The sequence below is a fragment of the Moorella humiferrea genome, from assembly GCF_039233145.1.
Lineage (GTDB): Bacteria > Bacillota > DSM-521 > Neomoorellales > Neomoorellaceae > Neomoorella > Neomoorella humiferrea.
The window spans coordinates 729,616-955,515 of sequence record NZ_CP136419.1 but is presented as its reverse complement, the minus strand read 5'-3'; the positions used below and the strand labels follow the sequence as shown (position 1 = coordinate 955,515).

At 55.3% G+C, this 225,900-nt stretch carries 240 protein-coding genes, 1 tRNA gene, 2 pseudogenes and 2 riboswitches (2 of these 245 cut by a window edge); of the genes and pseudogenes, 20 read left to right on the top strand and 223 right to left on the bottom strand.

Translation table 11 applies throughout. The features are described 5' to 3' along the window. From smc to MHFGQ_RS04940, 14 genes are all read right to left on the bottom strand, one after another. Positions 1–1,415 carry the beginning of a chromosome segregation protein SMC gene (smc, locus tag MHFGQ_RS05005; protein WP_106006371.1) on the bottom strand. It extends 2,149 nt beyond the left edge of the window, so the window shows 1,415 of its 3,564 coding nt (coding positions 1–1,415); the start codon lies at positions 1,413–1,415; its stop codon lies beyond the left edge, outside the window. 57 nt (positions 1,416–1,472) lie between these two features. After that, positions 1,473–1,733 carry a stage V sporulation protein S gene (locus MHFGQ_RS05000; RefSeq protein ID WP_106006372.1) on the bottom strand — a complete coding sequence of 87 codons (261 nt, stop codon included), beginning with the start codon at positions 1,731–1,733 and terminating at the stop codon, positions 1,473–1,475. Between the two features lie 106 nt (positions 1,734–1,839). Beyond that, positions 1,840–2,541 carry a ribonuclease III gene (rnc, locus tag MHFGQ_RS04995; RefSeq protein ID WP_106006373.1) on the bottom strand — a complete coding sequence of 234 codons (702 nt, stop codon included), beginning with the start codon at positions 2,539–2,541 and terminating at the stop codon, positions 1,840–1,842. A 13-nt stretch (positions 2,542–2,554) separates the two neighbouring features. Next, positions 2,555–3,790 carry a beta-ketoacyl-ACP synthase II gene (gene fabF / locus MHFGQ_RS04990; RefSeq protein ID WP_106006374.1) on the bottom strand — a complete coding sequence of 412 codons (1,236 nt, stop codon included), beginning with the start codon at positions 3,788–3,790 and terminating at the stop codon, positions 2,555–2,557. A gap of 60 nt (positions 3,791–3,850) precedes the next feature. Continuing rightward, entirely contained in the window at positions 3,851–4,084 is a 234-nt protein-coding gene (gene acpP / locus MHFGQ_RS04985; RefSeq protein ID WP_170066394.1) for an acyl carrier protein, read from the bottom strand. Between the two features lie 33 nt (positions 4,085–4,117). Further along, on the bottom strand, positions 4,118–4,867 hold the full coding sequence (gene fabG / locus MHFGQ_RS04980; protein ID WP_106006376.1) for a 3-oxoacyl-[acyl-carrier-protein] reductase: 750 nt from the start codon (positions 4,865–4,867) through the stop codon (positions 4,118–4,120). Between the two features lies 1 nt (position 4,868). Next, the gene (gene fabD, locus MHFGQ_RS04975; protein ID WP_106006377.1) at positions 4,869–5,807 is read right to left on the bottom strand and encodes an ACP S-malonyltransferase; all 939 of its coding nucleotides are present in this window, start codon (positions 5,805–5,807) and stop codon (positions 4,869–4,871) included. A gap of 452 nt (positions 5,808–6,259) precedes the next feature. Next, the gene (gene fabK, locus MHFGQ_RS04970) at positions 6,260–7,198 is read right to left on the bottom strand and encodes an enoyl-[acyl-carrier-protein] reductase FabK (protein ID WP_106006378.1); all 939 of its coding nucleotides are present in this window, start codon (positions 7,196–7,198) and stop codon (positions 6,260–6,262) included. After that, positions 7,198–8,220, bottom strand: a complete 1,023-nt coding sequence (locus tag MHFGQ_RS04965; protein WP_106006379.1) for a beta-ketoacyl-ACP synthase III — start codon at positions 8,218–8,220, stop codon at positions 7,198–7,200. The genes fabK and MHFGQ_RS04965 overlap by 1 nt, the downstream gene beginning before the upstream one ends. Beyond that, a complete protein-coding gene (plsX, locus tag MHFGQ_RS04960) occupies positions 8,205–9,224 on the bottom strand; it encodes a phosphate acyltransferase PlsX (RefSeq protein ID WP_106006380.1) in 1,020 nt (339 codons plus the stop codon). The genes MHFGQ_RS04965 and plsX overlap by 16 nt, the downstream gene beginning before the upstream one ends. 29 nt (positions 9,225–9,253) lie before the next feature. After that, positions 9,254–9,808 (bottom strand): transcription factor FapR, encoded by a 555-nt coding sequence (gene fapR, locus MHFGQ_RS04955; protein ID WP_422393013.1) that lies wholly within the window; start codon positions 9,806–9,808, stop codon positions 9,254–9,256. 123 nt (positions 9,809–9,931) lie between these two features. Continuing rightward, positions 9,932–10,117, bottom strand: a complete 186-nt coding sequence (gene rpmF, locus MHFGQ_RS04950) for a 50S ribosomal protein L32 (RefSeq protein WP_106006381.1) — start codon at positions 10,115–10,117, stop codon at positions 9,932–9,934. A gap of 1 nt (position 10,118) precedes the next feature. Beyond that, positions 10,119–10,655 carry a YceD family protein gene (locus tag MHFGQ_RS04945; RefSeq protein WP_170066395.1) on the bottom strand — a complete coding sequence of 179 codons (537 nt, stop codon included), beginning with the start codon at positions 10,653–10,655 and terminating at the stop codon, positions 10,119–10,121. A 75-nt stretch (positions 10,656–10,730) separates the two neighbouring features. Further along, positions 10,731–11,918: an acetate/propionate family kinase gene (locus MHFGQ_RS04940; protein ID WP_106006382.1), complete on the bottom strand. Its 1,188-nt coding sequence runs from the start codon at positions 11,916–11,918 to the stop codon at positions 10,731–10,733. A 159-nt stretch (positions 11,919–12,077) separates the two neighbouring features. Between MHFGQ_RS04940 and ylbJ the strand changes: the two genes are divergently transcribed. Continuing rightward, on the top strand, positions 12,078–13,301 hold the full coding sequence (gene ylbJ / locus MHFGQ_RS04935; protein ID WP_106006383.1) for a sporulation integral membrane protein YlbJ: 1,224 nt from the start codon (positions 12,078–12,080) through the stop codon (positions 13,299–13,301). Here the strand turns inward: ylbJ and MHFGQ_RS04930 are convergent. Further along, the gene (locus tag MHFGQ_RS04930) at positions 13,286–13,798 is read right to left on the bottom strand and encodes an ATPase (protein WP_106006384.1); all 513 of its coding nucleotides are present in this window, start codon (positions 13,796–13,798) and stop codon (positions 13,286–13,288) included. The genes ylbJ and MHFGQ_RS04930 overlap by 16 nt on opposite strands. Next, the gene (gene rsmD / locus MHFGQ_RS04925) at positions 13,776–14,354 is read right to left on the bottom strand and encodes a 16S rRNA (guanine(966)-N(2))-methyltransferase RsmD (RefSeq protein ID WP_106006385.1); all 579 of its coding nucleotides are present in this window, start codon (positions 14,352–14,354) and stop codon (positions 13,776–13,778) included. Before rsmD ends, MHFGQ_RS04930 begins: the two co-directional genes overlap by 23 nt. Before the next feature lie 424 nt (positions 14,355–14,778). On the opposite strand from rsmD, the gene iorA reads away from it, so the two are divergent. The 3 genes from iorA to MHFGQ_RS04910 are packed head-to-tail and all read left to right on the top strand — an operon-like array spanning position 14,779 to position 18,403. Next, on the top strand, positions 14,779–16,560 hold the full coding sequence (gene iorA / locus MHFGQ_RS04920; RefSeq protein ID WP_106006386.1) for an indolepyruvate ferredoxin oxidoreductase subunit alpha: 1,782 nt from the start codon (positions 14,779–14,781) through the stop codon (positions 16,558–16,560). A 1-nt stretch (position 16,561) separates the two neighbouring features. Further along, entirely contained in the window at positions 16,562–17,140 is a 579-nt protein-coding gene (locus MHFGQ_RS04915) for an indolepyruvate oxidoreductase subunit beta (protein WP_106006387.1), read from the top strand. A gap of 3 nt (positions 17,141–17,143) precedes the next feature. Further along, positions 17,144–18,403: a phenylacetate--CoA ligase family protein gene (locus MHFGQ_RS04910; RefSeq protein WP_106006388.1), complete on the top strand. Its 1,260-nt coding sequence runs from the start codon at positions 17,144–17,146 to the stop codon at positions 18,401–18,403. A gap of 6 nt (positions 18,404–18,409) precedes the next feature. Here the strand turns inward: MHFGQ_RS04910 and MHFGQ_RS04905 are convergent, their stop codons facing one another. The 5 genes from MHFGQ_RS04905 to MHFGQ_RS04885 form a co-directional block, all read right to left on the bottom strand. Further along, positions 18,410–19,444, bottom strand: a complete 1,035-nt coding sequence (locus MHFGQ_RS04905; protein ID WP_106006389.1) for a molybdopterin-binding protein — start codon at positions 19,442–19,444, stop codon at positions 18,410–18,412. A gap of 106 nt (positions 19,445–19,550) precedes the next feature. Continuing rightward, positions 19,551–19,739 carry a hypothetical protein gene (locus tag MHFGQ_RS04900; RefSeq protein ID WP_106006390.1) on the bottom strand — a complete coding sequence of 63 codons (189 nt, stop codon included), beginning with the start codon at positions 19,737–19,739 and terminating at the stop codon, positions 19,551–19,553. A 27-nt stretch (positions 19,740–19,766) separates the two neighbouring features. Continuing rightward, positions 19,767–20,093: a thioredoxin gene (gene trxA / locus MHFGQ_RS04895; protein ID WP_106006391.1), complete on the bottom strand. Its 327-nt coding sequence runs from the start codon at positions 20,091–20,093 to the stop codon at positions 19,767–19,769. Positions 20,094–20,114: 21 nt separating this feature from the next. Further along, complete coding sequence (locus tag MHFGQ_RS04890; protein WP_273176372.1) at positions 20,115–20,396, bottom strand: CC/Se motif family (seleno)protein; 282 nt, start codon at positions 20,394–20,396, stop codon at positions 20,115–20,117. A 58-nt stretch (positions 20,397–20,454) separates the two neighbouring features. Further along, the gene (locus tag MHFGQ_RS04885) at positions 20,455–20,622 is read right to left on the bottom strand and encodes a DUF2197 domain-containing protein (RefSeq protein WP_106006423.1); all 168 of its coding nucleotides are present in this window, start codon (positions 20,620–20,622) and stop codon (positions 20,455–20,457) included. A gap of 119 nt (positions 20,623–20,741) precedes the next feature. On the opposite strand from MHFGQ_RS04885, the gene gpr reads away from it, so the two are divergent. Next, positions 20,742–21,719 (top strand): GPR endopeptidase, encoded by a 978-nt coding sequence (gene gpr / locus MHFGQ_RS04880; RefSeq protein ID WP_106006392.1) that lies wholly within the window; start codon positions 20,742–20,744, stop codon positions 21,717–21,719. A 47-nt stretch (positions 21,720–21,766) separates the two neighbouring features. Here the strand turns inward: gpr and MHFGQ_RS04875 are convergent, their stop codons facing one another. The 4 genes from MHFGQ_RS04875 to MHFGQ_RS04860 form a co-directional block, all read right to left on the bottom strand. Further along, positions 21,767–22,135: an alpha/beta-type small acid-soluble spore protein gene (locus MHFGQ_RS04875; RefSeq protein ID WP_106006393.1), complete on the bottom strand. Its 369-nt coding sequence runs from the start codon at positions 22,133–22,135 to the stop codon at positions 21,767–21,769. A gap of 103 nt (positions 22,136–22,238) precedes the next feature. Beyond that, a complete protein-coding gene (locus tag MHFGQ_RS04870; RefSeq protein ID WP_106006394.1) occupies positions 22,239–22,634 on the bottom strand; it encodes a hypothetical protein in 396 nt (131 codons plus the stop codon). 83 nt (positions 22,635–22,717) lie between these two features. Further along, a complete protein-coding gene (gene recG, locus MHFGQ_RS04865) occupies positions 22,718–24,760 on the bottom strand; it encodes an ATP-dependent DNA helicase RecG (protein WP_106006395.1) in 2,043 nt (680 codons plus the stop codon). A 6-nt stretch (positions 24,761–24,766) separates the two neighbouring features. Next, positions 24,767–25,003 (bottom strand): DUF1858 domain-containing protein, encoded by a 237-nt coding sequence (locus tag MHFGQ_RS04860; protein WP_106006396.1) that lies wholly within the window; start codon positions 25,001–25,003, stop codon positions 24,767–24,769. A 118-nt stretch (positions 25,004–25,121) separates the two neighbouring features. Between MHFGQ_RS04860 and rpmB the strand changes: the two genes are divergently transcribed. Beyond that, a complete protein-coding gene (rpmB, locus tag MHFGQ_RS04855) occupies positions 25,122–25,310 on the top strand; it encodes a 50S ribosomal protein L28 (protein WP_106006424.1) in 189 nt (62 codons plus the stop codon). 66 nt (positions 25,311–25,376) lie between these two features. On the opposite strand, the gene yfcE is transcribed toward rpmB, so the two are convergent. From yfcE to MHFGQ_RS04730, 25 genes are all read right to left on the bottom strand, one after another. Continuing rightward, on the bottom strand, positions 25,377–25,943 hold the full coding sequence (gene yfcE, locus MHFGQ_RS04850; RefSeq protein WP_106006397.1) for a phosphodiesterase: 567 nt from the start codon (positions 25,941–25,943) through the stop codon (positions 25,377–25,379). 3 nt (positions 25,944–25,946) lie between these two features. Beyond that, entirely contained in the window at positions 25,947–26,420 is a 474-nt protein-coding gene (gene ribH, locus MHFGQ_RS04845; RefSeq protein ID WP_106006398.1) for a 6,7-dimethyl-8-ribityllumazine synthase, read from the bottom strand. Positions 26,421–26,730: 310 nt separating this feature from the next. After that, entirely contained in the window at positions 26,731–27,930 is a 1,200-nt protein-coding gene (locus MHFGQ_RS04840; RefSeq protein WP_170066403.1) for a bifunctional 3,4-dihydroxy-2-butanone-4-phosphate synthase/GTP cyclohydrolase II, read from the bottom strand. A 36-nt stretch (positions 27,931–27,966) separates the two neighbouring features. After that, positions 27,967–28,617 (bottom strand): riboflavin synthase, encoded by a 651-nt coding sequence (locus MHFGQ_RS04835; protein WP_106006399.1) that lies wholly within the window; start codon positions 28,615–28,617, stop codon positions 27,967–27,969. A 2-nt stretch (positions 28,618–28,619) separates the two neighbouring features. Next, positions 28,620–29,732 (bottom strand): bifunctional diaminohydroxyphosphoribosylaminopyrimidine deaminase/5-amino-6-(5-phosphoribosylamino)uracil reductase RibD, encoded by a 1,113-nt coding sequence (ribD, locus tag MHFGQ_RS04830; RefSeq protein WP_106006400.1) that lies wholly within the window; start codon positions 29,730–29,732, stop codon positions 28,620–28,622. Positions 29,733–29,807: 75 nt separating this feature from the next. Next, a riboswitch (FMN riboswitch) is annotated at positions 29,808–29,924 on the bottom strand. A 46-nt stretch (positions 29,925–29,970) separates the two neighbouring features. After that, positions 29,971–30,627, bottom strand: a complete 657-nt coding sequence (gene rpe, locus MHFGQ_RS04825; RefSeq protein ID WP_106006401.1) for a ribulose-phosphate 3-epimerase — start codon at positions 30,625–30,627, stop codon at positions 29,971–29,973. A gap of 3 nt (positions 30,628–30,630) precedes the next feature. Then, entirely contained in the window at positions 30,631–31,497 is an 867-nt protein-coding gene (gene rsgA / locus MHFGQ_RS04820) for a ribosome small subunit-dependent GTPase A (RefSeq protein WP_106006402.1), read from the bottom strand. A gap of 10 nt (positions 31,498–31,507) precedes the next feature. Further along, on the bottom strand, positions 31,508–33,352 hold the full coding sequence (gene pknB / locus MHFGQ_RS04815; RefSeq protein ID WP_170066397.1) for a Stk1 family PASTA domain-containing Ser/Thr kinase: 1,845 nt from the start codon (positions 33,350–33,352) through the stop codon (positions 31,508–31,510). A gap of 6 nt (positions 33,353–33,358) precedes the next feature. After that, entirely contained in the window at positions 33,359–34,744 is a 1,386-nt protein-coding gene (locus tag MHFGQ_RS04810) for a peptidoglycan D,D-transpeptidase FtsI family protein (RefSeq protein WP_106006403.1), read from the bottom strand. After that, positions 34,741–35,958, bottom strand: coding sequence for an FtsW/RodA/SpoVE family cell cycle protein (locus MHFGQ_RS04805; RefSeq protein ID WP_106006404.1), 1,218 nt, complete (start codon positions 35,956–35,958; stop codon positions 34,741–34,743). Before MHFGQ_RS04805 ends, MHFGQ_RS04810 begins: the two co-directional genes overlap by 4 nt. A 28-nt stretch (positions 35,959–35,986) precedes the next feature. Then, positions 35,987–36,697, bottom strand: coding sequence for a Stp1/IreP family PP2C-type Ser/Thr phosphatase (locus MHFGQ_RS04800; protein WP_106006405.1), 711 nt, complete (start codon positions 36,695–36,697; stop codon positions 35,987–35,989). Further along, the gene (locus MHFGQ_RS04795; protein WP_338834624.1) at positions 36,651–37,133 is read right to left on the bottom strand and encodes an FHA domain-containing protein; all 483 of its coding nucleotides are present in this window, start codon (positions 37,131–37,133) and stop codon (positions 36,651–36,653) included. Before MHFGQ_RS04795 ends, MHFGQ_RS04800 begins: the two co-directional genes overlap by 47 nt. Before the next feature lie 20 nt (positions 37,134–37,153). Then, positions 37,154–37,906: an FhaA domain-containing protein gene (locus MHFGQ_RS04790; protein WP_106006407.1), complete on the bottom strand. Its 753-nt coding sequence runs from the start codon at positions 37,904–37,906 to the stop codon at positions 37,154–37,156. Then, positions 37,906–38,973: a 23S rRNA (adenine(2503)-C(2))-methyltransferase RlmN gene (gene rlmN, locus MHFGQ_RS04785; RefSeq protein ID WP_106006408.1), complete on the bottom strand. Its 1,068-nt coding sequence runs from the start codon at positions 38,971–38,973 to the stop codon at positions 37,906–37,908. Before rlmN ends, MHFGQ_RS04790 begins: the two co-directional genes overlap by 1 nt. Before the next feature lie 131 nt (positions 38,974–39,104). Next, positions 39,105–39,239 (bottom strand): AgrD family cyclic lactone autoinducer peptide, encoded by a 135-nt coding sequence (locus tag MHFGQ_RS04780; RefSeq protein ID WP_106006409.1) that lies wholly within the window; start codon positions 39,237–39,239, stop codon positions 39,105–39,107. Between the two features lie 24 nt (positions 39,240–39,263). Then, positions 39,264–39,902: an accessory gene regulator ArgB-like protein gene (locus tag MHFGQ_RS04775; RefSeq protein WP_170066400.1), complete on the bottom strand. Its 639-nt coding sequence runs from the start codon at positions 39,900–39,902 to the stop codon at positions 39,264–39,266. 94 nt (positions 39,903–39,996) lie between these two features. After that, the gene (locus MHFGQ_RS04770) at positions 39,997–40,854 is read right to left on the bottom strand and encodes a sensor histidine kinase (protein ID WP_170066401.1); all 858 of its coding nucleotides are present in this window, start codon (positions 40,852–40,854) and stop codon (positions 39,997–39,999) included. Then, positions 40,851–41,360: a hypothetical protein gene (locus MHFGQ_RS04765; protein WP_106006410.1), complete on the bottom strand. Its 510-nt coding sequence runs from the start codon at positions 41,358–41,360 to the stop codon at positions 40,851–40,853. Before MHFGQ_RS04765 ends, MHFGQ_RS04770 begins: the two co-directional genes overlap by 4 nt. Before the next feature lie 87 nt (positions 41,361–41,447). Next, positions 41,448–42,833, bottom strand: coding sequence for a 16S rRNA (cytosine(967)-C(5))-methyltransferase RsmB (gene rsmB, locus MHFGQ_RS04760; RefSeq protein WP_106006411.1), 1,386 nt, complete (start codon positions 42,831–42,833; stop codon positions 41,448–41,450). Further along, positions 42,826–43,632 (bottom strand): DUF116 domain-containing protein, encoded by an 807-nt coding sequence (locus MHFGQ_RS04755; RefSeq protein ID WP_106006412.1) that lies wholly within the window; start codon positions 43,630–43,632, stop codon positions 42,826–42,828. Before MHFGQ_RS04755 ends, rsmB begins: the two co-directional genes overlap by 8 nt. Further along, a complete protein-coding gene (gene fmt / locus MHFGQ_RS04750) occupies positions 43,623–44,558 on the bottom strand; it encodes a methionyl-tRNA formyltransferase (RefSeq protein WP_106006413.1) in 936 nt (311 codons plus the stop codon). The genes MHFGQ_RS04755 and fmt overlap by 10 nt, the downstream gene beginning before the upstream one ends. A gap of 3 nt (positions 44,559–44,561) precedes the next feature. Beyond that, complete coding sequence (gene def / locus MHFGQ_RS04745; RefSeq protein WP_106006414.1) at positions 44,562–45,029, bottom strand: peptide deformylase; 468 nt, start codon at positions 45,027–45,029, stop codon at positions 44,562–44,564. A 19-nt stretch (positions 45,030–45,048) separates the two neighbouring features. Next, positions 45,049–47,301, bottom strand: a complete 2,253-nt coding sequence (gene priA / locus MHFGQ_RS04740; protein ID WP_106006415.1) for a replication restart helicase PriA — start codon at positions 47,299–47,301, stop codon at positions 45,049–45,051. A gap of 100 nt (positions 47,302–47,401) precedes the next feature. Continuing rightward, positions 47,402–48,778 carry a stalk domain-containing protein gene (locus MHFGQ_RS04735; RefSeq protein ID WP_106006416.1) on the bottom strand — a complete coding sequence of 459 codons (1,377 nt, stop codon included), beginning with the start codon at positions 48,776–48,778 and terminating at the stop codon, positions 47,402–47,404. 315 nt (positions 48,779–49,093) lie between these two features. Continuing rightward, positions 49,094–49,324: a hypothetical protein gene (locus MHFGQ_RS04730; RefSeq protein ID WP_146127177.1), complete on the bottom strand. Its 231-nt coding sequence runs from the start codon at positions 49,322–49,324 to the stop codon at positions 49,094–49,096. 194 nt (positions 49,325–49,518) lie between these two features. Here MHFGQ_RS04730 and MHFGQ_RS04725 point away from each other — a divergent pair, with 194 nt between their 5' ends. Beyond that, on the top strand, positions 49,519–49,902 hold the full coding sequence (locus MHFGQ_RS04725) for a hypothetical protein (protein WP_106006419.1): 384 nt from the start codon (positions 49,519–49,521) through the stop codon (positions 49,900–49,902). 285 nt (positions 49,903–50,187) lie between these two features. On the opposite strand, the gene MHFGQ_RS04720 is transcribed toward MHFGQ_RS04725, so the two are convergent. From MHFGQ_RS04720 to MHFGQ_RS04660, 13 genes are all read right to left on the bottom strand, one after another. Continuing rightward, a tRNA-Thr gene (locus MHFGQ_RS04720) sits at positions 50,188–50,262 on the bottom strand. A 438-nt stretch (positions 50,263–50,700) separates the two neighbouring features. Next, on the bottom strand, positions 50,701–52,410 hold the full coding sequence (locus tag MHFGQ_RS04715) for an IS200/IS605 family accessory protein TnpB-related protein (protein WP_343105532.1): 1,710 nt from the start codon (positions 52,408–52,410) through the stop codon (positions 50,701–50,703). Continuing rightward, on the bottom strand, positions 52,373–52,909 hold the full coding sequence (locus tag MHFGQ_RS04710; protein WP_343105531.1) for an IS607 family transposase: 537 nt from the start codon (positions 52,907–52,909) through the stop codon (positions 52,373–52,375). Before MHFGQ_RS04710 ends, MHFGQ_RS04715 begins: the two co-directional genes overlap by 38 nt. Beyond that, positions 52,896–53,039 (bottom strand): MerR family DNA-binding transcriptional regulator, encoded by a 144-nt coding sequence (locus MHFGQ_RS04705; protein WP_343105530.1) that lies wholly within the window; start codon positions 53,037–53,039, stop codon positions 52,896–52,898. The genes MHFGQ_RS04710 and MHFGQ_RS04705 overlap by 14 nt, the downstream gene beginning before the upstream one ends. A gap of 34 nt (positions 53,040–53,073) precedes the next feature. After that, positions 53,074–53,445 carry a YdcF family protein gene (locus tag MHFGQ_RS04700; RefSeq protein WP_245907876.1) on the bottom strand — a complete coding sequence of 124 codons (372 nt, stop codon included), beginning with the start codon at positions 53,443–53,445 and terminating at the stop codon, positions 53,074–53,076. Positions 53,446–53,499: 54 nt separating this feature from the next. Then, entirely contained in the window at positions 53,500–54,687 is a 1,188-nt protein-coding gene (metK, locus tag MHFGQ_RS04695) for a methionine adenosyltransferase (RefSeq protein ID WP_106005869.1), read from the bottom strand. Then, complete coding sequence (gene coaBC, locus MHFGQ_RS04690) at positions 54,677–55,927, bottom strand: bifunctional phosphopantothenoylcysteine decarboxylase/phosphopantothenate--cysteine ligase CoaBC (RefSeq protein WP_106005870.1); 1,251 nt, start codon at positions 55,925–55,927, stop codon at positions 54,677–54,679. Before coaBC ends, metK begins: the two co-directional genes overlap by 11 nt. Continuing rightward, positions 55,924–56,127, bottom strand: a complete 204-nt coding sequence (gene rpoZ / locus MHFGQ_RS04685; protein ID WP_106005871.1) for a DNA-directed RNA polymerase subunit omega — start codon at positions 56,125–56,127, stop codon at positions 55,924–55,926. Before rpoZ ends, coaBC begins: the two co-directional genes overlap by 4 nt. Positions 56,128–56,165: 38 nt before the next feature. Beyond that, positions 56,166–56,441, bottom strand: coding sequence for an extracellular matrix/biofilm regulator RemA (gene remA / locus MHFGQ_RS04680; RefSeq protein WP_106005872.1), 276 nt, complete (start codon positions 56,439–56,441; stop codon positions 56,166–56,168). Between the two features lie 14 nt (positions 56,442–56,455). Then, a complete protein-coding gene (locus MHFGQ_RS04675) occupies positions 56,456–57,334 on the bottom strand; it encodes a YicC/YloC family endoribonuclease (RefSeq protein WP_106005873.1) in 879 nt (292 codons plus the stop codon). A 13-nt stretch (positions 57,335–57,347) separates the two neighbouring features. Continuing rightward, on the bottom strand, positions 57,348–58,520 hold the full coding sequence (locus tag MHFGQ_RS04670; protein ID WP_106005874.1) for an LL-diaminopimelate aminotransferase: 1,173 nt from the start codon (positions 58,518–58,520) through the stop codon (positions 57,348–57,350). An 86-nt stretch (positions 58,521–58,606) separates the two neighbouring features. Then, positions 58,607–59,443, bottom strand: coding sequence for a diaminopimelate epimerase (dapF, locus tag MHFGQ_RS04665; RefSeq protein WP_106005875.1), 837 nt, complete (start codon positions 59,441–59,443; stop codon positions 58,607–58,609). A 75-nt stretch (positions 59,444–59,518) separates the two neighbouring features. Further along, on the bottom strand, positions 59,519–62,257 hold the full coding sequence (locus MHFGQ_RS04660) for a calcium-translocating P-type ATPase, SERCA-type (RefSeq protein WP_106005876.1): 2,739 nt from the start codon (positions 62,255–62,257) through the stop codon (positions 59,519–59,521). Between the two features lie 121 nt (positions 62,258–62,378). Between MHFGQ_RS04660 and MHFGQ_RS04655 the strand changes: the two genes are divergently transcribed. Further along, entirely contained in the window at positions 62,379–64,133 is a 1,755-nt protein-coding gene (locus MHFGQ_RS04655) for an Rqc2 family fibronectin-binding protein (RefSeq protein ID WP_106005877.1), read from the top strand. Between the two features lie 10 nt (positions 64,134–64,143). Here the strand turns inward: MHFGQ_RS04655 and MHFGQ_RS04650 are convergent, their stop codons facing one another. The 6 genes from MHFGQ_RS04650 to pyrR are packed head-to-tail and all read right to left on the bottom strand — an operon-like array spanning position 64,144 to position 71,580. Further along, entirely contained in the window at positions 64,144–65,031 is an 888-nt protein-coding gene (locus tag MHFGQ_RS04650) for a DMT family transporter (protein ID WP_106005878.1), read from the bottom strand. Between the two features lie 6 nt (positions 65,032–65,037). Continuing rightward, positions 65,038–65,928, bottom strand: coding sequence for an Hsp33 family molecular chaperone HslO (gene hslO, locus MHFGQ_RS04645; RefSeq protein ID WP_106005879.1), 891 nt, complete (start codon positions 65,926–65,928; stop codon positions 65,038–65,040). After that, positions 65,921–66,655: an orotidine-5'-phosphate decarboxylase gene (pyrF, locus tag MHFGQ_RS04640; RefSeq protein WP_245907877.1), complete on the bottom strand. Its 735-nt coding sequence runs from the start codon at positions 66,653–66,655 to the stop codon at positions 65,921–65,923. Before pyrF ends, hslO begins: the two co-directional genes overlap by 8 nt. 18 nt (positions 66,656–66,673) lie before the next feature. After that, positions 66,674–69,889 (bottom strand): carbamoyl-phosphate synthase large subunit, encoded by a 3,216-nt coding sequence (gene carB, locus MHFGQ_RS04635; RefSeq protein WP_106005881.1) that lies wholly within the window; start codon positions 69,887–69,889, stop codon positions 66,674–66,676. Between the two features lies 1 nt (position 69,890). Then, positions 69,891–70,979 carry a glutamine-hydrolyzing carbamoyl-phosphate synthase small subunit gene (carA, locus tag MHFGQ_RS04630; RefSeq protein ID WP_106005882.1) on the bottom strand — a complete coding sequence of 363 codons (1,089 nt, stop codon included), beginning with the start codon at positions 70,977–70,979 and terminating at the stop codon, positions 69,891–69,893. A 34-nt stretch (positions 70,980–71,013) separates the two neighbouring features. Continuing rightward, positions 71,014–71,580, bottom strand: a complete 567-nt coding sequence (gene pyrR, locus MHFGQ_RS04625) for a bifunctional pyr operon transcriptional regulator/uracil phosphoribosyltransferase PyrR (protein WP_106005883.1) — start codon at positions 71,578–71,580, stop codon at positions 71,014–71,016. 260 nt (positions 71,581–71,840) lie between these two features. Between pyrR and MHFGQ_RS04620 the strand changes: the two genes are divergently transcribed. After that, complete coding sequence (locus tag MHFGQ_RS04620; protein WP_245907886.1) at positions 71,841–73,166, top strand: ISNCY family transposase; 1,326 nt, start codon at positions 71,841–71,843, stop codon at positions 73,164–73,166. A gap of 5 nt (positions 73,167–73,171) precedes the next feature. Here MHFGQ_RS04620 and MHFGQ_RS04615 read toward each other — a convergent pair whose 3' ends face one another. The 11 genes from MHFGQ_RS04615 to thiD all read right to left on the bottom strand — a co-directional run bounded on the left by MHFGQ_RS04615 (position 73,172) and on the right by thiD (position 81,853). Further along, entirely contained in the window at positions 73,172–74,233 is a 1,062-nt protein-coding gene (locus tag MHFGQ_RS04615; RefSeq protein ID WP_106005885.1) for a DUF1786 domain-containing protein, read from the bottom strand. Positions 74,234–74,254: 21 nt separating this feature from the next. Beyond that, complete coding sequence (gene tatA / locus MHFGQ_RS04610) at positions 74,255–74,425, bottom strand: twin-arginine translocase TatA/TatE family subunit (protein WP_106005886.1); 171 nt, start codon at positions 74,423–74,425, stop codon at positions 74,255–74,257. A gap of 65 nt (positions 74,426–74,490) precedes the next feature. Next, a complete protein-coding gene (locus MHFGQ_RS04605; RefSeq protein WP_106005887.1) occupies positions 74,491–75,252 on the bottom strand; it encodes an ABC transporter permease in 762 nt (253 codons plus the stop codon). 2 nt (positions 75,253–75,254) lie between these two features. Then, complete coding sequence (locus MHFGQ_RS04600) at positions 75,255–76,172, bottom strand: ABC transporter ATP-binding protein (RefSeq protein WP_106005888.1); 918 nt, start codon at positions 76,170–76,172, stop codon at positions 75,255–75,257. A gap of 90 nt (positions 76,173–76,262) precedes the next feature. Continuing rightward, entirely contained in the window at positions 76,263–77,549 is a 1,287-nt protein-coding gene (locus tag MHFGQ_RS04595; protein ID WP_106005889.1) for a hypothetical protein, read from the bottom strand. A gap of 72 nt (positions 77,550–77,621) precedes the next feature. Then, positions 77,622–78,560 carry an AEC family transporter gene (locus MHFGQ_RS04590; protein ID WP_106005890.1) on the bottom strand — a complete coding sequence of 313 codons (939 nt, stop codon included), beginning with the start codon at positions 78,558–78,560 and terminating at the stop codon, positions 77,622–77,624. Between the two features lie 6 nt (positions 78,561–78,566). After that, positions 78,567–79,409, bottom strand: coding sequence for a DNA methyltransferase (locus tag MHFGQ_RS04585; RefSeq protein ID WP_106005891.1), 843 nt, complete (start codon positions 79,407–79,409; stop codon positions 78,567–78,569). After that, on the bottom strand, positions 79,399–79,632 hold the full coding sequence (locus tag MHFGQ_RS04580) for a hypothetical protein (protein ID WP_106005892.1): 234 nt from the start codon (positions 79,630–79,632) through the stop codon (positions 79,399–79,401). The genes MHFGQ_RS04585 and MHFGQ_RS04580 overlap by 11 nt, the downstream gene beginning before the upstream one ends. A 3-nt stretch (positions 79,633–79,635) precedes the next feature. Next, positions 79,636–80,571, bottom strand: coding sequence for an RluA family pseudouridine synthase (locus MHFGQ_RS04575; RefSeq protein WP_245907878.1), 936 nt, complete (start codon positions 80,569–80,571; stop codon positions 79,636–79,638). Next, positions 80,568–81,020: a signal peptidase II gene (gene lspA / locus MHFGQ_RS04570; RefSeq protein ID WP_106005893.1), complete on the bottom strand. Its 453-nt coding sequence runs from the start codon at positions 81,018–81,020 to the stop codon at positions 80,568–80,570. The genes MHFGQ_RS04575 and lspA overlap by 4 nt, the downstream gene beginning before the upstream one ends. A gap of 2 nt (positions 81,021–81,022) precedes the next feature. Further along, entirely contained in the window at positions 81,023–81,853 is an 831-nt protein-coding gene (thiD, locus tag MHFGQ_RS04565; RefSeq protein WP_277997039.1) for a bifunctional hydroxymethylpyrimidine kinase/phosphomethylpyrimidine kinase, read from the bottom strand. A gap of 74 nt (positions 81,854–81,927) precedes the next feature. Here thiD and MHFGQ_RS04560 point away from each other — a divergent pair, with 74 nt between their 5' ends. Then, positions 81,928–82,131, top strand: coding sequence for a DUF1540 domain-containing protein (locus MHFGQ_RS04560; protein ID WP_146127166.1), 204 nt, complete (start codon positions 81,928–81,930; stop codon positions 82,129–82,131). Here MHFGQ_RS04560 and MHFGQ_RS04555 read toward each other — a convergent pair. The 40 genes from MHFGQ_RS04555 to MHFGQ_RS04360 all read right to left on the bottom strand — a co-directional run bounded on the left by MHFGQ_RS04555 (position 82,122) and on the right by MHFGQ_RS04360 (position 121,969). Further along, entirely contained in the window at positions 82,122–82,850 is a 729-nt protein-coding gene (locus tag MHFGQ_RS04555; RefSeq protein ID WP_106005895.1) for a TraR/DksA C4-type zinc finger protein, read from the bottom strand. The two genes, MHFGQ_RS04560 and MHFGQ_RS04555, sit on opposite strands and share 10 nt — an antisense overlap. 20 nt (positions 82,851–82,870) lie before the next feature. Further along, the gene (locus MHFGQ_RS04550; protein ID WP_106006022.1) at positions 82,871–83,155 is read right to left on the bottom strand and encodes a DUF5665 domain-containing protein; all 285 of its coding nucleotides are present in this window, start codon (positions 83,153–83,155) and stop codon (positions 82,871–82,873) included. 89 nt (positions 83,156–83,244) lie between these two features. Next, a complete protein-coding gene (gene pduL / locus MHFGQ_RS04545) occupies positions 83,245–83,847 on the bottom strand; it encodes a phosphate propanoyltransferase (RefSeq protein WP_106005896.1) in 603 nt (200 codons plus the stop codon). A gap of 100 nt (positions 83,848–83,947) precedes the next feature. Next, positions 83,948–86,728 (bottom strand): isoleucine--tRNA ligase, encoded by a 2,781-nt coding sequence (gene ileS / locus MHFGQ_RS04540; RefSeq protein WP_106005897.1) that lies wholly within the window; start codon positions 86,726–86,728, stop codon positions 83,948–83,950. A gap of 9 nt (positions 86,729–86,737) precedes the next feature. Next, on the bottom strand, positions 86,738–87,241 hold the full coding sequence (locus MHFGQ_RS04535; protein WP_106005898.1) for a DivIVA domain-containing protein: 504 nt from the start codon (positions 87,239–87,241) through the stop codon (positions 86,738–86,740). 14 nt (positions 87,242–87,255) lie between these two features. After that, positions 87,256–87,522 carry a YggT family protein gene (locus MHFGQ_RS04530; RefSeq protein ID WP_106005899.1) on the bottom strand — a complete coding sequence of 89 codons (267 nt, stop codon included), beginning with the start codon at positions 87,520–87,522 and terminating at the stop codon, positions 87,256–87,258. A 4-nt stretch (positions 87,523–87,526) separates the two neighbouring features. Continuing rightward, positions 87,527–88,327, bottom strand: coding sequence for a pyrroline-5-carboxylate reductase (gene proC, locus MHFGQ_RS04525; RefSeq protein WP_106005900.1), 801 nt, complete (start codon positions 88,325–88,327; stop codon positions 87,527–87,529). 18 nt (positions 88,328–88,345) lie between these two features. After that, positions 88,346–88,798: a cell division protein SepF gene (locus MHFGQ_RS04520; RefSeq protein ID WP_106005901.1), complete on the bottom strand. Its 453-nt coding sequence runs from the start codon at positions 88,796–88,798 to the stop codon at positions 88,346–88,348. A 25-nt stretch (positions 88,799–88,823) separates the two neighbouring features. Further along, on the bottom strand, positions 88,824–89,510 hold the full coding sequence (locus MHFGQ_RS04515; RefSeq protein ID WP_106005902.1) for a YggS family pyridoxal phosphate-dependent enzyme: 687 nt from the start codon (positions 89,508–89,510) through the stop codon (positions 88,824–88,826). A 67-nt stretch (positions 89,511–89,577) separates the two neighbouring features. Beyond that, positions 89,578–90,549 (bottom strand): HlyD family efflux transporter periplasmic adaptor subunit, encoded by a 972-nt coding sequence (locus MHFGQ_RS04510; RefSeq protein WP_106005903.1) that lies wholly within the window; start codon positions 90,547–90,549, stop codon positions 89,578–89,580. A gap of 4 nt (positions 90,550–90,553) precedes the next feature. After that, a complete protein-coding gene (gene pgeF / locus MHFGQ_RS04505) occupies positions 90,554–91,372 on the bottom strand; it encodes a peptidoglycan editing factor PgeF (protein WP_106005904.1) in 819 nt (272 codons plus the stop codon). 43 nt (positions 91,373–91,415) lie between these two features. Next, positions 91,416–91,685, bottom strand: coding sequence for a PRC-barrel domain-containing protein (locus MHFGQ_RS04500; RefSeq protein ID WP_106005905.1), 270 nt, complete (start codon positions 91,683–91,685; stop codon positions 91,416–91,418). Between the two features lie 115 nt (positions 91,686–91,800). Further along, positions 91,801–92,415, bottom strand: a complete 615-nt coding sequence (spoIIR, locus tag MHFGQ_RS04495; protein WP_106005906.1) for a stage II sporulation protein R — start codon at positions 92,413–92,415, stop codon at positions 91,801–91,803. A gap of 42 nt (positions 92,416–92,457) precedes the next feature. After that, positions 92,458–93,228 (bottom strand): RNA polymerase sporulation sigma factor SigG, encoded by a 771-nt coding sequence (gene sigG / locus MHFGQ_RS04490; RefSeq protein WP_211292928.1) that lies wholly within the window; start codon positions 93,226–93,228, stop codon positions 92,458–92,460. Positions 93,229–93,913: 685 nt separating this feature from the next. Then, complete coding sequence (gene sigE, locus MHFGQ_RS04485; RefSeq protein ID WP_245907887.1) at positions 93,914–94,603, bottom strand: RNA polymerase sporulation sigma factor SigE; 690 nt, start codon at positions 94,601–94,603, stop codon at positions 93,914–93,916. Positions 94,604–94,659: 56 nt separating this feature from the next. Then, positions 94,660–95,571 carry a sigma-E processing peptidase SpoIIGA gene (gene spoIIGA / locus MHFGQ_RS04480; protein ID WP_170066340.1) on the bottom strand — a complete coding sequence of 304 codons (912 nt, stop codon included), beginning with the start codon at positions 95,569–95,571 and terminating at the stop codon, positions 94,660–94,662. Positions 95,572–95,741: 170 nt separating this feature from the next. Beyond that, positions 95,742–96,803 carry a cell division protein FtsZ gene (ftsZ, locus tag MHFGQ_RS04475; protein WP_106005910.1) on the bottom strand — a complete coding sequence of 354 codons (1,062 nt, stop codon included), beginning with the start codon at positions 96,801–96,803 and terminating at the stop codon, positions 95,742–95,744. A gap of 47 nt (positions 96,804–96,850) precedes the next feature. Next, positions 96,851–98,092 (bottom strand): cell division protein FtsA, encoded by a 1,242-nt coding sequence (ftsA, locus tag MHFGQ_RS04470; RefSeq protein ID WP_338834538.1) that lies wholly within the window; start codon positions 98,090–98,092, stop codon positions 96,851–96,853. Between the two features lie 80 nt (positions 98,093–98,172). Further along, the gene (locus MHFGQ_RS04465; RefSeq protein ID WP_106006023.1) at positions 98,173–98,502 is read right to left on the bottom strand and encodes a DUF1290 domain-containing protein; all 330 of its coding nucleotides are present in this window, start codon (positions 98,500–98,502) and stop codon (positions 98,173–98,175) included. A 5-nt stretch (positions 98,503–98,507) separates the two neighbouring features. Next, positions 98,508–99,278 carry a cell division protein FtsQ/DivIB gene (locus MHFGQ_RS04460; RefSeq protein WP_106005912.1) on the bottom strand — a complete coding sequence of 257 codons (771 nt, stop codon included), beginning with the start codon at positions 99,276–99,278 and terminating at the stop codon, positions 98,508–98,510. 76 nt (positions 99,279–99,354) lie between these two features. Beyond that, a complete protein-coding gene (gene murA / locus MHFGQ_RS04455) occupies positions 99,355–100,626 on the bottom strand; it encodes a UDP-N-acetylglucosamine 1-carboxyvinyltransferase (RefSeq protein WP_106005913.1) in 1,272 nt (423 codons plus the stop codon). A gap of 18 nt (positions 100,627–100,644) precedes the next feature. Further along, entirely contained in the window at positions 100,645–101,550 is a 906-nt protein-coding gene (gene murB, locus MHFGQ_RS04450; RefSeq protein ID WP_106005914.1) for a UDP-N-acetylmuramate dehydrogenase, read from the bottom strand. After that, positions 101,541–103,097, bottom strand: coding sequence for a UDP-N-acetylmuramate--L-alanine ligase (gene murC / locus MHFGQ_RS04445; RefSeq protein WP_245907880.1), 1,557 nt, complete (start codon positions 103,095–103,097; stop codon positions 101,541–101,543). Before murC ends, murB begins: the two co-directional genes overlap by 10 nt. Next, positions 103,048–104,187, bottom strand: coding sequence for an undecaprenyldiphospho-muramoylpentapeptide beta-N-acetylglucosaminyltransferase (murG, locus tag MHFGQ_RS04440; protein ID WP_106005915.1), 1,140 nt, complete (start codon positions 104,185–104,187; stop codon positions 103,048–103,050). Before murG ends, murC begins: the two co-directional genes overlap by 50 nt. A gap of 33 nt (positions 104,188–104,220) precedes the next feature. Beyond that, positions 104,221–105,315 (bottom strand): putative lipid II flippase FtsW, encoded by a 1,095-nt coding sequence (ftsW, locus tag MHFGQ_RS04435; protein WP_106005916.1) that lies wholly within the window; start codon positions 105,313–105,315, stop codon positions 104,221–104,223. Further along, on the bottom strand, positions 105,290–106,696 hold the full coding sequence (gene murD, locus MHFGQ_RS04430) for a UDP-N-acetylmuramoyl-L-alanine--D-glutamate ligase (protein ID WP_106005917.1): 1,407 nt from the start codon (positions 106,694–106,696) through the stop codon (positions 105,290–105,292). Before murD ends, ftsW begins: the two co-directional genes overlap by 26 nt. A gap of 25 nt (positions 106,697–106,721) precedes the next feature. Continuing rightward, complete coding sequence (gene mraY / locus MHFGQ_RS04425; RefSeq protein WP_106005918.1) at positions 106,722–107,678, bottom strand: phospho-N-acetylmuramoyl-pentapeptide-transferase; 957 nt, start codon at positions 107,676–107,678, stop codon at positions 106,722–106,724. After that, positions 107,671–109,068 carry a UDP-N-acetylmuramoyl-tripeptide--D-alanyl-D-alanine ligase gene (locus MHFGQ_RS04420; protein WP_106005919.1) on the bottom strand — a complete coding sequence of 466 codons (1,398 nt, stop codon included), beginning with the start codon at positions 109,066–109,068 and terminating at the stop codon, positions 107,671–107,673. The genes mraY and MHFGQ_RS04420 overlap by 8 nt, the downstream gene beginning before the upstream one ends. Continuing rightward, entirely contained in the window at positions 109,062–110,561 is a 1,500-nt protein-coding gene (locus MHFGQ_RS04415) for a UDP-N-acetylmuramoyl-L-alanyl-D-glutamate--2,6-diaminopimelate ligase (protein ID WP_106005920.1), read from the bottom strand. The genes MHFGQ_RS04420 and MHFGQ_RS04415 overlap by 7 nt, the downstream gene beginning before the upstream one ends. 104 nt (positions 110,562–110,665) lie before the next feature. After that, the gene (locus MHFGQ_RS04410; RefSeq protein ID WP_106005921.1) at positions 110,666–112,789 is read right to left on the bottom strand and encodes a stage V sporulation protein D; all 2,124 of its coding nucleotides are present in this window, start codon (positions 112,787–112,789) and stop codon (positions 110,666–110,668) included. Between the two features lie 69 nt (positions 112,790–112,858). Further along, the gene (gene ftsL, locus MHFGQ_RS04405; protein WP_106005922.1) at positions 112,859–113,380 is read right to left on the bottom strand and encodes a cell division protein FtsL; all 522 of its coding nucleotides are present in this window, start codon (positions 113,378–113,380) and stop codon (positions 112,859–112,861) included. Positions 113,381–113,383: 3 nt separating this feature from the next. Continuing rightward, entirely contained in the window at positions 113,384–114,340 is a 957-nt protein-coding gene (rsmH, locus tag MHFGQ_RS04400) for a 16S rRNA (cytosine(1402)-N(4))-methyltransferase RsmH (protein WP_106005923.1), read from the bottom strand. A gap of 11 nt (positions 114,341–114,351) precedes the next feature. After that, positions 114,352–114,783 (bottom strand): division/cell wall cluster transcriptional repressor MraZ, encoded by a 432-nt coding sequence (mraZ, locus tag MHFGQ_RS04395; protein ID WP_106006025.1) that lies wholly within the window; start codon positions 114,781–114,783, stop codon positions 114,352–114,354. 183 nt (positions 114,784–114,966) lie between these two features. Further along, entirely contained in the window at positions 114,967–116,055 is a 1,089-nt protein-coding gene (locus tag MHFGQ_RS04390; RefSeq protein ID WP_106005924.1) for a hypothetical protein, read from the bottom strand. A 67-nt stretch (positions 116,056–116,122) separates the two neighbouring features. Beyond that, entirely contained in the window at positions 116,123–116,269 is a 147-nt protein-coding gene (gene thiS / locus MHFGQ_RS04385) for a sulfur carrier protein ThiS (RefSeq protein ID WP_245907881.1), read from the bottom strand. A gap of 73 nt (positions 116,270–116,342) precedes the next feature. Then, positions 116,343–117,605 (bottom strand): nickel-dependent lactate racemase, encoded by a 1,263-nt coding sequence (gene larA, locus MHFGQ_RS04380; protein ID WP_245907888.1) that lies wholly within the window; start codon positions 117,603–117,605, stop codon positions 116,343–116,345. A 106-nt stretch (positions 117,606–117,711) separates the two neighbouring features. Next, positions 117,712–119,166, bottom strand: a complete 1,455-nt coding sequence (locus tag MHFGQ_RS04375) for a tripartite tricarboxylate transporter permease (RefSeq protein WP_106006026.1) — start codon at positions 119,164–119,166, stop codon at positions 117,712–117,714. A gap of 66 nt (positions 119,167–119,232) precedes the next feature. Continuing rightward, the gene (locus MHFGQ_RS04370) at positions 119,233–119,697 is read right to left on the bottom strand and encodes a tripartite tricarboxylate transporter TctB family protein (protein ID WP_106005927.1); all 465 of its coding nucleotides are present in this window, start codon (positions 119,695–119,697) and stop codon (positions 119,233–119,235) included. 18 nt (positions 119,698–119,715) lie between these two features. Continuing rightward, positions 119,716–120,702 carry a tripartite tricarboxylate transporter substrate binding protein gene (locus MHFGQ_RS04365; protein WP_170066341.1) on the bottom strand — a complete coding sequence of 329 codons (987 nt, stop codon included), beginning with the start codon at positions 120,700–120,702 and terminating at the stop codon, positions 119,716–119,718. Between the two features lie 328 nt (positions 120,703–121,030). Continuing rightward, entirely contained in the window at positions 121,031–121,969 is a 939-nt protein-coding gene (locus tag MHFGQ_RS04360) for an ROK family protein (protein WP_106005928.1), read from the bottom strand. A gap of 117 nt (positions 121,970–122,086) precedes the next feature. Between MHFGQ_RS04360 and MHFGQ_RS04355 the strand changes: the two genes are divergently transcribed. Next, complete coding sequence (locus MHFGQ_RS04355) at positions 122,087–123,418, top strand: B12-binding domain-containing radical SAM protein (protein ID WP_106006028.1); 1,332 nt, start codon at positions 122,087–122,089, stop codon at positions 123,416–123,418. Positions 123,419–123,471: 53 nt separating this feature from the next. Here MHFGQ_RS04355 and MHFGQ_RS04350 read toward each other — a convergent pair whose 3' ends face one another. The 21 genes from MHFGQ_RS04350 to MHFGQ_RS04250 form a co-directional block, all read right to left on the bottom strand. Then, complete coding sequence (locus MHFGQ_RS04350; protein WP_106005929.1) at positions 123,472–124,215, bottom strand: tetratricopeptide repeat protein; 744 nt, start codon at positions 124,213–124,215, stop codon at positions 123,472–123,474. Positions 124,216–124,309: 94 nt separating this feature from the next. Next, positions 124,310–124,504: an FmdB family zinc ribbon protein gene (locus MHFGQ_RS04345; protein WP_106005930.1), complete on the bottom strand. Its 195-nt coding sequence runs from the start codon at positions 124,502–124,504 to the stop codon at positions 124,310–124,312. Between the two features lie 87 nt (positions 124,505–124,591). Beyond that, entirely contained in the window at positions 124,592–126,391 is a 1,800-nt protein-coding gene (locus MHFGQ_RS04340; RefSeq protein WP_106005931.1) for a HAMP domain-containing sensor histidine kinase, read from the bottom strand. Beyond that, the gene (locus MHFGQ_RS04335; RefSeq protein WP_170066342.1) at positions 126,388–127,071 is read right to left on the bottom strand and encodes a response regulator transcription factor; all 684 of its coding nucleotides are present in this window, start codon (positions 127,069–127,071) and stop codon (positions 126,388–126,390) included. The genes MHFGQ_RS04340 and MHFGQ_RS04335 overlap by 4 nt, the downstream gene beginning before the upstream one ends. A gap of 117 nt (positions 127,072–127,188) precedes the next feature. Beyond that, positions 127,189–127,317: a hypothetical protein gene (locus MHFGQ_RS04330; RefSeq protein WP_277997041.1), complete on the bottom strand. Its 129-nt coding sequence runs from the start codon at positions 127,315–127,317 to the stop codon at positions 127,189–127,191. 129 nt (positions 127,318–127,446) lie between these two features. Continuing rightward, on the bottom strand, positions 127,447–128,127 hold the full coding sequence (locus MHFGQ_RS04325; RefSeq protein WP_106005933.1) for a Crp/Fnr family transcriptional regulator: 681 nt from the start codon (positions 128,125–128,127) through the stop codon (positions 127,447–127,449). Between the two features lie 17 nt (positions 128,128–128,144). After that, a complete protein-coding gene (locus tag MHFGQ_RS04320; protein WP_106005934.1) occupies positions 128,145–130,169 on the bottom strand; it encodes a FapA family protein in 2,025 nt (674 codons plus the stop codon). A gap of 102 nt (positions 130,170–130,271) precedes the next feature. Next, positions 130,272–130,673, bottom strand: a complete 402-nt coding sequence (locus MHFGQ_RS04315; RefSeq protein ID WP_245907882.1) for a Fur family transcriptional regulator — start codon at positions 130,671–130,673, stop codon at positions 130,272–130,274. Between the two features lie 41 nt (positions 130,674–130,714). Continuing rightward, positions 130,715–131,092, bottom strand: a complete 378-nt coding sequence (locus tag MHFGQ_RS04310) for a YlbF family regulator (protein WP_106005935.1) — start codon at positions 131,090–131,092, stop codon at positions 130,715–130,717. Between the two features lie 24 nt (positions 131,093–131,116). Further along, positions 131,117–131,785: a LysE family transporter gene (locus tag MHFGQ_RS04305; protein ID WP_245907883.1), complete on the bottom strand. Its 669-nt coding sequence runs from the start codon at positions 131,783–131,785 to the stop codon at positions 131,117–131,119. 67 nt (positions 131,786–131,852) lie between these two features. Beyond that, complete coding sequence (locus MHFGQ_RS04300) at positions 131,853–133,139, bottom strand: FAD-dependent oxidoreductase (RefSeq protein ID WP_106005937.1); 1,287 nt, start codon at positions 133,137–133,139, stop codon at positions 131,853–131,855. Positions 133,140–133,232: 93 nt separating this feature from the next. Next, positions 133,233–134,240 carry a sodium:calcium antiporter gene (locus tag MHFGQ_RS04295; protein WP_106005938.1) on the bottom strand — a complete coding sequence of 336 codons (1,008 nt, stop codon included), beginning with the start codon at positions 134,238–134,240 and terminating at the stop codon, positions 133,233–133,235. A gap of 515 nt (positions 134,241–134,755) precedes the next feature. Next, the gene (locus tag MHFGQ_RS04290) at positions 134,756–135,508 is read right to left on the bottom strand and encodes a histidinol-phosphatase HisJ family protein (RefSeq protein ID WP_106005939.1); all 753 of its coding nucleotides are present in this window, start codon (positions 135,506–135,508) and stop codon (positions 134,756–134,758) included. Between the two features lie 309 nt (positions 135,509–135,817). Further along, the gene (locus tag MHFGQ_RS04285) at positions 135,818–136,645 is read right to left on the bottom strand and encodes an FAD/NAD(P)-binding protein (RefSeq protein WP_106005940.1); all 828 of its coding nucleotides are present in this window, start codon (positions 136,643–136,645) and stop codon (positions 135,818–135,820) included. Next, positions 136,645–137,643, bottom strand: coding sequence for a 4Fe-4S dicluster domain-containing protein (locus MHFGQ_RS04280; protein WP_106005941.1), 999 nt, complete (start codon positions 137,641–137,643; stop codon positions 136,645–136,647). The genes MHFGQ_RS04285 and MHFGQ_RS04280 overlap by 1 nt, the downstream gene beginning before the upstream one ends. A 15-nt stretch (positions 137,644–137,658) precedes the next feature. Next, the gene (locus tag MHFGQ_RS04275; protein ID WP_106005942.1) at positions 137,659–138,567 is read right to left on the bottom strand and encodes a 4Fe-4S dicluster domain-containing protein; all 909 of its coding nucleotides are present in this window, start codon (positions 138,565–138,567) and stop codon (positions 137,659–137,661) included. Next, on the bottom strand, positions 138,564–139,001 hold the full coding sequence (locus MHFGQ_RS04270; RefSeq protein WP_170066343.1) for a hydrogenase iron-sulfur subunit: 438 nt from the start codon (positions 138,999–139,001) through the stop codon (positions 138,564–138,566). Before MHFGQ_RS04270 ends, MHFGQ_RS04275 begins: the two co-directional genes overlap by 4 nt. After that, positions 138,992–140,974: a CoB--CoM heterodisulfide reductase iron-sulfur subunit A family protein gene (locus MHFGQ_RS04265; protein WP_106005943.1), complete on the bottom strand. Its 1,983-nt coding sequence runs from the start codon at positions 140,972–140,974 to the stop codon at positions 138,992–138,994. Before MHFGQ_RS04265 ends, MHFGQ_RS04270 begins: the two co-directional genes overlap by 10 nt. After that, positions 140,971–141,870 (bottom strand): CoB--CoM heterodisulfide reductase iron-sulfur subunit B family protein, encoded by a 900-nt coding sequence (locus tag MHFGQ_RS04260; RefSeq protein ID WP_106005944.1) that lies wholly within the window; start codon positions 141,868–141,870, stop codon positions 140,971–140,973. Before MHFGQ_RS04260 ends, MHFGQ_RS04265 begins: the two co-directional genes overlap by 4 nt. Then, positions 141,867–142,439, bottom strand: coding sequence for a 4Fe-4S dicluster domain-containing protein (locus tag MHFGQ_RS04255; protein ID WP_106005945.1), 573 nt, complete (start codon positions 142,437–142,439; stop codon positions 141,867–141,869). Before MHFGQ_RS04255 ends, MHFGQ_RS04260 begins: the two co-directional genes overlap by 4 nt. Before the next feature lie 123 nt (positions 142,440–142,562). Beyond that, complete coding sequence (locus MHFGQ_RS04250) at positions 142,563–143,708, bottom strand: geranylgeranyl reductase family protein (protein ID WP_106005946.1); 1,146 nt, start codon at positions 143,706–143,708, stop codon at positions 142,563–142,565. Between the two features lie 127 nt (positions 143,709–143,835). Here MHFGQ_RS04250 and MHFGQ_RS04245 point away from each other — a divergent pair, with 127 nt between their 5' ends. Together MHFGQ_RS04245 and MHFGQ_RS04240 are read left to right on the top strand one after the other, a co-directional pair. Continuing rightward, the gene (locus MHFGQ_RS04245) at positions 143,836–144,327 is read left to right on the top strand and encodes a DUF1269 domain-containing protein (RefSeq protein ID WP_106005947.1); all 492 of its coding nucleotides are present in this window, start codon (positions 143,836–143,838) and stop codon (positions 144,325–144,327) included. 136 nt (positions 144,328–144,463) lie between these two features. Then, a complete protein-coding gene (locus MHFGQ_RS04240; RefSeq protein WP_170066344.1) occupies positions 144,464–144,643 on the top strand; it encodes a small, acid-soluble spore protein, alpha/beta type in 180 nt (59 codons plus the stop codon). A gap of 45 nt (positions 144,644–144,688) precedes the next feature. Here the strand turns inward: MHFGQ_RS04240 and fliY are convergent, their stop codons facing one another. The 6 genes from fliY to MHFGQ_RS04210 are packed head-to-tail and all read right to left on the bottom strand — an operon-like array spanning position 144,689 to position 149,161. Then, positions 144,689–145,813, bottom strand: a complete 1,125-nt coding sequence (gene fliY, locus MHFGQ_RS04235; RefSeq protein ID WP_106005949.1) for a flagellar motor switch phosphatase FliY — start codon at positions 145,811–145,813, stop codon at positions 144,689–144,691. Beyond that, complete coding sequence (gene fliM / locus MHFGQ_RS04230) at positions 145,814–146,785, bottom strand: flagellar motor switch protein FliM (RefSeq protein ID WP_106005950.1); 972 nt, start codon at positions 146,783–146,785, stop codon at positions 145,814–145,816. Positions 146,786–146,799: 14 nt separating this feature from the next. Further along, positions 146,800–147,162 (bottom strand): response regulator, encoded by a 363-nt coding sequence (locus tag MHFGQ_RS04225; protein ID WP_106005951.1) that lies wholly within the window; start codon positions 147,160–147,162, stop codon positions 146,800–146,802. A 28-nt stretch (positions 147,163–147,190) separates the two neighbouring features. Further along, entirely contained in the window at positions 147,191–147,811 is a 621-nt protein-coding gene (locus MHFGQ_RS04220; RefSeq protein WP_170066345.1) for a chemotaxis protein CheC, read from the bottom strand. 48 nt (positions 147,812–147,859) lie between these two features. Further along, on the bottom strand, positions 147,860–148,633 hold the full coding sequence (locus MHFGQ_RS04215; protein WP_106005953.1) for a CheR family methyltransferase: 774 nt from the start codon (positions 148,631–148,633) through the stop codon (positions 147,860–147,862). Positions 148,634–148,645: 12 nt separating this feature from the next. After that, the gene (locus tag MHFGQ_RS04210; RefSeq protein ID WP_245907884.1) at positions 148,646–149,161 is read right to left on the bottom strand and encodes a chemotaxis protein CheD; all 516 of its coding nucleotides are present in this window, start codon (positions 149,159–149,161) and stop codon (positions 148,646–148,648) included. A gap of 84 nt (positions 149,162–149,245) precedes the next feature. On the opposite strand from MHFGQ_RS04210, the gene MHFGQ_RS04205 reads away from it, so the two are divergent. Continuing rightward, positions 149,246–149,806: a tetratricopeptide repeat protein gene (locus tag MHFGQ_RS04205; protein ID WP_343105529.1), complete on the top strand. Its 561-nt coding sequence runs from the start codon at positions 149,246–149,248 to the stop codon at positions 149,804–149,806. Between the two features lie 6 nt (positions 149,807–149,812). Here the strand turns inward: MHFGQ_RS04205 and flgG are convergent, their stop codons facing one another. The 35 genes from flgG to MHFGQ_RS04030 form a co-directional block, all read right to left on the bottom strand. After that, entirely contained in the window at positions 149,813–150,595 is a 783-nt protein-coding gene (gene flgG, locus MHFGQ_RS04200) for a flagellar basal-body rod protein FlgG (RefSeq protein ID WP_106005955.1), read from the bottom strand. A gap of 67 nt (positions 150,596–150,662) precedes the next feature. Continuing rightward, positions 150,663–151,427 (bottom strand): flagellar hook-basal body protein, encoded by a 765-nt coding sequence (locus tag MHFGQ_RS04195; RefSeq protein ID WP_106005956.1) that lies wholly within the window; start codon positions 151,425–151,427, stop codon positions 150,663–150,665. A gap of 135 nt (positions 151,428–151,562) precedes the next feature. Further along, positions 151,563–151,919: an endolytic transglycosylase MltG gene (locus tag MHFGQ_RS04190; protein WP_146127167.1), complete on the bottom strand. Its 357-nt coding sequence runs from the start codon at positions 151,917–151,919 to the stop codon at positions 151,563–151,565. A gap of 65 nt (positions 151,920–151,984) precedes the next feature. Further along, positions 151,985–152,353, bottom strand: a complete 369-nt coding sequence (locus MHFGQ_RS04185; protein ID WP_106005958.1) for a hypothetical protein — start codon at positions 152,351–152,353, stop codon at positions 151,985–151,987. 11 nt (positions 152,354–152,364) lie between these two features. Next, a complete protein-coding gene (locus MHFGQ_RS04180) occupies positions 152,365–153,123 on the bottom strand; it encodes a FliA/WhiG family RNA polymerase sigma factor (protein WP_106005959.1) in 759 nt (252 codons plus the stop codon). Next, entirely contained in the window at positions 153,113–153,781 is a 669-nt protein-coding gene (locus MHFGQ_RS04175) for a flagellar brake protein (protein WP_106005960.1), read from the bottom strand. Before MHFGQ_RS04175 ends, MHFGQ_RS04180 begins: the two co-directional genes overlap by 11 nt. A 15-nt stretch (positions 153,782–153,796) precedes the next feature. Continuing rightward, complete coding sequence (locus MHFGQ_RS04170; RefSeq protein WP_106005961.1) at positions 153,797–154,636, bottom strand: MinD/ParA family protein; 840 nt, start codon at positions 154,634–154,636, stop codon at positions 153,797–153,799. After that, the gene (flhF, locus tag MHFGQ_RS04165; RefSeq protein WP_106005962.1) at positions 154,611–155,762 is read right to left on the bottom strand and encodes a flagellar biosynthesis protein FlhF; all 1,152 of its coding nucleotides are present in this window, start codon (positions 155,760–155,762) and stop codon (positions 154,611–154,613) included. Before flhF ends, MHFGQ_RS04170 begins: the two co-directional genes overlap by 26 nt. After that, on the bottom strand, positions 155,759–157,831 hold the full coding sequence (gene flhA / locus MHFGQ_RS04160; protein WP_106005963.1) for a flagellar biosynthesis protein FlhA: 2,073 nt from the start codon (positions 157,829–157,831) through the stop codon (positions 155,759–155,761). The genes flhF and flhA overlap by 4 nt, the downstream gene beginning before the upstream one ends. A gap of 261 nt (positions 157,832–158,092) precedes the next feature. Continuing rightward, positions 158,093–159,172: a flagellar biosynthesis protein FlhB gene (flhB, locus tag MHFGQ_RS04155; RefSeq protein WP_170066346.1), complete on the bottom strand. Its 1,080-nt coding sequence runs from the start codon at positions 159,170–159,172 to the stop codon at positions 158,093–158,095. Further along, positions 159,169–159,933 (bottom strand): flagellar biosynthetic protein FliR, encoded by a 765-nt coding sequence (fliR, locus tag MHFGQ_RS04150; RefSeq protein WP_106005965.1) that lies wholly within the window; start codon positions 159,931–159,933, stop codon positions 159,169–159,171. Before fliR ends, flhB begins: the two co-directional genes overlap by 4 nt. A 1-nt stretch (position 159,934) precedes the next feature. Continuing rightward, positions 159,935–160,204 (bottom strand): flagellar biosynthesis protein FliQ, encoded by a 270-nt coding sequence (gene fliQ, locus MHFGQ_RS04145; protein WP_106005966.1) that lies wholly within the window; start codon positions 160,202–160,204, stop codon positions 159,935–159,937. 26 nt (positions 160,205–160,230) lie between these two features. Beyond that, positions 160,231–160,893 carry a flagellar type III secretion system pore protein FliP gene (gene fliP / locus MHFGQ_RS04140; RefSeq protein WP_106005967.1) on the bottom strand — a complete coding sequence of 221 codons (663 nt, stop codon included), beginning with the start codon at positions 160,891–160,893 and terminating at the stop codon, positions 160,231–160,233. Continuing rightward, a complete protein-coding gene (gene fliO, locus MHFGQ_RS04135) occupies positions 160,883–161,260 on the bottom strand; it encodes a flagellar biosynthetic protein FliO (protein ID WP_106005968.1) in 378 nt (125 codons plus the stop codon). Before fliO ends, fliP begins: the two co-directional genes overlap by 11 nt. A 2-nt stretch (positions 161,261–161,262) precedes the next feature. After that, positions 161,263–161,637, bottom strand: a complete 375-nt coding sequence (fliN, locus tag MHFGQ_RS04130) for a flagellar motor switch protein FliN (protein WP_106005969.1) — start codon at positions 161,635–161,637, stop codon at positions 161,263–161,265. Positions 161,638–161,648: 11 nt separating this feature from the next. Beyond that, positions 161,649–162,107: a flagellar basal body-associated FliL family protein gene (locus tag MHFGQ_RS04125; protein ID WP_106005970.1), complete on the bottom strand. Its 459-nt coding sequence runs from the start codon at positions 162,105–162,107 to the stop codon at positions 161,649–161,651. 16 nt (positions 162,108–162,123) lie between these two features. Beyond that, positions 162,124–162,879 carry an OmpA family protein gene (locus tag MHFGQ_RS04120; protein WP_170066347.1) on the bottom strand — a complete coding sequence of 252 codons (756 nt, stop codon included), beginning with the start codon at positions 162,877–162,879 and terminating at the stop codon, positions 162,124–162,126. Between the two features lie 2 nt (positions 162,880–162,881). After that, on the bottom strand, positions 162,882–163,697 hold the full coding sequence (locus tag MHFGQ_RS04115) for a motility protein A (protein ID WP_106005971.1): 816 nt from the start codon (positions 163,695–163,697) through the stop codon (positions 162,882–162,884). Between the two features lie 3 nt (positions 163,698–163,700). After that, positions 163,701–163,910: a flagellar FlbD family protein gene (locus MHFGQ_RS04110; protein ID WP_106005972.1), complete on the bottom strand. Its 210-nt coding sequence runs from the start codon at positions 163,908–163,910 to the stop codon at positions 163,701–163,703. A gap of 38 nt (positions 163,911–163,948) precedes the next feature. After that, positions 163,949–164,794, bottom strand: coding sequence for a flagellar hook-basal body complex protein (locus MHFGQ_RS04105; RefSeq protein WP_106005973.1), 846 nt, complete (start codon positions 164,792–164,794; stop codon positions 163,949–163,951). Between the two features lie 36 nt (positions 164,795–164,830). Then, on the bottom strand, positions 164,831–165,235 hold the full coding sequence (locus MHFGQ_RS04100) for a flagellar hook capping FlgD N-terminal domain-containing protein (RefSeq protein WP_106005974.1): 405 nt from the start codon (positions 165,233–165,235) through the stop codon (positions 164,831–164,833). 22 nt (positions 165,236–165,257) lie between these two features. Next, positions 165,258–166,628, bottom strand: coding sequence for a flagellar hook-length control protein FliK (locus tag MHFGQ_RS04095; protein ID WP_106005975.1), 1,371 nt, complete (start codon positions 166,626–166,628; stop codon positions 165,258–165,260). Between the two features lie 39 nt (positions 166,629–166,667). Next, entirely contained in the window at positions 166,668–167,102 is a 435-nt protein-coding gene (gene fliJ, locus MHFGQ_RS04090) for a flagellar export protein FliJ (RefSeq protein WP_106005976.1), read from the bottom strand. 2 nt (positions 167,103–167,104) lie between these two features. Continuing rightward, complete coding sequence (gene fliI, locus MHFGQ_RS04085; protein ID WP_106005977.1) at positions 167,105–168,427, bottom strand: flagellar protein export ATPase FliI; 1,323 nt, start codon at positions 168,425–168,427, stop codon at positions 167,105–167,107. Then, on the bottom strand, positions 168,424–169,248 hold the full coding sequence (locus tag MHFGQ_RS04080; protein ID WP_343105528.1) for a FliH/SctL family protein: 825 nt from the start codon (positions 169,246–169,248) through the stop codon (positions 168,424–168,426). Before MHFGQ_RS04080 ends, fliI begins: the two co-directional genes overlap by 4 nt. Further along, positions 169,232–170,242 (bottom strand): flagellar motor switch protein FliG, encoded by a 1,011-nt coding sequence (fliG, locus tag MHFGQ_RS04075; protein WP_106005979.1) that lies wholly within the window; start codon positions 170,240–170,242, stop codon positions 169,232–169,234. Before fliG ends, MHFGQ_RS04080 begins: the two co-directional genes overlap by 17 nt. Positions 170,243–170,254: 12 nt before the next feature. Next, complete coding sequence (fliF, locus tag MHFGQ_RS04070; protein ID WP_106005980.1) at positions 170,255–171,847, bottom strand: flagellar basal-body MS-ring/collar protein FliF; 1,593 nt, start codon at positions 171,845–171,847, stop codon at positions 170,255–170,257. A gap of 108 nt (positions 171,848–171,955) precedes the next feature. Further along, positions 171,956–172,264, bottom strand: coding sequence for a flagellar hook-basal body complex protein FliE (fliE, locus tag MHFGQ_RS04065; protein WP_106005981.1), 309 nt, complete (start codon positions 172,262–172,264; stop codon positions 171,956–171,958). A 74-nt stretch (positions 172,265–172,338) separates the two neighbouring features. Further along, positions 172,339–172,764: a flagellar basal body rod protein FlgC gene (flgC, locus tag MHFGQ_RS04060; RefSeq protein ID WP_106005982.1), complete on the bottom strand. Its 426-nt coding sequence runs from the start codon at positions 172,762–172,764 to the stop codon at positions 172,339–172,341. A 2-nt stretch (positions 172,765–172,766) separates the two neighbouring features. Then, on the bottom strand, positions 172,767–173,159 hold the full coding sequence (flgB, locus tag MHFGQ_RS04055) for a flagellar basal body rod protein FlgB (RefSeq protein ID WP_170066355.1): 393 nt from the start codon (positions 173,157–173,159) through the stop codon (positions 172,767–172,769). A 167-nt stretch (positions 173,160–173,326) separates the two neighbouring features. After that, positions 173,327–173,459, bottom strand: a riboswitch (cyclic di-GMP riboswitch). A 259-nt stretch (positions 173,460–173,718) separates the two neighbouring features. Continuing rightward, a complete protein-coding gene (locus MHFGQ_RS04050) occupies positions 173,719–173,922 on the bottom strand; it encodes an AbrB/MazE/SpoVT family DNA-binding domain-containing protein (protein WP_106005983.1) in 204 nt (67 codons plus the stop codon). A 34-nt stretch (positions 173,923–173,956) separates the two neighbouring features. Further along, positions 173,957–174,448, bottom strand: coding sequence for a flagellar export chaperone FlgN (locus MHFGQ_RS04045; protein ID WP_106005984.1), 492 nt, complete (start codon positions 174,446–174,448; stop codon positions 173,957–173,959). A 2-nt stretch (positions 174,449–174,450) separates the two neighbouring features. Beyond that, entirely contained in the window at positions 174,451–174,867 is a 417-nt protein-coding gene (fliS, locus tag MHFGQ_RS04040) for a flagellar export chaperone FliS (RefSeq protein WP_106005985.1), read from the bottom strand. A 143-nt stretch (positions 174,868–175,010) separates the two neighbouring features. Next, complete coding sequence (gene fliD / locus MHFGQ_RS04035; protein WP_106005986.1) at positions 175,011–176,903, bottom strand: flagellar filament capping protein FliD; 1,893 nt, start codon at positions 176,901–176,903, stop codon at positions 175,011–175,013. 136 nt (positions 176,904–177,039) lie between these two features. Next, positions 177,040–177,402: a flagellar protein FlaG gene (locus MHFGQ_RS04030; protein ID WP_106005987.1), complete on the bottom strand. Its 363-nt coding sequence runs from the start codon at positions 177,400–177,402 to the stop codon at positions 177,040–177,042. 223 nt (positions 177,403–177,625) lie between these two features. On the opposite strand from MHFGQ_RS04030, the gene MHFGQ_RS04025 reads away from it, so the two are divergent. The 5 genes from MHFGQ_RS04025 (at position 177,626) to MHFGQ_RS04005 (ending at position 179,499) form a co-directional block, all read left to right on the top strand. After that, positions 177,626–177,841 carry a hypothetical protein gene (locus MHFGQ_RS04025; RefSeq protein ID WP_106005988.1) on the top strand — a complete coding sequence of 72 codons (216 nt, stop codon included), beginning with the start codon at positions 177,626–177,628 and terminating at the stop codon, positions 177,839–177,841. Beyond that, the gene (locus MHFGQ_RS04020; protein WP_106005989.1) at positions 177,804–178,265 is read left to right on the top strand and encodes a type II toxin-antitoxin system VapC family toxin; all 462 of its coding nucleotides are present in this window, start codon (positions 177,804–177,806) and stop codon (positions 178,263–178,265) included. Before MHFGQ_RS04025 ends, MHFGQ_RS04020 begins: the two co-directional genes overlap by 38 nt. A 20-nt stretch (positions 178,266–178,285) precedes the next feature. Then, complete coding sequence (locus MHFGQ_RS04015; RefSeq protein WP_106005990.1) at positions 178,286–178,855, top strand: Uma2 family endonuclease; 570 nt, start codon at positions 178,286–178,288, stop codon at positions 178,853–178,855. A 112-nt stretch (positions 178,856–178,967) separates the two neighbouring features. Further along, positions 178,968–179,222: a type II toxin-antitoxin system Phd/YefM family antitoxin gene (locus MHFGQ_RS04010; RefSeq protein WP_106005991.1), complete on the top strand. Its 255-nt coding sequence runs from the start codon at positions 178,968–178,970 to the stop codon at positions 179,220–179,222. A 4-nt stretch (positions 179,223–179,226) separates the two neighbouring features. Next, a complete protein-coding gene (locus MHFGQ_RS04005) occupies positions 179,227–179,499 on the top strand; it encodes a type II toxin-antitoxin system VapC family toxin (RefSeq protein ID WP_106005992.1) in 273 nt (90 codons plus the stop codon). 246 nt (positions 179,500–179,745) lie between these two features. On the opposite strand, the gene MHFGQ_RS04000 is transcribed toward MHFGQ_RS04005, so the two are convergent. The 37 genes and pseudogenes from MHFGQ_RS04000 to MHFGQ_RS03825 all read right to left on the bottom strand — a co-directional run bounded on the left by MHFGQ_RS04000 (position 179,746) and on the right by MHFGQ_RS03825 (position 219,939). Beyond that, on the bottom strand, positions 179,746–180,306 hold the full coding sequence (locus tag MHFGQ_RS04000) for a hypothetical protein (protein ID WP_146127168.1): 561 nt from the start codon (positions 180,304–180,306) through the stop codon (positions 179,746–179,748). Then, complete coding sequence (locus MHFGQ_RS03995) at positions 180,287–182,062, bottom strand: motility associated factor glycosyltransferase family protein (protein WP_106005994.1); 1,776 nt, start codon at positions 182,060–182,062, stop codon at positions 180,287–180,289. Before MHFGQ_RS03995 ends, MHFGQ_RS04000 begins: the two co-directional genes overlap by 20 nt. Before the next feature lie 62 nt (positions 182,063–182,124). Next, positions 182,125–183,078, bottom strand: a complete 954-nt coding sequence (locus MHFGQ_RS03990; RefSeq protein WP_106005995.1) for a flagellin — start codon at positions 183,076–183,078, stop codon at positions 182,125–182,127. Between the two features lie 474 nt (positions 183,079–183,552). Further along, positions 183,553–183,786, bottom strand: a complete 234-nt coding sequence (locus MHFGQ_RS03985; RefSeq protein WP_170066348.1) for a transposase — start codon at positions 183,784–183,786, stop codon at positions 183,553–183,555. A gap of 164 nt (positions 183,787–183,950) precedes the next feature. Further along, complete coding sequence (locus MHFGQ_RS03980) at positions 183,951–184,649, bottom strand: cytidylyltransferase domain-containing protein (RefSeq protein ID WP_106005997.1); 699 nt, start codon at positions 184,647–184,649, stop codon at positions 183,951–183,953. A gap of 217 nt (positions 184,650–184,866) precedes the next feature. Then, entirely contained in the window at positions 184,867–185,931 is a 1,065-nt protein-coding gene (locus MHFGQ_RS03975; protein ID WP_106005998.1) for a nucleotidyltransferase family protein, read from the bottom strand. Positions 185,932–185,949: 18 nt separating this feature from the next. Next, positions 185,950–186,966 carry an N-acetylneuraminate synthase gene (gene neuB, locus MHFGQ_RS03970; RefSeq protein WP_106005999.1) on the bottom strand — a complete coding sequence of 339 codons (1,017 nt, stop codon included), beginning with the start codon at positions 186,964–186,966 and terminating at the stop codon, positions 185,950–185,952. After that, positions 186,917–188,128 (bottom strand): UDP-N-acetylglucosamine 2-epimerase, encoded by a 1,212-nt coding sequence (gene neuC, locus MHFGQ_RS03965; RefSeq protein WP_170066349.1) that lies wholly within the window; start codon positions 188,126–188,128, stop codon positions 186,917–186,919. Before neuC ends, neuB begins: the two co-directional genes overlap by 50 nt. Positions 188,129–188,132: 4 nt before the next feature. Continuing rightward, a complete protein-coding gene (locus MHFGQ_RS03960; protein WP_106006001.1) occupies positions 188,133–188,885 on the bottom strand; it encodes a PHP domain-containing protein in 753 nt (250 codons plus the stop codon). Continuing rightward, entirely contained in the window at positions 188,852–189,895 is a 1,044-nt protein-coding gene (locus MHFGQ_RS03955; protein ID WP_106006002.1) for an ATP-grasp domain-containing protein, read from the bottom strand. The genes MHFGQ_RS03960 and MHFGQ_RS03955 overlap by 34 nt, the downstream gene beginning before the upstream one ends. Positions 189,896–189,913: 18 nt before the next feature. Then, on the bottom strand, positions 189,914–191,419 hold the full coding sequence (locus tag MHFGQ_RS03950) for a class I SAM-dependent methyltransferase (protein ID WP_106006003.1): 1,506 nt from the start codon (positions 191,417–191,419) through the stop codon (positions 189,914–189,916). Then, a complete protein-coding gene (locus tag MHFGQ_RS03945) occupies positions 191,410–192,405 on the bottom strand; it encodes a radical SAM protein (protein ID WP_106006004.1) in 996 nt (331 codons plus the stop codon). Before MHFGQ_RS03945 ends, MHFGQ_RS03950 begins: the two co-directional genes overlap by 10 nt. A 29-nt stretch (positions 192,406–192,434) precedes the next feature. Continuing rightward, positions 192,435–193,103, bottom strand: a complete 669-nt coding sequence (locus MHFGQ_RS03940; protein ID WP_106006005.1) for a PIG-L deacetylase family protein — start codon at positions 193,101–193,103, stop codon at positions 192,435–192,437. Positions 193,104–193,124: 21 nt separating this feature from the next. Further along, positions 193,125–193,760 (bottom strand): acetyltransferase, encoded by a 636-nt coding sequence (locus tag MHFGQ_RS03935; protein ID WP_106006006.1) that lies wholly within the window; start codon positions 193,758–193,760, stop codon positions 193,125–193,127. A 6-nt stretch (positions 193,761–193,766) separates the two neighbouring features. Beyond that, positions 193,767–194,885, bottom strand: a complete 1,119-nt coding sequence (locus tag MHFGQ_RS03930) for a LegC family aminotransferase (protein ID WP_245907885.1) — start codon at positions 194,883–194,885, stop codon at positions 193,767–193,769. 11 nt (positions 194,886–194,896) lie between these two features. Beyond that, positions 194,897–195,868, bottom strand: a complete 972-nt coding sequence (locus tag MHFGQ_RS03925; RefSeq protein WP_106006008.1) for an NAD-dependent 4,6-dehydratase LegB — start codon at positions 195,866–195,868, stop codon at positions 194,897–194,899. Positions 195,869–196,075: 207 nt separating this feature from the next. Beyond that, positions 196,076–197,611, bottom strand: a complete 1,536-nt coding sequence (flgK, locus tag MHFGQ_RS03920; protein WP_106006009.1) for a flagellar hook-associated protein FlgK — start codon at positions 197,609–197,611, stop codon at positions 196,076–196,078. 14 nt (positions 197,612–197,625) lie between these two features. After that, positions 197,626–198,012 carry a flagellar protein FlgN gene (gene flgN / locus MHFGQ_RS03915; RefSeq protein WP_106006010.1) on the bottom strand — a complete coding sequence of 129 codons (387 nt, stop codon included), beginning with the start codon at positions 198,010–198,012 and terminating at the stop codon, positions 197,626–197,628. Continuing rightward, positions 198,009–198,299: a flagellar biosynthesis anti-sigma factor FlgM gene (gene flgM / locus MHFGQ_RS03910; protein ID WP_106006011.1), complete on the bottom strand. Its 291-nt coding sequence runs from the start codon at positions 198,297–198,299 to the stop codon at positions 198,009–198,011. Before flgM ends, flgN begins: the two co-directional genes overlap by 4 nt. 41 nt (positions 198,300–198,340) lie before the next feature. Further along, a complete protein-coding gene (csrA, locus tag MHFGQ_RS03905; RefSeq protein WP_106006012.1) occupies positions 198,341–198,601 on the bottom strand; it encodes a carbon storage regulator CsrA in 261 nt (86 codons plus the stop codon). Between the two features lie 127 nt (positions 198,602–198,728). Then, positions 198,729–199,163 (bottom strand): flagellar assembly protein FliW, encoded by a 435-nt coding sequence (fliW, locus tag MHFGQ_RS03900; protein WP_106006013.1) that lies wholly within the window; start codon positions 199,161–199,163, stop codon positions 198,729–198,731. Positions 199,164–199,225: 62 nt separating this feature from the next. Next, the gene (locus MHFGQ_RS03895; protein ID WP_106006014.1) at positions 199,226–200,794 is read right to left on the bottom strand and encodes an S-layer homology domain-containing protein; all 1,569 of its coding nucleotides are present in this window, start codon (positions 200,792–200,794) and stop codon (positions 199,226–199,228) included. Between the two features lie 22 nt (positions 200,795–200,816). Next, positions 200,817–203,120 carry an S-layer homology domain-containing protein gene (locus MHFGQ_RS03890; protein ID WP_106006015.1) on the bottom strand — a complete coding sequence of 768 codons (2,304 nt, stop codon included), beginning with the start codon at positions 203,118–203,120 and terminating at the stop codon, positions 200,817–200,819. Then, positions 203,117–209,143 carry an IPT/TIG domain-containing protein gene (locus MHFGQ_RS03885; RefSeq protein WP_106006016.1) on the bottom strand — a complete coding sequence of 2,009 codons (6,027 nt, stop codon included), beginning with the start codon at positions 209,141–209,143 and terminating at the stop codon, positions 203,117–203,119. Before MHFGQ_RS03885 ends, MHFGQ_RS03890 begins: the two co-directional genes overlap by 4 nt. 19 nt (positions 209,144–209,162) lie before the next feature. Then, positions 209,163–210,089, bottom strand: coding sequence for a flagellar hook-associated protein FlgL (gene flgL / locus MHFGQ_RS03880; RefSeq protein WP_106006017.1), 927 nt, complete (start codon positions 210,087–210,089; stop codon positions 209,163–209,165). Between the two features lie 100 nt (positions 210,090–210,189). Then, positions 210,190–211,842, bottom strand: coding sequence for a nucleoside kinase (locus tag MHFGQ_RS03875; RefSeq protein WP_106006018.1), 1,653 nt, complete (start codon positions 211,840–211,842; stop codon positions 210,190–210,192). Positions 211,843–211,979: 137 nt separating this feature from the next. Further along, positions 211,980–213,809, bottom strand: coding sequence for an aldehyde ferredoxin oxidoreductase family protein (locus MHFGQ_RS03870; protein WP_343105527.1), 1,830 nt, complete (start codon positions 213,807–213,809; stop codon positions 211,980–211,982). Further along, entirely contained in the window at positions 213,809–214,324 is a 516-nt protein-coding gene (locus MHFGQ_RS03865; RefSeq protein ID WP_343105526.1) for a 4Fe-4S dicluster domain-containing protein, read from the bottom strand. Before MHFGQ_RS03865 ends, MHFGQ_RS03870 begins: the two co-directional genes overlap by 1 nt. A 15-nt stretch (positions 214,325–214,339) precedes the next feature. Next, positions 214,340–214,663 carry an NAD-binding protein gene (locus tag MHFGQ_RS13950; RefSeq protein WP_245907849.1) on the bottom strand — a complete coding sequence of 108 codons (324 nt, stop codon included), beginning with the start codon at positions 214,661–214,663 and terminating at the stop codon, positions 214,340–214,342. A 117-nt stretch (positions 214,664–214,780) separates the two neighbouring features. Further along, a pseudogene (locus MHFGQ_RS13945) lies at positions 214,781–214,867 on the bottom strand (NAD(P)-dependent oxidoreductase); the annotation flags it as partial. An 80-nt stretch (positions 214,868–214,947) separates the two neighbouring features. Then, a protein-coding gene (locus MHFGQ_RS03855) for an IS3 family transposase (protein ID WP_106005281.1) occupies positions 214,948–216,125 on the bottom strand; the annotation gives its coding sequence in 2 pieces (ribosomal slippage) (positions 214,948–215,864 and positions 215,864–216,125; 1,179 coding nt in all). A gap of 24 nt (positions 216,126–216,149) precedes the next feature. Next, the gene (locus tag MHFGQ_RS03850) at positions 216,150–216,482 is read right to left on the bottom strand and encodes an NAD(P)-binding domain-containing protein (RefSeq protein WP_106005488.1); all 333 of its coding nucleotides are present in this window, start codon (positions 216,480–216,482) and stop codon (positions 216,150–216,152) included. Between the two features lie 20 nt (positions 216,483–216,502). Next, complete coding sequence (locus MHFGQ_RS03845; protein ID WP_106005489.1) at positions 216,503–216,850, bottom strand: dimethylsulfonioproprionate lyase family protein; 348 nt, start codon at positions 216,848–216,850, stop codon at positions 216,503–216,505. Positions 216,851–216,865: 15 nt separating this feature from the next. Further along, positions 216,866–217,621 (bottom strand): ABC transporter ATP-binding protein, encoded by a 756-nt coding sequence (locus MHFGQ_RS03840; protein ID WP_106005490.1) that lies wholly within the window; start codon positions 217,619–217,621, stop codon positions 216,866–216,868. 21 nt (positions 217,622–217,642) lie between these two features. Then, complete coding sequence (locus tag MHFGQ_RS03835; RefSeq protein WP_422879833.1) at positions 217,643–218,398, bottom strand: ABC transporter ATP-binding protein; 756 nt, start codon at positions 218,396–218,398, stop codon at positions 217,643–217,645. Next, the gene (locus tag MHFGQ_RS03830; protein WP_106005491.1) at positions 218,395–219,186 is read right to left on the bottom strand and encodes an ABC transporter permease; all 792 of its coding nucleotides are present in this window, start codon (positions 219,184–219,186) and stop codon (positions 218,395–218,397) included. Before MHFGQ_RS03830 ends, MHFGQ_RS03835 begins: the two co-directional genes overlap by 4 nt. Before the next feature lie 3 nt (positions 219,187–219,189). Further along, positions 219,190–219,939 carry an ABC transporter permease gene (locus MHFGQ_RS03825; protein WP_211292897.1) on the bottom strand — a complete coding sequence of 250 codons (750 nt, stop codon included), beginning with the start codon at positions 219,937–219,939 and terminating at the stop codon, positions 219,190–219,192. Positions 219,940–220,059: 120 nt separating this feature from the next. Between MHFGQ_RS03825 and MHFGQ_RS03820 the strand changes: the two genes are divergently transcribed. Further along, positions 220,060–221,307 carry an IS4 family transposase gene (locus MHFGQ_RS03820; RefSeq protein WP_106005600.1) on the top strand — a complete coding sequence of 416 codons (1,248 nt, stop codon included), beginning with the start codon at positions 220,060–220,062 and terminating at the stop codon, positions 221,305–221,307. A 377-nt stretch (positions 221,308–221,684) separates the two neighbouring features. Here the strand turns inward: MHFGQ_RS03820 and MHFGQ_RS03815 are convergent, their stop codons facing one another. From MHFGQ_RS03815 to MHFGQ_RS03800, 4 genes and pseudogenes are all read right to left on the bottom strand, one after another. Beyond that, positions 221,685–222,773 (bottom strand): ABC transporter substrate-binding protein, encoded by a 1,089-nt coding sequence (locus tag MHFGQ_RS03815; RefSeq protein ID WP_106004852.1) that lies wholly within the window; start codon positions 222,771–222,773, stop codon positions 221,685–221,687. Positions 222,774–222,958: 185 nt separating this feature from the next. After that, positions 222,959–224,206, bottom strand: coding sequence for an IS4 family transposase (locus tag MHFGQ_RS03810; protein WP_106005600.1), 1,248 nt, complete (start codon positions 224,204–224,206; stop codon positions 222,959–222,961). A gap of 299 nt (positions 224,207–224,505) precedes the next feature. Continuing rightward, positions 224,506–225,273 carry a GntR family transcriptional regulator gene (locus MHFGQ_RS03805; protein WP_106005774.1) on the bottom strand — a complete coding sequence of 256 codons (768 nt, stop codon included), beginning with the start codon at positions 225,271–225,273 and terminating at the stop codon, positions 224,506–224,508. Between the two features lie 157 nt (positions 225,274–225,430). Continuing rightward, a pseudogene (locus tag MHFGQ_RS03800) lies at positions 225,431–225,900 on the bottom strand (amidohydrolase family protein); its annotated part runs 32 nt beyond the window's last position; the annotation flags it as partial.

The window sequence follows — 225,900 nt, the reverse complement described above, 5'->3', positions numbered from 1 at the left end:
AGTTCCTGCTCTTTAAGGCGCCGTTCCCCTTCCAGAACTGCTTTTTCCTCTTCAAGTCTCTTTAATTCTGCTTCCAGCTGCTGTAGCTGTTCTTGCCCGGCCTCAAGTTGCTTTTTAAGGGCCTCCCTTTCATGCTGCCATTCCTTAAGCTGGCGTCCTTTGTGCTCTGCCAGGCGCTCTATGGAAGTCCGCTTTTCTTCCAGACGTACGAGCTCGTTGTGGCAGGCGGCGCGTTCATGGGCCACCTGGAAGAGGTCGGTCTTTATCTTTTCCAGTTCCGCCTCCAGCTCAAGGACTTCTGCCTGGAGGTTTTTTTCCCTCTGCCGGCCGCCGGTAATTTCCTGTTCCAGGCGGGCCTGTTCCCGGACGTTCTCTTCTCTTTCCCGGTTCAGAGCAGCCAGGGCGGCTGCTAGAGCGTTTTTTTCCTCCTCCAGCTGCTGCTGACGGTTGGCATCTTCCTCCTGTTGCCGGGCTATATCGGCCAGCTTTTCCCGGACCAGGTTGATCTTTCCCCCGACGCCGACCAGGCGTTCCCTTAATCCCTGCAGTTCCTGCCGGTACCGCTCCTTCAGCACCGCACGCTGCTGCTGCCGGAGTTGTATTTCGCCGGCTCTGGCGGCAAGAAGTTCTTCCCTGGTCTTTAACCTTTCCAGGTCGGTCCCCAGCTCCTTTAAACGTTCCAGGCTTTGTCGGTGGCGTACTTCTATCTCCTTTGCTTCTCCGGCCTTGATAATTAATTCTATGAGCTTTAAAATCCGGTTTAATTTTTGATAACGCCGGGCGCGGGCCGCCTCCATTGCCGCCGGTTCCAACTGTTCCTTTAAACCCATAATTAGATCCTCTATGCGTATTAAATCGGCCTCCACGGCTTCCAGGCGCTGTTCGGCTTCTTTTTTGCGCGAGCGGTAGCGGGCAATGCCGGCAGCCTCTTCGAGGACCGCTCTTCTATCTTCCGGACGGGCGGTAAAAATTTCTTCCAAGCGGCCCTGACCGACAATAGAAAGCCCCCCTCTGCCGGACCCTGTATCTAAAAACAACTCCTGGATGTCCCGCAGACGGCAAGGAACCCTGTTGATATAATATTCACCTTCGCCGGAACGAAAAAAACGCCGGGTGACAGCTATCTCCTGGTAGTCCAGGGGCAGGCTGCCGTCGCTGTTATCCAGGTGTAAAGTGACCTCGGCCATACCTACCGGGCGCCGTTTTTCACTGCCGGCAAAAATTACGTCGTCCATACGCGACCCGCGCAAAATTTTGGCGCTCTGTTCCCCCAAAACCCAGAGGATGGCATCGGCAATGTTGCTCTTGCCGCTGCCATTCGGCCCGACAATGGCCGTTAGCCCCGGGCCCAACTCCAGCTTGACGCGTTCGGCGAAGGTCTTGAAACCTTGAAGCTCTATAAATTTAAGATACATTTCCGCCTCCTCAAAAAAATAAAGAAAACTGCTCAGAGAGCAGTTGGGTTTGAAGAATTATCGCGGCTCAACGATAAATTTTATCGCCGTTCTTTCTTCCCCGTTGATATTAATTTCTGTAAAGGCCGGTATCATTACTAAATCAATACCATTGGGGGCTATAAACCCCCGGGCGATGGCTATGGCCTTGACGGCCTGGTTGACGGCTCCGGCGCCTACGGCCTGGACCTCGGCCTTGCCGTACTGACGGAATACAGCTGCCAGGGCACCAGCTACGGATTTAGGATTGGACTGGGCCGAAACTTTTAGAACCTCCATTGCTTCCTCCTCCCTATCTTTACCCCCCATTGAACCCATATCTTATTCGACATGGAAGCCACCAATTCCTTCCTGAAAGAATGGACTGAATAAATTAAATTGCCCATTATTCCTGGATTTTTATTAGTGCCAGTGCAGCTCTGGCGGCTTCCTGTTCAGCTTCTTTTTTACTGCGCCCTTCCCCGGTGGCCAGAAGGCGATTTTGATAGAATACACCGGCTTTATATTGTTTGGCGTGGTCCGGCCCCCATTCTTCCAGAATCTTATAAGTTACATTTTCCGGGCCGCGCTTTTGGATCAACTCCTGAAGGGCCGATTTGCTGTCAATGACGCTTTTATCTTTTAGTATTTTTAATACCGGAGCAAAAACCTGAAGGATGAACTTCCGGGCCGTTTCTATTCCTCCGGATAGATAAAGGCTGCCGATGACCGCCTCCAGGGCGTCGGCCAGGTTGGAGGAACGCTGCCGACCACCGCTGTTTTCCTCCCCCTGGCCCAAAAGGAGCAAGTCGCTTAAGCCGATTTCCCTGGCCACTTTGGCCAGGCTGCCTTCACAGACAATGGCCGCCCGCATTCTGGTCAAATCGCCTTCCGGTAAATCCGGAAATTCCAGGTAAAGATAGGTGGCGATAACGAGGCCCAGAACGGCATCTCCCAAAAATTCCATCCGCTGATTGTTACTGGGTAAGTGGTGTTCATATGCATAAGTAGGATGGATCAGGGCTGTATTGAGTCCGTCCAGCTCGTCAATTTCCAGTTGAAAACGCCGGCAAAAATGCCGTAGCTGCTCCCATCTGTTGTCGTCCAATGGAAAACCTCCGTTATATTCTTCGCAGGGCTATGGTTACGTTATGCCCGCCAAAGCCGAAGGAATTGGATATAGCCGCGCGTATCTCCTGCTGCCTGGCTGCATTGGGTACGTAATCCAGATCGCACTCAGGATCAGGCTCTTCATAATTAATAGTCGGGTGAATGACGCCGGTATGGACGGTAAGGGCCGTGGCCACGAGCTCCACTGCTCCGGCGGCCCCCAGAAGATGCCCCGTCATGGACTTGGTGGAGCTGATGGCCAGCCTGTAAGCATGTTCACCGAAAACCTTCTTAATGGCCAGGGTTTCCTGGCGGTCGTTAAGCTCGGTAGAGGTACCATGGGCGTTGATGTAATCTATTTCTTCCGGCTTCAACCCCGCATCCTCCAGGGCCAAAGTCATGGCCCGACTCGCCGCCGCTCCGTCGGGAGCGGGCGCCGTGATATGGTAGGCGTCTGCTGTGCAGCCATATCCTACAATCTCTGCATAAATGGCGGCACCCCGGGCGACGGCGTGTTCCAGGGTTTCCAGAACCATCACTCCCGCACCTTCACCGAGGACAAAACCGTCGCGTCCTCTGTCAAAAGGACGGCTGGCCCTTTCCGGCGCATCATTGCGGGTGGACAGGGCTTTCATGGCCGCAAAGCCGGCAACCGTCAGGGGTGTCACGCTGGCCTCGCTGCCCCCGGTGATTATCACATCGGCATCGCCCCGCTGCAGGGTGCGGAAGGCCTCGCCGATGGCATTGGCTCCGGAGGCGCAGGCATTGACTACCGTAAAGTTTACCCCGCGGACGCCTAAATGAATAGATATTTGTCCCGCGGCCATGTTAGCGATCATCATGGGAACGAAAAAGGGGCTGACACGGTTGGGACCCTTTTCCATAAGGACCCTGGTCTGCTCTTCAAAGGTTTCCATGCCGCCGATGCCGGTGGCAAAGATAACCCCTATCCGGTCGCGATCTTCCCTTTCCAGGTCGAGTTTGGCGTCTTCTACCGCCATGCGGGCCGCCGCTACCGCATACTGGGCAAAACGATCCATACGCCGGGCTTCCTTACGGTCAAAGAACAAACCGGGATCAAAATCTTTTACTTCACCGGCAAAGCGAACGGGCATTTCACCGGCGTCAAAGCGGGTAATGGGGCCGATGCCCGACTTGCCCGCCACCAGGGCCTGCCAGAAATTGTCCTTGCCCGTACCTACAGGGGTGATGGCTCCCAGACCGGTGATGACGACACGTTGCGGCAAAGCTATCCCCCATTCTATAAGGGAAGTCCCGTTATGGTACGGGACCTCCTTTTTTGTTTTTTATTTGCTGGTATGTTCTTTGATATAGGCCACTGCGGCCCCTACAGTCGTGAGTTTTTCGGCATCCTCATCTGGAATCTCCAGATCGAATTCTTCTTCCAGAGCCATGATGAGTTCCACGATGTCCAGGGAATCGGCATTTAAATCTTCAAAGGACGTCTCCATGGTGATTTCGTCTTCCTCGACCCCCAGCTGTTCGGCCACTATAGACCTGATCTTTTCAAAGACATCCACAGGCCTCACCTCCTTCCCTTAAGTTCAATCCTCCTAAAGGGTTAGTGTCAAGCCGCCGTCAACAACTATGACTTGACCGGTGATGTAACGGGACGCCGGCGATGCCAGAAAGAGAATAACGTCGGCGATTTCCTCGGGTGTGCCGGATCGCCCCAGGGGGATATGGCGGTAAAATTCTTCCTTTAACCCTTCCTGGAGAACCGCCGTCATTTCCGTGGCGATAAACCCGGGAGCCACGGCATTAACCAGGATACCCCGGGAAGCCACCTCTTTAGCCAGGGATTTGGTAAAACCGATGATCCCGGCCTTGGCGGCGGCATAATTCACCTGCCCGGCATTGCCGCGCAACCCAACAACCGAAGTGACATTGATAATCCGGCCGTAACGCTGCCGCAGCATGGGTTTTAAAGCTGCCTGACAGCAGTTGAATACGCCCGTCAAATTGGTACGGAGAACGGCCTCCCAATCTTCCGGTTTTAAGCGGGCGGCAAGGCCGTCCCGGGCAATCCCGGCGTTATTGACGAGAATATCCAGCCTGCCGAAATGTTCTACGGCAGTCTGGATTAGATTTTTAGCCGCCTCATAATCGCCCACATCGCCGGCAACGGTAATGGCCTCGCCTCCGTTATCTTTGATGGCGGCCGCTACCTCCTCAGCCGCCGCGGCCTGACGGACGTAATTTACCACCACCCTGGCACCGGCCCCCGCCAGGGCCATGGCCGCAGCCCGGCCGATTCCCCGGGAAGCCCCGGTGACTATGGCTACCTGTTCCTGCAATTCCATTTTATTTGGCCTCCTGCAGTAAAGCAAGGGTTTTCTCCAGGGTTTCTATATTTTCCACCTGACCGACGACGGCCCGACGGTCGATGCGTTTGATCAGCCCGCTCAATACATTGCCGGGACCCACCTCGACAAAGGTATGGTAACCGTCTTCCACCAGACGGCGGATACCCTCCTCCCAGCGTACCGGGCTGGCCACCTGTTTCACCAGGTTTTCCCTGACTGCGGCTGCCGTATAAACGTAATCGGCCGTTACGTTGCTTACCAGGGGTACCACGGGATCGGCAAGGGGTACTTTTTGTAATACATCGGCCAGTTCCCGTGCGGCCGGCGCCATGAGGCTGGAATGGAAGGGGCCGCTGACCTGCAAAGGAATTACCCGCTTAGCTCCTGCTTCCTTTGCCAGGCGCGTTAGGGAGGAAAGCCCCTGGCGATCCCCGGCGACCACCACCTGGCCCGGGGCGTTAAAATTTGCCGCCTCGACCGTGCCTTCCTTTACTTCCCGGCAGAGGGTGACCACTTTCTCGGCGTCCAGGCCCAAAACCGCCGCCATTCCTCCCTGCCCGGCGGGCACGGCTGTGGCCATGAGCTGTGCCCGCTTGGCTACCAGTTTAACCGCCTCGGCAAAGGTTAGACTGCCGGCCGCCACCAGGGCGCTGTACTCTCCCAGGCTGTGCCCGGCCACAGCCGCCGGGACGACGCCGTGGGCCTGCAAAACGCGGTAGCAGGCCACGCTTACCGTCAGCACCGCCGGTTGGGTGTTTTCCGTAAGCGTCAGCTCTTCTGCTGGTCCGTTAAAACAGAGGCGCGCCAGGGGCCGGCCCAAGGCGGCTTCCGCCTCCTGGAACACGGCCGCCGCTTCAGGATACCGGTCGGCCAACTCCCGCCCCATACCTACATACTGGGATCCCTGACCGGGAAAGACAAAGACTATACCTGGCATAAAAAATTCCTCCGAAGATAAAGTTCTGCCAGAATGGCGACTACTGGTTGATCCGCACTCTAGCTTCTTCGGGCTGGGGGGTACAGGCTCCAGGCTCCGATGGTTCTCGGCTAGCAAACTTAGCGCTCAGCTTTGCTCGGCGGCGGGGGTGGCTTGGCTTTATCTCTTTGGAGAATCGCGGCAGGGAATGTAACTCTTGGTTCCTAAGATTACGTCACGATCCCCATCCCGTTCACCGCCGCCTCGCTGCAGCTTCGCTGAGTTTGCTGACGCCTCGATCCAAGTCGCCTTCCGCCTGTACTCCCCAGCCCCTTGTTCAGCCTCCATTTTCCTTGTTCTTGGAACGGGCGCCTGGCCCTAATGGATGGGTCCACTATTCGCGACTCCGGGACATATCCCAACTATAATAGCCACCTGCTTGCGGCTTCGCGCAAATATCGCCGCGGATATTTTTACCTCACCAGTTTGCTCAGGCGGGAGATGATCTCTTCTGCTTCGGCCACCACTTCTTCGATTATCGCTGCCGCAGGTTTGATTTCCCGCACCAAGGCCGCGCTCTGGCCAGCCATAAGGGACCCGTACTCCGCATCGCCTTCCACCGCCGCCCGCAGCTTGCCGGCACCCAGGCGGTCCATCTCCTCCCAGGAAGCTCCCCTGGCGGCCAGTTCTTCAAACTGACGGGTCAGCTTATTTTTCAACACCCGGACATAGTGTCCCGGCATACCCGTGACGACGGCGTCCCGATCCCCGGCTTTCAACACGGCGTTTTTATAGTTGGGGTGGACGGTGCATTCCTCAGCGCAGATAAAGCGGGTGCCCATCTGCACCCCTGCCGCGCCCAGGGCCAGGGCCGCCGCCAGGCCGCGGCCGTCGGCTATACCGCCGGCGGCGATTACCGGTATATGTACGGCATCGACGATCTGGGGCACCAGGGGCATGGTGGCTATTTCCCCAATGTGGCCGCCACATTCCATCCCCTCGGCCACCAGGGCGTCGACCCCCAAACGCTCCAACCTCTTGGCCAGGGCTACGGAGGCCACCACGGGGATGACCTTCACCCCGGCTTCCTTTAGTTTCGGCAGGTGTTTTCCGGGGTTACCGGCTCCGGTGGTAACTACCGGCACCTTTTCTGCGCATACCAGGTCTATCAGTTCTTCTACATAGGGTGACATATAGTAAATATTGACGCCGAAGGGACGGTCCGTCCGTTCCCGTACTTTGGCTATTTCCCGGCGGACTACTTCCGGCGGCGCGTTGCCGGCTCCGATAATGCCTAGCCCCCCAGCGGCGGACACGGCAGCCGCCAGCTCGCCGGTGGCCACCCAGGCCATCCCTCCCTGGATTATGGGATAAGTTATCCCCAGGAGGTCGCAGATCACGGTCTTTAACATTATTCTCCCCTCCTTTCCGGTCCTGCCAGATTCCAGGACAATACGGCGGCCCCCCACGTCAGACCGGCGCCGAAGGCCACCAGCACTATTTTATCGCCGGGTTTTAAACGGCCTTCCCGGTAGGCTTCATCTAAGGCCACCGGAATGGAAGCGCTGGACATATTACCATAACGGTCGAGGTTGACGTATACCTTTTCCCGTGACAGTCCTAAGCGTTTGGTGGCCGCTTCAATGATGCGCATATTGGCCTGGTGGGGAATTAAAAAATCGACGTCTTCTTTCTTCAGACCCGCCTGCGCCAGGGCCTTAAGGGAGGCCTCTCCCATCACCCGTACGGCAAATTTAAATACCTCCGGGCCGTTCATATGAATGGTGTGCAGTCCCTCGGCGACGGTAGTGGGACTGGCGGGCAGACGCGATCCCCCGGCGGGAAGGGTTAGAAGGGAAGCGCCGCCTCCGTCGGCCCCCAGGTACAGGCCCAAAAGCCCTTCCCCTGGATTTACGGCCTTAAGGACGACGGCCCCCGCACCGTCGCCGAAAAGGACACAGGTACTGCGGTCCTGCCAGTTGATAATCTTGCTTAAAACCTCGACGCCGATCACCAGGGCCGTTTCATATATACCGCTGGCAATAAACTGGGCGGCGGCCCCCAGGGCGTAGATAAAACCGCTGCAGCCGGCCGACAAATCGAAGGCGGCGGCTCCTTTTATACCCAGGCGTTCCTGAACCAGGCAGGCCGTGGCGGGAAAAAGGTTATCCGGGGTTACGGTGGCGACGATAATGAGGTCAACTGCTTTTGCCGTTACCCCGGCTGCCTCCAGGGCCCTCTCCGCCGCCGGAACGGCGAGATCGGAAGCGGCCGTATTTCCGTCAGCTATTCTCCTTTCCCGAATACCGGTCCGGGTACGTATCCATTCATCGCTAGTGTCCACCATTTGTTCTAGTTCCGCATTGGTAAGGATGCGTTCCGGCAGGCAGGAACCGGTGCCGACAATACCCACGGGCCTCAACAGGGCCGGCATTGAATTACCTCCTCCCCTGTGTTCACGCCGGGCAGCTGCCCCAATCCCGTCACCAGGCCCTCTTCGACGCAGCGGACGGCAACCTTGATGGCGTTTTTGATGGCACGGGCGTTGGAGCTGCCATGGCAGATAATGCTCACTCCCTGTACGCCCAATAGCGGCGCGCCGCCGTATTCTGTATAATCCACCTGTTTTTTCAATGCACGCAAAGCCGGGAGTACGAGGGCCGCCCCGATTTTGGCCCTGAGGGTTTTTTTCACTTCTCCGGCGATCATCGTAAAAAGGGCCTGGGCCATTCCTTCGCCAAATTTTAAAAGCACGTTACCTACAAAACCGTCGCACACGATGACGTCCGTGTCGCCGGTGAAAATGTCCCGGCCTTCAATATTGCCGATAAAATTTAAGTTCGCAGCCTTCAACATGTTAAAGGCACCTAAAGTCTGCTCATTGCCTTTACATGCTTCTGTTCCTATGTTGAGAAGCCCCACCCGGGGCTCGCGGATGCCCATTACCCTGGCAGCATAAACATTGCCCATCATGGCAAACTCTAAGAGGTGTTCCGGCCGGCAGTCGACATTAGCCCCGGCGTCGAGCAAAAGTTTCGGCCCTTTCAAGGTGGGAATCAGGGTGGCGATGGCTGGCCGCTGGATTTTACCGCTGCGGCCCAGAACCAGGAGGGCTGCCGCCATCTGGGCGCCGGTGCTACCCGCGGAAACAACGGCCGCCGCCCGTCCTTCCTTCACAAGACGGGTGGCAACCATGATGGAAGCATCCCGCTTGCGCCGTAAAGCCAGGGCCGGCTGTTCGTCCATGGCTACAACCTGTTCGGTGTGGACGATGTCAATATTGGCGGGGGGATGCAGGGGGTTCAGTTCCGGTTCCAGCACCCTCTGATCGCCGACCAAAATAATATCGGCGATCCTTTCCCTGGCGGCTTCCACCGCTCCCCGGACGATTTCCCCTGGTGCGTGATCGCCCCCCATGGCGTCAACGGCAATTTGCAATTACTCCCGCCTCCGTAAAAAATGTTGCCTTACGGTGTTATAATAATAAACTGGCCTTTAAAGACGATTTCGCCGTTTACCCGGGAATGTACCGACACCAGGCAGGCGTTGCCTTTTTTAACCTTTACCATGGCTCTGGCCACAACACGTTCACCCGCATACACCGAACGTCGGTAGCGTACCCGGGCACTGCTGGTAAGAACGACTTCGGCGCCTACAGTCGCCAGGGCCAAGGTGTGGGCCTGGGCGAAAAGATAATGGCCGCGGGCGACCCCTGCCGGCTGTACCAGCATCTGGGGCGTAATCTCCAAAATGGATATTCCTAAAGACCCGGGTTGCAGTTCCACCAGTTCTCCCACTATATCTTCCGTCGTCACGCCGCGGACGCGCGTCCTGGCCTCCCGCGCCATGGCCATAATACGCTCCCGGACTTCAGGAATCCCCAGGGCCAGGCGGTCGAGCCTTATGGTGGGAACGCTCACTTTAAATTTCTCCGCCAGCTCTTCATCGGTGGCAAAGGGGTTGATGCGCAGGTAACGGCGAAGGGCTTCCTGACGCTCTTCTTTATTACTTCGGCGGCCCAAAATTATCACCTCGAACCTGGTACCAATTAATATTACCAGGCCATAGTTTTAGTATAACGATTATGGTAGATTTATGCAAGTAAAAAAACCGGCAATTATTGCCGGCCGACGTTGTATCGTACTTTACTGTTCCGCTACTTTAATAACTTCCCGCCCCTTATAATAGCCGCACTTGGGGCAAACCCGGTGGTTTAACTTCAGCTGGTGACACTGGGGGCATTCCACCAGTGCAGGGGGCTGCATCTGACTCCAGATAGAACGGCGTTTATTCTTCCGGGCTTTGGATACTCTTCTTTTAGGTACTCCCAATCTAACTCTCTCCTTCCCTTTCGCGCAGCAATTCTTCTAGCACGGCCAGACGCGGATCCAGCGTTCGTGTATCGCATTGACACAGGCCTTCATTTAAGTTGCGTCCGCAGTGGGGACACAGACCCCGGCAGTTTTCCCGGCAGAGCCATTTCATCGGGATGGCCAGGAGGAGGGCTTCTTCCATCGCCGGTTTTAAATCAATAAAATCACCGACCAAAGGCCGCACCCCGGTCTCTTCACCAATTCCCGTCCCCTCCTCGCCCGGGGTCTTTGTACTTCCGTACTCTTCTTCCAGGGCCGCCACTAAGGGATACCTGTATTTCTCCAGGCAGCGATCGCACGTCAATTCCAGGGTCGTCGCCACCTGACCTTCTACAAGGAGGGTCTTACCTGTATTGGTAACCTTGCCGGTCACACGCACCGGTGCAATGACAGGTACACTGCCGGCGGCGGTGGCTAAACGGGACCATTTCTCCTGGCCTTTAAATTCTATTTCACCACCCGGCCTGGCCTTTAAATCGCCGACGCCAATTTTCACCACATTCACCCTGTTGATTATACCGGAAAGGCCGTCTACCTGTCAACCGCAAAGGACTTCCCGGGCAAAAGGTTTCTAAAGCAGGGCCAGGGTTTCCCTGGCGATCATCAGCTCCTCATTGGTAGGTATGACGAAGGTACGCACCCTGGCGCCCGGGGCGGTAATTTCCCTTTCCTGTCCCCGGACCTGGTTTTTAGCGGCATCGATTTTGATTCCAAGGTAATCCATATCCCGACAGATGGCTTCCCTAGCCCTTGGGGAGTTTTCTCCCAGGCCGGCGGTGAATACCAGAACGTCCAGGCCGTTCAACACCGCCGTATAGGCGCCGATGTATTTTTTGGCCGTATGGACAAAAATATCCCAGGCCAGGCGCGCTCGTTCATTTCCTTCGTCCATGGCCGCTTCGATATCGCGAAAATCGCTGCTCAAACCCGAAACACCAAGGACCCCCGAGCGACGGTTCATGAGTTCATCCATTTCCCCGGGCGTCAGGCCTTCTTTTTCCATTAGAAAAGTAACGATGGCCGGGTCGATATCGCCGCAGCGGGTGCCCATGGTCAGGCCGGCCAGAGGGGTGAAACCCATGCTGGTATCCCAGGATTTGCCGTTCTTGATGGCGGTAATACTGGAGCCGTTGCCCAAGTGGCAGGTAATCACTTTGAGTTCATTCAAGGGCTTACCAACCAGTTCCGCAGCCCGCAGGGCTACATAATGGTGGGAAGTGCCGTGGGCACCATAACGCCGGATGAGATATTTTTTGCATAGCTCATAAGGCAAGCTGTAGGTATAGGCATAGTCCGGCATACTCTGGTGAAAGGCGGTGTCAAAAACCGTCACCTGGGGAGTACCGGGAAGGATGGCCTCGCAGGCCTCGATGCCGCGGAGGGCCGGCCCGTTATGTAAAGGCGCCAGGGCTTCCAGCTCGGCAATGGCTTTTTTCGTAGAATCATTGACCAATACCGCGCTGGGAAAAGTGCCGCCGTGGACTATCCTGTGGCCTACGGCGCTTATTTCCTTATAGTCTTTTATAACGCCCCATTGGGAATCGGTTAAAGCTTCCAGGCAGAGGCGGATGGCTACTTTATGATCGGGTATTTCTGTTTCCCGCACTAATTTTTCTCTACCTGCGGGGCGGTGGGTCAGCATCGAACCGGTGATGCCGATTCTTTCCACCAGTCCCCGGGCCATCACTTCCTCCCGCTGCATATCGAAAAGCTGGTATTTTACTGAAGAACTGCCGCAGTTTAAAACGAGGATCTTCAATTTAAAATACCTCCATTAATTTTGTCGTTAACAATATAGTACGTACGAGCTAATATAAAAGTCAATTAACTTTTGTAATTTTAATCACATGTTTTTTGCTTCTAAATTCCACACGGCAGCGTATATTGCATAACAGGACGTCCCTCAGGGGTGACCGCAGTGCGCCGCCATTTGATTTTCATCGTCCGGGGAATGGGCCCTTTACTTGCAGTTGCCGCCGTAACGATTCTTGCCTTTGCTATCGTTCTATTTCCCCAGCAGGTTTTTCAGGCGGCCCTGCAGGGCTTGAAAGCATGGTGGGAAATAGTAGTGCCGGCCCTCCTTCCCTTTTTTATTATCTCCCAGCTTTTTATGGGGCTCGGCGTCGTTCATTTTTTAGGGGTTCTTCTGGAACCGATTATGCGCCCCCTTTTTAATGTACCGGGAAGCGGTGCCTTCATTATGGCCATGGGTTACACTTCCGGTGCGCCCATCAGCGCCATGCTTACCGCCCAGCTGCGTCAGCAGGGCCTTATTACCAGGGTGGAAGGGGAAAGGCTGATCTGTTTTACCAACAATGCCAGCCCCCTCTTCATGCTGGGAGCGGTGGCCGTAGGTATGCTCCAGGAACCCTCCCTGGGACCCATCCTGGCCGGAGCCCACTACGGCGCCAATTTCTTTCTCGGCATCTTATTTCGTTTTTACGGTTACCGTCGTCAAGCCTCACCTCCGGCCAGTTACAATCTCCTTGCCTTACCCCACCGCGCCTGGCAGGCCATGCTTCAGGCCCAGCGAAAGGACGGCCGCCCCCTGGGGCAGCTTATAGGCGATTCCGTCACCCGTTCTTTTATGACTTTGATTACAATCGGTGGTTTTATAATCTTATTCAGCGTGATCATCCAGGTGGCGACAATTCTCGGCCTCCTGGCACCCATATCGCGGCTCCTCTTTTTCCTCTTTCACCCCTTCGGCCTGAGCCGGGATACCTGCCGTGCCCTGGCCGCCGGCCTTTTCGAAATGACCATGGGCACCAAATTGGCCACGGAAGCCGCCGTCCCGTTAACCGAACAACTGACCGCCGTCAGCATCATTATGGGATGGGCTGGACTGTCCATATGCGGCCAGGTGGCGGCCATGATCAGCCACACCGATTTACGCCTGGGACCCTTCCTCACCGCCCGTTTTCTCCACGGCTGCCTGGCAGCCCTCCTTGTCCGCTTCTGTCAAGGACCGGTCCGTCCCGTTCTTCAGGCCCTCGCTCCCGACGCCCTTGCCTTTTCCCGGGTGACGTTTTTTACTTTATGGTGGTATTATACGGGGTTTGCTTTAACCATCTTGCTCCTTCTATTCTGCCTGGCCGCCCTGGGCTTTGGCGCCCGTTACTTCCTTTATCGCCGTTCTTGATTCTCTAATTTCGGAGCCGTCGCCGCAGCTTCCGGGGCCGCCGCTCCCCCCGCAGGATAAGATTTAAGCTCCTGGCGTCCTAAACGTACCTGGGCGAGGGCCTGATTTAAACTCTCCTCCAGCTTTTCCAAAAGGCCGTCGGCATAGCTCAATGCCCCGGCTTTCATTTCGTCTGCCAAATGCCGGGCCCGCCCTATAATTTCAGTAGCCTGGGCACGGGCCTTACGTACCAGTTCGTTTTCGCCGGCCAGCATCTCCGCCCGTTTTTCCGCATCCGCCAATAGGGTCGCGGCTTTCTGCCGGGCTTCTTCCAGCAGGCGCTCCTTTTCCTGACGAATCCACTGGGCCTGACGTACTTCCTCAGGCAGGGCCGTCCGCAGCCGGTCCAAATAATCGAGGAACAGGTCGCCGTCGAGAAAAACCCTGCCGGTAAAGGGGATATGGGGACTTTTTTCAATCAATTTTTCCATCTCTTCAATCAGGCTCAGAAACTCCATCAGCCAGCCCTCCTACCCTCTGATAAAAGTTTAATGCCGTGTCGCCGTAAATCCGTCTACACGTCAATTTCATATCGGCGTTTTCCGGTACCGCTTCAACCGCTGCTGTTTCCATGATTACCAAGCCTGCCGGTAAAACAAGGGGTACAATCGCCGGTAGGATTATATCGCCCCAACCCATCCGGTAGGGGGGATCAACAAAAATTAGGTCGAAAACCAGGTCCCGTCGCCGCAGCTCCGCCAGGGCCCGGCGTACATCCATGGCCAGGATGTGGGCCCTGTCGTTAAAGCCCGTTGCCTGCAAGTTGGCCTTCAAGCATGACAGGGCACGGCGGTCGTGTTCTATAAAAAAGGCCTCCTTCGCCCCCCGGCTTAAGGCTTCCAGGCCCACCGCCCCGCTTCCGGCAAAAAGGTCGAGAAACAATGCTTCTATTACCCGCGGGCCCAAAATGTTAAAAAGGGCTTCCCGTACCCGCTCACTGGTAGGGCGGGTGCCAGAGCCTTTAGGGGTACGCAGGCGCTGCCCGCGGGCCTGACCGGCAATGATTCTTAACATAAAAAACACCTTCGTTGAACTTATTATAACACAAAAATTTTCCTTCCCATGTATAAACTCTCCTACGGGCAGCAATAATATTTACTGGTAAACCTGCTTTAACAGGTTTACCGTGAAGAGCTTAGGGTTATTTTATTAACCCTCCCCCATGAGCTCTTCCTCCGGTTTCTCCTCTCCCAAGCCGCCGGTCACCCACCGGCGGCCTCACTCTGCCGTTCCGTAAGGGAACGGCACTTTTTTATTTTCCGCTAGATTCCCGCCGGACATTATGTTATACTCTTAAAAAAGGTTTTTAGCTTTGAGTTTAGTTAGTTAGTTAAGTTAGCCTAGTGCTAGCAGAGCCGAGGATAGCAGGAAAGCTATGACCGGGCTGCGGCCCGGTTTTTTGTGCCTTAAAGCATAAATCTTAAGGGAGAGAGAAATTGTGGCGGTATTGCTCATGGGTAATGAAGCCATCGCCCGGGGAGCCCTGGAAGCTGGCGTCCGGGTTGCTACTTCATATCCCGGCACACCCGCTTCCGAAATCATGACCACCCTGATGCATTTTGGTCCAGAAGCGGGGGTGTACACCGAATGGTCGGTCAATGAAAAGGTCGCCGTTGAAATTGCCGCCGGAGCTTCCTACGCCGGTGCCCGGGCCATGGCCAGCATGAAGCAAATGGGTTTAAACGTCGCCGTCGACGCCGTCATGAGCCTGGCCTACATCGGCGTCAAGGGCGGTTTAGTCCTGGTAGTGGCCGACGACCCCGGTCCCCACAGCTCCCAGACGGAGCAGGATACCCGTCTTTTTGCCCGCTTTGCCAAATTGCCCGTCCTGGACCCTTCCTGCCCCCAGGAAGCCTACGAAATGACCAAATATGCCTTTACTCTATCGGAGACCTTAAATCTGCCCGTTATCGTCCGTCCAACAACCCGGGTCAGCCACGCCTGCCAGGAAGTCGAGGTGGGCGACATCCCGCCGCGGCCGCCGGTGCCGGGTTTTGTTAAGGATCCCCGGTGGGTGATTATGCCCTCCCTGTCCGCCCGCCAGCATGTTTGGTTGAACGGACAGCAGGAACGGGCCAGGGCCGAATTTGCGGCCACCTCCTTCAATAAGGCCCACCTGGAAGGGCCTATAGGAGTCATTGCGGGCGGACCTTCCTATTTTTACGTGCTGGAAGCTTTAAGACGTCTGGGGCTAAAACTGTCGGTATTGAAAATCGGGACGCCCTACCCACTGCCGGAAGAACCCGTCAAGGACTTTTTGCGCCGGATGGAAAAAATCCTCGTCGTCGAAGAGCAGGAACCAGTAATTGAGGAACAGGTAATCAGCCTTGCCTGGCGCCACCATCTGTCTGTGGAAATATCAGGTAAGCATGACGGCCTTCTGCCCCGGGAAGGGGAATTTAACGTCGAGAAGGTAGCTACGGCCATTGCCCGTTTCTTAAATCTGGAACAAAACGCCGCTGCAGCCGCCTTACCTCCCCCGCCGCCCTTGCCGGCGCGTCCTCCCCTCTTCTGCGCCGGCTGCCCCCATCGTGGCTCATTCTATGCCTTTAAACAGGCCGCCAGGGACTTGGACGTCATCTTTACCGGCGACATTGGCTGCTATACCCTCGGTGCGGCACCTCCTTTAAAGGCCATGGATACCTGCCTTTGTATGGGAGCAAGCCTGGGGCTGGCCCAGGGTCTGGCCCGCGTTCAACCCGGTACCCGACTTGTGGCCTTTATCGGAGATTCTACCTTTTTCCATGCCGGCCTGCCTCCTCTGGTCAACGCCGTCCACCAGAGAGTTCGCCTGACAGTAGTCGTCCTCGATAATGAGACAACGGCCATGACGGGCCATCAGTCTCACCCCGGACTGGCCGCAGAAGGCGGCAGAGTGGCCGTCGATATAGGCCGGGTAGTCGAGGCCTGCGGCGTCGAAACGGTCATAACCGCCGATCCCATGGATCTGGAAGCCACCATGGCAGCGGCTCGAAGGGCACTGGCCGCCGAAGGACCCTCGGTGGTAATACTGCGTCACCCCTGTCCCCAGATGGCAAAACCCTCCACCCGCTGCCGGGTCAATCCGGAGGCCTGTATTGATTGCCGTACCTGTATCAACGAGCTGGGCTGTCCGGCATTGGTGCCGACTGACCACGGGGTGACCATCAACGCGACGTGCACCGGATGCGGCCTCTGTGCTCAAATTTGCCCGACAGCGGCCATTGAGGAGGTGGAATAAGGTGGATATCCTTATTGCCGGTGTCGGCGGCCAGGGTATAATCCTCGCCTCCCGGGCCCTGGCGAGTGCGGCCGTAAAGGCCGGGCTGCCGGTTCGGACGGCCGAAACCATCGGCATGGCCCAGCGGGAGGGCAGCGTCGTCAGCCATGTACGCCTGGGCCTTGCTGAAGGCGGTCCCTTAATACCCTTAGGTTCCGCCGACGTTCTTCTTGCCCTGGAACCCGCCGAGGCCTGCCGTAACTTGAAGTATCTGCGTCCCGGCGGCAAAGCCCTGGTGTCTACGTCTCCGATTATACCGGTTCTGGCCGCCTTAGGCAGCACTCCTTATCCCCTGGAAGATATTCTGACTTACCTGCGGAGAAACGTGCCCGCATGTTACTCCTTTGACGCCCTGGATCTTGCCGTTAAAGCCGGCAGTCCCCGTGCCCTGAACATAGTTATGCTCGGCGCACTGGCCAATCTCGGTTTACCCTTCCCGGCGGAGTTGCTCCTTAATGAGGCCTTAAATCTTCTTCCACCGCGCGTTCACGATATAAACCGCCGGGCCTTTGCATTGGGCCGGCGCGCCCTGGAGGTGTAAAACATGGCTCAGTTTGATTACGAAGGCCTTTATCGACAGCAGGCACCGGCCCTGCAGGCCCTGGTGCAGCGCCTCTTTGACAGTTCGCCCTATTACCGCAAAAAACTTACGGATGCCGGTATACGCCCCGGTGACATCCGGACGGCGGCCGATCTGGAGGCCGTTCCCTTAACCGATAAATGGGAGCTCCGTAACGGCAGGCCCTTAGAGCTTATGGCCGTTCCGGAAGAAAAGGTTATTCGCATCCATTCATCATCCGGTACAACGGGTAAACCCATAATCATCCCTTATACCGCCGGTGATGTCGCCGCCTGGGCGGAAATGATGGCCCGCTGTCTGGCCATGGCCGGCGTGACCAACCGCGATCGGGTACAGATTACACCTGGTTACGGCCTGTGGACGGCAGGCATAGGTTTTCAGGCAGGCGTTGAACGCCTGGGAGCCATGGCCATCCCCACCGGTCCCGGCAATACGGAAAAGCAGCTGGAAATGCTCATCGACCTTCAGGCTACCGTTTTAACGGCGACCGCTTCTTACGCCCTTTTTCTGGGCGAAGAAATCGAACGCCGCGGCCTGCGTGATCGACTGGCCCTGAGGGTAGGCTTATTCGGTTCGGAGCGGTGGGGTGAAAAAATGCGCCGCCGCATCGAGGAGCTTTTAGGCATTGAAACCTTTGACATTTACGGGCTAACGGAAATCTATGGTCCCGGCATCGGCCTGGACTGCCCCGCCCATGAAGGCATCCATATCTTTACCGACCATCTGCTCCTGGAGGTTATTGACCCGGCAACAGGCCGGCAGCTGCCGCCAGGTGAAATGGGGGAACTGGTGATAACAACCCTCACTAAAGAAGGCATGCCCCTGCTGCGCTACCGCACCCATGATCTTACGTGTTTGAAGGTCGAAGCCTGTTCATGCGGCTCCCCCTTCCCCATGATCGAGCGCGTCCTGGGCCGCACCGACGACATGGTAAAAATTAAAGGCGTTAATATTTATCCGGGACAGATTGATCATGTTTTGCAGCTCACACCCGGAGCCGGGAGCGAATATCAGCTTATCCTTACCCGGGAGCACGGTAAAGACCGAATGCTGGTAAAGATCGAATATCTCCCCGGCCATGAAGGCGAGATGGTTGCCGCCGAATGCCAGCGGCAGATTAAAAACCGCATCGGCATCCTAGCCGACGTTGAAGCAGTACCTTTGGGGAGCCTGCCGCGCAGCGAAAAGAAAACCCGGCGCGTTTTCGACTACCGGGAAAGCTAAGGAGAGTTATCCTTTACCGAAGGCACAGGCCGGGTAGCGGCACTGGGGGCAGCCCTGACAGAGGCCCCCGGCCGCCAGCCCGGCTATATCTTTGCGCGTAAGCCTTTCCCCCGCCAAAACCCGCGGCAACACTAGATCAAAAATCGTCGCCCGGTAATACATGACGCAACCCGGCAGGCCCATAACCGGCACCTCCCCCAGGTAGGCCAGCATAAACATGGCCCCCGGCAGCACCGGAGCGCCGTAGGTGACGACTTCCGCCCCGCTGCGGCGAATGCCTTCCGGCGTCACGTCGTCGGGATCTACCGACATACCCCCCGTTAGCACCACCATTTCCATGCCGGCGGCTATCATGGTGGCGATGGCCTGCCGTATTGCTTCGGCATCATCAGGGACGACCTCTTCCCGCACCACCTCAGAACCATAGGCGGCAATCTTGGCCCTAACCACAGGGCCAAAGGCGTCCTTTATCCGCCCTTTGTAAACCTCGTTGCCGGTGGTGATCAGACCGACCCGCAGCCGGCGGTAGGGCGCCACCCGGATGATCCCCCCGGCCCGGCGGCAGACTTCCTCTATCCTTTCAATCTCCGCCCGCGGCCCTACCAGGGGAATGAGCCGTGTACCGGCCACCACCTGGCCCGCCCTCACCGGATAGTTGTTGTGCAGGGTGGCCAGGATGACGTCCGGCCTGTTATTCACCTCCTCCAGGACTGCCAGGTTTATCTTTAACAGGCCGTCCCTGGTGGCGATTATATTTACTTTTCCCTCCTGGGGTTCGCTAAACTCCAGGCCGTGATCGCCGTCGCCCGCTACCGCCCTTGCCAGGCGAATTGCAGCCTCGTCTTCATGCACCTCGTCCGGCCCCAGGGCCAGTACATAAAGGTGTTCTTTACCCATGCGCAGCAGCTCGGGGATGTCTTCCGCCTGAATAATATGTCCTTTCTTAAAGCGTCGCCCCTTAAATTCTCCCGGGACTATTTTTGTGAGATCGTGGGCCAGCACCGTACCCACGCTGTCTTCTACCCGGACTTTTTGGAGCATTTGCCCAATCCCCCTTTATTGTATTTAGTTCGACGCAATTTAATTAAAGCCTGCTTTGTTAAAATAAAAAACAAGGGTCCCGGTAATTTATAACCGGTGACCCTTGCTAAACTAAACGGATGGCCTGCCTGTCGCAGGCCATTACACAGCGGCCGCACCCAAGACAGGTCGGACCAATAAACCAGGGTTCATCCTTCTCTTCACGTAAAAAAGATTTAGTTGGGCAAATCTGCATAGCCGGGCAACCTTCATACCCGTCACAGCGTGCAACGTCAATATAGGCACGGCGGGCCATAACACCTCTCCGTTCATAGGGGAAACATTAATTTATGGCCGCGTCCAACTGCTCCTTGAGTTTATCCTTGGGCATATAGCCGATGACTCGCCCCACTTCCCGGCCGTCCTTAAAGATGACAAGGGTGGGAATACTCATAATACCGTAACGGGCCGCCAATTCCTGGTTTTCATCAACGTTAACCTTGGTGAATTTTACATTGCCGGCATAGTCTTCGGCCAGTTGATCCAGCACCGGGGCCATCATCCGGCAAGGACCGCACCAGGCCGCCCAAAAATCGACCACCACCGGTAACGGTGCCGACAGAACCTCGGCTTCAAAGGCACTGCCGTCAACATTAATGGCTTTGCTCATTTTTCTTTCCCTCCACAAATCTTAATAATTTTGGACACCATCGACTACCAGTTGTTTAAAGGGGCCAAAACCCACGAGCTCCACATCAAGACCGCGGGAGGCCTTTATCCCTTTCTGAAGATATACCTTTAAACCGTTTACCTGCTGTAAAATAAAGTTTTTCACATCGGCCGGCGCACCTGCATGCACGGCAGGTCGAATGGATATCCCGGCTCAACCGCCGCACATTTCTAATTTAATAGTAATGGTATCGGATTTCTCTTTGATATATTGCTCGGCTTTGGGGCTAATGCGAATTTCCATCTTTTTTCCCTCCTCGGCTAAGATTATACTATATAGTTTTTTCGCTGTCAATTGTCTCTTATAAAGGTTTTTCGGGTTTCTGGGTCTGCAGGGCCTGGTAGCGCAACCGGGCGCGGCAGATTTCGCAGGTATAAACTGCATTTTTATCCTTCGCCAACCGGCGGTAATCTTTATGTACCTTGGTAATTTCCTCTTTACGGCCGCAGAGGGCACATTTTACTTCCATCAGTCTCACCTTCCCCAAGGGCAAATATTCAACATTTCCTTTAACATTTCCTGTCGCATGCATAATTTTTCTTAATATGGTTAACCTGAAGACAGGGTCTAAAAGGGGTGAAAACAAAAGTGGAACGCGCCGAATTTTACCGCCTGACAGGCGTCGTCCTCGATCTGGCCGTTGAAGCCCATGATCTTCTCAGGGGAGCAACACGGCAAGAGGTTCCAGGCGTTCGGGAAGACAAAGAGAAATATGCCAACGCCACCGTCACCACAATCACCATTTTTAACGCCGCCGGCGCCCAAGCTATGGGTAAACCCCAGGGAACTTACATAACCATTGATGCTCCGGCCCTGCGCTATGAAAATCCGCCGGTCCACGAGGAAATTGCTTCCCTCTTGGCACAAAAACTGGGCGTTCTATTACAAAAATGGCAGATCGGCCCCAGCGACCCCGTGCTGGTAGTGGGGCTGGGCAACTGGGAAGCAACGCCGGACTCCCTGGGTCCCAAAGTGGTTAATCAATTTACGGTTACCAGACACCTGTTAAAGTTTGCGCCGCAAAACCTGCCTCCGGGTACACGTCCGGTCAGCGCCCTGGCCCCCGGCGTACTCGGAACTACGGGCATTGAAACCGCGGAGATATTAAGGGGGGTCGTCGAAAAAACCCGGCCGCGGATTTTAATCGCCATTGACGCCCTAGCCGCCGGTGACCTAGGCCGCATCGGCAGCAGCATCCAAATTACGGATACCGGTATTAACCCGGGATCGGGGGTAGGAAATAAACGTACCGGCATTAATATTGAAACCATGGGCATTCCTGTTATTGCCATCGGTATACCCACCGTCGTCCATGCCGGAGTTATAATCTATGAAGTCTTAAATCAGCTCCAGCAGGCGTTTCCGGGAACAAATATAAACCTCGACCAGATCATGGCTCAAAATCTCGCGCGCAACGTCCTGGCGCCCTTCGGCGGGAATCTTACGGTCACCCCTAAAGAGATAGACGACCTCGTCCATAATTTGGCCTGGGTAATTGGCAATGCCCTTAATAGAACCCTGCATAATACTCTGCTTCAGGCAGGTGCTGCCGTGCCTTTACATTAATAAAGATGGCGGGAAAAACCCGCCATCTTTGAGAATAACTCCGGTCGTTACTGGGTCAAACCGCCCAGACCACCGGGGTTGTACTGTTGGGCATTGATATTTAGCTTCTGGCCACCGGCATTATAGGCGGGGTTGGGCCCGCTGATCCGACCGGTAACGTTCTGGGCGGCACCCAGTTCAACGTCAGCACCACCAAGGCCGCCGGCTGCCTGATTGCTCAGGGTCTGCTCATAAGCAGCGATCATCTTTTTTACCATGAGCCCCCCTACAGAACCGTTAACCTTGGAGGGCAGGTCACCCAGATAGCCGTCGTAATTGGTAATCCCCAGCTCGTTGGCCACTTCCTGTTTGAACCTTTCCATTTGGCTGCGGGCCTGGGGAATGAGGAGCCTGTTGGTCCTTCCTCCACGCGGCATTCAGTTTCACCTCCTTTTCCTTTGTGCATTCTTAGTATGAGCCGGCGGCCCTTTTTTATGCTTAGTAGTATTTGGCTGAGAAGCTATATTTTGATTTTTTTGATTATAACATGGCGCCATGGGCTTCAAGGATTTCCCGTGCTTCCTTTACGCGGGAAGCCGTAGTCACCACCGTTACCAAAAAACCTTTATTCCCGGCGACGCCGTATTCCTTAAGACCTATGCCGCTGACGGCGGGATCGGCGGCCAGCAGGGCCCTGGTATCGGTCTTCACTCCAGGATTGACGTCGGCAGAATACTGGGTTAGGCCGGTAATGGTATTGCCCTGGCTGGCCAGGGGATTGTTATACCGATCGTTATAGCGGGTGCCGAAACGGCCCACACGATCAAACTGGACCGTGGTTATCCCCGCAGCCTTCAAGGCGCTTACGGCTTCCTGGGCCTTGGTGCTGCTGGGGAAATATGCCAGCAAGGAATGCTCTCCCTTTTCCACCTGCATCCTCCCACCTCCGGTTAATTTTTAAATCTATTATAGCCCCTTTCCCTTTAAAACATGCCCTGTTTTTATGTTAAATAATTCCATTATAATTTCAGTTCATCCATTTTTTCCTTCGCCGCCAGATAAAGGCCGTAATACTCCGGCTGCTGCCACAGGTTTTCCTGGCAAATTCTATGGGCGTCTTCGCGGGCATGTTCCAGAATACGAAGGTCATCGGGAAGGGTCGCCAGGCGAAATTCTGGCAGTCCGTGCTGGCGGGTGCCGAAAAATTCCCCTGGTCCCCTGAGGCGCAGATCAGCTTCGGCAATGGCAAACCCGTCACTATTTGTGGCCAATATCTTAAGCCTTTCCCGGGCCGCTCCATCGTTTCCGGCCATTAGGAGACAATAGGACGTCCCCGGACCGCGCCCCACCCGGCCCCGCAGCTGGTGGAGCTGGGCCAGCCCCAACCTTTCCGCCCCCTCGATCAGCATCACCGTGGCGTTGGGCACATCTACGCCCACCTCAACGACGGTCGTCGCCACCAGGACAGCGAGGTCACCCCTACGAAAAGACTCCATTACCTCTTCCTTGACGGATGGTTTCAGGCGACCGTGGAGCAGGCCTATCTTATATTCCGGAAACACTTCTTCCTTAAGCTTTTGATACATGGCGGTGGCGGCTTCCGCCGCTATCCCTTCGCTTTCATCGATCAGAGGACAGATTACGTAGGCCTGATGCCCCCTGGCAATTTCCTTGCGGATCAGCTGGTAGGCCTTTGCGCGCTGTTTTTCCGTTAATACATATGTAGTAACTGGCTGTCTTCCCGGCGGCATCTCGTCCAGGAGAGATATCTCCAGATCACCGTAGATTGCCAGGGCCAGTGTGCGGGGGATGGGCGTAGCCGTCATGACCAGCAGGTCAGGTGCATCACCCTTGGCCTGGAGGGCGGCCCGCTGTCCTACGCCGAAACGGTGCTGCTCGTCGATGACCACCAGTCCCAGGGCCTTAAAGTCCACATTTTCCTGAATCAGAGTATGGGTGCCCACTACCAAGGGCAGCCGACCGGTAATCAGTCCGGACAGAATTGCTTCGCGTTCGGCGCGCGGGGTGTTGCCCGTCAATACGGCAACCGGTATTCCCAAAGGCGCCAGGAGGCGATGCAGGGTGCGGCCGTGCTGTTCGGCCAGGACCTCGGTAGGGGCCATTAAGGCTGCCTGCCATCCTCCCCCCACCGCCTTCACCATGGCCGCTGCCGCCACCACCGTTTTGCCCGACCCTACGTCGCCCTGAAGGAGGCGGGCCATAGGCCGCGGCTTTTCCATATCCGCCAGAATCTCGCCTAGCACCCGTTCCTGGGCCCCGGTAAGGTTAAAAGGCAGTGCGGCGATAAAGCGCCGCACCATCTCGTTGTCCCGGGTATGGGCAATTCCCGGACGGCCGTCTTCCCGTTCCCGGCGGCTCAAAACTAAAGCCAGCTCCCAGATCAGCAACTCTTCATATTTAAGACGTCGCCGGGCCTGGTGGAGGGCGGCGGGGTCGGGGGGGAAGTGGATGTACTCCAGGGCCCGGCAGCGCGGAATAAGACGGTATCGTGTGCATAAAGAGGGAGGCAGTATTTCCGGTATCTTCCCTGCTGTTTCCTTTAAAGCCTGGTGTACAATCAGCCGGAGCCAGCGCTGGCTCAGACCGCCAGTAAGGGGGTAGAACGGGACGATGCGCCCCGCATGCAGGCCGTCTTCCCCGCTTCCCGCCACTTCATAGTCGGTAACCTGAATTTCAGGAAGGAAATTATGATAGTTAACCTTTCCCGTAAGGAAGACTTCGCCGCCTAATTTCAGGCGGCGTCTTACGAAAGGCTGGTTGAACCAAAGGGCATAACCCCTTCCCTCTCCGTCTTCGACGAGGGCGCGGAGGAGACGGAGGTTGGGACGGACTTCCCTTTCTTCCCAGCCTTTTATCATTACCCTGACGGTGGCTTTTTCCCCGGGAACCAGTGTTGCCAGACCCTTCAACAGGCGCCGGTCTTCATAGCGGCGGGGAAAGTACCAGAGAAGATCACCGACGGTCTTTATGCCCAGCTTTTTAAGACGTACTGCCCTTTGGGTCCCCACATATTTTAACGCTGCAACCGAACGTTTATCCATTCAGCCTCATCTCCGGGTCCCGATAGCTCTATTTAAATCCTGCAACAGTTCTTCCAGGTTAACCCCGTGGCTACGGGCACAGTCGGCTATGGTTTCATTGACAGCTCCCATGCACTCCAGGCAGCCCATACCATAGCGGGAAAACACCTGGCGCACTTCAGGATATGCCTGCAGCACTTCAAGTACGGCAAGTTCCGGCGTTATCTGCAGGTGAACGACCCTGGCTTTTTTTTCGCCGTTCATTGCAAGAATCACCACCCCTTTTTTATTATTTCAACAGGACTGAAGGCGTTCCCTCCTTGCCTTATGAGCCTTTCTCTGGTAAAATATCGCCCGTAGGGAGAAAAGCGAGGTGAAACAAATGGCCGTCTGCAGCATCTGCGGCAAAAAGACTACCACCGGCAACCAAGTCAGCCACTCCAATATTAAGACTAAGCGCACGTGGTCGCCCAATCTCCAACGGGTAAAAGTCCTTCTAAACGGGACGCCGAAAAAGGTCTATGTATGCACCCGTTGCCTGCGCTCAGGCAAGGTTCAACGGGCGGTATGAGGGGTATAAAAGTATTTAAATAAACCCGGGGTACAAACCCCGGGTTTTATCCTTCTATCATTATATTTACTTTTGCGGCCAGGCCATCTCCTGCAGAACTTCCCCGGTTGCCACAGCCAGAATTTTCACCCCTTCTTCATCGGCCAATGCCACCGTCTTGATGTTTCCCAGGGGGCCGCTGTGGGGCAAACTTGGACTGCCGGGATTGACGAAGAGACGTCCCTGGGAGGCGATGAGCCTAGCCACATGGGTATGGCCGCTTATCCAGAGATCCGCCTGGTAATATGCGGCCAGCTGTTCGGCATCGCCTGCGACCAAACGATGGCCGTGCTGGGCCACAAGACGGCGCCTGCCCATTTGGACGACTACCTGTTCCATGAGGGGAAGATTTAAAACCATACTATCAACTTCCGCGTCGCAATTACCCCGGGCGATTAAAAGGGGTACGGACGCTTCTTTAATAAGGGTCGCCAGATCTTTGGGGGCATAGGTAGCCACAATGGGGTTGCGGGGACCGTGGTAAAGGACGTCGCCGGCGTGAACTATCATGTCCACATTCCGAAAACAGTTGGCCAGGGCCTGTTCCCAAGCGGCCCCGTCGCCGTGGGTGTCGCTTATGATTCCTATGCGCATCTTCTACCCCTGCCCAGCCATAGTTTTAAAGAGATTGGCCATTTCCATGGCCGCCATGGCGGCGTCGAAACCTTTATTGCCGGCCTTTGTACCGGCCCGCTCGACGGCCTGCTCGATGGTATCGGCAGTAATCAAGCCGTAAATAACGGGAATGCCGCTGTTTAGCCCCACCTGGGCAACGCCCTTGGTGACCTCGGCGGCCACATATTCAAAATGGGGAGTGGCGCCGCGGATGACGGCGCCCAGGCAGATAACGGCGTCATAACCCCGGGCCGCCATTTTTTGGGCCGCGAGAGGGATTTCAAAGGCTCCCGGCACCCAAGCCACGTCAATTGCCGCCGGATCGGCGCCGTGGCGTAGTAGGGCATCCAAAGCTCCGTCGAGGAGCTTTGTAGTAATAAACTCGTTGAAACGGCTGACGACGATGCCGAATTTTAACCCTTGAGCCTGGAACTGGCCCGTCAAAATATTGGGCATAGGGAAAAGGCCTCCTTTGCTTAATGTTGTTAATGGCAGGGTATGTCCCTGAGCCGCGAATAGCGCAGCGCCGGTAACAGGACAGGCTAGGTGAGGCAACCGTTGCCGGCGCCGAGGACGCCTGAGCGCACCTTTGTAAGGAAACAAGCGTAACCTCATAGATGATAGAAGGCTTGCGGAACCAGAAGCTTTTTCATTGGCAATCCGCAGGCGGCGTGCAACGGTCCGAACCTAGCCGTTGTCCTGTCGGCGCGAAGCTTTTGAGTGGCGCAGGGACATACCCTGCCCTTTAATAATACCTGCATTTTTCTCAACTTATCTGCAGCAGGTGGCCCAGTTTTTCCTTTTTTGTCTTCAGGTACCGCCTGTTGACCCGGTTGGGACACATCTCGATGGGAACCCTTTCCACAACTTGCAGGCCATAACCTTCCAGCCCGGCGATCTTTTTCGGATTGTTGGTGAGAAGCCGGATCTTTTTCACACCCAAGTCAGCCAGGATCTGGGCACCGATGCCGTAGTCCCTGAGGTCGGCCGGAAAGCCCAGGGCTTCATTGGCTTCTACCGTATCCTTGCCTTCTTCCTGGAGTTTGTAGGCCTTTATTTTATTGAGGAGGCCGATGCCCCGGCCTTCCTGGCGCATATAGAGGACAACGCCGCGACCTTCGGCCTCAATCATGGTCATGGCCTGCTGGAGCTGTTCACCGCAATCGCAGCGTAAAGATCCGAAAACGTCCCCCGTCAAACATTCGGAATGGACCCGGACCAGTATTGGATTTTCGCCGTCGATATCGCCCTTAACCAGGGCCAGATGCCCCTTACCGCTCATTATTTCTTCATAAGCCACGGCCTTAAAGTGTCCGTAGGCGGTAGGCAGGTCGGCCTCGGCCACCCGGCGGACGAGCTTTTCCGTCCGGCGGCGATACTTAATTAAATCGGCAATGGTAATGAGCTTTAAACCGTGCTCCTGGCAGAATTTATATAGCTGGGGCACCCGGGCCATGGTGCCGTCGGGATTCATAATCTCGCAAATAACCCCGGCCGGATATAACCCCGCCAGGCGGGCGAGGTCCACGGCCGCTTCGGTATGACCGGCCCGTCTCAAGACGCCATCCTCTTTGGCCCTTAAGGGGAATATATGTCCCGGCCGGCGCAGATCTTCCGGCCTGGTGCGGGGATCGATAAGCTTTTTAACGGTGAGGGCCCGTTCAAAGGCGGAAATGCCCGTCGTCACTTCCGCCGCGTCGACGGATACGGTAAAGGCCGTTCCCATGGTTTCCGTATTTTGCGAAACCATGGGGGTCAACTCCAGCTCGTCCAGGCGCCGGCCTTCCATGGGAACGCAGATAAGACCCCGGGCATGGGTGGCCATGAAATTTATGGCTTCGGGGGTAACCTTTTCCGCCGCAATAATCACGTCCCCTTCATTTTCCCGATCCTCATCGTCAACCACCACTACCATCCGTCCGTTACGTATATCCTCGATTGCCTCTTCAATCGTATTGAATTTGATCTGTTCTTCCACCACGATAGGCACCTTCTTCCTTACTTAAATAAAGCCGTTGGCGGCTAGAAATTCCCAGGTCAACCCCTCCCCGCCCCCTTCTTTTGGAGTACGGGCGAGGAGCCTTTCTAAATAACGGGCCAGCAGGTCCACCTCTACATTTACCTTATCGCCCGGTCCCTTGACACCCAGGATGGTATGGGCGGCGGTATGGGGAATAAGGCCGACAGCGACCTTATTGCCTTTTATATCGATAACCGTCAGGCTCGTACCATCGAGGGCCAGGGAGCCCTTGGGGGCAATATATCGTTCCAGGCCTGCGGGAACTGCGACCTCCATCTCCCAGGCGATTCCCACCCGGCGCTTGCTTTTAATTTCGCCCACGCCGTCGACGTGACCGCTTACCAGGTGACCGCCCAGACGGTCTCCCAGGCGCAGGGCCCGTTCCAGGTTTACTTTGTCCCCGGGTTTTAGAGAACCGAGGTTGGTTACCCTTAAAGTTTCTGCCATTACCTCGGCGACGATCGCCGCCGGCATTAACTCAACGACGGTCAGGCAGGCGCCGTTGACGGCTATGCTGTCGCCCACCCTGGTCCCAGCGATTATTTCCTTCACGGCAATGGTAAGGCGGGCCCCCATGGGCGCAGCTTCCACCCGGCGGACCACCCCTATTTCTTCGACCAGGCCGGTGAACACCTTTATCCCCTTCTTTTCACCAGATAAGCGCTGATCATCACATCATCACCGCAGGGTGTTGCTTCCATCCCCTCCAATTGCCAGGCCTCCCCGGGGGTGGCCACCCCTTCCCCTCCTACCGGCCCGGGAGCGGCGAGGCCGCCGAAAATCTTCGGTGCAATAAAGGTCACCACTTTGTCTACCACCCCGCAAGCCAGGGCACTGGCGTTCACTCCCGCTCCGCCCTCCACCAGGATGCTCGTAAGCTGGCGCCCGGCCAGTTCGGCCAACAGCGGCTCCCAGGCGACGCGCCCGTCTTCTTCCGGAAATATCAGGACTTCGACGCCCATTGCCTGCAGTCGCTCCCTAACTTCCGCCGGGGCGGCGGCGGTGGTGGCCACCAGGGTGGGAGCGGAAGAAGGCAGGTGTAAAACCTTCGCCGTCAAGGGTATTCTCAGGCGGCTGTCCAAAATAACCCGCACCGGGTCACGGCCCCTGTTTCCCGGCAGGCGGGTGGTGAGTGCGGGGTCGTCGGCCAGTACGGTACCGATACCCACGAGGACGGCGTCATGGGTATCCCGGAGTTCATGGGCCTTTAATCTGGCTTCCGGGCCGGTAATCCAGCGTGAGGCACCGGTGCGGGTGGCGATTTTTCCGTCCAGGGTCATGGCCACCTTCATGGTCACCCAGGGCCGGCCGGTGGTTATATATTTGATGAAGGCTTCATTGAGCCGCCGGGCTTCGTCTTCCAGAAGACCTGTTTCCACTTCAATACCGGCCCGGCGCAGGTCTTGGAAACCGCCGCCGGCAACCTTGGGGTTGGGATCGGCCATGGCCGCCACCACCCGCCGTATCCCCGCACCCTTGATGGCCTCCGTGCACGGCGGTGTGCGGCCGTAATGACAGCAGGGCTCGAGGGTAACGTAAAGGGTGGCTCCCCGGGCCGCTTCTCCCGCCGCCCGCAGGGCATGGATTTCGGCGTGGGGCGTGCCGGCCTTTTGGTGGTAACCTTCCCCCACCACCCGGCCGTCCCGAACAATCACAGCCCCCACGGCGGGGTTGGGGCTCGTACGTCCCAGGCCCAGCCGGGCCAGTTCCAGGGCCCGGCGCATATACTGAATGTCTTGGGGCTGCATGGGCATTTGCTCCTTGCGTTTTCAGACATTAAAAAACCCCGGGGCAGCCTCCGGGGTTAGATAACAGAAAAGATACAACGCCTTCTCCCATCCAGACTTTCACTGTCGGCCCCGGAATTGCACCGGGTCTGCCATACGGCTCGCGGGCTTTTACCGCCGGTAAGGAATTGCACCTCACCCCGAAGGACGTTAATGTAATTATAGACCTGGAAATGGACGGCGTCAAGAAAGAAGTGCCTTAAGATGCTACTCCGCGTAAAGCGTTAATGGCGGCGGCCCGATTCTTACGACCGAAAATTGCCGAACCGGCCACCAATACGTCGGCACCCGCCCGGCAGGCCTCACGGGCCGTTTCCGGAGTAATGCCTCCGTCCACCGCCAGCAAAACATCTACTTTTTTTCGCTCCCGCAGCATGGCCGCCAGGGAGGCTATTTTCGGCAGCATGGCCGGGATAAACTCCTGGCCGCCGAATCCCGGGTTTACCGTCATCAGCAATACCATATCCACCTCTGAAAGGATATGTTCCAGCACCGTCAAGGGCGTCGCCGGGTTTAGGGCTACGGCCGCCCGGCAGCCGGCGGCGTGGATTTGTTGTAAAACCCGGTGCAGGTGAACACAGGCCTCGACGTGAACGCTGATATAATCGGCACCGGCAGCGGCAAAGGCGTTTATAAATTCTTCCGGGTGCGCGATCATTAGATGTACGTCAAAAACCAACTGGCTTTTCGGCCTTAAAGCGGCTACCAAATCGGGCCCAAAAGTGATATTAGGGACGAAATGGCCGTCCATAATGTCCAAATGCAACCAGTCGGCGCCGGCAGCGGCTACGTCATCTATTTCCGCCTGCAGGTTGGTAAAATCGGCGGCCAGCAGGGAGGGGGCAATTATAGGCAAGGATTAATAACTCCTTTCTTTGGCGATTATTTCCTCCAAAAATTTAAGATAATGTTCATAGCGATGCCTGGTGATTTCTCCCGTGGCTGCTGCCGCGACCACGGCACATCCGGGTTCGCACCTGTGCAGGCAGGAATTAAAACGACACCTGCCTATATACGGTTCCATTTCGGGAAAATGGGCGGCAACCTCCTGGTGGTCCATAGAGGGTAAATCCAGGCGGCTGAAACCGGGGGTATCGGCCACCCAGCCGCCGCCGGGCAGCCGGATTAACTCGGCATGACGGGTGGTATGGCGGCCGCGGCCGCTTTTTACGCTCACTTCACCGGTGCGCAGGTTAAGGGCGGGATGGATGGCGTTTAAAAGGGAAGATTTACCCACTCCGGATGGGCCGGCAAAGGTGCTGAGACGCCCGGACAAAATCTCCTGCAGCCCATCCACCCCCCGCCCGGTGCGGGCGCTGGCGATTAAAACCTGATAGCCGATCTGCCGGTAAAGTCCTGGCAGTTCCAGGTGCTCTTTTAGTGCCTCGTCGGCTTTATTCCAGACGATTACGGCCCGGATACCTTTGACGCTGCTTAAAAAAAGCAGGCGGTCGAGGAGCTCCAGATCGGGAGGCGGGGTGCTTAAAGAAAAGACGATAATTGCCTGTTCGACGTTGGCCACGGAAGGGCGTTCCAGAAGGGTGCTCCGGGGTCTAACCCCCTCGATCACCCCTTCTCCCGGGCCTAAAACAGTCACTTCTACCCGGTCGCCGGGCAGGAGCTCGCCTTCACGCTTTAAACGACCACGCGCGCGGCAGGTCAGAACACGGCCTTCGCTTTCAACATAATAAAATCCACCGTAGCGCCTTAAAAGGATGCCTTCCATACCATCCTCCTTATGGCAAATTGCGTTCGTATATGAGATTGCCGTCGCGCAGGACCCGGAGGGTCCCTTTGCCGTAATAGGTTATTACGGCTTGAATCTCTTGACCGGGCTGCTGTTTCCTCTTCAATACTTCGTTACTCCCCTTGGCGTCCTCAACCACGACGCGGATCTCATGTTCCTTGTCATCAGGTGCCGGGGGAATGGTAAGCCCCAGCTGTTTCTGGGCCGGCCCCGGACCCTGGCTGACTACCAGGTTAACGGCGCTTCCCTGCAGAATACTGGCCCCCGGCCGCGGGTCCTGGGAAATAACTATCCCCGCGAACTGTTCTTCGCTCCGCTGGTAGGTGATGGTGCCTTGCTGTAATTTGGCCGCAGCCAGTTCCTGCTGGGCTTCGGTCAGGGTTTTGCCTATTAAAGATGGTGCGGGAATCAATTGGGGTTCGGGGCCCTTGCTGATAATCAGCCGGACTTCCGTACCCTCGGGCTGCTTGCTGTTTCCTGGCGGATTTTGCTCCACCACCGACCCCTGGGGAATGCTTGGGTTATATACCTTTAAGGAATCGGCGGCTACCCGGAAGCCCTCATTTTCCAGGCGCAGCCGGGCATCTCTCTCCGTCAACCCGATTACCGAAGGTACCGTTACTAAGCGGCTGCCCTGGCTGACGGTCAAAACGACAATGCGGCCCCGGCGCACCTTTTCACCGGCCGCGGGCTCCTGGGCCATTACCTGTCCCGCCGGCACTTCCGTACTGTACTGGCGGCTGCCGACCTGACCGCGTAAGCCCGCGGTCGCCAGCCGATCTAAAGCCTGGCTTTCATTAAGCCCTATTACCCCAGGAACCACCGTCTCCCCAACCATGAGGTAGTAACGGAATCCCGCCCACAATCCTGCGCCGGCCAGACTTAGAAAAACCAGCGCCGTCAAAACCCACGCCCACACCCGCGGCCGCCGCCGCGGCCGACCTTCAGGCGCCGGAGGATCATCTTCCACCACGGGTAAAACCTGGGTGGCAAAGGTGTCTTCCGCCAGAGCGCCCTTTATCGCCAGCAGGTCGGAACGCAGGGCGGCGGCAGATGGATAGCGCCGTTCCGGTTCCTTTTCCAGGGCGCGCATAACAATGCGCTCTAGGGCCGGGGGCACGTCGGGATTTATCTCCCGCGGGGGGCGGGGCGTTTCCTGGATATGCTTGATGGCCACGGCCACCGGCGTCTCGCCTTTAAAGGGCAGCTCCCCCGTGAGCATTTCATAGAGAACAATACCAAAGGAGTAGATATCTGCTGCCGGACCGGTCAACCCACCCCGGGCCTGTTCCGGGGCCAAGTAGTGCACGGAACCGATCATGGTACCGCCGTAAGCCATAGTGGCCTCGCTGGCCGCCTGGGCGATGCCGAAATCCGTTACTTTTACCCGGCCGTTGCGGGTAATGAGGATATTGTGGGGTTTGATATCCCGATGGATAATACCGTTCTCATGGGCGTGTTCTAAAGCATCGCAGATCTGCAGGGCAATGTCGACTGCTTCCCGGGGCGGCAGCTGACCCCTTTCGCTGATTACCTCCTTTAGCGACCGACCTTCTACGTATTCCATAATCAGGTAATGAATACCATCTTCCTGACCTACATCGTAGATGCTCACCACATTGGGATGAGACAACCTGGCTACGGCCTGGGCTTCCTTCTGGAAGCGGGTTAAGAAGTCCTGATCGCTGGCAAATTGTTCCCGCAATATTTTGATGGTAACGAAACGGTGGAGCAGGCGGTCCTGACCCCGGTAGACCCGGGCCATACCTCCGCCGCCTAGCTCATCCAGTATTTCATATCTACCTTCAAGGATTTTACCGATCATTTTATCCATGACTGTTCACCGCCTTAAGGCTGCCGCCAAAATTTCCCGCGCAATGGGAGCCGCCACCGCACCGCCTGCACCGGCATTCTCCACGATAACGGCTACAGCGACGCGGGGTTCTGATGCGGGCGCAAAGGCCACCAGCCAGGCATGGGCTTCCCCTCCCGGATTTTGGGCGGAACCCGTTTTAGCCGCGACCGGCACTCCCGCCAGGCCGGCAGCCGTAGCCGTCCCTCCGTTAACTGTAGCTACCATGGCGTCCTTGATACGAACAGCTACTTCCCCTCCGGATACCACTTGCAGAACCCGCGGTACGGCCCCCCACAGAGGACGGCCGTCTGCCGCCGTAACCTTTTCCACTAAATAGGGTTGCATCAGAATCCCTTTATTGGCAATAGCCGCCGCCACCATGGCCATCTCCAGGGGCGTGGCCAGCACGGCACCCTGACCAATCGCCCCCTCCCCCAGATTGGCGGTGTCTAAGCCCTCGGGAATGCGTGATGTTGCTACCGGCAGTTCGAACTCCAAGGGTCTGTTAAAGCCATAAAGGGTAGCCGTCTCCTTGAATTTATCTCCGCCGGTTTCCAGGGCCAGGGCAGCGAAGGTCACATTGCAAGAATACATCATTGCCTCTTCAAAAGTCAGATGGCCGTGGGGCCGGGGACAAGTCAGCTTCCATCCTTCTACTTCCAGGTAACCGGGACAGTAAAAATCGCGCTGCCAGAGGCTAGGATCGGCTTCCAGGGCCGCCGTCGCCGTAACCAGCTTCATAATCGAACCGGGGGGATAAAGGCCCTGTATAGCCCGGTTAAGAAGGGGACTGCCGGCGGCAGTGCTGTTTATCCGCTGCCATTCCTCCTCCAGCCTGTTGGGATCAAAGGTGGGGCTGCTGGCCAGCACCAGCACGGCACCGCTGCGCGGGTCCAGGGCGACAACCGCCCCCCGCCGTCCGGCGAGGAGTGACGTTGCCAGCTTCTGCAGTTCGACGTCTAAAGTAAGATACAGATTGTTACCCCGGGCAACCTGGCCCGCCAAACGCCTTCCCATGTTGCTCAGGCGCTGCCATCCGGTAAGACCCAGGAGATCGCCGTCCCGGACGGCCTCAAGGCCGCTGCTCCCGAAACGGCTGGAAACGTATCCAACTATCTGGGCCGCTGCCGGACCGAAGGGATACTGGCGCTGGAGCCGGCCGGCAATTTCGACCGTCCGCGCCAGAACCCTGCCGTCCCGATCATAAATCGTTCCTCGTATTGTTTCTTTTTCCACAGCTTGTAAACGGGGATTGAGGGGATTTAAATAAAGCCTTTCCCCGGCAACGGCCTGGATATAGGTAACGTAAAGAATAAGAACGGTAAAAAATATGCCTGTGGCCAGGGCCAGGTGCCGAACGCCCCTTTTCACGGTTTTATCTCCCCGCCGGTCTCGCTGACGTTTAAAATTAAAGCCAGCAGCAGATAGCTGATCACCAGGGAGCTGCCGCCGTAACTGACAAAGGGGAGGGTTACTCCCGTCAAAGGCAGGAGCTTGGTAACGCCGGCTATGATTATCAAAGCCTGAAAGGTGATGAGTATCGTGAGACCTCCGGCCAGCAGGACCCCCTGCTCGTCGGTAGCCTTCAGGGCGGCACGAAAACCCCTGATGCTAAACAACAGGTAAAGGAGGATCACACCCAGGCTGCCCATTAAACCCATTTCTTCACCCATGGTGGCAAAAATAAAGTCGGTGGCGACGGCCGGTATGACCTGGGAATAACCCAGACCCAGGCCCGTCCCAAAGATACCGCCGCTTCCCAGGGTGATCAATGACTGAACGATCTGGTAACCAGCCCCGCTGTAATCGGCCCAGGGGTCGAGCCATACATTGATGCGCGTCCTCAAATGCGGGAAAATCAGATAAGCCAGCACCGCTCCCACACCAAAAAGGGCTCCCCCCGCCAGGCAAAATCGCAGGCGCTCGGTAGAGAGGTAAAGCATGGCCAGGAAAGTTACCAGAAGGATTAAGGCCGAACCGAGATCCCGCTGGAGAATCAGCAGGAATACAGCCAGACACACGACCACCAGCAGCGGTCCCCATACGGAGCGTCCGCCGCCCTGGACCAAAAGTTCCCTTTTCTCGCTTAAATATCCCGTCAAATACATGACCATGAGGACTTTTACCGCTTCTACCGGCTGCATGCGGAAAGTTCCCAGCGTCAACCAACTCTTGGCGCCGCCGATACGCGTTCCCATTAGGACGGTTATAACGAGGAAAAAAAGTCCCAGGGATAAAAAGAGATAGGGATACTGCTCCAGACGCTGATAATCGCGAAAGCCCACGGCCACCACTATAAACACCAAGAGCCCCACCGCCGTCCAAATAATCTGGCGGTAAGCGAGGCCGGCATCCAGGCGATATAAAAATACAAGCCCTAAAGCCGTGAGCATGGCCGCCAGGGGAAAAAGATACTCATCGCCGCCGTGACGGACGGCCTTTAAAATAAAATGTACTCCCCAGTAACCCGCCAGCAAAAGGACCAGGGCATAGTCGGGAGACCAGGCAGGCCGGTCGGTAGCCAAGGTCGCCATATAACCGTATCCGGCCACCAAGATTAAAGAAGGCCACAGGAGCAGGCGCATCTCCCGCCCCCTGCGAGGGCCGACACCGTTACTCATAAAGGGCCAACACCACCGTTACGTTGTCCGGTCCGCCCCGCTCCAGGGCCAAACGCAGCAGTTCCTTCGCCGCCACAGACAGTTCACCGTGCCTGTTGAGGACATCGGCCAGTTCGGCATCGGAAGCGACCTCATAAAGGCCGTCGGTACACAAAAGCAGGCGATCGCCCGGTTTCAATGCTATTTCGCGGCTGTCGATGTCTGCCCTTTCATCGGTACCCAGGGCCCGAGTTAAGATATTGCGCCGCGGGTGAACCCGGGCCTCTTCCGCCGTGAGGCCTCCCATACGCACAAGTTCACCTACATAAGAATGATCGTCGGTTAAAACCTGTAACTGTCCGTCGCGGTACAGATAGGCACGGCTGTCGCCGATATGTACCAGGTAGGCCTTGCCGTTCAAGATCCACACGGCGGTCAAGGTCGTACCCATACCTGACCTGTCGCGGTCGGCCAGGGAACTCCGGTAAACAACCTCATTGGCGAACTCCGCCGCCTTCTTCAAACGTACCAGGGGTTCACCTTCCGAAAAACCAAAAAGCCTGTCGCTTAAAGCCCTTAAGGCCAGATAGCTGGCAACTTCTCCGGCCTGGTGCCCGCCCATACCATCGGCAACGGCGAAAAAACCCCTCTTAACGTCGCTGATAAAACAATCTTCATTACCGGGCCGCACCAGTCCGGTATGGGAAAGGGCTTCGGCTCGCATCCTCCCACCCCACTTTAAAGGTTACGCCGCCTATACGTATTTCCTCGCCTGGGCGTAAAATATGGGGGCCGGTCAAGAACCTCCCATTTACATAAGTGCCGTTGGTGCTCTTGAGGTCTATCAGATGCCATTCGTCACCGCGGCGGGTAATTAACGCATGACGGGTGGAAACGTGAAGATCTTCAATGACGATATCGTTTCCCGGCTCTCGGCCGATGGTAATATTTTCGCCGAGGAAGTATTTTTCTCCTTTTTTTATCCCCGGACTTTTTGTTTCTACAACCGTCAAAATCGGACGCCCTATTGTTTTTTGCCTGCTTTTGCCCCTGGAGGCCGGATAAAGTTCCGTATACATAAGCCTTAAGGCCTGCCAGATAAATAAATAAAGGAGCAGGACGAAGATAAACCGCAACCCGGCCAATAAAATTTCCGCCACGGTACTCACCCGTTTTTAGATTAGCTTAACTGTAATTCTAACACGGTGCGGCCGACTTGTATACAATCCCCTGGCGTCAAAAAAGCCCGCTCAACCCTTTTACCATTAATCAGCATACCGTTGCGGCTTCCCAAATCAACCACTAAAACCCGCTGGTGGCTTTCCTCCAGCTGACAATGGCGGCGAGACACCTGCTCGTCGGTAAGGAGAAAATCACAGGCCGGATGGCGCCCGATAACCTGTTTCCCTGGCCGCAGCAGGAAAGTCCGCCCGGCGTCCGGCCCGGCGGTGACGACAAGCTTAAAGGAAGGCCGCCGCGTCTCTTCGACCCGTTCCTCAGCGACGCCTTTGTAGATTAAAGTGTCGTCCTCTTGGACGGTTTCAAACTTTTTATCTTCTAAATGCCCTTCTTCCATGCGGGCGTGGATGCGCACATCTCCCGGCGCCACCTCTTCCTCCACTTCAAATTCCACCCTGGGTTCACCAACCATCGTTAAATTTTGCTCGGCGGCTTTTCTTTTTAAATAGTCGGCCAGTTCTTCGGCCAGGGCGTGTTCAAAGGCCGAGAGGCGTTCAAAGTCCCCTGGATTTAAATGGACTAAATAAATATTGGGCACGTAAACCCTGCTGACGCTTACCGTTCGCTGCGCCAGCATGGTTTTTGCCATTCTTTTAGCGATTTCTACCGGTTGCAAAGGTACGCCGGTACCGCGGCGAAAAAGATTATCAAACAGCCGCTGCCAGAAACGTTCATTTTTTTCCAGCAAGTCCATCAAAACACCTCCCGGTGGGCTTCGGCGCGCAGCTGGCCGCAGGCGGCGGCTATATCCCGGCCCCGGCTTTCCCTTACGGCGGCCGCCAATCCATGCTCTTCAAGCCAGGAAGCAAACATCCGGGCTTTTGCCCGGTTCGTACCCCTAAAGGGATCGCCGGGGATGGGGTTTAAAGGAATCAGGTTGACAAAGGCCGGTACGCCCCGAAGCAGCTCGACCAGGCGCCGGGCGTCGCGACGACGGTCGTTGAGGCCGTCGATGAGGGCATACTCAAAGGTAATCCGCCGGCCGGTAACTCGACCGTAATGGCGGCAGGCCGGAATCAATTCTTCCAGGGGATAGCGCCTATTGATGGGCATTAACCGCTCCCGCAGTTCATTGGTGGCGGCGTGCAGGGAAACGGCCAGTTCCAAGGGCGGTTTTTCTCCCGCCAGCCGCTTAATTTGGGGTACCAGCCCGCAGGTAGACACGGTTATACGGCGGTGGCTTATACCCCAACCATCCGGATGTTCGAAAATGCGTGCCGCTTTTATCACGGCCCGGTAGTTAAGGAGGGGTTCTCCCATCCCCATAAAGACGATATTGCTAAGGCGTGCGTCCGGCATCTCCCGGCGGACCTCTTCCATTAAGGCCAGGGCCTGAAGGATGATTTCCCCTGTCGTCAAGTTGCGGCGGAACCCGCTTTGTCCGGTAGCACAAAAGGTGCATCCCATGGCGCAGCCCACCTGGCTCGACAAACAAGCCGTCAGCCTCCGGCGGCCTTCATCATAGATCATGAGAACGCATTCGATGAGCTCACCGTCCACCAGGCTTAGCAGCAGCTTGCGGGTCAGCCCGCCGTCCGCCACACGGCGATCCATTACTTTTACCGGTAGGAGAAAGGCCTTTTCCGCCAGTCGTTCCCGGAAGTCCGCGGGCAGATCGGTCATAACCGCCAGGCTTGTAGCCAGGCGTCGATGGAGCCAGCGAAAGAGCTGGCGGCCGCGGTAGGGCTCTACCCCAAGGGTAGCGGCCAGCTCCGCCAGTTCTCCGGGCAGCAGACCCCTGAGGTCGATGCTGGTATTCATAACCATCTCCTGTTTTATTATTAGTGAAGCTAAACCATAATATACCACATTAACCACCGGTGGCATCAACTTCATGAAAAAAAAGGGGAGTTAATCCCCTTTAATTATAGTAGATAAAACCCTTTAACCCTTTATCTGCGCAAACGGGCCGGCACTTCAGGTTGATGCCACGCCAGGAGGCTGGTAGGTAAAGCCCCGGCATTGGCCACCAGCACGGCAAGGGCCACACTTAAAGTAACCGCCGCTGCTGCTAGCTTCTTCCACATGGAATTTCACCTCCCATACCATTTTCATCCCAGGGGCAAAAGGCGCTTTAAAAATCTGTCCACCCGTCCCACGACGGTAAAACCTAGAGGGGTAAGGGATAAACTCTGGCAAGTTAGGGCCGCCATGCTCGCGATCAAAACCCCGGGCGACCAACCCCGATAATAACCAAGTAAGACCAGTACCAACCATGCCAGCAGCCACAGATAACATGCCGTTTTTAACCTGGCGCGGCGCACCGGACTGATGATGGGAGCGGCTTCCGTATCCCGGGGCGCCAGCCGCCGGGCGATTAACAGGCTTACGCCGTATACCAGGAGAAAACCCGCCGGTAATATTCCGGCCATAAAATACGCCAGCCTGTGCCCTATGAATGCTAAGAGGTTTAAAGTCAGCGCCGACAATATCAAGCAGCGGTAATAGGCGCTGCAGTGGGGGCCGCCGGACAAGAGGCGGTAGGTGGCCATGGTAATGAGGGCTGCCGTCATTTCCGGCAGCAGGCCCAGGTACCTGGCCGTCGCCACAAAAACCGCGAGCTGGAGCAGACCCCCAATGAGCACTTCCAGGCCGAAGGCCACCACCTCGACCTCCGGTCGCCGGTAGTTTGCCGGCAGTCGGGTCACCAGGTATGCCGCCGCTGTTCCGGCCACATCATGGATACTCAACAATGTTTTACCTACTCCATAAATACTTGTTGTTTTTACCATATTATTCTACATATTTCTTCAATTTCCTCCTTGGGATAGAAAATTTTTGCAATCAAAATGGAAATTTTATCGTGAATACCGTTCCCTGGTCACTGCTCAACACATCAATCCGGCCATTATATTCAGTTACCAGTTTTCGGACGATATAGAGTCCCTGGCCGTGGTTTTCTTTGCCTTCCCTCTTGGTGGTAAAACCCCTCTCAAAGATTTTCTGCTGCATCTCCAGGGGAATAACCGGTCCGGTGTTGCCCACTTCAAAGCAGTAATAATTACCGGCAGTAAAAATCCGCAGCCATATGCGCTTCTCTACACCGGGCCTGGCCGCCAGAGCGGCTTCAACGGCATTGTCCAGGAGGTTGCCGAAGATGCTGGTTATCACGGCCTGGGGCAGAAAAAAATCCTTCAAATCGCTGTTTATTTCAAACTGAAAGCCGATGCCCAGAGATTCCGCCACGGCGGCCTTGGTCTGCAAAAGGGCCGCCAGCACCGGCTGGTTGACCTCGATGATGCGGGTGGGCTGGCGCACCATGCTGCAGATGGAAGTTATGTACTCCAGGGCGTCCTCGTCCCTTTTCAACTGCAGTAGCCCGTAAACCGCCTGCAGGTGGCTGATGAAATCGTGGCGCTGGGCCCTTAAATTATTCAAGCTTTCCTTTAAATTTTCGATATAGAGCTCCTGCTGCATGATCTTCTTTTCCCGCCGCGCCGCCGTAAACAAAACATATATCAAACCCACCGAACTCAACATCAGCAGGGAGGACAGTGATAAATGACCAAATGTGGTCCTTTCCAGGGGCAAAATGGGAAAAGCGCGGCCGACGTAGAAGTTAATATTTAAAATGCTGATTATAACGCTTTGAAAAAGAACAAGCAAAATGATGAGCCACAGGAGGTTATTTTGCTTCATCATTTATTTCCTTCTTTGTATTTCCTTCCGGTTAATCCCAACCGCGGTTCATCTTTAGGAAGAAGGGATATGCGCCGCCGGCGTAATATATAAGCCGCCAAAGCCAGAATGATTTCTTCCGGCAAAGGAAAAAGGATGCGCCGCCAGGGATCGGTTACGGCCCTTTCAAAGGGAATCCCGGTCAAAAAAATCATGGCGGGGATGGTAATGCTCTCCACCAGTCCTAAGGCCACCAGGCTCAAAAATGCGGCCATCAGCCCCCGCCATAGATCAAGGCGTAAAACAAGGTGCATGGTCAGTGCCATAACCGCTATACCGCTCAAGGTATGTATCCCGAAACCCAGGGGCAGACGGCGGAAGAAAAAAGAAAAAACCGCCACGATTATTCCCGTTGTAACGATCCCTCGCATGCGGGGGTATTTCCCCACCAGGGCCAGGCCTAGGGTAACTAAAATAATCTCCTCCGGTATCGACTGAAAAAGCAAAGACGTCCAGGGCATCACGTCCATATATCTTTTGCCCTCCAAAACCCTAAAAAATTGGCAACGGAAAATTTTTTCCTGCCAAACTTATTCTACATAAAAAGGGAAAACCCTTTAAAGGTCGACTTTCTTGAGACGCGCCATGAAAAACCCGTCGGTGCCGTGGCGCTGGGGCAGCAGCTGGATCCACCCCTGCCCGGCTTGTTCCTCCATATCCTGGGGTATGACCGGTAGGAATGGTTTTAAAGAGACAAGGGAGAAATGGGGCGCCTGTTCCAGAAACTGCCTGATGACTTCCTGGTTTTCCTCAGAGGCCAGGGAACAGGTGCTGTAAACCAGGACACCACCGGGTTTTAAGGCCTTTTCCGCTCCCAGAAGAATTTCCAGCTGTAGTTTTGCCATTTCCTTTATACCGGCCGGCTCTTTGCGCCAGCGGGCATCGGGCCGCCGCCGCAGCACTCCCAGCCCGGAGCAGGGAGCATCGATGAGCAAATAATCGGCGCGTTCCGGGTACCTTTCACCCAGTTCGCGGGCGTCGGCCAGAACCGGCTGTACGCAGGTGACGCCGAGGCGGCGGCAGTTTTCCCTAATTAATTGCAGACGTGAAGGATGGACGTCACAGGCAAGGATGGTTCCGCTGTTTCCCATAAGCTGGGCCAGATGGGTTGTTTTGCCGCCAGGGGCGGCGCTGGCATCGATGACAAGGGACCCCGGGGCCGGTTTTAAAGCAAGACTCACCAGCTGGGATGCTTCATCCTGCACGTAGAACAGTCCTTCAGCAAAGGAAGGACTGGCTTCCACCCCTCCCAGACCTTCGACTATAAAGCCTTCCGGCGCAAAGGTTGTGGGGCAGACTATAGCACCCTCCCCTTCCAGGCGGGCGGCGAGGGCGGTGGCGTTTGTTTTCAGGGTGTTAACCCGAATGACCAGGGGGGGAGGTTCATTGTCGGCGCGGCACAGGGCTTCTGTTTCTTGGTAGCCGAACTGGGCCAGCCACTTTTCAACCAGCCAGCGGGGATGATAATAGCGCAGGGCAAGAAAACCGGCGGGATCTTCTGCCGGATCGGGATAAGGCAGGCTTTCTTTACCTCGCTCCAGGCTGCGCAGGACGCCGTTGACCAGGCCGGCAGTACCCCGGTGACCGTATTTTTTGGCCAGTTCCACCGTTTCGTATATGGCCGCCCGCGCCGGTATCCGTGGGAAAAACATGAGCTGGGCTCCGCCCAGGCGCAACAGACAGCGAATCCACGGCGGTAGTTTAATAAAGGGATGTTTTAAAAAAAGGCCGACGGCCCAATCCAGGGTATGCCAGGCCTTAATGGCGGCATAAGCCAGCTCCGTCGCCAGGGTGCGCTCACGACCTTCCAGTCCGGCGGCCTTCAAGACTTCGTCCAGGGCCAGGTTGGCGTAGGCCCCTTCTTCGGTCACCCGGTAAATTACCTGCAGGGCCGCCTCCCGAGCCGAGGCGGCCGGACGGAGCTTTACCGAAGGTTTAAACACTGCTACCTATTTTCCACCCTTCCCTGTATACCTGGGGCCTGGTCATTGCTTTTCCGTATAGGAAAAACTGAACGGCCTCCTCTACCTGATTTAGATTAACCTGGGTATTAAGGCAGGGGCCATGGGGCCTTAAATTTACAACCCCCAGCACCGGCAGAGGCTGGGTGTCCTGAATACCGCTGGTGAGATCCCGTTCGCAGGCAATAGCCACTACCGCCCGTGGCCGGTATTGTTTGACAAAGTGCCGGGCAAGAGTCCCTCCCGTGGCCACGGCCAGGCGGATGCCGTACTTCTCTGCCAGGGCATGGAGGGCATCCACGGGACAGCGACCACAACGGCGGCAGTTGGAGACGTCGATGGTGATTTTATGGGGACAGCCGCTCCACTGCAAGCAGTGGGGAGCCAGCAGGAGAATACGTTCGGGTTCGAGGCGCAGGCCCTGCAGGCGCACCAGCTGGTTGTTCATTTCAATGAAGGAGGCTTTAATGGCGTCCTCTTTAACCCCCAAACGCCTGCCCAGGGCCAGGGCTACGGGAAACAGGGTATTTACGGCAATTATCCCCAAGCGCTGGAAAAACGGCAGGCTCCGTTCCTGCCATAAAATCAACACCAGCCCGGCGATCCCCAGGGCAATGATCAAAAAAAGGACGGCCAGGGTAAAGATGCCCAGGATCAAAAGGACACGGTTTAATACGCTGGTATGATTGGCCAGGAGATACCAGCCCCCGGCCATTACTGCCGTGATAAATAAAAGGCTTAGAGCCAGCAGGCCGATAAACAACCGCTTTTTTATCCGCATCCTAAAACCTCCCCCGGAATAAGGGGATAGCCGCGTAAATAGGCGTCCGCCGGCATCACCTTTTTTCCTTCGGGCTGCACGGCAGTGATAAGAAGCCTTCCCCTGCCCGTCTGAACGACAAAACCTGCTTCCAGGATTGCCTCTACCCGACCAGGCGGACCAACGTTAGTCGTATCCAAAATCTTGGCGCCGTAAACCTTTAGACGGGAACCCTTCCTTAAGGTATAGGCCCCCGGCCATGGGTTCAAACCGCGGATGAGGTTATAAACCTTTTCCGCGGGCTGCGTCCAATCAATAACCTCTTCCTCCGGGCTGAGGGGCGGAGCATAGGTGGCGAGGGCCTCATCCTGGGGATGGCGGGGAGCCCTCCCTGCGGCCACCAGATCGAGGGTGCGAACCAGGAGTTCCGCCCCTACCAAGGCCAAGCGATCGTGGATCTCGCCGGTAGTCGCATCCGGTCCAATGGGTACCCTTTCCTGGAGGATGATGTCGCCGGCGTCCAGCTGCGGCGCCATCCACATGGTGGTAACGCCCGTTTCGGTTTCGCCGTTCATCACCGCCCGGTGGATGGGGGCCGCGCCCCGGTAACGGGGTAAAAGGGAAGCATGGAGATTGATACAACCCTTCTCCGGCATTTTCAGGACGACCTCCGGAAGGATTCGCCCGAAGGCAACAACGACAATGACTTCCGGCCGCCACGCCTTGAGACCCAAAAGAAACCCTTCCTCCTTCATGGCCGCCGGTTGACTCACCGGCAAGCCCACCGCCAGTGCCGCTTCTTTGACGGGAGGAGGCTGCAGCCTTTTACCCCTGCCCCGGGGGCGGTCCGGCTGGGTCACCACGCCCACGACTTCATGCCGGGAATCGAGGAGGGCCCTAAGGGAGGGCACGGCAAAATCAGGAGTGCCCATAAAGACCAGGCGCATTTTTTACTCCTCCCCCGGTTTGTTCTCCAGCCAGCGCACGACTTTATCTATGAATAGGACGCCGTCGAGGTGGTCAATCTCGTGCTGTAGAGCCCGGGCCAGGAATCCTTCGGCCTTAATTTCTTTAGTTCTGCCATGGCGGTCTAAACCCCGTACGACCACGGCGGCCGCCCGTGGCACTTCCCCTTGGGCTCCGGGAATGCTCAGGCACCCTTCCGGCCCTATTTCCCTACCTTGAGCGGTTACGATTTCCGGGTTAATGAGCTCAATCAGCCCCTCCCCTACGTCAACGACAATAACCCGCTTTAAAACCCCAATTTGTGGCGCTGCCAGGCCTACGCCGGGTGCGGCGTACATGGTGTCGGCCATATTGTCCAGCAGTTTCCATATGTTAGGGGTGATTTTTTTAACTTCCTGGGCTTTTTCCCGCAATAAGGGGTCGGGATAAAGTACAATCTGATAGACTGCCAATTCCCATGCCTCCTGCCTGTTACCAGGGATTAATCGGCCCCACATCTACTATCATGCGTATGGTGCGGCGGCCAATATAGGGCGCTAAAATGGGGGTCAGGCGGTTTTTATACCGCGACCAACCGGGTACCTTGAGCATCAATTGCCAGCGATAAAGGTCCTTAAGGCGGGAAGGATACCCGGGGGCAGGCCCCAGAACCTGAATGTTACTCTCTGCGTTACTTATCAATTCGGCCACTTCATGGGCAGCTGCTATCACCTCTGCCTCATCTGAGCCGGTAAATCCCAACCTTACCAGTTTAACAAAAGGGGGGTAGCCCAGGCGCCGGCGCATTGCTATCTCCTGGGCATAAAAGCGCTGATAGTCCTGGAAGGCGGCCAAAGCAATGGCCGGATCCTGGGGATTGTAGGTCTGGATGACGACCGTACCCGGGGCGTCCCGCCGTCCGGCCCGCCCGGCCACCTGGGTTAAAAGTTGAAAGGTGCGTTCCCGGGCGCGAAAATCCGGCTGATACAAAGACAAATCGGCGTTCACCACTCCCACGAGGGTTACTCCGGGAAAATCCATGCCTTTGGTTATGGTCTGGGTGCCGATAAGGATATCGGCTTCGCCACCGGCAAAGGTCCGGTAAATCTTTTCCCACTGCCCCTTTTTAGCCGTAGTATCCCTGTCGGCCCGTAAAATCCTTGCCCCAGGCCATAGGGCCCGTACCTCTTCTTCTACCCTTTGGGTGCCGGAACCGAGGCGAGAGAGGTTCCCCCCGCAGACGGGGCATTTGCCTTCCGCCCTTTCTATGTAGCCGCAATAGTGGCACCTCAGCGTTCCGTCACGGTGATAGGTCAGGGCCACGGCACAGTGGCGACACAAGGGAACATGGCCGCACTGACGGCAGAGGACGTAAGGAGCGTACCCCCGCCGGTTTAAAAAAAGGATAGCCTGGCGTCCTGCCGTCAGGACGCCGTTTATCTCTTCTACCAGGCGCCGGCTTAAAATGCCGTGGTGACCGTCGTGAAACTCAGCCCGCAAGTCAACTATTTCCACCCGGGGCAGGCCGGCATTTCCGGCCCGCTGCGGTAGTTCTAATAAATGTATTTTTCCCTGGCCGGCCAGGTAAAATATCTCGGTGCTGGGGGTGGCGCTCCCCAGGACCACCACCGCCCTCTGGAGCTGCCCGCGCTTGATGGCCACCTCCCGAGCGTCATAGCGGGGCGCCGTATCCTGTTTATAACTGCCGGCATGTTCTTCATCAACGACGATGAGCCCTAACCGCGGCATGGGGGTAAAGAGGGCCGCCCGCGTGCCGACTATCACCCGGACCTTCCCAATGCGGGCCCGCTCCCAAACGGCCGCCCTTTCCCCGTCGGCCAGTTCGCCATGGACGACGGCCACCTCTGCCTCCAGCCTCTGGTTTATTCTGGTCACCATCTGGGGGATTAAGGAATGTTCCGGTACAAGGAACATGACCTGGTATCCCCTGGCCAGGGCCTCGGCGGCGCAGCTCAAGTAAACTTCAGTTTTCCCGCTGCCGGTAACCCCGTAAAGTAAAAATGTCCCACCGCGACCCAGGGCGGCGTTAATGGAGGTGGCCGCCCTTAACTGGGCCGCATCCAAGGTTATGTGCCGGCCTGTCCCATCAGGCTTGACCGCCGCGGCTTGTGCCGCCCCCTCCACGTCCGTGGGCAAGCGCCTCTCCTTCGGCATTCCCCGCCAGGACCACTCGTTCCGGACCAGGCCGTGGGCTTTTAAAGCCTCCAGAGCCGCCCTTACCTCCCGTCTGGGCCCTAACTGCAGCAGCTGGCTTTCCCAAGCCGCACCGCGACGGGATAGATATTCGGCCACGTCCCCCGCCGGTGCGGGAAGGCAGCTAACTAAACTTATGGCGCCATTCACCCCTTCTTCCCCGGAGGGCAGCCAGCACCACCGCCGCTCCAGGCGGCGGCCCGCCGCCGGCGGCATAAGGGCATTAACGGCCACGGCCAAAGGGCATACATAGCGCCCGGCCACATAACGGCCGATTTCTATCATTTCCGGCGGCAGGAACTCCTTTACCAGGACGGCGGCGACGTCCTTCAGCTCGGTGCGGTCAGTTCTTTCCTTTATAGCGACTACGACACCAACGGCCCTACGCTTCCCCAGGGGCACCAGGACCAGGGAACCCATTTGTACCTGCCCTGACAATTCCGGCGCCACTCGATAGCTTAGCGTCCCGTCATTATTGCCGGCGTAAACAGGGGTCGAGCTGACGGCAACTTCCACTACTAAATTCGTCAACTCGACCCCCTCCTGGTTCCATGATCCATTGCAATTATTATAACAGATTTATCTTCTATGGGTAAGCATTATTTGGCTAACAAAAGCACGTTATACCGTTTTACGGCACAACGTAAACCAATGCGCCCTCTCCTGCGTGTTCCGATGGAACCTCACCGATCGCCCAACCGGGCGACGTGGTTTCAAGATAAAAGTATTTAACGCCGTCCTTCAGGTAGTAACTGCCCTCACAGTTTGGGCATTCAACTCCAATTGCCATGTGACCCGGATTGCCCCTGAAGACCAACAGCGCCGTTTTGTAACCCATCGCCTTGAGAATTGCCGCCAGTAAGATGGATTTATCTTCACAGTCCCCGCCTTCTACCAACGTCTCCACTGGATACTTTGGGTACTCACCCTTTTCACTTACGTAGGGTATTGCTTCCTGGACGAAAGATGCAGCTAACTCTATTCTCTCTTCTGGGTTTTGAGGCGCCTTTTCGGCAAGCACTCCCGCCAGGGTACTTACCAGTTCGTAATTCCCCTCTTCCGTTACGTATGGTATGTAACCATCACGGATCTGCCGATACTCCGCCGCTTGATACAACCACTGCAACCTTTGATATTCTGATAAAATTCGCTTGAGTTCGCTTTGAGCTTGATTATATGCGCTCATATACGTTTGATATTTTTGCCATGCTTCGTAATAAGAGTCCCCTGGCAAAATCCTGCAGCGCTGATACCAGTATTCCATATAACTCCGGAGCTCTTCTGCGCGCCGCCTTAAATTGTTGACCTGTTCTATGTATTCTTTTAAAATGCGTTCATGGATTCTTGGTTGACTCCTGTAATATTGATACATTTCTTCCGGAACGGGAACACGCCATATCCACTCGTTGTTCTCTTTATCATACCACTTATATTCCTTGAGAATTGCTTTATAGTCGACAACGGGTTTTTCGAGGGCCTTTTCCTGTCCGTTGTCACCTGAAAGCGTTCCTGCCTTGGCCGTTTCGTTAGAACCCCCAACAGTAATGGTTTTGGATACAGAATCCCATTCTATAGAAACGCCCAACGAGTGAGCCAACCAGCGAATGGGCAGCATGACCCGGCCCGCTATTACTTCCGGGGCAACATCCATCACAACAACCTTTCCATTAATTGTGAGTTCATTGCTGCCAATAATAAGCTGAACAACCTGGTTCTCCTTTACAATCATGACCTTTTTCATCTTAGGATCCCAAATGATGTTTTCATCTGTTATACCCATCGCTTTTGCTACATAGCGCAGCGGTATGTAAGTTCTGCCATCTTTGATATATGGTGCCACATCCATATCAAAAGTGACGCCGTTTAGTAAATACGAGGTTTTTCCTATGGTGAAAACTGCGATATTATCCCCTCCGGCCCAGGCTGGGCAAACAAAAAGAAAAATCGCCGCTAGTACCATTAAAACAACAACGACCGGCCTCTTATTCGTACTGTTTTCTCGCCTCATTTACTCCTCCCCCTTCGACCCGTCGGCGCAGTTCCACTTACCACTAATTCCATTATAAGCCTCCTCAGTGCCAGCGCATTTGCGCGGGCGCTTAGGAGGCCTGAAGCGTTGCCAGCCAAAATTCTCAATCGCCCGTCGGGCCACTACGGCCAGGATGGGGTAAGTTAACACCGTGAAAAAGTCTACCTGTGTTGAGGAAATATCTTTAGTCATTAGTCAGGGCCAGCTTTACCCCCACGAATAAAAAAAGCGGCAATACTGTCAGTGCCGGAAACTCGTTGATAGTTAAGCCGTCCGGGTCATTCCAGAAACCTTTCATGCTCTCACCGCCCCACGAACAGCGCCACTATAGCCCCAAGCAGCGCTACGGCCGTGGTGATACTTAACCCCACGGCCCACTGCCTGGTCAAGTTTCTCATCCAGGCTTTTTCGGCGTTCTTCCTTGCTCGCCTTCCACTCCCGCAGCTCCTGCACCAAGTCCGTCAAGCTATTCACATCCTTCTGCAACCTGTCATGGTACAGGAAGACCTGCACCGACATTACCATGCCTCCTCCCCACCAAAATTAAAGCCGCCCGGGTGGACGGCTAAAACTTAGGCCCCCATGCCGTGGCCTCATCATAGTTCTACAACTAGCACCCTTCATACCTAAATTCTAGCTTAATTGTTTAACTTAAAATGGAACCTTTTCCACGTGAACCCATATTATATTATCAAAGATTAAAAAAAGGAGTGATCCACATGTCTCAAGAGGCTAATACAAATACAATTTTTGACAAGATTAAAGAGGGTTTACCTGAAAAAAAGGACCCGGTATTGGAAGAACTGGAGTCCGCCATTAACGAGTTGCAACTCGACGAGGACAAAAAAGACGGGGACAAAAAAGAAGACAAAAAAATTGGCATTGAGTTCGAGTGCGGCGATTGTTGCAAAAAAGTCATAAACGGATCCAAATTGTTTTTCATCCCGGGTTTTGTTGTTCTAGTTCCGGCGCATGGCGATTGCCTTTTCATGAAGGTATTCAGCGGCGGCAAGCTCGTTGATAAACAGATCATGAGGAAAATCATAATTCCTGTAGACCGTATTTGTGCTATTGAAATTGAACCCGTGCAAATAGACCCCTAACCTAAAAACCCCGGGATAGCAACCTTCCTCTTCCTTCAAAGCTCAAGCCGCCCAGTTGGGCGGCTTGCTGCACATAAAAGTCCTACTGCGCTACTGCGTCGAAGAAACCAGATACTCCGCCACAGCTATGCTGTTGTCTATTGATGCGTCAAACAAGTGGGCACCCCTGCCTTTGGCTAGCAGACTGGTGCTGCCTAGCCTGCAGTGGACTTTCACCACCAAGTAACGCCCATGCCGGGCGCACAAAATGGCCTCCGTCTCAAACCCCGGAGGCCTTGATATTCCTGGAGCTGATGGAGGGATTCGAACCCTCGACCTGCGCATTACGAGTGCGCTGCTCTACCCCTGAGCCACATCAGCATCAGTCACACGTGATATTATAACACCGCCCAAGTGGGAAATCAATACCGCGTCTTTCTTATCAAACCGGAAGAAGCCAAACAATCAATCTCACCAGATTTGCTATAACCTGGTTCAAAAAACCTAACAATTCTTGACACATCATATCAATCCTTATTAGGCGGCCTCCCCATGACCAGGCTTTTCGCTCCTTTCGGATTTGATTTGCCTGCCCCTGGGAGCAGGCTGCGCGACAGGGAGACCTCGGCCCCGGGGGTCTCACCCGGACGGGAGAACGGCACTTCACGGGCGCAAGGCGCGGCCTTAAGGAGAACCATAAAAGTTCCCGCCTTGCGTTGACCGTCAAGTGGTCCAGCACTTTATTCTTTCAGGTGCCGGACGCCTCCGCGCGATCTGTTAGATGCGGCCTACCGGTTTGTCCGATACCGGCTAACGGGGTCACCTACTTGATAAAGCGAGCTGCTTCAAGTCATGCCAGACTGAATAAAAGGATTCCTGTTTATAGCGGTCTAAGCCGTTATGAACGGAAACCTTTTCGCCCAGCCGCATGATTTGCTGCTTCACCTTTCGGGTCATCCCTTTTCCTTCCCCAGGCAAGGAATTCGCCTTTTGGTTCAGCTTTTCTTTAATGGCTTGGATTTTTTGTTTTAACTCTTTGGTGATGTGTTCTTTAAAACCTATTGCCCGGCGGGCGATTGCCAATGCGGCGGCATGGTGGATTGTTACCCCATACCGCTCCATGTATTTCCAATAGCCGATGGTGGAAGTGTGAGCTGGCCGGACCGGCTTTACGCCGACGCCTTCTTTGTAGGCTTTACGGATAATAGCTTCGGTTATCTTCCGGTAAGGAAAATTGGCCGCCATGCGATTGAACTTTTTATCGGTGTCCAGCCGGTCTTTGCCGAAGTCCAGGTCTTCTATAGCGATAGATTTGCCTAAAACTCTGGCGATGTTCACCACTACCTGGGCCAGAACGCCGATGAGGTAAGTACGTCTAAAACTGCGGCTGTAAGCCAGTTCCGGTATCTTGATGTAAAGGAAACCGTTCGGGTGTACTATCGTCTGAAACTCTCCGGCAAATTTGTGCAAGGCTTTGGGATAAGGAACAGTGAAGCCTTCCGGCCAGGGCTCGGGCTGGCCAAAATAATTAACGTTAGCCAGAGCTACCCCATCTGGGTTGGTGTCTATCCCAAGGTAGCCGCGGTTGGGGTCGGTCACCAATTCAGGCGCCGTCACGGTGAAGGCGATATGGACCCTGTACCGGTTGTCACGGCCTCTAATCAATTCAACGTTATAGGGTGCGCCGGAAAGAAGCAACTCCCACACCTTGAGCCGGTGTTTTTCCGGCAGCCAGAGCTCTCCTTCCACCCGCGGTGCCCTGGTCATTATGGGCCTTCCTTTGCTGTCAGTACCTTTCTGCTCGGATAAATGGGAAATAGTGACCGCCAGGGTAAATCTCCCCTCCTGGTAAGCTACCTTCATGTTGGGGTTGCCGCCTTTAGTTTCGTCGCCCCGGGCGTATAACCGGTTTTGCCGGGTGTGGCGCCATTCTTCCCGGCTGGCCTTGCCCCGGCAGACCTGCCGCCATAAGGCCCGTCCCCCGAATACTACCTTGGGGATAGTGCCGTCAGCTTCATGCTTCTGGAGTTCGGCCAGTTTGGCGGCAAGCTTTTTGACCCGGGCTTTGCGGCCGTGGAGAATACGTTTGGTTTTCTCGATTTTTGCCGGGTCTTTGGCCTTGATCGCTTTGTCCAGGACCTTTGCAGCCCAGTGGAATTTCTTTTTGGCCCGGGCGAGTTTGGCTTCTGTCTCCTTGATTTCCAGCGCTTGAAGTTCTTTTTGTGATTCTATGATAGCCCTCGCTTTCAGTATGGCGTCGTCACAATAGCGGGAGTTTAAGCCGAATACCCCTTGGCCTTCTTGTTTGAGTTTTTCCCGGGAACGACCCCCCAGCAACCTGTTAAACGCCCAGCGCTCGCAGGCACAGAAAAGGCGCATCTCGGTGCCCAGCGGGTCTTCATCCCCCCGGCTCCATTTCTTGGACCGGTAAGCAGGGTAAACTTCCGGAAACCACTCGCCGCAGATGGTATACTTAAGACCGCCGTTAAGTTCACTCATTCTCTTTTTGTTCTTTCGCTGTTTCTTCATCCAGCTCCACTCCCGCGATTAGTTTCCGAAACCCCTGCCTCACTTTTTTGCCGCCCCTGGCCCCGTATAACCGGGCAGTAAATGACGTGACTATGGCCAGCAAGTCCCGGACCAATTCAGTATGGGCGTCTTCCGGCTCTTTTTCCGCTATGGCGATTATTTCTACGCCGCAATATTTTAAATGACGCTCAATGTACGAATATCCGAAACGGGCCAGCCGGTCGGGGTACTCAATAATAAGTTTCTTATACTCACCCTGCTCGGCTAACTTGAGTACGTTGGCCAGGCCACGGCGCTTCTGATTCAAGCCGCTGGCCACGTCCGCAAATTCCGCCCTGATGGTAAACCCGTGTTCTCCAGCATACTGGCGCAGCCGTTCCATCTGCCGCTCCAGGTTGCCGGCATCGGCCTGCTTTTTGGTGGACACCCGGGCATACAGCACGGCTGTCTCGCGTCCGTCAATCAATTGGCCGGACTGTAAGAGCTTATTGAAGTTCATCCATGGAGTACCGGCGCTGGCCTCCAGGCAAACGGACAGGCTTGATTAAGCCCCGCTTTTCCCAGTTGCGCAGGCTGTTAGGATGGACGCCCAGTTTCTTTGCCGCTTTGCTGATGGTTAATAGTTCCATAACTTTATGGTAAGCTTTTTGTTATGTTTTGTCATTATTTATTAATCTGTTGGTAACTGCTACATACCTCCCGCAACACCAGGGGTGGCCGAAATATTGTCGTTTTCTGAACGCCACAACCGGAAGCGTCTATACCCACCCGCCTGGCTTCATTGACGGCCCGCAGCAATTGGTAATTATCGTGCTTTTGCATGATTTCCCTGGCGCCCTCAAGGTTCTCCCTGGTATTGCGCGATTTAACTTCTTCATAGACAACATCACGGGGTATCCCGCTGGCGATAAGGGTTAAGCGGGCGGCGGTACCTTCGGGGGTCGGATTCAAGGTACCGGCACCGCCCGTCGTAATTATCGCCGGCGCATACCCCTTATGAAAAAGATCTTCGGTAATTGCCAGTCGCTCCAGCAAAGCCGGGCTGGGACCGTTCTGCCAGACGGCGGCCCCCAGGACGATGATTCTGCCCTAAATCCCGGCAGCCTCCTGCAGGGCTTCTACCTTGTCCAGGCGCTCCCAGGGCAGGTCCAGGTCGGTCCGGCCGAAATGGCCGTAAACCGCAACCTGTTTGTAAATCGGCCGACGCAAATCGAGATCCCGAATAATAGCCCCGGGACGCAGGTCGAAATGGGCCTTGATTAACTCTACCAGCCGCTCGTCGCTGATTTTGCCCGTGCCGTAGGTCTCCACGCTGATCGATACCGGCCTGGCTACGCCGATGGCGTAGGCCACCTGAACCTCACAGCGATCGGCCAACCCGGCGGCCACCACGTTTTTGGCCACATAGCGGGCCGCATAAGCCGCCGAGCGGTCTACTTTGGTGGGGTCCTTGCCGGAAAGGGCCCCACCGCCGTGGCGGGCCATACCGCCGTAGGTATCAACGATTATTTTGCGTCCGGTAAGGCCGGTATCCCCCTGGGGACCGCCGATTACAAAACGACCCGTGGGGTTGATAAAATACCGCGTCCGGTTGTCCAGCATTTCTGCGGGAATCACCGGTTTAATAACTGTTTCCAAAACTTCGTTTCTCAAAGTTGCCATGTTAATATCGGGGTGATGCTGGGTGGAAATTACGACTGTATCCACCCGCACCGGCCGGCCGTCTTCATACTCGACCGTTACCTGGGATTTACCGTCCGGCCGCAAGTAAGGCAGAATCCTTTCTTTGCGCACTTCGGCCAACCTGCGGGTCAGCCTGTGGGCCAGGGCAATGGGCATGGGCATATATTCCGGCGTCTCCCGGGTGGCATAGCCGAACATCATTCCCTGGTCGCCGGCGCCCAGGGTCTCTACTTCATCTGCGGCCAAACCTTCCTTTTTCTCCCACGCTTCATTGACGCCCATGGCGATATCAGGCGATTGCTCATCAATTGAGGTTATTACCGCACAGGTATCACAGTCGAAGCCGAATTTCGCCCTCGTGTAACCAACTTCACGAATGGTTTCCCTGGCGACCCGCGGAATGTCTACATAACAGCTGGTAGTGATCTGCCCGGCCACCAGAACTAAACCGGTGCTGACGAGACATTCGCAGGCCACCCGGGCCTGGGGATCCTTTTCAATGATGGCATCCAGCACGGCGTCGGCAATGCGGTCGGCTATTTTGTCGGGATGCCCTTCGGTTACCGATTCGGAAGTAAATAACTTACGCGTCATTTCTGCATTCCTCCCTTTCCGGCCCCTTTTCCCTTTCCCGCCCCGGAAAATGCGGCAGGGTTTTTACGGCGTCCAGGATGCGGTGGGCTGCTTCCAATTTGGTCAGACGGGGAAGCTCCTCTTTTCTCCCGTCAGGGAAAAGTAGGGTGCAAATATTGGTATCGCTGCCGAATCCCGCTCCGGGCCGGGTAACGTCATTTGCCACTATTAAATCGAGGCGCTTGTCTTCCAGCTTTTGCCGGGCATTGGCTAGCAGTTCCTCTGTTTCTGCCGCAAACCCCACTAATATTTGTCTTTCCTTTCTCCTGCCCAGGGAGGCCAGGATGTCTACCGTGGGTTCCAGCTCAAGGATCAGCTTGTGGTTATCGCCTTTTTTAATCTTTTGCGCCGAGCGGGACGCCGGTCGAAAATCAGCCACGGCGGCTGCCTTCAAAACAACGTCCGCCTTATCAAAATTTTTGACCACGGCATTCCACATTTCTTCTGCCGTCTCTACCCGCACCATTTCTACCTCGGAGGGCGGCGGCAGGGAACTGGCGGAAATCAGGGTCACCCGGGCACCGCGCTCCCAGGCGGCCTGGGCCAGGGCATAACCCATCTTTCCGGAACTGTAATTCCCTATGTACCTCACCGGATCCAGGGGCTCCCTGGTGCCTCCGGCAGTAACCAACACGAATAGTTCTCGGTAATCCTGGGGTGCCAGGGAGCGCCGGCAGGCGGCAACAATTCGCTCTAACCCGGCCAGGCGCCCTTTGCCCGTGGTGCCGCAGGCCAGAAAACCTTCTTCGGGTTCGATGATGCTCCACCCCCGCCGTCGTAAAACGGCCAAATTTTCCTGGACGGCAGCGTTGGCATACATATTGACATTCATGGCCGGAGCTACCAGGGCGGGACAGGTGACGGCCAGGGCCGTGGTACTCAGGAGATCGTCGGCCAGCCCCAAAGCCAGTTTGGCCAATATGTTGGCCGTCGCGGGGGCGATAAGAAAAAGATCGGCCTTATTGGCCAAATCGATATGGGTCAGGGGACTTCCTCCGCCGTTAAACATTTCCTTTAAGGCCGGACGACCGGTGAGGGTGCTGAAGGTAAGGGGGGCGATAAATTCTTCCGCCTCGGCCGTCATAAGGACCTGAACGGCGGCCCCTTCCTGAACCAGCTGACGGCATAAATCTGCCGCTTTATAGGCGGCAATCCCGCCGCATACCCCCAACAGAATGGTTTTTCCTTCTAAAAACCTCACGCCTTCTTTTTACCCCATTCGTATTTAATTTTCCCCTCAGCGATTTCCATGAGGGCTACCGTCACGGGCTTTGTCCCTTTGGGGTATTTATCGGCAAACTGGCTTTCCGTCAGCTGCCGCGCCCTCTTGGCGGCCAGAACCGCCAGGGCGTACTTGCTGCCGACGCGGCTTTCCAGCTTATCCAGGGATGGCTGCTTCAATATTACTTCCTCCCGCCATGTCCGCAAGCTTTACTAATTTATTCTTCCCCATCCTCGTTCGTGTTGACGGGCTCCCGGGAAGAAAGACGGTGGGCCACCGTTTCCGGCTGCACCGCCGACAGGATGACATGTTCGCTGTCGGTAATAATTACCGCCCTGGTCCGGCGGCCGTAGGTAGCGTCTATCAGCATACCGCGGTCGCGGGCTTCCTGGATAATTCTTTTAATAGGGGCTGATTCCGGGCTGACAATGGCCACAATGCGCTTTGCCGAAACAATGTTGCCAAAACCGATGTTAATTAGCTTGAGGTCCATGTTTCCCCTCCTTTTCATTCCAGGTTCTGTACCTGCTCGCGCATTTTTTCCAGTTCGCCCTTGACCGCCACCACCAGGTTGCTTATAGCCAGATCGCCGGCCTTGGCGCCGATGGTATTTATTTCCCGCCACATTTCCTGCAGGATGAAGTCCAGCCGTCTTCCCGCCGGCTCCGTACCGTCCATGGCCAGGGCGAGCTGCTCCAGATGACTTAAGAGGCGAACGATCTCCTCCGTAACGTCTGCCCTTTCGGCCAGCAGGGCCACTTCTATTTCCAGACGTCCGGGATCGAGGGGTATACCGCCGCAGAGCTCAGCGATCCGCTCTCTAAGGCGCTTGGCATACTCGCGGGGTACTTCCGGCGCCCGTTCCCGTATGGCTTCTACCTGCTGGCGTATGTAAAGCAAACGTTTTTCCAGATCAGCCTTAAGGCGTCCTCCCTCGGCCCTGCGCATGGCCAACAACTCGTCCAGGGCTTTAGTTAAAGCCTCCTCAACAACCGGCCATAAAACGGCTTCGTCCCATTGAGGTTCGGCGATTTTAACGACCTCAGGGAAAGCTAACAGCTTCTCCGCGGTAATATCCGCCGATAAAGCCAGTTTTTGTGCCAATTCCTTCAAAGCATTATAATACGCCATCGCCAGGCCCATGTCAACGGTTAGGGGCCGTTTTTCTCCAAATTCTTCGTTAATGCTTATCATTACTTCAACGCGGCCCCTGCTAAGGGCGTTTTTTATAACCTGGCGTATTTTTTCTTCCAGGGCCGCATAAAGACGCGGCAGCCGGACCACTATATCCAGAAAGCGCTGGTTGACCGAGCGAATTTCTACTGTTACCGTTAAACCATTGCTTTTAGCTTCACCCCGGCCGTAACCGGTCATACTGTAAAGCATGAGGCTGCTCCCCTTAAAATTCTACCTTCCCTAAAACAGCTTTCAGGCGTTCAATGGCCTCCTGCATGCGTTCCTTACTGATTGTTAAGGCAATGCGGAAATAGCCTTCCCCGTGATTCCCGTAGCCGTTTCCGGGGGTTATGATGACGCCGGCCTTCTCCAGTACCATTTCGGCAAAGGAAGCCGAAGTATAGCCTTTGGGCACCGGAGCCCAGACGTAAAAGGTGGCTTTAGGCTTTTCCAGACGCCATCCTAAAGAATTAAGGCCGTCGACAATGATGTCCCGCCGTTCCTGATAAATGCGCCGCACTTCGTCCAGGTTGTCCTGGGGGCCAGTTAAGGCGGCTATCCCGGCATACTGTACGGCCTGGAATACGCCGGAATCGATATTGGACTTGAGCCGGCCCAGGGCTTCGACTACGTCGGCACGGCCGCAGGCCCAGCCCAGACGCCAACCGGTCATATTATAAGGTTTGGAAACCGAGTTAAACTCAATTCCCACTTCCTTGGCCCCGGGGGTCTGAAGGAAAGAAGGAGCGCGGTAACCGTCATAGGTAATTTCGCTGTAGGCGGCATCGTGGCAGACTATGAGGTCGTAGTTTTTGGCAAACTCCACTACTTCCTGGAAGAATTTCAGGTCGGCAACGGCGCCGGTGGGGTTGTTAGGATAGTTTAAGAACATCAATTTGGCCCGGCGTGCGACGTCGCTGGGGATTTCCCGTAAATCGGGAAGAAAGCCGTTGGCCGCCTTTAAAGGCATAAAGTAGGATTCCCCGCCGGCCAGCAGGGTGCCGATGTGGTAGACCGGATAACCGGGGTCGGGCACCAGGTTGACATCGCCCGGATCGACATAGCAGAAGGAAATGTGGGCAATCCCCTCCTTCGAACCAATGAGGGTCACCACTTCCCGGCGGGGATCGAGTTCCACATTATAAAGGTTTTTGTACCATTCGGCTACGGCCTGACGAAAGGCCAGCATCCCTTCCGAAGTCGGATAACGATGGTTTTCCGGGTTGTGGGCCTGCTCCACCAGCTTTTCTATTACATGACCCGGGGTGGGCATATCGGGATCGCCGATCCCCAGGCTGATGATGTCTACACCCCGTTCCCGGGCTTCTGCAATTTTTTTCTCAATGCGAGCGAATAAGTAAGGTGGTAATTCACGAATACGCCTGGCTTCCTGCATTTGATGCTATCCTCCTTATAAAGCCACATTTTTTAAGCGGGACTTCCCCCGCCAAAATTAATGCAAAATAATGGACCGGTTGCTGTCTAAAGGGGATAATCCCCCTGAAAGACGGTAACCGCCGGTCCGGTCATATAAACATGATTATTCTCCGGCGACCACTCAATCTCCAAGTCGCCGGCGACCAAATGAACCGTCACTTTCCGGTTGCTACGGCCGGTAAGCACCCCGGCCACGGCGGCGGCGCAGGCACCGGTACCGCAGGCCATAGTTTCCCCCGCCCCGCGTTCCCATACGCGCATTTTCAATTCGCTACGGTTAAGCACTTCAATAAACTCTACATTGGTGCGCTGGGGAAAAAGGGGGTGGTTTTCCACCGCCGGTCCCACCGTAGTAACCGGGGCTTCCGCCACATTTTCGACAAAAAATACGCAATGGGGATTTCCCATGGACACACAGGTACCTCGCCATATGCCGCCGTCTACCACCACCGGCTCGTCCACCACGGGGGAACCCGACCCGGTCATGGGAATCTTTTCGCGCTCCAGGCGGGGCTCACCCATATCCACCCGGACGCCGGTAACCCCGCCTTCTTGCAGGATGAGGCGGGGTTTTATAATCCCGGCCAGGGTTTCCACCCGGATCTCCGGTTCCCGCACCAGTCCTGTTTCATAGACGTAGCGGGCGAAGCAGCGAATGCCGTTGCCGCACATCTCCGGCTCGCTGCCGTCGGGATTAAAGATCCGCATCCTTAAATCCGCCTGGGTGGACGGCAGCACTATGATCAGGCCGTCGGCCCCAATGCCGAAACGGCGGTGGCAAACGCGCCTGGCGAGTTCGTTCAAATCCGCCGGTAATTTTTCTTCCAGGGCGTTTACCACTATAAAATCATTGCCCAGACCATGCATCTTGACAAATCGCAACCACATCACCCTTATCAACCGTGGGCTTTGATGCTCTTATTTTAACATTCCCCTTTAATTTTTACCACCTCTATTTTATCTCTGCCAGACCAGGCGCCGCGCCGGCGTAACCAGATAATAATGGATACCCTTAAAGAACGTACGCCAACCTGCCGCCAGCATAACTATACCCCAATGGAAGGCATTTAAAGGTACGGTTTTAAAAACGAGCTGAAGCAGGGGCACATATAAAACAAGGAGCTGCATGGCCGTCGAAGAGATTACGGCCAGAACCAGGTAGGGATTGGAAAAATACCCCACGGCAAAGGGAGACAAGTTTTCGGAACGGCATTCAAAGACGGCGAAAAGCTGGGCCATAACTAAGGTAGTAAAGGCCAGGGTGCGGGCCGTGGGCAGATCGCCGTCGCCGAGGTAAAGACCAAGGATAAACACGGCCAGGGTGGCCAGTCCGATCTGCAGTCCCAGGATGCCAATGCCCTTTCCCAAACCGCGGGCAAAAATGCTTTCCCCGGGAGGATGGGGCGGCCGTTCCATGAGGTTCGGCTCCTTCACGTCTACTCCCAGAGCCATGGCCGGCAGGCCGTCGGTAACCAGGTTCATCCAGAGAATCTGTATGGGTAAAAGGGGCAGGGGTAACCCGCTGATGACAGCTACAAACATGGTAAATACTTCGCCGATGTTGCAAGATAAGAGATAACGGATAAATTTGCGAATGTTGTCGTAAATGCCGCGCCCTTCCTCTACGGCAGCCACTATGGTGGCAAAGTTGTCATCGGCCAGGACCATGGCGGCGGCTTCCCTTGCCACGTCGGTGCCGCTGCGTCCCATGGCGATACCGATATCGGCTTCCTTAATGGCCGGCGCGTCGTTGACCCCGTCACCGGTCATGGCCACGATATGGTTTCCGGCCTTTAACGCCCGGACGATGCGCAGTTTATGCTGGGGCGACACCCGGGCATAGACGTTGACTTTTAACGACGCCCGCGCCAGTTCTTTCTCAGTAATCTTTTCCATTTCCTGTCCGGTCAGCACCTGATCTTTTCCGGCCGGCAGGCCCAGTTCTTCGGCCACCGCCCTGGCCGTTGTCTGGTGGTCGCCGGTGATCATGACGACTTTAATCCCCGCCCTTTGGCATAGGCGGATGGCTTCCGCCGCCTCCGGCCGCGGCGGATCCAGCATGCCCATCAATCCGACCAGAACAAGGCCCTTTTCTACCGTTTCTGCCGTTAATTCCCCGCCCACCACCAGATCGCGGTATGCCAGGGCCAGGACCCGCAGGGCTTCTCCTGCCATGGCCTCATTTTCGGCCTTTACAGCCTCGCGCCGGGCGGCATCCAGGGGTACAACCCTGCCGTCCAGGAGGATGGAATCGCAAAGGTCGAGGATGACGTCCGGCGCTCCTTTTACATAGACCCGTAGTCCCCTGCCCCGCCGGCAAATTACACTCATACGCTTGCGGCCGGAATCAAAGGGGATTTCTGCTACCCGGGGCTCCTCGGCCTCAAGTTGTTCCCGCCAAAGGCCGCCTTTGGCGGCAGCCACCAGGAGGGCTCCCTCGGTGGGATCGCCGTTTATCTTCCAGGCGTCGCCCCGGCCGCTGTTCCGGCGCAGCCAGCCGCCGATATTAAGTCCATTTCGCTCCAGCACGACATTGTTACACATGGCGGCAATGGTAAGGAGCATTTTTAAATCGCCTTCGACCGCCACCTTCCGGCCGCCCTCCAGGTACTCGCCATGGGGGACATAACCCGTACCGCTTACCATCAGCCTCCTGCCGCCGACCCACACCCGGCGCACGGTCATCTGGTTCTGGGTAAGGGTCCCCGTCTTGTCCGAACAAATAACCGTAACGCATCCCAGGGTTTCCACAGCAGGCAGCCTGCGGACGATGGCCCGGCGCTGTACCATTTTCTGTACACCCAGGGCCAGGCAGACGGTGACAATGGCCGGCAGGCCCTCGGGAATGGCCGCCACCGCGAGGCTTACCCCGGCAAGGAACATGCCGTACAGTTCTTCTCCTCGTAAAGTACCGGCAATGACAACGGCCGCACAGATAACCAGGCAGGCCAACACCAGCCAGCGCCCCAATCCGGCCAGGCGTTTTTGCAGCGGCGTATCTTCATCGGCTACTTCCTGAAGCATGTCGGCGATTTTACCGACTTCCGTGTTCATTCCCGTGGCGACCACCACCGCTTCCCCGCGGCCGCTGGTAATAACCGTTCCCATATGAACCATATTGCGCCGGTCGCCTACAGCAACAGTTCCCTTTAGCGGTCCCGGTTCTTTAAGTACCGGAACCGATTCCCCGGTCAGGGCGGCTTCATCGGCCTGGAGATTGGCGGCCTTTAAAAGGAGGGCGTCGGCGGCCACCCGATCGCCGCTTTCGAGAAGCAAAATATCACCGGGGACCACTTCCCGCGCCGGGATACGACGCACCTCATTATCCCGCCGCACCCGGGCCTCCGGAGCGGCCATTTCCTTTAATGCTTCCAGGGAACGTTCGGCCCGGTATTCCTGAATAAATCCCAGAAAGGCATTAATCACCACAATGGCCACTATAGTTACGGCATCGGCTATCTCTCCCAGGAATGCTGAAACGGCCGTAGCGGCCAGTAATACTAAAACCATGAAGTCACGGAACTGATTGAGAAAAATCACATATGGCGGAGCCTTAGGCTTTGCCTTTAAATTATTGGCTCCCACTGTTTCCAGGCGCCGGCGGGCTTCCCCTTCCGTAAGACCCCGGCGTGCGTCGGATTTTAGCACCATCAGGGCTTCTGCCGGGTCCATTTGATACCATTGACGTCCTTCCATCCCTTGGTCCCCTTCCTTTGCCTTAAATCACCATCAGTTTAAATCACCATCAGTCTATGCCTGTCCCTGGAAGAAAAGAACAAGGCATGCTATACTAAAGAGACGAAAGGAGCGTACGTAAATGGCCTGCGATGGGCTTTTCCTGGCCGCCGTGAGGGAAGAACTGAGGGAATCTGTGGGCAGCCGGGTAGACCGCATCTTTCAGCCTGAAAAAGAAACAATTATTATTCATCTGCGCCGGGGACGCGAGACCCGCAAGCTCCTCCTCTGCAGCCTGGCCGATCAGGCCCGTGTCCACTTTACGACGGCCTCCTTTACCAATCCCGCCTCGCCGCCCCTTTTTTGCATGGTGCTGCGGAAGCACCTGGAGGGCGGGATTCTTGAGGCCGTCGAGCAGCCAAATCTTGAAAGAATCCTTTCTTTCCGCTTTCAAACTACCGACGAGCTGGGCCGACCTACGACGCGGCTTCTTATAATCGAGGTCATGGGCAAGCATGCCAATATCATTCTTCTGGATCCCAGCAACACCATCATCGATGCTGCCCGTCGCTACACCCACGCCGTCAGCCGTTACCGGGAAGTCCTGCCGGGACGGCCCTATATCCCGCCGCCACCCCAGGTGAAGGCCGATCCCCGCAACCTGGAAATGGACGCCTTCATCCGCCTTATGTGGGAAAATTCCTGGGATATACCCCTGGAACGCCTTTTGGTGGAAAAAATCGCCGGGGTGGGTCCACAAACTGCCCGGGAAATTATCTGCCGCGCCGGCCTGCCGGCGGAAACGACTCTGGAAGGCTGTGGCGAATATGAACTGACCCGCCTCTACCGGGCTGTCCAGGAAATTGCCGCCGCAGTATGTCCCCAGGGTTGGCGTCCAGTAGTAATAATGGAACGGGAAGGGGAGACCCTAGCCTTTGCCGCCTTTGAACTCTTTCAGTTCGAAGGGCTGTCCAGGCAATTCATGGCCACCCCTTCGGCGGCCTGTGATTTTTTTTACCAGGTCCGCAGGGAACGGCAGCTCCTGGAAGCGACCCGCCGCAGCCTGGAACACGTCATTGACAGGGAGTTAAAACGCTGCTATAAAAAAGAAGGCCTGCAGGCGGCATCCGTTGCCGAGGCGGCCGACGCCGAAAAATTTCGCCTGGCCGGAGAACTCATCACCGCCAACATCTACCGCCTGGAAAAGGGACAGATATCCTTTACAACCCCCAATTTTTATGACCCCCATGGAGCAGAGATAACCATTGAACTCGATCCGTCTTTAACTCCGGCCGAAAACGCCCAGAGATATTTCCACCGCTATAACAAGGCCCGAAACGCCGCCCGCCTTGCCAAAGAGCAGCTGGAACAAACCAGGACAGAAATAGCCTACCTGGAAAGCGTGGCTCAGGCCCTGGAGATGGCGACGAATTTCGATGACCTGGCGGAAATCCGGCGGGAGCTGCGCCGGGCAGGATACATCACGGAAGAAAAGGAAAAGGATAAGCCGGGAAAAAAGAGTGAAAAAAAGGAGGCCGCGCGGCCTTCCACCCCCATGGAATTCACCTCTCCCGACGGTTTCAAAATCCTGGTCGGGAGGAACAACCGCCAGAACGACTGGTTGACCTTAAAACTGGCCGGCCCCGACGACATCTGGCTCCACGCTAAAGACATTCCCGGCTCCCACGTCGTTATCCGTACCGGCGGCCGCGAAGTGCCTGCCGCCACCCTGGAAATGGCCGCCCGCCTGGCGGCCCGCTACAGCCGTGCCGGTGGGTCTAGCCGGGTACCGGTCGACTACACCCTGGTGAAAAACGTCCGCAAACCCCCGGGGGCTAAGCCCGGCATGGTAATCTACGACCACCAGCGTACTGTTTACGTTGCGCCCTGGGAATAAAAAAGGGGGGCTATTCTGCCCCGGCCAGCTGCTGCCATAAAACGCCGAAGATGATGAAGGCCCCTCCTAAAATTTGAACCGGCAGCAGCTTTTCACCTAATATCAACCCGGACAGAACGGCGGTAAAAACCGGCTCCAGGGTACAGATAATGGCCGCCCGCTGGGCCCCTATGTACTGGATGCTCCCGGCCATGGCGGTAAAGGCGAGGACGGTTGTTATCAAAGCCAGAACGGCAATGGCCAAGAACGCCTGAAGGCTAACGGCGAGGTCCAGGCTTCCCGTAAGCAGAGCCAGCCCCAAAAAGGTCGCGCCAACGATCAAAGTCATATAGGCATTGAAAGTTCCAGGGGCCAGGCGTTTTAGCATATGAGCCTGGCCTACCATATATATGCCGTTGGTCAAGGCGGCCAGGAGGGCGGCGATGACACCTTTAGGGTGCCAATCCCCTGCCGGCACTCCCAGGATTATCAGTAGGCCCAAAAAGGTAACGATGAGGGCTGTAACGGTAGACCTGTTCACAGTTTCTTGGAGCCATACTGCGGCCAATATGGCTACCACTGCCGGGTAAATATAAAAAAGGAGTATGGCTGCCGCGGCCGGGATTTGCTGGAAAGAATAAAAAAGCAGCAGCACCGTTAAAGCCTGCCCGCCTACAGCCAGTGCTACCAAATGGTAAAAGGTAGGCCTTTCTAATCTCCATCCGGCAGGTTTAAAGACCATCTTTCCCCAGAAAAACGCCGCCGCCATAAAAAAACGAAGGACGAGGACGGTCAGGATATTGGCCCCGCCGGCATAAGCCAATTTAGCCGCTACCCCCTCCGTCCCCAGAGCGAACGCAGCCAGCGCCGCTAAAAACGCCCCCTTTATCTCCCTGTACGTATTACCTTGTTTTGGCACTGCCCCTCACCCGTCTCTTTCTTGGGCCGCAACCCGGGCGAGGAGGCCGGCCACTTCTTCCCCGGTAAAGCGATAAACCCGGCTGCAAAAGGCGCACCGGGCTTCGGCGCCTCCCTGCTCTTCCAGGAGTTTTTGCAGTTCTTCCTTGCCTAAAGCAAGGAGAATGTCCTTCAAGCGCTCCCGGGAGCAGTCGCAGCCATAGCTTAAGGGCCGGCTTTCGTGAATCTTAAGATCAAAATCCTTAAGGAGTAGAAACAGAATGTCTTCCGGAGTTTTACCCTGGGAAAATGGTGTACTTACCGGCCCCACCGCCGCAATATTTTTTTCTAAGACGGTAATGATCTCTTCTTCGGCACCAGGCAGAAGCTGCAGGAGATAACCGCCGGCCCCTCTCACTTTACCGTCAGGCTCTACGAGGACCCCCAGTCCTACGGCCGAGGGTTTCTGTTCGGAAACGGTAAAATAATAGGCCAGGTCCTCGCCGATTTCGCCGGAGACGAGGGGCACGCTGCCCCTGTACGGCTCCTTGAGTCCCAGATCTTTAACCACATCCAGGGTGCCCCTGCCCACCGCCCCGCCGACGTCCAGCTTGCCGTCGCTCCTTAAAGGCAGAACGGTCTCCGGTTCCCCAACGTAGCCCTTCACCTTCCCCGGAACGGCCACGGCAACAATGCCTCCCAAAGGTCCGTCACCGCGTACATGAAGGGTAACGCTCTGCCCGTCCTTCAGAGTCGCCGCCATTAAAATTGCTCCGGTAAGGGCGCGGCCTAAGGCCGCAGTGGCCGTCGGAGAAGTGGCGTGCAGTGTCCTGGCTTCTTCCACCAGTTCCGTCGTGCGTGCGACGATGGCCAGGATTTGGCCTCCTCCTGCCGTTGCCCGCACCAGGTAATCAGACATTGTTTCCTAAAGCTCCCTCCATTTCTTCCCCTATGGCCCGGGCCGCTGCTGCCGGATCGGGGGCGGCGGTGATGGGACGGCCGATGACCAGGTAAGAAGCACCCTGCCGCAGGGCATCCTGGGGCGTCATTATGCGGCTCTGGTCACCGGGGTCGGCTCCAGCCGGTCGCACGCCGGGTGTAACGATGAGAAAATCGGGGCCGCAGGCCCTCCTTATGGCCTGAATCTCCCGAGGGGAAGCCACCACGCCGTCCAGCCCCGCTTCCTGGGTCAGTCTGGCCCAGCGGACCACCTGGTCTTCTACTTCCCGTTCAATGCCCACTTCATTACGCAGGGCGTCGCCATCCAGACTGGTTAATACGGTAACGGCAATAAGGAGAGGTGCTGGCCGGCCAAGGGCAGCCGCTTCTTCACGAACGGCGGCGGCCGCCGCGCAGAGCATCTTCCTGCCCCCGGCGGCATGGACGTTCAGCATGTCCACCCCCAGGCGCACTAGAGCCCGGGCCGCCCCGGCCACCGTGTTGGGGATATCGTGGAGCTTCAGGTCGGCAAAGACTTTCCCCCCATGCTCCTTGATCATATGGACCGCCGCCGGCCCTGCCGCGGTATAAAGTTCCAAGCCCACTTTAAACATACCGACATAGGGGAGCAGCCGTCTGACCAGCTCCTCGCCTGCCGCCAGGCCAGGCACATCCAAGGCCACGATGATTTTATCCTTAGCCCGCATAGAATACATCATCTCCCGTCATTGTTGTGGAACATACTCCTGAAGGGACTTTAACTCGAAGTCCTTTCCCGACTTTAATGAGCGGAGCACGGTCAGCAGGGCCCGGGCCGTATCCAGGGACGTCAGGCAGGGAATACCCAGTTCGGCGGCGGCGCGGCGGATCTTAAAACCGTCACGGCCGGGCATCTTGCCCCGGGTCAGGGTATTGAGGACGAAATGGATCTTCCCTTCCCGGATATAATCCAGGATGTGGGGCGAACCTTCGCGGATCTTCCCCACCCTTTCCACAAAGAGCCCCGCTGCGGCCAGGGCGCCGGCCGTGCCGGCCGTGGCCACGACTTTAAAGCCCAGTTCGGCAAAGCCCTTGATAATGGGTATGGCTTCCGCCTTGTCCTTGTCGGCGATGGTGGCCAGCAGGGTGCCGTGATGGGGAATGGCGCAGCCGGCGGCCACCAGCCCCTTGTAAAGGGCCCGTTCATAATCGGCGTCGATACCCATAACTTCGCCGGTGGACTTCATCTCCGGACCCAGGGAAGTATCCACCTGGAGGAGTTTGCCGAAGGAAAAGACGGGAACCTTGACGGCGGTGAAGTCCGGCGGCGCAAGCAACCCCCCGTCGTAACCCATTTCAGGCAGGGTTTTGCCCAGCATGATGTTGGTCGCCAGGGCCACCATGGGCACGCCGGTGATCTTGGAAAGATACGGCACCGTGCGGCTGGAACGGGGATTGACCTCCAGGACGTAGACTTCTCCCTGATGGATGACGAACTGGATATTGATGAGGCCGCGGATCTTCAGGGCTCTGGCCAGCCTTTCGGTGTAGGCGACGATCTTTTCCGTCACCCCCGGCGGCAGGCTGTGGGCCGGGTAAATGGCGATGCTGTCGCCGGAATGGACGCCGGCTCGCTCGACGTGTTCCATTATGCCGGGAATGAGAACGGTTTCCCCGTCGCTTACGGCATCGACTTCTACCTCCGTACCCGGCAGGTATTTATCAACCAGGATGGGGTGTTCCGGAGCCACGCGCACGGCGGTGGTGGCATACTCCAGAAGCTCACCCTCGCTGTGGACGATCTCCATGGCCCGGCCGCCCAGGACGTAGGAGGGCCGCACCAGCACCGGGAAGCCTATCTCTTTGGCGATGCGCGCCGCTTCACCCACGGAAGTCGCCGCTCCGCCCCGTGGCCGGGGGATATTGAGTTCATGGAGGAGGTCGTCGAATTTTTCCCTGTCTTCAGCGCGGTCGATATCGGCCACTTCGGTCCCCAGGATTTTGAAACCGGCTTCGGCCACCGTTTTGGCCAAATTGATGGCCGTCTGGCCGCCGAACTGGACGATGACCCCTTCCGGCTGCTCCCGCTCTAAAACGTTCAATACGTTTTCCGGCGTTAAGGGTTCAAAGTATAGGCGGTCGGAAGTGTCAAAGTCGGTACTCACCGTTTCCGGGTTGTTGTTGATCATTATGGAGTGCACGCCGGCGCGGCGCAGGGCCCAGGCGGCATGGACCGAGCAGTAGTCAAACTCGATCCCCTGACCGATACGGATGGGTCCCGCCCCCAGGACCACCACCTTGCGGCCTTCCAACGGCCGCACCTCGTCTTCCACGTCGTAGCTGGAATAATAGTAAGGGGTGACGGCTTCAAACTCGGCGGCGCAGGTATCCACCATCTTGAAGGTGGGCCGGATCCCCTCATCCTGACGCCGCCGGGCGATGGCAGATGGCGGTAGGCCGGTAAAATTGGCAATCTCGCCGTCGCTGAAGCCCATGGCCTTGGCCCGCCTCAAAGTCGCCCCGTCCAAGGTAGGGCCTATGGCGATGAGCCTTTCTTCCATGGCCACGATCTTTTCGATCTCGCCCAAAAAATAGGGATCAATGCCGGTTATTTCATGGATGGTGGCGATGGTCCAGCCGCGGCGCAGGGCTTCGGCGATGACGAAAAGGCGCTCGTCGTCGGCTTCGGCCATCTTGCGGCGCAGGGCGCCTTCGGAGAAACGCTGGAAGGCCGGCACCCTCAAACCGTCGAGTTTCAGTTCCAGGGAGCGGATGGCCTTTAACAGGGCGCCGCTGAAGGTACGGTCGATGGCCATGACTTCCCCCGTGGCCTTCATCTGGGTGCCCAGGAGACGCTCGGCGAGGGAGAACTTATCAAAGGGAAACCGCGGGATTTTAACGACGACATAGTCAAGGGCCGGTTCAAAGGAGGCCTTTGTTTCCCGGGTGACGGCGTTGGGAATCTCGTCCAGGGTTAAACCCAGGGCGATTTTGGTGGCCACCCGGGCGATGGGGTAGCCCGTGGCCTTGGAAGCCAGGGCGCTGGAACGGCTGACCCGGGGATTGACCTCTATAACGTAATAACGCATGCTGCCGGGATCCAGGGCGAACTGGATGTTGCAGCCCCCTTCGATGCCCAGGGCGCGGATTATTTTGAGGGAAGAGCGGCGCAGGAGGTGGTACTCGCGGTCGGATAGGGTCTGGGATGGAGCGACGACGATGCTATCGCCGGTGTGAATGCCTACGGGGTCGATGTTTTCCATATTGCAGACGGTGATGCAGTTGTCGGCGCCGTCGCGGATTACCTCGTACTCGATTTCCTTCCAGCCCGCCACGGAGCGCTCCACAAGGATCTGTTTGATGAGACTCAATTTCAAACCTTTTAGGGCAATGGTCTTTAGTTCTTCTTCATTCCTGGCCACGCCGCCGCCGGTGCCGCCCAGGGTGTAGGCCGGCCTTACGATGACGGGGTAGCCGATTTCTCCAGCAAAGGCCAGGGCGTCTTCCACAGTGTTGACGATGCGGCTCTCGGGTACCGGTTCCCCCAGTTTCAGCATCATAGCCTTGAACTGCTCCCGGTCCTCGGCCCGCTGGATGGCCTTTAAAGGAGTGCCCAGAAGCTCCACTCCCGTTTCCTCCAGGACACCGGCTTCGGCCAGCTCCAGAGCGAGATTTAGCCCTACCTGCCCGCCGAGGGTCGGTATCAGCCCGTCGGGCCGTTCTTTGCGCAAGATCCTGGCCACAAATTCTAAATTCAAGGGCTCGAGATAAATACGATCAGCCATATCCCTGTCGGTCATAATGGTGGCCGGGTTGGAATTGACCAGGACGACTTCCATCCCCTCTTCCTTCAAGGCCCGGCAGGCCTGGGTGCCGGCGTAATCAAATTCCGCCGCCTGACCGATGATGATGGGGCCGGAACCGATGACCATAATCTTTTTTAAACCCCGTTTTACGGGCATATCAGTCTCCCTCCCTTTCCCGTGCGGCATCTACCATCTCAATGAACTCATAGAAAAGGTATTCGGAATCCGTGGGCCCGGGAGAAGATTCGGGGTGATACTGGACGGAAAAGACCGGCAGCTGCCGGTGGCGCAGGCCCTCTACCGTGCCGTCATTAAGATTGATGTGGGTGACGGCCGCATCCTCCGGCAGGCTTTCTGCCCGGACGGCGTAACCGTGGTTTTGCGATGTGATATAAACCCGACCGGTATTTAAATCCTTGACGGGATGGTTGCCGCCGCGGTGGCCGAAGGGAAGTTTATAGGTATCAGCCCTCAGGGCCAGGGCCAGGAGCTGGTGCCCCAGGCAGATGCCCATCAGGGGTACTTTTCCCAGGAGTTCGCGAATGGTGGCCACGCCGTAGGGGACGTCCTTGGGATCCCCGGGGCCGTTGGAAACGACCACCCCGTGGGGGCGAGCGGCTAAAATATCGGCGGCCCTGCTCCCGGCCGGCATGACGGTGACCGTGCAGTCCAGGCGCCGGAGCCAGCGGATGATGTTCTCTTTAACCCCGAAGTTGTAAAGAACTATCCGGCGGTCGCCGCCGGCAAGGGTAAATGGCTCCTTGTTGGTCACGGCCGGTACCAGCCTGGGGCCGCTTAAAGGCGGTTCCGTGGCGGCCCGGCTTTTTAGCTCATCTAAATCGACATCGCCCACGGCCAGGATGCCTCGCATAGTGCCGTGACGCCGCAGGTGCCTGGTAAGGGCGCGGGTGTCCACACCCTGAAGGGCCGGAATATGGTTTTCCTTTAAGTAGCGATCGATATCACCCGTCGCCCGCCAGTTGCTTGGCCGGGAACATGCTTCATGGACAATAAAACCGGCCACCTGGGGACGTGGGGACTCCAGATCTTCGGCGTTGACACCGTAGTTGCCGATTAAGGGGTAGGTGAGGACAACGATCTGGCCGCAGTAAGAGGGATCCGTGAGAATCTCCTGGTAGCCGGTCATACTGGTGTTAAAAACTACTTCACCGTGGCAGCTCCCGGGATGGCCGAAGGCCTCACCGGTGAAAACCGTGCCGTCCTCTAGCACCAGAAAACCTTGCATGGGCGTTCACTCCCTGCCAATAAACTCCGCATATTTAAGGGCTCACGTCGAGCTCATGGGGCAGTTCCCGGATTAAAACCTGGTCCACGCCGTCGACTTCCTCAAGCTGCACGGCGATTTCTTCTTTACATGAGGTGGGTACGTTTTTCCCCACATAGTCGGCGCGGATGGGCAGCTCCCGGTGCCCCCGGTCGACGACCACCGCTAGCTGGATATTTCGCGGCCTTCCCCGGTCAAAAAGGGCGTCCAGGGCGGCCCTGATGGTGCGGCCGGTAAAGAGGACGTCGTCGACAAGGACTATCTTTTTACCCGTAATGGCGAAGGGAATTTGCGTTTCATTGACCTGGGGCTGGATGTTTAACGTCGTCAGATCGTCGCGGTAGAGGGTGATGTCCAGAATTCCCAGGGGAAGCTTAACCCCCTCAATATCCTCAATGATTTTCTGCAGCCTCTCGGCCAGGGGCACGCCCCGGCGGCGGATGCCGATGAGCACCAGATCTTCCGTGCCACGGTTTCTCTCCAGGATTTCATGGGCGATGCGGGTCAGGGCCCGGCGCAGTTTGTCGGCGTCCATAATTCTGGCTTTAACGGTTAACTCCATCTTAGATCCTCCTCCAGGCACAAAAAAACCTGCGCGTGAAGGCCGGCGCAGGTTTAGTATACCAGTATCCCTTTCCTACTAATCCTTTGCTAGCCTCACCGGACTAACTTAAAAGGACCTTCGAGATGGTAGTTTAGCCAAAAATCCTTTCCCTGTCAAGGGGCACTTTGCCTGCCTTGTGATCCATCTGTGATATTGTCAGGGTGAAATCCATCTGTAAAAATGTCAGTATGAGTAGGGAGAGGATTACCTTGTCACAGATGGAAATGAACCGGGTACTTGTTTTACAAAAAACTTTGGATGGAGAGATTACAGTTGCATATGCAGCCTCCATCTTGGGAATTAGCGAACGCCATGCCTATCGCCTTAAAGCGAAACTTAAAACCTTGGGCCCGGCAGGACTGGCCCACGGTAATCGCGGCCGTAAACCTGCTCATGCCCTCTCTGATGTTCTCTGCCAGAAAGTGGTGCAGCTCGCTCAAACTAAATACAGGGGGTGCAATTATACTTTCCTTAGCGAACTGCTCCGCGAACATGAAGGTATTTGTTTAAGCCCCGCTTCTGTGGGCCGTATCCTTAAAGCTGCTGGTATCCTCAGTCCTAGAAAACACCGCCCGCATAAACCTCATTGCCGCCGCCCTCGTAAACCCCAACTTGGGATGCTGGTTCAAATTGATGGTAGCCATCATGATTGGCTGGAGGGTCGGGGCCCTTCCTTGGTTTTACTGCTGGCCATCGATGACGCTACCGGCCGAATTCTTTCCGCCCTCTTCTGGCCTGCTGAGGATTTCGAGGGTTATTGCCGTCTCTTATACCAACTTATCACTAAGCACGGTATCCCTCTTGCTATTTATTCGGACAGGCATACCCTCTTCTTTTCACCGAAAGAAAAGCTGGAGCACCTTACTCTTGAGGAGCAACTGCTGGGTGAAAAGCGCTCTTTAACCCAGATTGGCCGCATCTTAAGGGACCTTGGCATCCAGCATATCCCGGCCTATTCTCCCCAGGCTAAAGGCCGCATTGAGCGCTCTTTTGAGACTTTACAGCAAAGGCTGGTTATCGAACTCCGCCTGGCCGGCGCCTCTTCCCTGGAAGAGGCTAACGCCGTACTTCCGGGGTTTATTGAGCGCTACAACGAAAAATTCGCCGTTCCCCCGGCTGAAACTGTTTCGGCCTTCCGCCCCATTCCTTCTCATTTGCGCCTGGAATATATCTTCTCCTGGAAGGAATATAGAACCTTAAATCCCGGCTACACCATTCACTTCCTGGGTAAGACATATAAAGTTTTAAACCCTAAAGGTGCGCCTTTTATCCCCCTTCGCTCTGTTGTGGAGGTCATTAAGCCCCTGGACGGTGCTTTGTGCGTTGCTTGGCAGGGCAATATTTATGGCCTTAAGGTATTCCCGGAAAATGCTAAAAGCAATTTAGAGAATAATAGGCCTGCTATGGCTCAAGAAAAAAGCGCGGGCCTTACCCCTTCTATTCCTCGCAGGCCCGCTGCTAATCATCCATGGCGTAATCCATGGAAACCTCGCAGGCCTAATTATACCACGTCCCTGACAGAATCACAGATGTGTTTTACCTGACATTTTCATTGATGCTTGACAGGGGCACTTTGCCTGCCGGTGGCGGCCACGGCGGCAATTAAACCGAAGCAGCCGCTTAACATCATGTCGCCAAAGGGTGCCGCCCAGTAGTAGTCCTGGTGGATGGTCAGCCGCCGCTGCGGACCCGTCACGGCTACAAAGTGAAAGCCTTTTCCGGGCCGGTAATCCGGGTGGATGTAGCAGCCATGGCCACCGTCGTTGAAAACTTCTTCCTGGGTCAGTTCCCCAGCGCGCAGCTTGGCGACGAAAGCCGCCAGCTTGTGGCCGCTCAAAACACTGGTATGGTGCTCAAAAAGGCCCCAGACCCGTCCCTCCTGGAGAAGAACACCGATGGTGTGCTGGTTACCGCAGTTGAGAACTATTAAACCTTCGCCGCTGTGGGCCGCGACCCTTTCATCGCCCAGGGCACCCCACAGGGCGGCCGCGCCGGTGTCCATGAGCCAGGCCCCCGGCGCCTGTTCCTGTACGGCCCTCATCCGCGTCAGATATTGAGGAGGCCGGCGGTAAAGGAGGTCGGTCAGCTTGCCGCCGTCGGCCACGAAGCGCCGCCAGTGCTGGAAACGAAAGAGGCGGTCGCTCATACCCTGCGGCGCCTCGCCGTGATCCAGGACGGCTATAGCCACTTCCCCCGGGAGTTCTACGCCATAGGGTGCCAGGCTGGCCGCAAGGGTGTCAAGATCGACGTCGCCCGTCTTTATAGTAACTGCGTCATCCGGCGGTGCCTCGGTTACCACGATGCCCAGCCGCCGCACCCGGTCCAGGTCGTCGTAAACCGTCCGGGCCGCCGCCGCCGTGGCATAGACCCTTAAACCGGCGGCCAGATGGCGGCGCAAAGCGCCCACCAGGGCTCCGCCCCCCATGAGATATCCGGTAAGAAAAACGTCCCGGCGGGCAGCAGTAGCCGCTTCTACCTTACGAGCGCAGATAACCGTCGGCGACGGCAGTATGAGCTGGACGCAGTTTTCCAACGGCTGGTCCGGGCGGTAAAGGAGGATGTCCTGGGTGCCGCCCCCGATATCTATGGCCAACAACGGCCGGCCTAGCATTATGCCACCTCCAAAAAAGCTCTATTCTTTCCTGGTTTCGTCTTCAGATTTTAGGCCTCTACGAAATTCATTAATGGTCCGCCCCAGACCGCGGCCGAGTTCCGGCAACTTCTTGGGTCCAAAGATGATCAACGCCGCCAGGATGATAAGGATCCAGGCATAGGGACTGAACAAAGATCCAAGGGTTATCATTTGAAAGCTCTCCTTTGATAACTTTAATAAAAAGGATAACATATTATCCCCAGCGGGACAACCTGCTAACCCGTCAAACGCCGCCGCAAAAGGTAAAGGGGCGGGTAAAAAAAGACGGCGGCAAAGCACAAAAGCCACAAAACATGGCCGCCAAGGGCCGGGGTCACCTGTCCTAAGACCAATGGCCTTACCATCTCCACCACATGATATAGGGGGATAAACCAGGCCAGATTGCGAACGACGGCGGGCATGGCATCAAGGGGAAAAAAGACGCCTGCGAAGAGGAACATAGGGGTAATTATGAGGGTAAAGAAATAGCTGAAGGTATCGATCTTCGGCACCAGTCCCGTCCAGATCATTCCCAGCTCGGCAAATATAAAACCGCACAGCACCAGCACCAGGGGCACCAGCAGGGCCGCCGGCGAAGGCACCAGGCCGAGGAAGAAAATCACCACCAGAATGACGGTACCGTAGAGAACGCTTTTAAAGGTACCGAAAAGCATTTCCCCGACGACCACTTCGTCCAGGCTTACCGGCGTGGCCACTATGGCATGGTATGTCTTCTGAAATTTCATGCGCACAAAGCTGTCATAGGTGCATTCGGAGGCCGTAGCCCACATGGCCGAGGAAGCGATGAGCCCCGGCGCCAGGAACTGGAGGTAGCTCATGCCCTTTATATCCGGAATATAATACCCCATGCCGTAGCCCATGGCCGCCAGGTACAGGAGGGGTTCGAGAAAGTTAAACATAATATTGGTCATCCAGGTCTTGCGAAAGACGACGAAATTGCGCCAGAAAACCTTCCAGACCCGGTAAGAAATGTTCATACTTAATCCAGCGACCTCCCCGTCAGCTTCAAAAAAACATCTTCGAGGGTGGCTGGCCGCAGCCGCATGTGGCTGAAGCGGGCGCTAAAATCCTGCAGCCGCCGCCATGTTTCCCGACCGTTGCTGGCATATAGATATAGAGTCTGGCCGATGATCTGGTGGCCCAATATACTCCCTTTAACAATTTCCAGGATAGTGCCGACCATCTCGTCTGCCGGCGCCAGTTCCAGGACCTCCCTCCCGACATGCCGCTCGACCAGCGCCCCTGGCTCTCCTTCTTCCAGGATAAGGCCTTTGTCCATAATAACCAGCCGGTCGCAGAGCCGCGCCGCTTCTTCCAAATAATGGGTGGTAAGGATAAGGGTTACCCCTGCCGCCTTCAGCTGGCGCAGCTTCTCCCAGATCAGGTGGCGGGCTTCCGGATCCAGCCCGGTGGTGGGTTCGTCTAAAACCAAAAGCTGGGGTTTATTAATCAAGGCCCGGGCTATGGCTAGGCGCCTTTTCATACCCCCGGACAGGTGATCCACCTCTACTCCGGCCTTTTCCTCTAAACCGGCAAAGGTCAGGAGTTCCCGGGTGCGTTTAATCCTTTCTGAACGGGGGATATCGAAATAACTTGCATAAAGGAGGAGGTTTTCTTCTACACTCAGTTCCGGATCCAGGTTGTCTTCCTGGGGCACCACTCCCAGGCGGGCCTTAATTTCCCGGGGATGGCGGCGCACATCAAACCCAAGGACCTCCAGGCTGCCCGCGGTAACAGGTATAAAGCAATGGATCATTTTTATGGTGGTAGTTTTGCCGGCGCCGTTGGGACCTAGGAAACCGAAACACTCCCCCGCACGAACGCGAAAGTTTATACCTTTCACCGCCGTAAATCCGTTGTATCTCTTTACTAGGTCGTACGCCTGTACCACATCCATCAAGGCATCCACCCGGCTTCAATAAAAATACCCCGTATTAATCGGGGTCAAGTCATATTATAAACTACAGTTGCCATTTTGAGCAAGGGGCTAGCGGCTGTAGGCCCTGGCCCGCGCCCTTTCCCGGACAAGTCTAAAACCGAAAAAGGCAGCCAGGCGTAAGGCCAGGCGCACCGGCCAGAAGTTCAGCTGGCGCTTCAGCTCCTGCCTTTCTTTCTGCAGGTCGGCCACCGCCCTTTCCAGATCTTCGTTGGCGATCAAGGTCGTCTGCAGGCGGTACTCCTGCTCCCGCAGCTGCTGCTTGAGACGGGCCTGTTCGGCCTGGGCGTCGCTGACGGTTTTATTAAGGGTCCCCTGCAGCTGCATGAGGCGTGTTTCCAGGTGGCTGACCCTTTTCTTTAACGTATCCCGCTCCACCCTTAAATTTACCAGCTGTTCTTCCATCTGGGTGAGTTCCTGGCGCAGTTCCTCTTTACGCCGGTGGAGCTTTTCTAAATCGCCCAACAGGTTTTTGTTCTCCCGGCGCAGGTCTTCAATTTCCTGCCGCATCTTCTCTTTTTCTTCGTCCTTCGGGGAAGCCTGACGAACGGTTCCGGCCTTGCCGCCGTTAATGAGGCTTAAGGTGAGGGTCGCCGCTTCCGCTCCCGCGGCAATTTCCGCCCAGGCCGGCGGTTCCGGTTCCAACTGCTTAACCGGGGTCGTTGGTGCCGCCGTGCCCTTCTCGCCGGTCGGCTTCAAGGGGAACAATTTGTCCCAGAAATCTTCTTTAGCCGCCGGTTCCGATTGAGCCAGGGGTACGGTATCTGAAGTTTGCGGCGCCATGACGGCGGCAACTTCCTTCTTGCCGGCCTCAATCGGGGAAGTGACCGCCGGCTGGGAAGGCGTCTTTTCCCCGGCAGGAGACGGTACGCTTTCAGGTTCGACATAAGACCAATGAATGAGGCCCCAGCGGCCGTCTTTAAGTCTGATAAAGCGCCCGTCGGCCACCAGTTTCTGTTCCCCCGGTACTTCCGGCTTACCTGCTTCCTTTAACACGGCATTGATTTCCGTCAAGCGCATGGCGTCGCCCTGGGATTGAAGGACGCGGTGGGCGGCGTCGTTTTCCTTTAAACCGTCCAGGCGCAGGCACCACAAACCCTTGCCTTCGCTGCGAAAACAAGGGTTTTTGCTCAGGCAGCGGTTGACGTTTTTTTGTATTTTGGCCAATGTATGGTTGACCAGCAGATTTTGCTGGGCCTCCTTGACCAGCTCGTCCACCGCCTGGGGTGAGTACTCAAAGAGACGCAGTTTTAAGAGATCGGTAAGGGAATCTAATTTACCCGTTACTTTAACTTTGGTAATCTTGGGAGCCGGTACATTTTTAGTTTTTTTGACCATGGGTGTCACCTCCTAATTTATTTGGTAATATTTGACACCCATGCCATTTTTTCCTGCTAGAAAAATGGATTTTTATGTCAAGAAATAGCAATTTAACAACCATACCCATAAAGGAATGGTTAACATGGAAACAAGGGTTGTGGACACTACTCCATGGGAAACGAGACCGTAATCCCCGCCGTACTTTCGGGCCACCGCTGGAGCAATAGCGGCCGCCGGCATGGCCATTTCCAGTACTACCAGCGAACGGGCTACCCTGTCCCATCCCGGTAAAAGGGCCATGGCGCCAAGGGCCACAAGGGGTAAAATTAACAACCTGATGGTGATCATATAGTAAACATTTTTATTTACCGCCAGTTCCCTTAAAGGGGATTCGGCCAGCATGGAGCCTACCAGAAGCAGGGCCAGGGGAATGGTAGCCTGACCCATACCCTCCAGAGGGTTAAACAAAAACAATGGCAGCTGGATATGGGTAACGGCCAAAAGCAGGCCTGCGGCAATGGCTAAAACGTTGATATTTAAGACCTGACGCCAATTTATACCGGAGTGGTGGTTGTCTTCCATCAAATAGACCCCAATGGTCCAGAACAGAATGTTATGGCCCAGGGCATACATGGCGGCATAAAAAACCCCCAGCTGACCCCAGAGGGAGTAGGCTACGGGAAAGCCCAGGTAGGCCACGTTACCGAAGGCGGCGGTTAAGCGCAGGGCCTTGTCTTCCCTTACGGGCAGGCGCAGCCAGCGCCCCACGGGAAGACACAGGACGTAGGAAAGTAGGACGAGAATAACGGCGGCGGCGAGGATGAAAAAAGCGTTGTTTAGTTCCTGGGGGGAAACCTTCAAGTTCATGGAAGTTATGGTCAAAGCCGGCATGGTAAAATAAAAGATAACGTCAGAAAGGGCTTTATCGCTTTCCGGGCTTAAAATTTGTAAGCGGCGTCCCATAAAACCCAGGAAGACATAGAAAAAAAGGGCCCCTATTTGGGCCCCGACGGCCAGCAGCTGCTGCAAGGGCCATCATTCCTTTCTCAGGATCAGGATGTTCTGGTGGGTGATGTTAGGGACAAAGACGGATTTGACGGCGTAGGGTTTTAAAGGACGGCGGGTGGCCTTGTTGGACCAGATCTTTACCCCCTTAAATTTAAAGCCCACCTCACGTAAGGATTGGGCAACAAGAAAACCTAAAGGAACATACTCCCCCTCCTGGTAACGGTCCCCCACCATCATTACCAGGTATCTACCGGGCAGCAGCACCCGCCAGATTTCTCCTCCGATTTCCTGAAGCCGCTCCAGGAAGGTTTCCAGGTCGGGGGCATGGCCCAGATCCCCTGCCAGTCCGGAAGACAGCATGTTAAAATTGGTTTCTCCACCGAAGCCCCTGGCCCCGTGGTTAATGCCGTAGGGAGGATCGGTTACGACCGCCGCAACAGACGCCGCCGGCAGTTCCTTCAACAGGGCAAGGCAATCGCCCTGGCGCATTTCCCCGTTTATTGCCTCACCATTGTCCGCCTCTTCCCGGGGGCATAAGACACCGTTCACCACGACAAAATCGCGCTGGATGGTCCGGTAGACGGCCACCCAGCGGGGATCGATTTCAAAACCGAGACTCTTCCTCCCGGTAAGGGCGGCGCCCAAAAGGGTCCCCCCCACCCCGGCGAAGGGATCCAGGACGAGTTCGCCTTCCTTGGTAAAAAAACGAATGATTTCCGCCATTACTTCCGGGGGTTTCATGGCGCCGTGCTGCTTGCGCAAAACATGGGTGGCATCGGGAGGGTAGTTGGTAATGTAGAGGGTATCGGTCCAGTACAGCCACTGGCGGCCGTCGAGGTCGTTAAGGCGGTTCCGGAGTTTACCCCCCATTCTGGCTTTCCTCCTGAAAGCCTGCCAGGATCTGCCTCGCCTGCTCCGTAACAGCGGCCGGCACCTGGATCTGGACTATTCCCAGGGGTCCAGTATGGAATCCGTAGATTTCCCCCAGGGCCTCTCCCACCAGACGTACCGGCAGACCGGCTGCCGCCAGCAGGCCCCGGATGAGCAGGGCTTCCGCCCTTTCCCTCACCGCCACGGTGACCCAGTCAGGCATCTATTAACCCTCTCCCTCCTTTTGCCGTCGCAATTTCTCCAGCACTTGCAGGAACGGCTGCGGCGGCGGTGCCGTAAATTCCAGATACTCGCCCCTAACGGGATGATTAAAGCCCAGGCAGGCGGCATGGAGGAGCTGCCCCGGTACGTCAAAGGGGCAGCGGCGCGGGCCGTACTTTAGATCCCCCACCACCGGATGGCCCAAAAAGGCCATGTGTACCCTTATCTGGTGGGTGCGCCCGGTCTCCAGTCTGGCCTCCAGCAGGGTAAAGCCGTCAAAATGCTCGAGGACACGGTAATGGGTGATCGCCTCCCGGGAGTTTTTGGCCGTAACCGCCATGCGCTGCCGGTCTACAGGATGGCGGCCGATGGGGGCTTCAATACGCCCGCACGGCTCGGAAATGTTCCCATGAACAAGGGCCAGGTAAACCCTTTTCATGGAGTGGGCCTTAACCTGGGCCGCCAGCCCCCGGTGGGCGGCATCATTTTTAGCCGCCACCAGTATGCCGGAGGTATCTTTGTCCAGGCGATGGACAATACCCGGCCTTAAGATCCCGTTTATACCCGAAAGGTCGCCGCAGTGGTATAAAAGGGCATTGACGAGGGTGCCGCTTTCATTGCCCGGCGCCGGGTGGACGACCATTCCCTGGGGTTTATTGACAACGATTACGTCTTCGTCTTCGTACAGGATATCCAGAGGTATGGGTTCCGGTTTGACCTCCAAGCTTACCGGATCCGGGAGGGTAACTAAAACTTTTTCCCCGCCCCGCAGGCGGTAATTGGCCTTGGGCCTTTCACCTCCCGCCAAAGTAACGGCTCCGGCCTCCAGGAGCTGCTGAATACGGGAGCGGGAAATCCCCTCCATTTCCCCGGCTAGCCAAGCGTCCAGACGTTTGCCCCTGTCCCAGAGCGGCACCTCCAGTTCCACCAGACGGCTCACAGGCTCTTCCCCTGCTCTCCCGCCGGGCCCAAAAGCTGCCAGCAGAGGAGAATGACGCCGCTAACAATTGCTACATCGGCCAGGTTAAATACCGGCCAGACACGGAAATCCAAGAAATCAACGACGTAACCAAAACGCAGGCGGTCGATGAGGTTTCCCAGGGCGCCGCCGGTAATCAGGGCCAAGGCCAGGCGCATAACCGGACTTCCCGGCGGCAGGATGCGGTAGGCAATGAGGATTACGGCCACCACCAGCACGGTGATTGCTACAAATACGGGCGTTTTATAGGCGAAAAGGCCGAAGGCGGCTCCCGGGTTATTGACGTAGGTTAAATGAAAAAACGAATTAATCACCGGGAGGCTCTCATTGGGCTGAAAATTAATCCTCACAATATACTTGGTAAGCTGATCGAGGCCTAGTACTAGGGCCACCAGCAGTAGAAAGGGCACGCTCATTCCCCCCAGGAATAATAGGATGCCAGGTGATGGACGGGCCCACAGCCCCGGCCCACTCCCAGGGCCCGGCCGATGGCCAGCTGAATATACTCTTTCGCCGCCGCTACCGCCTCAGCAACCGCCAGGCCCCGGGCCAGGAAGGCGGTGATGGCCGCCGACAGGGTGCATCCGGTGCCGTGGGTATGGCGGTTGTCCAGGCGCGGGGCGGTGAAGCGCCGTATTTCCCGGCCGTCATAAAGGATATCCGTCGCCGCGCCGGAAAGATGGCCGCCCTTTACCAGGACGTAGGGTACACCCAGATCGTGCAGCGCTTTAGCCGCTTCCACCATTCCTTCTTCACTGTCTATGTTACGTCCCGTAAGGGTGCCCGCTTCGTCAAGATTCGGGGTGATGACCAAGGCCAGGGGCAAAAGCTTTTCCTTTAAAACACGGCGTGCTTCCTTAGCCAGCAGGTAATCGCCGCTCTTGGCCACCATTACCGGATCGACGACCAGCTTTTTAACTCCGTACTCCTGTACCTTGGCAGCCACGACTTCAATAATGGCGACGCTGGAGAGCATCCCCGTCTTGGCGGCGTCGGCACCGATGTCCTTTAAAACGGCGTCTATCTGCCGCCCTACAAACTCCGCAGGCAATTCAAAGATTCCTTCCACCCCCACGGTGTTCTGGGCGGTTACCGCCGTAATGGCGCATGTACCGTAAACCTTGAGGGCCGCAAAGGTCTTCAAATCCGCCTGAATGCCGGCACCGCCCCCAGAATCCGATCCTGCTATGGTTAAAGCTTTGTACATGCCGCTCCTCTCCCTTACCCTTTCGTTTTCTATCATACCACGCCTCCAGAGATGGGTAAACTATTTTTACGACGGGAAAGCACTTAAGGCGTACAGGGAGGTTAAAAGGAATGTCTCGAATACGCTGTGAAATGGATATCTGCAGTCATCATGACGGTACGGGTTACTGTAAACTTGATACCATCCGCATTACCCGCAATGGCCTGGATACCAACTGCGGCAATTTCGAGCGGGTCTTACCGGAAGGAGAAACTACCACTGTCTTCTCTTTCGGCAGGCCAGATGATACCCTGGAAACCCAACCCTATGATTGAATCTTATCCCAGCCGGCATCACCGATCAATTTTTCTTCGGGGCTTGATTCATCGTCGATGTAGGCACCGGTGTCTTCATAGAACATGCCGTCGGCCCCTTTAAAATATGGTATACCTTCCACCGCCTCCACATAGCCTATATCCTCATCCAGGTCCATGGGGCCATAATAGGCCCCGCTCCTGCTTTCCGAGGCATGTTCGGTGGAACGCGCCAATTCCTGCCAGGTATCTTCTCCGTCGTACATTAGAGCTTCTTCCTCATCCGGGTGTTTCTGCCGGGGGTCGGAAAACTGACCGCCAAAAGGGGGAAGAACCACCTGTTCCTCGATGGGCCGCTTGTTGTTATCGCCGGTTTCTTCTAATTTTTTCCGGCATGCCAGGCATAAAGTCGTTTCCGGCACGGCCTCCAGGCGTTCCCGCGGTATTTCCCGGCCGCACTCCCGGCAATACCCGTAGGTGCCTTCTTTAATGCTTGCTAAAGCATCTTCTATCTTACGAAGCTGGAGGCGGGCATTGTCCCGCAGCGCCAGATCTTTGCTGCGCTCGAACTCTTCGCTGCCGAGATCGGCGGGATGGTTGTCGTAGCTGGAGAGTTCCTGGGTTGATTCAAAAAGGGAAGAGCGTAGCCCTCCGCTGGTTAAGGAATCTATTTGTTCCCGCAGCTTTTTCTTTTCTTCCAGCAAAAGGCGGCGAAAGTGTTCCAGGGTTGCGGCGTCCATTGATAAATAAATCCTCCCGTCTAGTAAATTTCCTGCTGGACCATGCGGACAATTTCAGCTATAAGCTTGCCGATTACCGGCAAATTCAAAAGGGCCAGCTCGCGGACGATATAGATGACGATGGCGCCCAGTATGGCAAATCCTACGGCTATTCCCAGACCCCTGGCCACACCGGCGGCAAAATTTAAGATTAAGAGGCGCCAGGGCCGACGATAAAGCTCTACCCATTCGGCCAGGCTGGCTTTTTCCATGGCGGCCATGAGCTGCTCAATTTTTGCAGCCAGGTAAAAGGCGGTTTTTCCCATATCGGCCAACGGCGCTTGCTCCTTGCAGGGAAAGACTCCTAAAAGACTCCTTTATATCTTTCCCCGCACCCGAAATAAAAAATCCTGCGTTAAGGCCGCAGGATTTTTACTTTATCACCCCCGGACAAAAGGGCGGCATTGGCTTCGTCGGTGTCTAGATGCAGTTCCAGGCGATAGTGGGGACTGGTCCGGATGATTACGTTATCGAGGATCATGGCCCTAACCCCGGGCACCCAGACCCGTACTTGCTGTTCATCGTGGAGATTGAGGATTTTCGCCCGTTCTTCTTCCATATGAATGTGGCGGGCGGCCAGGATTACTCCCCGGCGGAGGTTGAGGGCCCCGGCTGGTCCGACTACCGCAATACCCGGGGTACCTTCTACGTCTCCCGATTGCCTTACCGGCGGCCTTAATCCCAGGCGGAAACCGTCGGTCATGGCTATTTCCACCTGGGAGTAGGCCCGCACCGGCCCCAGGACCCGGACGCCTTCCAGAACCCCCCGGGGACCGACGATGGTCACCGTTTCCCGGGCGGCAAATTCCCCCTCCTGGCTTAAAGGACGCAAGACCGTCAATTCGTATCCGGGACCGAAAAGGGCGTCCAGGTCTTCCCGGCAGAGATGGATGTGGCGGCCGGATACCCCCACCGGGACTTCCACGGGCAAGAAATCTTCTTCCTGGAACTGCCGCACCTTTCCCGCCTTCCTTTCCCTGTGCTCTGTCTCGTACCCTTTGGCGTCAAGCCGGCGTCTTTTTTAGTATGGCTTGTTTCCCGTTTTTTATGGCCGTTTTTTAAGAGCTATGCAGGACGGCCGCACAGCGGGCGCACAGGGTGGGATGGTCTTCGTCGCGTCCGACGGTGGGACTGACCATCCAGCAGCGTTCGCACTTATCGCCGGGCGCCTTTTCCACCACGACCTTTAGGCCGGGCATCTCTTCGGCTACAAAGGCCGCGGCCGGCGCTTCTTCCGCAGGAGCATGCAAGACGGCCTGGGAAACAATGAAAATAGTCGCCAAATCTTCTTCCATGGATTGGAGGAAGCTGTACAGGGCGGTATCTGGGAACAGGTGCACGGCCGCATTTAAGGAATTACCTAAATCCTGTTCCTGGCGGGCCCGCTCCAGGGCACGGGTAACGACGTCGCGCACCTCAAGAATCTTATCCCAGCGTTCTTTGAGATCGTCGTCCAGATATTCTTCCTGGACCCGGGGCCATTCGGCCAGCTGCACGCTTATCGGTTTGCCGGGGGTTTCCGGTAAATAACGCCAGATCTCTTCCGTGGTAAAGGCGAGGATTGGGGTTAACAATCTGACCAGGACATTAATAGTTGCATAAAGCACCGTCTGGGCCGAACGGCGTCCCCGGGAGGCGGCCGGCCAGGTGTAGAGGCGGTCTTTGATGATGTCTAAATAAACGGCGCTTAAATCCACGGCGCAGAAGTTATGAATGGCGTGGTACACTACGTGGAACTCGTAGTCTTCATAGGCCCGGGTAACCTTCATTACCAGACGCTGGAGTTTATCCATGATCCAGCGGTCGATTTCCAGCATTTCTTCCCTGGCGATGCCATCTTTGCCGGGGTCAAAGTCGTAAAGATTGGCCAGCAGGAACCTACAGGTATTGCGAATCTTGCGGTAGGCCTCGGTCAGCTGCTGCATGATGCGGGGGGATGCGGCAACGTCCCGCCGGTAATCGGCCGAGGCCACCCAGAGGCGCAGCACGTCGGCCCCCTTTTCTTTGATAACGTCGGCGGGGTCAATGCCGTTGCCCAGGGATTTGGACATTTTGCGCCCCTCTTCATCCACCAGGAAGCCGTGGGTCAAAACCTGACGGTAAGGGGCCCGGCCGCGGGTGGCCACCGCCGTCGACAGGGAAGAATTAAACCAACCCCGGTGCTGATCGCTGCCTTCCAGATAGAGATCCGCCGGCCAGCCCAGTTCCGGCCGGGTGGCAAGGACGGCGGCATGGCTGGAGCCGGAATCAAACCATACGTCCATTATATCCGTTTCTTTGCGGAAACTGCGGCCGCCGCAGGCAGGGCATTTTAATCCCTCAGGCACCAGTTCCTCCGCTTTGCGGGCAAACCAAACGTTAGAGCCATGCTCCCGGAAGAGCCGCTGCAAATGACTTATGGTAGCGTCGTTGATGATCTCTTTGCCGCAGTCGTTGCAGTAGAAAATGGGGATGGGCACCCCCCAGGTGCGCTGCCGGGAAATGCACCAGTCGCTGCGTTCCGCCACCATGTTGTAAATCCGGTCTTCGCCCCAGGAAGGAATCCATTTTACACTTTTTATGGCCTCCAGTGCCTGACGGCGAAACCCGTCTATGGAGGCGAACCATTGCTCCGTGGCCCGGAAGATGACGGGGTGCTTGCAGCGCCAGCAGTGGGGGTACTGGTGCTTGATGAAGGAAAAATTAAGCAGCGCCCCCCTGGCTTCCAGTTCCTTAACTACGGCTTTGTTGGCGTCTTCAATGAAGAGGCCGGCAAACTGCCCGCCTTCCCGGGTAAAATAACCCCGGTCGTCAAGGGGCGAGAGAATCGGCAAGCTATAACGCAGGCCGACTTCATAGTCTTCCAGGCCGTGGCCGGGAGCCGTATGGACGCAGCCCGTGCCCTGTTCAAGGGTAACGTGCTCGCCTAAAATGACGAGGGAATCCCTTTCCATCAAGGGATTGCGGCAGACGACCCCTTCCAATTCGGTCCCGGTAAAGGCGGCTACCACCCGGTAATCTTTTATACCCAGGAGCTCAAAGACCTGGCGGTAAAGCTCCTCCGCCATGAGGTAACGTTCTTCCCCCGCTTGGACCAAAACGTACTTATATTCAGGGTGCAGGGCGATGGCCACGTTGGCCGGCAGGGTCCAGGGAGTAGTCGTCCAGATGACTATAAAGGTCCCTTCCGGGTCGAAAAGTTCGCGGGCGTCGGTTACGGGAAATTTTACATAGATTGAAGGCGAGCGTTTCTCGCCGTATTCAACTTCGGCTTCGGCCAGGGCCGTTTCGCAATCGGTACACCAGTATACAGGCTTGAGGCCCTTATAAATATAACCTTTTTTGGCCATTTCGCCGAAAACGCCGATCTGGACGGCTTCGTATTCGGGGTCCAGAGTCAGGTAGGGGTTGTCCCAGTCGCCCCGCACCCCCAGGCGTTTAAACTCTTCCCGCTGGATGTTGACGTACTTCAGGGCGTAATCGCGGCAGCGATTGCGGAACTCCACCACATCAACGGCCCGGCGGTCAAGGCCCAAATCTTTGATGGCCTGCTGCTCAATGGGCAGGCCGTGGGTGTCCCATCCCGGTACGTAGGGGGCGTCAAAACCATTCATGGAATGGTATTTGACGATAATGTCCTTGAGGATTTTATTTAAAGTATGCCCCAGGTGTATATGGCCGTTGGCATAGGGCGGCCCGTCGTGGAGGATGAACTTGGGTTTGCCCTTATTGGCTTCTTGGACGCGGCGGTAAATATCCTGTTCTTCCCAGAATTTAAGAATCTCGGGCTCGCGCTGGGGCAGGTTGGCCCGCATGGGAAAATCGGTACGGGGCAGGTTCAGGGTTTTGCTATAATCCACTTAACGTCGTCACTCCTTAGACTCGTCTGGTATATTTTCCCCATCAAACAGGGTTTTTTCTTCGGCGGCGGCCGCCTCTTCAACTGCCAGCAGTTCCATTTGGGCTTTAAGGAAAGAGCGCAGCCTAGTTTTAAAGGCCGCCGTTGAGGCTTCGAGCTCTTTACGGTAACGTTCGGCCTTTTCCACCTCAAGCCGGGCCTGGTTCAAAATTTCCCGGGCCTTGTTTTCCGCCTCCTGGATAATCAGGCCGGCTTCCCGCTGGGCATTACGGCGCGTCTCCTCGGCGGCCTGCTGGGCGACGACCAGGGCGTCCTTAATGACCTGCTCCAGGTTGGCGTAGCGCTCCAGCTCCTCGGTCAGGCGCAGGTTTTTCTCCCGGAGCTCCTGATTCTCCCGATAGATCTGGCCGTAGTCCCGCAGAACCTGCTCTAAAAACTCGTCTACCTCTTCGCAGCTGTAACCGCGAAAGGCGCGGCGAAATTCCTTTTTGTTAATGTCCAGCGGTGCCAGCACCGTATATCATCCTCCTAACCGAGATGCATGATAAAACTGATAAGCAGGCGCTCGATTAGCTGTAAAACAAGGACCGCTAAAATGGGCGAAAAATCAAGGGGAATGCCGGTGCGCGGCATGAGGCGGCGAAAAGGCGCCAGGACAGGTTCGGTCACCTCGTAGATAAAACGTATAACGGGATGATAGGGGTCGTGGGGAAACCAGGAAATAAGGATCCTGGCAATTATCAACCAGTTCAAAACTTCAAAGGCCGTACGGATAATTAGCAGCAGTGTTTGCATGACGTTACTCCTTACTTAAATTCCCGGCGCGCAGGGTGGCCGCTTCCACCGCCCGGATGACCGCTCCCCGGAACCCCCGGTCTTCCAGGACGGCCAGCCCGGCGATGGTAGTCCCTGCCGGCGAGGTTACTTTATCCTTTAAAACTGCAGGATGCTCGCCCGTATCCAGTACCATCCGCGCCGCACCCAGAACGGTCTGGGCCGCCAGCTCCAGGGCCACGGGCCTGGCAAGTCCCTGGCGCACCCCGCCGTCGGCCAGGGCCTCGATGAGCACATAAATATAAGCCGGCCCGCTCCCGCTCAAACCAGTAACAGCGTTGAGCTGCCCTTCAGGCAAAACCAGGGCCCGGCCCACGGCGCTAAAGATGGCCACGGCCTTGTCCAGATCTTCAGGGCCGACCAGGTCGTTGGCCGCCAGCGCAGTTATGCCCTCGCCCACCAGGGCCGGGGTGTTGGGTACGGCCCTCACCAGGGGCACTGCACCCAAAAAAGAAGCCAGCTCGGCCAGGGTTACGCCGGCAATGATGGAGATAACGAGTTTCCCGTTACCAATTTGGATGCCGTCCAGGGCCTCCTTCACGTTCTGGGGTTTCACGGCCAGGAGGATGATGTCCGCCCGCGCCGTTAAATCTTCCCTACCAATCGCGGTTTCCAGGCCATAAGCGGCTTTTAATTCCCTAAGCCTTTCCTGCCGGACGTCCCAGGCGACTATTTGGGAGGCGGGTACCAGCCTGGCCCTGATCAATCCCCGGATCAGGGCCTCCCCCATGGCGCCGGCTCCCAAAAAGCCTATATTTTCTTTCATGGAAAATTAAGCCTCCCCTTATTTGCGACCAGCCGCTTCCAGCCAGTTGATGCTTCCACCCATATGCTCTTCCAGATCGCCGCTTAAATCGATATTGCTGGGGGTAAACAAAAAGATGCCGCTGGTCACCCGGCGCACCATGCCGCCCAGGGCATAGGTGGCCCCGCTTAAGAAATCGACGATCCGCCGTGCCTCGTCTACAGGCATGGCTTCAACATTGACGATCAGGGGACGATAGTTTTTCAAGTGTTCCGCCAGTCCCGCCGCCTGATCAAAGGATTGGGGCCGGGCCACGACCAGCCGTAAGGATTGCCGCGCCGTCGGTAAACTTACCACTTTGGCCCTATTCTGAGCGGCGGGAATGGGGGAAACAACCGGCGTTTCCCAGGCTTTACCGCCATTGTCCCTTTCCCGGTCGTCTTCTTCGCTACCATAGCCCAGCCACTGGAGCAGTCCGTCCCAAAAGGCCATATCCTTCACCTCTATTTAGCTTTGATTAAGTCCGTGCGCCAAAGATGGCCGTCCCTATGCGCACCAGATTGGAACCTTCTTCAATGGCCACCTCAAAATCGTTGCTCATACCCATGGAAAGATAACGCATGTCCACCCCCGGCAGGTGCAGGGCTTCCACTTCCCGTCTTAAAGCCGCAAGGCGGCGGAAAACCGGTCGTACCTCTTCGGGATCCTCCGTCAGGGGGGCCACCGTCATCAATCCCATAATATTTAGACCGGTAAACCCGCTGGCCTCCTTGATAAAGGAAGGAACAGCCTCCGGCGCCAGACCGAACTTGCTCGCCTCGCCGGCTACATTGACCTCGATTAAAACTTTGATCCGCCGTCCGCCGGAGACGGCCCGCTTGTCCAGCTCCCGGGCCAGAGCCAGGCTGTCCACCGAATGAATGAGCTCTACTTTATCCCAAACCTGACGGACTTTATTGCGCTGGAGGTGACCGATGAGGTGCCACCTTGCGCCCTCTATGTAAGGCTGTTTGGCCAGGAGTTCCTGGACCCGGTTTTCCCCCAGGTCTTCGAGGCCCAGGGCAACGGCTTCTTTGATTACCTCCACGGCCACGGTTTTGGTCACGGCCACCAGAGTCACTTCATCAACGCTGCGCCCGCTCCGCCGGGCGGCGGCCGCCATCCTTTCCCTTACCCGGGCGATATTTTCTGCCAGGTAAACCATCTTTTTTCCTCCGTCGATCCTCTATATTTTCTACATCTTTATAGTAAATCCTGCTGCTATCCCTTTTTTACCTTATCAGCCAGCGCACCAAGGACGGGTTGACGACGACTTCCATTCCCTCTTTCAACTCCTTTACGGCCACCCTGTCCCCCACCCGGCCGCAGAGGGTTACCGGTTGCCACTTAATGTCCACACCTTCAAGGACGTAGACGCCCTTCTCTCCGGCCGCTCCTTCGGTAAGCGACGCTGCGGGTATAACCATCCCCCGGTAACGGTTTAAAACGGCGACCACTTCCATGCGGCGGGGATTCAGCCAGGGATCATTCCAACCGGTAATGGACATAAGGACTGCCTTTTGTTCGCCTTCGTCCTGGAGGCGGGTAATTGTCGCCTGCACTTCTTCCCCACTTCCCGGCAGTTTAAGGGTGACCCTTTTACCGACCTGCCATTCCTGTGGAAATCCCGCCAGGGCGGCATAAACCGTCAAGGGCGCCAGATTGTTGATCAGGCGGCCGAAGGCCGTCCCTCCCTGTACCCGGCTTCCCGCCGTCATCTCGCGGCCCAGTTCTACTAGGCGTTTAAGCTCTTTAAAGGGCATGTTTCCCAGATTGTCGGGTCGGAGGGATTTTTCCAGGCCGTCGGTACGGTAGGAAACCAAACCGGGGAAAGGTGCCTTGACCTCCATAATTTCGGGACCCGAGGGCGGTGGTGAGGCCGGAAGAATCCTGGCGATTACCGCCCCCGCCGGAACCCGCTCATCGGGCGGTGCGACGGGCACCAGGGTGCCCGTCGCCGGCGCGATTAAGGGCTGTTCCTCCCTGGCAATAAAAACCTCAAGGGGAAGATCTTCTTCCAGGACGCCGTAATTAACCCTTTCCAGCTTTAAAAAATGCCGGGCCGCCACCCCCATGGCTTCTTCAAAACCCAGGCGGGCGACAGAAAGAAAAAGGATGAAGGCCGCGGCGACAATAATAAGACGCCCTGGACGCCGACGCCGCCGCGGCCGTGCCCGGCGTTCTGGCACATAAACTGCCTTCATATCTTTACCTCAGGAGGGATAATAGGGCCGCCTGGCGCCCGGTTGCACCGCGGGCCGCCCGGTATGAGAAGAAATCCCGGGAAAGGCAGCAGGTACAGAGGCCGGCCACGGCGATGTTTTCCGGCCTTAATCCGGCAGCCAGAAGTTGTAGATAATTGGCCCGGGGCAGGTCGAGGCGGTAACGGTCGGAAGCCTCCGGGTGTAAAACATCCTCGGCCCAGGGAAGGCTAGCCTTGACAGCTGCGGCCACCCTTGCATCAACCTGGTAACAGCAGGGGCCTACCGCCGGACCGACGGCGGCCAGAAAATCGTCCGGCCTGCCACCGAGGGCGGCAAGCCCGGCCACCAACCGCGCCCCCACCCGCAGCACCGTACCCTTCCAACCGGCATGGGCCAGGCCGATGCCGCCCCTTACCGGATCGACCAGGTAAAGGGGCACGCAGTCGGCGTAAAAGCCGACGAGGGTTAAACCCGGGGCTGTTGTAACCAGGGCATCGACCCCCGGCAGGGCCGTCGTCAGTTCCTCAGCGCCCCGGCCGGCATCCAATGCCGATACCACGGCCACTTCATTGCCGTGGACCTGCTCCCCGACCACCCAATTGTCGAGGGGAAGACCCAGAAGGCGGGCCAGCCTTTGCCTGTTGGCCAGTACCGCCTGTGGTACGTCACCGACATGCAGACCCAGATTGAGGGAAGCGTACGGCGGCCGGCTGGTGCCACCGCTGCGCCCGCTGAAATAGGCCTTAACGGGTGCCCTCTCTTCCAGGAAAGCCACCCGCCAGTATGTTATTCCCTCTATGTTTTCGCGTACAAAAGCGGCCACGTCTTTTTCCTCCGCCCTTATTATAACATATGGCCGCCCGGCTTTAAGCCCTTTCCCGGTGGGCCGGCGTGGTAAAGTTATAACTCTCTACCAGGATGACGTCAACCCCAACTTTTACTACGTTTTCCCACGGGATGACCAGATCCTCTTCCCGGCCGAAAAAGAAAAAAAACCTGCCTCCCTGCCCGGGTACAATTAGAGCCTTCACCCGGCCGGCCTCCAGGTCCAGGTCGAGATCCTTGATTATACCCAGCCGCCGCCCATCGATGATGTTAATAACCTCCCGCTGGCGCAATTCGGTCACCCGGATCATGATCAACACCTCCGGTTGTGGCCGGGGCCTGCCCGTTCTATTTAATTATATGAACAGCAGCGGCGTTGAAAGCCAAAAAAGAAAGGCCAGCCATGCTGGTCTTCGGGGTTAAACTTTAAGGCCATAAAGAGGCCAGGCGGTGGCGGGAAAACTGCAAGAAATCTAATAACTTCCATCCTAAACGGGCCCTCTTCTCTCCGCCTTCATCCGGTAGCGGGTGTTCTGCCGGGAAGGCGGCCTTCGCCTGCCCGGAACCCCCTACCAGGCACAATGGGGGGAAGAGGACGCACCACCAGTTTTCTCCCTTTCCCTCCCCGATCACCACGCGAACGGCTTCATAATTTCCCGCCGGCAGGGTAATGTCGCCGTAGGCCCTGGTGGGAAAAGGAAAATCGCCAAATTCCGTCCGTACGGTATAATTTTGCCCTTCCCTGCGGATCTGCCCTTCGGCGGCGGCGGTAATGGCCGCGAGATTACCGCTTACCAGGCGGCGGGCGGCTCCAATATCCCCGGCTGCGGCCAGGTTACGGCCCACGCTGGCAAGAATGGCGTCGCGCACGTGGCGTTTGAGCTCCTGGTCGTCCGGGTTATCGCTGTTGGCAATGACGTGCAGGCGGATTAAGTTGTGGGAATTATAGGCCGGTACAACGGCCTGCCCCTGTTTCCCGACAACCTCGCTGGCTATAATTAACAAACCGGTGATGAGGAAAAATAAAAGGGACTTCTTCATTAAAGACACTCCTTGACACCTCCGCATCCAAGGTATGCTGAATTAAATATACTTGCGCATATGTTGCAGGGCGGCTTTTTCCAGGCGGGAAACCTGGGCCTGGGAAATGCCGATTTCGTCGGCAACCTCCATCTGGGTCTTGCCTTCAAAGAAGCGCAGGGACAATATCAGACGTTCCCGCGGTGTCAGCTTGTTCAGGGCTTCCCGTATGGCGATGCCTTCCAGCCAGCTGCCGTCCTGGTTTTTGTCATCGCCGATTTGATCCATAACATAAATGGGATCGCCGCCGTCGTGGTAAATGGGTTCAAAAAGGGACACCGGCTCCTGAATGGCATCTAGGGCAAAAATTACCTCTTCCTGGGGTAGATTGATTTCCTTGGCTATTTCCGCCACCGTCGGCTCCCGTGACAGCTTGTTGACCAGGGCGTCCCGCACCTGCAGGGCCTTGTAAGCTATATCCCGTAAGGAACGGCTTACCCTGATGGGGTTGTTATCTCGCAGGTAGCGCCGTATCTCGCCGATGATCATGGGCACAGCGTAAGTAGAAAACTTGACGTTCTGGCTTAAATCGAAGTTGTCAATGGCCTTCATTAACCCGATACAGCCTACCTGGAACAGATCGTCGACATACTCGCCGCGGTTGGTAAAACGCTGGATTACGCTCAAGACCAGGCGCAGGTTGCCTTTGATGAGCTTCTCGCGGGCCTCCGGTTCTCCCCTGTGCATGGCCTCAAAAAGGGCCCGCATTTCTTCGCTGGTCAGCAAAGGTAGCTTGGAGGTATTCACACCGCAAATCTCTACTTTATTAAGCATCACTGGCGAGAAACCTCCCGACGGTGGCTCTGGGATAATTATTACCATGCCTACCGGCTTTTATACCGCCCGTAAAAGGGCAAAAAATAAAAGGAGCCGTTTAAGCTCCCGTAAAACCTCGTTGCTATTGATAAAGTGGAGGTGCTGTGTCCCGGAGCCGCGATTAGTGGAGCGCCGGGAACAGAACAGGCGAGGTGAGGTTACCGCTGCCGCAGCTTAAGGCACGCCTGAGCGCGCCCTTTTTAGAAAGAAAGGGTGTTTTACCCTGAAAATTACTTCTCTCCAGGCTGGCATTGTTTTCGCTCGCTCCATGGCCCTCGCGGATCAGCCTAAGGCTCAGCCTCAGGCTCGGGCGGGGTTCCCGGCCTATTCGGCATCCTTGCCTCAAAGGCCGGCCTCGGACCTCCTGTCCTCGGCCCCGCCCTCGCTTTTCGGCTTCGCCAAGGCTGTTCAACCGCTCGGACCAAGTCGCTCGCTCCAAACAAATGCCAGCCCGTTATTTTCATTCTTCTGTTGGTGCCGCTATTATGTGGCATGAGTGTCTCATAGAAAGATAATAGCAAGTGGAACCAGGAGCAACATCATTGGCAATCCGCAGGCGGCGAGCAGCGGTCCGAACCGAGCCGTAGTTCTGTCGGCGCGTAACTTTTGAGCGGCGAGGGACACAGCACCTCCAGTAAGCATATTACTCCATCCGGGCGATTTCTTTCCGCAATCTTTTAAGGATCCTTTTTTCCAGGCGGGAAATGTAGGACTGGGAGATGCCCAAAATGTCGGCCACCTCCTTCTGGGTCTTTTCCACGCCGTCCAGTAGCCCAAAGCGGAATTCCATGATCTTGCGCTCCCTGGCCGAAAGTTTCCGCATGGCCATACGCAAAAGCTTGCGATCGATTTCTTCTTCAATGGATTTATAAATGATATCATTGTCGGTACCCAGGACGTCGGAGAGTAAAAGTTCATTACCGTCCCAGTCGATATTTAACGGCTCGTCAAAGGAAACCTCGGCCTTCGTTTTATTGTTTCGCCGCAAATACATCAAAATCTCGTTTTCGATACAGCGGGAAGCATAGGTAGCCAGCTTGATGCGCTTTTTGGGGTCGAAGGTGTTGACGGCCTTAATAAGGCCGATGGTGCCGATGGAAACCAGGTCTTCAATTCCCACGCCGGTATTTTCAAACTTGCGGGCAATGTAGACCACAAGCCGCAGGTTGCGCTCGATTAATACCGTCTTGACGTCGGCATCGCCGTCCTCCAGCCTGAGGAGCAAATCCGTTTCTTCGTCGCTGGTGAGGGGAGGCGGCAGGGCTTCGCTGCTGCCTACGTAAAATACTTCCCCCAGCCCCTTGATCTGGGCCGCCAGGTCGTTAAGCAGCATTTTAATTTTAAATCTGATAGTTATAATAAAACGCACCATGAGCTCTTCCCCCCCCTTTAGAGGCCCATACTAACCTGCAGCAAATCCGGATGCAAAAGGGCCCGATAGCTGCCCTCCTGGGATAAACGTTCTCTGTACAGGCCCACTACGACTTCTTTTATTTTAACCATGCCCTCGCATGTGACGAGGATAACGTCATCCGGCCTGAAGCCCAGTAACATGCCGTGGTTCTGCCCCAGAGACTGATACGGCAGAAGGTGAAGCCTGGCCGCCCAGGGTGAACCGGCCAGGGATTTAACCAGACCCTCCAGATCCCCTTCTTCCCCGTTGCTGTAGTGTTTTATAATTTCCGGGGGAAGAATATCCTTTAAGGCCGTGTATTCAACGATTATCACCGGCCTTTGGGTCAGGGGATCCCGCAGGCTGTTACCGGTATCTACCAGAGCCTTTAGAGCCCGACGGCGGCCGTTAAAGGTAATAATTACCGGCAGGCGCAGCACCTGATGCCAGAAATTTCTGCGCAGCCAGCCGGTCCCCAGGAAGGAAAAAATCACGGCCGCAGCCGCGGCCACAAAGAGCCACTGGTAACCGATGGTCACCGTCGGCTGCAATCCTGCCGCTGCTGGAACTGTGGTACCGCCTCTTATCAAGTAAACGGCCCCCAGTATGGCTCCACCCATAACAAAGGCGGAGAGATAAAAGTAAACCAGGGCCTGTAGATAGCGCCGACCGTTTAAGGGGTAAAAGGCCGCCGCTATCATAAAAAACGGACATAAAAACTTAAAGATCAAGGAATGCATCCTTTCGCCTCCGGGCAGCAGGACCATCAGGGAATAAACGGCCCCGATTGCCGCGCCTCCCAGAAGCCGCCAGGGGGAAGCCGCTATCTGCCCCAGCCTGGCCGTTACCCAGAGTATCAAGTAATCCATGACCAGGTTGACTGCCAGCAGGACGTCTAAATAAACCACCGCACCACCAGCCCCCTTCCCCCGAGGTAGGCTATTATTACCATGATATGAGCAATCTGGTAGATTCATAACCAGAAGTTATTATATAACTTTTTTATGGTAAATTTTGTCATTTATTGGATAATAAAAAACCTGTTACCGTCCAGGTAACAGGTAATGGCAAACGAAGATTATCGACGGCGCAGGAAGGCAGGTATGTCCAAATCGTCGATATTAAAGGGCTTGATATTTAAGTCACCGTCCTTTGTGGCCGCCGCCTCTTTGTGGGCCGCCGCCGAAGCTTCAAATCCGGTGGCGATGACGGTTACGCGAATCTCGTCTTTCAAACTTTCATCGATTACGGCGCCGAATATTATGTTTGCTTCCGGGTCGGCCGCGGCTGCCACTATTTCCGCCGCCTCGTTGACTTCAAGGAGACCCAGGTTGGTGCCGCCGGTGATGTTTAGCAGAACACCCCGGGCACCCTCGATGGAGGTTTCCAGGAGTGGACTGGAAATGGCCATCTTGGCCGCCTCCACCGCCCTCCTCTCACCTGTAGCCCGCCCGATCCCCATCAAGGCCGAACCGGCATCGCTCATGATGGTCTTAACGTCGGCAAAATCGAGATTAATTAACCCCGGCACGGCAATGAGGTCGGAAATGCCCTGGACGCCCTGGCGCAGGACGTCGTCGGCTATCCGGAAGGCTTCCAGGATAGACGTCTGTTTGTCGGCCACCTGCAGCAACCGATCGTTGGGGATAATAATCAGGGTATCAACCTTGGTCTTTAATTCCGCTATGCCTGCTTCTGCCTGGTTAGCCCGCTTCCGGCCTTCAAAGCTGAAAGGTCTGGTGACCACCCCTACCGTCAGGGCTCCGGCTTCCTTGGCAATCTGGGCCACTACCGGCGCCGCCCCGGTGCCGGTGCCGCCCCCCATCCCGGCGGTGACGAAGACCATATCGGCTCCCTGAAGGCGCTGGGCCAATTCTTCCCGGCTTTCTTCCGCTGCCTTTTTCCCAATTTCGGGGTTGGCCCCCGCCCCCAGTCCCTTCGTCAATTTGGCGCCGATCTGGATTTTCTGCTCCGCCTGGCACAGGCGCAGGGCCTGGGCGTCTGTGTTGACGCTGATGAACTCCACTCCCCTTAGACCGGCGGCTATCATGCGGTTGACGGCGTTGCTGCCGCCGCCACCTACCCCCACCACTTTAATAACTGCGAACTGATTAAGATCCCCGTCCTCGAATTCCAGCACCCGAATTCCTCCTTTAACAGGTTCTTAGAATAAATCCCTTTATTTGATTAAAAAAGTTCCCGCCACCAGTTCTTCAGCCGGGACCAAAAGTTTTCCCAAAAAGCCTCCCGGGTTGCCGCCGCCTGGCTGTGGGCCAGACGAATTGAACCATAGGTCACCAGTCCGACGGCCGTGGCATAGGCGGGTGAAGCGACCATATCCCCCAGCCCACCGCTGTTTTCCGGCCATCCCAGGCGGACGGGCATGGCCAAAACTGCGCCCGCCAGCCGGGCGATTCCTTCGAGCAAAGCCCCTCCGCCGGTAAGTACCACACCTCCCGGCAACAGTCCCTGGAAGTTGGCGTTTTCAATTTCCCGCCGCACCAAGGTGAAAATCTCCTCTACTCGCGGTTCGATAATGGCCGCCAGCATTTTTCTCGGAACCCGCTTTTTCTCCTTCCCCCCCACTACCTGAACCTCGACAGTCTCGTTTTCATTTATTCCCTCCATTGAGACGCAGCCGTGTTCTTTTTTTATAACCTCGGCCTGGCTCAGGGGCGTGCGGAGCCCCACCGCCAGATCGCTGGTGATATGTTCGCTGCCGATGGGCAGTACTGAAGCATACCACAGGGATCCCTCAGAAAAAACGGCAATTTCCGTCGTCCCGCCGCCGATGTCCACCACCACAGTTCCCAGTTCCTTTTCCGCCGGCTGGAGCACCGCCTCGGCCGAGGCCAATGGATTCAAAACAAGCTCCTCCACTTGCAGACCTGCCCGCTGTACGCTTTTGAGGGTGTTCTGGATGGCGGCTGCGGCCGCAGTGACGATCTGGGTTTCCACTTCCAGACGTGAACCGCTCATACCGATGGGATCCATAATGCCGTCGTACCCGTCGACTATGTACTGCCGGGGCAGAACGTGGATGATCCGCCTGTCGGACGGCAGAGGTATTACCCGCGCCGCCTGGAGGACACGCTCTACATCTTCTGGCCCCACTTCCCCGTCTTCACCGGTCACGGCTACCACGCCGCGGTTGTTCACAGAACCGATATGGGGCCCCGTCAGGCCGACAAAGGCCGTCGTTACTTGGCAGCCGCTCATGCGCTCGGCCTGCTCCACCGCTTTTTCAATGGCCCTGGCCGTATTTTCGATGTCCACAATTATCCCTTTGCGCAAACCACCTGACGGCGTTTCCCCGAGGCCGATGATGTTGAGACGCCCCTGGGTGGTAACTTCTGCGACTACGGCAACCACCTTGGTGGTGCCTATATCCACACCGACCACTACGTTGTCCCTGGGCAAATCTGGCACCTCCAGGCTCCGCGGGCCCTTTATTATGAAAGAGAATTCAACGCAATTTCCATTTTCCCTTTTTTTACAGTTAGATTTTCTTATTTCTTTAACAGGTGACGTCTGATAATGGCCAGGTTTTGGAACAGACGCATGCCGAAGGCGAGAACGGCCGCCAGATAAAGCTCAACGCCCAGCTGGTCGCCGATATAGGCCAAAAAGGCCGCCAGCAGGGTATTGGAAAAAAATCCGCTGAGGAAGATGGCGTTGTCAAAGTTGTCTTCCATGCTGGCCCTCAGTCCCCCAAAAACGGAGTCCAGGGCCGCCAGGACGGCCACCGACATATACTTGCTGTACACGCCGGGCACCCTTACTGGAATTAAAAGGCCGATTAAAACGCCCAGAACCAACCCGGCCGCCGGTATCCACATCTTTTTCATTTTTTATCCTCCCGCTTGTTATCTTGCTTAAACTTTACCACCGGTGCCCCCGCAAAGCTAACATCAATATACTCCACGGTTCCCCTGCCGGCAAGGCCTTGCATGGCTTCATGAAGGCGGGCGAGTTTCCCTGCCACGTCCCGGGCATCGCCGAACTTCACGGGGATGTTACCCGTCCAGATAAGCTGAAGGTTGTCGGGGGATGAGGCAATTATCTCCTGGATACGTGGGAGTTCTTCTGCCGGCATCTGGCGCAGGACCGTCAGGGCGGCTTGAAGGCCGGGATGGTTAATCTCCTTACCCGGTCCTATGTTTTCCAGCTTTCCCAGACCGGAAAGGAGAGGGAGCTCGAGGTTACCGATATGCGACGTTATTTCCATCACCACGCCGCCACCGTCGATCAGTAAAAATTTACCTTCCTGAACGACAATGGCCGCCGCGGTTCTTTCCTCAATGTGAACGATAAGGGTCCGGGGCCAGCGGCGGCTGACATCGGCCCGTGCCACCAGGGGATGGGTGGCCAGGCGTTGGGCCAGGACCTTGGTGTCCACCTGCCACAGATTTATTCCCCTGGCAACGCCCATTAAATTTTCCAGTTCCTGATCTGCTATATGCACATTTCCGCTGAACTCAATATTTTTCAGGCTAAAAAAACCGGAATGGATAAAAGAGAATAAGGCCACTACGAAGAATAAAAAAAACAGCAATCGGCGCATCCGCTGCCGGCGCCGCCGGTAAACCCGGGGAGAACTGGCCGGAATAACCATCCGCCCACCTCATTTACTGCCATTATATCAGAAAAAAGGGCCTGTCCACCAGAGGAAGGGTAAGAAGGTATGGGCATTACTTCTCACCCGATTGTAACCTGCGGCGGCGGATTTCCGCGCCTAAGGAGCGCAGACGGACTTCCAGCTGCTCATAACCCCGATCTATATGGGCAAGCCCTTCCACCCTGGTTTCACCGGACGCCATAAGGCCGGCAATGACCAGGGCCGCCCCGGCCCGCAGGTCGGTGGCTTCCACCGGGCCGCCGCTTAAATCCGGCACACCGTTAATCACTGCCACCCGTCCCTCTATTTTAATATCGGCTCCAAGACGGCGCAATTCAGCGGCATGTTTAAAACGATTTTCAAAAATGCTCTCGACCATGACGCTGGTTCCCTCGGCCACGGTCATCAAGGCCATAAGCTGGGGCTGCATATCGGTAGGAAAACCCGGGTAAGGTAGGGTTTTGCAGTCGACGGCCTTTAAGCGCCGCGGACCTTTAAGGCGGATTCCTCCTTTTTCCAGAGAGATTTTCGCCCCCATCTCGTCCAGTTTGGCCAAAACGGCCATAAGGTGTTCCGGCCGGCAGCCGCTGACGAAAACGTCGCCGGTGGTGCCGGCCGCCGCCGCCAGGAAGGTTCCGGCTTCGATGCGGTCGGGAATAATGGTGTAAACGCTCCCTTTAAGCCTCTCGACCCCTTCGATGCGGATGGTGTCCTGTCCGGCGCCTTGAATCCGCGCTCCCAGGCTGTTTAAAAAATTCTGCAGGTCGACGATTTCCGGCTCTTTAGCTACATTGTGGAGGATGGTAACGCCCTCAGCCAGGACGGCCGCCATCATCAGGTTTTCGGTAGCGCCGACGCTGGGAAAATCCAGGTAAACGGCCGTACCTTTAAGACCGGCAGTCCTGGCTTCGATGTATCCCTGGCTTTCCCTCACCTCCGCGCCCAAAGCCCGAAAACCCTTGAGATGGAGGTCCATGGGTCGCGAACCGATGGCGCACCCGCCGGGATAAGGCACACGGAAAAAATGGTAGCGGCCTAGAAGAGGTCCCATGACGAGATTGGAGGCCCGCAGCTGCCGCATCAATTCCGCAGGCACTTCCGGCACGATTGCCTCCGCCGGACTTACGTATAAAGTATCCGCGCGGCGTTCAATTTTAAGGCCGAGGGAGTGCAAAACGGCCGCCATGGTGGCTACATCCTGGAGGTTCGGCACACCATTAAGCGTGCAATCCTCCGTTGCCAGGAGGGTCGCCGCCATAATCGGCAGGGCGGCATTCTTGGCTCCCTTAACGGTAACAGCCCCTTCCAGCCGCCTTCCCCCTTCGATAATCAAACACTCCTCCACGGCCTTCCCCTCCTCTGTCTACAGGCCTTCACCCCAGACTTCTATTTCCATCTCCAGGTTAATACCAAAGTTGCGGGCTACCGCTTCCTGAACCCTAGCGATGAGTTCCAGGACGTCCGCCGCCGTCGCCCGCCCCAGGTTGACGATAAAATTGGCGTGTTTGGATGAAACCTGGGCGTCTCCTACCTGCCATCCCTTGGCTCCCACGAGCTCAATGAGCCGGCCGGCATAAAGCCCGGGAGGGTTTTTAAAAACACTCCCGGCGTTGGGCCATTCCAGGGGCTGCCGGGCGCGCCGGCGGGCAATATTGGCCCGGACCCGTTCTTTAATGAGGGGGGGATCGGCGGGGGCCAGGGCCAAATGAACGGTCAGCACTACACCCGCTCCGCGCAGGGAGCAGGAACGATAACCGAAGGTGATCTCCTCACGTTTCAGGCAGCGGCGGCCGGTGGCGGTAATCACCTCAACTTCGCGGACAACGTCCCCTATGGAACCTTCCGGCGTGCCGGCATTCATGACCAGCGCTCCGCCTACAGTGGCGGGGATACCGGCGGCAAATTCCAGCCCGCTTAAGCCCTGCCGTACGGCCAGGGCCAAAAGAGGAGGCAGCATGGCGCCAGCGCAGGCCTTTATATACCGATCCTGGACCATGACCCGGCGCCAGGCCCCGGTCTGAAGCACCAGGCCGCGGACGCCGCCGTCCCGCACCAAAAGGTTGGAGCCGTTGCCCATGATGTGCAGGGGTAGCCCTTTTTGCCGGGCGAAGTCCAGACAAAAGTCGAATTCTTCGTCCCTCGCCGGCCTGACAAACAAATCGGCAGGCCCCCCTATACGCCATGTTGTGTAGCGGGCCAAGGGTTCATTGATGCGCACCTGTTCCTTTAAGCCCCGCTGCAGCTCTTTTGCCAGGGCCGCTAGATGCATCGGCGCACGCCCACCCCGTTAAAGTCCTCTTTCCTGGCCAGGAAGTCCGCCAGCCGAACGCCTACCTGCCAGACGTCGCCGGCTCCCATAGTTAATATCAAATCGCCGGAGGTACATGTCTTTTTTAAAAAGACCAGAGTTTCTTCCAGGGTGGGAAGATAATACACCTCGGGATGGCCGTTGCCTCTAATTGCGTCTACGATAAGGCGAGAACTTACCCCGTCTAAAGGCAGCTCCCCGGCCGCATATATATCATTGATGACGACCACATCGGCCCGGGAAAAAGCGCGCCCAAATTCCCGATAGAGGTGATAGGTGCGCGTATAGCGATGGGGCTGGAAGACGGCTATAACCCGCGTCGCGCCCATTTGGGCGGCCGCCGCCAGTGTGGCTTCCACCTCCGTGGGATGATGGGCATAGTCGTCAACTACCCGGATGTACCCATCATCCCAAAGAATCTCGAAACGGCGGCCGGCGCCGCGAAAGGCTGCCAGGGCCCGGGCGGCGACGTCAAAGGGCACTTGCAAACAGTGGGCTGCCGCCACGGCGCCCAGGGCGTTTAAAACATTATGCCGCCCCGGTACTTTAAGGTGGAGTTCCCCCAGAGGTTCGTCGCGGTAATATACGAGGGCACGGCTTTCCAGCCCCTGCAAGGTTACCTGCCCGGCCCGGAAGTCGGCCTCCGGGTTGAAACCGTAAGTTATAACTCCACGCCGTCCTGCGGCCAGTACTGCCGCCCGCCTATCGTCGCTGCAGATAACGGCCTTCCCATTCGGCCGTACTCGGTCTAAAAAGGCGGCAAAGGCCTCCACGATGCGCTCAAGGGTGCCGTAGTGGTCCAGATGATCGCCCTCGATGTTGGTGACTACGGCGATCTCCGGCTTTAACCATAAAAAAGACCCGTCGCTTTCGTCGGCTTCGGCCACAAAATAAGGGCCACGTCCCGTCAGGGCATTGCCGTTAAATTCACGGATGTAGGCGCCGATCACCGCCGCCGGGTCCAGTCCCGCTTCCTTAAGGATCAGGGCCGTCATGGCCGAAGTCGTCGTTTTACCGTGGGCCCCGGCAACGGCAATGCCCTGTCTTTCGTTGAACAGCCGCGCCAAAAGTTCTCCGCGCTTAATTACGGGCAGCCCCAGTTTCCGCGCGGCTGTAACTTCCGGGTTATGGGGAGGTACGGCCGATGATACCACTACTTCCGTAACCCCCGGTTTAATATTCCCTTCCTCATGGTCGTGGTAAATTACCGCCCCTTGAGCTTCAAGCTGTTTGGTGAAATGATTTTCCTTGGGGTCCGAACCCGAGACCCGGTAGCCCTGGTTTAGCAGCAGCTGGGCCAAGCCGCTCATGCCCACCCCGGCGATGCCTACAAAGTGGGTCCACCCCCTCACTATCAAGACTTTCATCTCCTTCCCCGTTAAATCCTCCCGCCCGGCAGCTACATCAGCATCATATGCACCGCTTCCACGCAGGGTTCCTGGAACAGTTCTGCCGATGCTAACGCCGCCCGCCGGGCGGGGCTTGTCCTTTATCCAGTTCAGCCGCAATCACCCCTAATATAGCGTCTAGGGCGTCGGGTCGACCCAGTCTTCGGGCCGCCGCCGCCATCTTCTGCAGGCTGTCGCGGTCACCCAGGAGCTTTTGAACGACATCTCGCAGTCGTCCGCCTTTAAGTTCCCTGTCCAGAATGAGAACGGCCGCTCCCTTTCTGGCAACGGCCCGGGCGTTGTATTCCTGATGATTGGCGGCGGCATGGGGATAGGGTATTAAAATCGCCGGTACGCCCCGGGCCAATATTTCCGCTAAAAATGAGGCCCCTGCCCGGCCAATTACCAGGTCGGCTGCGGCCAGCGCCCGCTCCATGTTATAAACATAAGGTTCAATGGTAATATTACCACATTTAACCAGATCTATTCCCCATTCCCGAAGCTGCCCGAGGAAACCTTCATAATCGCGGCGTCCGGTAACATGCAGCACGGCCACGTCTTTGCGCCCTGCCAGTTCCTTCAACAGCGGCAGCATGGCCTGATTGATGCTGCGGGCACCCTGGCTACCCCCGACTACCACCAAAAGCAGCTGGTCACTTTTAAGTCCCAACTGGTGACGGCAGGCGCCGCGATCGGCCTGAAGAATCTCCGGCCGCACCGGCAGGCCGGTGGTCACCAGACGTGCCCCCCGGGGAAATCTTTCCGCCGCTTCATTAAAGGTCAGGCAGACGGCCCGCGCCATTTTCGCCAGCAGTCGATTGGTAAAGCCGGGAAAGGCGTTTTGTTCGTGGATAACTACCCCTATACCCTGCAGGGCGGCAGCCAGGCATACCGGTCCGCTTACATAACCACCGGTACCGACAACCAGATCGGGTTGAAAGCGCCGGATGTGATGCCAGGCCTCCCCCAATCCCCGGGCTACTTTTGCCACTGCAGGTATGTTTTTCCATATGCGGCGGCGTTCCAGGCCCACGGCGGAAATAGTTTTAAAGGGGATTCCGGCCCGTGGGATTACATCGGCCTCCAGCCCCTTCGCCGTCCCGATGTAGAGCATCTCAACCTCCGGCCGTAGTTGCTTAAGGCCCCGGGCAATGGCCAGGGCTGGATAGACGTGACCGCCCGTTCCCCCACCGGTGATAATAACGCGCAATGCTTTTCACACCCCAACGGATGTCCGGCTCCTTCAGTGCCGGGCATAGCGAGAAATATTAAGCAAAATGCCTATACCTACTAAAGTAAAGATCAAAGAAGAACCGCCGTAACTCAAAAGGGGCAGGGTAATGCCCGTAACCGGCAGCATTCCCGTCACCACCCCCATATTGAGAAAAGCCTGCAGGGACAACATAATGGTAAGACCGGCCGCCAGGAGACTGCCAAAGGTGTCGGGGGCTTTAAAGGCGGTTTGAAAACCCCGCCAAATGAGGAGCAAGAATAAGATGACCACAAAGGCGGCACCGATAAAGCCCAGTTCTTCACTCAAAATGGCGAATATAAAATCCGTATGGTTTTCCGGCAGATAGTAAAGCTTCTGCCTTCCTTCACCCAGGCCGGTGCCGAAAAGACCGCCGGAACCTATGGCCAAAAGGGACTGAATGGTCTGCCAGCCGTTGCCCTGGGGATCGGCCCAGGGGTTTAAAAAGGCGGTAAAACGCGCCATGCGGTAGGGGGCAATGGCGATGGCCAGGCCTACCGCCGCCACCCCCAGCACGGCCAACAAGGCCAGGTAGCGTTTATCCGCTCCGCCCACGGTAAGCATGAGATAAGTGGTACCGGCTACGGCCACCGCCGTACCCAGGTCGGGTTGAGCCAGTATGAGGAGGCAAACAAAGGCCATCAATGCCAGATAGGGGCCGATCCCCTGCACCAGGTTGTTGAGGTAGCGCCGGTTCTGGGCCAGGCTGTTGGCCAGGAAAATTACCATCGCCAGTTTTATTATTTCCGAAGGTTGGAAACTTAAAGAGCCGATTCCCAGCCAGCGGGACGACCCCCGGGAAGTGGTGCCGATGAGTAAAACCAGGATTAAGAGGACTATGGCCACTCCCAGGAAAGGTGCGGCCAGACGGCGCAGATAAGTGTAGTCAAACTGCATGGTAAAAAAAAGCCCACCCAGGCCTAAAGCCGCCCATATCATCTGGCGTTTGAAAAAAAAGTAGGGATCGCCGTAATTGTAGGTGGAGGTTAGGGCGCTGGCGCTGAAAATCATCACGATCCCAATCCCCAGCAGGAGAACGCACGGCAGTAAAATCCAGAAATCAATGGGCCCCGCCCTGCGGTGCATGACGGTTACCTCCTTCACCGCATTTTCCCGCCAGTTCCCGCACTATTGTTTTAAAAAGTTCGCCCCGTTCTTCGTAGTTTTTAAACATGTCCCAGCTGGCACAGGCCGGGGAAAGCATGACGATGTCGCCAGGTACCGCCTGTCGCACTGCTTCAAGTACGGCGTCTTCAAAGCTCTGCGCCCGATAAATATCCTCAATACCCGCCCTTCGGGCCGCCTGTTCCAGCTCGCCGGCCGCTTCGCCGACCAGGACCAAAAATTTCACCCGGCCGGTCATTTTCTCCGCCAGGGCAGTAAAATCGCTGCCCTTATTCCTGCCCCCGGCAATCAGGATGAGGGGGTTGGGATAGGCATCGATGGCCTTCATGGTCGCCTCCGGGTTCGTTCCCTTTGAGTCGTTGATATACAGAACCCCGTTAATTTCGGCCACCCGCTCCAGGCGATGGGGAACGCCGGGGAAGGTTTTTAAAGTCGCCGTCAACTGCCCAGGTTCCACTCCCAGGGAGAGGGCGACGAGGGAGGCCGCCAGGCAGTTTTCTAAATTATGATCGCCCTTCAGGGCCAGCTCCGTTCGGTGACACAGCCTGACTTCTCCCCCTCCCAGGTTGACGCAGAGTACACCTTCTTTCAGGTAGGCCCCCGGCTCCACCTGCCGGCGGCGGCTGAAAAACAGCACCCGCGCCTTTGTCCTGGCGGCCAGGGAGCGGGTGGCGTCGTCGTCATAATTTAAAACGGCGAAATCATCCGGCTCCTGGAAGGCCATCAAGCGGGCCTTGGCGGCTATGTAGCCATCCATGTCGCCGTGGCGGTCCAGATGGTCCGGGGTGATGTTTAAGATTACGGCCACCCGGGGGCGGAAAGAGGTTACGGTCTCCAGCTGGAAGCTGCTGACCTCACAGACTACGTATCCCTTGGGAACGATTGCGGGAATCTCCTCTACCAGAGGCGTGCCGATGTTGCCGCCCACCACCACCGGCAGGCCTGCATCCTGTAAAATCCGGCCGCACAATGCGGTCGTCGTCGTCTTACCGTTGGTGCCGGTGATGGCGGCTATTCTTACCCCCGGCGGCAGCATACGGTACGCCAGCTCCAATTCGCTCCACACCGGTATCCCCTGCCGGCGCGCCTCGGCCAGGGGGGGTTCCCATGCCGGCACGCCAGGACTGGTGATTACCAGGTGGGGACCTAGCGCCGCCACCTCCGGATAGCCGCCTAAAACAAGCTCTACGCCATTTTGAATTAAATCCCGGATTTCATCTTCGTTAATCAATTGGCGATCGCAGGCCGTGACTCTTGCGCCCAGGCGGGCAAGAACCGCCGCCGCCGCCCGGCCGCTTTTACCCAGCCCAACCACCAGTATTTTCTTGCCGTCCCAGGACATTTTCTACCTTCTTCCTGCATTTTGGTTATATGGCTAAAATATAAAGACCCGCCGCTACCATAATTAATGCCAGGAACCAGAAAAAAAGCACCACCCTTGTTTCCGGCCAACCGAGGAGCTCAAAATGATGGTGCAGGGGGCTCATGCGAAAAAGGCGCTTCCCGGTAAGGCGAAAGGACACCACCTGCATGATCACCGACAGGGCCTCTATGACGTAAACCCCGCCCAGAAGGGGGAGGACCAGTTCCGTGCGGGTGATAATGGCCAGGAAACCGACGGCCGCCCCCAGGGCCAGGGAACCGGTATCCCCCATAAAAACCTTTGCCGGATGAAAGTTATACGCTAAAAAGCCCAGACATCCTCCCGCCAGGGCAAAGGCAAATATCGCCATTTCCCTCTGCCCGACCGCCGCTGCTATCAGGCCGTAGGCCAGGGCCACCCAAATAGTAACGCCGGCGGCCAGGCCGTCCAGACCATCCGTCAAGTTTACGGCGTTCGTCGTGGCCACCATCAATAAGGCCGCCAGCAGTGGATATGCCCACCCCAGTTCCATGGTTATGCCAACTAAAGGTACATGGACAGCACTGCCCCGGCCCAGCCAGAGAACGGCCGCCACCCCGGCCGCCAGGCCCAGGAAAATCTGTCCCCCCAGCTTTTGACGGGCATACAGGCCCAGAGGGCGACGCAGGACCACCTTCAGGCCGTCGTCGACAAAACCTATTAAGGCGTAACCCCAGGTCAGGACGAGGGCCGAAAGTATTAGGGGTGATGTCGGTGCCAGGGCCAGGGAAGCGGCCGTCAGACCAAGCAAAAACAAAATGCCGCCCATGGTGGGAGTACCGCTTTTGGTCAAATGACTGCGGGGGCCGTCTTGGCGCACGGCCTGCCCCGCCTTGAGGCGCTTTAAAATGGCAATTACCGCCGGTCCCAGGACGACAGTAACCGCCGCCGCCAGGGCCAGGGCTTTGAAGGCGTCACCCATCCACCTCCCCCTCCCATACTTCAAGTACCTGCTCCATACCCGCCAGGCGGGAGCCTTTAAAAAGCACGACATCCCCCGGCCCCAGGCCTTCAAGGCGCTTCGCCGCCTCCCGGTGATCGCCGCAGATGAAAACCCCCTCCGGGTCCATCCCGGCAGCAATCGCCCCGACGGCTATCTCCCTGGCCAACCCTCCCACGGTAATCAGGCGGAAAAGGCCGCATCCCGCAGCAAAGCTGCCCACCTCCCGGTGAAGCCGCGGAGCCTCCGGGCCCAGTTCATACATATCGCCTAAAACGGCCACCTTGCGACCCGGCAGGGACGACAGGGCCTGTAAGGCTGCTTTCATGGAATCGGGATTGGCGTTGTAGGCGTCGTTAAAAACGAGACACCCTCCCGGTCCCGGACGCAGCTCCTGGCGCAGGTTTTCCGCCGGCCATTCCTCAAGCCGCCGCGCCATGGCTTCAGGATTTATATTTAAGACATAACCTGCTGCCAGGGCGGCCAGGGCGTCATAAACATTGTGCAGGCCCGGTACCGGAAGGTGGACCCGGACGGAGCCATGGGGAAAAAGGGCGGTAAAGGCCGTTCCCCGTTCCCCCAGGGAGGCGATATCCACGGCCATCACGTCCGCCTGCCTGTGGATGCCGTAAAACACCACCCGGCAGGGACAGTTCGCCGCCAGCCGGCGGCACCAATGGTCGTCCCCGTTTAAAACGGCCGTCCCGTCCCGGGGAAGGGCTGCCAGCAGTTCCCCCTTGGCCGCGGCTATGGCGGCCACCGACCCCAGGCGTTCCAGGTGGGCCGTACCGATGTTGGTAATAATGCCCATGGTCGGACGGGCGATGGCGCAGAGGGCGGCGATTTCCCCTCGCCCTCGCATGGCCATCTCCACCACGGCGGCTTCATGTTCGGGAGACAGGTTTAAAAGGGTCAGGGGCAGGCCGATTTCATTATTAAAATTACCCGGCGTCTTTAAGACCTTCATTGCGGCCCCCACAACGGCGGCCACCAGATTCTTCGTCGTAGTTTTACCGCTTGAACCGGTAACGCCGATAAGAATCCCGGAAAAATTTTTCTGCCGGTGGAAGGCGGCCAGGCGCTGCAGGGCTTCCAGGGTATCTTCCACCTGAATCAAGGCCTGTTCTGGGTGCAGGCGGTCCCTTATTTCTCCCGGAAAATACCGCCCCATCGCCGCCGCCGCCCCTTTGTCCAGGGCCGCGCCGATAAAATCATGACCGTCAAATCTGGCCCCCTTAACGGCGATGAAAAGCATCCCCGGTTGAATAATTCGGCTGTCTAGGCCGACACCTTTAATCATCGTCGTTTCTCTGCCGGCCAGCAGCTTTCCCCCGACGGCGGCGCACACTTCCCCTGCCGCAGCCGTTAGCATGGCCTTCCCTCCCCCGTATAGCCCAGGGCGGCCAGTTCCTCCCTGGCCACCTGGCGATCGTCAAAGGGTAAAATCTCCCCCTTAACTATTTGATAGGTTTCATGCCCCTTACCCGCTATGACCACCATATCCCCCTCCCGGGCCATTGACAGGGCCCTGGCAATGGCCCGGCGCCGGTCGACTACCACGTCAAAGCGGGCACCGGGTACCTCCTTTACCCCGGGGAGAATGTCGGCGATAATGGCCTCTGGTTCTTCATTGCGGGGATTATCGGAAGTAATAATTAAGTAATCGCTCAATCGGGCGGCAGTCTTGCCCATCAGGGGGCGTTTGCCGCGATCGCGGTTGCCGCCGCAGCCGAAGACGACGATCAAGCGACCCCGGGTTACCTGGCGGGCCGCCGTCAGGACGTTTTCGAGGCCGTCGGGAGTATGGGCATAATCAACTACCACGGTGAAGGGCTGACCCTGACGCACCTGCTCCAGACGGCCGGGCACGCCGGCCACCCGGCTTAAGGCTGCCGCAATTTCCCGGGGCTCAAGCCCTTCCTGCAGGGCCACGGTAAAGGCGGCCAGGGCATTGTAGATATTAAAGCGGCCGGTAAGTTGAAGTTTCAACTCCGTTTCCCCCCCGGGCCAGAGGAGCCGACAGGCGGCACCATTTGCTTCTAACCTGATGTCCAGGGCCCGCACATGGCACGCGGGACTTAATCCGTAAGTGATGACCGGAACCGGAGTAAGGTCCTTTAAACGTTGGCCGTAGGCATCGTCCCCGTTAATCACGGCGTATTTGGGGCCGTTTTTAACGCCGTTATTCAGGTTACGGAAAAGACGGGCCTTGGCCTGAAAATAGTCCTCCATATCCCGGTGGAAGTCAAGGTGATCCTGGGTCAGGTTGGTAAACACGGCTGCATCGAACTCCGCTCCCGCCACCCGGTGCAGGGCCAGGGCATGGGAAGAAACTTCCATGACGACATACCGGGCCCCCAGGCCGACGAAGCGGTTCAGGAGTTCCTGCAGTTCCAGGGATTCCGGGGTAGTATGGACGGCAGGTAAAACCCTCTCGCCCATGCGGTTAAAGATAGTTCCCACCAAGCCAGTCGGCCTCCCGGCCGCTTCCAGCACCGCCTGGATGAGGTGGGTGGTGGTAGTCTTGCCGTTGGTGCCGGTTACGCCGATGAGGCGCACCATCCGGCTAGGATAACTGTAAAACCGGGCCGCAAGAAGACCCAGAGCGCGGCGGCTTTCTTCAACCTGCACCCAGGGCACGCCGGGCGGCAGGGGAACTTTTTCCTCTAATACAACGGCGACGGCACCTCGGGCCAGGGCGTCGCTTATATAACGATGGCCGTCGGTCGTAAAACCTTTGACGGCAACAAAAAGAAAACCGGGTTCAACCTTCCGGGAGTCATAATGGATACCCTTTAAAGGGGTCCGCTGCTCACCGCCCCTGGCTTTAACAACAACCCCTTCTGTCAACTCCTCCAGGGTCAAAGTGGAATGCCCCTCCTCGTTTTTAGTTATATTTTTGCCACTGATTGGTAATTTTACCCGGCATACGGCCAAGCCCGGCACCTGCAGGGCCGGGCTGGCAAAAACTACGGTCCCATGGTTTCCAGGGAGGGCTCGATAAACCTGACTCTAACTTTCGTCCCGGGGGGTACGGCCGTTCCCGCCGGCGGATCCTGGCCGGCCGCTTGACCGCTACCGTCGGGTACCAGGATGAGGCCGTAGGCCTCAAGGACGGCGGCCGCATCGTTGACCCTCAGACCGGCAACGTCCGGCACCAGCGGTTTGGCGGGATCGCCCTTAAGATAGAGGATAACGTGGGTGCCCGCCGGCACAACGGCCCCTCCTTTAGGAACCTGGGCAATCACCTCGCCGCTGCCGCCTTCCACCCGTACCGCCAGGCCCGCCTTTTCCAGTTCGACCCGGGCTGCGGCCAGATCCTTGCCGATGACATTAGGGACGGTAACCGGCGCCGGGGATACCTCCCCTTCTTTTTTCCCGCTGTCATACTGGGGCGGTACTTTGAGGTAGTGAAGGGCATCGCTCACCACCCGCTGGAATATGGGGGCGGCCACGGTACCGCCGTAATAAGGGTACCCCTGGGGTTCGTCAATGGTCACCAGGGCCACCAGGCGGGGATCGTTAACAGGGGCGAAACCGATAAAGGAAGCCACATATTTCCCTTCCATATACCCTCCGGGGCCGGCCTTCTGGGCTGTACCCGTTTTGCCGCCTACCCGGTAGCCGGGAATATAGGCGTTGCGACCGGTCCCTTCGCTGACGACCGCTTCCAGCATTTCACTCAAACGCTTGGCCGTTGCCGGCGAGATGACCCGGCGGATTACCTCCGGCTCATACTTTTTAACGACGTTCCCTTTATTGTCCAGGATTTCTTTAACCAGATGGGGACGGACAAGCTGCCCGCCGTTGGCCACCGCGGCGACGGCGGTAATCAATTGAATGGGGGTTACGGCGATACCCTGGCCGATGCCGATGGTGGCAATGTTAATGGGCTTTAATTCGTTAAATGGGATCAATAACCCCGTTCCCTCGCCCGTTATGTCAATACCAGTGGGCGCGCCGAAGCCGAAGGCCTTGATGTAATCATAAAAAAGTCCGGCTTTCTTTTCTTCCAGCCTCAGGGCCACCTGGACGAAGACGGGATTGCAGGAATTCTTGACCCCTTCAACAAAGGATTCGCTGCCGTGGCCGCCTGGCAGCCAGCAGTTTATGGTATCCGGACCCACTTTAATATAACCCGGATCGTAAAAGCGATCCGTGGGGCTGACGACGCCCTCTTCCAGGGCGGCGGCGGCGGTAATAATCTTAAAGGCCGAACCGGGTTCATAGGCGTCCCTGACCAGGGGATTGCCCCATACGCTGTTGGGATATTTGCCGTAGTTGTTGGGATCAAAGGCCGGACGGCTGGCCATGGCCAGTATTTCCCCGGTTTTCGGGTCCATGACGACGATATTGGCCTTGCGGGGTTTAGTAGGGCTGGCCATGATCTTGTCTAGCTCGCGCTCGGCTATATACTGGATGGTCTGGTCGATGGTCAGGACAAGGCTGTGACCGTTCTGGGGAGGTATATAGCGGTGGGTGGCACGGGGAATTTCGTGGCCCAGGGCGTCGAACTCCAGGACGATTTTACCGTCCTCCCCGGACAGTTCTTTGTCATACATGGCCTCTAAGCCTTCCAGCCCCTGGTTGTCGATGCCGGCAAAACCCAGTACATGGGCCGCCAGCATCCCGTTGGGATAATAGCGCCGGCTTTCCGGCACCACTTCAATTCCCGGCAGCTTTAAATCCTTAATCTTTTGCGCCTTATCAAATTCTACCTGCCGCTCGATAAATTCAAAACCGGTGTTGCGGGTTATTTTTTCAAGGATTTTATCGGTCGGTATTCCCAGGATGGCGCTTAATTTGGCGGCGATCTCCTCGGCCCTGCCCGACTCCTTTATCTCCGGAGGAAAAGCGCCGATATAGTCGGTGGCGATGCTGATGGCCAGTTCATGCCGGTTGCGGTCGTAAATAACCCCCCGCTGGGCCGTCACCGGCATGGGATTGAGGCGGTTTTCCAGGGCCTTTTGCTGCAACTCGTTTCCTTTAACTAGCTGCAGCCATGCCAGCCTGAATATAACCGCTGTAAGGCCCATGGCCAAAAGAAAAAAAACAAATGCCAGGCGTTTACGGATATTGATATTTGTCTCCATGCCCTTCGCCCCTCGGCGTGGCCCGCCGGCGCCCGTCCGGAGAGGCCCGGCAAACCGAGCGCGGCCGTACTAACCATTCGTCCCGGCCGTCTGCGCCGGCTCCAGCCATTTCTGCAGGGCCTGGGAAAAGGCCGCCAGCCAGGAGTGCCGTGGCGGTGTCCCGGCTTCCTCCACCGGTTCCGGTGGTGTGGAGGTCGCCACCTGCGTCTGCTTCCCCGGCACGGTTTTCCCGGCAACGTAACAGAGCTGGCCTTCCTGCGGTTCCACCATTCCCAGCCGCGTGGTTGCCACGGAAGCTATCCGCTCCGGTGCCTTCAAGCGGGCCACCTCTAATTGTAGTCGTTCATTTTCCTTTTGTATAGTATCGATTTCTTTTTTCAGGGCCTCCAGTTCATATCCCTTGATTATCACCTGCACCGCCAGGTAGGTTTTCGCAAAGGCGAGGCCGACTGCCAGCAGTACCAGGCCCAATAATAAAATTTTATGCCCGGGCTTCCCTTTCGCACGCGGCCGGGGTCTCCTCTCCCCTGCCGCCGGTCTATGAACCGCGTCTAACTTATAGGCCAGTTCCTGCGCCGGTGCTGCTAACATAGCTTATTCACCATCCTTTTCCTTTAGAACCCTCCGGGCCACACGGAGCCTGGCGCTCCGGGCCCTGGGGTTGGCGGCAATTTCCGCTGTAGATGGAGTCACCGGTTTATGTGTAATTGGCTCTAGAACCCGCCTCCGGCCGCAAATGCAGACAGGCAAATCCGGCGGGCAGGTACAGCGGCCGCTCAAAAGCTGGAAGGCGTTTTTTACTATCCTGTCTTCCAGTGAATGGAAAGATATGACCCCTACCCGGCCGCCTGGATTTAAAATCTGTTCCAGTTTTGCCATAACTGTCTTTAAGGCGTCCAATTCCCCGTTTATGGCAATCCGGAGGGCTTGGAAGGTCCGTTTGGCGGGATGATGTCCGGACCTCCTCGCCCTGGCCGGAATTGCAGCTTTTATAATCTCAACCAGACGGGTGGTAGTGGTGATGGGTTCCCTTTGCCGGGCGGCGACGATGCATGCGGCTATCCGCCTGGCCCAGCGCTCTTCGCCGTACTCCCAGATGATTTGGGCCAGGCGTTCTTCCGGCCAGGTGTTCACCAGCGTCGCCGCCGTCAAATCTCCATTTCGCCCCATACGCATATCCAGGGGGGCTTCGTGCTGATAGCTGAAGCCCCGTTCGGGGTTGTCCAGCTGATAGGAAGACACCCCCAGATCCAGGAGAAGGCCGTCTACTCCCCCAATACCCCTGGAAGCCAGAATTACATCCAGGTCTTTAAAATTCCCTTCGATTATTTCTACCGCCTCGCCGAAGGGCGCCAGCCGCTCCTTTGCCGCCTGTACGGCCTCGGCGTCGCGGTCCAGCCCTAACAAACGTCCGCCGGGCAGCAGGTGAGGAACGATGGCGAAGCTGTGCCCGCCGCCGCCGACGGTAGCATCGACAAAAATCTCCCCGGGCTGCGGCTCAAGGTACCTGACGACTTCCGCCAACAGCACCGGTTGGTGAGCGTAGGGCAAAGCAGCCACCCCTAAATGTCAAAGTCGACGATTTTTTCGGCCAGGGCCTCGTACTGGGCCGCCGTTTCCTGGCAGTACTGCTCCCACAGGGCCCGGCTCCAGATTTCCACCCGCGAGGCCACGCCCACAATGACCACTTCCCTTTCCAGACGGGCGTATTCCCTTAAATTGGCCGGCAGCAGTATTCTCCCCTGGCGGTCAAGCTCACATTCCGTAGCCCCGGAAAAGAAAAAGCGGACAAAGGCACGGGCATCGGACCGCGTAAAGGGCAGGCTGCGCAGTTTCTGTTCCATTTCCGCCCAGCCGCTCATGGGATAGACGAAAAGGCAGTTGTCCAGACCCTTGGTGATTACAAATTTATCGCCCAGGCCCTCCCGGAAGCGCGCCGGGATAATCAGCCTTCCCTTATCATCGATGGTGTGCTGGAACTCCCCCATGAACACGGGCGGCATCCCACTTTCCTACCACTTCACGCCACATTACACCACTTTACACCACAACATAATTATTCGCCGCTAGGATAAAAATTCCTGCCATTAAAAAAGAAAAACCCTCTAAAACTGAGGGTTTTAAGGTTATAGAACGTTTTTTCGTCCCCTTCTTGTATCATTTGCCTTTCTGCTCCCTTATTCGCCTGAAGGTTCCGTTTCCCGGCCCATAAGCTCCGCCAGCTCGGCCGTCAATTTATAAATATGCTCACCCAGGGGCACATCGAGCACGCCGGTGCCACAGGCGGGTGTCACCAGGGCTTGGCGGTAAAGGCGCCCTCTATCCACACCCCGTAAAACGAGCTCTTCAACGGCATCTTTCAGCCTGGCGGCGAGGCCGGCCGGCGTTTCCTGCCAGGCTTGCTCCGAGGTGGGTACAATTCCCCAGGCCAGCACGCCGCCATCTTCCAGAAATTCGTCCACCTGAGGGGCGAAAACCTGAAGGGAGGTAAAGTAGCTGTAGGCGTCAAAGCTTAAAATCCGGTAGCCGGCCTCGAAAAAGATGGGCCATTCTACGCCGCTGCAAGAATGGGCGCCGGGGAAGCCGCCTCCTGCCCTGATGCCCGCTACCACCCCGGCCAGGGCTTCTACCAGTTCCTCTCTTTGCAGGGACACGTGGGTCGAGGTACCGTAAGCGGCCAGGGCCGGATCATCGACGAATACCAGCACCGGCAGCCCGAAACGCCCCAGTTCCCGGGCCTGCCAGCAGGCTTGCATGGCCGTAGTCTTCACGATGAGGTCCTTAAGCTGGGGGTCGTAAAAGGCGCTACGTCCGGAGCTGCTGCCCAAATAAAGGCCGGCGCTCACCGGCCCCGCCACCTGGCCTTTGAGATAGCGGGCTTTGCCGGTACCCTTTTCTTCGAGGTATTCTATCAATGCATAAAAACCGCAGCCAGCTTCCCGGGGAATAGCAAAGGTAGCCAGGGCTTCCTCGCTGCCCGCCTCGGCTTCCAGGTAAAGGCTGTAAAAGGCCGTAAGTTTGTCTGCCCAATCGGGGGCGTCATCGGTAAAGACGGGCATTGCACCCGGCCGATCATCTATTAACCCCAGGCGGACCAGGGGATAAAGGCTCTGGTAAACAAAGTGCTCCTGATGGCCCCGCCGGGGCAACTGGGGCCAGTGGGGTATAAGGGGCATATACTTAAAAATGAGTTCCAGGGCCGGCTCGGGTTCCTGATAAGGCAGGCTGCCGATGCCGGCGGCCGCAAAGTTCCCTGGTAAAAGCATGGCGATTCTCCTTTACCGCTAAAAAGATACCTGGACTTAATTCGCCGCCGGCGCACCTTTTCCTTCTTTAACCCCCATCCATGAGGATTATAATTTCTACCCGGTCGCCTTCGCCCAGGCGATAATGCCATTCCCGGCGCGGCAGCACCCTGTCGTTAACTGCCACCGTGGCGGCAGGGTTCTGAAACCCTTCCTTTTGGAGCAGGGCGGCCACCGTTGTACCCCGTTCAACTTGAAGTTCCTTGCCGTTCAGGTATATCCGGATCGCTCCTCACCCCCTGCCACACTTAAGATTTGCGTACCAATACCGGTATCGTCGAATTGGCCTTGGGCAAAATAGCAACCGCCCCGGCATGCGGTAGCTCCTGTAGCGCCAGAACGATTGCCGCCTGGAGGTCCGGCGCCTTGCGGACCATCATTACCTGCGCTAGTTCCTCGTCCACCCCGCTGCCGACCAGGATTACCCTGGCGCGGACCAGGGAACGACACCAGAGAAAGGCTTTATGGTACCCCATGGCGAACTCCCGGCTGCAGAAGGAGGCCATTACCGCCTCGGGCGTATCGCCGGCTTTCATCCCGGCGACAAAGCGCTCTTCCCCCGCACCTTCCCGGCATTCGGCGCAGAGGATGATGATCCCGCCCTCTTTTACTACCGGCGTGGCGTGATAAAGTCCCTTCTGGGCTTGATAGAGGTTGATGTCCTTGGGAAAACCGCCCGGGGAGACAATGGCCAGATCAACGACTTCGGGAACAGGAACCTCGCATACTTCTCGGGCCACAGCCACTCCGGCCCGGTGGGCTTCCAGATAATGGCCGGCCACAGCGCGAACAATTTCTTTGCGATTGTTCAGGATGACGTTAACGATCAAGTTGATACCTACCAGACCGCCGATTTCATCAATATCCTCCCGGGCAGGGTTGCCCTCTACCCGCCCAAGAACGGCCTCCGGTTCCACCAGGTGGGCATGGTTGGCGCGAATGGTAGCCTCACCGCCGCAGCCGATGACCAGGGATTTGGCCCCGGCACTGTAGCCAACGATCTGGTGGGGATCAATCATCCCTACGAGGATGCGGCCGTCGGCCTCCAGGTAGTGTTTGTTGATCCAGATGGGCGTTCCCCGGGAGGAAACACCGACGGGCTGTAAAACACCCGGGGCATGAGCGTCATGGCTTATGACCCTGACCCGGGCCGCAACTTCAGGACCGACGATTAGGGGAAATTCTTCCGGCGGTGCCGGGCGGTGCAGCCCGGCTCCAACCAGAACGGTGACCTGCTCATCCTTGATGCCTATGGCATTCAGTTTTTCCAACAGCACCGGCAAAATCACGGCGTTGGGTACCGGTCGTGTCAAGTCGCTGACGACGATGACTACTTTTTTTGCCCCGCGCAGTTCTTCTATTCCCCTGTTGCCGATGGGGTTTTCCAGAGCCCGGCGTATTTCAGCGACGGCATCATTTACCCCGGCTACGTTCCGGGGGGCTATTTCGTACACTTTCAACCCCGGCGGCAGTTCGCCGACCTGGTACCCTTCCCCGTAAGGAACTTTCACTTTAGCCAATTTAAAGCCTCCTTTGCGCTGCAAGCCGCCTAATAATCAGGGAAGCCCCAGTTAAGGCTTCCCTGATGGTTAACGTTTTTGCTGGCTCCCTCCCGGGTTAATCACTTTCATCGGCCGCCAGCTGGGCGCTCCGGCCGCTGAACTGCAGCCACAATCCCCATACAATCATGATTATAGCCAGGAACATAAAGGCCGCCGCAATGGGCCGCGTAAAGAAAATCAAAGGCGAACCGCTAGAAAGCACCAGGGACTGCTTTAAGGAAGTCTCCAGCATCTGGGCCAGGACGGTAGCCAAGACCATGGGCGCCAAGGGGAAGCCCAATTTACGCATCAAATAGCCAAGAATTCCAAAAAGCAGGGCCACCCATACGTCGAACATCAGGAAACGGACGCTGTAGGCGCCGATGACCGAGAACAAAATGATCATGGGACCTAATATGGGGAAAGGTATTAGAGCTATTCGCGCCCAGAGTCCCACCAGAGGGAGATTTAAAATGAGCAGTATTAGATTACCCAAATACATACTAGCAATGACCGTCCACACTAAATCCGGATTTTCCTTAAAGAGCATGGGACCGGGCTGGAGACCGTACATCATGAACCCACCCAGGAGGACGGCCAGGGCCGGCCCGGAAGGAATGCCGAAGGAAAATAAAGGCACAAAACCGCCGCTGCAGGTAGCGTTATTTGCACCCTCGGCCGCCGCCACCCCTTCAATGGCGCCATGGCCGAAAAGATGGGAGCGCTTGGAAATCTTCTTTTCGGCATCATAGGCGATAAAAGTGGTTACCGCCGGGCTGCAACCCGGTAAAAGCCCCAGGAAAAAGCCGATTATCGAAGAACGCCACATGGCCCCCCAGCTGTGTTTCAAGTCTTCGAGGGTCGGGAGCCAGTCACGAATTTTGTTTTCATAAATTGCCGCCACCGCCCGCTCGATATTGACCAGTACTTCCCCTATGGCAAAAAGGCCGATGATGACGCTGATAAAGTTAATACCCGCCATCAGGGAAACCGAACCGAAGGTCAAACGGGCCTCACCCGTCAAGGGATCCAGGCCGATCATAGCTACCAGAAGGCCCAGGGCCGTGGCAATAAGGCCTTTTAAGAGGGCCTTGCCCGAAAGGCTGATTACTAAACTCAAGGCCATGAACATTAAGGCAAAATACTCCGGCGGACCGAAGGCCAGGGCTACATTGGCCAGCAGCGGGGCAAAGAAGGTCAGGCCCACCAGGCTTAAGGTCCCGGCCACAAATGATGATATAGCCGCTATACCCAGTGCCGGACCGCCGCGGCCCTGCCGCGCCAGCTGGTAACCGTCCATGGCCGTCGGTACTGACGAAGCCTCTCCGGGGATGTTGACTACAATGGCCGTCGTCGAGCCGCCGTACATGGCTCCATAATAAATGGCTGCCATCATGATGATGGCCGGAATGGGGGGTAAAATCGTCGTTAAAGGCAAAAGGATGGCAATGGCCGAAGTAGGGCCGATACCCGGAAGAACGCCCACTAGGGTACCGACTATGCTGCCCAGGAAGGCATAAAGGATATTCATGGGCGTAAAAGCCTGGGAAAAACCGTTTAGTAAATAACTCCAGGAAAAACTCACCGTCTTCGCCTCCTACCAGCCCAGGGGGCCCACCGGGAAGGTTAATCCAAGAAATTGGATAAACAAGAAATAAATTACTACAGAAGTGGCGAGGGCCAAAAGGATTATCAACAGAACATTATACCGGCCCAGATACCAGATTAAAAAAAACAGGAACAAAAAACTGCTTAACGTAAAGCCCAGGGGCTCGATTAAAAGCATGTAGACTATTATGCCAATCAGGGAAACGGCAATCCGCTTCCATCCTTCCCGGTCCGGCCAGTCAACGATCCTCTCTTCGCCCCGGTACCGCCAGGCGTTGAAAAAGAGGATAATGCCCGTAATTAAAACGACCAAACTTAAAAGATAAGGAAGGGTACGGGGGTGTAAATGTTCCCCCGTAACCCCTTTGATTTTTAATGAAGCTAAAACGGACAAGAGGCCCATGGCTGCCAGCAGGACGCCGCTAACCATATCAGCCGTCCGTAGCGTCCGCATAAACGATCACCCGGCTTTTCAGTTAGTTTTTAATCCGGCAACAATTTCTTTATAAATACCGGTCATTTTTTCAATATAGGCCTTACACTCGTCGTGGCCCATGGCTATGGGCACAAAGCCTTCTTTCTTCATTTGGGCCTGAATATCCGGATTCTTGGCAATTTCCAGGAAGGCGGCTTCTAACTTTTTAATCACGTTATCCGGTGTTCCGGGCGGTACGGCAACGCCCCGGTCAATGGTTTCCACCAGGTCGATACCCTTTTCTTTAAAGGTAGGGGCATCTGAAAACGCTTCAAAACGCTCATTGCTGGCAAAGGCCAGAACGCGAATTTTATCTTTCTGCTTTACCAGATCATCGGAGTTGGCAAAAACAGCATCAACATGGCCGCCCAGGAAAGCCGTCATCTGGGGGGCAGAACCCGTAAAGGGTACGTACTTAAATTTGGTTCCCGTCATCTTTTCCAAGCGCAGGGTGGCCATTTGATGGCCGGAGAAGGTACCGGAACCACCGATGGAGATTTCACCTGGCTTTTGTTTCGCTGCATTGAGGAAGTCCTCCAGGGTCTTATAGGGGCTGTCCTTCAAAACCGCCAGTCCCAGGGGTGTCGATTGGAAAAGGGCCACCGGCACGATCTGTTCGGTCTTGTAACCCGTTTCCTGCTGCATGGGCTGCAGGATTATGTGGGGCAGGTTGAAGCCGGCAATAGTATAGCCGTCGGGTTTCGAGCGGGCCAGTTCGCTCCAGCCTACGGCGCCGCCGCCGCCGACTTTGTAATCAATTATTATTTTTTGCCCCAGGATCTTCTCCAGTAAAGGTTGCTGCCGCCGCGCCTCCCGGTCCGACTGGCCGCCGGGATCGAAGGTTATAAGATAGGTAATCGGTTTTTCCGGATACTTGTCGGCAGTTTTCTGGGTCTGCGACTTGCCGCACCCGGTTACCATAAATAGGATTCCTGCCGTCAGCAGGACCATCCCCGCCAACAGGCGACGGGATTTCTTAAACATGCCCATTCCTCCCCTTTTAGTTAATATTTGGTAAAATATGATTAACATTTTAATTTATAACTTTTATACCCCCTCCTTTCATTTTATTTTATATGTTAAATTGTGTATGTGAATGCATTCTTGAGGCCTTATACAACATATTCATTATATAAGGTTCAATTCCTTCCTCCTCGTCGTTCCATTATCTTCTACGGTCATTCGACCCCAACTTTTAGCCTGCCCAATCATTTTTTATCACCTATTCCATCCGACGTCTGTGGTCTTACCATTGTTATGGTATTAATTCTACATTCAATGTCAAATTCCTCCCGCTTTAAATATTTTTTCTTCACGTTAATTGCAGAGCCAGACGGGCGGCACCGATTATGCCGGCATCATTTCTCAAGCCGGCCGCCACAACCGGCAGTGGTCTAATTTGCCAGGCGCCCAGGGCTTCCGTCAGGTAGCTGCGTACGGGTGCCAAAAAAACTTCACCGGCCTGCACCGGTCCGCCGCCGATAATAACAGCTTCCGGCCCGACAATGAGGGCGGCATTGGCCAGGGCCCTGCCCAGGAAAGAGGCAGCCTCATCCACCACCTGAAGGCAGAGTTCATCTCCGCCGGCTGCCGCTGCCAATATTTCCCGGGCACCCAGCCCGGGCGCGTCCTGAAGTCGTGAAATCCGACCGGCGGCCAGGTATTCACGGAACCGGCGCACCATGGCCGTTGCCGAAGCCAGGGTTTCCAGACACCCCCTGCCGCCGCAATGGCAGAGAGGACCGTCCGGCAGCATTTTTACGTGCCCCATCTCGGCGCCGTAGCCGAAGAAACCGCGCCAGACGTAGCCGTTAATAATCAGGGCCGAGCCGATGCCCGTACCAACGGTAATCATCAGCAGGGATTGCAAACCGCGCCCCGCTCCCCGCCACATCTCTCCCAGGGCGGCCACATGGGCATCGTTGTCGACGGCCACCGGTAAGCCCAGCCTGGCGGATAGCTCTTCCCCTAGGGGAAAATCGCGCCAGAAAAGGTTGGGTGCCAGGCGAACCAGCCCTTTTTCCCCTTCCACCGAACCGGGCACACCGATGCCGATCCCTTTTAAATCTTTTCTGGTGATACCTAAACGGCGGCAAAGTTCGTCGGTAAGGGCGCCGATGCGCCCCAAAACTGCCGCCGCCCCGTCCCCGGCCCCCGTCGGCACCTGGGCCTTGACCAATAATTGTCCTTCCAAGTCAACAAGTCCGGCTTTAATCGTCGTACCGCCCAGATCTATACCCAAAAGGCACAACTTTACCCTTCCTTTCCATTTTTGCAGGATTTCGTCATTGTATTGGCGAAAGTATACATGATACTTGAAATTGCGGGCCATATTATTGCTAAAATGCTTTTTATTGGAGGTTTAAAAATGAAAATCGCTTTAATCGCTCCGGCCTGGCATGATCCCCTGTGGGAAAGCGAAAAGGAGAAATCGATTTTCCCGCCCCTTAACTTAATCACCCTGGCGGCCCTGACGCCGCCCCGGCATGAGGTAACTATCCTTGATGAAAGTTTAACCGATATTGATTATAATGCAAAGTACGATCTTGTCGGCATTTCGGCCATGACTGCCCTGGCTCCCCGGGCCTATGAAATAGCCGATGCCTTCCGGGCTAAGGGTACTACGGTGGTCCTGGGCGGCATGCACCCATCCGCCCTGCCGGAAGAAGCCTCCGCCCACGCCGACGCCGTGGTCGTCGGCGAAGCTGAAGGGTTGTGGCAGCAGCTTCTAAGCGATTTAGAAGATGGGAAACTAAAGCCCGTTTACCGTCCGGAAGAACGCCCTTCCTTAGAACATATGGTGCACCCGCGGCGGGACCTTTTAAACCGCGACCGCTATCTGGTTCCCGATACGGTCCAAACGACCAGGGGTTGCCCCTTTGCCTGCTCCTTCTGCACCGTCAGCCGCTTCTTCGGTAAAAGCTTCCGTTTCCGGCCGGTGGAGGATGTAATCCAGGAAGTTGCGGAGTTGGAAGGCGAGGTCATCGCCTTTATCGACGATAACATCGTCGGCCATCCAGGTTACGCCCGCCGTCTCTTCACCGAATTGGCCCGCCTGCCGCGGAAAATTAAATGGTTCAGCCAGGGATCTTTAAACATCGCAAGGGATGAAGATCTGCTGCGGTTAGCTGCGGCCAGCGGCTGCATCGGCCTTTTCATCGGCTTTGAATCCCTTTCCCCCGGTAATTTAAAGGCCGTGGGCAAAGCCGTCAACCGGGTGGAGGAATACCGGGAGGCCATCAAAAGGATCCACGACCACGGCATTGCCATTGAAGGCGCCTTTGTTTTCGGCCTTGACGAAGACGATGAAAGCGTTTTTGAACAGACCGTCAAGTTTGCCCAGGAAAACCGCCTGGAAGCGGCCCAGTTCGGCATCCTCACCCCCTTCCCGGGAACGCCTTTAAGGGAAACGATGGAGCGGGAAGGGCGCATTACCTGCAACGACTGGCGTGAGTATACCATCAGCAAGGTCGTCTTTGAGCCCAAAAACATGAGCGCCAGGACCCTCCAGGAAGGCTTTAACTGGGCCTGGCAGGAATTTTACTCCCTGGGCTCCATTTCCCGCCGCCTGGGACTGGTCAAAAAACACGCTCCCATCCTCTGGGCTTTAAATTTAAATATTCGCAAGCGCTTTTATCATTTCCTGGAGAGAATTCGTACCGGCAACTTTACCTTACCGCGGCCTTCCCTGGCCAAATAGGTAAACAAAAGACCAGCTCGCCGGCTGGTCCTTTGCCTTTTATGGAACGCCGTTTACTGCTGCGACTGCTGGGCCTGGTTTGGAGGCTGATCGCTTGCTCCTGCACCTGCCTGCTGCTGTTGCCGGGCCGCTTCGGCCTGCTTGATCATTTCCTGTACCTGATCGGCCAGTTCTTTGTCCGGGTTGTTTTTTAAAATTTCCTGCCACTGATTTACGGCCCCCTGGAAGTCACCCTTTATGGAAGCCAGGTACATGCCGTAACTCAGGCGGGCATTATTATCGGTGGGATCGGCCTTGATGGCGGCCTGAAAGTTTTCTTCCGCAAGCTTATCGTCCCCAGCATACAGGGCCGCTCCGGCCAGGCGCAGGTAGATCCCCTTTTCCTGGGGATTTAGTTTCACCACCTGCTGATAGTTGCTTACTGCTGCCTTGAAGCTTTCGCCGGCCTTGGCCGGATCGCCGCCGGTAAATAAATACATGGTGCCCAGGCTGTATTGAGTATCGCCCAGCTGCAGGAGGAGGTCTTTATCGTCAGGCCGGGACTGCAGTTCCCGCTGCAAATTGTTTATTTGCGCCTGCAGCTGGTTGATTTGTTCCTGGGCGGCCTTCTGCAGATCTTCGGCCTGCTGGTCGGAGCCGGATGCCGCATCCTGGGCAGACGGTACCGTAGACGCTCCCCGCGGCGAAGCGAAAATGGCATAGCTACCTATCAACCCTATACTCAAGACAACTACAAACAAAATCCCTAAAACCGGCCGCTTTTTCCCCAACCGGCGCAGGGAAGACATCATGCCCATCTTATTTCACTCCCCCGCCTATCATAACTTAACAAAGGGCAGGGTGTCAAATAAAAATAAAATAAGGGCCACCGGCCCTCTATCCTTAACCGCCTCAACTGAAACGGCTTCCCGACGGCGCCGCACAACCACCGCCGCTGCTGCCTCCCAGGATGGTGATCCCGGTAAAGAGCTGCTGCAGCTTCTGGCTGCCGCACGCCGGGCAGGTGGCTTTATCCTTTTCCTGCCAGGACATCTTTACGGTAAAACGTTCGCCACATTCCTGGCAGCGGAAATCATAGGTAGGCATGTCCTTCACCCCCGACTGGCCTCAGTTTATCTGGTCCTTATTGTATTTTACTTTTATTTTTTTTCGCTGTCAATAAAGTAAAATCGTTTACAGGGACGAGGGCAAATAAAAGCTGAAGGTGCTCCCTTTACCCAGCTGGCTTTCTACCTCTACCCGGCCGCCGTGGGCCTCCACCAGGCTTTTGACTATGGCCAGGCCCAAACCGCTGCCCCCGTCCCGGCGGGAACGGGACTTGTCTACTTTATAAAAGCGTTCCCAGATATAAGGTAAATCTTCCGCGGGAATACCGCTGCCCGTATCAATCACGCTGACTTTAATATCCTTATCGACCTGCCCGGCCGTCACCTTGATCCTGCCACCGGGCGGCGTATGATTGCGGGCATTGTCCAAAAGGTTGGTCATAACCTGTTCCAATCGCCCGGCATCGGCCCGAACCGTCGGCAAAGACGGCGGCATCTCCAACTCAAGTTCCAGCCCTTGTTCGGCGAGTAAAGGCCGGAATTTGCGGACTACCCCGGCGAGGAGTTCCTTCACATCTATGACGGCCATCTCCAGGGGCAGCTGGCCGGCGGCCATCTTGTTCAACTCCAGCAAATCGTCTACCAGGCGCCGCAGCCGTACGGCTTCGGCCAGTATTATATTGATATATTCCTGCCGCTCCTTTTCCCCGGCGGCCAGTCCGTCCGCCAGGGCCTCGGCATAACCCTGGATAAAGGTGAGGGGCGTGCGCAGATCATGGGATACGCCGGCCAGAAATTCCTGCCGGAATTGTTCCAGTTTTTTGGTTTCAGTGATATCTTGAATAATGGCCACCGCCGCCTGCCCGTCCCCATCCTCCTGCAGGGGTGCCGCCCGCACGGCAAAAACGCGGTCCCTGAATTTAAGTTCGCCCCCGGCGTCGTCGTCCAGGGCAGTCCGCAGAAATTTAAACAGTTCCGCCGGTAGCATCATCCCCTGGGGCAGGGGCATTCCCAGGAGCTTCTCCGCCTGGGGATTGGCAAAAAGAACCTGTCCATTTAGGCTAAAGGCCAGCACGCCGTCGGTCATCCCCTTGACCACCCGGTCGAGCTTTTCCTTTTCCCGAGACAGGGCGGCCATGGTTCTTGCCAATTCTTCCGCTAAAAAATTAAGGCTTGCCGCCAGCTGTCCCAGCTCGTCCTCCGCTTTCACCGGCACGCGACCGCTGAAATCGCCCTGGGCCATCCTGCGGGCCGCACTGCTCATCTGCCGCAGGGAATGGGTGACCCGCCGGGCGGCATAAAAGGCCACCAGAGTGGCCAGGAGCACCACCCCGGCACCGGAATAGAGGATCAGGTGATCCACGGCCGCCATGGCCGCCCCCAGGGAAGCCTCGGGAGCAAAGAGGATGACCGCTCCCGCCACACCCCTTTCGTCCTGGATGGGTACCGCGACGAGGAGCATACTGCTGTTAAAGATCTCCTGATATCCCCGCTTGACCACCGTGTTCCCGGCCAGAACTTCCCTGACTTCATCACCGTTCAAACGCATACCGGCCACCGGCCAGGTTCCGTTTTCAGGGGAAGGGCGATTCCAGCCGCGTCCCATCCTCATGCCCATGTGCATGCCCATGCCCATGCTGCCGCCGTCGCCGGTGCAGGAGAGCACCAACCCGTTGCGGTCAATGATGATTACTCCGGTACCGGCCACCTTGCCGAGGATTTCCGCCTGGTTATAAAGGCTACCGCCTTCCGCCCCTGCCAGGCTCTGGGCCATGGCCCTGGCCGCAGCCAGCATATCCTCCACCTGCTGCCGGGAATAATGACTGCCCAGCAGTTGATGGAAGGAAAAGCCCACGGCCAGCAGGCTGGCCGCCACAGTTGAAATGAGGAGAAGCCACAGTTTGAGGGTAATACTTTTCTTGATCATTTCTGCACCTCAAATTTATAGCCGACGCCCCAAACTGTTGTAATGAACCCCCGTTCCCGCCCGAGCTTCTCTCTCAGATTTTTGATATGGGTATCGACGGTGCGCAGGTCACCATAAAAATCATAACCCCACACCTTTTCCAGGATCCTTTCCCGGCTCATGACCTGGCCCGGGTGCCGGGCGAGAAAAAGGAGGAGATCGAACTCCTTGGGCGTCAGATTGGTTACCGGCCGCCCTTCGACCTTAACCTCGCGGCCGGGTATATTGATACTCAGGCCGGGAAAGCGGAGCTCTCCGTCCTCTGCCTGGCCAGCTCCGGTCCGGCGCAGGAGGGCCTTTACCCGGGCCACCAGCTCTCTGGGGCTGAAGGGCTTAACTACATAATCATCGGCTCCCAGATCGAAGCCCAGCAAACGGTCCGTTTCTTCACCTCGAGCGGTGAGCATAATAATCGGCAGCTCCGATTTCCGGCGTACCTCGCGGCAGACACTCCAGCCGTCGCCGTCGGGCATCATCAAATCCAGGATGAGGAGGTCGTACTTAGCACCCTCCAGTCGCGCCAATACCTGACGTCCTGTCGCCGCTTCGTCGACTTCCATGCCTTCCTTTTCTAAGTATAAGCGCACCAGCTGGCGCAGGCCCCCTTCATCGTCGGCCACGAGAATGCGCCGTCGTTCCATATCACCATCACCCCTTACCCTCCATGATAGCATATCGCCGTCGAAAGGGTACAGAAGTAAAAAACCTGCAGGTCTTCATCTAAAAGGTCCTGCAGGGTATTATCAACATTCCCTTTTCTATATGCCGGGAGTATCTTTGTCCCTTTCATCCCCTGGTTTTTCTACTTTGATCCCGAGCCATTGCAGGCGCTCTACCCAATCCTGGTTGGCCTCCGGCCTGCCCGGTGTTGATTGCCGGCTATCCATCCTGTTTAACCCTCCTTAAACTACAGCTTCTGAATATTATTTTATATTACCTTAGGCATTTTTCGCAAGGGCTGCGGTACCAACAGCATAATTTACCTGCCGGAAGGCATATAATCCGGCCCCGGCGGCTCAGTCCCAGTTCTTTAGCTTCTGGGGCGACAGGATGGTAATACGCTGGCGTTCTACGCCAACCGCCCCAAGGCGTTTAAAATCGCTTAAAATGCGGGCCACCGTTTCCCGGGAAGTGCCTATAAGGCTCGCGAGTTCCTGCTGGCTTAAGTTAAGCTCGATGGTGACCCCGTCCGCCCGGGGCGTCCCGTAATCCTTGGCCAGCTGGAGCAGGGTGCTGGCCAGGCGGCCGTAGGCCCCTTTCAATGCCAGATCCCGGATGTGTTCCTGGGCCCGGCGCAGGCGCCGGCTCATAACTTTGATTATCTTTACGGCCATTTCCCCATGACGGCTGAGGAGCCTTTCCATATCGGCATTACGGATGATCCCCACTTCGCTGTCTTCCAGGGTTTCAGCCGTGGCCGGATAAGGCCCGCCCTCAAAAAGGAGAACTTCGGCAAAGATTTCCCCTTCCCGAACGAAGTGCAGGATTTTTTCGCGGCCGTCCTCGAGGACCTGAAATAATTTGATGGCCCCCTTTTTGACGAAGTAAATGGCGTCCCCGGGTTCGCCCTGCATAAATATATACATGTTTTTGCGGTAGCGCCGCACCAAGGCTAAAGAGGCAATATGCTGTAGCTCTTCCGGGCTCAAATCGGCAAATACGGGCACCTGACGTAAAAACTCCCAGCTTTCAGGCATCACATTTCCCCCTATCGCTAAAACACACCCAGGATCATATCGCCTTCATCGTTAAGGTAGGCCATAACCTTTTCCGCATCGTTATCAATCAAGCGCTGGCGCTTACCGATCTGCAGGGTGCAGTTCGGCCAGACCTTGGCGGCCTTGATTAACCGGCCTTCGGCCACCCGTACTAAAGTTTTGGCGCCGCCGCTGGAACCCATTTCTTTAATAAACACGTTGCCCCCGGCGTAAATGCTGCCACCCCGGAAAACGCCCTGCACCTCCACCCTGTCACCGGCGGTGATCTCCGTATTGAAACAGCCGCGGCCGCTAACCTTAACCCAGCCGGAGGCCCTGATTTGACTATTGAGGGCGTAGTTTAAAGTTACATTGCCCCCATCTCGAGGTATCTGCCGGCAATAGGCGGCCATCTCCTTCACGGCGGCAACCAGCCGGGCTAGTTTATCCCGGTCGAGGCTCTGCATGGCGGCAGGGCTGCCGAAAAAACGGGAGAGCTCAATACAAAGTTGCACCAGCTCACGTTCCTCTCCTTCCCCTTCGACGTGGCGGGTTAGTTCCGCCAGCCTGGCCGTCAAAGACGGGAGCTTTTTAAATTTATTTTCCACCAACACGGCTATTAAGTAACCTGTGTTCATGGCCAGAAAGCGGCCCTTATCCTTCGCTTCCGCTTCCACCTGAGCGGCGGCTCTTTCCAGGCGGGAAAGCTGCTCGGCCAGTTCGCTTAAAAGCGGTTCCGCGCTTTGGTAAATGCTGTTTACGCCGCCGGCGGTGATGACGGAACCTATACAACTGCGATTAATCACAATCGAACCTCCGGCCTTTACTTTGGCCTGGGTGACGTCGCCCCCGATGTTGATGTCCTGGCTGGCGATCACCGTCATGGTTTCACAAACATTGCCCGTTATGTCGATTGAGCCCTTAAACTTCAAGTTACCGGAGGCGAGGTCGACGTCCCCGCGGTGGACCAGAACCGAAACGATATCAATGATAACCTTCCCTTTGCGCTGGGTAAACTGGGGGCGGCCCTCGGCCTTGGCTATACAGCGAAGACCTTCGACGACTTCTGTTCCCCTGCCGCTCAACAACTCGACGTCTTTAGGTTCGGGAGGAGGGACTTCTTTCCCGTAGACGTCGACCCCCGGGCGGCCCGGCCGTGGCGGCACCTTTACAGCCAGGAGATCGCCGGGGGAAACGGAGGCCCGCACCACCAGTTCCCGGTAGTCCACCCGTTCCTCATCATCAACTTCCCTTCTTACCGTTTCATTGGGATTAAAAAGAAATTCTACCCTGCCGTCTTCCGGCGGCAGGGGCGGCTGCCCCCGGGCAACAACTATCTGCATTTCCTCCGTCGCTGTGCAGACCCGGTGCACCCCTTCTTCGTCAATACCGTATACCACCCGCAGGCGCTCAAGCTCTGTCAGCAGCTCTTCCCGGGAGACGGCCGGTACGGGTATGTCCTCCGGCTCACCAATCAATTCCAGGCGGGCGGAAGGAAGTTGATCCCGCAATCGCCAGGTTCGCCTGTAACCGGGCTTAACCGTCACCGTTGCCGTCAAACCGTCGTTGGCTACGGACAAATGCCATTCGCCCGTCCTTTCTTCCTCCCGGGGAGTAATGGTTAAGATATCGCCTTCGCGTGCCGCAACTTCTCCCTCGGCGCGCTTACCGTTAATATACAAGTCGAAATGCGCGCCGCAAATGATAGTGGCCGGCGGCTCATTTCCCTTTATGTAAAGGCGTCCGCCCTCTATCCAGGCGTGGGCGGGTTGCTCTATATCTTCTCCTCTGCCGTCGGCATCTTCGAATATGACCGGCGTTCCTTCGCCGTTCGTCTCTCCCCCTTCCGACGGCGAGCCATCTACCAACATGGGACGGACTAAAATAACCGCCCTGCGGCGGCCGAAGCCCAAAATACCCCGGCTGCCGGCATCAATGACTTCCACCGCAACCTCCCCGGGCAGGATACCCAGGAGTTCTGCCGCCTTCCGAACGGCTTCTTCCACCGTTTCCCCTTCGACCCTGATGCCTTCAACCGCCACTGCCGCCCACCTCGCGCTTAAAATTGGTATTTTTATTTAAATTCTCGGTGAAAAGTGTAAATCCTTTAACAACAAAAAACCGGGCTTCCCCGCCCGGTCCCATCATTCCCCTTTCTGCCGCCGGCACTCCGGACAAACTCCGTAAAACTCAAGGCGATGGTAGCTGACCTTGCCGCAGCCGCTTTCTTCCGCCTCCTTCTCCAACTCCCGGTGGACGGGCATATCTACATCGGTCACCCGGCCGCACTCCAGACAGACAAAATGGTAATGATTTTCGGGGTTGCCGTCAAAACGGCTGTAGGTGCTGCCGTAATTGAGTTCCATTATCTCGCCAGCTTCCTTTAAGACCCCCAGATTGCGATAGACGGTACCCAGGCTTATATCGGGCAGGACTTTACGTGCCTCGGCGTAAATCCAGTCGGCGGTTGGATGGGTTTTGGTGCTGCGTAAGATGTCGAGGATTAGTTTCTTCTGTCTGGTCATGCGCTTGCCCGGCGCTTCCATCGGCCTTCACCACTTATTGATAACTATTATTAATTATTATATTATAGATTTGCGTCCTTTTCATTGTCAACATTATCAACCATATCTTTGCCCCATTCGGGTATGGCGTCAAATAGTATTTTCTGGATATCGGCCAGCAGACGGGCCAGCCGCTCTTCGGCAGCGAGATAAGCGGTTATGGTGGGGTTGAGGCTGATGATGCGGTAACTTTCCTCCAGGGCCTGCCGTAAGGACGGGTCCGGCTCTTGACCCCTTAACAGGGCCATCTCCAGTTCCAGCCGTCGCCGGCGAAAGTCACGTAACATCTCGAGGTTGGCCGCACTGCTTTCCAGCTTGGCCCTAGCCAGGCGATAATCGCCGTACTCTTCGCTGCGGCTTAAGGCCCGGGCCAGCTCATGGGCGCGGTCGTATACTTCCATATTTTAAAATCACCCCCTCAGCGTTTACAAACCGACGGGTCCGCGGTAACCGGCCCCTATAAAAAGAATGCCTAAAACCATAAGGAACAATCCGCAGATCATGATTAAATGGTGGTAGGTCTGCCGGCCTAAAAGGCGCCTGCCGGCGGCCACGCCGCAGGCAATAAGGGAGTACCATCCCAGATCGGAAATTATATGACCCCCAAAAAAGAAGGCTATCCCGGCGGCTCCCAGGCGGGCCGCCTGGGCGACAAAGGCGGCGCCTATGGTCGCCCACCAGAGAAGCCAGTAGGGATTGGCCAGGCTGATTATACCGCCTGCCGCCACCGTCTGGAACACCGGACGCGGCGATAGCTTCGGACCGTTCCCATCTTCCTGGAGTTCCAATTGCAGACGGCCGCTCCGGGCGCTGCGCAACATGCCCGCGCCCATCCAGAGGAGAACACCGCCTCCCAGGAAGGCGATGATCCTGCTCACCGCCGGATGGGCCAGAAAGCCGCCCAGACCAAAAAGAAGCAGAAAAAGCATGAGCAATTCCATCAAACCGTGGCCCAGGACGAGAAGGGGACCGGCAACGGCTCCCCGGCGCGCGCTTTCTTCAATAGTTAGGGTAAGCAGCGGCCCGGGCATCAACGCCCCGGAAAGCCCAACCATAAAAGCGGTGGTAAACAGGGCCAACAGCTCTGCCAGCAACGGTCCCCTCTCCCTTGCATTGCATCTCATATCGGCTTAACAATGTTTATTATTCGGCGCCTGACACCTATTTCCTTCCTAGCAGCGGTACGGAAAAAATGCCGGCCAGGTCCGCCACCCTGTTGCTGATCACTTCCCGGTCGGTGGTATATAGCCCGAGGGCCTGCATACGTTCAAAGTAAAGGGACCCGGAAAAGGTAAAGCGCTGGTAAAGGCCGTCACCTTTTTCCACCTGCAGGCGGGTATATTTAATAATATCGCCGCACGCAAGTGTAGAAGGCAAAATCAGCGGGGATCTGCCGGTCAGGAAGCGTACTGCGTTGTGGCCCGCAAGAGTCCCGGTGACGATGGCCTCGGTATGGCCGACGAAGGGGCCGGCCTTTTCCCCGGCACAAAAGACGTTGTTGAGGCCCTGCACCTTTAAGGCATCGTCCCGCGGCGCCATAGCCAGGAAGCGGACCGAATTGCCGGAACCACCGGCATAGGGGTCCTCAAAGCGGGCGTTTTCCAGCCCTGGAACCCGGCGCAGGGCTTCCAGGGGGAAAAAGGGGGCCATGAGTTTGGCGTGTCCGGTGTCCAGGAGGACAATATTGTCCGCATACTCGTTTAAGGCATACTGCTGGCAGGCCTTGCGCTGCAGCAGTTCCTTTTTATCCGGCCAATCCCGGGGTAGTGGCAGGACGACGACCCCCTTTTCCTCCAGTTCGGCTGCAAGCCATGGGGCAAGGGAACCTTTGTGGAGCTTGCAGGAACCGCTTAAAGCTCCGCGGCCACCGCCCCGCTTCAAAGCCGCATATTCCTTAACCCCCGCCAGGGCGGCAAGGCCTACGCGGCCGCCGAAGGCCGGGCAGCGATAAATGCACATGGCGCAGCCGTTGCCGTAGCGGCGGCAGTTGGCCGGCGGTCCCGCCGTTCCGGTGGCGTCGATGAAAACACTACCGTAGTACGCCCGTCCCCCCTCGGTAACAACTGCCTCAATGCTTTCCCCCGCCGTTTTGACGGCGGTGACCCGGCCTAGAAAATGAATCACGACACCCGCTTCAGCCAGGGTCTGCCGGACCAGGGGTTCGATGCGGGCCACGTCGTAGAGCCAGGCATGGCGGTGACCGGGAAAGTCAACATGGCGGTGCCGGGCCACCCTGTCGCAGAGGGCGAACAGTTCGCCGCCGCCCATAGCTATCATTTCTTCCGCCGCCGTAAAACGACCGTTGTTACGCATAATCCCCCCGACCAGTCCGGTACCCAGGAGCATATCCGTTCTTTCCAGAAGAATCACTTCCGCGCCAGCCCGGCGGGCGGCCAAGGCCGCCGCACAGCCCGCCCAGCCGCCCCCGACCACGACTACCCGCGGCATACCGGGTCACCACCTTCCAATTTTAGTATACTAAAAGGCCCGGTGGCTGCACACCGGGCCCTGCATAAATCTTAGTGACTTATTTTATAATCCTTAACGAATAAAACCGCCGATAACCAGGACGACAAAGATGCTGTAAAAGGCGCCGCCTCCAATTAATGTATAGGGCGTCAGGTATTTCTTGGAACGGATCTGGAGGTAGACCAGGCCTGCGGAAATAATGGCCAAAATGGCGCTGATCAACGCCCCCTGGGTCAACTCCCAGCTAGTCATGGTGATGCCCACCGCCGGGATCACCGAACTCTGGAACACCATGGCGCCGGTAATGTTGCCCAGGGCCAGGGTGTCCTTGCCGCGGCCGATCCAGATGATGCTGTTGAATTTCTCCGGCAGCTCGGTGGCGATGGGGGCGATGATTAACGCCAGGACAAAGGGCGGGACTCCCATGAGCCGCGCCAGGTCCTCCACTCCGTTAACAAAGAGCCTGGCTCCGCCGACAATCAGTCCCAGGGACAAAAATACCTGAACTAACACAATTGCCGTTGAGGGTTCTGCAGCCTTCCGGGCCAGGTAGAGGGGGTTTAACTCCTCCCCTTCTTCCAGGGTGTGACCGTTGGTCACCGTCAGATAGGCATAAGTGACGTAGGCGATAACCAGGCCAATGGCGATGATTTGCTTCCAGATATGGGTCCCCAGGAAGGAAGCAAGCACGGCTACGGTATAGACGAGGAGAAAGAAACTCAAATCGCGGCCCATGGTTTTAGTATCCAGATTCATTTTGGGATAATTGGGCCGGCGGTGGCGATAGGCGATGACGGCGATACCGCTGATGAAAAAGGCCAGGGTGCTGAGCATAAAGGGCGCCCCCAGAATGGCGCCGATGCCGATTTCTTCACCGGCGTGGCCGCCGCCGCCGAAAATAATGGCCACAATGGGGATCATCGTCTCCGGCAGGGCCGTGCCCACTGCCGCCAGGATGCTCCCCACAGCGCCTTCCGTCAATTTCAGCTTCTTGCCCAGCCATTCGACACCGTTGGTAAACCCTTCCGCCCCCGCCAGAATAACTCCCAGGCTGATTAAAAGCAGTACTACATCTACCATCGTTTCTCCCCTTCTGTTATAATTTCAGCAGCCCTTTCACCTGACCATGAGGTAAATAAAAAACCTCCATCGCCCCATGGGCGGTGAAGGTCTTGCGCGTTGCCTACCAGGCCCGGGCCGGCGGCCGTGCTGACGAACCTGGTACCGGAGAAATACTCCGGGGCTACTCCCCTTGTCCGCTGTTTTTCGATTTTATGTTAAAGTCTCATTCCTAATCTGTCAAGTCCTATTTAGATTTGTCAAAAATATAGTGGCAGACATTGCTGCCACCCAGGGTACCGGGGCCCTCCGAACGTAAACGAAGAGCTCCGGCCGTTTTTAGGAAACCAGGGGATAGTTATCAAAAACTGCCGTCCCGTATCCGGCAGCCGGCTGGGTGGAGTAGCCCTGAGCCAGGCCGCCGGGATACGCGAACGGCTATAATATGTTAAGGATGGATAGCCCCCGCTTTGACAACCTGCTGGTAAGTCCATCATACCAGCCTGGACGAAATGAGTCAATAACCAAAATTGTCTTTATAACGATTCGGTCGCCATAACCCCGCGCGCAAAAGTGGCCAGGCTGGTGTAGCCGATGCGGCGCAGAAGCTGCCGCGCCCTCTCCCTTTCCCGGGCCACTTCACCGGGGGCGTGGGCGTCGGAACCAATGGTGACGGGGATATTCAGGCTGAAGGCCCGCTCTAAAATTTCTGCGGCCGGATAAATTTCTCCCACGGGCTTAAATAGGCCGGCTGTATTGACCTCCAATGCGGCGCCGCTGGCGGCTACGGCCTTGAGGGCCGGCTCGGCCAGGGTCAACACGGATTTACGGGGCCGGTGGCCGTAAATTTTGATCAAGTCCAGATGGCCGATAATCTGGAAAAGACCGGTTGAAGCCGCTTGGGCAACCAGGTTGAAATAAACGGTATAGAGCTCGTCGATGTCCCAGGCGTTAAAACCGTCTTCCTGTCCCGGACGGTCGAAATCCCAGTTGCCGATGGCATGGACCGAACCTATGAGATAATCCCAGGGACGTCCGGCCAGCTCCCGGCGGTGGTCTTTTTCCGGGCGGAAGTCGATCTCCAGCCCGGCGCGGACGGGCATCCCCGTTACCCGCTCTAGTTCGGAAAAGACGTTAAAGTCCAGCCCTTCCAGGTAGCGGTCGTGGTCGGCGAAGCCTATTTCCGTAAGGCCCGCGGCTTTGGCCGCTTCTACATAGGGTAAAAGGCGTTCTACGGTATGGGGCGGGCCCACATGGGCCAGCCCGTGGATATGGTAGTCTGCTGGCATGGTATAACTCCTCTTGGCAGGCCCATGTCCCTTCGCCGTTCAGAAGCTACGCGCCGACAGGACGACGGCTCGGTTCGGACCGTTGCAACGCCGCCTGCGGATTGCCAATGAATAAGCTCCTGGTTCCGCAGGCATTTATCTTTCTATGAGTCGGCCTTTGTCTCCTCTCAAAGGCGTGCTCAAGGCTTGCCTTAAGCGTCGGCAACGGTATCCTTCACCTCGCCTGTCCTTTTGACCTTCGCTCCGCTATTCACGGCTCCGGTACATGTGCCTGCCATTTATATAATCTACGTTCACTATACTTGAGACTTAATACTCATTCGGCAATTGCTTCAACTGCGCCAGGGTGAAGACGGGTCCGTCCAGGCAGACGTATTTACTTCCCAGGTTACAGCGGCCGCACTTGCCGATGCCGCATTTCATGCGCATTTCCAGGGTGGTGATGATCTGGTCGTCCTTATACCCCAGCTTCTCCAGGGACTGGAGGACAAATTTAATCATAATCGGTGGGCCGCAGGTGACGGCCACTTTACCCGCCGGGTCCGGTTTTAGCTCTTCCACGAAGGCCGGCACGAAGCCCTCATGACCCTGCCAGGTAGCGTCGCCTTTGTCCACCGTCACGTCCACCCGGCAATTTTCCACCCGGGGCCAGTTGTTGAAAAGGTCGTCCTTGAAACAGAGGTCGGCCGGTGAACGGGCGCCATAGATGATCCACAGGTGGCCGTAGTCCTCCCGGTGCTCGATGCAGTAATTGATCAGAGAGCGCACCGGTGCCAGGCCGATGCCGCCGCCGATGAAGAGGATATCTTTGCCTTTGAGGTCTTCCACCGGGAAACCGTTGCCGTAGGGACCGCGGATGCCAACCATCTGCCCTTCTTCAGCCTCATGGAGGGCGTCGGTGAGCATACCCACCCTTTTGATGGCCAGCTCCAGGTGTTCCGGACCCTGGGAGGTGATGGAGAACATGGCTTCCCCCACGTCAAGGAGGGAAAGCATGGCCAGCTGTCCCGGCAAAGGCGTGAAGGGCTTGCCCTGCTCCGTCGTCACGTGGAAGGTCTTAACGTCGGGGGTTTCTTCCACAATTTTAATGATGCGCCCCGTCATGGGCACCAGGGGGTTGACCGGTGCTTCCGCCATTACAGGGCCACCTCCTTGACCTCACGGATTACCCGGGTGATGTCGACATTTACCGGGCAGCGGTCCAGGCAGCGTCCGCAGCCCACGCAGGCAAATTTCCCGTACCGTTCCGGGAAGTATTGGAGCTTATGCAGGAAGCGGTTGCGCAGACGCTCCTTTTTCGAGGGCCGCGGGTTGTGGCCGCCGGCCATCCTGGTGTATTCCGAGAACATGCAAGAGTCCCAGCAGCGGAACTTGTAGCCGCTGTTACCCCGGTTTTCACCCTGGATGTCGAAGCAATGACAGGTGGGGCAAAGATAGGTGCAGGCCCCACAGCCTAGGCACTTGCGGCTGACGGCCGTCCAGTAGGGGTGTTCGAACATCCCCTGCAGTTTTTCCGTAACACCCGTGACATCTACAACGAGGCCCGGTACGGCCGCAGGCGGTGGGGCGGTATCAGTTGCTGTCAAAAGCTCCCCGGCCTGGTCCAGGAGTTCCCGTCCGGCAGCCGTTATTGGTTCCAACAGGTAGCCGTCTGCTACCGGCCACATCTGGACGTCTACCCCTTCGGCCCGTCCGGGGTCGATGCCGAAGGAGGTGCAAAAGCAGGTGGGGGCGTTTTGCGTGCAGGCCAGGGCCACTACCCGGGTATTTTCCCGCCGCCGGCGGTAGAATTCATCGACATAGCCTTTGGTGAGAAAAACGTCGTCCATGATTAAAAAACTGCGGGCGTCGCAGGAGCGAACCCCTACCAGCACCATCTTCCCATCGAAGGTGGGAATCTCCGTTACGCCGGCTTCCTTACCCTGCACTTCATAGCGGTACATGGTTTCCGTACGGGGGAAGAATAAGTCTTTGGGCGGTTCCAGGGTATTGCCGCCATCCAGGGTAAGGCTGGGCTGTCCGTCCCAGGGCTGGAAAACCCTCGTCCCCCCCTTTTCTTGCGGCACAAAAACGGCAGCGTTTATCGCCCAGGCCTTAAGGAGCTCCGGCAGTTTATCTTTAGCGATCTTTAACATTTCCCCACCTCCCTCTTAGTGGAATTCGTCCGGGTCGTCGAGTTTGTACTGCCCCAGGGGCGGCAGGGCTTCTAGATCGACTCCGGCTTCATATTCTCCGAAAAGCTCGTTTAAGTCTTTGATGATCTTTTTGTTGAGGGTCATGATGGGTATCCCTTCCGGGCAGACCCGCTCGCACTCGCCGCACTCGATACAGCGCCCGGCCACGTGCATGGCCCGGGTGATGGCAAAGAACATATTCTCGCTCCTGTTCATTTGCTTGCCGCACCAGCCTGATTGAGAACGATCGAAGATGCACTCGCGGCAGTTACATGCCGGGCAGATGTTGCGGCAGGCGTAGCAGCGGAGGCACCTGTCGTAGGCCGCCGTCCAGAAGGCATAGCGCTCGTCCGGATTCATGGCTTCTACCTTCTCCACCTCGGCGAAACGGCCCTCCGCCGCGGCCGCCGCCTCCCGCAGGGCCTCCCCGCCGTCCGGTACCAAAAGCTCGTCGTAAACCACCGGTTCGGGATGGGTGCAGAAGCGGCACTTTTCGGCCAGGGGCACCTCTTTCCGCTTCTCTTCCCCCAGGGCGGCCGCCTGGCGACCGTCCTTCACCCCGGGGCATTTAATGCCGATGAGGTAGACCCTTTCCCGGTCGATCTGGTTGTCCTGGAGGAGACGCACAATGCCCCTCGCGTCGCATCCCTTGACGAAGATGGCGATTTTATCTTCCGTGTGCTTGTAGTCCAGGAGGTACTTGGCGAGATTATTAGTGCAAAATTCGTCCCACACCAGGCGGTCGCAGTCCTCCGGCGCGGTGACGAAGGTCGGAGGCGACAGGTACCAGAAGGTGCCCTTTTCCCAGCCGATGACCATTTGTACGGTGCCTTCAGTTAAGAGCTCCCTGGCCCGGGCACGCATTTGTTCCTGGATGCTATTCATGCGCCATCCCTCAGCTTTCTGTTGGGCCCCAGGGCCCGGATGTCTTCGGTCATCTGGGTGATGATCTCGGCAAAGCGCGGACCCTCGGAACCCGACACCCAGCGTGCCTGGAAGCGTTCCGGCTCCAGGCCCATGAACTGCAGAACCCGCTGCATCAAGAGGAAACGGCGGCGGGTGAAGTAATTGCCACTAACATAGTGGCAGTCGCCGGGGTGTCACCCGGCCACTAAAACCCCGTCGGCGCCGCGCTGGAAGGCCCGCAGGACAAACTGGGGGTTGACCCGGCCGGAACAGGGCACCCGGATGACACGGGCGTTGGCCGGGTACTGCAACCGGTTCAGGCCGGCGAGATCGGCGCCGGCGTAGGCGCACCAGTGGCAGCAGAAGGCAACGATTTTGGGCTCCCAGCCTTTTTCCGCAGCCGCTACAGGCATACCGCATCCACCTCCGCCAGGATTTGTTCATTGGTAAAGCCTTTTAGATTCATGGCACTCGACGGACAGGCCACCGAACAGGCACCGCAGCCCTGGCAGAGGCCGCTGTTGACCGCCGCCACCCGGCGGGCGACTTGCCTTCCGGCCACCCGTTCGGTTATGGTCTTCATGGAAATGGCTTTATATGGGCAAATCTTTTCACACATGGCGCAGCCGGCACAGATACTCTCATCAACCGCCGCGATCATGGGATCGGTGGCCATTTCGTCTTTGGCAAAGAGCTGGCACACTTTAACGGCCGCGGCGCTGGCCTGGGAAACGGTATCAGGAATATCCTTCGGTCCCTGACAGGCGCCGGCCAAAAATACCCCGGCCGTAAAGGTTTCCACCGGCCTTAGCTTCGGGTGGGCTTCCTGGAAGAAGCCGTCCTTATCCGTCTGCAGTCCCAGGAGCTTCGCCACTTCTTCCCAACCTGCGCTGGGCACCATGGCCGTGGCCAGGACCACCATGTCGGCCGCTACTTCCACCTGGCGGCCAAGGAGGGTATCTTCGCCGCGGACGATGAGCTTGTCGCCTTCCTGGAAGACACGGCTCACCCGGCCCCGGACGTAAACGGCCCCTTCATGGACGGTACGCTGGAGGAACTCCTCATACGCCTTGCCCGGGGTGCGGATGTCCATGTAGAAGACGATGGCCTGGGCGCCGGGAATCTTCTCCAGCACCTGATGGGCGTGCTTGGCCGTGTACATGCAGCAGGCCCGGGAACAGTAGCTCTTGCCCTTGGCTTCATCCCGGGAACCTACGCATTTAATGAAGACCACCGTTTGGGGCTCTTTGCCATCTGACGGCCTAACGATCTTACCACCCGTAGGCCCGGAGGCGTTGTTCAGGCGCTCGAAATGCATGCCCGTTATGACGTCGGGGTATTTGCCGTAGCCGTACTCGCCGTAAACCTCTTCCCATTTAAAGAGATCGTAGCCGGTTGCCACGACGATGGCCCCGAATTTTTCGGTGACGATTTCATCCTGCTGTTCATAGTCGATGGCCTTGGCCGGGCAGACCTTTTGACACACGCCGCATTTACCCTTAGTAAACTGGCGGCAGTGCTCGCGGTCAATGACCGGCACCGCCGGCACCGCCTGGGGGAATGGCAGGTATATGGCCTTACGTTTGCCCAAACCCAGGTCAAATTCGCTGTCCACTTTGGTTGGACATTTTTCCCAACAGGTGCCGCAGCCGGTGCATTTGACCGGATCAACCGAGCGGGCTTTTTTGCGGATAGTCACTTCGAAATTGCCCACATAACCGGCCACATTCTCTACTTCCGCATAGGTCATCAATTCAATGTTAGGGTGCTGCGCCGCAGCAACCATTTTCGGCGTGCTTATTCAAGCGGAACAGTCCAGGGTCGGAAAGGTCTTGTCAAGCTTGACCATGTTGCCGCCGATGGTTGGCTCGCGGTCTAAAAGCACCACTTTATAGCCAGCGTCGGCAATGTCCAGGGCCGCCTGCATTCCGGCGATACCGCCGCCTATTACCAGGGCCCGTTTGGTGATGGAAATGGTTCCCGGCAAAAGGGGCGCATTGCGGCAGACCTTGGCCACCGCCGCCCGCACGAGGTCGATGGCCTTCAGGGTCGCCCCCTCTTTGTCTTTGGCGTGCACCCAGGCACACTGCTCGCGGATGTTGGCCATTTCAAAGAGGTAGGGATTGACCCCTGCGCTTTCACAGGTTTTCCTGAAAGTAGGCTCGTGCAGCCGGGGCGAACAGGAAGCTACCACCACCCGGTCCAGGCGATGCTCTTTAATGGCCTTGCGGATCAGCTCCTGGCCCGGGTCGGAGCACATATACTGGTAATCGGTGGCGTAGACCACACCGGGAAAGGCCCTGGCGGCCTCGGCCACCCTTTTGACGTCGACTACCGATGCAATGTTGGTACCGCAGTGACAGACAAAGACGCCGACGCGCTTCACGCCGTTTCCCTCCTTGTGGCGGGATGTCGCAGAATGTCCCTGGCCTCTAAGAACGGCAGCGGGTTAACAAAATGGGTGGTGAGGCCCAGGTCTTTCGGAGCGTAGCCCAGGGCTATGCCCATTAGTTCGGTGAAGTAAAAGACGGGCAAATTGAACCGGTCGCCGCCGGCTGCCGCCGCCTGTCCCTGGCGCATGTCCAGATTCAGGAAGCATAAGGGGCAGGCGGTGACGATGCCCTCCGCCCCGGCGTCACGGGCGTGGCGCAAGATCTGATAGATCATTCGCGTGCCGATGTCGGTGCGGGCCGTGGCGAGACTCCCGCCGCAGCACTCGGTTTTATAGGACCAGGGGACGGCTTCTCCCCCCAGGACTTCTACCAGGCGGTCCATGGTCATGGGATCTTCCGGATCGTCGAAGGCCGTTATTTTCGGCGGTCGCACCAGGAGGCAGCCGTAGTAGGCGGCAAGTTTTAAACCCGTCAAGGGCTTGACCACCTGTTCTTTGATCCGCTCCAGGCCGACTTCGTTGACCATGACGTCCAAAAGGGCGCGGGTCCTATTAGTGGCCCGGTAGTCGCGGCCGATGATTTCGCTGATGGTCGCCCGCATGTCCTCCGATTCCCGCACGGCTTCCTCGGCGGCCCGCAAGCGGTTGAAACAGGCGGCGCAGGGCACGGCCACGTCCAGACCTTCGGCTTCCGCCAGGGCAAGATTACGTGCCGGCAAGGCCAGGGACAGGAGGTGGTCGTTGTTGTGGGCGGCGGTGGCCCCGCAGCAGCTCCAATCGGGTATCTCCCAGAGTTCGATGCCGAGGTGCCTGGCCACTATTTTGGCCGACTGGTTGTATTCTTTAGCCGTGGCTTCCAGGGAACAGCCGGGATAATAGGCGTACTTCAATGCCCGCCACCTCCTTTTTGCCGCACCCGGTCGAAGATCTCCTTTACTTCGTTAATGTTCTTGATCTTCGCCGGGAAGGGGCTGATTTTGCCCTTTAACAACAGGGGTGGCCCCATGAGGGCGTCTTTAAAAGGCTGACCCGTCTGCAAATTGTACTGGATTATAAGGCCCATTTCATGGGCACGGCCGTAACGCTCCAGACTTTTCAGGAAGGCTTGATCGAAAACGTCTACTTTCCTGTCGTTGATTAACCCCCGCCGGCGGGCTTCCTGGCGCACGGCTTCCATCAGCCGCGGCAGGTTGACTTCCCGGGGGCAGCGGGTATAACAGGCCTGACAGCTGGCGCAGAGCCAGGGGGTGCGGCTTTTCAAGGCCTCTTCTCCCAGGCCCAGCTGCAGGAGGCGTATCACCTGGCGCGGCGTGTAGTCCATCGCAAAGGCCACCGGGCAGCCGGCCGAGCACTTGCCGCACTGGTAGCAGTCGCTTAAAACGACGCCGCTGGCGGCTTCGACCTGCTCCTTCAGCGCCCGGTTACCCTTTAGAACGCCGGACAGTTCCACCCTTTCCATCTTATTCCCCCTCTCCCATGTTCCTGCCAGAACTTGAACGGTCATAAAAATACTGCTTTTAAATATTCTTGCTTTATGTCCGGATTCCTCCTTTTTTTGCAAAAAGCCGGTTATAAAAAAATGCTAATGATGGAAACGCCGAAAGATGGCGTATCTTTCCACAAGATAGCGCCAGAGGTCTTCATAGGTAGCGGCACCGAAAAGGACGGTAACCAGGCGCCGAGCCACCTCCGGGTTGGCCGTCACCAGCCGGTGGACCACCGGCGTCAGGGCATAAACCACCCGGGCGATGCGCGCAGCATAATGCAAGGAAGGCGCGATTTCCTCCTGCACCCTGCGGGTGTAATTTTCCAGCCTTTCCCGCCCTTCCAGGGCAGCATAGAGGACTTCCGCCGCCAGGCGACCGCTCCTTAAAGCATAATAAATCCCTTCCCCGGAAAAGGGATCAACGAGGCCAGCGGCATCGCCGACCAGCAACGCCCGGGCGGTATGTAACGCGCCGATCCTGCCGTCGGCGGCGGGTATAACGGCACCGCGGCAGCGTACTCCTTCAGGTACCTTTAGGCCCATTCCCCGGCAGAAATCGAGGAAGTAGCCCTTCAGCCCCTTTACCCGCCGGGTAAAAGAGCCGATGCCCACCGATAAGTGATCGCCCTTGGGAAAGATCCAGCCGTACCCGGCAGGAATACCGCCGTAGCTTAAATAGACCCTCCCCTGGTATTGGTCCAACAGCCCTGCCTCCACTTCTAACTCGCATTCTAGGGTCACCCCTGCCGCCGCACCTGTAACAAAGGGCAGGCTCCGGCGCACCAGGCTCCGGGCCCCATCGGCCCCCACGAGAAACCGTCCCCTGAAGGCTGTTCCGTCCGCCCCGCGCACCTCAACACCTTGCGCCGTCTCCACCACCGCCGCAACTTTGTAACCGTCGCGCACGACGGCGCCCGCGGCGGCGGCCCCTTCCAGCAGCCAGTTATCCAGCCTTTCCCGGCTCACCATTTGAATGACGGGTTCCGGAAAGGTAATCACGAGGGGATTTTTTTGGCGGTGATAAAAAACGACCTCCCGGGTCCCATCCTCTACTAAATTTTCCCATCCGCTTTCCAGCTCACCCTGGGCCTTGCCCGTTAAGCCCCCGCCGCAGGGCTTATAGCGGGGAAAAACGGCCTTATCTACAAGCAATACCCTGGCACCGCGGCGGGCCAGCAGACGGCCGCAGGTGCTGCCGGCCGGACCGGCGCCGCAGACGATAACGTCAAAATCTCGGTTCACTTTGTACCTGCTCCTTAAAGTCTAATATTGTTTTTTAACAAGTTTTTCTTTTAATTATACCCGTATACGGTAGGAGGAAAAGGCCATAATAAGATCGAGTTGGTAATTTCCATAAGGAGGAACTGACATGGCCAAAACTGTGGTTGCCGTCTTCAGCAATGAACAGGTAGCCAAAGAAGCCGTCGAAGACCTGCGCCGGGCCGGCTTTGACAAGGAAATATCCATCCTGGCCCGCGATAAGGGTAAGGAAGGCGGCGAAGGGCAGGAAGGCGGCCTTAACATGGGCGTTGAGGCCGGCGGCATCGGCGACGGCGTCGCTACCGGCGGCGTCCTGGGCGGACTGGCCGGCCTGGCGGCTGGCGCAGGGGCCCTCTTCATCCCTGGAATAGGTCCCCTCATCGCCGCCGGTCCCATCGCCGGCATGCTCTCCGGAGCCGCGACGGGCGGCGTCGCCGGCGGCCTCATCGACTGGGGCATTCCCGAAGCCGAAGGCCGGGAATACGAAAATGACGTCCGGCAGGGTAAAATCCTGGTGTCCGTCCGCTGCGACGACAAGAAGGCCGATCAAGCCAACCGCATCCTAAAGGACCACGGTGCCGAAAGGCTGCGCATCCACTAGTTTAAATTTTAAACAGGCCGGGAAAACATTCCGGCCTGTTAAATTTAAGCGCCCGTTCCATTAATGTCTTCGTATGGCCCGGCCCTTTGCTGTCGAAGCTAATTTACGGGAGGACGGCTTAAAAGGAGGCTTGATCATGGCTCGCAGGCGCGGGGTTATGTCCGATGCTTTGAAGTATGAACTGGCCCGGGAGTTGGGTGTATACGACACCGTGGTCAGGGAGGGATGGGGCGGCGTCCCCTCCCGGCAGTGCGGCAACCTAGTGCGGCTCGCCATTGAAAAAGCAGAACAAATGGTAAGGCAAAATCAGCTGTAGCCGCCTCCCGCCGGAAGGCTGTTAAGCCTTCCGGTATATTTTTGCCTATTGCCGCAGGTGGTTTATCCGTTCATAGGGATCCAGAATATGGGTTATACGCACGCCGAAATTTTCGTTAACGACAACCACTTCTCCCTGAGCGATAGGTACGCCATTGACGGTGATCTGCACTGGCTCATCCACCAGACGATCAAGCTCGACTATCGCTCCCGGCCCCAGGGCCAGGATGTCCTGGATACGCTTCGTGGCCGTTCCCAGGATGACTTCTACATCCAGGGGGACGTCGAGGATTAAATCGATGTTGCGCGTCGGTGCGCCGTAAACCTCCCCCCGGCGCCCGTTGACCCCTTGGGGTGAAGCTGGTGGTGCCGGCGGAGGCACGGCCTGTTCCCCGCCTGCCCCTTTCCCTGCCGCCGGGGCCGCCGCTCCAAAATCCGGGACCGCCGTCCCTTCCTCCCCGCCGGACCGCATCTCGTCCGGCTGCGGGGCGGCCGCCGCTTCCTTTGCCGGCGGCGCGGGGTTCATGAGCATTTCCACCTGGGCCCTGGCCACCTCCAGGGGCATGACCTGCATGATCTGGCTGTCAATGAGGCCTTCTATTTCCATTTTAAAATAGACTACCGCTATGGGCTGCTCCGGCGGCCAGGGCGGGTTGTAACCCCCCTCTTCTTGATTGATGGAGGTCAGCCGTGGCGGGCTTATTTTGACGCTGCGCTGGAAAATCGTCGACATGGCGGTGGCCGCGCTGCCGATCATCTGATTCATGGCTTCGGCCACGGCGCTCGCCTTTATTTCATCGAGTTCCGGCGAGGGGTTCCTGCCGTCGCCCCCCATCATCAGATCGGCGATGACGGCAGCGTCGCTGACCTTCATGATTAGCAGGTTGGACCCCTCTAAGCCTTCGGTAAAATTAACCTCCACCAGGATGTAAGGAACCTGGAAGGAGGCAAAAAGGTCGGTTGGAGTCATTACTTTGGTGTCCGGCGTCGTGATGAGCACCCGTTTGTTCAAGATCTGGGAAAGGGCCGTGGCAGCGCTGCCCATGGCAATGTTGCCGATTTCACCCAGGGTATCCTTTTCCAGGTCGGTCAGCGTCGTATCCTTTTCCGGTTGTCCCAAGGTTCCGTTTAAAAGGGCGTCGATTTCTTCCTGCGATAGAAACTCATCCATTTACACCACCTCCGTTACCTGGACGGCGATTTTCTGCCCAACCACCCCGGGTTGTACCTTAAATTTCAGGTGCCCGTCGACGTAAAGCTCCATGTCCTGTCCCACCGTCTTTTCCAGGGTGATGACGTCCCCCACCTGGAGCTGGATAAAATCCCGCACCGGCAGCCGGGTGCGGCCGCAGTAGGCAGTCAGCTCCACCGGCACTCCCTTTAATATAGCTTCGATTACCGCCCGATGGTCGGGCACCCCTTCCCTTTCAGCGGCGGCGGCGAGCCAGTGGCTGGCCGACAGGCGGGAAATGACCGGCTCCAGAAGCATATAGGGCAAGCACAGGTTTAAAAGGCCATCCTGCCCGGCCACGCTGGTGTTCAAGGTAATGACGGCCACCGTTTCATTGGGTGATATTACCTGGGTAAACTGGGGGTTGGTTTCCATGGCCTCCAGCTTGGGCGTAAAGCTGTAGATGTCCGACCAGGAATAGCGGAGCTGCTCCAGAATCCGGCCGTTTAAACGTTTCAGGACGTGGAGCTCGATCTCCGTCAGCTCCCTGATAAAGGGCGGCATCTCGCCGCGGCCGCCGAAGAGAAGGTCGATAATGGGAAAAATAAAGTTCATGTTGGCCTGCAAGACGGCCGAGCCCTTCAGAGGCTCCATGGTAAAGACGTTCATCAATGTCGGGGTGGGCAGGGAGAGGATAAAATCCTCATAGGTCATCTGCTCCACCGAGAGGATTTTAATCTGAATGTTGGCCCGAAGATAAGCCGAGAGAAAATTGGCCACTAGGCGGCCGTAATTCTCGTGGACCATATAAAGGGTGCGCAGCTGTTCTTTGGAAAATTTGTTGGGCCGGCGAAAGTCGTACTTTTTGACCCTGGCCGTTTTTTCTTCCTTAAATTCTTCCGCCGGAACCTCGCCGCTGGAAAGGGCCTGCAGCAGGGCATCGATTTCGGCCTGGGATAAAACGTCGGCCATTTATCCCCCACCTTTTAGGCCAGAACCTTCTCCAGGGCCTGGAGTACCCGGTCCTGCTGGAAGGGTTTGACGATAAAATCCCTGGCTCCGGCCTGGATGGCTTCCATGACCATCAACTGCTGGCCCATGGCGCTGCACATAATAATCCTGGCGTTGGGATCGATTTGTTTAATGGCCTTGACGGCGGCTATACCGTCCATTTCCGGCATGGTGATGTCCATGGTCACTACATCGGGGCGCAGTTCCTGGTACATGGCCACGGCCTTCTGCCCGTTGTCGGCTTCTCCAACGACTTCGTACCCGTTTTTCGTCAGGATGTCTTTAATCATCATACGCATAAAGGCGGCATCGTCCACCACAAGCACGCGCTTACCCATGCTTCTCCCTCCATGTTAAATCTGTACTTCATTCTATCTGCAGGCCCAGGGAAAGCAAGATTGTTTCCAGGGCCGCGTTTTCCGGCACGAGGAAAAAATGGCCGCTGATGGTAATCACTTCGCTGTAAAACATGGTTTCAATCACCAGGGCGCGGTCGGAAAAATAACCCCCCTCCAGAAAGGCCGAGCTCAGCACCGCCCCCAGCATGTCAAAGGCAAAGGCGGGCACGCTGGGTTTAAACTCCAGCCGGCAGAAATCGGCAAAGGCATTGAGAAAGGTTCCCGCCAGGATGTTTCCCAGCTCGGTAAGGACGGAGCGGCCCATTTCATCCAGCTCCGAAGTAGTTCCCGCGGGCTTGCCCAGGAGGAGATCGATCAAGAGATAGGCGCTGGACGCGTCCAGGAGAAAGAAAATCTTGCTCGGCGCCGGGCCGCCGACGGTGAATTCGACGCAGGCCACGGGATCCTCTTCATTGCCGACCAAGGCCGTAATTTCCTTCAAAGGCAGCACCCCGGCCCGGGGCACGGTCATCTGGATGCGGCTACCCAGCATGCTGGCCAAGGCCGTCGCCGCGTTGCCGGCGCCGATGTTGCCTATTTCCTTCAAGGCGTCCAGGTGGAGAGCGTTGAGTTTATCCCAGGGTTCCATAGGTCCTCCCTCCATGGCTGGCGGCAATCTGCCACAATCTGCCATAGATTAAAGTCCGGGGCGCCGATAAAACCAGGGCGCCACCTTCTCAAAACCGAGTTCCCTGTACTGGAAGAGGCTTTCGGTGGCGCCGATAAAGAGCACTCCTCCGGGCGCCAGGGCCTGGTAAAAACGGCGGTAAAGCTCTAATTGGGCGGCGGCGGTGAAATAGATGACGACGTTGCGGCACAGGATCAGATGATAACCGCCGGGAAAGGGGTCTTTAAGCAGATCGTGGCGGCGAAAATTGACCATAGCCTTTATTTTTTCGCTGACGACATAATTTTCTCCTTCCCGGCGGAAATAACGTTTTAGCCTCTCAGGAGTAACCGCCTGGACCGCCCGCGGCGGGTACACGCCGCGACGGGCGGCGGCCAGGGCGCCCTCGTCAATATCCGTGGCGTCGATTTTATGCCGCGCCATGGGCGCCTGCTCATCGAGGAGGATGGCCACCGAATAGGGTTCCGGTCCGTCGGCGCAGGCAGCGCTCCACACTTTAAGGCTTTTGTGGCGCGCCAGAAGCCCGGGTAGAACTTCCCTTTCCAGCCGGGCGAAGATCTCAGGGTTGCGGAAAAACTCCGAAACGTTGATGGTGATCTTATCGATAAAGCGCTGCCACTGAGCGGCGTCCTCGCCCAAAAGGCGGAGATAAGCGGCATAATCCCTTATGCCCAGCTGGTTCATGAGGCTGTCGATGCGCCTTTTGAGCTGGGTTTCTTTATAGCCGTCCAGGTAAAGGCCGAAGCGCCGGTGGATCTGGCCCTTGAATTCGTTAAAATCCATGATCTTCCCGCCCTATAGTTTCTTTAAAGGCTTGCCGATGACGCGTATGTATACCTCGCCGTCTTCCAGCTCGAATATCATGGTGCGCCCGAAATTGCCCCCGGTGTCGGCGCCGACAATGGGTAAATCCAGCTTTTCCAGGGTCTGCCGCACCATGGCCGTGTTGCGCTGGCCTATATTGAGGAAAGAAAGGTGCCGGTCGCCGGAAGTGAACATCTGGGCGCCTCCGGCAATCTTTGCCACCACCCTGCCGCGCCTGGCACCGCCCCGCAGCATTTCTTCCAGCATGTCGGGGATGGCCAGATCGGCAAACTTGGCTCGGTTGCCCCTGTCTTGAAACTGGCTGCTGTCGGGCAGCATAATGTGGGCCAGCCCCCCTATCCGGGCGACTGGATCGTACAGGGCGATCCCCACGCAGGAACCCAGGCCCAGGGTGAGCAAGCGTCCCGGAGCCCGACTTACCTGCCACTCAGCTATACCGACTTTGATCTCTTCTACGCTGCTAGCTGCCTGCATGGGTCGATTCATCCGTTCCTTCATTTTTCTGGTTAACTTACATATTTTAGCATCCGCCGGGGCATAATACAACAGGAATTTATCCCGGGAGGTTGTATGATGCTTTACTGTTCCCTCTGCGGACGGCCCCTGCCGCCTGGATGGCGGTACTGTCCCGTCTGCACCCATGAAGCCGAAGAAACGAAATCCATATGTCAGGCCGCCCTCTGTCTGCGGGCCGGCAACGTCGCCTTAACCCGCGGGCGTTCCTTCCTTGCCGCCTTTTTCTACCGGGCCGCGTTAGAAATAAATCCGACAAGCTGGGAAGCCCTTTTCAACCTGGGGTGCCTGGCCTGGCAGCAGGGTGACATCGGTCACGCCATCGCCTTGTGGGAAAAAAGCCTGGTAAACAATCCGGAAAACTACCTGGCCCACTTCAACCTAGGCACGTTTTTCCTCTACAACCGCAACCTCAACGCCGCCCGCTACCATCTCACCCGCGTGCGCCGGATTAAGCCCGGCTTCCTGGAAGGCCGGGTCAACTTGGGCACCACCTATCTGCTCCTGGGTAAACTCGAGGCGGCACGGCGCGAATATGCCTTTGTCCTGGAGCAGGACCCAGGGCACAAAGGCGCCCGGCGCGGCCTGGCCTTAATAGCCAGAACGGCGAACACTTAATGATTTTTAACGCCGCAGGCTGTTGGCCAGGCCCCACATCTCGTCGGCCAGCCGCACGGAACGGGCATTGACCTCATAGGCCCGCTGGGCCATAATCATGCGGGTTAAAGCGGCTGCCAGGTCGACGTTGGCCGCCTCCAAATAGCCGGAGCGAATGGTGCCCAATCCCTGGGTTCCCGGCCTGCCGGCAGCAGCCTGGCCGCTGGCCGCCGTTTCCCGGAAAAGGTTGTCGCCCGCCCCTTCCAACCCGGACGGGTTGGGGACGGTGTAAAGGTCGATGTTTCCCAGCACCTGGGGCATCCCGTCAATTACTGCCGTTACCGTACCGTCCGGGGAGACGGTGACGTTCTCCGCCTCCGGAGGCAGGGAAAAGGGCACGTCTAAATAATAACCCCGGGCGTTGACCAAAAAGCCGTCGGCGTCGCGGTGGAAATTGCCGTCCCGGGTCAAAAACCGCTCTCCCCCCGGGCTGTAGACGGCGAAAAATCCTTCTCCCTGGACGGCGAGGTTCAAGGGGTCCCCTGTATGGATTAAAGATCCCTGGCTGAAGTCTTTCTCCATTGCCGCGACCCTTACCCCCGCCCCCAGGGCCGGCGGCGTTGCGGCCTCCGGGATACGGTTTACGGGCATCCCCATTTCCTCGATAGGACGGTAAATGAGGTCGGCAAACTCCACCCGCCCCTGTTTATATCCCGTGGTGTTAACATTGGCCACGTCGTTGGCCAGACTGTCTACAGCGAGCTGTTGGGCCAGCATGCCGCTGGCGCCCCGCCATAATGCGCCGATCATTCGTTAACCCTCCTCGAATGCCATAAGCCCCCTCGGCTGGCTGCACCGGCTTCTGCCAAAATAACACCTAACGCAGGCTCCCGACCTCGTTGACGCTCTTGCCCAAGGTCTGGTCGGCGGCCTGGATGGCCTTTTGATTGGCTTCATAGATACGCATGACGGCCAGCATGTCCACCATTTCCCGGGCCAAGTCCACGTTGGCCCTTTCCAACCAGCCCTGTTTTATTTGCGCTGCCGCCGGCAGAGGCTGGACCCCGGCGGGTGCGTAAAACAGACCGTCGCCCCGGCCCTCGAGGAGCTGCAAGTTCTCCCCGGGAAAGGTCACCACCCGTAATCTATCGATCACCTGACCGTCCACCAGCACGCGGCCGTCACCGTCGACCTTGAAGGCGGCCGTACCGACGTAAACGGCCCCCCGCTCACCCTGGACCGGATATCCTTCCGCAGTGACCAGAAAACCCCGGGCGTCGACATGAAAGGAGCCGTTGCGGGTATAGGCCTCGGTATCCCCTGCTTGCACGGTGAAGAAAGCCGGCGTCTCCCCTGGGGCGTCTATCAGGGCGAGATCGGTAGAACGATTCGTTTCTTCCAGGGGACCGGGAGCAAAGTTGGTATAGATCTGGTCGAGCATAACTCCCGGGGCAAAATAACCCACGGGAGCGCTCCGCCCCTCCTCCATGCGCTGCAGCAGCATCTCCGGAAAGGTGCCCACGGCGGCCGTTTGGGCCTTGTAGCCGCCGGTGGTCGCGTTGGCCAGGTTGTTGGCGATAACGTCCTGGCGTATTTCCTGGACCACCATGCCGGTAGCGGCCAGATATAATCCCCTTAACAATAGTATCCCCCCTCCAAAATAGCTTTATCTTCGACCGGCATTGTCCGGCATCCCTCCATGGTCCTCGCACCAGACAAATGCCAGCCCTCTAGCATCCTCCAAATCCATTCAATCTCCGCAGCCTGCTTTTGCCGCCTAACCGGTCAACCGCCTGATAATCTCCTTGATGTCTCCGGCGGGCAGGTAATAGGAACCGGCCTTGAGTTTCTGGGTTACGCCCTGGCGGCGCACCTCCGCTTCGAAGGCCGCCGCCGCGGCCACACCCTTTTCTTCCAGAATGGCGGCAATCTCTTCGAGGCCCACCCCCGCCGGAATGGTAACCAGCACCTCGCCCCGGGGGTCCTCCCCTTTTTCCTGCGCGGGGGTTGATTGGCTTTGATAAGCGGAGGGCGCGAAGGGCACTACTTCTTCCCGGAAAACCATGCCGTAGTCCCGCGCCCGGGCGATTATTTCCTCCCTGGTTGGTCCCCGCTGAAAAGGCAGCAGCAGCATTCCTGAAAGAAGAAGGCCAAGGCCCAATCCAAAGCCGAAGGGGGTTAAAAACGAACTTCTGGCTTTTAGCGTTTCAAGTTTAAGATTAATGCTATTTCCCCCTTTCCCCGGCCGAAGCGTCGCGCCAGGCTTTCAATGCTTTCCCCGGCGGCGTGGGCCTGCCGGATTTGCTCAGCGACGGCCCCATAAGGTGCGGCGTTACCGGGAAGTTCTTCTTCGGACGGCACCAGATAAAGTTCATCCTGCAATTCCGCCACGGTTTTTTTCAGGGCCTCCACCTCCCTTTGCAGGGCGGCCAGGCGTACAAATAGCTCGGTATTGGCGGTGCTGATACCGGAGCCGTTTTCACCTGAAAGGCCATCTTTTAGCCTCAGGGCCGCCAAAAACGATGTTGCGACGAGAAGGATGCCCGTAACTATCAAGAAATAGGCCATTTTGCCATCACCTACATAAAATCGGCGAGGTATCTGCGCAGGTTTAATATGGCCCGGCCGTGCAGCTGGCAGGCCCGGGATTCGGAGACGCCGAGGATTTTACCGATTTCCTTTAACGTTAAACCTTCATAATAATAAAGGGTAAGGACCAGGCGATCCTTTTCGTTCAATGCTTTAAGGCCTTCTATAAGGGCGCGGCGGAGTTCCTTCTGCTCGTAGCGCCCGGCGGGGTCGGGGCTGAAAGGGTCGGCGAGCATTTCCCCCCGGGTGGCCCCTTCCTCCCCTTCCCGGTCGAAAAGGAAGTCTTCCAGGGAAAGGATGGCCATCTGGGAACCCCTTTCCAGCAGGTCGTGGAGTTCCTCCACGCTTATACCCGCCGCCGCTGCCACCGCCTCGTCCTTCACGTCGCTCCCCTGAACCTGCTCCAGCCGCCGGTATACAGAGCTTACCCGGCGCAGCCTTTCCACCAGGGTGCGGGGGGCCCAGTGGGACCGGCGCAGGGCGTCGAGGATGGCGCCGCGGATGCGCATGGCTGCGAAGTATTCAAAGCTGACGCCGCGGGAAGGATCGTAGCGGTCGATGGCCTCCATGAGGCCGACAATGCCGTAGCCCAACAGGTCCTCCTGGTCAAGGTGCCGCGGCGGTTTAACGACCAGGCGGCCCACCTGCTGTTTCACCAGGGGCAGGTATTTAAGCACCAGTTCCCGCCGTCTATCTTCGTCCCGGCGGTCCAGGTAGGCCTGCCAGACGGCGCCGTCCCTAACTGCCATGTTCCCAGCCTCCCCGGCGCCTTTCTTCCAGCAGCCGCCGGAAGACGAAGGCCACGATTTCATCCTCCTGCCTCTCGCTCAAAGCTTCAAAGGCCACCCCGACTTCATAGCGCCTCTCGCCGTCTATTTCCCTCGGGGCCACCCTTTTTACCCGGCCCGCAAGATGCAGGGGCGCGCGGCGGCTTCCCGGCAGGCAGATTTCGAGATAAAGGAGGTCGCCGGGAACCATGGGTTCCCGCAGAACCAGCTGGGCTCCCCCGCCGCTTATATCTACCGTCACCCCCCTGGCACAGGCTCGGGGCGGACGGTGGGGCCAGTCTTCCGCGGGCCAGGGGGCGTAACGCACGTCCAGGGCCGCCCTGGCACGCACGTGGGAGCGCACCTGAATCCGCCGGTATTCTTCGGGATAGGCCAGATAGTAAAGGGGAGGTTCTTCGGGCACGAAACGCTGTACCTTGGTCGCAAATTCATAACGGGCATCCTGGCGGTTGCAGACCACCAAAATCTCCTCACCCGGCAGGAGGACCACCTCCTCCCCTGCCGGCGCCAGGACGGCAAAGCCGTCTTCCCGGGTATCCTGGACGATGGTACGAACGTCCCTGCCGGAAGTTTTAATTATTACCGGCAGGTTTACAGCTATAAAATTCGGTCTGGCCACAATAAGCCTCCCTTCCTACCTGCCCAGCAGCCGGCTCAAGCGCTGCCAGAAGCCGCCGCCACGGTTCGGCGGAAGTTCTTTACCCCAGAGCCTCGCGGCGGCTTCTTCCAGGGCCCGGGCGGCCGGGCAGGTGGGATACGCCTGGCAGAAGGGCTGCTGGCGCCGCACCGCCTGACCCACCCTGGGGTCTTCAGGGATGATCCCTAAAAGGGGCAGATCCAGCTGTAAAAAACGTTGGCAGGCACCCCGGAGACGGTCGGCGGCCTGACGGCCCTCCGTCCATCCCGCCCGGTTGATGAGCAAATGCATGGTTACGTTTAAACGATAAAGTCCTTTAATCAGGCCGTAGGCATCAGTTATGGAAGTGGGTTCGGGCATGGCCACGACAATAGCTTCGCCGGCGGCCGCCGCAAAGCTCAGCACCGTCCTGTTGATGCCGGCACCGGCATCAACCAGAATGACGTCCAGTCCCATGGCTAGGGATGTCAACTCCCCTATAAGCCGGTCCCGGATCGGCGGCGCCAAATCGGCCAGCTCCTGGACGCCCGAAGCCCCCGGCACCAAGAGAAGCCCGTGGGGACCGCAGACGATGATTTCTTCTAACCTACGCTCTCCGCCGACGACGTCCTTTAAGCTGTAACGGGGAATGAGCCCCAGGAGGATGTCCACGTTGGCCAGGCCCAGATCGGCGTCGAAAAGGAGGGTCCGCCGCCCCTGGCGGGCAAGGATCAGCCCCAGATTCACGGCGATGTTGGTCTTGCCCACGCCGCCTTTGCCGCTGGCTATGGCAATAACCCGCGCGGCGTCCTGCCGTCGCTCCGACACCAGCCTACGCAACCCGGCCGCCTGATCCATCTTGCACCACCGCTTCCCATATGCGCCGGGCCAGGAGATAGGGTTCCGCCTTTTCGAGGTCGTCGGGCACGTCCTGTCCCGTCGCTAGGTAGGCCACAGGCACCCCTGCCGCCGCCGCCACCGCCATGACAGCACCCGGGCAATTCGTTTCGTCCAGTTTGGTGAAAATAAGGCGGCCGTATTTCAAGCTCCGGAAGTTATCAACGGCCTGGAGCTGATCCTTAAGCCTCGTAGCGCAGCTTAACACCAGGAAAACTTCCGCGTCGGGTACGACTTCCAGGAACCCCCGGGTTTCCGCCAGCATGGCTTTATTTTCCGGCGCCCGGCCGGCGGTATCTATCAACACCACGTCGCATCCCTGCAGGTTTTCTAAAGCAGCCCGCAACTCCCGCGGCGTCATGGCCACTTCCAGGGGCAGGCCCATTATCTCCCCATAGGTCTTAAGCTGGTCCACGGCGCCGATGCGGTAGGTATCCAGGGTGATGAGCCCGACCTTTTTATTTTGATAAAGGCTGTAGCGGGCCGCGATCTTGGCCAGGGTGGTGGTCTTGCCCACACCCGTAGGGCCGACAAAGGCCTGAACCCGCTTTTCTGAAAACGGCGCCATTAGGGGTGCAAGGTGCTCATTCAAGCGGCTTAAGACCACTTCTCCCACAACTTCCCGTCCCGCCTCCTCTAAACCCTTTAAAAGGGCGGTCACCACTTCTTCTCCCAGTTCCTGTTCCAGCAGGCGCTGCCGCAGGTCCTGCAGGTGTTCGGGAAGCTGGGAATGGGCGGGGCGGACCAGGCGGTGCAGGGCGGCCTTGATGTCGGCCAATTCCCGCTGGAGGGCCTCCAGGCCGCCGCGGCCGCCGGCATCACCATATCCCGCCGCCCTGCCGCCCGTGTCGCTTCCGTTCCCGGCTCCCTGACCAGGCGCAGCGGGTCCGGGCGGCCGGGAAGGGGTTCTCCCTTCGCCTTCCTCCACGGCAGCCGTGACCTCCAGGCGGGGCGGCTGAAAAAAGCCCCGCCAGCCCGGCTGGCGTACCCGGCGGGTGGCCACGATCACCGCGTCCGGCCCCAGGTCACGGCGAATGGCGAGATATGCTTCCTGCATGTCGCGGGCGAGATAGCGCTTTATCTTCATGCCAGGTTCACCGCCTCCACGGCTTCAACTTCCATCCCCGGTTCCAGCTCGTTATAGGCCAGAACCGGCAGGTAAGGAAAAGAGCGTTTAAGCAGCCGCCGCAGGGGCAGGCGAACCCTGGCCGAGCATAAGAGCACCGGCTGGACGCCGCCGACGGCCGCCTTTTCCACGGCCCGGCCCACCCTGTTCAAGAGCTCCCGGGCCTCCTCCGGACCCAGGGCCGGAAAAGCCCCCTGGGAGGTCGGCTGGACGGCCTCGGCCACCCTCTGCTCCAGCTGGGGATGGAGGGTGACGGCGGTAATTTTGCCGTCCCGGGCGTACTGGCGGCTGATGGTACGACTCAGGGCCTGACGCGCCGCCCCCAGGAGGTAGTCGGGATCCCGGCTGGTACGGGCGGCGTCGGCTAGGGCCTCCAGGATGCCGACGAGGTCGCGAATGGGCACCTGTTCCTGTAAAAGACCGGCCAGCACCTTCTGCACCTCGCCGACGGATAGAAGGTTGGGTACCAGCTCTTCCACCACTGCCGGATTGGTTTCCTTGACCTTGTCTAAAAGCTCCCGGGTTTCCTGGCGTCCCATGAGTTCGTCAGCATGGGCCTTGATAAACTCCGTAAGATGGGTGATGAGTACAGTAGTGGCGTCGACCACGGTAAACCCGGCCAGCTCCGCTTCCTGGCGCCTGGCCGCCGGCACCCACCAGGCCGGCAGGCCGAAGGTAGGCTCCCTGGTTGGTATTCCCTCCGGCGGCCCCTCACTGCCGGCGGGGTTCATAGCCAGGAGATAGTTCGGTTGGATTTCGCCCCGCGCCGCTTCCACGCCCCGCAACTTAAAGATGTAGCTGTTGGGGGGCAGCTGCAGGTTGTCCCGGATGCGGATGGGCCTGACATAAATGCCCATTTCGGTGGCGCACTGACGCCGCACGGCGGCCAGACGGTCCAAAAGATCTCCGCCCGCACTTTCGTCGGCCAGGGGGATAAGGCCGTAGCCGATTTCCACCTCCAGGGGGTCCACCTGAAAAAGGCTTAAGACGTTTTCCGGCTGGCGCGGCGCCGTCTTCTGGGCGGCAGCCCTTTCCTCACGGCGCCGTCCCTCCAATTTTTCCTCCCGGGCCAGGGCATAGGCCGCGTACCCGGTGCCGCCGGCCAGGATGAAAAAGGTCAAATGGGGCATTCCCGGCAAAAGCCCCATGAGGAAAAGGATGGCGGCCACCAGGGCGGCGATGCGGGGAAAGCCCGTCAGCTGGGCTATTACCTCTTTGCCGAAGTTGTCAACGGAACCGGAACGGGTCACCAGGATGCCCGTGCCGGTGGACACCATAAGGGCCGGCAGCTGGCTCACCAGGCCGTCGCCGATGGTCAGGCGGGTATAGGTCTGCAGGGCTTCCATGAAAGGCATCTTCAGCTGCCACATGCCGATGGCCAGCCCGCCCACGATGTTAATGGCCACAATAATCAGGCTGGCCACGGCGTCGCCCCGGACGAACTTGCTGGCGCCGTCCATGGCGCCGTAAAAATCGGCTTCCCGCTGGAGCTCGCGCCTTTTGGCCCTGGCTTCCTCTTCGGTCAAAAGGCCGGCGTTGAGATCGGCGTCGATGCTCATCTGCTTGCCGGGCATAGCGTCCAGGGTGAAGCGCGCCGCCACTTCGGCCACCCGCTGGGCGCCGTTGGTGATGACGATAAACTGGATAATGGTAATGATAATAAAAATGATAAAACCGACGATATAGTTGCCCCGCACCACGAAGCTGCCGAAGGTTTCGATGACATGGCCGGCATCAGCCCGGCTTAAGATAAGGCGGGTGGAGGAAATGTTTAGCGACAGGCGGAAAAGGGTGACGACCAGCAAAAGGGACGGAAAAACGGAAAAATCCAGGCTGCGGCCGACGAACATGGTGGTCAGGAGGATGATCATGCTGACGCCGATGTTGACGACGAGGAGGATGTCCATGACCAGGGGGCTGACGGGGACGACGATGAGCATTACCACCCCCAGGACCAGGGCCGCCACCAGGATGTCGTTATAGGGGTTGAGGCGCCTTAAGACGCCCAACAGGCCGGTATTTGCCGCCATAGAACTGTATTTCCTCCAAAAAAGTGGTATGTCGGGATATGTCCCTGCGCCGCTCAAAAGCTGCGCGCCGACAGGACGACGCCTCGGTTCGGACCGCTGCTCATCGCCTGCGGATTGCCAATGAACAGGCTTCCTGCTCCGCCGGCTCCAATCCTTAGCCCCTCGGACCAAGTCGCTCACTACAAACAAATGCCAGCCATAAATCAGACACTTAGTTAGTTCAGCTTGTCGACAGAAGCAGTTCTCCAATTATAAATGCCGCTACATCCTTCCCCGCAGGCGGTAGATCTGGGCAAGGATCTCGGCCACCGCCTGGTAGAGGGCCACCGGTATTTCCTGGCCCAGCTCCACCTGGCGGTACAATGCCCGGGCCACCGGAGGGTTTTCCACGATGGGAACGTTGTGGCGGCGGGCGACTTCTTTAATACGCTCGGCGATGCTCCCCGCCCCCTTGGCCACCACCCGCGGGGCCCTATCTCCTTCCCGGTAGCGCAGGGCCACGGCCACGTGAACGGGGTTGGTGATGACCACCGTGGCTTCCGGCACGGCGTGCATCATGCGGTGCCGGGCCAGCCGCCGCTGCTTCTCCCGCAGGCGGGACCGGACCAGGGGGTCGCCCTCCATTTGCTTCAATTCTTCTTTTACTTCCTGTCTGGTCATGCGGATGCTGCGCTGGAACTCGCGCCGCTGGAACAGGTAGTCCACCGCCGCGAGGCTAATGAAAACGATCATCACGCCCAGACCCACCCGGTATAGGAGCCGCCCCACCATTTCCAGGGCGGCGGGGAGCCCGGCATCGACGACCGTTATCAGGCGGTCTAACTCACCCCGAACCAGGGCCCAGGCCACGAAACCCACCGCCGTTACCTTGAAAAGGCTCTTCACCAGCTCTATCAGGGCACGACGGGAGAAAAGGCGCTGCATCCCTTTAACCGGGTCCAGGTTTTCCAGGCGCGGCATTATGGGGTCCAGGGAAAAGAGGAAGCCCACCTGGGCAAAATTGGCGAATAGGCCCACCGCCGCCGCCACCAGGAGGACGGGAGCCAGGAGGAGGCCGATTTCTACCGCCTGGTGGTAGAATACGGCCATCAATGCCCCCACATCCAGGTTCTCCTTGAGGCCTTCCCCCAGGGTATGAGTCATAAGGTCGGCCATCTTTAAGTAAAAGGCCTGCCGCCGCCAATAGAGGTAAAGGATTACGGCCAGGAGCACCAGGGCGGCGGTCAGGTCGTTGCTCCGGGCCGCCTGCCCCCTGCGGCGCACTTCCTGGAGCCGGTGGGGGGTTGCTTCCTCGGTTTTCTCTTCGGCAAAGAGCTGGAGGTTAATCCCTAGGCCTATCACCGCGGCCAGCTCCTTAGGATCAGGGCCAGGTCGTGTTCCATCTGGCTGAAGAGGTTGGCGCAGACCGTCGCCAGCATGGGCAGAACGGCGATTAAAATCAGAAGGCCCAGGCCGATTTTTAAAGGAAAACCCAGGATGAAAACGTTCAGCTGGGGCACGGTGCGGGCGATGAGACTTAAAGTCAAATCGGCAATGAAAAGGACAGCGATAACGGGAGAAGCGATTCTTACCGCCAGGCTGAACATGCCGCTAAAAAGCCTCACCACCGCCAGAATGATACTCCCGTCAAATCCCACCCCTCCCAGAGGCAGAAGGCGAAAACTCTCCTGCAGGGCCAAAAGCACGGTGTGGTGGCCGTCCATCTGGAAAAAGAGGAGCAGGGCCAGGATGTTAAAGAACTGCCCCAGGACGGTGGTGGAGTAGGCGGTCTGGGGATCCAGGAGGTTGGCCATCCCCAGGCCCATATTCAGATCTAAAAGCTGGCCGGCCACCTGGACGGCGCTGAAAATGAGGCTGGCCAGATACCCTAGGGCCAGACCGGCCAGGGCCTCGTTCACTACGGCCAGGGCAAAGGCCCCGCCGCTATACGCCGCATAATCTCCCGGCAGCGTCGGAAAAAGGAGGAAGGCCACCAGCACCCCTAGGGCCGCCTTTAACGGGGCCGGTACGCTGCGAACGCCCAAAAATGGCGCCGTTATGAAAAAGGAGGTAGACCGCACCAGCACCAGTAAAAAGGCTTCCGCCCCTTTGAAGTAGTCCATGCTATTTCACCAGACCGGCGAGGTTGCCGAAGATCCCGGCGGTGAACTGGATTAAGGTATTCAGCATCCACGACCCCAGAAGCAGGGTTCCCAGGATGACGGCCACAATCTTGGGCACAAAGGTCAAAGTCTGCTCCTGGATCTGGGTGGTGGCCTGGAGAATGCTTATCCCCACCCCCACGACGAGGCTTAAAACCAAGGCCGGAGCAGCCAGCAAGAGGGCCGTTGTCAGGGCTTCCCGGGCCAGGTGAATGACAAATTCCTGGGTCAAAATCTACCCCTCCGTCCTAGCTCTCATTAAAAACTTTCCAGCAGGGATTTCACCACCAGGTACCAGCCGTCGACCAGGACAAAGAGCATGAGCTTAAAGGGTAAAGAGATCATCACCGGCGGTACCATAAACATGCCCATGGCCATCAGAGTGCTGGCTACTACCAGATCGATGATTAAAAAGGGAATGTAGATTAAAAAACCCATCTGGAAGGCCGTCTTCAGCTCGCTTATGACGAAGGCCGGAATGAGGACGTGCATAGGTACGTCATCCCTGGTGCGGGGTTGGGGTATGCCCGACATATGTACGAACAGGGCCAGATCCTTTTCCCGCGTCTGGCGGTACATGAACTCCCTTAAGGGTTTGGCTCCCACCGTCAAAGCCTCTTCCTGGGTAATCCGGCCGGCCAGATAGGGGTCGACGGCCTGGGCTTTAATCTCTTTATACACCGGCGCCATAATGAAAAAGGTCAGAAACAGGGCCAGGCCGATGAGCACCTGATTGGGTGGCGTCTGCTGGGTGGCCAAGGCGCTGCGTACGAAGGAAAGGACGATGATAATCCGGGTAAAAGAAGTCATAAGCAACAGGGCGGCCGGTACAAGGGCCAGGGCGGTTAAAAGGATCAGGATTTTAACGGCATCCGTCAACTGCTGGGGATTGACGGTCTGAAGCAGGTTGTTAATTTCCATGTTTTTTACGGCGCTGCGCTTCCCATGGCCCCATTGCGCCGTTTTCCCCTTCCTCTTCCCCAAGATAACTCAAAGGATACGCCTGGATTTCCCCCGCCGCGGCCGCCGGGTAGTCCGGCAGTTCCGTCAAGAAGACCGGTGCGCCTTCCCCCAGGCCGATTAAAAAATATCTCTCACCGCACCGGACCACCGCCAGGCCGCTTTTGCTGCCCAGGGGAAGCCTTTCAACCACTTCCAGCCTCCCCGGACCGGCGATCCGGCTCCCGACCCGCCCTGCGCCCAGGCGGACCGTAACGTAGGCCAGGGCCAGGACTAACGGCAGAAAAACGGCCAGGCGCAGGAGGGCCAGGACAAAATCGCGGTCCATACCTAATCCTGCCCTTCCTTCTTGACCTCTGCCAGACCGGTGATTCTCACGCCGAAAGACTCATTGACGACCACCACCTCTCCGGTGGCCAGCTTAATGCCGTTTACCCGGATTTCCACCGCCTCCCCGGCCAGTTTGTCAAGGGTGATGACCGAGCCTTCTTTAAGGTCCAGGATCTCTTTCACCAGCAGTCGCTTGCGCCCCAGCTCCGCCACCAGGCGCAAAGGGATGTCGGCGATCCGTTTAAAACTCCCCTTAACGCCGGCGGCCGGAACAGGCTTCAGGGGCGCAAAGCGGGCCTTCTCTATGCGCGGCCGGTCTTCACCGGCGGCCATGGCCGCCAGGAGCTTTTCAATCTCTTCGTTCGTCAGGGACATAATCCATTCTCCTACTGGACGATAAATTCCTCGAAGTAGAGGCCCTGGACCTGACCGCCCATAAGCTGGGCGTTGACGGCCGTCAAGAGTTCCCGCTTTAAAGCGTCTTCATTCTGCAGGTCGTCGGTCTTCTTGCTGCGCAGGACGGAAATCAAAGTGTCGCGGATGCGGTAGAGTTTTTCATTGAGCTCTTCCGTCAGCCGGGTATCGCTGTACTCCAGGGTGATCTTGGCCCGCAGGTAACGGCGCAGACCGGGGTCGGCCAGGTTGACGACAACCGGCTCCAGGGCCATTTTCTGCATCACCGCCGGCGCCTGCCTGGCAGGGGCGGCCGTTACCCCCCTGTTGCCCCCGAAAAAGAAGTAGTAAACGTATCCCCCGCTTAAGGCCAGGATGAGCAACAACATGACGACGGTCAGCAAGGACCGCCCTTTTTTTCCCTTTGTTTCCGTTTCTTCCCTGGGAGGCATTTCTCCACCTCTTCCTTTAGTTTCCGTTTCTGCCGCCCACACCTATCATGAGTACCACCCGCCGGTTTTCCGCCATATGTTCCGGGGTGTCGTTGGGATACAGGGGGCGATATTCTCCATAGCCTATGGCCACAAAACGCTCAGGTTTAAGACGGTGTTCCTCAATAAAGTAGCGCACCACCCGGGCGGCTCGGGCCGTAGATAATTCCCAGTTGCTGGGAAATTCCATGGTATGGATAGGCCGGTTGTCGGTATAGCCTTCGACGCGCACTTCATTGGGAATGCGGCTCAAAAGCTCCGCCAGCTTATCCAAAAGCCGCCTGGCTTCGGGTTTCAAATCCGCCTTGCCGGAATCGAAGAGAATGCGCTCTTTGATGTCCAGGGCGATACCCTGTTCTTCATAGCGCACTTCCACCATGGAGTTTAAGCCGCTCTCCGTAAGGAAATTTTTAACCGTCTGGTAGGTCTCCATCATTTCCCTGGCCCGCGCCAGAGCGGCGGCCTCCTCCGGGGTTTCCACCTCCGGGTAATCCAAGGGGGCGGCCTCGGTTTCCACAATGGGCGACACGCCGCCGTCGAGAATCCCCATGCCCTGGTAGGAAGCGATGAACCGCTGGAATTTCTGCTGATTTAAAACGGAAAAGGAAAAAAGGAGGACGAAGAATACCACCAACTGGGTCATCAGATCGGAAAAGGTGATCATCCACGTCGGCGCGCCTTCTTCAACCTTTTTGCGCTCCTTTAGGGCCATGATGCGTCCTTCTTTCGTCAATGCTAAAACTGCCTATCGGCCGCTTCACCCATCACTACGTCCTCGCCCTCGGCCTGCCGCCCCTTGGGTTTTGCCGGCAGGAACGAACGCAGGCGCTCTTCCAAAATGCGCGGGTTGACCCCCGACTGGATGGCTATAATCCCTTCCAGCATCATCTGGTGGAGCATCATTTCCTGCTCGCTCCTCAAGCCCAGCTTTCCGGCTAGGGGAATGAAGATCATGTAGGCCATAATGGCGCCGTAAAAGGTAGTGATGAGGGCCAGGGCCATGCTGGGGCCTAAAGCCTCCGGTTTGTCCAGCTTGGCCAACATCTGCACCAGGCCGATTAATGTCCCGATCAAGCCGAAGGACGGGGCAAGATTCCCCCACGTTTTAAAGATGGACTGACCGATCTCGTGGCGGCGGGCCATGTAGGCCATGTCCGTCTCCAGGATCTGCCTGATGGTCTCCGGTTCTATGGCGTCGACCATCATTTGAATGCCTTTCTTAAAAAAGGGATCGTCCAGGCGATCGGCGTCGTCTTCCAGGGCCAGGAGTCCTTCCCGCCGGGCCTTGCGGGCCAGCTCGCCGAAAAGCTCGATCAACTCTTCGGGGTCCATAAGGTCGGTGGTAAAGGCCTGTTTCACCGTACCAAAGACGTTTTTTACATCCTGGAAGCTGAAATTAATCAGGACGGCGGCAAAGGACCCGCCCACCGTCACCATCAGGGAAGGCACGTTCCAGAACAGTTTGGGGTTGCCTCCCATGATCAAAGACCCCGCCATGAGGCCGATGCCCGCCACGATACCCGCCACGGTCATATAATCGATGCGCCGCAACCTCTATTCCACCTCATCCCGGGCCGGCTCCGGCCGGAGTGTTCTTTGCCGGTAGGCGACGACCCGGTCTATTATTTCATCTACCGTTTGGGTGACCAAAACCTTTTTGCCATTGGTTAGGGTGATGACCGTTTCGGGCACGCTCTCTATCCGCTCGATGAGCTCGGCGTTGAGGACCAGTTCCCGCTTATCCAGGGTAGTAACCTTGATCATCCCCTGCCGCCCTCCTTTAAATAAAGCTCCACCTATTTTTAACGCTTCAGATTGACAAGTTCCTGGAGCATCTGGTCGGAGGTGGTGATGGTCCGGGCGTTGGCCTGAAATCCCCGCTCGGTGATGATCATGTCGGTAAACTCCTGGGCCAGGTCGACGTTGGACATCTCCAGGGCCGAGGGGATGATGGTGGTATTGGCCAAAGATGTATCTTTAGTCCCAGCACCTCCTACTGTTGCCTCGCCAGCAGCCACAGTATATTTGTAAAGACTGCTGCCCACTTTTTCTAACCCCGCTGGGTTAATAACTTTGGCCAGCTTAATTTGATTATTGGTTCCATCGTTATTAGTTCCATCTTTTGCTATAAAGCTAACTTTACCTTCTTTATCTATGCTGTAGCTTTGAGCATCTTTATCAATTTTTATATAGTCATTAACCGTAATCTTATCAGTATCAAAGGTGGCGTCTTTAGCTACTTTAAATCCATCTGCATTTACTAAATAACCCTCATCATCGAAATGAAATGCCCCGGACCTAGTCAGATAAGCATTACCGCTTGCATCGGCAACAATAAAGAACCCATCTCCCTGGATCATCAAATCCGTGCCGTTGCCGGTGGATGCGGCGGCGCCCTGGGTATGGATGACGTCAATGCTTCCTAAAGTGACGCCCAGGCCGATCTGCTGGGGGTTGGTCCCGCCTATACCGTTAGCACTGTCTCCTGCCGAACCGCCCCGTAAGGTCTGGTAGAACACGTCTTTAAAGGTGACGGCGCTCCTTTTAAAGCCCACCGTATTGACGTTGGCAATGTTGTCGCCGATGACATCCATCCTCAGCTGGTGGGTACGGAGGCCCGATACGCCGGAATAAAGGGAACGCATCATGATAAACTCCCCCTTTCATGAAACCCAATTTATTAATCAGCTTATTTCCGTAACCGCCGCCAGGGGCACTTGACGCCCTCCTACTTCCAGGAAAATCCCGTCCGTCGTCGCGGTAACTTTACCGACCGTTCCCGTCAAGACCTCATCATCTAAAACGGCCGTTACTTCTTTGCCCATCAGGCTTACCGCCTGGAGCATCATGCTTTCCTGCAGTTCCTGCCGCAGGAGACTAAAATTTTCGTTGAGATTGTACATCTGTTCCAGGACGCTAAACTGGGCCATCTGGGCGATGAATTCGGTATTGCTCATGGGATTCAAAGGATCTTGGTTGCGCAGCTGGGCAGCCAGAAGTTTAAGAAAATCATCCTTACCCAGCCCGCCGGTGTTTGTCACGCCGGCCGCCGCAGTATTTCCGACAGCCGTCACGCCGCCCACGTTCACTTTCCTTTCCCCCTTCTAAGGTTTAAGCCAGGTAATCGAAGCGGTGCCATGAGCCCACGGATATGCCCGCTTCGCCGCCCCCGGGCGGTACTGGAGTACGCCCCAGCGGTCTCCTCGGACCCCATTCCCGCGCTCCCTGCTCCCAGGCCTGGGACCCGCCGCTTCCTTCGCCGCCAACCTGCACATACACTTGGTCCAGGTGGAAACCCTGCTGGGCTAAGGTCTGGCGCATATCCGGCACCGCCGCCTGTAAAATCCTGGCGGCTTCCCTGTTTTCCACCAGGAAGTGGACGACCAAGCGGCCGTCCATTATGGAGGCCGTCAGTTTCATGTGCCCCAGGTTTTCCGGCTGCAGGCGTATCTCCAGCTCCTGCCGCCCCGTCGCCCGGGCCACCCGCGCCACCTCCAGCACCGCACCGGTTATTTCCGGCAGATTCCTTAATAGAGGAAGACTGACTTCCTGGCCGGCGGGTAAAGCTTCGGGTTTTAAACCGGTGGATGCAGAAATGGGTATATGTAGCCCCGTACCACCTGGATCCTTGCCTTTACCTGCATCGCCATGGTCGCCTTTAAAACCCTGTTCGGGAAAGGTAGGGGGCGATACGGCTTCATTTAACTTGTTCTCCCAGGGCGACACTACCCGGCTCAATCCATCGGGCGAAGCCGCCGCCGGATATCCTTTAACATCGACGTCGGCTGCCGCCGCGTCCCCGCCGGCAACAGGCGCCTTTTCCTCGCCTTTGTGAAGGGCCGTTACCATCAATGCCATACTGCTGGCCTGAGGTTTTCCCCGGGGGTCGTTCCCAATTGCCGCCGGCCAACCCTGCCGTCCTGCGGCCTTAAGCTCCACCTTCTTCCCGGCGCCCTCAGCCTCGCGTTTAAGGACATCTCTAGGGGCTTCGGCCTTAAGCCCCGTCTCCGTCCCGTAGCCTCCAGCCGCCCGTTTCAGGATAATTGCAGAGGCCATCCCTTTACCGCCCGCCTTTATCCCGCTACCCCCGGCAGCAAGGTCAACGAGTTCTCCACTGACGCCGGCCTTTACCCCGGCTCCGGTTTCTTCACCGTTCTCACCCTGTAAAAATACATCCAGGGGCACCAGAGGCACCGCCTTCATCCCGGTGACAGCACTCCTATAACGGCCGTCAACGGCTACGGTCGTGGAACCGTCCTTCCCGGTACTTTTACCCACACCCATTCCTTCCGCCGTTCCATCCGCAACACCCCGGGCCGCGCCGCCTTCCGGACCGCTTTTTTCAGCGGGACGGGTAGAACGGTTCTGCTGCACCAGTCCTGCCAGGTAAAGGGCGAAGTCGCCGCCATCACCCTTTGAACGGTCCCGATCCCGCGCCTTAATCTGCTTCACGTCTATCTTTTTTACGGCCTGGACGGTCATTTTGTCACCTCCTCCTGACGATATATTTATTGAAAAGGTTTATTTGCCGAAACAGCTCTGGAAGCGTACGGCCGCCGCGTCATCAATCTGTTTTTGTTCCTCTCGGGCCTGCTCGTAGAGATAGGCGGCCAGTTGGCGGTCGCGCAGGCGGTCCAAAACCTTCCTCTCCCGCATCACCGTCTGTACGCAGTCGCGCTTCTCCTCCACCGACAGACGGGCCCGGGCCACCTTCTCCTCCTGGTGAAGGATGCGGCCGTCCAGGGCTTCCAACAGCGCCGCTTCCTGGAGCAAATCGTCCGCCCTCAGTTCTCCCCAGGGGGCTTCACGGCAGTTCCGCAGTTGCCGGTAATACGCCAGTCTTCCTTCTTCTTCTTCCTGGCGGCGGCGGGCCGCGGCCAGCTGCATTTTAAGCTGTTCCTCCAGGGATGCCTTGTAGCTGCGCACCTTCTCCAGGGAAAAGCGAAATCCGGCCAATGTTACGCGCCCCCGTTGCTGAAAATAGATGCCAGTCCGGCCAGGACGGTATCGAAGTCGTAAAATTCCTCCACGTCCTGGCGCAGGAAGGATTGGATGGCTTCGTAATGCTTTAGTGCTGCATCGACCCTGGGATTGGAGCCCTGCTGATAGGCGCCAATCTCAATCAGATCCTCGGCTTCCCGGTAGGCGGCCAGCAACTCCCGTAAGAGACCGGCCTTCTTTTGATGTTCCCGGGAAGTTATCTCCGGCATGAGACGGCTGACGCTCTGCAAGACGTCGATGGCCGGGTAGTGGTTTTCCGCCGCCAGCCTGCGGGAAAGGACGATGTGCCCGTCTAAAAGCCCCCGCACGGTGTCGGCCACCGGTTCATTCATGTCGTCCCCTTCCACCAGCACAGTGTACAATCCGGTGATGGAGCCCCGGGCGGCGGTGCCGGCCCTTTCCACCAATCGCGGGAGGGCGGCGAAGACGGAAGGGGTATATCCCCGGGTAGCAGGCGGCTCGCCGATGGCCAATCCCACCTCCCGCTGGGCGATGGCAAAACGGGTGAGGGAGTCCATCATTAAAAGGACGTTCTTCCCCTCGTCGCGGAAATATTCGGCGATGGCCGTCGCCGTAAAGGCCCCCTTTATGCGCACCAGGGCCGGGCGGTCGGAGGTGGCGACCACCACCACGGAACGGGCCAGACCATCCTCACCCAGGTCGCCTTCGATAAAGTCCCGCACCTCTCTACCCCGCTCGCCGATGAGGGCGATAACGTTGATGTCGGCGGTGCTGTGGCGGGCGATCATCCCCAGCAGGGTGCTTTTGCCCACGCCGCTGCCGGCGAAAATGCCCACCCGCTGGCCGCAGCCGCAGGTGAGGAGGCCATCGATGGCCTTGATCCCGGTGGCCAGGACCTCCTTGATGCGCCGCCGCTCTAAAGGATTGGGCGGCACGTTGTTGACCGGCCGCAGGGCTTCCGCCTTAAGGGGCAGCCCGTCCATGGGGCGCCCCAGGCCGTCCAGGATCCTTCCCATGAGCTCCCGCCCCACGGGTATCAGGTGCCCGTGACCGGCGGCTATTACCCGGCACCCGGGGCCGATGCCTTCCAGTTCCCCCAGGGGCATGAGGAGGGTTACCTCTTCCCTAAAACCCACCACCTCGGCCGCGACGGGAGCCGCGCCGTTGTTGTAAATGTGGCACAGCTCACCTATAGCGGCCTTAAGTCCCCGCACCTCGATGGTCAGCCCGGTCACCCTGGTGACTTTGCCGCCCCGGCGCCAGAGGTCGGCCGTCGCTAAAAGCCTGCGGTAGGGGGTGAGGTCTACGGCCGGCCTCACGGCTCGCCTCCCTCCACGGTGGTATCCTTTGCCCCGGGGGGCGCTTCCGCTCCCTCACGCTGGGCGCGAAAGATTTTTTTCAGCTCTTCCAGTTGATTGGCAAAGCCGGCGTCGATAAAGCCGTTTTCCGTCTCTACACGGCACCCCCCGGCCTTAAAGGACGGGTCGGCGATGACCTGCAGCCGCGCCCCCGGCGCCGCCTCCCTTAAAAGTTCGTCGCGGTAACGGCGAAGGTGTTCGGCTACCTCCGGGGCGGCATAAACTATGTAATTCTGGCCCTCGGCCACCTGGCGGACGGCCCGGCGGGCCGTTTCCACCACCGCTTCCGGCCGCTGTTCCACCTCCCGGCCCAGGATCTTGGCGGCGACGGCCAGGGCCAGGTCGACGATGTCGCCTTCGGCCCCTTCAAGGATCTCCTTATAGGCCTGCCGCGCTTCGGCCAGAACCCGGCGGGCGGCTTCCCGGTCGGCTGCCGCCTCCTGGCGGATGGCCGCTGCCTCCGCCTCAGCCCGTGAGAGGCCTTCCCGGTAACCCCTTTCTTCCCCGGCAGCGCGGGCTTCCTCCAGGACCTTAAGCCTTGCGGCTTCGGCCGCTTCTTTAATGGCCCGGGCCTCCCGCCGCGCCTCCTCCAGGATGGCCTCCGCTTTTTTAAGGGCGGCCGTTTCCCGTTCTTCCGCCTCAGCGGCGGCCCCTTCCCCTGCCGGCTTCGGCTCTCCCCCGCCGGCGTCGTCTAAAGATACGGCCGCCAGGGGGCGCAGGGGTATCACCCTTTCCCCGCGGCCCGGCCCGGCCTTTTTCAACACCCTAGACCACAATGGCATCCTCACCACCCCGGGCGATGATGATCTCGCCGGCTTCGTCTAAGCGACGGATGATCTGGACGATGCGCTGCTGGGCTTCTTCCACGTCACGCAACCTTGCCGGTCCCATGTACTCGATGTCCTCCCGGAGCATTTCCCCGGCCCGCTTGGAAAGGTTGCGGTAAATGCGGTTGGCCACTTCTTCGCTGGCCGCCTTGAGGGCCAGGGCCAGGTCTTTGAGATCGACTTCCCTGAGGACCCGGCGGATGGAATTGTCGTCCAGGGTCAGGATGTCTTCAAAGACAAACATGCGCTTGCGGATCTCGTCGGCCAGTTCAGGGTCATCCTGCTCCAGAGCTTCCAGGATGGTCCGCTCGGTGCTGCGGTCGGCCCGGTTCAGGATGTCCACCAGGCTCTTGACGCCACCGGCAACGGCGAAATCCTGATCCACCAGGGAGGACAGCCGCTGTTCCATGATACTCTCCAGCTCCCGCAGGGTTTCCGGAGAGGCCCGCTCCATCAGGGCAATCCTTTTGGCCACGTCGGCCTGGATCTTGTCCGGCAGGGCGCCCAGGACCACCGCCGCCTGCTCGGGTTCTAGGTAGGAAAGGATAAGGGCGATGGTCTGGGGATGCTCGTTGTAGATGAAGTTAACTAGCTGTTTGGGATCGGCCTTGCGGATCATGTTGAAGGGGCGTATTTTGGACGTAGCCAGCAGCTTTTTAATGATTTCCGTCGCCCGGGCCGGTCCCAGGGTCTTTTCCAGCACCTCACGGGCATACTTCAGGCCGCCCTGGAGGATAAACATCTGGGCGTCGTTAAGTTGCAGGAATTCGTCCACGATCTGCTGCATGGTATCGGGGTCGATGGAGGTCGTGTTGGCAATCTGGTAGGTGATGCGCTCTATGTCCTCCTGACCCATCTGCTTTAATATCAGGGAAGAGAGCTCCGGCCCTACGGCGATCAAGAAAATTGCCGCCTTTTCTAAGCCCGAAAGGGGTTTCTGCCTCGCCACTCATGCCCACCTCTAATCTTCGGACAGCCAGGCCCTGATAAGCAGCGCCGCGTCCTCCGGGCGCTGGCGGATGATGTCCCGCAGGCGGTCCATCTTAGCCTTGCGTTCCGCCTCCTGGCGCACCTTTTCTACGTCCACCGGCTCCACCGGTTCTACCATCAGGGGCGCCACCGGCGCAGCGGCCTCCATGCCGGCCTTCGGCTTCTCTCCTAACATACGTTCCGGCAGGATGGCCGGCACCGCCGCCCGCCGCCGGCGCCGCAGGATGACGATAAGGAGGAGGAGCAGAAGGAGTAGCCCTCCCAGTCCGGCGCCACCCCACATCAAGTACCGGCGGAGCTGCTGCTGGCGCTGCTGCTGGGCCTCCATTTCCGCCGCCATCTGCTGCTGCATGGAGTTATCAAAGGGAAGGGACTCTACGTTGATCTGATCGCCCCGAGCTGGGTCGAAGCCGATGGCTGCGGCGACAATGTTCTGGATCTGGGTTCTCAAGGCGGGAGTGACAGCCCCGTCAACGGCCACCGCCGTGGAAAGGCGCCGCACCTGGCCGGGCGCGACGATAGTATGGGTTTCCGTCTGATCCAGCTCATAGTTGCGGATGGTATCGGAGTTGTTGTAATTGCCCGCGGCCGGGTTTACCGCCTGGTATACGGGGGGCTGGGTGTTGGCCGGCGTCCCCGCCGCCCCCGCTGCACCGCCTCCGGCGGTGCCGGTTTCGGTTTTGACCTGCTCGCTCCGCAGGGCGCCTTCCTTGCCCCAAACCGTCTGCTTGATTTCCTGCTGGTCAAAGTTCAAATCGGCGGTGACCATGGCCACAGCCTTGCCTGGGCCCAGGATCTGGCTCAATACGGCCTGCAGCCGCTGTTCCAGGTCACGCTCGAACTGCCGTTTGAGTTCCATTTGATTCTGCCGGATGCGGCCCGCAGGGGCGTTCTCATCCCCCGCCAGCCCCTCACTCAGAACGTTGCCGTACATATCGATGACGCGGATGTTCTCCAGCTTCAGGCCGGCCACGCTGGCCGCCACCAGCTCCATGATGCCTTTGACCTGTTCCGGTTTTAAGCGGGACAGGGGTTTGAGCTTCAACATTATAGCCGCCGAGGGGGGCTGCTGTTCCTGGAGGAAGACACTGGGCTGAGGGATCACCAGGTGCACCCGGGCGTCTTCTACCTCGTCCAGGGAGACGATGGTACGCCGCAGCTCCTCCTGCAGGGCGCGCTGGTAGTCCAGGTTGCGTTCAAAATCGGTCATTCCCAGTTTGTTTTCGTCGAAAAGCTCAAAGCCCCGGCCGCTGTTTAATACCCCGGCGCTGGCCAGGTCCAACCGTAGTTGATAGATTTGCTCCTTGGGTACCAGGATGGTGGTCCCTTCCCCGGCCAGCTGGTAGGGCACCTTCATTTCCTTCAATTTTTCCACGACGGCCGCCGCGTCGCTCTGCTGCAGATTGGTGAACAGGGGCGCGTACTGGGGTTTTAAGAGCCACTGGATTAAAAAAGCGCCGCCCAGCAGGACGGCCAACGTCACGGCCACCAGGGCCGAGCGCCGCCCGGGAGTTAAGCCCTGCCAGAAATTTTTCAACTTGGTGAGAATCTGTCCGTACTTCATTGCCCGCTCCCGGTAAGCCTGAATCTAATGCTAATCATAATTACTATTGCCGCCAGAGCAATATGCCTCCCCACCTTCGGCTTTCACCCATCATGTCGACGGCGCGCTTTAGAACTGCATGCGGGAAATTTCCTGGTAGGCCTCCACGACCTTATTGCGCACCTGAACGGCCAGTTGCAGGGAGAGATTGGCCTGTTCCAGAGCCAGCATGACCTCGTGCACGTCTTCCACACGGCCGGCCAGGTACTCCTGGGTGAGGACATCGGCCTGCTGCTGCAGGGCGCTTATTTCGTTCAGCTTTTCTTTGAGGAGTGCGCCGAAGCTCTCTGCCGGCGCTGCCGTATTTTGTTGCGCCGTACTGCGCCCTATCTCCTGCAGCGGCGCCGGTGTTAAAAGGGATGTGGGTGCAAGGAGCATAATGTTCTTCCTCCTGAAAGTTACATCCTGTTTTCTGGCAGGCTGAAGGATTCATCGATAGCTAATGCATGTCTCTAACGCCCGATCTCCAGGGCCTTCAGGGTCATGGCTTTGGCCGCATTCAAAACGGTGACGTTGGCTTCATAGGCCCGGGTGGCGGTGATCATGTCCACCATTTCGTTGACGACGTTGATATTGGGCAGGGCCACATAGCCGTCGGGACCGGCGTCCGGGTGGGAGGGATCGTACACCCGGCGCGGCGGGGTGTTGTCCTCCACGATGGCGGCCACCTCCACCCCGGCCCCTTTAAATTGGGCGCCCGCAGGTTTCAGGGCTTCCTGGAGCTTTTCTGCAAAAACAGGCACCTGCCGCCGGTAGGGACCGCCCCGAGGTGTCCTGGTGGTATTGATATTGGCCAGGTTGTTGGCAATAATATCCAGGCGCAGGCGCTCGGCCGTCAAACCGGAAGCGCTGATAGCCAGGGCCGGCAATAATTCCACCCTTACCGCCTCCCTTCGTTAATCACATAGCGCAGCATGGCCAGCCGGCCGTTCAACTGCTGGACGGCAAAGTTAAAGTTTAAGCTGTTCTGGACCAAGTCGACCATTTCCCGGTCGATGTCCACGTTGTTGCCGTCCTGGCGCATGGTGGTGCTGTTGTCCGGGACCACTTCCGGCGTAAGCTCCAGCCCTCCCGCCGGCAGGTGGCCGGGATGGGTGCGGTAGAGCTCCACCCCGGGCTCCACTCCCAGAGCCCGGGCGAGCTTTTCTTCAAAGGAAACGTCAGAACGCTTGAAGCCCGGCGTGTTAACGTTGGCCACGTTGTGGGCGATGACCCGCTGGCGCAAGGTCGCCGCGTCCAGGGCCTTCTCCAGGACGTACAGGGCCGGCGTCATAAACACGGATTTTTCTCCCTCTTTCCCGGAAAAACGATATTTTTCTCCAACGGTTACCACTTTAGCATTTCTATGGGAAAATGGGTATCGGCCTTTAGGCCTAAAATACCCCTGGGACTTTGGTCCTATAAGAAAAGCCCGTCCGGCGGGCAACTCCACAAACCGGGAACGGCGGCCTGGCTGTCATAGCCCGTCCGCCGGAGGTTAAAGGCCCTGCCGGACCGCCACCCCCGCGCGACACGGACCTTAGACCCATGGCTTTGCGCGCATCCCCTTTCGGGGAGCTTGCCCTTGACGCCCGGAGTAAGAAAATTTTACCTTGGCATTTTCGATATTAATTCAACACGTTTTGCCAAATTCCTGCAGGTTGGGTAAAATTCCTCCAAAAAAAATAAACCGCCCCCCCTTGGGGAACGGCTTCCCAATCTTTAAAAATTTCGCTGGCCAACCGTGGTATAATATAGCCATAGCCACCTTTGGAAGCATGTGGGACCTAACAACCATCCTGTCAGGAATGCGCATTACTGAAAATGAGGCCAAAGAATGGCGGCAGTCGAGGTTATTTGATTAAACCTACCTTCAACGGCCGTCTTCTCTCCGGCCGCAGGCTTTCCAACTGCAGGCGCCGCAGAATGACGGTTTCTCCATCCAGTTCCACGGCCAGATGGTCCCCTGCCTCCCAACCCAGGTGTTCCCGGATCTCTTTAGGTATGACCACCTGGCCCCGGCTCGATATCTTGGTTATCTCTATATGTTCGCCCATCGACTCCCCCTGCCCATGATAGGTTCTCTCTATGTCATAATCGCCGGTCCAGGCACCGGGGCGCCGCGGTTCTATACTCACGGCGGTAAGCCCTGGCCATCTGTCGGGCTGTTTGTACCTGTTCCAGCTCTAGTTTAATCTTTACCATGTTTTCCTGCATAATTTTCAGATTAGCTTCCTGCAGTTCCCGGCATTCTTCCCATAGGGTCCGCAGATGCCGGGAGGCGCTAGCCAGTTCCCAACGGGTTTCCGGCGTTAGGAGCTCAATTTTTTCCCATGACGAAACTTCTTTTTCTGCAACTAAAGCGAGATTTTTTTCCAACTGCCGGGTAGTCTGCCGTGCCTCGGACAACAGTACCCTCATGGATAACGACTCTTCCAGAAAGTTATTCAAGGCTTCCCACGCGCCGGTCTGTATGTATTGACGCTGCTGCTGCAAACTACGCCGCCACGCCTGCACCAGTTCTATTTCATGTAAATAAGCGCGCAGGAGCTCCTTCGCGGCCTTTTCTTTTTCTTTGTCCATTTTTAACCCTGCCGATTCATCCCGACCCGGGTTCGATAATCATGGGAATGATATATCCTTGTAGCTTCTTCCCAGGTATCGCGCAGCTGCTGCAGCAGGTCCATTACTTCTTGAACCATAACTGCGCTCTTTTTCACGTTTGCCTGCACCAGATGACGGTACATGAAATCGTATAATTTATAAAGGTTGTCGGCAATCTCGCCCACGTCTCTATTCAAATTGACCATCAACTCGCTCAAAATATCCTGGGCACGGCACAGGCTGCCGTTGGCCCCGGCATAATCCTTTTTCTCCATGGCCGCCAGGCCCTGACGGCAGAAACGCAGGGCGCCGTCGTAGAGCATCAGCACCAGCTTTTCCTGGGATAGAGTCTGGACCTGGTTCTGCCGGTAAGCCTGATAGGGGTCGGTAATGGACATGGCTTACACCTCGATTTGTTCTACAACATTTTCCAGCCATCAACTCGCCTAGTTAAACATTGCTTAATGGGTTTATCTTCACCCTCACCACTTCATCGCCGTTTCCTCTCCGTTTTATGAACGTAAATTTGTTGACCTATACGCTACTTTTTCTGGTAGGCCCCCAATCCGGCAATCTGCCCGGCCAGCCAGTTGCCCTGGCTCTGCAAAGCCGCCAGGGCCTGCTCCATGGCCGTGAATTGCCGCCGTAGTTGCTCTTCCTTAATAGCCAGCCGGTCTTCCATGCGAGAGATCTGGTCGTCGATGTCGTCCATAATGTCCTGCAGGGACTTCTCCCGGGAGGGGATAAGACCATCCCCCGAACGGACAAGGGAGGTAAGATATGTATCCAGCCTGTCTGCCAGCCCGGTTTTGCCGTCATTGGTGAAGATAGCCATCACGGCCTGGGGGTCGGCCTGCAAAGCGGCGGTCAATTTATCCGTGTCCAGGGTGATTTTACCGCTGCGGTCGAAGGTCAATGCACCGCTTCCCGCCACCTCGCCGGTTGAAATACCGATACTCCATGGCGTCCTATAGTTGCCCGTCAGCCCGGAAACGGTATCGGTCATCAAGCGCCACAGGGAACTGCCTATTCGCGCTAAAGTGGGATCACCCTGGAGGTCGCCGTCCTTACCACCTTTGGTGCTGATAAAGTCCATAACCGAGTTATACTGATCGACCAACTCTTTAACGGCGTCTATGGCTTTCTGGATATCATGGCCTACCTCGAGGTTAATGGTTTCCGCATCACTTATTGCTTTGTTGCCGTCGGCGTCGGTTACTCCCAAAAGGTTCAAGGTGACGCCGGTGATAACGTCGGTGATGGTATTTGTAGGACGGCTTATGGTGAGACCGTCGACAGTGAAAACGGCGTCCCGGGCATCCTGGACCACGGCACCGGAAAGGATTTTTCCGCTCCCATCTACCAGCCCCAAACTGTTGAGAACGCCGTTAGAATCGGTAAAGGACATAGCTCCGGCTGCACCGCTAGTTTTGCTGGTAAGCACCAGGCGGTGGTCGATGACGGCGGCGGTTACGATGTCCCCCGCCCCGCTGGTCTGTCCTGAAGCCGGTACGGTATTGATGAGGGCGGCAATGGACTGCAGGGAGTCGCTCGCGCTGACGGTGATGTTGCGGGTTTGTCCGCCCACGGTTATGCTGAAGGAACCGCTTAAACCTAGCGCCTGGGTGTCAGAGGTCACAGGCGTGGCTGGTTGAAAGTTTGCCGTCCAATCGGCAAGCATGGGGATAGAAGTACTATCTCCGTTTAAAGTCGCTCTTAATTGTATTTGTTGTACGTTGCCGTTTAACGTTGCCGTTAAGGTGTGGGTTTTGTAACCAAGAAAACCGTCGCCATTCAAACTTCCTAACGTCTGCCAATCGCTCCACGTAGTTCCATCAAAGGTTCGATACTGATACACGTAATTCGTATTTAACCGCTCCTGCTGGCTAACCGTCAAAGTAAGGCGGCCGCCATTTGCGGCGTTAATGCTGATGGCATTTGAGGTAATGCTTCCTGAAGTCCCTGACGACAGGCGAATGATGCCGTTTGTCGTATCCTGGGTTAAATTGCTCAAAGTAGCTACGCCAGCGGTGTAAGTAGCGTCGTTAAAAGTGTCCGTTAAAATCTGCGTTTCCGTACCATAAACCAGGGGTTGTTGGCTAGCTACCTTATGGGCCTGAGCCAACTGAACGATACCTATACGATATCTGCCGGCGACGGCGCTACTGCTGGCCGTGGCCGTCAACACCGCCGTGTTGCTAGAAGTTGCCTTCATACCCGTAAAAGTAGAGGAGAGCTTGAGGCTTGCGAGTTTACTTTGCAAGTTACTCAGCCGCGTATAAATATCGTGCCAGGCATTTTTTTCAACGTTGTACTGGTTTTTGCGTTGCTGTAGTTTGGTCAAAGGGACCCTTTCAAGATTCATTAATTGCGTAATAATCGATTCCGTGTCAATTCCTGAAGCCAGCCCAGAAAAATAAATGCCGCTGGCCATTTATAAAGCCCTCCCTATTCTAGCACTAATACCTTCCTGCAAAACACTTCTTGCCTTATACCATACAAATCGGGTCGGATACTCCCTTTCACCCATTTGCCTCCAAGCCTTTGCGACAACTTGCTACATTTTTGCTTTAGATTAATTCATCCAAGAGCAGGCCTACCATGTACTGCATCTCGCTAGTCACCTTCAGCACATTCTCCGGTGGGATGCGACGGATAATCTTACCCTCTCTGGCGTCGATGACAAGGACATATAACTCGCCCTTCTCATGGTCAAGTTTAAAGCGCAATTTTATATTAAAGAGGTCCGTTGCCGCATTTAACTTTTCCACCGCCTGCTGCAATTCGTCCCGGGAATAACCGGTTTCCTTTTCCCGGCGGTATTTTTCCTGCTCGCCGTCAACGTTGATCCTTTTGGCATCCTGCACTGCCGGTTTCTGCGTCTGGCTCTGGACCTGGTTTAGGACTAAAGGATCGACTCCTTCGACCCGCACTGCTGCCACCCCCACGGTGTTTCGCTATTCCTTTATATCGACAGATTATCGCTGTGCTTGAGTTATTGAGGGAAATTAAAACCAGGCAGGCCTTCAAATATAACAAGTAATTCCCCTCATTGTGGTATAATATTATCGTATTCTAAACTATAATGAATACTTCTCTCATAATAGTTCTGCAATATTTACTTTGGTTTTATATGGGCATGAAAGAGGTGAGAATATGGCCGTAAAAAAAATTATTAAAGAAATTCAACATCTAAACCGTAAGGAAAAGGCCAGGCTATTACGATTTCTTGAAGCGGAGCTTATAAAAAAAGACCGCAGAGAAGAAGATCCCATGGAAGACTTTATTGGCTCCATAAAGAAACTATCGAAATCATCTAAAGGTGCATCTGGATATGAAAAAGATTTATACGGCGACCCCTCTAACTACTAAAGTAAAAATTTTTGTCGATACCGGCGCCTTTATCGCCCTTGGCTGGGAAAAAGATCCGTACCATGAAATAGCAGTCAACTTTTACCGTTTTCATCGTAATAAATGGCGAATGTTCACAAGTAACTATATCATAGCCGAAACATACACCTGGTTGCGATACCACACTTCTTCTTTTCACGCCCTTCATTTCCTGGAAATTATAAAAAAGCTGCAGTTAAAAAATCGCTTAACCTTAATCTACGCCAGCCAGGACATGGAGGATAAAATCAATCAGTTCTTACGTCAATATCGGGATGTGGTATTATCATATCCTGATGCCGCTACCGGTGTTATCGTCAACGAATTCAATATCCCCCAGATATTCGGTTTCGATAGCCATCTGGCCATTTTTGGAAAAACCGTGCTGCCGGGTTTAAGTAGCTAGGAAGAAAGGAGGGCTAAATAATGGCCGCAGTTGAGGTTACCCGCCGGCGCTTTACCGTTGACGAATATTACCAGATGGCATATGCAGGCATCCTGGGAGAAGACGACCGGGTGGAATTGATCGAGGGGGAGATTATAGAGATGGTACCCATAGGGGTCAAACACGCTGCATGTGTGAGACGATTGGACAGGATTTTTAACAATCTAGTAGGAGATAAAGCTTTGGTAGATACCCAGAACCCATTACGCATTGATGAATACTCAGAACCCCAACCAGACCTGATGTTGCTTAAACCTCGTGATGACTATTACGGCACCTTCCACCCCCGACCGGAGGACGTGCTTTTATTAATAGAAGTGGCCGACAGTTCCGTCACCTACGACCGGGAAGTAAAAATAAACCTTTATGCCCGGGCAGGTATAAATGAAGTATGGCTAATTGATCTCCAAGCACAGCAGATAACTGTATATCGACAGCCATCCTCCAACAGTTATAAAGAGATAAAAGAATACGGGCGCGACGATAGCATTGCACCCGTGGCCTTCCCCGGGATGAACATCTCCGTCCGTGATATTTTACCGGGAGATTAGCGCCAGAGATTTATCCCGCCAACCATGAACTTGTACAATGGACCCATATAGGTTAATTTCATTTTCTAATATTCTAATAGTCATATAATATGGTTAATGGAGGTGTCCAATTATGCTAACCATGAATATTAACCAGGCTAAAGAACAATTTCTTGAAATAATACGCCAGATAGAATATTGGGAAAGCGTAATTCTGGAGAAAAAAGGCAAATCGGTAGCCACTCTCCTTCCTTATGAGGAGTATGCCAGCCTGCGCCGCCTCAAAAATTTTCTCGTTATGCAGGAGCTCTCCGCGGTTATGAAGTATGCAGGGATAACGGCGAAAGAAATATATCAAAACTCTCTTCAAGAATTGGAAAAGAGGTAGCACATTGGATATCGTAGCAGACGCTAGCGCCATCCTTTGCGCCTATTTCCCCGATGAGCTTTCCCCCAGGGCCAAAAAATTAATGCTTGACTATGCTATAGGCCGGATCACCCTCTGCGGTCCATGTCTCTTGGTCATAGAACTCATCAACGCCTGTTCGGTGGCTGCCAGACGTGGCAGGATTAGCGAAATAGCAAAAGAAATTTCTGCCCTCCAGATCCGGTGGGTAGAAATCGAAGAAAAGGTGGAAACAAACTTTTCTTTAAGCCGCAAATAGCAGATAAGCGCTTACGACGCCGCTTACATCGTAGCCGCCGCCCGGCTGAAAGGATACACGCCTTTTAGACGAGCGTATATACAATGCAGTATTGCATGTTCTTAATTTTGTGCACCTGTTGAGAAAAACTTGATTAAATGGTGTATATTTGTTCGTATGTTAAGTGCGCTTTAAAGCTTTCCGGCAACTTCTCCTCCCTGTGTTGAATAATCACTTACCAAACACTCCTTACCTTAAAATCTAAAATTATCCGAGCAAACTCGATCTTTTTATTAACGTTCCCCATCGCTCCAATAACGGCAAAAATTCATATTCAAATAGATCGCTAATAAGAATGAAATCCTTGCTTTCCCAGGCCTTTAAAAGTTCCTTTGTTTTGTCTAAAAAAGTATGGATTTCTATACCCGGCAGATAATCTTGTTTTATATTATTAATTGCAGCTACCGCCTGAACTAACCAATCCAGGCCGGTAATTATATCTGCGGACAGACTGCATGCCTTTGCCTCCTGCCCGGATTGAAACAAATAAGCAACCTGTTTTATCCCTTCCATTAGTTTTATTAAATAGTTCTCGACTGTAGCCTGGGTTTCGGCCATCAATTGAGCCAGAGAAGTAGTCTCTATTCTAATTTCATCTGCTCCTTTTACTTTCAAAGCTTCTTCGAAAGAACCTTTGTACTCTTTACCGTCAATGCTAACCTTACTTATAACCTGGCCCCTCTCGATAATCCCTTTCAAGGGATCCCCCTCCCCTTCCCACTGGATACCATCAATATATAACAGCAATTTATTCACTTCCCTTATCAATATTCTTCGCCGCCTGAAGCATGGATTCTTTTACAATGTTAATGCTTTCAATCAAACCATGGTATAAGAACTGGGTCTTTTTGGCGAGTCTTATACCCTCAGTATGCTGATCTTCTGCCTCTTTATCGAAAGCCCCTTTATTCAAGTAAAACCATACCGGTTGGAAAGCCATATCCACCGGTAATAATCCTGCACTTAAATTTTTCAACTCCTTATCAACAGCGTCCAGCCGTTTTAGTAATTTATTAATCTTATGCTGTAGGGGCTCTTTGGCCCTCAGTAACAGTTCCAAATTATTAGCCAGTCTCAAACCACTTCTGGCTATCTTTGTTGCTTTTTCTAAATTACTTGCTTCTGCCTTTATTTTCTGCACCAGTTTTCCCAGTGTATCCGGTCCAGGTGGATTATAAGCCGAACAAATCGCCTGTATTTTTTCTTCGGGATCAAATTTATCCTTGCAATAAAGATTAATTGCTTCGTTCAGGGTCATGGCTCTAGTACCAGCTATCTTAGCCCCACCTTCCGTAGCGTTTATTATATTCCTACCGCTTGCCGTCAGGGCAATTTGCGTTTCCAGATATAGTAGCATGGAATGCAGGGAACGACTTGTCAGCACCTTGCCCCCGTCAAAACTTTCTATCTCGAGAAGATTAACTTCATCATCTGTCGGTTTATTTTTTTCGTAAACTGTCCCCCTGGCATGGGTGTGACCATCACTAAAGGCCAGATCCTGGCCGATAAAAATAATGGGATCCAGGCCTAATTTCACGGCAAAATCAAAGGCCATATTGGCTACGGAAGGGCCTATACTAATTTGTCCCGGGACCTGTAGGCCAGAGTTAATCAGCCAGCGGCTGAAAGTATCATAAAAAACGCTGCCTATAAGGGGTCCCTGATGCTCCCTTAAAATCTGGGGATAAATGATGGCGTCAAATAACAAAGGAAAACCGGAAATGCTCAATTCCTGAAAATGACGGTAATTAGCCTCGCTTCCGTCCAGTGAGACAGCTATATCTGGTTTTACATCTATAGCCGTTACAGGCCTGAGGGCCGTGCCAACGACGATGATTACGGCTTTACCTTTAGCTTTTTTTAATAAATGAATATTTTTATTTAGTGAGGGGCCTGCCGAAACAATAATCCCCGGTCTGTTCGGAAAAACATCTTTGAATAAATCGGCCGGAACAGCCGTTAAGATTTTATCTAGATTAGCAAAAAAGTTCTGGGTCCAGGTGCGAGAGAAGTAAAGAACGGTATTAGCCGAAACAAATAGATGAGATAAAGAGTTATTAATTTCCCTGAGGATATCGATAAATTCCCTCGAGAAATAATACCGTAAGGGATGATATTCCGCGATTTTTACCTTCTCAAGGTGAAAGGGATCAACAAGTCCGGCCAAAAAATTCTTTGAGGGCTGTTCGCTTGACAAAATAATAACTTTGTTTTTGGTAATAAGGTCTTTAAATACCCAGTAGTTACTGCAACTGGCGATTAGTTCCTCATGGGGTTCGATGGCAATAATTTTGCCTGAAGTCAACCTCCTGGCCAAAGCCTTTATATGGTAGCCCAGGCCTATACCTAAAACAATAACTGTATCATCTGGTTGACAGTCTACCCCTTCGGCCCACCTCCTGCCTTCCATTTCCGGGTCAAAACTGCTATGTAAAAAAACTTCCCGGTCGCCATGATATTTCAGGGTGATCAAACCGTTTTTAGCCATAATTATTTCAAAGGTTGAATTTTCTCCTGCTATCATCTACACCACCATTAAAATTGCAGGGCCGGCCGGATTTGCCGGCCGGCCGAGGTGAAATATATTTACCTGAGTAACTGCAAAACCGTCGCCGGGATCTGATTCGATTGGGCGAGCATAGCCGTGCCTGCCTGGCTTAAGATCTGGCTCCTGGTAAAGTTCATCATTTCCTGGGCCATATCGACATCCCTGATACGGGATTCGGCTGCCGTCAGGTTTTCTGAAGCAACACTCAGATTGGCAATAGTATGCTCCAGGCGGTTCTGAATGGCGCCAAGCTTGGAGCGCTCGGTTGAAACCTTATCAATTGCATCTTGGAAAATTTTTATTGCCGCATTGGCAGCGGAGTTGGTCATTACGCTGACTGCATAGGCGGTTACGGCAGTACCATTAGCATTTATAAGTTTAATATAATTAACTGCTGAGTTTCCTGTAGCAGATGTTACCACAGTACCGCTTACTTTTACGCCTTTATTTTGGACAACGTCCAAGCCGCCTGCTGTTACGGTAGTACCTGATACTTTTGCTGCTCTCATACTGTTAATATCAACTGTAAGATCTTGATTGGGATTGGCACCAATTTGAATCTTTTTACCAGTAAAGCTCCCGTCCAACAAAGCCTGGGTGTTAAACTCCGTTGTCCGGCCGATGCGGTCGATTTCTTCTGTCAGCTGATTGATCTCCTTTTGGATCTGCGTGCGATCATCAGCGGTTAAAGTATCATTTGCCGCCTGAGCCGCCAGCTCTCGCATCCTCTGTAAAATGGCGTGGGTTTCATTTAACGCACCTTCAGCCGTCTGGATCATAGAGATGCCGTCCTGGGCATTGCGCACCGCCTGATTTAAACCCCGGATCTGACCGCGCATCTTTTCGCTGATGGCCAGACCAGCAGCATCATCGGCGGCCCGGTTGATCCGCAGGCCCGAAGACAGTTTTTCCATAGCTTTAGCCATGTTACTATTCGTGACCGTTAAATTGCGATAAGCGTTGAGGGCAAAAACGTTGTGATTGATAATCAACCTGCTTCATCCTCCTTGATTTTTGGTTCGGCTTCCCTGCCGTAAACTTTAGTTCAGCAATAACTTCTGGATCCACAACAAAAAATGCTCTAATAATAAGTGTCCTTTTGCTTTAGGTCACCCACCACCCCCTAAAAAGGATCTTTCATGACTTCCGTTCTCGCATCTTTTAATATCGTCAATCGGACAAAATTATTTAGTTCCTTATTAGAGTTTTAGGTGTTCACTCAGATGTCCATGTAAAATTTAAAATAGTTTATCCTACCCTTAAAGCGCCCAGACCGTTAATTAATTGCCGCTTGCTCATCAACTATAGCTACTTTTCGGTTAAAATATAGTTTAACATATCCAGAAAATGATTAGTTGCTTCTTCTAGTTTGTACGGATTCCAGCTCCCACACATCATCGACCCACGTCCTAAGAACCATGGTTCAAAGACAATAAATGCTTCTCCAATATAATCCGCTGTATGTATTATAAAATATATTTGGATTTTTTCTCGTATTCGGATTTCATGTTCTCCAGATTTTTCGTTTCATCGATGAAGAGGGAAGGCAGTTTCTCTACTGCCGTATTTCTCCACCGGTTTAGGACAGAGGGGTGGATACCATATTCGGAGGCGATTTGGGCGATGGATTTTTCTTCCTTGAAAATTTCCAGTACGATTTTAGCCTTAAGCTCGGCTGGATAATGTTTCCTAGTACCCATGTTGACGCTTAGGACCCCCATTTTTCGTGTCTAAAATCCTGGGTCCATTATAAATCACCCCGTATTGCCTGCGCATACGGTCTTAATAGAAACGATGTTTTCTAAATTGTTACCTCAAAATATAAAGCTACTGTTGGAATAAAACATAAAAAAAGTGAATTATATTAACTGCCCTTTAGTAATATTTCTGCAAGGGTAAAATCAATTTCACTATCTATATCTACTGACCGCACCCATGGCATAATATAAGCATAAGTACGCGGGCCATAAAAGGAGCTTCCCTTTTTAAAAAATTCCCATTCGCCCATATATATCGCCCCATTCAAGCGATAAAAGACAGGCAATTCCTGCCGGTTTAAATTCAAAGCCTCAGGCCGGATAAAGTTTTCCATGTTTAAATCTTCGGGAAGAGTGTTACACCACCAGGGGTGGTGGTCAACCTGGCATACCGAAACGACTGCTTGAGCATCGCGTTCCAGCATCAACCGGCATGCTCCCAGGATATCGTCAACGGAGCGTAACGGGCTGGTTGGCTGCAAGACCATTACCCAATCATAAAGGCTCCCGTGTTCTTCACACCAGGCCATGGCGTGGGTCAGGGCATCGATTCCGCGAGCCGTATCGGTGGCCAGTTCCGCCGGGCGCATAAACGGCACTTCCGCCCCGGCTTCCCTGGCTATCCTGGCGATCTCTTCGCCGTCAGTCGATACCAGCAGGCAGTCGAAAACACCGCTTGCCCTGGCGGTCTCGATGGTGTGGACGATCAAAGGTTTCCCCGCCAGGGGCCTGATGTTTTTCCCCGGCACGCCTTTAGACCCGGCCCGGGCGGGGATAAAACCGAGGATGGTTTTACCTTGATACAACAGTTTCTCCCCTTTCGCTTGCGCACACGGATGCCTAAACGACCTCGAACCTGGCTGTCTTCACTCATGAGAGAGAACTTAATTGCAAATTGGAACTGTCTCGGGATACCGGCTGAACTCAATGACTCCCGTATTCACTGCGGCAATTAGAACTTGATCTGGCCAATGTTTTCAGAAACATTGGCCGGTCGATTCGCAATGGCGAACGGCAGTTATCTTATACCAGGCCTTCAAAGGCCCGCAGAGTCTGGCGGTACTCGTCCCACTGGCCGATGTCGAACCAGCGACCATGGTGGGGGTATACCCCCACCCGCAGGCCTTTATCCTTAGCGGCCATAATCAAATCCGTCATATGGATAAAAGATCCATTCTCAAGGCCCTCTAAAACCTCGGGTTCCAGCACATACAGGCCGATGTTGACCAGAAAATGAAAACTAGGCTTCTCTTCTATCTGGTGAAATTCCCCGGCCTCGGTACGCAAAACGCCGTATGGAATGGTAAAATCCCGCAGGGCTCCCACTATAGTCAGGGCATTCCCTTTCTCATGATGGTAACGCAGCAATTCCCCGTAATTCATCTCAATGATGACGTCGCAGTTGGTCACCAGGAAGGTTCTCTGCAGCTGCTGCCGCAGGAGCCCCAGGGCGCCGGCGGTACCCAGGGGTTCATCTTCCTGGACAAAGCTTACTTTGTACGGCCGGCCGTTGCTATCGTTAAAATATAACTTTACTACTTCAGCTTTATAGCCCACTGAAAGAATAAACTGCGAAAATCCGTGGTCATAAAATCTATCCATTAAAACTTCTACTATTGGTTTATCGCCAAGGGGGATCATCGGTTTGGGTAAAATCTTGGTAAAAGGGTCCAGCCGGGTACCTTTGCCGCCAGCCATAATAACCACCGGTTCGGGCCTCGCCTCCACCTTGCTCCCAAATAAATCTATCCATAGGAGCAAATCCACTACCTGATGTTCATTATTTACCAGGGGAATATGGCGAATATTATGGTTCAACATCAACCTTCTCGCCACATCTAAAGACACACCGGCCGACAGGACCTTGGGCTGCGCCTGCATGACCTGCTCGACGGGCACGTCCAGGCTTTCACCCCGCAACAGTGCCCGGCGAATGTCGCCGTCGGTGATGATGCCGAAAAGATGCCTTTCGGCATCTCCTACTAAAAGCACCTGGAGGCCGGCCCTGTCCATCCGCGGCAGGGCCAGCTTCAAGCTCTCCCCGGGCAGGGCCCAGATTTCCCCGAGTTTATCATCGTGCCAGCCCATGGTTAATCCCTTGTCCTTTCAAATCATATCCCAGCTTAAAATACTCCCGGAGGCAATATCCCGGCGGGCCTGCCGGCCCACCACCACGTCCCAGAAATTCGGCGGGATGCCCGTCCCCGGCCTTTTGGCGGTCAGGCAAGATTCCGTGATTATTTCCCCGGCGGCTATGTCCCTGGTAGCCACCAGGCTGCGCCTAGCCGCCGGCATGACGGCCAGCTCGCCCGGGGCGGGCCGTTTGATGCCGTCTCCCAAGCTTTTCTCCACCTGGCGGATGGCCGCGACCATTTCTTTAAATTCTCCCGGCTCCAGAGAGGAGCGATGGTCCGGGCCGGGAAGATTGCGATCCAAGGTTAAGTGCTTCTCAATCACTTCTGCTCCCAGGGCCGCTGCCGCTATGGGTACGGCGATACCCATAGTGTGATCTGAATAGCCCACCGGAAGAGCGAAGGCCTGCTTCATGGTAAGCATAGCCCTTAAATTTACCTCCTCCGGCAGGGCCGGGTAATTGGTGGTGCAATGCAGCAGGGTGATGTCCTTCGCCCCGGCTTCCCGTAAAACCTGTAATGCTCCCTCTACTTCACCCAGGGTCGCCATGCCGGTGGAAAGGATAACCGGCCGCTTTTTCCCGGCGATCCGACGCAAAAAAGGATAGTTGGTTATTTCTCCCGAAGGGATCTTAAAATATGGCACTCCCAGTTCGGCCAGAAAATCAATGCTTTCCTGGTCAAAAGGAGAGGAGAGAAAAATAATTCCCTTCTGCCGGCAATAAGCATAAAGCTCCCGAAATTGGGCGTAGCTCAATTCCAGCCTTTTAATCATTTCCAGCTGGCTTTCGTCTTTTTCAGGCATGTTATCCTTTTGATATTGGGCCCTCTCGGCGCCGGGGGTAACTACTTCTTCAGCTTTGAAAGTCTGAAACTTTACGGCGTCTGCCCCCGCTTCTACTGCCGCATCTACCAGTTTCCTGGCCAGCTGCAAATCGCCATTATGGTTGATGCCCGCTTCGGCTATTATAAAAACATTCTGGTTCCCCATTTCCCCACTCCCAGTTATCTTCAGGAAGATCAATAAAATCTTTATAAAGCAATTTGCGATCTATCTCTACACTCTCTAATAAGTGGACAATACGTGGAACCGCATTCCCGTCCCCATAAATAGAAATGCACTTGGAAAATTGTAAACGGTATTCAGTGTCAAACGCAAGCTTTTCTAGCACCATAGCAATTGTGTCAACATCAAAAGGTACAAATATAATGTTGTTAGAATGTTCTCGCTCTTTTTGCCGGTTACCGATATTTACTGCTGGCAAATGAAGAAAAGGGGCTTCATGGATACCTGCACTGGAGTTACCAACTAAAGCAACAGCATGACGCAAAAGATTTACAAATTGTAGGCGCGGTAAATTAGTATATGCCCGCAAAAAAGTATATTTACGTACATATTCATCAATAACCTCTATCATCCGTCGAGTTCCGGGATCGGAATTTGGCTTGATAATTACAGTTGGTAGCCCTACCTTAACTATAGCTTGTAAGGTAACATCTATCTGGGAGGCTCCTTCACTAAACTCAGAAGAGATAGGATGCTGGAGTAAAACAAAATACTTGGCACCCAAAGAGATACCTAAACTGGTTTCCAGTTCCTCTAAAGAAAGGTCGGGTAGTGATTTTATGGCATCAAGCCCTGGAGAGCCAGTTACAGTTACGCGCCATTTTTCCTCGCCCATCTGCAGGATACGCCGTCCGCTCTGAACCGTAAAAGGGCAATGTAAATGAGCCATTTTAGTAACCGCATGGCGTACATGGTCGTCTACATTTCCTATTACCCGATCCCCTCCGCCCAGATGTACGACAGGAATATTCAAATAATTACCTACGGTAGCCACTGCAAGGGATTCCTCGCGGTCACCCAGCACAAGTAAAAAGTCAGGCTTCCGTCGCCTTACAATTTCAGCAAGCTCCATTGTAATTAACCCCAGCCCTTTTACTCTTCCTATCAATTCATCTGTATCAAATAGGGATAGTATAGTTTCTACATCATTGAACCTATTCTTAATTTGATCTAATGTATAACCATAGCGGGGACTAAGATGAGCTCCTGTTGCCACAATTATAAGTTCTAGTTTAGATGAGGCTTCAATTCCCTCTAATAAAGGCTCTAACAAAAAATACTCAGATCGAATACCTGTTACTACCATTACCTTACGCCGGGTCATAATAACCTGATTTTATACCTCCATATAATTGTCTGGCTTCTAGCAAGCTAGACGAATTATTTGCTAGTTCCAGGCAAGAATGAGAGTCTGTGCCCCAGCTAATAATAGAACATGAGTTAACAATAAGCTGGATATATTCATCATTTAAACGATGCTTTGGGTTAACATTGATTTCCAATCCAAAGCCCGCCTGGTTAGCAAGCGCTATTAATCTGCTAACTTCATTCTGTTCTGGAAATAACCCGAGCTTTAACCACATACTAAAAGGATGACCCAGAATTACTCTTAGCTTGGGATTTTCTTGTTTAAGTATAATTAAATGCTTTCTAGTAAAGCCTCTTAAAGTTTCAAACCATGTTTTTTTAAATTCAAGCTGTCCTTTATTTTGATAAACTTCGCCAGGAAATTCATGGAAGGAAATAATTAAATTATCGATTCTATGAGCCCACAATAAATTAAAATCGATATTTCCTTGCTCGTCAATAAACTTTACTTCCAGTCCCTTTCCAATTGTGATATCCCTATCTCTATACTTTTTCTTTAACTTTTCAAGTTCTTCCAAATAGGTTGGAATATAATCACTTTCTTTGCGTGCATGATCAGTAAAGCAAAGACATCTTATTCCTAGAGATAAAGCGGCTCGTATCATATCCTCCGGCTCATCTTGGCCATCGGAAAAAGTTGAATGTATGTGGTTATCTGCTATTACCGGTAAAGCTCCTGGAAAAAGCGACCGCATTCTGTTCCCCAACGCACCTCACGGTTTTTAACTCGCCCATAGTAGATTAAATTTAGGGCTTCCTCGAACATATTGATGCCTCCCGCTAGGTCGGCAGCCAGAGTACCAGGGACCCGCGCATTTATTTCTAAAAGCTTGGGTTGTCCACATTTATCTTCTTTAAACTGGAGGTTCACAATGTAGGACAGATTGAACAGTTTGATTAATTCCCTTACACAGGCTAGCAATCCCTCATGCCATACCAGCCTGCTGACAGCCGCCTTGCCATCCACAACCACTTTTCGCTCCCTGGGTATAATAATCTCCGCCTTCCCTTCATAACACAATACGTCAACGCTGTACTCTTTACCTGGCAGGTATTCCATAACAAAATATTGTGCGAGGTCGTTCTTTTCTACAAGCAAGTCCAGCCATTCTAAGGGCATCGCTCCCCCATGTTTGCTGCTCAGCCACTCGTCCTTTGTTGGCTTTCCCAACAAGATCATCCCCCGGCCTCCCTGGGCAAAACGGGATTTAAATACTACTTTTTCGTGGGGGTAGCCTAGCTTATAGGCAGCATGGTACAAGTCAACTTTGTTACTTAGACGACAGTATCTAGGGACAAAGTTGGCAAGCACTGGTTGTTGAGCTACTCTGTCCAAGGCACTCAGCTTATCGCAAGCCACCGCTAATTCTATGGGATTATGGGGAACGGCTGCAACAACTCCATGACGTTTAAAAAGATCCCTATTTCTCGCTAGAGGCACAAGTTCATTGGAGCTACACGGGAAGACGACATTGACTCCTTTTTTGATACAGATTTTAAGCAGGGCATCAATAAACCCTTCCTCTTCCCCTCTTGGAATAATCTCCAGGGTTTCGCCAGTAAAGGTCGTATAGTTGAAACTATTATTTATATCGGCTGCTACTACCTCTACTTGAAAAGCCTGGATGCGCTTAAGAAGATGGTAGTGGGAATATCCCGCCAACCCACCTGTGGCTGTGAGAAGTATCCTCACCCGGTTATTCATCTTTTTATCCCTTGATGTTTACAATTTTATTTGTAGCAATAAATCATCATCTAAAAATTGATAATTGTTTACATTGAGGTTTGAAGCTAATTTCCTTTTATCCTTCCCTAAAACAAAATGTTCCCAATGTTCTTTCCACCCCCACAGGTTCACTAAATTACAACATGTTTCTTCTATTGAAGTCTTACACCCTATTGACCTTTCTACTATCCGTTTCAATGTACTGGCTGAAAATAAATAGTAATGGTAAGGAACGGCTGCATAAGCTAATCCAAAATGTTTATTAAGTAAACTATCGTGATTTGGCGTACTGATGAAAATACTACCGCCGGGTTTAACCAATGAAGCCGCTTTATATAAGTATTTTTTTATGTTTGCAAGAGGAAGGTGTTCCAGTAACTCGAACATAGTTATAAAATCATATTTTCTAGGGAAATCAATCTCATCAAATCTTCCTTGAAAAGCTAATATACCCTTGGCACTCGCTAATGAACATGCTGAATCACTTATATCTGTTAAATGATATTCACAAATTTTTTTATCCAAAAATTCTCCGAATTCACCACTGTTACCGCCGACGTCCAGTAAGCTAAAATTCTGTTTTCGAGGTAACTTTTTTAAGACCCATTGCCAATTTTTATGCCTTGATAAAAGAGCTTTCCCTGAACGTTCCACAGCATAATTTGAGTTATATAAGAGACTCAGATAATTTTTTGAAGGACGTGGGTTAAGATGTACTAACCCACAATTTCTACAATTCATGTAATATGATCTATCACATGGAATGAAAGAGTTTATAGGTAATGTGTTGGATATCGGAAGATAATCTAGACCCCCTCCACAAAAATCACATCGATCTATAGTTTCATAATCTATTTCTTCACCGAAAAACATAATACTTATTCTATTTTCTTGAAGAAATGAACTCAACTGTTCAATTGTTATATCTAAAATTCGCGAACCCAATTTGCTTGCAATCCATGAGAAACTTCGTATTTTATCATTATCGGATATTTCTGCCCCAAATCTCATATTATCTAATTTATTACTCTCAATAAGCTTCATACCGTTACCCGAACCATACACAATTTTATATGGCATTGTGCCAGGTATAAACCCACATAATTGGATTTCTTTACAACTATCATTAGCTAGGATCGATAATAGGTCATTTATCTCTATATAATCTACTAAAGCGTGTTCAACTTTAAAAAATAATGCTAGATCTTGAGGGTTTAAGGAGTCTATAATTTCTTTTTCTCTTTCTAACAAAGAGCGCGTTCCAAATTTAATTTGGCAATTATATTTTGGAATTAATTCTCCTAATCGCGCATCGGTATACCCATTGGGTAATGAAATTATAACACGATGACTAAACTTTATTAAAGCTAATCTATGAAGCAATAATTCAATTTGCCACAAACTACCTATTTGATTCCAAAAAGGAGAAGGTACCCCTCGCCAATTATTTTCATCTGGATTACTTAAAATGTATATATATATCTGTTTTGGGCTTATATGCATTTATACCATTCCTCGCAGCTTTCGCATAACTTATATTTTCTGAAATCCAACTTTTCCATAGCGCGTCTAAAACGATTATACCTTTCACCTGTCCAAATCTCATATAGACTTTCATTGTTAAGGTTTCCCATCTTTAAGTGGCCATTAAAATCAATACAACATCCGACAACTGTACCATCCCATAAGATCATACAGTATTTATATGGATGCCGACATGCTTTCCTTTTTTCAATGGGTCCCTTTAGTTTTAACAACCTACACCAATTTTCCACAACAAACTTAGAAGTATCTATCCGTTTAGATAAATCTTCTTTAAATTTTTCTAATCCCAGCCAAGAATCCTCAGTCATAGTTGATACTTTAACCTGCCCAGCTAAAGTCTTAATTGACCTTGTATATATGCAATCTTTTGGTCCTAAAAATTGATTAAAGAATGAAATCGCCCTCTCAATTTCCGATTCTTGGTTTTTTTGTGCTAACATGTTTATTTGGATAGATAACTTATTTTTAATATTTTTTCTAGCAGCAAATAACTCTTTAATTCCCTGACAAACATGTTCGAGGTCTCCACCTTTACGCATTTTATACGTTTCTTCGGAAAAATAGTCAAGGGAAACAATCACTTTATTAATATTGGAAGCTATAACACTATCAATGATTGCTGGTGTAAGGTTTTGACCATTGGTCACTAACGAGAGGTTAGTGAAATGAGAACTTAGTTTTTCTAAGTATCTACTAAACTTTGGGTGGAGGGTCGGCTCCCCTACACCACATATAGAAATTTCAGTGCTTGGTGGTAATTCTATAATAAGATTATCTAAAATATGCTCCGGCAAATCCCCCTTTTCCCTAAACGTTGGTTGATGGTTTATGCAAAAATCACATCTTAAATTGCATCTATTAGTAAACTCAAGATTGATCGTACGCGGTAATAATGAAACCTCGAGTTTATCTGCCCATAAAACTTCCTCTGTTACATCATACATGGCTGGTTATTTACCCCCATATATGAATCTTACCGAATCATCTTCCTAATTAATCTAAACCCCTCAGCTTGGGTTATACCTACTTGAACACCACGAAATATAGCTAAAGCTGTTACACCTTCTTCACTGCGCGCATGCGGAAATGTTTTTATTTCTTCCCCAAAATAGCGCATTATTGTTATCTTTCTCTCTATAAATCTAGAAATATCAACAAATATATTAGGTTGAAAGCGAACACTCTTTTCTGGGAACGCCCAGTTTGTACTTGATGGAACTTCGTAAAGCAGAATTTCTTGGATGAAAGGCGTATAAACCGGCTTGGTGGCTACCATAAGGGCGCGATAAACTACATCGTGATCTGTATTAACGTCGCTATCCCCCACGCTATAGACTATCTCCGGCTTTATTTCTTGAATAACTTTCGATAACGCATCGATAATGCGCCGCATAGGTACGGTTTCTAAAGCCGCAGCCGGAAAACCAAGGAGGAAATATTTAGCAAAGCCATAAGCCCGGCTCACCTTTTCAATCATCAACATCCTTTCTTTACAATAGGCTTCAGTAGAGTCGGCAAAGGCATGGGTGACTACACACCAGTAAACTTCATCCCCGCTGGCAATATGGCGCAGTAACGTACCACCGGCTCCCAGGGTTTCATCATCAGGGTGGGGTGCTATAACAAGAACTTTAGCTCCCATTAATAGCCTCACCTCTAAAATTTAAGGTTTGATCCTGGCCGGATTGCCAACCACAGTCACACCTGCAGGCACATCTTGGATTACTATTGCCCCGCTCCCTATTATGGCACCCCGCCCAATTCTTTTACCCTGGATGATACAAGCCCCAGCACCAATAAAAGCTCCTTCCTCGATTATAACACCACCACACAGGATCGCCCCGGGACCAATTTGTGCCGAATGTCCTATTATACAATCGTGCTCGATTATTGCTCCTGTATTAATAATCACGTTTTCACCAATAGTGACATCTGGATTAATTACAGCGGCAGCCATAATAATCGATGCCTCGCTCAGCCTTACTCCCGGAGCTATATTAGCAGCCGGATGACAAAGTACTGGAAAATTAAACCCCAACTCCCGGATTTTTTCATATAACCTTCTGCGAATAGTATTATTAAAACCGGCTATACCCATAGCCGCCCGGTTTACCCCTGTCTGCAGTAGATCGGGCAAAATCTCGTCCGTACCCAAATACTTTATACCCCACGAAATCAGGGCATTATCTTTGCAGGGGTCTGTACAACCTATTATTTCATAGGCTCTCGTTTTCCTGATTATATCAGCAACAACTTTGGCGTGGCCTCCTGCCCCAATAAGTACGATCGGTAAAGGCATAATTAATCAGCACGCCCCGCTTTTCAAAGCTCGAGCAACAACATTTATATCCTCAACTGTTAAGAAACTTGCACTTGGCAAGTTTATCCCTTTCTGATACAATTCGTCTGCCACCGGACATAAATTAAAGGTGTAACCATGGTAACATGGTTGCCGGAATAGGGGTTTAAATAGGGGACGAACTTGAATACCCTGCTCATGCAACCGATTCATTAATTTCTGTCTACCCTGCCCGTATTCTTCTTCATCAATAGTTATGGAAAAAAGCCACCAATTGCTTTCCGCCCCAGGCGTCTCCTCCTGCCAGCCAATACCTGATATATTGCGCAATTCCCGGCGATAAATCGCCGCATTGCGTCTTTTAGCCGCCAAAAATTCCGGCAGGCGTTCCAGCTGGGCCAGGCCCAGGGCAGCCTGGAGGTTGGTCAGGCGGTAATTGAAGCCTATCTCTTTATGCTCGTACTCGGTTTCCCCCGGTTCCCTGCCCTGGTTGACCAGGATTCTGGCTCTGCGAGCCAGTTCCGGGTCCTCTGTTACCAGCATCCCCCCGCCGCCGGTAGTGATAATTTTATTGCCGTTGAAGCTAAAAACGCCTATGTGGCCGAAAGTACCTGCTTTCTTTCCTTTATAAGTCGAACCTAAAGCTTCGGTGGCGTCTTCGATCACATACAAGCCGTATTTGCGGGCCAATCCTATGATGGCGTCCATATCGGCCGGGTTGCCGTAGAGGTGGACGGGTATTATCGCCCGGGTATGTTTGGTAATCGCTCTTTCTATCGCTGCGGGATCGATGTTCCACGTACAGGGATCAACGTCGACCACTACCGGCCTGGCCCCAACGTATACGACCGGATTCACCGTGGCAATGAAGGTAAGGGCGGGTACAATAACTTCGTCCCCTGGTCCAATCCCCAGTAGTTTCAAGGCAAGGTGCAGGCCGGCCGTGCCGTTGACAACGGCCACTGCATGATTGATGCCCAAATAATCGGCAAAACGTTCTTCAAACTCCCTCACCATAGGGCCTGCCGACGAAACATAGCCGCTTTCTAGAGCTTTTAATACATACTCCTTTTCTAACTCGCCGATATCGGGCCAGTCCAGGGGTATCTTAACTTCCTGCATCATAAGGCGCCGCCTTAGACGTTATATTGCCCGGCTTTATATAAAGCCAGGTGATTTTTAAACCAATCGATTGTTATTGCCAGACCTTCATTTAAAGAGAATTCCGGCCGCCATCCTACCATCCGAGCGGCTTTGCGGTTATCGCAGCATAAACGCTCCACTTCGCTCGCTTCAGGGCGGTATCGCTCCGCATCGGCCTGTACTCTTACCTTTATCCCCATCAGTTGTCCTATCAGCTCAACCAGATCGCCGATGCTTATTTCCCGGCCGCTGCCGATATTAACCACTTCGCCCACCGTATTTGTTGCCATCCCGGCTGTGATAAAACCGTTAACTGTGTCTGCAACGAAATTAAAATCCCGCGTCGGTGCCAGGTTGCCCAGCTTGATCTCTTCCTGCCCGCTTAGTAGCTGGGTGATTATTGCCGGGATAACGGCTCTGGCCGACTGGCGCGGGCCGTAGGTGTTGAAGGGGCGGACGACGGTTACCGGCAGGTCAAAAGACCGGTAAAAACTCAGGGACAGCTGGTCGGCGCCTATCTTGCTGGCGGCATAGGGTGACTGGGCCTGGAGGGGATGCTCTTCATCAATAGGAACATACCGGGCCGTCCCGTAAACCTCGGACGTAGAAGTGTGGATCACCCTTCTCACGCCTTCTTCACGGGCAGCCTGGCAAATATTATATGTGCCTTCGATGTTCGTCCTGATATAAGCGACCGGCGTGACGTAAGAATAGGGTATCCCTATCAGGGCTGCAAGGTGGAATACTACTTCTATTCCCCGCATGGCAGCCCGGACGCTGTCATAATCGCGGATATCACCGGCAAAGACTTCAATATCGTCTTTAACTTCGCTTTCTTCCAGCCAACCCCAGGTATTACTGGAATTATAATGAACAAAGGCCCGGACTTTGTGCCCTTCCTTGACGAGTCTTTCCGTAAGGTGAGAGCCGATAAAGCCGCCGGCACCGGTTACTAAAATACGCAAAATAGGACCTTCCTTTATTACATAAATTGGTATTTAGCGTGACTTTTATTTTCCTTCTTCTCTTTAAACTTTTTGTTTTATCCCTAAAGAATTATATCGACATCTTAGTTCAGAGCTATAGAGGCGAAAGTAAGATTTTCTTCTTTTGCGGGCTAATAAAACACCCCGGTTTGACCGGGGTCATTGTATCTCCTCCCATAATTTATTCTACCGGATCACGCCCATGCCGTTGATGATTTTATCGAGCATAGCGTCTAGGGTGGTAATCATTCTGGCCGCGGCTTCATAAGCCCGCTGGTACTGGAGCATGTTGGCCATTTCTTCGTCCAGGGAAACGCCGGAAATGGATTCTTTGCGGTTGGTAAGCTGGTCCACCAGGACGCCCTGGTTGGTGGTCATGCGTTCGGCTTCATGGGCGTCGACGCCCAGTTTGGCAGTGAAGTTTTTGTAGTAGTCATCGAAGGTGACGCCGCTTGTATCTGCAACGAGAGTATCAATGCTGCCGTCGCCGTCGGTATCGTTTTCCTGGAATAACTTAGACTGCAGCTGGGCTATTTTTAATGCGTTGGCACCGTTTCCGGCGCCGCCGCTAACATCGGCTGCGGCGATTTTCGTCACGTCATTGCGGATATTGAGGTTGACGCCGATGTTTTTTGCAGTAATGCCGCTGTCGCTGATATCCCCTGTAGATGGTGGATTACTTAAAACCACGAAAAAGTTTTCATAACTAGTTCCGCTTACAGGCTGCCCGCTCAAATCCAATCCCTTCCCGTGAAGGTCATTGATGTTTTCTGCCAGCCCCCTAGCTAAAACATCGAGCCTGTCAAGGTACAGCTGGACGTCTTCCCGCGCCTGCTGAAGACCCTTTATCTCCCCGCGGACGGGATTAATCTCCGTCCCATTTTCTTCCCAGTAAATCTTGCCACTTTCCGGACCATTATCCGTCACTTCATGGATTATATTACTACCATTATTTATCTCAACCAAATAGGCACCGCCGATCTTTATCTTAATCTGCCCGTCATAGAGAGCTTCGCCGTTGACGTCTACTTTATTGTATTCCACCTCAAAATCGATTATCTTGCTGAGCCTATCCAGCAACATATCCCGCTGATCCAGGAGATCATTGGGCTGGTCACCGGCGGCGACTACATTTTTAATCTGGACGTTCAGGTCAGCTATCTGCCGAGCCAGGGAGTTGATTTCAGTTACCTTCAGCTCTATGGATTGGTCGATATCATTGATGATCGTCTCCAGCTGCTGGGCGCTGTGGTTAAAGGCTTCCGCCAGGGCGCTGGCTGTCTCGACGACGGTGGTCCGCACGGGGGAGCTTTCCGCGTTCTTCGAGAGCTCCTGCCACGCGGCCCAGAACTGGCTCATCAGGGTGCTTAAACCCGTGTCCGAAGGCTCGTTAAAAACAATCTCTACCTGCTGTAAGACGTCCTGGATTTGTTCCCACATGCCTAAAGACCCGGTTTCGCGGCGGATCTGAGTATCTAAGAATTCGTCCCGCATACGGCGGGTTTCCTGGCTGTCGACGCCGGTGCCGATCTGCCAGCCCGTACCCCCGGGCCGGTTCATGGCCGGAACGGGATAGGCTGGTGTTGTGGCCAGCACCACCTGCTGGCGGGTATAGCCCTCGGTGTTGGCGTTGGCGATGTTGTGGGCGGTAGTATAGATGCTGCGCTGGGCGGCCTGCATACCGCGCAGGGCGGTGTTAAAGCCGAAAAAAGTTCCCGGCACTGTTTTCACCCTTCCTAAACCAACTGGTCCATGAGAACCGGGGACTTGTCTTCCGGTACAAGGAGGGCAAGCACTTTACGCGTGTAAGCCAGGGACTGGCGCGCCAGAAGGCGGTTCGTTTCGTTTACTTCCTGGAGGTCCCGCACTGCCTGCCGCAAAAGGTCCAGCAGTTCCTCTAGGACATCCGGGGCGGTGCCGTCGGCTTCCTCAAATCGTGCCGCTTGCCGGCGTTCTTCCTCCAGGGCCGCCAACGCTCGGGACAGGTCCCCCTTTTTTTCCACGGCCGCGCGGAGCGCCTCTATATCGTCGGCCACCAGGGCTTCCTGCTCCCAACGGCACACCGTCAAAAGGTCCCGCACCACTTCCAGCTCTGCCTGCAGGATTTCTGCCAGTTTCTTCAACGGCTCATCTCCTTCAAGATGGCGTCGGCCACGTCTTCCAGGGGTACTTTATACGTGCCGGCGGCCACGGCGGCCTGCAGGGTCTCTACCCGCCCGTGGCGGACGTCATCCGCCTCTGCCAGGCGGGCCTTCAGCTCGCCCACCAGCCTACCGGTGGCGGAAAGCTGGACGCTGTCGCCATCCCAACGCGGCCGGCCGGCCCCTTCCCCGGGCCGGGCTACTTCATTCTGCTTGTAGACCGCACGCACCCGGTTCCAGTACGTTGTTCCCTCTCCAGTTATCTTCAAAGTCCGTGCCCTCCTTAAGGCTTCTACCTGCGCTATGTAAATTACATATCGGTACGGTCGCCGCGATCTTTACCTGGTCGCGAGAGGAAATTTTTAGGCAAATCCCCCGGCACCAAAGCGGTACGGGCGGCTGCTTTATTTTCATCGCGCACGGCGTTCAAAAGCTCCTCGCGGACAATTCCCACCTCCGGCGGGGCGTCGATGCCGATGCGGATTTTGTCGTCTTCGATAGCCACGACGGTTACTTTGATCTTGCCGTCGATAATTATGGTTTCGTTGACCCGCCGGGTCAAAACGAGCACGATCTATCGCCCCTTTATTATGGCCTCAAGTGGGTGTAACGCCCCCCGCCCTGCATTAGTCTTCCCTTTCCCGGCAGCCGCCTTCCACCTGCGTGCCTGCCGCTCCCCCTGTGTCCACCGGCGCCCTTCACCCTTTGTCACGAAACAGGGGATGCCGGGTTGTATACTTCGTACCTTCCATTACATACTGCCTTCCCAGGCGGGCGGCCCTGTTGATGATCACCGGCGCCACCAGATTGGCCGTCATACGCCGGACGTCGCCGTCCGGCACCGTCACTACCGCCAGGACCAGGACGTCGGCGGCCTCTTTGATCTTCAGCTCCTGCTGCAGTCCTTCCGGAATCTCCACTTCGTAACCGGGGAAAAAGAGAAAGGGGTCCACCAGCAGGAAGGCCACGTCCGGATCGGCTATGGCTTGGAGCCAAATGAAAGCCGGGTTGTCCGGTATGGGGTGCAGGAAAAACTCGCGCAATTGTTCAAAGGCCGGAACGCCTTCCGGGAAGTTCAGCACATCCGCCGGCCCGATCTCTATGACTCCGAAACGCGACGTCGGTACCTTCACTCACAAACCCGCCTTTCATAAGGCTTAATTGATTTAAGGATATATATCGCCGGAAGTAGACGCTAGTTAAACCCCAGCAACCGTTCCCGGTAGTCGGCGGTCATCTCTTCCTGGAGGTAACGGACGAACCGGTTGAGGAAAACCGCCGCTTCGGCCCTGCTCAACACTTCGTTGGGCTTTAAAAACCCGTATTCATCGCCCCGGGCCAGGCCGATCTTCTCTGCTACATAAATGGCCGGGCGGGCCCATGAGGGTATTTCCGCGTCGTCCATGAAGGAGGTAGTTACATAACCCGCCGGCCCCCTTCCCTCCAACCCCAGGGCCCGCACCAGGATGACCAGGGCTTCGGCGCGGGTCAAAGGCCTGGTAGGATTAAATAATCCGGGTCCCGTGCCCGTCATCACTCCGGCCTCATAAACGGCCCGATAGTATTTGTAGGCGGGATCGGTGACGGCAACATCGGTAAAGAGGGGCTTTTCCTGGGCCTGTGAGGTCTGGGGCGTCCTGCCGGCCAGGCCAGAAGTTCCAGCCAGGGAGCGAACGGCGGGAGGCCCTGCCGCCAACCGGGAACCTCCCGTATCTTCAACCGGCAAAGGCAGGTCGAGGACCGCCACCAGGGCCCGAGCAAATTGACCACGGTAGAAGGGCAGCGTGGGGTAGAAATAATCCCCAGTTTCTTCGAAGGCTCCCAGTCCGTACATCTGGCGGATATCGCCTTCGGCCCAGTGGCCGCGGACGTCGGCCAGTTGTGCCACCCACAAACGGTTTTTATCGGCCAGCCCCTGGAGTTCGCAGTCTCCTTCCCGCTTTATCAATTTTGTGCTTGCCAGCACGCCGTTATCAAGATCAGGAAAGCTGCCCTGATATTGCAGGGTTTCCGTGGTACGGCTGTTCTCGACGTAGCCCCCGGCAAAGCTGATGTTCTGCGGTTCGTTGGCCTGGTATTCCAGGTAACGGGTACGGTGGTAAGAAACGCCCTGGCTAAAGCTGCAGTTCCAGGAGGTGGCGACAAGGTTGGTTTTATCCAGGGCCACCTTGCCGCTGAAGGATACGGTACCTTCTTCCCGGGCGGTTTCGGTGCTGCCCCAGGCGTGGTTGTAGCCCACCGTATCGCCCCAGGTTTCAACAACAACGGTAGCTTGGCCGTTGTTTAAGCTATAGACCTTGCGCGCCGACCAGTTCCCGCTTTTATAATCCACAGCCGGCTGGTGATCGATGAGGTCGGAACGAGAAAATTGAAAATCCTGCAGGGCATACCGGTTCTTCCCAACCGTGATCGTCTCGCTGAAGCGGTCCACCGTGGTGGTATTTACCTCCTGGCGACCGTTTTTCTCTACGGAGGTGACGAAGCTCACGGTACGGGTCAATGTAATGCCTTTATCTGTATTCCCCAACCGGTAGGTCACCCTGCCGGTTATGCGCCCATCCCTGGCCTGGCCGAAGCTCTCCTGGATCGTGCCCCGGAGGATTACCGGCTCGCCGGTTATATAGAGGACCTCGGCGTAATCCTTTTCATTCTTTATACCGCCGTGGAAACGGTAGTAATCGAGGGCTGCGGCCGAGGTGGCAGGTATAAAAACCATGGATAAAAACGTCGCCAGGAAAACCAGGGCCCCCCATCTAGCGCTCACTTGTACCACCTCAACCTTAATGTTAATCGGCAACCATTAATACCAGGGCCTGCCTGCCGTCATGAACGACGTATAAGACGTCGCCGGGTACCAGTTCTTCCGGCGCCCCTATTTTTCTTCCTTTCAGCACCAGAGCCCTTCGGGCGTCTAACTCTAAATCTTCATCCCGGTCCTGCCAGCGCCCATAGCCTGTACTCCAGTCGCGTACGGCCGTCAAAGTAACCGTTCCATCATCGCGGTCGATTCCCTTAAGGCGGCCGAGGCTGGTCATGGTAGGACCCACCGCATCGTCCGGCAGGACCAAGAGGCCGTGGGCTGTATTCCCCCGGGCCAGGACATAGGCATAATCGCCTTCATAATCGCCGGTAAAACGTCCGGCGGTAAAGTCGTCCCTGCTCATCTCTCCGCCTTGTCCCATGATGACCGGCTCCCAATCCAGGTTGAAATCCTTATCATCCTCCGTCTCCTCCCAGTCGAAAGGCCGTCCGGACCCATATCCCATAACCTCAACGTCGTACAGGGTAAACCCTTCTTTTTTTACCTCTTCAATCTCTCCCCGGTACAGGCGCCACGACGCAGGCAGCACGTCGGTACCGTAAACCATGAGGGCCTGGCCGGTGCCGGGACCCGCCGCCACCATGAATACATAGTCGCCTGCTTTGAAATCCGCCGCCGCAACTTTTTGGCCGTTTTTAATAAATATGGTATCATTTGTTAAGAGCAACGGCTTATCTTCGCCTTCTAAAAACATCTCGCCGCTGCCCAGGTAGAGGTCTTCGAGGGTTCCTTCATAAAGACGCATGGAAGCCCCCGCCTTTGTCACTGCCGTAGCGGTATCGCTGCCGGTACCATCCTCCAGGACGGTCAAGACTTCCCCGTTGAAACCGCCCGCCGCCACCCCAAGGCTGCCGCCCGACCCGAACAGGGAAGCAACCGCATCCCGGGAAAGTTTCAGGGTCTTTAAGGAATCCCCCGGTAGCCAGGTGCCGTAGAAAAACTCGCCTGTATCGCGGAGGACGATCTTGCCGTCCAAAGGATTCACCCGGTCGACCTTCCCCCGCAGGACCCTTCCCAGGCGGTTGGTGTCGTTACCCACCTGGACCGTCAGGGCCCGCCCCCTGCCGTCCATCTGGACTTTGACCTGGTCGCCGGTTTTTAAATCATCAGGCAGGAGAATATGGCCGGAACGGATGATGGTCGTCGTCCCTGTGATGGCGACGCTTCTTTCGTTCCCGGCACCGTCGACGACGACTAGCTTGTCATCGTTTATTTCCCGCAGGTATCCGTTTACCATACGGATATCGCCCTGATTGTAGGCCGGGGTGGCGGTGGGTCCGTTAATGGCGCTGGCGGCGCTGCCGCCTATATTAAAAGCCCCCGGGGAAGCTTCGGCGTACAAAACCTTTTCCCCCTGGAGGAAGAGCTTTACCGTATCCCCCACATTCAACCCGCGGCCCAGGGTAAGGGCCCCGTTTTTATATAGAAGGAAATCTACAAGGGATTCCCCATTTGCCCCCAGTTCAATCTGCAGGCCCACGACGGGTCCGCCAAAGGTCGCCACCCGCAGGGTTACAATCCTCCCGCCCCCATCCGTCCAGGTTTCCACCCGGTCCACTACCTGGCCTTCCAGACGAGAGGCGCCCCGCAGGGAAGCCAGGCGGCCGTCGAGGCGGTCGAGGAGGGCCGCCATTTCCGCCCTGGTCATCGCCTGCCGGGGAGCGAAGATGCCTGCCTGCACTCCGGCCATGAGGCTCTCCTGGAGCACGGCCTCCACCATGGGTGCTAGTTCGCCATCCACCTCGCCGCTGTCCTGAAAGGACGCCAGGGCGGGCAAGAAAGCGGTGCCCGCCGGGGCAAGGCCTAAAGCCCTGCCCACCCAGGCCGCCACTTCCTGCCGGGCGGCCGGAGCCTGCCAGTCGGCTAAAGTGTAGGCCTTTTCTTTCGTCGTTAAAAATTTCTGGGCGGCTGCCGGTAAGTAGCTAGCCCCCTGCCTGTTCTGGCCGGTGCCTGTAGTTGAAGCCTCCCAGCCCGCGGCCCGCCCCAAAAGGTTCAGGGCCTCGATGCGGGTCACCGGCGCTTCGGGATCGAAGCGGCCGTCGCCGCGGCCGCTTATAATACCCTGGCCCGCCAGGCGCATTACGGGCACGCGGGCCCAGTGGCCTTCCATATCGGCAAACTGCACCGCCATAAGGCGTCCTTCAGCCCCCGCCTGCCCGCCCAGGGTCTGACTGTTTAACGGTTGCCCTGTTGTCTCCCCGCAGAAGACAGTGGCGAGAAGAAGAGTGAGCCAAGTAAAAAGGAGCGTCATTCTGGGCCAAGCCATCATTTACCCCCCAAATCGATCAGGGCGTATTTGCCGGCTAAGAGGATACGTGCCGCCCGCGGCGTATAGGCGCTCGTCACGGGCTGCCAAGCGGCGCTAAAGGCCGTGCTGGCATATATAGCGGGACTGAGGACGCCGGGGGTATTGAAGATGAGCAGGCCGCCGCCGGGGAAATAGTTCAAGGAATAAAGCCGGGCGCCCATTCTTCCCTGCATTTGGACGCCCCATACCCGGGACGCCACCCGACCTCCGGCCGGCAGGCCCTTTAAAAGGGCTTCCGCCTCGCCCTGTCCCCGGTCCTCAACGACTATTTCCACCCAGGCATCATCTTGAGCGGCACCACCCAGGGTGCTGCGGTAGACCTCTCTTAAAGCCGCGGCCGGAACCGTCAGGTTGATTTCACCCATGCCGATGCTAAGGCTGCCCTTGGCCGCGGTGGCCGCAGCCGCCGCCACCCTGACTACGTATCTGGGGCGGGAGCCGCCGTAAGTGGAAAGGTCCACGCGGTAATCCCCGGCCAAAAGGGCCGCCTCTTTTATGACCGCCTCAACACCGTCGCGTCCGCTTGTGATTTTTAAGTCCTCATAATAGCCGCCGCTTTCTTCATCGGTACTTTCTGCCGTCGCAGCATAGTCATCTTCGCTGAATTCCGAGTAGCCGAACTCGTTAACCGCCCTAACGCGGAAGTATAACTCCCTTTCTCCGGGCAGGTCATCGCTGTAAAAGGTCGTATCCTTTGTGCGGGCAAAAAACCTGTAGGGCCCGCCGGGGGATTCCGCCGCCCAGATCTCGTAGTAATTGGCGAACTCCGCCGCGTCCCAGGTTAATTCAAGACCCTGGCCGTCGTTTATGGACCAGGCCCTAAAGCCCGTGGGCGTCGCCGGCACCCCCCGGGGTTTGAGGTAGTGAAAGCCGTTCGCCAGAGCGCCCCAACCGCCGTCGGGGTTTACCACCCGGACCTCCTGCCAGCCGATGCTGCCGGGAGGGGTTGTGGCGGTAATCAAAGAGTCGTTAACCCATTTTACATCCGGTGCCAAAACGCCGCCGATGCTGACCATGGCCCCTTTGGCAAACTTTTGGCCGCTGATCTGGATGGCCGTGCCGCCGGTGGCCGGGCCCTCGTTGGGTGTCACGGCGGTAACTACCGGGGCCTCCACATAATAGAAGGTAAAGCCTTTGGGCAGGGTGAAGGTGCCTTCATCGGGATTGACCACCGTCACGTCGGCCGGGCCGACGCTGCCCGCCGGAGTCACCGCCGTGATGGTTTTATAATCCACCCGCACCACGTTTAGAGCCGGCGCCCCGCCGATGTAGAGCTTTACCCCCTGGCGGAAGTCTAGGCCGGTAACGGTGATGGCCGTGCCGCCAACATGGGGACCGCGGGCCGGTTCCACTTTATTAATCACGGGCTGGCTCTCCGGGGTTTTATAGGTATAGGCCGCCGCCAGGGTGCAGGTACCGCCGTCGTAATTTGTCACGGTAACGTCCTTGGGTCCTTCGCTGTGGGGCGGCATCTTCACCCGCAGCGTCCGCCCGTCGATTAGCTTTACTTCCAGAACCGGTTGGCCGCCGATGAACACCTGGGGGCCCTCGCGGAAGTCCTCACCGGTGATGGTGACCCAGTTGCCACCCAGGGTGCTGCCACTGGACGGTTCAATCCCGGTGATGACCGGCCGGCTGTCGGGCACCACATAGGTAAAGGCCTTTTCCTTTACGGCTTCCGCGCCGTCGCCGTTGACCACCTTAACATCCACTGCCCCAAGACGTCCCTGGGGCGCGGCCGGAAGGGTCACCTCGATCATGGTGCCGTTCTCCACCACCGTAGCGCTTGCGGCCGCTGCCGTACCGAAATAGACCTGCACAGGTGCCAAGAAGTCGGCGCCGCGGATGACCACCTTGATGCCGCCTTCCTGGGGCCCGCGCTCCGGCGCCACGGCGTCGATGCGGGGCACCGTGCCCTGATAGGTAAAGGCCCGGCGCAGGGTATAAGAGCCAGCGTCGGGGTTGACCACCGTCACGTCGACCGTCCCTGCTACGTGGGGCGGGGTGACGGCCGTAACGGTCTTGTAATCGACCCGGACCACTTCTAAAGCTTCCGTGCCGCCGAAGTAGACTTTGACACCCTCACGGAAATCCTCGCCGCCGATGGTCACCCTAGTGCCGCCCAGGACGCTGCCCGCACCGGGGTCTATGCTCTTTACTACCGGCTCGCTGCCCGGCACAAGGTAGGTAAAGGCTCGATAGGCCGTAGCCACGCCGCCGTCCTTGTTGACCACCGTCACGTCCACCGTACCGGCGTCGTGGGCCGGCGTTACCACCTCGATGGCCCCTGGATCGATTTTGTTGACGACGGCCTCCTTACCGCCGAAATAGACTTTAAGTTCTTCGCGGAAATCGCTGCCGGTAATGGTCACGGGCGTACCGCCCTTTACTGTACCGCGGTCCGGACTGACGCCGGTAATAACCGGGCGGCTGTCGGGCAGCTTATAGGTGAAGCCTCCCTTCAGGATGGCGCTGCCGCCGTCGGGATTGACGACAATCACGTCCACCGGCCCGGCGATGTAGTTTTCACCAACCTTCGGTCCTTCCGGGGTATGTACGTAAATGATGGTTCCCCCTGCGGTCACTAGGGGAACGACGCTCTGCACCCCCTGCTCTTTTGGCACAATCTGGCCCGCGGCGTCGACGTAAAGGAAGGCCTCGTTGTTGCCGATAAATACCCGCACCCCGGGCCAGAAGTAGGCGCCGCTGATGGTCAGAAGGGTCCCGCCCCCGGCCGGGCCCATGGATGGGAAAACGCCGGTGATCTTGGGTGCGGTCAGGGGCTGGCGGTACTCGTATGCGTCTTCTTTTATAAAAACGCCCGTGTCGTAGACGTTTACCACCGTGATGTCGTACAGGCCCGCTTCATTCGTCGGGGCACTCACCCGGATAAAGTTGGGGGTCACCTCCAGTACACGGGCCTCTTCCCAGCCGAAGTAGACCTTCACATCGGGCTGGAAGCCGTCGCCGCTCAAAAGGACTTCATTGCCACCCTGGACGGGTCCGAAATTGGGTGTCACCTCGTCCACCCGCGGGGAGGTCAGGGGCTGGTAATATGTAAAGATGTCGTGGGCGATAAAGCTACCGCCGTCAGAGGTTAAAACGGCATCGCTGTTTACCACCGCGATGTCTACCCTGGCGCCGTTTTGAAATGCGACGCTTTCCGACCACGCCGGCAGGCGGACTCTGGCCGTCTGCGTGTCAATCACCTGGACGTCGGAGGCCGGCACCTGCCAGACCATGCTGCCGCCGACGTTACCGTAGACCACTTCCGTTATGCTGCCAAAGTAAACCTGCATGCCCGGATAAAAGTCCGCGCCCTGGAGGGTGACGATGGTGCCGCCGGCAACGCTTCCCCGGGATGGGGTGACGTTTTTTACCACCGGGTGGCTGACGTAGGTGAACCCTGCCGCCAGGGCCGCCGTACCGCCGTCGGGATTTGTGACCACGATGTCCTGCCGGCCCGGCTGCCCGGCAGGCGTTACGGCGCGGATTTCCGCCGGGCTCACCACTTCTACCCCGGTAGCCATCCTGCCGCCGATAGTGACACTGGCTTTAGATTGGAACCTGTCGCCGTAAATAGTTATGGGCGTGCCGCCGGTGGTTGGTCCCGTGGCCGGATACACCCCGGCGATTTCTGGCTTGCTGGACGGTACGTAATAGGTAAAAGCCCCGGGGAGGGTAACGCTGCCGAAATGGTTACGTACCACTACGTCTTTGGTGCCGGCGGTAAATCTGGGCGTTAAAGCCGTGATGGTGGCACCATCATCGCTCACGACTACACCCGTAGCTGGCAGGTACCCTTCTTCCGCGGTGCCCAGTTCTACTACGAGGTAAACCATGCCGGTTTCGTCCCTGTCCTGGTTGAAATTGGCGCCGGTAATGGTAATCATGGTCTCCCTATCAACCGGGCCTTTATCGGGGGTCACGCTGACGATGGTCATGGTGCTGGACACATAGGTAAAGGCGTTGGGCAAAACGGCCGTGGCCAGGTCGGGGTTGATGACCGTAACGTCGTAAAGTCCGGTACTGGTCGCTTTGGGCGTAACGGCGGTGATCTCCGTAGAGCTAACTACCTGAACGCCGCTTGCCGGCAGGCTGCCGATGTAGACCTGGACCGTCTCCCCAGCCTGGGGCGCCCGGAAGTCGCTGCCGTAAATGTGGATAAGTGTCCCGCCTGATAATGGTCCGCCCGCCGGATCGATGGCCGTGATTTGCGGTTTGCTCTGGGGCACGACATAGGTAAAGCCGCCGGGAAGTAGGGCCTTTTCCGTTATTAAAATGCCATCCTGCCAGCGTTTAATCAATAAAACAACATCCTGGGTGCCGTATCCGGCGGGAGTGACGCCCCGGTACGCTTTGCTCGCCGCGTCCCATGTAAGGTTTTTCACCGGATTGCCGCCGATGGTGAGCTCTATATCTGCCACGGAAGGATCCGCCGGGTCGAGGAAGTTGGCGCCGTTAACCACCACCGGAGTACCGCCTTCCATGGACCCCCGGTTGGGGGTGATACCGGTGATTAAAAGGACACGCTCCGGCGCTAGATAGGTAAAACCGTAAGGGTATGTAGCCTTACCGCCGTCGGGGTTTTCCACCGTCACGTCCACGGGCCCGGTCACGGTGCTGGGCGGGGCGACGACTAACAGCTCGGTCGTGCTCTTGACCGTCACCTGGGCGGCGTAGACGCTGCCGAATTTCACCTTTAGCGGCACGTCGACACCGGAACGAAAATCGCTCCCCGTGATGGTCACTTCCGTACCCCCGTCTTTACTGCCGGCGTTGGGGGTGATGGCGGTAATGACGGGGCTGCTCTTTTCGGTAATATAGGTAAAACCCTTAAGCACCGTATAAGATTTTTCGGGATTGCTGGTATCGTAAACAGTCACGGCCACCGTGCCGGGGGCGTTTTCCGGGGTGATAACCTTGATATAGCCCGCGCCCACCTCTTGGACAACGGCCGCCCTGCCGCCGAAGGTGACCCCGATCTGCCCAGCGGGCGGGAAGTTGCTGCCCGTTATGGTCACTTCCGTGCCCCCCTGGGGGCTGCCGTAATTGGGCGTCACGGCATCGATGACAGGGGTGGCGATGAATTCAAATTTCGTCGCGCTGGTAACTGGGCTGGTCTGGCCGTCGGGGTTGGTGATGGTCACGTCCTGCAGGCCCACAGAACCGCGCGGGGTAATAACCACCAGGGAAGTGATGTCGTTGGCCTGCTTGATTGTTGCCGGCACCCCGCCAAAGCGCACGACGCCGGAGGGGCTCAGCTCCTTACCGGAAATCGTGACTTCCGTGCCCCCCAGCCAGGTGCCGCTGGCGGGAGAAACAGCGGTTATCTCCGGCTGGCTCAAACGGTAAGTGAAGGTATTGGCATCCGTCGCCGGAAGAATCCCCGTGCCCCCGTCGGGGTTGACCACCTTCACCGCTACTTTGCCCACCGTACCCGGCGGCGTCAGGGCGGTAATGGTCTGGCCGTCGGCGGAGACGGTGACTTGCGTGGCCGGGTTGCTGCCGATGTAGAGAATAAGATTGTTCTGAAAGCCACTGCCTTTGACGGTTATCCACTGGCCGCCGGTGGTGCTGCCGGTACGCCCTTCTTCCCCGGTGATGACTTCCGTGACCACCGGGTCGTAAAGAAAGGCAGCCACCTTCATGTACTGCTGGCCGTCGGGGTTGACCACTTTGACGTCCACTTTACCCGACGTCGCCCGCGGCGGCGTCTTGACCAGCAATTTACTAGAGCTGCTGAAGGTTACTTCTAAAGCCGGTTCGTCGTCAAAATAGACTTGGGCCCCTGGGGCAAAGTAGGAGCCGTTGACGGTCACCCACGTCCCGCCGGTCATCGGCCCGTTCGCCGGGGTAATGCTGGTTATCAGCGGCGCTGCGGCCGCCGCCGCATTATTCCCCCAGGAAAAAAAGACGGCTACCGCCGCCAGTAGCACAACAAACAGAGGCTTTATTTTTACGCGCAATAGTTTGACGCCCAACCCGGCTCCCCTCCCCGAATCAGCGCAGGTAGTCGATGAGGCTCGGCTGCAGGACCATGGCCCCGGTAGCCAGGGAAGCCAGGTAGACGTTCTCCCGGTTTTTGTAGTTCATTACCGTTTCGGCCAGGTCCACGTCTTCCAGCTTGGACATGGTGGTGGTAAGGCCGATCTGGGTGTCGTTAAGGCGGGACATGGCCATCTCCATGCGGTTGCTCTTGGCGCCCAAGGCGGCGCGGATGTTTAACAAGTGGTCGATGGCCTGGTCGAATTTACCGAGGCTGGCCTCCACCTGGCCGTAATCGCCGCTTTTCAACGCCCCGCTCAAATCGCTTAAAAGTTTAAAGAGGGAAAGGTTTCCGCCGGACCCGTCGTCTACCGCCTCCACAAAAACTTTGCGCCCGTTCTCGTTGACGGGTAGCACCACCCCCGGAGCGATCTCCCAATTAAGACTCCCCGTATCGCCTTGATACGCCACTGGATACTGCAGGTTGTTAGTGTCGCTAATTTTATTGAAAGGAACCTTCGTGGTGACGGTGCCGCCAAACAAGTAACGGCCACCGTAAGAAGTGTTAGCGACCTGCACCATCTCGTCGAGGAGCTGTTCGACCTCCTCGCCCAGGGCCTGCATAGACTCCTCTGGCATGGTGCCGTTGGCTCCGTAGACCGCCAATTCCCTAGCCCGCTGGAGCACATCGGTGGCCATGCCCAGGGCGCTTTCCGAGGCGTCGATCCAGCCCTTGGCGTCTTCCATGTTCTTTTTATACTGGTCATTGGCGGCAATGGAGGTTTTAAAGGCGAGGACCCGGGCCACGACGATGGGGTCGTCGGAAGGGCGGTTGACCCTCTTGCCGGTGGACATCTGCTCTTGCACTCGATACATGTATTCCAGGTTGCGGTTGATGTTGTTAACGACGTTTTGGCCGAGCATGCGGTTGGTGATGCGCACCTAATTCACCCCATAAAATATCCTCATCCCAATATATCGGCACCAAGGGGGTGAACTTTACCGGCCGTGCAATGAACCGTTACGCACAAAGCCCCTTACGTTACTCAAAACAGCTGCCGCCGATAAACTCCCTTATAATCGAGTTGTTGGGTATCGCATTTTCTTCGGCTTCCAGGAAATAACTTAAAAAAGTCAATAACCTTTTAGCCTCCAGATAGGCCGGGCTGCTCACGGGTATCTCCCTCAGGAGAGGTGCAGCATATTTCTTTAAAATACACATTTCATATACCAGGGCAGAATTAAACATAATGTCGGCTTCTTCCTGGTAAGGAAAAATATTTTTCTCTTCCCCTGCCCTGACCTGCGGCCAGGTAAGGATGGTCGTTGCGGCATCACGGCCCCGGTACAGGTAATCCCTAACAATTCTCCTCATCAGCCTGCTGTCAGTAGTGGGTATGCGGTTATGGTTATCTATATTTAACTGGGTCAGGGCACTGATGTAGATTTTATATTTGTTTTCGCGCGGCACGGATGAAGTCAAAATTTCATTTAGCCCGTGAATGCCTTCAATCACAAGTACGGAATCCTTTTCCATTTTATATTTCCTGCCGATCCATTCCCTCAATCCCGTGCGAAAATTAAACCGCGGTATTTCTACTTCTTCGCCATTTAAAAGGGCCGCAAGGTGCTGGTTAAAGAGCTCCAGGTCCAGCGCCCTGATAGACTCAAAATCGTAATTCCCACTTTCATCTTTTGGCGTATGTTCCCTGTCGACAAAGTAATCGTCCAAAGACAGCGGGTAAGGTTTTAATCCTAAAACTCTTAGCTGTATTGACAACCTCCTGGCAAAAGTAGTCTTACCTGAAGAAGACGGGCCGGCAATAAGCACAATTTTTATTTTATCTTTGCCCGCGTATATCATGTCGGCGATATTGGCAATCTTTTTTTCATGCAGGCCTTCATTTACCAGGATTATTTCATTGATTTCTCCCGACACAACTTTATCGTTCAACGCTCCAACATCGCCAACGTCCAGGATGTTAGCCCATTCCTCGGCCTCTTTAAAAATCCTGGCGAGCTTGGGGAGGTCATGAAAGGGTGGTATGTGAAAAGGGTCTCCGGCCTGGGGATACATCAAAATAAAGCCGGGGTCATAATAAAGCAGGTCGAATACTTTTAAATAACCCATGGACGGCACCATAGGCCCGTAAAAATAATCATATAAATCGCCGCATCGATAAAGATTGATGCGGGGAAGATTTATATACTTTAATAACCTGAGCTTATCGGTCATGCCCTGCAAAGTAAATATCCTTACAGCCTCTTCCTTTTTTACTTCTATCCTTTCTATTTTTTCATCGGCCGTAACTATTTGCTGCATTCTTTCTTTAATCACAGCAATATCCCGTTCATTTATCTTTCTGGTGTAATGAATCTCACCGTAAATACCCTTACCCAGAGAATGTTCAATTGTCACCCCGGCCTCGGGAAAAATATCTTTTACTGCTTTAATCAATAAAAAACTTAAACCCCTGAGATAAGCGGCAGCTCCCTGTGGGTCCTTTAGGGTTATGGGAACTAAAATTACATCATCGTGTAATCTTTCCGTTAGTTCTACTTCCTCACCCTTAACCAAAGCTAAAAGGGGTTCTCCCGGACCTTTTCCTGTAACCAGAATTTCTAAGATTGTTGTCCCCGCAACACATACTTTTTCTTTACCTTCGGGTAACCGAACCTTTATTTTTTTGACCATTTAGATTTGCTCCTTATTTTATCGTGCTAACCGTTTTAATATTTATTTTGACACTAAGAAAATATACCCTTCTCAACGAGTAAAAAAAGGAAGGCATCGCGCCTTCCCTGTTATATAAAATAAGGGAGGAATTGGGCTTATCTAACTTCCCGCCATAGTTCGGCCAAACCGAGTTCAGCCAGCCTATTTTCCGTCGGCCGGCCCTCATGGTCCCAGCCCATGAGGTCGTAGTATTCATCCAACATAGGATCTAACTCTACCAGGTGACCCTGACTGGGACCGGTGGGCATCTTTTCTTTGAGCATCCGCGATGGTAGATAGTCGTCCTTGCGGTCGAAACCTTCCCGCAGATTAAATAGGCGCTCAAGGTTGGTTATCTTTTCGCCAATTAACATGGCCCCCGCTTCGTCCAAAGCCAAACCCGTAACGGCGCAATACAAATCTATCTGTTCCTTCAATCCCAGGGCGAAACGCATGGAGGAACACAGGGAAAGGGAGTCGACAACCGCCATAAGAAACTGGGTTTCCCGCACCAGGGCGGCCTTGCCTTTGTATTCAAAGCGCTTACTACCGTCGCCGGCTGTCTCTGGCCCCATAGTGGGCGCGATCATATGGTGGGCTCCTTTAGGTGAAATGGCGTAACCCAAGCCCATGCCCTTGCAGCCCCGCGGTTCATAAGTGGCGAATTCCTGCCCCTTGACCTGCATGGCCAGCTCCGGTACGCCCAGCTTCTCCGCCGCCCGTTTCGCCCCTTCAGCAAAGAGGTCGCCGATACCCTCTCTGCGGGCGATCTTTTCCATTAAGGCTACCAAGGCTTCTCCGTTGCCAAAATTAAGCTCCAGCCCGTCGGTATCTTCTTTGGTAATTATTCCTTTTTCATAACACTCCATGGCCAGGGAGGCTACAGCCCCGGCGGACATGGTATCCAGACCGTAGATATCACAGATCTCCACTGCCTTCACCAGGGCCTCCAGGTCGGAGACGCCGCAGTTGGCTCCCAGGAGGCCGGTCGATTCAAACTCGGGCCCTTCAATCATGGTGCCGGCGTAGGGACCGCTTCTTATTAAACTTACTTTGCCGCAGGCGATGGGACAGGCATAACAGGACATACTGCCGACGAATATTTTTTCTTTCATATTTGCCGCATTTATATTATGTCCCTCTTCAAAATAGCCGGTACTGAAATTGCGGGTGCCCCAGTAGCCCAGGCCGTTTGTCCCGTCTACCATCTCCGGTGTGCCGTAATAACGCCGAGCCCTGGCTTTAAGATTTGCGGCCAGGATGCCGTAGACCTTTTCCGTCAGGGCTTCCAGGGCTTCCGGGTCGGCTACCTCAACGCTTCCTGTGCCGCGTACGGCTATGGCCTTTAAGTTTTTGGCACCCATCACGGCCCCGGCGCCGCCGCGGCCGAATTCCCGGTGGTAATCGCTCTGTATACATGCAAAGCGGCTTAGTTTTTCCCCGGCAGGGCCGATGCAGGCTACGCGGATGGCGTCGTCCTTTAATTCCGCCCGGATGGCGTCCTCGGTGGCATGGGTGAGTTTCCCCCATAGATGGGAGGCATCCTTTAAAGACACCCTGTCGTCGTCAATCCACAGGTAAACCGGGCGGTCGGCCCGACCTTCAATGATAATGCCGTCATAACCAGCAAACTTCACTTCCGGCGCCAGGTGACCGCCGCACAGGGAAAAGGAATAGGTCCCGGTCAGGGGCGAACGGAAGGTCACGGTAATCTTATTGGCCCCCGGCGCCAGGGTGCCTTCCACGGGTCCAGTGAGGAAAATCAGTTTGTTGTCGGGCCCCAAAGGGTCAGTATGGGCCTTGAGTTCTTTAAGTAACAGGTAAGCTCCTACGCCGCGGGCGCCGATATAACCGGCAAATACATCATCAGGCGTCGGCTCTTTGGTAATGCTGCCACTGGTCAAATTTACCCTTAAGATCTTTCCGGCCAGCCCTTTTAAGGCCATTACTGGCAACCCCCTTCCCCTGTAGCTTTTATACCGTCCTTTGTTTCTGCCGCCATGGTGGCGACAACCGTTTCCACATAGGCGGCCCTGTGGCCCCGATCGGCTAAGGCCAGGGACACGTATTCGATGGCTCCCTCGCGGCAATGGGCCACGCACTGCGGTTCACCGCCACAAAGATCGCATATGAGAACGATCCTTTTATCCTTATCGATGGCCACGGCGCCATAAGGGCAGGCGCGGACGCAGCGACGACAGCCGATGCATTTTTCTTCGTCCACTATAACGGCCCCTGTAGCAGAATCTTTTCTCAGGGCCCCCTCCCGGCAGGCGGCAATACACGGGCTTTTGGCGCACTGCATACAGGTAACCGGGATATTTAGATACTTGCTGTGCACCCTGTGGACCCGTATCCGGGATTTGGTGGGATTAACCTGTCCTTCATGCTTCCAGGAGCACCACTGCTCGCATATGCGGCATCCTACACAGCGTTCGGGATAAGTTACCAGGACGTTCATAAAACAACTCCCCTCTCATTTACAACCCAAAACCTTATAAACAGCAGCACAATCCTCTTCGCCTAAGCCTTCATCTTGAGCTTCTTTATATTTACTTAAAGCTCTGCTGCAAAATTCAACATCACATCCCCATTTCTCGGCCATTTCTACGCCCAAACGTACATCTTTTAATGCAAGATTTACGGCAAACCGCGGTGCAAAATCATTATTTAGAACCCATGGTCCACGTACCCGCAGCTGGAAAGAATCCGCTCCCGTATCTTTTAACAAATCTATGAGCTGAGCTAGATCAATGCCTGCCTTAACGCCTAAATGCAAACACTCGCTCAAAACTACCATATTTGTCATCCCAATAAGATTGCTTATTAGCTTAAAAGCTGTAGATTGCTCTACATCTCCTAAATAATATACCGGATTTCCTATTTTTTCTAATACCGGCAGCCATTTTTCAAAGATTTCCTTTTGGCCCCCTGCAAAAATAGGTTCAGTAGCTTGTTCGGCTTGGGCAGGCCCTTTACCAAGAGGGCACGCCAGGAAACTTATCCCTTTTTGATTTGCTTCATTTGCCAGCTCCCGGGCGGTAGTAGGATCAATGGACTTCCCCCGATAAATAGGACACCAACTTAAGCCACATTTCTCAGGTTCTCATAGTTTTTCTCGAATTCTTCCGGTGTCGCATACCCAAGGGAAGAATGTAACCTGAACCGGTTATAAAAAACCTCAATGTACTCAAAGATTTCCACTCTGGCTTCTGCCCGGGTTTTAAAACGGCGATGGTAGACGAGTTCCGTCTTCAATGTCTTGAAGAAACTTTCCATAGGGGAGTTGTCCCAGCAATCTCCCTTTCGGCTCATGGAACAGATAAAGCCATATTGCTGCAGCAATTGCTGATAATCATGGCTCGCATACTGGCTGCCGCGGTCGGAGTGGATTATTAGTCCCCGGCCCGGCCGGCGGTTGGTGACGGCATTGTTTAAGGCCTCAATCGCCAATTCCCGGGTTAGATATTTCTGCATTGAATAACCTGCAATCCTTCTGGAATAGAGGTCCATAACCGCCGCCAGGTACAGCCAGCCTTCTTCGGTAGGGATATACGTTATATCCGTTACCCATCTCTTATTAGGGCTACTGGCGGTAAACTCCCTGTTTAAGATGTTTTCGGCTACCGGCAGATTATGCCTGGAGTCGGTAGTCACCTTGAATTGGCGTTTTTGGATGGCCTGGATGCCCGCTTCGCGCATCAGCCGCTCTACCCTCTTTTTGCCGCAATGAATACCTTCCTTGCCGAGCTGTTTATGAATACGGGGACTGCCATAGGTTTTGCGGCTCTTGTTGTAGATATGCTCTGCTTTTTCTTTGATAATTTCATCCTGGATTTTACGCTGGCTTACGGGCTTTTTTAACCAGCGGTAATATCCTGTCCGGGACACCTTTAATACGCGGCACATCGTCTCGACACGGAAAGTTCCCGTGTGCTCCCGGATAAACCGATATTTCATCTCGGTGTTTTGGAGAAGATGGCCACTGCTTTTTTTAAGATGTCTCGTTCCTCCTGGACGATGGCCAGTTCTTTTTTCAGGCGGCGGTTTTCTTCTTCAAGTTCGGTGCCGCGCATCTGTTTCCCTAACCCGGGAAAAGCTCGTTCTCCATACTTTTCTTGTTCTCTGCGCCATCTGTTGAGCATGCTGCTGTTGATACCCAGGTCATAAGCAATCTGGCTGGCGGTTTTGTCGCTGGTGCGGCATAGCTCGACGGCATTGCGCTTGAACTCTTCGTCATATTTTCTTCTTTGCTCCCCCATGGACACAACGCCTCCTTACTCTGATTATACACTCTTAACTCTGTGTCCTACAAATCGGGGGAGGGTCACAATAGTACTTACATCAATAAGCGTAGAACCGACCTTCATAACATTATAAAGGCCATTTTCACCTAAAAGAAGGTTCTTAAGATCTTGAGGTAAAGGTAAACTGGTAAAAAGTGCATCTACATCACTTGCAGCTTCTGCAGCTGAATCTGCCTTTTTTCCGCCCACTTTTAGAGAAGCTTCTATAGCCGCAGGGTTAAGGTCGTAGAGCTTAACCTCATAGCCAGAGCGGATTAAATTGCGTGCTAATCCTCCTCCCATTTTACCTAATCCGATAAATCCGAATTTCATAGCATAACAACCCTCCATTTTTAAAATTTTATCGGCGGCGTAAATATAGCAAGAAATTCCAGCCCCTCTGAACCGCTTGTCGTTTGATGTTCCAACCCAGGTGGAATATAAACAACTACTCCTGGACTTAATGTAAATATGTTTTCTCCTACCTTTACAAAACCTGAACCGGTTAGACAGTAATAAACCTCTGTTTCAACGTCGTGAGTGTGTCGCGGACCAGTAGTTTCTGGCTGGTAACTGTATTTAGCTAAAGCAAGAGGCATGCCTGTGGTATTAAATCCATCCAAAAGAATGCGCACCTGACGTTTACCGCCATCCACCAAAACTGCCTCCACTTCTTGAGAAGCTATACGCTTACCCTCCATTTGTCTCCCCCTTTTTTACCACCACTTGATCATCTCTGTAACTTGTTCACGAATACGAACAAATTCTGGATCGGCAAAATTACGTGGCCTGGGTAAATCGACTTTTATTTCCGCCTTAATAGTTGTCGGTTTCGGCGTCAGAACAAGTATGCGCTCTGCGACATAAACGGCTTCTTCAATGTTATGTGTTACAAAAATCACAGTACTTTTAAGTTCTCTCCATATACGGATAACTTCATCTTCGAGGTAATAACGCAACTTAATATCAAGTTGGCCGTACGGCTCATCCATAAGTAATAAATCTGGATTCATAGCAAAGGCCCTGGCAATCACAACCCTCTGGTCCATACTGGCCGACAGCTGGCGGGGGTAATAATGGCGAAAATCTTTTAATCCCACTAATTCCAGCATTCGCTCTACTCTCTTTTTTATCTCTTCCTCAGGGAGTTTTTTCACCTCCAATCCAAAACGTATATTTTGTTCTACGGTTTTCCAGGGCATTGTAGAAGGTTCCTGAAAAACAAAAGCAAGATTATGTTTGCGCGGATTAGCCGGTTCACCATCAATAAGAATTTCTCCCGCAGTTGCTGGTATTAGTTTGCAAAGAACATTAAGAAATGTGGTTTTGCCACAACCTGTCGGTCCAACGATACATAGAAATTCTCCTTGATATACATTAAAAGAGATATCATTAAGCACTAACAGATCGTCAAAACGCTTTGTTAAATTTCGCACCTCTACTTTCGCCTTGCGCTGGTTGTTAGTAGTCATTATAAAATCCCTTCCTTTTGCTTAAAGAGCTAAATCTGTTTTGCCGGCAATCTCCTGTCGCAGTTCTAAAAATTTGGGATCAGTATATTGACGCGGCCGCGGCAGATCGATAATATACTCGGCTTTAACTGTTGCAGGACAACGGCTGAAAAGAACAATACGATCGCCTAAATAGACTGCTTCTTCAATATTATTAGTTACAAATATTACCGTTCGCCGTGCCTGTTCCCAGATACGCAAGACCTCATGTTCCATTTGGTACCTTGTTTGAGCATCTAAATGACCAAATGGTTCATCCATAAGCAATACTTCAGGATCATTGGCATATGCCCGGGCAATACCTACCCTCTGCTTCATACCACCTGATAATTGGTGGGGATAAGCTTTTTCAAAGCCAGCCAAGCCAACTAGTTTAATATAATAGGCAGCCTTTTCTTCCCTCTCCTTTTTAGGTATACCCCGAAGTTTGGGGCCCATGGCTACATTTTCCATTACCGTTTTCCATGGGAAAAGGGCTATTCGCTGAAAAACCATCCCCCGTTTCGGACTAGGCCCCTCAATAGGTTCCCCGTCTAGCAAAATTTCTCCAGAAGTAGGAGGTTCCAATCCGGCCATAATATTGAGAAATGTTGTTTTGCCACACTGTCCCGGTCCAAGGATTACCAAAAATTCATTTTCGGCAACAGTCAAATTAATATCCCGCAATACTTCCGTCATATTTCCATTTAAGTCTGTAAAAGATTTAAAAACATGCTTGCAACAAATTTTATCCTTTATACCGATATTTCGCGTTTCCACGGGCAAACCCACCTTTCAACATAACGTAAAACCACTGCGATTAAGGCACCTACAGCCCCGATAATCAACATACCAGTAATAATCATGGCCGGATTAAGCATATCCATCCCTCGCAAGATCAGATAACCGACCCCTTCCTGTGCGCCTACCATTTCAGCTGCTAAAACACACATCCAACTTAAGCTAAGACCGTTTTGCAGACCGGCAAAAATGGCTGGCAATGCAGAGGGAACCGCAACTTCAATAAATAACTGACGCTTATTGGCCCCCAATGTCCGAGCCGCATTTAAAAGCAATGGTTCGGTAAAACGTATCCCAGTATAAGCATTCATCACTGCTGGAACAAAAGCACCGATAAAACAAATGAAAACCTTTGGCGTCTCATCAATTCCAAACCAGAGAATGGCCAGGGGTATCCAGGCAATAGGCGGGATGGGCCGAAAAATCTCGAATATGGGTTTAACTATAGCTTCAATCTTCTTATTCCATCCCATAAAGAGGCCTAAGGGTATACCAATGACTACAGCTACAATAAAGGCAGTTAATACCCGACGCATACTAGCCCATATATGACCAAAGATGCTTGTTTTCCCAACAGGCTCTACAAGCATGGTCATAAATTGAGCTGCCACAGCCGTCGGGGCAGGTAATGATTTCCCAAAATAACCACTAATTGCAATTATTTGCCAAATAATTATAATTGCTGCCAAAGAAATAAATGGCAAAAATCGCGATGTTATATTACGTAAGGAAACTTTAGCAATCATCTTTTAGGACCTCCTCCAGGGAGCCAATTTGACTTCAAACCTTTCCAATACATAGGCCATAATTGCACCGGTAAAACCTATAGTTAGCATGCCAACAATTATAACGTCCGGCCTGGATAAAGTACGGCCCATTTGGATCATATATCCCAAACCTTCAGTGGCAGCTAACAATTCCGCCGCAACAAGAGTCATCCAGGCAGAGCTTAAAGAAAGGCGTAAGCCTGTGAAAACCATTGGTAAGGCTGAAGGTACACCTATTCTTAAAAAAGTCTCCCAGTTGGTAGCCCCAAAAGTACGCGCAACATTGATTAATACCGGTTCTGTCAATTTAATTCCCGCATAAGAGTTAATAACACTAGGAACAAAAGCTGATAGCCAGATAATAAATGCTTTTGCCGGCAACCCAATACCAAACCAGAGTATTGCTAAAGGGATCCAAGCAATAGGTGGTATGGGCCGAATAACTTCAAATATAGGTTTTACTATATCGTCTACTTTTTTATACCAGCCCATCAGCAGGCCAAGGGGAACCCCAATCACCACCGCAGAAATATAACCGGTTAAAGCCAATGTAAGGCTCGTCTTAAAATGTGTTCCTAAAGTAGCCCCATCCGGAGCACGGTTAGAAAGTTTTGACCAGAAAGTGGTAATAACTTCGGTTGGTGAAGCTAGTAAAGTTTTAGATATAATTTCAAAATGAACAACAGTATACCACAGCACTAGCGTTGCATAAAGAAAAAATAAACTTGTCAAGGGAAATAACGCCCAAAAAACAGCCAAATTCCTGAAATAACCTAGCCTTGCAAGAAAAAACTCCTTATACTAGAGATTGAGGGTAGTCCTTGCCCCAACCTCTAACATAAGGAGGCCCAAATGCAAGGTAAGGATACCACATTATCCACATTTCATCAACTGTTTGCTCCAGTTTCTAACGACTATTTTTGGCAGTTAACCGCCGGTATGGGGGTCGATAAGTACGCTAAGAAGCTAAATTCCCTTCAACTCATTAAACTAATAGCCTTCGCTCAGCTGGAACAACTTAATGGCTTGCGGGATATCAGCAATAGCTTCAATGACCCGCAATTTAGCCTGGCTATCAATTTAGAGAGTATCAGTTTCTCCCAGATAGCGCGCCGTTTAAGGGATTTATCGCCGCAATTCATCCGGCTATTATTCAGCCATCTCACCACCCGGATAGGCCGGGAAATCGGCTTTGAAAACTTAAGAAATACCGCAGGACGTATTTACCTCATCGATTCCACTATCATTAGTCTCTGTTTTACCCAGTACCTCTGGGCCGAGTTTCGTAGGACTAAAAGCGGGATAAAACTCCACCTGCGCTTAAAGTTCTGTGAAGAAGAGGTTCTACCTGATAAAGCAATTGTCACCCCGGCCCGGAAGGCAGATAAAACCCAGATGGATACCCTCGTAGTAGAGGAAGAAGAAGCCTTAAACGTCTTTGACCGCGGCTATGTCGATTACAAGAAGTTTGACAGATACTGTGAAGAAGGCGTCCGCTTTGCCAGCCGCTTAAAGGGTAATGCTCTGGTAGAAATAATCGCCGAGTTGCCGGTAAACCCTGACAGCAAGGTTAAAAAGGAACAGCTTGTTTACCTTGGCAAAGATGGAGTTACCAAAATGAAGCACCCTTTACGGCTGATAACAACCGAAGATACCCAAGGGCAACCGGTAATTATAGTCACCAATGATTTCGAGTTACCGGCGGAAGAATTAAGCGAGATTTATCGTAAGCGCTGGCAGATAGAACTCTTCTTCAAATGGATGAAACAACACCTGCAGGTGAAACATTTTTATGGTAAAAGCGAACAGGCTGTAGAAAACCAGCTCTTCATAGCGCTAATAACCTACTGCCTGATGGTTATGCTGCAATTAAAGGCCGGCTATCAAGGACCATTGCTCACTATTAAACGTTTAATCCGCACCTGTCTATATGAGCCCTTTACCTTCTTCGTCCAAAGCCTGCACCGTAAACCCAAACGAAGGTCTTATGGGCGGCACAAGATAGACTATGAAGGCATCTATCAGGATTTAGTAAAGCAAGTTTTAGCTGGCGAAGCTGATTATTTAAACGACGTAACTTATGACCCCTTAGTTCTTTAAGCAACTTTATATGGCAATATGTGGATAAGGACTACCCCTGATAACCTAAGTCCTTTGGCCAGTGAAGGAAGAAAATGCATGGTTGTATACACCATTAATGTTATTATATAACATATTCTGCCTTCCATATATTGCCTTGCACTGTGCTAAAAATTTTTATGCAACGCTAGTGATACCACAGAAGAAAAAATACCAAAAGACTCAACAACGAAAGCCATGCATAGGAACTATTCTTTTGGGGCCGAACACTTTTAGCCTTCAACTCACTTTTAGAAGAGGTCTGAATTGGTGTATTCATAAATATCTCCCATCCCCTTACGTATATCCGGCTGCCGGAATTTTAACGGCAGCCGGATATAGGTTTTTTATATGTTCTCTTACTTCTTCTTTTCTTCTTCAGCAGCTACCATCTTTAAAATTTTGTCTGTGATATATCCACCTTTAAAAAGTTGTTCTTTTTCGGCTTCTGTAATTCTACCTTGCTTAACGAAGAAATCTGCCAGCCCAGACATCCATTGTTCGACTTCGCTCATATTTCCATCTTTTTTGGCAAAAAGCGCTAATTGTTCTTTGGTATTAAATAGCGGACGCAGCGAAAACTCCTTAGCCAATGCATTATCATCCAATGTTAAACCTTTTTCCTTGTAATACTCCCCCAAAAGTTTGGCCGATTCTACAGGGTTAGACTTCATCTCCTGTATGCCTCTCATATATAATTTAAGCCACTTGGCCACCTTTTCGGGGTTTTCCTCTACAGCTTTTTTGCTGGCCACAACCGCCCCGGGGATTTTAACACCAGCGCGCAAGCCAGAAGACATTTTAACCCAGCCTTTGCTTTCAGCAATATAGTCATAAGGGGCCCATAACTGGACAATATCCCCCTGACCAGCTTCAAAGGCAGCTAATGCCTGGGACTGCTCCATGTGAACCATTTTGACATCCTTTTCATCTAAACCTAGAGCTCTTAGAGTGGCTATGACGGCATAATGTCCAGTAGAAGCTGTAGTTAAAAGAACGGTTTTCCCTTTTACCGTTTCAGGTGAGCCATAAATCTCGGGATATTTAGGGTTATATCCTTTTACTTTGAGAATAGGACTGTCCGGCCGCACCCACAAATCATTCGTTTCCGATTCATCATTAGATATAGCAATTATATAAGCCCCATACCGAATAGCCGCCAGCATGGCCGGTACTGTTCCTTCAGCTCCTACTTCCCATTTATTGGAGGCTAGGGCTTCATTTTGCGGTGGACCGGAAGGATAGAACTGAAAATCGATTTCTAAACCTTCCTCTTTATCCCAACCTTTTTTCATGGCCATATAGGTCGGTAGAGCATGGAGGCAGGGCTGGTGGCTGACATGAACAGTTGTTAGTTTAGACGATGCACTGTCGCTTTTAGCATTACTAGTACCGCCCTTTTGCTCTGCTTGTTTGCCGGTGCCGCAGCCAGCTAAAACAATGCTCATAAATAAAGCAAATCACTAGCGTTGCATAAAAATTTTTAGCACAGTGCAAGGCAATATATGGAAGGCAGAATATGTTATATAATAACATTAATGGTGTATACAACCATGCATTTTCTTCCTTCACTGGCCAAAGGACTTAGGTTATCAGGGGTAGTCCTTATCCACATATTGCCATATAAAGTTGCTTAAAGAACTAAGGGGTCATAAGTTACGTCGTTTAAATAATCAGCTTCGCCAGCTAAAACTTGCTTTACTAAATCCTGATAGATGCCTTCATAGTCTATCTTGTGCCGCCCATAAGACCTTCGTTTGGGTTTACGGTGCAGGCTTTGGACGAAGAAGGTAAAGGGCTCATATAGACAGGTGCGTATTAAACGTTTAATAGTGAGCAATGGTCCTTGATAGCCGGCCTTTAATTGCAGCATAACCATCAGGCAGTAGGTTATTAGCGCTATGAAGAGCTGGTTTTCTACAGCCTGTTCGCTTTTACCATAAAAATGTTTCACCTGCAGGTGTTGTTTCATCCATTTGAAGAAGAGTTCTATCTGCCAGCGCTTACGATAAATCTCGCTTAATTCTTCCGCCGGTAACTCGAAATCATTGGTGACTATAATTACCGGTTGCCCTTGGGTATCTTCGGTTGTTATCAGCCGTAAAGGGTGCTTCATTTTGGTAACTCCATCTTTGCCAAGGTAAACAAGCTGTTCCTTTTTAACCTTGCTGTCAGGGTTTACCGGCAACTCGGCGATTATTTCTACCAGAGCATTACCCTTTAAGCGGCTGGCAAAGCGGACGCCTTCTTCACAGTATCTGTCAAACTTCTTGTAATCGACATAGCCGCGGTCAAAGACGTTTAAGGCTTCTTCTTCCTCTACTACGAGGGTATCCATCTGGGTTTTATCTGCCTTCCGGGCCGGGGTGACAATTGCTTTATCAGGTAGAACCTCTTCTTCACAGAACTTTAAGCGCAGGTGGAGTTTTATCCCGCTTTTAGTCCTACGAAACTCGGCCCAGAGGTACTGGGTAAAACAGAGACTAATGATAGTGGAATCGATGAGGTAAATACGTCCTGCGGTATTTCTTAAGTTTTCAAAGCCGATTTCCCGGCCTATCCGGGTGGTGAGATGGCTGAATAATAGCCGGATGAATTGCGGCGATAAATCCCTTAAACGGCGCGCTATCTGGGAGAAACTGATACTCTCTAAATTGATAGCCAGGCTAAATTGCGGGTCATTGAAGCTATTGCTGATATCCCGCAAGCCATTAAGTTGTTCCAGCTGAGCGAAGGCTATTAGTTTAATGAGTTGAAGGGAATTTAGCTTCTTAGCGTACTTATCGACCCCCATACCGGCGGTTAACTGCCAAAAATAGTCGTTAGAAACTGGAGCAAACAGTTGATGAAATGTGGATAATGTGGTATCCTTACCTTGCATTTGGGCCTCCTTATGTTAGAAGTTGGGGCAAGGACTACCCTCAATCTCTAGTATAAGGAGTTTTTTCTTGCAAGGCTAGGTTATTTCAGGAATTTGGCTGTTTTTTGGGCGTTATTTCCCTTGACAAGTTTATTTTTTCTTTATGCAACGCTAGTGAAAGCAAATACCAATAAAATAGCTATCTTTTTGTACTTCATTTTCTTCTCTCCTTTCATTTTTAATTAATTATGGTTATACTTAAATATTTTTTAATATAAATATATCACCCCCTAAGTAAAACGCTTATGCTTATCCATTATTTAAAAAAATATGCCTTCATTCTTACTTGCTCCATTGCGGTACATCTCGACGCGGAATTTATAACGATCTGGACGCGCATAATTATAATGTACTTCAATTGGCCGATCGCCTTCGGTAAACATTATTCGTTGGGTTACTAATAAAGGAGAACCTATTTTCACACCTAATATTTCTGCTTCTTTGCGGCCGGCAGCAGCAGCTGTAATAATTTGTTCTGCTCTTACAATTTTTATCCCCAATTCATTTTCCAACCATTCATAAATACCATGAGAAACTAAATCATATGTTGCTAATTTACGACCTTCAGCCAAGGGTAAAAAAGTTTGTATATAAGTAAGCGGTAAATCATTGGCTTTTTGTATTTTATCAATACGAAAAAGTTGATTAGCATTAAATATTGCTATTTGAGGATATTTAATTAAGAGAGCACTATTAACGTTTACCTCGCTTAAATTTAAAATTTCTGCGCTCGGCTTTAACCCTTGAGCATGCATTTCTTCAAAAAAACCGCGCAATTTATCAAGATTCTCCTGGGCTGTTTTAATAACAAAAGTTCCCTTTCCGGCCCTACGTTCAATTAAACCTTCGCGCACAAGTTCACTTAAAGCTTGGCGTACCGTAGTAATGCTTACACCGAATTGTTCCATAAGTTGTTTATCTGTAGGAAAGGGATCGCCTACTTTCCATTTGCCTTCACTAAACTGTTGTTTTAAATATTGAGTAATCTGCGAATGAAGTGGCAAAGGGTTGTTGCGATCAATTTGCAATTCAAGTGCCTCCAGTTTATGTTAGTAATTTAGTAAATATACTAAGATTGATGTTTGGAAATTATTATACATTTTAGTTTAATATATGTCAAGCTTTCCCAAAAAAATTTATGATCAACCGGTGTGCCCGATCGGTCTTGCCATCAACTAAAGCAACTTATCTAACTTTTACTACCGGAAAACGGTGCGGCAAAACAATGCCGGCCTTTTTTACCAGGGCGGCCGCCCTGGTCTGAACCTGGTCGAGTACTTCTTCTTCATTTACCGTAAGAATCTTTTTATCCCGCATCAGCCATCGGCCGTCGCACATGGAAGCCTCTACATTGCTGGAGTGCATGGCATAAACCAGATTAGCAATCGGATCATGAAGAGGCAAACTGCCGGGGGCTCTTGGGGTTAACGATGATTAAGTCGGCCTTTTTGCCGGGTTCCATAGAGCCGATCTCGTCATTCCATAACAGACATCGGGCGCCGTCTATAGTAACCATTTCCAGGACCTTTTCCGCAGGTAAAGTTTTGGGATTCAAGTTGCGGCCTTTATGAATGAGGGAAACCAGATACATCTCGTCAAACATATCCATGCGGTTATTAGAAGGAGCACCGTCAGTCCCAATGGAAACGGTTATA

Excerpts from the sequence above, each read along its gene's own strand:
- MHFGQ_RS04010 (WP_106005991.1), top strand. The coding sequence starts at position 178,968 with ATGCTAACCATGAATATTAACCAGGCTAAAGAACAATTTCTTGAAATA.
- MHFGQ_RS04390 (WP_106005924.1), bottom strand. The coding sequence starts at position 116,055 with ATGCTTTTACCAGGGAACTTTGCGGCCGCCGGCATCGGCAGCCTGCCT.
- trxA (WP_106006391.1), bottom strand. The coding sequence starts at position 20,093 with ATGAGCAAAGCCATTAATGTTGACGGCAGTGCCTTTGAAGCCGAGGTT.
- MHFGQ_RS04410 (WP_106005921.1), bottom strand. The coding sequence starts at position 112,789 with ATGGAGACAAATATCAATATCCGTAAACGCCTGGCATTTGTTTTTTTT.
- MHFGQ_RS03955 (WP_106006002.1), bottom strand. The coding sequence starts at position 189,895 with ATGAATAACCGGGTGAGGATACTTCTCACAGCCACAGGTGGGTTGGCG.
- MHFGQ_RS04185 (WP_106005958.1), bottom strand. The coding sequence starts at position 152,353 with ATGGCCTATTTCTTGATAGTTACGGGCATCCTTCTCGTCGCAACATCG.
- MHFGQ_RS04215 (WP_106005953.1), bottom strand. The coding sequence starts at position 148,633 with ATGGATTTTAACGAATTCAAGGGCCAGATCCACCGGCGCTTCGGCCTT.
- ribH (WP_106006398.1), bottom strand. The coding sequence starts at position 26,420 with ATGCCCAATATTTTGACGGGCCAGTTCCAGGCTCAAGGGTTAAAATTC.
- MHFGQ_RS04805 (WP_106006404.1), bottom strand. The coding sequence starts at position 35,958 with ATGCGCCTGCTCCTGTGGCCTTCTTTAATCTTGGTGGCCGGATACGGT.
- MHFGQ_RS04340 (WP_106005931.1), bottom strand. The coding sequence starts at position 126,391 with ATGATCAAGAAAAGTATTACCCTCAAACTGTGGCTTCTCCTCATTTCA.
- MHFGQ_RS03950 (WP_106006003.1), bottom strand. The coding sequence starts at position 191,419 with ATGCATATAAGCCCAAAACAGATATATATATACATTTTAAGTAATCCA.
- MHFGQ_RS04675 (WP_106005873.1), bottom strand. The coding sequence starts at position 57,334 with ATGCTTTACAGTATGACCGGTTACGGCCGGGGTGAAGCTAAAAGCAAT.
- MHFGQ_RS03995 (WP_106005994.1), bottom strand. The coding sequence starts at position 182,062 with ATGATAGCAGGAGAAAATTCAACCTTTGAAATAATTATGGCTAAAAAC.
- MHFGQ_RS04615 (WP_106005885.1), bottom strand. The coding sequence starts at position 74,233 with ATGCTAGGCCGGCCGTTGTTGGCCATAGATATCGGGGGCGGCACCCAG.
- MHFGQ_RS04965 (WP_106006379.1), bottom strand. The coding sequence starts at position 8,220 with ATGCCGGCCCTGTTGAGGCCCGTGGGTATTGTCGGCACCGGTTCCTGC.
- fliE (WP_106005981.1), bottom strand. The coding sequence starts at position 172,264 with ATGCTCCTTGCACCCACATCCCTTTTAACACCGGCGCCGCTGCAGGAG.
- fliF (WP_106005980.1), bottom strand. The coding sequence starts at position 171,847 with ATGAAGTACGGACAGATTCTCACCAAGTTGAAAAATTTCTGGCAGGGC.
- MHFGQ_RS04105 (WP_106005973.1), bottom strand. The coding sequence starts at position 164,794 with ATGATGCGTTCCCTTTATTCCGGCGTATCGGGCCTCCGTACCCACCAG.
- MHFGQ_RS04660 (WP_106005876.1), bottom strand. The coding sequence starts at position 62,257 with ATGGAAGGACGTCAATGGTATCAAATGGACCCGGCAGAAGCCCTGATG.
- spoIIR (WP_106005906.1), bottom strand. The coding sequence starts at position 92,415 with ATGAAGAAGTCCCTTTTATTTTTCCTCATCACCGGTTTGTTAATTATA.
- MHFGQ_RS04015 (WP_106005990.1), top strand. The coding sequence starts at position 178,286 with ATGGCCGCAGTTGAGGTTACCCGCCGGCGCTTTACCGTTGACGAATAT.
- MHFGQ_RS04515 (WP_106005902.1), bottom strand. The coding sequence starts at position 89,510 with ATGGTTTACCTGGCAGAAAATATCGCCCGGGTAAGGGAAAGGATGGCG.
- thiD (WP_277997039.1), bottom strand. The coding sequence starts at position 81,853 with ATGATAGAAAACGAAAGGGTAAGGGAGAGGAGCGGCATGTACAAAGCT.
- MHFGQ_RS04900 (WP_106006390.1), bottom strand. The coding sequence starts at position 19,739 with ATGGCCCGCCGTGCCTATATTGACGTTGCACGCTGTGACGGGTATGAA.
- MHFGQ_RS04905 (WP_106006389.1), bottom strand. The coding sequence starts at position 19,444 with ATGCTCCAAAAAGTCCGGGTAGAAGACAGCGTGGGTACGGTGCTGGCC.
- MHFGQ_RS04240 (WP_170066344.1), top strand. The coding sequence starts at position 144,464 with ATGGCTCGCAGGCGCGGGGTTATGTCCGATGCTTTGAAGTATGAACTG.
- MHFGQ_RS03930 (WP_245907885.1), bottom strand. The coding sequence starts at position 194,885 with ATGATGCAGGAAGTTAAGATACCCCTGGACTGGCCCGATATCGGCGAG.
- MHFGQ_RS04800 (WP_106006405.1), bottom strand. The coding sequence starts at position 36,697 with ATGCGAGCCGAAGCCCTTTCCCATACCGGACTGGTGCGGCCCGGTAAT.
- MHFGQ_RS04735 (WP_106006416.1), bottom strand. The coding sequence starts at position 48,778 with ATGAGGCGAGAAAACAGTACGAATAAGAGGCCGGTCGTTGTTGTTTTA.
- MHFGQ_RS04310 (WP_106005935.1), bottom strand. The coding sequence starts at position 131,092 with ATGGAAGTATACGACCGCGCCCATGAGCTGGCCCGGGCCTTAAGCCGC.
- proC (WP_106005900.1), bottom strand. The coding sequence starts at position 88,327 with ATGAAAGAAAATATAGGCTTTTTGGGAGCCGGCGCCATGGGGGAGGCC.
- MHFGQ_RS04210 (WP_245907884.1), bottom strand. The coding sequence starts at position 149,161 with ATGAATCGACCCATGCAGGCAGCTAGCAGCGTAGAAGAGATCAAAGTC.
- MHFGQ_RS04330 (WP_277997041.1), bottom strand. The coding sequence starts at position 127,317 with ATGGATAGCCGGCAATCAACACCGGGCAGGCCGGAGGCCAACCAGGAT.
- MHFGQ_RS04080 (WP_343105528.1), bottom strand. The coding sequence starts at position 169,248 with ATGCCATTGTGGTCTAGGGTGTTGAAAAAGGCCGGGCCGGGCCGCGGG.
- MHFGQ_RS04465 (WP_106006023.1), bottom strand. The coding sequence starts at position 98,502 with ATGTGGATACCGGCGGCCGGGTTGGTTCTGGGCGTTTTAATCGGCCTT.
- pyrR (WP_106005883.1), bottom strand. The coding sequence starts at position 71,580 with ATGGAGTTAACCGTTAAAGCCAGAATTATGGACGCCGACAAACTGCGC.
- MHFGQ_RS04710 (WP_343105531.1), bottom strand. The coding sequence starts at position 52,909 with ATGAACTTCAATAAGCTCTTACAGTCCGGCCAATTGATTGACGGACGC.
- MHFGQ_RS04335 (WP_170066342.1), bottom strand. The coding sequence starts at position 127,071 with ATGGAACGACGGCGCATTCTCGTGGCCGACGATGAAGGGGGCCTGCGC.
- MHFGQ_RS03945 (WP_106006004.1), bottom strand. The coding sequence starts at position 192,405 with ATGTATGATGTAACAGAGGAAGTTTTATGGGCAGATAAACTCGAGGTT.
- MHFGQ_RS04780 (WP_106006409.1), bottom strand. The coding sequence starts at position 39,239 with ATGTGGAAGAAGCTAGCAGCAGCGGCGGTTACTTTAAGTGTGGCCCTT.
- MHFGQ_RS04045 (WP_106005984.1), bottom strand. The coding sequence starts at position 174,448 with ATGGACAAAGAAAAAGAAAAGGCCGCGAAGGAGCTCCTGCGCGCTTAT.
- pknB (WP_170066397.1), bottom strand. The coding sequence starts at position 33,352 with ATGGATAAAATGATCGGTAAAATCCTTGAAGGTAGATATGAAATACTG.
- recG (WP_106006395.1), bottom strand. The coding sequence starts at position 24,760 with ATGGATAAACGTTCGGTTGCAGCGTTAAAATATGTGGGGACCCAAAGG.
- MHFGQ_RS03840 (WP_106005490.1), bottom strand. The coding sequence starts at position 217,621 with ATGACTACTAACAACCAGCGCAAGGCGAAAGTAGAGGTGCGAAATTTA.
- MHFGQ_RS03845 (WP_106005489.1), bottom strand. The coding sequence starts at position 216,850 with ATGGAGGGTAAGCGTATAGCTTCTCAAGAAGTGGAGGCAGTTTTGGTG.
- MHFGQ_RS04295 (WP_106005938.1), bottom strand. The coding sequence starts at position 134,240 with ATGGTAGATGTAGTACTGCTTTTAATCAGCCTGGGAGTTATTCTGGCG.
- sigE (WP_245907887.1), bottom strand. The coding sequence starts at position 94,603 with ATGCTGCTTAACGACCTGGCGGCCCAGATCAAGGGGCTGGGGGAAGTA.
- remA (WP_106005872.1), bottom strand. The coding sequence starts at position 56,441 with ATGGACCTCAAGCTAATTAACATCGGTTTTGGCAACATTGTTTCGGCA.
- MHFGQ_RS04930 (WP_106006384.1), bottom strand. The coding sequence starts at position 13,798 with ATGGAGTTTCTGAGCCTGATTGAAGAGATGGAAAAATTGATTGAAAAA.
- MHFGQ_RS04715 (WP_343105532.1), bottom strand. The coding sequence starts at position 52,410 with ATGAAGAAACAGCGAAAGAACAAAAAGAGAATGAGTGAACTTAACGGC.
- mraY (WP_106005918.1), bottom strand. The coding sequence starts at position 107,678 with ATGGGTGACGCCTTCAAAGCCCTGGCCCTGGCGGCGGCGGTTACTGTC.
- MHFGQ_RS03865 (WP_343105526.1), bottom strand. The coding sequence starts at position 214,324 with ATGAACGTCCTGGTAACTTATCCCGAACGCTGTGTAGGATGCCGCATA.
- MHFGQ_RS03935 (WP_106006006.1), bottom strand. The coding sequence starts at position 193,760 with ATGCCTTTACCGATCGTACTTATTGGGGCAGGAGGCCACGCCAAAGTT.
- ftsW (WP_106005916.1), bottom strand. The coding sequence starts at position 105,315 with ATGCACCGCAGGGCGGGGCCCATTGATTTCTGGATTTTACTGCCGTGC.
- MHFGQ_RS04275 (WP_106005942.1), bottom strand. The coding sequence starts at position 138,567 with ATGAATAGCATCCAGGAACAAATGCGTGCCCGGGCCAGGGAGCTCTTA.
- pyrF (WP_245907877.1), bottom strand. The coding sequence starts at position 66,655 with ATGCGGGCTAAGGATAAAATCATCGTGGCCTTGGATGTGCCTGGCCTG.
- MHFGQ_RS04520 (WP_106005901.1), bottom strand. The coding sequence starts at position 88,798 with ATGGCCTTTTGGGACGGACTGCTCCAGTGGCTGGGCTATGGTAGCGAA.
- rpmB (WP_106006424.1), top strand. The coding sequence starts at position 25,122 with ATGGCCGTCTGCAGCATCTGCGGCAAAAAGACTACCACCGGCAACCAA.
- hslO (WP_106005879.1), bottom strand. The coding sequence starts at position 65,928 with ATGTCTGATTACCTGGTGCGGGCAACGGCAGGAGGAGGCCAAATCCTG.
- flhF (WP_106005962.1), bottom strand. The coding sequence starts at position 155,762 with ATGAAGATAAAGCGCTATCTCGCCCGCGACATGCAGGAAGCATATCTC.
- MHFGQ_RS04510 (WP_106005903.1), bottom strand. The coding sequence starts at position 90,549 with ATGAAGGCAGTTTATGTGCCAGAACGCCGGGCACGGCCGCGGCGGCGT.
- MHFGQ_RS04280 (WP_106005941.1), bottom strand. The coding sequence starts at position 137,643 with ATGTTAAAGATCGCTAAAGATAAACTGCCGGAGCTCCTTAAGGCCTGG.
- MHFGQ_RS04050 (WP_106005983.1), bottom strand. The coding sequence starts at position 173,922 with ATGGGCGAACATATAGAGATAACCAAGATATCGAGCCGGGGCCAGGTG.
- MHFGQ_RS03985 (WP_170066348.1), bottom strand. The coding sequence starts at position 183,786 with ATGGGTACTAGGAAACATTATCCAGCCGAGCTTAAGGCTAAAATCGTA.
- MHFGQ_RS04095 (WP_106005975.1), bottom strand. The coding sequence starts at position 166,628 with ATGACCGTCCAGGCCGTAAAAAAGATAGACGTGAAGCAGATTAAGGCG.
- fliY (WP_106005949.1), bottom strand. The coding sequence starts at position 145,813 with ATGGATGAGTTTCTATCGCAGGAAGAAATCGACGCCCTTTTAAACGGA.
- MHFGQ_RS04350 (WP_106005929.1), bottom strand. The coding sequence starts at position 124,215 with ATGGGCATGATGTCTTCCCTGCGCCGGTTGGGGAAAAAGCGGCCGGTT.
- MHFGQ_RS03975 (WP_106005998.1), bottom strand. The coding sequence starts at position 185,931 with ATGGGCTGGCACGATGATAAACTCGGGGAAATCTGGGCCCTGCCCGGG.
- MHFGQ_RS04170 (WP_106005961.1), bottom strand. The coding sequence starts at position 154,636 with ATGGATCAGGCGGCCGGGTTGCGTAGGCTGGTGTCGGAGCGACGGCAG.
- flgB (WP_170066355.1), bottom strand. The coding sequence starts at position 173,159 with ATGACGCCGGCCCTGTACGTCCTGGAGAAGGCCCTGGACGCGGCGACC.
- neuC (WP_170066349.1), bottom strand. The coding sequence starts at position 188,128 with ATGGTAGTAACAGGTATTCGATCTGAGTATTTTTTGTTAGAGCCTTTA.
- MHFGQ_RS04885 (WP_106006423.1), bottom strand. The coding sequence starts at position 20,622 with ATGGAAGTAAAATGTGCCCTCTGCGGCCGTAAAGAGGAAATTACCAAG.
- MHFGQ_RS04460 (WP_106005912.1), bottom strand. The coding sequence starts at position 99,278 with ATGGTTATTCCGGCCAGTTCTCCCCGGGTTTACCGGCGGCGCCGGCAG.
- fmt (WP_106006413.1), bottom strand. The coding sequence starts at position 44,558 with ATGCGCCTGGTCTTTATGGGCACTCCTGATTTTGCCGTGCCCTCCCTT.
- fliP (WP_106005967.1), bottom strand. The coding sequence starts at position 160,893 with ATGGAAATTAACAACCTGCTTCAGACCGTCAATCCCCAGCAGTTGACG.
- MHFGQ_RS04770 (WP_170066401.1), bottom strand. The coding sequence starts at position 40,854 with ATGATGAAGCAAAATAACCTCCTGTGGCTCATCATTTTGCTTGTTCTT.
- MHFGQ_RS04225 (WP_106005951.1), bottom strand. The coding sequence starts at position 147,162 with ATGGGTAAGCGCGTGCTTGTGGTGGACGATGCCGCCTTTATGCGTATG.
- MHFGQ_RS04375 (WP_106006026.1), bottom strand. The coding sequence starts at position 119,166 with ATGAATATCCTTTATGCCTTCCTGGGCAGCATAGTCGGTACCCTAGTG.
- fliS (WP_106005985.1), bottom strand. The coding sequence starts at position 174,867 with ATGTCCATTACCGACCCCTATCAGGCTTACCGGCAGAACCAGGTCCAG.
- ftsL (WP_106005922.1), bottom strand. The coding sequence starts at position 113,380 with ATGTTAGCAGCACCGGCGCAGGAACTGGCCTATAAGTTAGACGCGGTT.
- fliM (WP_106005950.1), bottom strand. The coding sequence starts at position 146,785 with ATGGCCGACGTTTTATCCCAGGCCGAAATCGATGCCCTGCTGCAGGCC.
- MHFGQ_RS04315 (WP_245907882.1), bottom strand. The coding sequence starts at position 130,673 with ATGGAAGCGCCGGGCAAGCGCATGACCAGACAGAAGAAACTAATCCTC.
- carA (WP_106005882.1), bottom strand. The coding sequence starts at position 70,979 with ATGCAAGGTTTTCTGGTGCTAGAGGACGGCACGGTTTTCACCGGTGAG.
- fliD (WP_106005986.1), bottom strand. The coding sequence starts at position 176,903 with ATGGCCAGCGGCATTTATTTTTCTGGGCTGGCTTCAGGAATTGACACG.
- neuB (WP_106005999.1), bottom strand. The coding sequence starts at position 186,966 with ATGGGGAACCAGAATGTTTTTATAATAGCCGAAGCGGGCATCAACCAT.
- MHFGQ_RS04530 (WP_106005899.1), bottom strand. The coding sequence starts at position 87,522 with ATGCAAACACTGCTGCTAATTATCCGTACGGCCTTTGAAGTTTTGAAC.
- fabG (WP_106006376.1), bottom strand. The coding sequence starts at position 4,867 with ATGGAATTGCAGGAACAGGTAGCCATAGTCACCGGGGCTTCCCGGGGA.
- MHFGQ_RS04790 (WP_106006407.1), bottom strand. The coding sequence starts at position 37,906 with ATGGACTTGCTGGAAAAAAATGAACGTTTCTGGCAGCGGCTGTTTGAT.
- MHFGQ_RS03960 (WP_106006001.1), bottom strand. The coding sequence starts at position 188,885 with ATGCGGTCGCTTTTTCCAGGAGCTTTACCGGTAATAGCAGATAACCAC.
- MHFGQ_RS04550 (WP_106006022.1), bottom strand. The coding sequence starts at position 83,155 with ATGGGAAAAACCGCCTTTTACCTGGCTGCAAAAATTGAGCAGCTCATG.
- MHFGQ_RS04220 (WP_170066345.1), bottom strand. The coding sequence starts at position 147,811 with ATGGAACCCTGGGATAAACTCAACGCTCTCCACCTGGACGCCTTGAAG.
- MHFGQ_RS04670 (WP_106005874.1), bottom strand. The coding sequence starts at position 58,520 with ATGCAGGAAGCCAGGCGTATTCGTGAATTACCACCTTACTTATTCGCT.
- MHFGQ_RS03940 (WP_106006005.1), bottom strand. The coding sequence starts at position 193,103 with ATGGGAGCTAAAGTTCTTGTTATAGCACCCCACCCTGATGATGAAACC.
- carB (WP_106005881.1), bottom strand. The coding sequence starts at position 69,889 with ATGCCCGTAAAACGGGGTTTAAAAAAGATTATGGTCATCGGTTCCGGC.
- MHFGQ_RS04605 (WP_106005887.1), bottom strand. The coding sequence starts at position 75,252 with ATGAACATTTCTTACCGGGTCTGGAAGGTTTTCTGGCGCAATTTCGTC.
- MHFGQ_RS03815 (WP_106004852.1), bottom strand. The coding sequence starts at position 222,773 with ATGAGCATTGTTTTAGCTGGCTGCGGCACCGGCAAACAAGCAGAGCAA.
- MHFGQ_RS04730 (WP_146127177.1), bottom strand. The coding sequence starts at position 49,324 with ATGGTAATGTCGGTGCAGGTCTTCCTGTACCATGACAGGTTGCAGAAG.
- rlmN (WP_106006408.1), bottom strand. The coding sequence starts at position 38,973 with ATGAATACCAGCATCGACCTCAGGGGTCTGCTGCCCGGAGAACTGGCG.
- MHFGQ_RS03830 (WP_106005491.1), bottom strand. The coding sequence starts at position 219,186 with ATGATTGCTAAAGTTTCCTTACGTAATATAACATCGCGATTTTTGCCA.
- murD (WP_106005917.1), bottom strand. The coding sequence starts at position 106,696 with ATGTCCTGGGACGGCAAGAAAATACTGGTGGTTGGGCTGGGTAAAAGC.
- fliR (WP_106005965.1), bottom strand. The coding sequence starts at position 159,933 with ATGGACTACTTCAAAGGGGCGGAAGCCTTTTTACTGGTGCTGGTGCGG.
- MHFGQ_RS04655 (WP_106005877.1), top strand. The coding sequence starts at position 62,379 with ATGGCCTGCGATGGGCTTTTCCTGGCCGCCGTGAGGGAAGAACTGAGG.
- MHFGQ_RS04555 (WP_106005895.1), bottom strand. The coding sequence starts at position 82,850 with ATGGACGCCGCAACCCTGGAACACTTTCGCCGCCTTTTGCTGGAAGAA.
- MHFGQ_RS04560 (WP_146127166.1), top strand. The coding sequence starts at position 81,928 with ATGTCTCGAATACGCTGTGAAATGGATATCTGCAGTCATCATGACGGT.
- MHFGQ_RS04325 (WP_106005933.1), bottom strand. The coding sequence starts at position 128,127 with ATGCCTGAAAGCTGGGAGTTTTTACGTCAGGTGCCCGTATTTGCCGAT.
- yfcE (WP_106006397.1), bottom strand. The coding sequence starts at position 25,943 with ATGCGCATAGGAATCATAAGCGACACCCACGGCGACGGGGCCGCTTGG.
- MHFGQ_RS04205 (WP_343105529.1), top strand. The coding sequence starts at position 149,246 with ATGATGCTTTACTGTTCCCTCTGCGGACGGCCCCTGCCGCCTGGATGG.
- MHFGQ_RS03820 (WP_106005600.1), top strand. The coding sequence starts at position 220,060 with ATGCAAGGTAAGGATACCACATTATCCACATTTCATCAACTGTTTGCT.
- MHFGQ_RS04725 (WP_106006419.1), top strand. The coding sequence starts at position 49,519 with ATGTCTCAAGAGGCTAATACAAATACAATTTTTGACAAGATTAAAGAG.
- MHFGQ_RS04370 (WP_106005927.1), bottom strand. The coding sequence starts at position 119,697 with ATGCGGACGCTACGGACGGCTGATATGGTTAGCGGCGTCCTGCTGGCA.
- MHFGQ_RS04285 (WP_106005940.1), bottom strand. The coding sequence starts at position 136,645 with ATGGCGGAAGCACCGGTCAACCCCCTGGTGCCCATGACGGGGCGCATC.
- MHFGQ_RS03875 (WP_106006018.1), bottom strand. The coding sequence starts at position 211,842 with ATGGTCAAAAAAATAAAGGTTCGGTTACCCGAAGGTAAAGAAAAAGTA.
- MHFGQ_RS04300 (WP_106005937.1), bottom strand. The coding sequence starts at position 133,139 with ATGCCGCGGGTAGTCGTGGTCGGGGGCGGCTGGGCGGGCTGTGCGGCG.
- MHFGQ_RS03810 (WP_106005600.1), bottom strand. The coding sequence starts at position 224,206 with ATGCAAGGTAAGGATACCACATTATCCACATTTCATCAACTGTTTGCT.
- MHFGQ_RS04020 (WP_106005989.1), top strand. The coding sequence starts at position 177,804 with ATGAAAAAGATTTATACGGCGACCCCTCTAACTACTAAAGTAAAAATT.
- MHFGQ_RS04345 (WP_106005930.1), bottom strand. The coding sequence starts at position 124,504 with ATGCCTACCTATGATTTCCGCTGCCAGGAATGTGGCGAACGTTTTACC.
- sigG (WP_211292928.1), bottom strand. The coding sequence starts at position 93,228 with ATGCTTAATAAAGTAGAGATTTGCGGTGTGAATACCTCCAAGCTACCT.
- MHFGQ_RS04255 (WP_106005945.1), bottom strand. The coding sequence starts at position 142,439 with ATGGAAAGGGTGGAACTGTCCGGCGTTCTAAAGGGTAACCGGGCGCTG.
- MHFGQ_RS04125 (WP_106005970.1), bottom strand. The coding sequence starts at position 162,107 with ATGCCTCCCAGGGAAGAAACGGAAACAAAGGGAAAAAAAGGGCGGTCC.
- fliO (WP_106005968.1), bottom strand. The coding sequence starts at position 161,260 with ATGGACCGCGATTTTGTCCTGGCCCTCCTGCGCCTGGCCGTTTTTCTG.
- MHFGQ_RS03850 (WP_106005488.1), bottom strand. The coding sequence starts at position 216,482 with ATGAAATTCGGATTTATCGGATTAGGTAAAATGGGAGGAGGATTAGCA.
- MHFGQ_RS04585 (WP_106005891.1), bottom strand. The coding sequence starts at position 79,409 with ATGGGGGGTAAACTCCGGAACCGCCTTAACGACCTCGACGGCCGCCAG.
- MHFGQ_RS04705 (WP_343105530.1), bottom strand. The coding sequence starts at position 53,039 with ATGGAACTATTAACCATCAGCAAAGCGGCAAAGAAACTGGGCGTCCAT.
- MHFGQ_RS03870 (WP_343105527.1), bottom strand. The coding sequence starts at position 213,809 with ATGGCCTTAAAAGGGCTGGCCGGAAAGATCTTAAGGGTAAATTTGACC.
- MHFGQ_RS04500 (WP_106005905.1), bottom strand. The coding sequence starts at position 91,685 with ATGATCCGGGTGACCGAATTGCGCCAGCGGGAGGTTATTAACATCATC.
- MHFGQ_RS04365 (WP_170066341.1), bottom strand. The coding sequence starts at position 120,702 with ATGTTTAAGAAATCCCGTCGCCTGTTGGCGGGGATGGTCCTGCTGACG.
- MHFGQ_RS04420 (WP_106005919.1), bottom strand. The coding sequence starts at position 109,068 with ATGCTAACGGCTGCGGCAGGGGAAGTGTGCGCCGCCGTCGGGGGAAAG.
- MHFGQ_RS04595 (WP_106005889.1), bottom strand. The coding sequence starts at position 77,549 with ATGGTCAAAAAAACTAAAAATGTACCGGCTCCCAAGATTACCAAAGTT.
- ribD (WP_106006400.1), bottom strand. The coding sequence starts at position 29,732 with ATGCAGCCCCAAGACATTCAGTATATGCGCCGGGCCCTGGAACTGGCC.
- tatA (WP_106005886.1), bottom strand. The coding sequence starts at position 74,425 with ATGATAACCCTTGGATCTTTGTTCAGTCCCTATGCCTGGATCCTTATC.
- fabD (WP_106006377.1), bottom strand. The coding sequence starts at position 5,807 with ATGCCAGGTATAGTCTTTGTCTTTCCCGGTCAGGGATCCCAGTATGTA.
- flgG (WP_106005955.1), bottom strand. The coding sequence starts at position 150,595 with ATGATCGGCGCATTATGGCGGGGCGCCAGCGGCATGCTGGCCCAACAG.
- MHFGQ_RS04580 (WP_106005892.1), bottom strand. The coding sequence starts at position 79,632 with ATGCCTGACTGGGTCACCGTGGCGGTGAGGGAAAGGGCGGAAGCCCTG.
- MHFGQ_RS04600 (WP_106005888.1), bottom strand. The coding sequence starts at position 76,172 with ATGGATGTGGTACAGGCGTACGACCTAGTAAAGAGATACAACGGATTT.
- MHFGQ_RS04620 (WP_245907886.1), top strand. The coding sequence starts at position 71,841 with ATGGAAATGAACCGGGTACTTGTTTTACAAAAAACTTTGGATGGAGAG.
- MHFGQ_RS04860 (WP_106006396.1), bottom strand. The coding sequence starts at position 25,003 with ATGAACGGCGAAAAAAAAGCCAGGGTCGTTCACCTGCAGATAACGCCG.
- rsmD (WP_106006385.1), bottom strand. The coding sequence starts at position 14,354 with ATGTTAAGAATCATTGCCGGTCAGGCCCGCGGGCAGCGCCTGCGTACC.
- MHFGQ_RS04290 (WP_106005939.1), bottom strand. The coding sequence starts at position 135,508 with ATGCCAGCAGACTACCATATCCACGGGCTGGCCCATGTGGGCCCGCCC.
- MHFGQ_RS04180 (WP_106005959.1), bottom strand. The coding sequence starts at position 153,123 with ATGGCAGTTAGGGACGGCGCCGTCTGGCAGGCCTACCTGGACCGCCGG.
- MHFGQ_RS04765 (WP_106006410.1), bottom strand. The coding sequence starts at position 41,360 with ATGGACGTGATGCCCTGGACGTCTTTGCTTTTTCAGTCGATACCGGAG.
- MHFGQ_RS03890 (WP_106006015.1), bottom strand. The coding sequence starts at position 203,120 with ATGATGGCTTGGCCCAGAATGACGCTCCTTTTTACTTGGCTCACTCTT.
- MHFGQ_RS04245 (WP_106005947.1), top strand. The coding sequence starts at position 143,836 with ATGGCCAAAACTGTGGTTGCCGTCTTCAGCAATGAACAGGTAGCCAAA.
- MHFGQ_RS04910 (WP_106006388.1), top strand. The coding sequence starts at position 17,144 with ATGGCTCAGTTTGATTACGAAGGCCTTTATCGACAGCAGGCACCGGCC.
- MHFGQ_RS13950 (WP_245907849.1), bottom strand. The coding sequence starts at position 214,663 with ATGGTAGTTTTGAGCGAGTGTTTGCATTTAGGCGTTAAGGCAGGCATT.
- fliN (WP_106005969.1), bottom strand. The coding sequence starts at position 161,637 with ATGTCCCTGACGAACGAAGAGATTGAAAAGCTCCTGGCGGCCATGGCC.
- MHFGQ_RS04355 (WP_106006028.1), top strand. The coding sequence starts at position 122,087 with ATGAAAATCGCTTTAATCGCTCCGGCCTGGCATGATCCCCTGTGGGAA.
- rsgA (WP_106006402.1), bottom strand. The coding sequence starts at position 31,497 with ATGGAAGGCATCCTTTTAAGGCGCTACGGTGGATTTTATTATGTTGAA.
- MHFGQ_RS04755 (WP_106006412.1), bottom strand. The coding sequence starts at position 43,632 with ATGCGGATAAAAAAGCGGTTGTTTATCGGCCTGCTGGCTCTAAGCCTT.
- MHFGQ_RS04870 (WP_106006394.1), bottom strand. The coding sequence starts at position 22,634 with ATGCAGGTGGAAAAGGGAGAGCATTCCTTGCTGGCATATTTCCCCAGC.
- fabK (WP_106006378.1), bottom strand. The coding sequence starts at position 7,198 with ATGTTAAAGACCGTGATCTGCGACCTCCTGGGGATAACTTATCCCATA.
- MHFGQ_RS04110 (WP_106005972.1), bottom strand. The coding sequence starts at position 163,910 with ATGATCAAGGTTACTACCCTGGATAAGCGGGAACTGGTCCTCAACGCC.
- MHFGQ_RS04190 (WP_146127167.1), bottom strand. The coding sequence starts at position 151,919 with ATGCTGCTGCTGCCTTTTCAGCGGGGACCAACCAGGGAGGAAATAATC.
- MHFGQ_RS04875 (WP_106006393.1), bottom strand. The coding sequence starts at position 22,135 with ATGCCGCGTGGAGGAAGGACCAACAGGCTCCTCATTCCCCAGGCCCGC.
- MHFGQ_RS05000 (WP_106006372.1), bottom strand. The coding sequence starts at position 1,733 with ATGGAGGTTCTAAAAGTTTCGGCCCAGTCCAATCCTAAATCCGTAGCT.
- murB (WP_106005914.1), bottom strand. The coding sequence starts at position 101,550 with ATGCATCTAGCGGCCCTGGCAAAAGAGCTGCAGCGGGGCTTAAAGGAA.
- metK (WP_106005869.1), bottom strand. The coding sequence starts at position 54,687 with ATGACGCGTAAGTTATTTACTTCCGAATCGGTAACCGAAGGGCATCCC.
- MHFGQ_RS04025 (WP_106005988.1), top strand. The coding sequence starts at position 177,626 with ATGGCCGTAAAAAAAATTATTAAAGAAATTCAACATCTAAACCGTAAG.
- flhA (WP_106005963.1), bottom strand. The coding sequence starts at position 157,831 with ATGGCGGCAAATACCGGCCTGTTGGGCGTCTTAAGGCGCCTCAACCCC.